This is a genomic window from Blastococcus saxobsidens DD2, assembly GCF_000284015.1.
GTDB lineage: Bacteria > Actinomycetota > Actinomycetes > Mycobacteriales > Geodermatophilaceae > Blastococcus > Blastococcus saxobsidens_A.
In genome coordinates this window covers 2,908,402-3,139,087 of sequence record NC_016943.1, presented here as the reverse complement: position 1 = coordinate 3,139,087, position 230,686 = coordinate 2,908,402, and the positions used below count along the sequence as shown (strand labels likewise).

General features: G+C 72.6%; 211 protein-coding genes and 4 pseudogenes (2 of these 215 running past the window's edge). 137 read left to right on the top strand and 78 right to left on the bottom strand.

The annotated features are described in order from the left end of the window. Both BLASA_RS14860 and BLASA_RS14855 read right to left on the bottom strand, forming a co-directional pair. On the bottom strand, positions 1-617 hold the 5' portion of the coding sequence (locus tag BLASA_RS14860) for an ATP-dependent DNA ligase (protein WP_041775790.1). It extends 457 nt beyond the left edge of the window; 617 of the gene's 1,074 nt are visible here — the first part of the coding sequence; its start codon is at positions 615-617; its stop codon lies off the left edge, out of view. Positions 618-752: 135 nt separating this feature from the next. Continuing rightward, positions 753-1,145, bottom strand: coding sequence for a VOC family protein (locus BLASA_RS14855; RefSeq protein ID WP_014377007.1), 393 nt, complete (start codon positions 1,143-1,145; stop codon positions 753-755). Between the two features lie 76 nt (positions 1,146-1,221). On the opposite strand from BLASA_RS14855, the gene BLASA_RS14850 reads away from it, so the two are divergent. Continuing rightward, entirely contained in the window at positions 1,222-1,863 is a 642-nt protein-coding gene (locus BLASA_RS14850) for a maltokinase N-terminal cap-like domain-containing protein (protein ID WP_014377006.1), read from the top strand. 17 nt (positions 1,864-1,880) lie between these two features. On the opposite strand, the gene BLASA_RS14845 is transcribed toward BLASA_RS14850, so the two are convergent. From BLASA_RS14845 to glgX, 4 genes are all read right to left on the bottom strand, one after another. Further along, positions 1,881-2,636: a dihydrofolate reductase family protein gene (locus BLASA_RS14845; RefSeq protein ID WP_014377005.1), complete on the bottom strand. Its 756-nt coding sequence runs from the start codon at positions 2,634-2,636 to the stop codon at positions 1,881-1,883. Beyond that, on the bottom strand, positions 2,636-4,411 hold the full coding sequence (gene treZ / locus BLASA_RS14840; protein WP_014377004.1) for a malto-oligosyltrehalose trehalohydrolase: 1,776 nt from the start codon (positions 4,409-4,411) through the stop codon (positions 2,636-2,638). The genes BLASA_RS14845 and treZ overlap by 1 nt, the downstream gene beginning before the upstream one ends. Before the next feature lie 155 nt (positions 4,412-4,566). Continuing rightward, positions 4,567-6,900, bottom strand: coding sequence for a malto-oligosyltrehalose synthase (treY, locus tag BLASA_RS14835; protein ID WP_014377003.1), 2,334 nt, complete (start codon positions 6,898-6,900; stop codon positions 4,567-4,569). Then, entirely contained in the window at positions 6,897-9,008 is a 2,112-nt protein-coding gene (gene glgX / locus BLASA_RS14830; protein ID WP_014377002.1) for a glycogen debranching protein GlgX, read from the bottom strand. The genes treY and glgX overlap by 4 nt, the downstream gene beginning before the upstream one ends. A gap of 497 nt (positions 9,009-9,505) precedes the next feature. Between glgX and uvrB the strand changes: the two genes are divergently transcribed. From uvrB to BLASA_RS14800, 7 genes and pseudogenes are all read left to right on the top strand, one after another. Beyond that, positions 9,506-11,620: an excinuclease ABC subunit UvrB gene (gene uvrB / locus BLASA_RS14825; RefSeq protein ID WP_014377001.1), complete on the top strand. Its 2,115-nt coding sequence runs from the start codon at positions 9,506-9,508 to the stop codon at positions 11,618-11,620. A gap of 16 nt (positions 11,621-11,636) precedes the next feature. Further along, complete coding sequence (locus BLASA_RS14820; protein ID WP_014377000.1) at positions 11,637-12,314, top strand: hypothetical protein; 678 nt, start codon at positions 11,637-11,639, stop codon at positions 12,312-12,314. Between the two features lie 158 nt (positions 12,315-12,472). Next, positions 12,473-12,649, top strand: a pseudogene (locus BLASA_RS25135) (alpha/beta hydrolase domain-containing protein); the annotation flags it as partial. A 175-nt stretch (positions 12,650-12,824) separates the two neighbouring features. Next, entirely contained in the window at positions 12,825-14,075 is a 1,251-nt protein-coding gene (locus BLASA_RS14815; protein WP_014376997.1) for a TerC family protein, read from the top strand. Positions 14,076-14,239: 164 nt separating this feature from the next. Then, positions 14,240-15,334 carry a TerC family protein gene (locus tag BLASA_RS14810; protein WP_014376996.1) on the top strand — a complete coding sequence of 365 codons (1,095 nt, stop codon included), beginning with the start codon at positions 14,240-14,242 and terminating at the stop codon, positions 15,332-15,334. 75 nt (positions 15,335-15,409) lie between these two features. Next, complete coding sequence (locus BLASA_RS14805) at positions 15,410-17,422, top strand: S9 family peptidase (protein WP_014376995.1); 2,013 nt, start codon at positions 15,410-15,412, stop codon at positions 17,420-17,422. Positions 17,423-17,518: 96 nt separating this feature from the next. Continuing rightward, positions 17,519-17,800, top strand: coding sequence for a hypothetical protein (locus BLASA_RS14800; protein WP_014376994.1), 282 nt, complete (start codon positions 17,519-17,521; stop codon positions 17,798-17,800). A gap of 8 nt (positions 17,801-17,808) precedes the next feature. Here BLASA_RS14800 and BLASA_RS14795 read toward each other — a convergent pair whose 3' ends face one another. Then, a complete protein-coding gene (locus BLASA_RS14795; RefSeq protein WP_014376993.1) occupies positions 17,809-18,474 on the bottom strand; it encodes an MBL fold metallo-hydrolase in 666 nt (221 codons plus the stop codon). Positions 18,475-18,521: 47 nt separating this feature from the next. On the opposite strand from BLASA_RS14795, the gene BLASA_RS14790 reads away from it, so the two are divergent. The 13 genes from BLASA_RS14790 to BLASA_RS14730 all read left to right on the top strand — a co-directional run bounded on the left by BLASA_RS14790 (position 18,522) and on the right by BLASA_RS14730 (position 34,606). Continuing rightward, positions 18,522-19,970 carry an amidase gene (locus BLASA_RS14790; protein ID WP_083878020.1) on the top strand — a complete coding sequence of 483 codons (1,449 nt, stop codon included), beginning with the start codon at positions 18,522-18,524 and terminating at the stop codon, positions 19,968-19,970. Positions 19,971-20,151: 181 nt separating this feature from the next. Further along, on the top strand, positions 20,152-23,049 hold the full coding sequence (gene uvrA, locus BLASA_RS14785; RefSeq protein WP_014376991.1) for an excinuclease ABC subunit UvrA: 2,898 nt from the start codon (positions 20,152-20,154) through the stop codon (positions 23,047-23,049). A 115-nt stretch (positions 23,050-23,164) separates the two neighbouring features. Then, complete coding sequence (locus tag BLASA_RS14780; protein ID WP_014376990.1) at positions 23,165-23,473, top strand: hypothetical protein; 309 nt, start codon at positions 23,165-23,167, stop codon at positions 23,471-23,473. Positions 23,474-23,633: 160 nt separating this feature from the next. Then, complete coding sequence (gene uvrC / locus BLASA_RS14775) at positions 23,634-25,664, top strand: excinuclease ABC subunit UvrC (protein ID WP_014376989.1); 2,031 nt, start codon at positions 23,634-23,636, stop codon at positions 25,662-25,664. Beyond that, positions 25,661-26,602: an RNase adapter RapZ gene (gene rapZ / locus BLASA_RS14770; protein ID WP_014376988.1), complete on the top strand. Its 942-nt coding sequence runs from the start codon at positions 25,661-25,663 to the stop codon at positions 26,600-26,602. Before uvrC ends, rapZ begins: the two co-directional genes overlap by 4 nt. Positions 26,603-26,610: 8 nt before the next feature. Then, a complete protein-coding gene (locus tag BLASA_RS14765) occupies positions 26,611-27,570 on the top strand; it encodes a gluconeogenesis factor YvcK family protein (protein WP_166486556.1) in 960 nt (319 codons plus the stop codon). 134 nt (positions 27,571-27,704) lie between these two features. Next, positions 27,705-28,685: a DNA-binding protein WhiA gene (whiA, locus tag BLASA_RS14760; RefSeq protein ID WP_041776559.1), complete on the top strand. Its 981-nt coding sequence runs from the start codon at positions 27,705-27,707 to the stop codon at positions 28,683-28,685. 240 nt (positions 28,686-28,925) lie between these two features. Continuing rightward, entirely contained in the window at positions 28,926-29,930 is a 1,005-nt protein-coding gene (gene gap, locus BLASA_RS14755; protein ID WP_014376985.1) for a type I glyceraldehyde-3-phosphate dehydrogenase, read from the top strand. Positions 29,931-29,932: 2 nt separating this feature from the next. Beyond that, entirely contained in the window at positions 29,933-31,138 is a 1,206-nt protein-coding gene (locus tag BLASA_RS14750) for a phosphoglycerate kinase (protein WP_014376984.1), read from the top strand. A 1-nt stretch (position 31,139) separates the two neighbouring features. Then, a complete protein-coding gene (gene tpiA, locus BLASA_RS14745) occupies positions 31,140-31,991 on the top strand; it encodes a triose-phosphate isomerase (protein ID WP_051005017.1) in 852 nt (283 codons plus the stop codon). A gap of 47 nt (positions 31,992-32,038) precedes the next feature. After that, entirely contained in the window at positions 32,039-33,817 is a 1,779-nt protein-coding gene (locus BLASA_RS14740; protein WP_014376982.1) for an ABC transporter substrate-binding protein, read from the top strand. 81 nt (positions 33,818-33,898) lie between these two features. After that, positions 33,899-34,135, top strand: a complete 237-nt coding sequence (gene secG, locus BLASA_RS14735) for a preprotein translocase subunit SecG (protein ID WP_014376981.1) — start codon at positions 33,899-33,901, stop codon at positions 34,133-34,135. A 129-nt stretch (positions 34,136-34,264) separates the two neighbouring features. Then, positions 34,265-34,606: an RNA polymerase-binding protein RbpA gene (locus tag BLASA_RS14730; protein WP_041775789.1), complete on the top strand. Its 342-nt coding sequence runs from the start codon at positions 34,265-34,267 to the stop codon at positions 34,604-34,606. Between the two features lie 3 nt (positions 34,607-34,609). Here the strand turns inward: BLASA_RS14730 and pgl are convergent, their stop codons facing one another. The 6 genes from pgl to tkt form a co-directional block, all read right to left on the bottom strand. Further along, positions 34,610-35,425, bottom strand: coding sequence for a 6-phosphogluconolactonase (gene pgl / locus BLASA_RS14725; RefSeq protein WP_014376979.1), 816 nt, complete (start codon positions 35,423-35,425; stop codon positions 34,610-34,612). Beyond that, entirely contained in the window at positions 35,422-36,459 is a 1,038-nt protein-coding gene (locus tag BLASA_RS25595; protein WP_014376978.1) for a glucose-6-phosphate dehydrogenase assembly protein OpcA, read from the bottom strand. The genes pgl and BLASA_RS25595 overlap by 4 nt, the downstream gene beginning before the upstream one ends. A 73-nt stretch (positions 36,460-36,532) precedes the next feature. Further along, positions 36,533-38,050, bottom strand: a complete 1,518-nt coding sequence (gene zwf / locus BLASA_RS14715) for a glucose-6-phosphate dehydrogenase (protein WP_014376977.1) — start codon at positions 38,048-38,050, stop codon at positions 36,533-36,535. A gap of 136 nt (positions 38,051-38,186) precedes the next feature. After that, complete coding sequence (locus BLASA_RS14710; protein ID WP_041775788.1) at positions 38,187-39,788, bottom strand: glucose-6-phosphate isomerase; 1,602 nt, start codon at positions 39,786-39,788, stop codon at positions 38,187-38,189. 61 nt (positions 39,789-39,849) lie between these two features. Further along, a complete protein-coding gene (tal, locus tag BLASA_RS14705) occupies positions 39,850-40,956 on the bottom strand; it encodes a transaldolase (RefSeq protein WP_014376976.1) in 1,107 nt (368 codons plus the stop codon). 35 nt (positions 40,957-40,991) lie between these two features. Further along, positions 40,992-43,196 (bottom strand): transketolase, encoded by a 2,205-nt coding sequence (gene tkt / locus BLASA_RS14700; protein WP_014376975.1) that lies wholly within the window; start codon positions 43,194-43,196, stop codon positions 40,992-40,994. A 296-nt stretch (positions 43,197-43,492) separates the two neighbouring features. On the opposite strand from tkt, the gene BLASA_RS14695 reads away from it, so the two are divergent. Together BLASA_RS14695 and BLASA_RS14690 are read left to right on the top strand one after the other, a co-directional pair. After that, positions 43,493-44,425 (top strand): heme o synthase, encoded by a 933-nt coding sequence (locus BLASA_RS14695; protein ID WP_014376973.1) that lies wholly within the window; start codon positions 43,493-43,495, stop codon positions 44,423-44,425. A 138-nt stretch (positions 44,426-44,563) separates the two neighbouring features. After that, the gene (locus tag BLASA_RS14690; RefSeq protein WP_014376972.1) at positions 44,564-45,481 is read left to right on the top strand and encodes a DUF559 domain-containing protein; all 918 of its coding nucleotides are present in this window, start codon (positions 44,564-44,566) and stop codon (positions 45,479-45,481) included. A gap of 51 nt (positions 45,482-45,532) precedes the next feature. On the opposite strand, the gene BLASA_RS14685 is transcribed toward BLASA_RS14690, so the two are convergent. Continuing rightward, positions 45,533-46,477, bottom strand: coding sequence for a COX15/CtaA family protein (locus tag BLASA_RS14685; protein WP_014376971.1), 945 nt, complete (start codon positions 46,475-46,477; stop codon positions 45,533-45,535). Positions 46,478-46,630: 153 nt separating this feature from the next. On the opposite strand from BLASA_RS14685, the pseudogene BLASA_RS26005 reads away from it, so the two are divergent. From BLASA_RS26005 to BLASA_RS14645, 9 genes and pseudogenes are all read left to right on the top strand, one after another. Next, positions 46,631-46,771 (top strand): annotated as a pseudogene (locus tag BLASA_RS26005) (transcriptional regulator); the annotation flags it as partial. 397 nt (positions 46,772-47,168) lie between these two features. Next, complete coding sequence (locus BLASA_RS26000) at positions 47,169-47,498, top strand: hypothetical protein (protein WP_014376970.1); 330 nt, start codon at positions 47,169-47,171, stop codon at positions 47,496-47,498. Beyond that, a complete protein-coding gene (gene sufB, locus BLASA_RS14675; protein ID WP_014376969.1) occupies positions 47,495-48,934 on the top strand; it encodes a Fe-S cluster assembly protein SufB in 1,440 nt (479 codons plus the stop codon). Before BLASA_RS26000 ends, sufB begins: the two co-directional genes overlap by 4 nt. Further along, positions 48,934-50,253 carry a Fe-S cluster assembly protein SufD gene (sufD, locus tag BLASA_RS14670; protein WP_014376968.1) on the top strand — a complete coding sequence of 440 codons (1,320 nt, stop codon included), beginning with the start codon at positions 48,934-48,936 and terminating at the stop codon, positions 50,251-50,253. Before sufB ends, sufD begins: the two co-directional genes overlap by 1 nt. 3 nt (positions 50,254-50,256) lie before the next feature. Continuing rightward, a complete protein-coding gene (locus BLASA_RS14665; protein WP_014376967.1) occupies positions 50,257-50,622 on the top strand; it encodes a non-heme iron oxygenase ferredoxin subunit in 366 nt (121 codons plus the stop codon). A 17-nt stretch (positions 50,623-50,639) separates the two neighbouring features. Next, positions 50,640-51,455, top strand: coding sequence for a Fe-S cluster assembly ATPase SufC (gene sufC, locus BLASA_RS14660; protein WP_014376966.1), 816 nt, complete (start codon positions 50,640-50,642; stop codon positions 51,453-51,455). Then, the gene (locus BLASA_RS14655) at positions 51,452-52,765 is read left to right on the top strand and encodes a cysteine desulfurase (RefSeq protein WP_014376965.1); all 1,314 of its coding nucleotides are present in this window, start codon (positions 51,452-51,454) and stop codon (positions 52,763-52,765) included. Before sufC ends, BLASA_RS14655 begins: the two co-directional genes overlap by 4 nt. Before the next feature lie 10 nt (positions 52,766-52,775). After that, positions 52,776-53,279 carry a Fe-S cluster assembly sulfur transfer protein SufU gene (gene sufU / locus BLASA_RS14650; protein WP_014376964.1) on the top strand — a complete coding sequence of 168 codons (504 nt, stop codon included), beginning with the start codon at positions 52,776-52,778 and terminating at the stop codon, positions 53,277-53,279. Next, positions 53,276-53,671, top strand: coding sequence for a metal-sulfur cluster assembly factor (locus tag BLASA_RS14645; RefSeq protein ID WP_014376963.1), 396 nt, complete (start codon positions 53,276-53,278; stop codon positions 53,669-53,671). The genes sufU and BLASA_RS14645 overlap by 4 nt, the downstream gene beginning before the upstream one ends. A gap of 96 nt (positions 53,672-53,767) precedes the next feature. Here BLASA_RS14645 and BLASA_RS14640 read toward each other — a convergent pair whose 3' ends face one another. Beyond that, a complete protein-coding gene (locus BLASA_RS14640) occupies positions 53,768-54,208 on the bottom strand; it encodes a hypothetical protein (RefSeq protein ID WP_014376962.1) in 441 nt (146 codons plus the stop codon). A 181-nt stretch (positions 54,209-54,389) separates the two neighbouring features. On the opposite strand from BLASA_RS14640, the gene BLASA_RS14635 reads away from it, so the two are divergent. After that, positions 54,390-54,599 carry a dodecin gene (locus tag BLASA_RS14635; protein ID WP_014376961.1) on the top strand — a complete coding sequence of 70 codons (210 nt, stop codon included), beginning with the start codon at positions 54,390-54,392 and terminating at the stop codon, positions 54,597-54,599. 86 nt (positions 54,600-54,685) lie between these two features. Here the strand turns inward: BLASA_RS14635 and BLASA_RS14630 are convergent, their stop codons facing one another. Further along, positions 54,686-56,836 carry an SCO7613 C-terminal domain-containing membrane protein gene (locus BLASA_RS14630; RefSeq protein ID WP_014376960.1) on the bottom strand — a complete coding sequence of 717 codons (2,151 nt, stop codon included), beginning with the start codon at positions 56,834-56,836 and terminating at the stop codon, positions 54,686-54,688. 132 nt (positions 56,837-56,968) lie between these two features. Here BLASA_RS14630 and BLASA_RS14625 point away from each other — a divergent pair, with 132 nt between their 5' ends. From BLASA_RS14625 to BLASA_RS14605, 5 genes are all read left to right on the top strand, one after another. Continuing rightward, positions 56,969-58,570, top strand: coding sequence for an ABC-F family ATP-binding cassette domain-containing protein (locus tag BLASA_RS14625; RefSeq protein ID WP_014376959.1), 1,602 nt, complete (start codon positions 56,969-56,971; stop codon positions 58,568-58,570). 381 nt (positions 58,571-58,951) lie between these two features. After that, entirely contained in the window at positions 58,952-59,179 is a 228-nt protein-coding gene (locus BLASA_RS14620; protein ID WP_014376958.1) for a helix-turn-helix domain-containing protein, read from the top strand. Positions 59,180-59,252: 73 nt separating this feature from the next. After that, positions 59,253-60,044 carry an enoyl-CoA hydratase/isomerase family protein gene (locus BLASA_RS14615; RefSeq protein WP_041775787.1) on the top strand — a complete coding sequence of 264 codons (792 nt, stop codon included), beginning with the start codon at positions 59,253-59,255 and terminating at the stop codon, positions 60,042-60,044. A gap of 82 nt (positions 60,045-60,126) precedes the next feature. Then, a complete protein-coding gene (locus BLASA_RS14610) occupies positions 60,127-62,022 on the top strand; it encodes an ABC transporter ATP-binding protein (RefSeq protein WP_014376956.1) in 1,896 nt (631 codons plus the stop codon). 253 nt (positions 62,023-62,275) lie between these two features. After that, a complete protein-coding gene (locus tag BLASA_RS14605) occupies positions 62,276-62,740 on the top strand; it encodes an SgcJ/EcaC family oxidoreductase (RefSeq protein ID WP_014376955.1) in 465 nt (154 codons plus the stop codon). A gap of 4 nt (positions 62,741-62,744) precedes the next feature. Here the strand turns inward: BLASA_RS14605 and BLASA_RS14600 are convergent, their stop codons facing one another. Further along, on the bottom strand, positions 62,745-63,377 hold the full coding sequence (locus BLASA_RS14600) for a DUF881 domain-containing protein (protein WP_166486555.1): 633 nt from the start codon (positions 63,375-63,377) through the stop codon (positions 62,745-62,747). A 264-nt stretch (positions 63,378-63,641) separates the two neighbouring features. Then, complete coding sequence (locus BLASA_RS14595; protein ID WP_014376953.1) at positions 63,642-64,145, bottom strand: Lrp/AsnC family transcriptional regulator; 504 nt, start codon at positions 64,143-64,145, stop codon at positions 63,642-63,644. Between the two features lie 169 nt (positions 64,146-64,314). Here BLASA_RS14595 and hppD point away from each other — a divergent pair, with 169 nt between their 5' ends. From hppD to BLASA_RS14575, 4 genes are read left to right on the top strand one after another with little or no spacing between them, the layout of a single operon-like run. Further along, complete coding sequence (gene hppD / locus BLASA_RS14590) at positions 64,315-65,520, top strand: 4-hydroxyphenylpyruvate dioxygenase (RefSeq protein WP_014376952.1); 1,206 nt, start codon at positions 64,315-64,317, stop codon at positions 65,518-65,520. Between the two features lie 45 nt (positions 65,521-65,565). Continuing rightward, a complete protein-coding gene (locus BLASA_RS14585; RefSeq protein ID WP_014376951.1) occupies positions 65,566-66,789 on the top strand; it encodes a homogentisate 1,2-dioxygenase in 1,224 nt (407 codons plus the stop codon). Continuing rightward, positions 66,786-67,994: a fumarylacetoacetase gene (gene fahA / locus BLASA_RS14580; protein ID WP_014376950.1), complete on the top strand. Its 1,209-nt coding sequence runs from the start codon at positions 66,786-66,788 to the stop codon at positions 67,992-67,994. The genes BLASA_RS14585 and fahA overlap by 4 nt, the downstream gene beginning before the upstream one ends. A 38-nt stretch (positions 67,995-68,032) precedes the next feature. Then, entirely contained in the window at positions 68,033-68,311 is a 279-nt protein-coding gene (locus tag BLASA_RS14575; RefSeq protein ID WP_014376949.1) for a hypothetical protein, read from the top strand. Positions 68,312-68,372: 61 nt separating this feature from the next. Here the strand turns inward: BLASA_RS14575 and BLASA_RS25130 are convergent, their stop codons facing one another. The 4 genes from BLASA_RS25130 to BLASA_RS14560 are packed head-to-tail and all read right to left on the bottom strand — an operon-like array spanning position 68,373 to position 72,903. Then, positions 68,373-68,537, bottom strand: a complete 165-nt coding sequence (locus BLASA_RS25130) for a hypothetical protein (protein WP_014376948.1) — start codon at positions 68,535-68,537, stop codon at positions 68,373-68,375. 51 nt (positions 68,538-68,588) lie between these two features. After that, the gene (locus tag BLASA_RS14570) at positions 68,589-69,290 is read right to left on the bottom strand and encodes a sirohydrochlorin chelatase (RefSeq protein ID WP_014376947.1); all 702 of its coding nucleotides are present in this window, start codon (positions 69,288-69,290) and stop codon (positions 68,589-68,591) included. Next, positions 69,287-70,048: an SDR family oxidoreductase gene (locus BLASA_RS14565; protein ID WP_014376946.1), complete on the bottom strand. Its 762-nt coding sequence runs from the start codon at positions 70,046-70,048 to the stop codon at positions 69,287-69,289. The genes BLASA_RS14570 and BLASA_RS14565 overlap by 4 nt, the downstream gene beginning before the upstream one ends. Then, positions 70,048-72,903 carry an aconitate hydratase gene (locus tag BLASA_RS14560; RefSeq protein ID WP_014376945.1) on the bottom strand — a complete coding sequence of 952 codons (2,856 nt, stop codon included), beginning with the start codon at positions 72,901-72,903 and terminating at the stop codon, positions 70,048-70,050. Before BLASA_RS14560 ends, BLASA_RS14565 begins: the two co-directional genes overlap by 1 nt. 261 nt (positions 72,904-73,164) lie before the next feature. Here BLASA_RS14560 and BLASA_RS14555 point away from each other — a divergent pair, with 261 nt between their 5' ends. The 7 genes and pseudogenes from BLASA_RS14555 (at position 73,165) to BLASA_RS14525 (ending at position 81,722) form a co-directional block, all read left to right on the top strand. Continuing rightward, positions 73,165-74,178 carry a phosphatase PAP2 family protein gene (locus tag BLASA_RS14555; protein ID WP_014376944.1) on the top strand — a complete coding sequence of 338 codons (1,014 nt, stop codon included), beginning with the start codon at positions 73,165-73,167 and terminating at the stop codon, positions 74,176-74,178. Then, positions 74,175-74,936, top strand: a complete 762-nt coding sequence (locus BLASA_RS14550; RefSeq protein WP_014376943.1) for an SIR2 family NAD-dependent protein deacylase — start codon at positions 74,175-74,177, stop codon at positions 74,934-74,936. The genes BLASA_RS14555 and BLASA_RS14550 overlap by 4 nt, the downstream gene beginning before the upstream one ends. A gap of 98 nt (positions 74,937-75,034) precedes the next feature. Beyond that, positions 75,035-76,570: an AMP-binding protein gene (locus BLASA_RS14545; protein WP_014376942.1), complete on the top strand. Its 1,536-nt coding sequence runs from the start codon at positions 75,035-75,037 to the stop codon at positions 76,568-76,570. Between the two features lie 268 nt (positions 76,571-76,838). Beyond that, positions 76,839-78,194, top strand: coding sequence for a C40 family peptidase (locus BLASA_RS14540; RefSeq protein ID WP_014376941.1), 1,356 nt, complete (start codon positions 76,839-76,841; stop codon positions 78,192-78,194). Between the two features lie 350 nt (positions 78,195-78,544). After that, positions 78,545-79,465, top strand: a pseudogene (locus tag BLASA_RS14535) (AAA family ATPase); the annotation flags it as partial. Positions 79,466-79,743: 278 nt separating this feature from the next. Next, on the top strand, positions 79,744-80,769 hold the full coding sequence (locus tag BLASA_RS14530) for a DUF58 domain-containing protein (protein WP_014376939.1): 1,026 nt from the start codon (positions 79,744-79,746) through the stop codon (positions 80,767-80,769). Further along, positions 80,766-81,722 (top strand): VWA domain-containing protein, encoded by a 957-nt coding sequence (locus tag BLASA_RS14525; RefSeq protein ID WP_014376938.1) that lies wholly within the window; start codon positions 80,766-80,768, stop codon positions 81,720-81,722. The genes BLASA_RS14530 and BLASA_RS14525 overlap by 4 nt, the downstream gene beginning before the upstream one ends. A gap of 45 nt (positions 81,723-81,767) precedes the next feature. Here the strand turns inward: BLASA_RS14525 and BLASA_RS14520 are convergent, their stop codons facing one another. Beyond that, on the bottom strand, positions 81,768-82,739 hold the full coding sequence (locus BLASA_RS14520; protein ID WP_014376937.1) for a quinone oxidoreductase family protein: 972 nt from the start codon (positions 82,737-82,739) through the stop codon (positions 81,768-81,770). 192 nt (positions 82,740-82,931) lie between these two features. Between BLASA_RS14520 and BLASA_RS14515 the strand changes: the two genes are divergently transcribed. The 3 genes from BLASA_RS14515 to BLASA_RS14505 are packed head-to-tail and all read left to right on the top strand — an operon-like array spanning position 82,932 to position 84,732. After that, the gene (locus BLASA_RS14515; RefSeq protein ID WP_014376936.1) at positions 82,932-83,291 is read left to right on the top strand and encodes a hypothetical protein; all 360 of its coding nucleotides are present in this window, start codon (positions 82,932-82,934) and stop codon (positions 83,289-83,291) included. A gap of 5 nt (positions 83,292-83,296) precedes the next feature. Continuing rightward, entirely contained in the window at positions 83,297-83,671 is a 375-nt protein-coding gene (locus BLASA_RS14510; protein ID WP_014376935.1) for a hypothetical protein, read from the top strand. A 2-nt stretch (positions 83,672-83,673) separates the two neighbouring features. After that, on the top strand, positions 83,674-84,732 hold the full coding sequence (locus BLASA_RS14505) for a beta family protein (RefSeq protein WP_014376934.1): 1,059 nt from the start codon (positions 83,674-83,676) through the stop codon (positions 84,730-84,732). Here BLASA_RS14505 and BLASA_RS14500 read toward each other — a convergent pair. After that, positions 84,710-85,267 (bottom strand): sce7726 family protein, encoded by a 558-nt coding sequence (locus BLASA_RS14500; RefSeq protein WP_014376933.1) that lies wholly within the window; start codon positions 85,265-85,267, stop codon positions 84,710-84,712. The two genes, BLASA_RS14505 and BLASA_RS14500, sit on opposite strands and share 23 nt — an antisense overlap. Before the next feature lie 76 nt (positions 85,268-85,343). Beyond that, on the bottom strand, positions 85,344-85,508 hold the full coding sequence (locus BLASA_RS24315) for a Zn-dependent oxidoreductase (protein ID WP_083878017.1): 165 nt from the start codon (positions 85,506-85,508) through the stop codon (positions 85,344-85,346). 110 nt (positions 85,509-85,618) lie between these two features. Here BLASA_RS24315 and BLASA_RS14490 point away from each other — a divergent pair, with 110 nt between their 5' ends. The 4 genes from BLASA_RS14490 to BLASA_RS14475 all read left to right on the top strand — a co-directional run bounded on the left by BLASA_RS14490 (position 85,619) and on the right by BLASA_RS14475 (position 87,968). Continuing rightward, positions 85,619-86,755, top strand: coding sequence for a TRAFAC clade GTPase domain-containing protein (locus BLASA_RS14490; RefSeq protein WP_014376931.1), 1,137 nt, complete (start codon positions 85,619-85,621; stop codon positions 86,753-86,755). Next, entirely contained in the window at positions 86,752-87,114 is a 363-nt protein-coding gene (locus BLASA_RS14485; protein WP_014376930.1) for a hypothetical protein, read from the top strand. The genes BLASA_RS14490 and BLASA_RS14485 overlap by 4 nt, the downstream gene beginning before the upstream one ends. A 201-nt stretch (positions 87,115-87,315) precedes the next feature. Then, positions 87,316-87,582, top strand: coding sequence for a type II toxin-antitoxin system Phd/YefM family antitoxin (locus tag BLASA_RS14480; RefSeq protein ID WP_014376929.1), 267 nt, complete (start codon positions 87,316-87,318; stop codon positions 87,580-87,582). After that, positions 87,579-87,968, top strand: a complete 390-nt coding sequence (locus tag BLASA_RS14475; protein ID WP_014376928.1) for a type II toxin-antitoxin system VapC family toxin — start codon at positions 87,579-87,581, stop codon at positions 87,966-87,968. Before BLASA_RS14480 ends, BLASA_RS14475 begins: the two co-directional genes overlap by 4 nt. Before the next feature lie 53 nt (positions 87,969-88,021). On the opposite strand, the gene BLASA_RS24310 is transcribed toward BLASA_RS14475, so the two are convergent. The 3 genes from BLASA_RS24310 to BLASA_RS14465 all read right to left on the bottom strand — a co-directional run bounded on the left by BLASA_RS24310 (position 88,022) and on the right by BLASA_RS14465 (position 88,857). After that, a complete protein-coding gene (locus tag BLASA_RS24310) occupies positions 88,022-88,171 on the bottom strand; it encodes a Zn-dependent oxidoreductase (RefSeq protein WP_014376927.1) in 150 nt (49 codons plus the stop codon). 138 nt (positions 88,172-88,309) lie between these two features. Continuing rightward, positions 88,310-88,585: a type II toxin-antitoxin system RelE family toxin gene (locus BLASA_RS14470; RefSeq protein ID WP_014376926.1), complete on the bottom strand. Its 276-nt coding sequence runs from the start codon at positions 88,583-88,585 to the stop codon at positions 88,310-88,312. After that, entirely contained in the window at positions 88,582-88,857 is a 276-nt protein-coding gene (locus BLASA_RS14465; protein ID WP_014376925.1) for a type II toxin-antitoxin system Phd/YefM family antitoxin, read from the bottom strand. The genes BLASA_RS14470 and BLASA_RS14465 overlap by 4 nt, the downstream gene beginning before the upstream one ends. A gap of 760 nt (positions 88,858-89,617) precedes the next feature. On the opposite strand from BLASA_RS14465, the gene BLASA_RS14460 reads away from it, so the two are divergent. The 21 genes from BLASA_RS14460 to BLASA_RS23555 all read left to right on the top strand — a co-directional run bounded on the left by BLASA_RS14460 (position 89,618) and on the right by BLASA_RS23555 (position 115,402). Further along, entirely contained in the window at positions 89,618-90,301 is a 684-nt protein-coding gene (locus tag BLASA_RS14460; protein WP_014376924.1) for a LuxR C-terminal-related transcriptional regulator, read from the top strand. 114 nt (positions 90,302-90,415) lie between these two features. Next, the gene (locus BLASA_RS14455) at positions 90,416-90,853 is read left to right on the top strand and encodes a hypothetical protein (RefSeq protein WP_014376923.1); all 438 of its coding nucleotides are present in this window, start codon (positions 90,416-90,418) and stop codon (positions 90,851-90,853) included. Beyond that, a complete protein-coding gene (locus BLASA_RS14450; protein ID WP_014376922.1) occupies positions 90,850-91,218 on the top strand; it encodes a hypothetical protein in 369 nt (122 codons plus the stop codon). The genes BLASA_RS14455 and BLASA_RS14450 overlap by 4 nt, the downstream gene beginning before the upstream one ends. A gap of 34 nt (positions 91,219-91,252) precedes the next feature. After that, a complete protein-coding gene (locus tag BLASA_RS14445) occupies positions 91,253-92,800 on the top strand; it encodes a phage tail sheath family protein (RefSeq protein WP_014376921.1) in 1,548 nt (515 codons plus the stop codon). A gap of 20 nt (positions 92,801-92,820) precedes the next feature. Further along, positions 92,821-93,345 carry a phage tail protein gene (locus tag BLASA_RS14440; protein ID WP_014376920.1) on the top strand — a complete coding sequence of 175 codons (525 nt, stop codon included), beginning with the start codon at positions 92,821-92,823 and terminating at the stop codon, positions 93,343-93,345. Next, positions 93,345-94,088 carry a hypothetical protein gene (locus BLASA_RS14435; RefSeq protein ID WP_051005015.1) on the top strand — a complete coding sequence of 248 codons (744 nt, stop codon included), beginning with the start codon at positions 93,345-93,347 and terminating at the stop codon, positions 94,086-94,088. The genes BLASA_RS14440 and BLASA_RS14435 overlap by 1 nt, the downstream gene beginning before the upstream one ends. Positions 94,089-94,572: 484 nt before the next feature. Then, positions 94,573-94,956 carry a hypothetical protein gene (locus BLASA_RS25125; protein ID WP_014376918.1) on the top strand — a complete coding sequence of 128 codons (384 nt, stop codon included), beginning with the start codon at positions 94,573-94,575 and terminating at the stop codon, positions 94,954-94,956. Further along, the gene (locus tag BLASA_RS14425) at positions 94,953-96,209 is read left to right on the top strand and encodes a DUF4255 domain-containing protein (protein ID WP_014376917.1); all 1,257 of its coding nucleotides are present in this window, start codon (positions 94,953-94,955) and stop codon (positions 96,207-96,209) included. The genes BLASA_RS25125 and BLASA_RS14425 overlap by 4 nt, the downstream gene beginning before the upstream one ends. Then, positions 96,206-98,098 (top strand): ATP-binding protein, encoded by a 1,893-nt coding sequence (locus BLASA_RS14420; protein WP_014376916.1) that lies wholly within the window; start codon positions 96,206-96,208, stop codon positions 98,096-98,098. The genes BLASA_RS14425 and BLASA_RS14420 overlap by 4 nt, the downstream gene beginning before the upstream one ends. Beyond that, positions 98,095-101,706 (top strand): DUF4157 domain-containing protein, encoded by a 3,612-nt coding sequence (locus BLASA_RS23560; RefSeq protein ID WP_014376915.1) that lies wholly within the window; start codon positions 98,095-98,097, stop codon positions 101,704-101,706. Before BLASA_RS14420 ends, BLASA_RS23560 begins: the two co-directional genes overlap by 4 nt. Continuing rightward, positions 101,703-101,933, top strand: a complete 231-nt coding sequence (locus BLASA_RS14410; protein WP_014376914.1) for a hypothetical protein — start codon at positions 101,703-101,705, stop codon at positions 101,931-101,933. Before BLASA_RS23560 ends, BLASA_RS14410 begins: the two co-directional genes overlap by 4 nt. Then, positions 101,927-102,550, top strand: coding sequence for a hypothetical protein (locus BLASA_RS14405; protein ID WP_014376913.1), 624 nt, complete (start codon positions 101,927-101,929; stop codon positions 102,548-102,550). The genes BLASA_RS14410 and BLASA_RS14405 overlap by 7 nt, the downstream gene beginning before the upstream one ends. Beyond that, positions 102,547-102,921, top strand: a complete 375-nt coding sequence (locus BLASA_RS14400; RefSeq protein ID WP_014376912.1) for a hypothetical protein — start codon at positions 102,547-102,549, stop codon at positions 102,919-102,921. Before BLASA_RS14405 ends, BLASA_RS14400 begins: the two co-directional genes overlap by 4 nt. After that, positions 102,918-104,045: a hypothetical protein gene (locus tag BLASA_RS14395; protein ID WP_014376911.1), complete on the top strand. Its 1,128-nt coding sequence runs from the start codon at positions 102,918-102,920 to the stop codon at positions 104,043-104,045. Before BLASA_RS14400 ends, BLASA_RS14395 begins: the two co-directional genes overlap by 4 nt. 8 nt (positions 104,046-104,053) lie before the next feature. Continuing rightward, positions 104,054-104,611 (top strand): phage baseplate assembly protein V, encoded by a 558-nt coding sequence (locus BLASA_RS14390; RefSeq protein ID WP_197536224.1) that lies wholly within the window; start codon positions 104,054-104,056, stop codon positions 104,609-104,611. Position 104,612: 1 nt separating this feature from the next. Then, positions 104,613-104,933 carry a hypothetical protein gene (locus tag BLASA_RS14385; RefSeq protein WP_014376909.1) on the top strand — a complete coding sequence of 107 codons (321 nt, stop codon included), beginning with the start codon at positions 104,613-104,615 and terminating at the stop codon, positions 104,931-104,933. A gap of 9 nt (positions 104,934-104,942) precedes the next feature. Continuing rightward, on the top strand, positions 104,943-105,305 hold the full coding sequence (locus BLASA_RS14380; RefSeq protein WP_014376908.1) for a GPW/gp25 family protein: 363 nt from the start codon (positions 104,943-104,945) through the stop codon (positions 105,303-105,305). Then, positions 105,305-107,848: a putative baseplate assembly protein gene (locus tag BLASA_RS14375; RefSeq protein WP_014376907.1), complete on the top strand. Its 2,544-nt coding sequence runs from the start codon at positions 105,305-105,307 to the stop codon at positions 107,846-107,848. The genes BLASA_RS14380 and BLASA_RS14375 overlap by 1 nt, the downstream gene beginning before the upstream one ends. 130 nt (positions 107,849-107,978) lie before the next feature. Further along, positions 107,979-110,378 carry a hypothetical protein gene (locus BLASA_RS14370; protein WP_014376906.1) on the top strand — a complete coding sequence of 800 codons (2,400 nt, stop codon included), beginning with the start codon at positions 107,979-107,981 and terminating at the stop codon, positions 110,376-110,378. Next, the gene (locus BLASA_RS14365; RefSeq protein ID WP_014376905.1) at positions 110,375-112,489 is read left to right on the top strand and encodes a hypothetical protein; all 2,115 of its coding nucleotides are present in this window, start codon (positions 110,375-110,377) and stop codon (positions 112,487-112,489) included. The genes BLASA_RS14370 and BLASA_RS14365 overlap by 4 nt, the downstream gene beginning before the upstream one ends. Positions 112,490-112,534: 45 nt before the next feature. Continuing rightward, positions 112,535-115,402 (top strand): DUF6519 domain-containing protein, encoded by a 2,868-nt coding sequence (locus BLASA_RS23555; protein ID WP_014376904.1) that lies wholly within the window; start codon positions 112,535-112,537, stop codon positions 115,400-115,402. Here BLASA_RS23555 and BLASA_RS14355 read toward each other — a convergent pair. Continuing rightward, entirely contained in the window at positions 115,299-116,501 is a 1,203-nt protein-coding gene (locus BLASA_RS14355) for an IS30 family transposase (RefSeq protein WP_014376903.1), read from the bottom strand. The genes BLASA_RS23555 and BLASA_RS14355 overlap by 104 nt on opposite strands. A gap of 26 nt (positions 116,502-116,527) precedes the next feature. On the opposite strand from BLASA_RS14355, the gene BLASA_RS14350 reads away from it, so the two are divergent. Next, on the top strand, positions 116,528-116,845 hold the full coding sequence (locus BLASA_RS14350; protein ID WP_166486554.1) for a hypothetical protein: 318 nt from the start codon (positions 116,528-116,530) through the stop codon (positions 116,843-116,845). A 187-nt stretch (positions 116,846-117,032) separates the two neighbouring features. Here the strand turns inward: BLASA_RS14350 and BLASA_RS14345 are convergent, their stop codons facing one another. Both BLASA_RS14345 and BLASA_RS14340 read right to left on the bottom strand, forming a co-directional pair. Next, positions 117,033-118,421, bottom strand: coding sequence for an FGGY-family carbohydrate kinase (locus BLASA_RS14345; protein ID WP_014376901.1), 1,389 nt, complete (start codon positions 118,419-118,421; stop codon positions 117,033-117,035). Further along, positions 118,418-119,392 carry a 1-phosphofructokinase family hexose kinase gene (locus tag BLASA_RS14340; protein WP_014376900.1) on the bottom strand — a complete coding sequence of 325 codons (975 nt, stop codon included), beginning with the start codon at positions 119,390-119,392 and terminating at the stop codon, positions 118,418-118,420. The genes BLASA_RS14345 and BLASA_RS14340 overlap by 4 nt, the downstream gene beginning before the upstream one ends. A gap of 186 nt (positions 119,393-119,578) precedes the next feature. On the opposite strand from BLASA_RS14340, the gene BLASA_RS14335 reads away from it, so the two are divergent. Further along, the gene (locus BLASA_RS14335) at positions 119,579-120,412 is read left to right on the top strand and encodes a class II fructose-bisphosphate aldolase (protein ID WP_014376899.1); all 834 of its coding nucleotides are present in this window, start codon (positions 119,579-119,581) and stop codon (positions 120,410-120,412) included. Positions 120,413-120,416: 4 nt separating this feature from the next. Here the strand turns inward: BLASA_RS14335 and BLASA_RS14330 are convergent, their stop codons facing one another. After that, positions 120,417-121,670, bottom strand: a complete 1,254-nt coding sequence (locus tag BLASA_RS14330; RefSeq protein ID WP_014376898.1) for an AGE family epimerase/isomerase — start codon at positions 121,668-121,670, stop codon at positions 120,417-120,419. 246 nt (positions 121,671-121,916) lie between these two features. Between BLASA_RS14330 and BLASA_RS14325 the strand changes: the two genes are divergently transcribed. Genes BLASA_RS14325 through BLASA_RS14310 form a run of 4 tightly spaced genes read left to right on the top strand, consistent with a single transcriptional unit; the run spans position 121,917 to position 125,891 of the window. Further along, a complete protein-coding gene (locus BLASA_RS14325) occupies positions 121,917-123,053 on the top strand; it encodes a LacI family DNA-binding transcriptional regulator (RefSeq protein WP_014376897.1) in 1,137 nt (378 codons plus the stop codon). After that, entirely contained in the window at positions 123,050-123,808 is a 759-nt protein-coding gene (locus tag BLASA_RS14320; protein ID WP_014376896.1) for an ATP-binding cassette domain-containing protein, read from the top strand. Before BLASA_RS14325 ends, BLASA_RS14320 begins: the two co-directional genes overlap by 4 nt. Then, on the top strand, positions 123,805-124,905 hold the full coding sequence (locus tag BLASA_RS14315) for an ABC transporter permease (RefSeq protein ID WP_014376895.1): 1,101 nt from the start codon (positions 123,805-123,807) through the stop codon (positions 124,903-124,905). Before BLASA_RS14320 ends, BLASA_RS14315 begins: the two co-directional genes overlap by 4 nt. Further along, positions 124,902-125,891, top strand: coding sequence for an ABC transporter substrate-binding protein (locus BLASA_RS14310; protein WP_014376894.1), 990 nt, complete (start codon positions 124,902-124,904; stop codon positions 125,889-125,891). Before BLASA_RS14315 ends, BLASA_RS14310 begins: the two co-directional genes overlap by 4 nt. 68 nt (positions 125,892-125,959) lie before the next feature. Here BLASA_RS14310 and BLASA_RS14305 read toward each other — a convergent pair whose 3' ends face one another. Beyond that, complete coding sequence (locus BLASA_RS14305) at positions 125,960-126,655, bottom strand: nucleoside/nucleotide kinase family protein (RefSeq protein WP_014376893.1); 696 nt, start codon at positions 126,653-126,655, stop codon at positions 125,960-125,962. Between the two features lie 228 nt (positions 126,656-126,883). Here BLASA_RS14305 and BLASA_RS14300 point away from each other — a divergent pair, with 228 nt between their 5' ends. The 4 genes from BLASA_RS14300 to BLASA_RS14285 are packed head-to-tail and all read left to right on the top strand — an operon-like array spanning position 126,884 to position 130,827. Then, entirely contained in the window at positions 126,884-127,612 is a 729-nt protein-coding gene (locus tag BLASA_RS14300) for an SDR family oxidoreductase (RefSeq protein ID WP_014376892.1), read from the top strand. Positions 127,613-127,650: 38 nt separating this feature from the next. Then, positions 127,651-128,766, top strand: coding sequence for a LacI family DNA-binding transcriptional regulator (locus BLASA_RS14295; protein ID WP_166486553.1), 1,116 nt, complete (start codon positions 127,651-127,653; stop codon positions 128,764-128,766). After that, positions 128,763-130,247, top strand: coding sequence for a mannitol dehydrogenase family protein (locus tag BLASA_RS14290; RefSeq protein WP_014376890.1), 1,485 nt, complete (start codon positions 128,763-128,765; stop codon positions 130,245-130,247). Before BLASA_RS14295 ends, BLASA_RS14290 begins: the two co-directional genes overlap by 4 nt. A 58-nt stretch (positions 130,248-130,305) precedes the next feature. Beyond that, positions 130,306-130,827, top strand: coding sequence for a membrane protein (locus tag BLASA_RS14285; RefSeq protein WP_014376889.1), 522 nt, complete (start codon positions 130,306-130,308; stop codon positions 130,825-130,827). Between the two features lie 17 nt (positions 130,828-130,844). On the opposite strand, the gene BLASA_RS14280 is transcribed toward BLASA_RS14285, so the two are convergent. The 15 genes from BLASA_RS14280 to BLASA_RS14210 form a co-directional block, all read right to left on the bottom strand. Continuing rightward, positions 130,845-131,429 carry a TetR/AcrR family transcriptional regulator gene (locus BLASA_RS14280; protein WP_014376888.1) on the bottom strand — a complete coding sequence of 195 codons (585 nt, stop codon included), beginning with the start codon at positions 131,427-131,429 and terminating at the stop codon, positions 130,845-130,847. 83 nt (positions 131,430-131,512) lie between these two features. Next, entirely contained in the window at positions 131,513-133,075 is a 1,563-nt protein-coding gene (locus BLASA_RS14275) for a sugar ABC transporter ATP-binding protein (RefSeq protein WP_014376887.1), read from the bottom strand. A 53-nt stretch (positions 133,076-133,128) separates the two neighbouring features. Beyond that, positions 133,129-134,295 carry a sugar ABC transporter substrate-binding protein gene (locus tag BLASA_RS14270; RefSeq protein WP_014376886.1) on the bottom strand — a complete coding sequence of 389 codons (1,167 nt, stop codon included), beginning with the start codon at positions 134,293-134,295 and terminating at the stop codon, positions 133,129-133,131. A gap of 64 nt (positions 134,296-134,359) precedes the next feature. Next, the gene (locus BLASA_RS14265; protein WP_014376885.1) at positions 134,360-135,394 is read right to left on the bottom strand and encodes an ABC transporter permease; all 1,035 of its coding nucleotides are present in this window, start codon (positions 135,392-135,394) and stop codon (positions 134,360-134,362) included. A gap of 218 nt (positions 135,395-135,612) precedes the next feature. Beyond that, positions 135,613-136,803, bottom strand: a complete 1,191-nt coding sequence (locus BLASA_RS14260) for an MBL fold metallo-hydrolase (RefSeq protein ID WP_014376884.1) — start codon at positions 136,801-136,803, stop codon at positions 135,613-135,615. Next, a complete protein-coding gene (locus BLASA_RS14255) occupies positions 136,796-138,544 on the bottom strand; it encodes a CocE/NonD family hydrolase (RefSeq protein ID WP_014376883.1) in 1,749 nt (582 codons plus the stop codon). The genes BLASA_RS14260 and BLASA_RS14255 overlap by 8 nt, the downstream gene beginning before the upstream one ends. Further along, entirely contained in the window at positions 138,537-139,469 is a 933-nt protein-coding gene (locus tag BLASA_RS14250) for an MBL fold metallo-hydrolase (protein ID WP_041776536.1), read from the bottom strand. Before BLASA_RS14250 ends, BLASA_RS14255 begins: the two co-directional genes overlap by 8 nt. A 5-nt stretch (positions 139,470-139,474) precedes the next feature. Then, positions 139,475-140,398: an alpha/beta hydrolase gene (locus BLASA_RS14245; RefSeq protein ID WP_014376881.1), complete on the bottom strand. Its 924-nt coding sequence runs from the start codon at positions 140,396-140,398 to the stop codon at positions 139,475-139,477. Continuing rightward, positions 140,395-141,507 (bottom strand): FAD-dependent oxidoreductase, encoded by a 1,113-nt coding sequence (locus BLASA_RS14240; protein ID WP_014376880.1) that lies wholly within the window; start codon positions 141,505-141,507, stop codon positions 140,395-140,397. Before BLASA_RS14240 ends, BLASA_RS14245 begins: the two co-directional genes overlap by 4 nt. A gap of 12 nt (positions 141,508-141,519) precedes the next feature. Further along, complete coding sequence (locus BLASA_RS14235; RefSeq protein WP_041775780.1) at positions 141,520-142,488, bottom strand: phosphotriesterase; 969 nt, start codon at positions 142,486-142,488, stop codon at positions 141,520-141,522. A 28-nt stretch (positions 142,489-142,516) separates the two neighbouring features. Further along, a complete protein-coding gene (locus BLASA_RS14230; RefSeq protein ID WP_041775779.1) occupies positions 142,517-143,494 on the bottom strand; it encodes an aryldialkylphosphatase in 978 nt (325 codons plus the stop codon). A gap of 29 nt (positions 143,495-143,523) precedes the next feature. Beyond that, positions 143,524-144,693 (bottom strand): NAD(P)/FAD-dependent oxidoreductase, encoded by a 1,170-nt coding sequence (locus BLASA_RS14225; protein WP_197536223.1) that lies wholly within the window; start codon positions 144,691-144,693, stop codon positions 143,524-143,526. 314 nt (positions 144,694-145,007) lie between these two features. Further along, entirely contained in the window at positions 145,008-145,199 is a 192-nt protein-coding gene (locus BLASA_RS14220; RefSeq protein ID WP_041775778.1) for a ferredoxin, read from the bottom strand. Positions 145,200-145,243: 44 nt separating this feature from the next. Then, positions 145,244-146,413, bottom strand: a complete 1,170-nt coding sequence (locus BLASA_RS14215; RefSeq protein WP_014376875.1) for a cytochrome P450 — start codon at positions 146,411-146,413, stop codon at positions 145,244-145,246. 251 nt (positions 146,414-146,664) lie between these two features. Next, positions 146,665-148,590, bottom strand: a complete 1,926-nt coding sequence (locus BLASA_RS14210; RefSeq protein WP_014376874.1) for an FAD-binding monooxygenase — start codon at positions 148,588-148,590, stop codon at positions 146,665-146,667. 88 nt (positions 148,591-148,678) lie between these two features. Here BLASA_RS14210 and BLASA_RS14205 point away from each other — a divergent pair, with 88 nt between their 5' ends. Then, the gene (locus BLASA_RS14205; RefSeq protein WP_014376873.1) at positions 148,679-149,419 is read left to right on the top strand and encodes an IclR family transcriptional regulator; all 741 of its coding nucleotides are present in this window, start codon (positions 148,679-148,681) and stop codon (positions 149,417-149,419) included. A 10-nt stretch (positions 149,420-149,429) separates the two neighbouring features. Here BLASA_RS14205 and BLASA_RS14200 read toward each other — a convergent pair whose 3' ends face one another. Next, positions 149,430-150,065 (bottom strand): trimeric intracellular cation channel family protein, encoded by a 636-nt coding sequence (locus BLASA_RS14200; RefSeq protein ID WP_014376872.1) that lies wholly within the window; start codon positions 150,063-150,065, stop codon positions 149,430-149,432. Positions 150,066-150,239: 174 nt separating this feature from the next. On the opposite strand from BLASA_RS14200, the gene BLASA_RS14195 reads away from it, so the two are divergent. Beyond that, positions 150,240-151,181, top strand: coding sequence for an LLM class flavin-dependent oxidoreductase (locus tag BLASA_RS14195; protein WP_014376871.1), 942 nt, complete (start codon positions 150,240-150,242; stop codon positions 151,179-151,181). Between the two features lie 40 nt (positions 151,182-151,221). Beyond that, positions 151,222-152,031, top strand: coding sequence for an ATPase (locus tag BLASA_RS14190; RefSeq protein ID WP_014376870.1), 810 nt, complete (start codon positions 151,222-151,224; stop codon positions 152,029-152,031). 101 nt (positions 152,032-152,132) lie between these two features. On the opposite strand, the gene BLASA_RS14185 is transcribed toward BLASA_RS14190, so the two are convergent. Continuing rightward, positions 152,133-152,342 carry a zinc-ribbon domain-containing protein gene (locus BLASA_RS14185; RefSeq protein ID WP_014376869.1) on the bottom strand — a complete coding sequence of 70 codons (210 nt, stop codon included), beginning with the start codon at positions 152,340-152,342 and terminating at the stop codon, positions 152,133-152,135. Between the two features lie 98 nt (positions 152,343-152,440). On the opposite strand from BLASA_RS14185, the gene BLASA_RS14180 reads away from it, so the two are divergent. After that, positions 152,441-153,706 carry a 3-deoxy-7-phosphoheptulonate synthase gene (locus BLASA_RS14180; RefSeq protein WP_014376868.1) on the top strand — a complete coding sequence of 422 codons (1,266 nt, stop codon included), beginning with the start codon at positions 152,441-152,443 and terminating at the stop codon, positions 153,704-153,706. 86 nt (positions 153,707-153,792) lie between these two features. Then, the gene (locus tag BLASA_RS14175) at positions 153,793-154,248 is read left to right on the top strand and encodes a PGPGW domain-containing protein (RefSeq protein ID WP_014376867.1); all 456 of its coding nucleotides are present in this window, start codon (positions 153,793-153,795) and stop codon (positions 154,246-154,248) included. Between the two features lie 75 nt (positions 154,249-154,323). Here BLASA_RS14175 and BLASA_RS14170 read toward each other — a convergent pair whose 3' ends face one another. Together BLASA_RS14170 and BLASA_RS14165 are read right to left on the bottom strand one after the other, a co-directional pair. Next, positions 154,324-155,211 (bottom strand): polysaccharide deacetylase family protein, encoded by an 888-nt coding sequence (locus BLASA_RS14170; RefSeq protein WP_014376866.1) that lies wholly within the window; start codon positions 155,209-155,211, stop codon positions 154,324-154,326. Positions 155,212-155,266: 55 nt separating this feature from the next. Then, positions 155,267-156,235: an asparaginase gene (locus tag BLASA_RS14165; protein ID WP_014376865.1), complete on the bottom strand. Its 969-nt coding sequence runs from the start codon at positions 156,233-156,235 to the stop codon at positions 155,267-155,269. 260 nt (positions 156,236-156,495) lie between these two features. Here BLASA_RS14165 and BLASA_RS14160 point away from each other — a divergent pair, with 260 nt between their 5' ends. The 4 genes from BLASA_RS14160 (at position 156,496) to BLASA_RS14145 (ending at position 160,266) form a co-directional block, all read left to right on the top strand. Then, positions 156,496-157,410 (top strand): diacylglycerol/lipid kinase family protein, encoded by a 915-nt coding sequence (locus BLASA_RS14160; protein ID WP_014376864.1) that lies wholly within the window; start codon positions 156,496-156,498, stop codon positions 157,408-157,410. A gap of 137 nt (positions 157,411-157,547) precedes the next feature. Beyond that, positions 157,548-158,252 (top strand): beta-ketoacyl-ACP reductase, encoded by a 705-nt coding sequence (gene fabG, locus BLASA_RS14155; RefSeq protein ID WP_041775777.1) that lies wholly within the window; start codon positions 157,548-157,550, stop codon positions 158,250-158,252. Then, positions 158,252-159,028, top strand: a complete 777-nt coding sequence (fabI, locus tag BLASA_RS14150; protein ID WP_014376862.1) for an enoyl-ACP reductase FabI — start codon at positions 158,252-158,254, stop codon at positions 159,026-159,028. The genes fabG and fabI overlap by 1 nt, the downstream gene beginning before the upstream one ends. A gap of 65 nt (positions 159,029-159,093) precedes the next feature. Then, entirely contained in the window at positions 159,094-160,266 is a 1,173-nt protein-coding gene (locus BLASA_RS14145) for a ferrochelatase (protein ID WP_014376861.1), read from the top strand. 103 nt (positions 160,267-160,369) lie between these two features. On the opposite strand, the gene argG is transcribed toward BLASA_RS14145, so the two are convergent. Both argG and BLASA_RS14135 read right to left on the bottom strand, forming a co-directional pair. After that, complete coding sequence (gene argG, locus BLASA_RS14140; RefSeq protein ID WP_041776530.1) at positions 160,370-161,821, bottom strand: argininosuccinate synthase; 1,452 nt, start codon at positions 161,819-161,821, stop codon at positions 160,370-160,372. Positions 161,822-161,874: 53 nt separating this feature from the next. Continuing rightward, positions 161,875-162,612: a hypothetical protein gene (locus tag BLASA_RS14135; protein WP_014376859.1), complete on the bottom strand. Its 738-nt coding sequence runs from the start codon at positions 162,610-162,612 to the stop codon at positions 161,875-161,877. Positions 162,613-162,674: 62 nt separating this feature from the next. On the opposite strand from BLASA_RS14135, the gene BLASA_RS14130 reads away from it, so the two are divergent. Then, a complete protein-coding gene (locus BLASA_RS14130; protein ID WP_014376858.1) occupies positions 162,675-163,112 on the top strand; it encodes an NfeD family protein in 438 nt (145 codons plus the stop codon). 77 nt (positions 163,113-163,189) lie between these two features. Beyond that, positions 163,190-164,407, top strand: a complete 1,218-nt coding sequence (locus BLASA_RS14125; RefSeq protein WP_014376857.1) for an SPFH domain-containing protein — start codon at positions 163,190-163,192, stop codon at positions 164,405-164,407. An 86-nt stretch (positions 164,408-164,493) separates the two neighbouring features. Here BLASA_RS14125 and BLASA_RS14120 read toward each other — a convergent pair whose 3' ends face one another. Both BLASA_RS14120 and BLASA_RS14115 read right to left on the bottom strand, forming a co-directional pair. Next, a complete protein-coding gene (locus tag BLASA_RS14120) occupies positions 164,494-165,450 on the bottom strand; it encodes an RNA polymerase sigma factor SigF (protein WP_014376856.1) in 957 nt (318 codons plus the stop codon). Then, a complete protein-coding gene (locus tag BLASA_RS14115) occupies positions 165,447-165,944 on the bottom strand; it encodes an ATP-binding protein (protein ID WP_014376855.1) in 498 nt (165 codons plus the stop codon). Before BLASA_RS14115 ends, BLASA_RS14120 begins: the two co-directional genes overlap by 4 nt. Positions 165,945-166,233: 289 nt before the next feature. Between BLASA_RS14115 and BLASA_RS14110 the strand changes: the two genes are divergently transcribed. Both BLASA_RS14110 and BLASA_RS14105 read left to right on the top strand, forming a co-directional pair. After that, positions 166,234-167,988, top strand: coding sequence for a SpoIIE family protein phosphatase (locus BLASA_RS14110; RefSeq protein WP_014376854.1), 1,755 nt, complete (start codon positions 166,234-166,236; stop codon positions 167,986-167,988). 57 nt (positions 167,989-168,045) lie between these two features. Beyond that, complete coding sequence (locus tag BLASA_RS14105) at positions 168,046-169,053, top strand: DNA topoisomerase IB (protein ID WP_041775776.1); 1,008 nt, start codon at positions 168,046-168,048, stop codon at positions 169,051-169,053. Positions 169,054-169,123: 70 nt separating this feature from the next. On the opposite strand, the gene BLASA_RS14100 is transcribed toward BLASA_RS14105, so the two are convergent. After that, positions 169,124-169,522, bottom strand: coding sequence for an STAS domain-containing protein (locus BLASA_RS14100; protein WP_014376852.1), 399 nt, complete (start codon positions 169,520-169,522; stop codon positions 169,124-169,126). Positions 169,523-169,781: 259 nt separating this feature from the next. After that, a complete protein-coding gene (locus tag BLASA_RS23550) occupies positions 169,782-170,195 on the bottom strand; it encodes a hypothetical protein (RefSeq protein WP_014376851.1) in 414 nt (137 codons plus the stop codon). 192 nt (positions 170,196-170,387) lie between these two features. On the opposite strand from BLASA_RS23550, the gene BLASA_RS14090 reads away from it, so the two are divergent. The 6 genes from BLASA_RS14090 to BLASA_RS14065 all read left to right on the top strand — a co-directional run bounded on the left by BLASA_RS14090 (position 170,388) and on the right by BLASA_RS14065 (position 176,512). Beyond that, positions 170,388-170,963: a DUF1360 domain-containing protein gene (locus tag BLASA_RS14090; protein ID WP_014376850.1), complete on the top strand. Its 576-nt coding sequence runs from the start codon at positions 170,388-170,390 to the stop codon at positions 170,961-170,963. Between the two features lie 140 nt (positions 170,964-171,103). Continuing rightward, positions 171,104-172,087 carry a Ku protein gene (locus BLASA_RS14085; RefSeq protein WP_014376849.1) on the top strand — a complete coding sequence of 328 codons (984 nt, stop codon included), beginning with the start codon at positions 171,104-171,106 and terminating at the stop codon, positions 172,085-172,087. A gap of 1 nt (position 172,088) precedes the next feature. After that, a complete protein-coding gene (gene ligD / locus BLASA_RS14080; RefSeq protein WP_014376848.1) occupies positions 172,089-173,060 on the top strand; it encodes a non-homologous end-joining DNA ligase in 972 nt (323 codons plus the stop codon). A gap of 46 nt (positions 173,061-173,106) precedes the next feature. Beyond that, on the top strand, positions 173,107-174,024 hold the full coding sequence (gene ligD, locus BLASA_RS14075; RefSeq protein ID WP_041775775.1) for a non-homologous end-joining DNA ligase: 918 nt from the start codon (positions 173,107-173,109) through the stop codon (positions 174,022-174,024). Positions 174,025-174,383: 359 nt separating this feature from the next. Continuing rightward, entirely contained in the window at positions 174,384-174,857 is a 474-nt protein-coding gene (locus BLASA_RS14070) for a Fur family transcriptional regulator (protein ID WP_014376845.1), read from the top strand. Beyond that, positions 174,854-176,512 (top strand): catalase, encoded by a 1,659-nt coding sequence (locus tag BLASA_RS14065; RefSeq protein ID WP_014376844.1) that lies wholly within the window; start codon positions 174,854-174,856, stop codon positions 176,510-176,512. Before BLASA_RS14070 ends, BLASA_RS14065 begins: the two co-directional genes overlap by 4 nt. A gap of 177 nt (positions 176,513-176,689) precedes the next feature. Here the strand turns inward: BLASA_RS14065 and BLASA_RS14060 are convergent, their stop codons facing one another. Together BLASA_RS14060 and BLASA_RS14055 are read right to left on the bottom strand one after the other, a co-directional pair. Beyond that, on the bottom strand, positions 176,690-177,643 hold the full coding sequence (locus tag BLASA_RS14060; RefSeq protein WP_014376843.1) for a proteasome assembly chaperone family protein: 954 nt from the start codon (positions 177,641-177,643) through the stop codon (positions 176,690-176,692). A gap of 107 nt (positions 177,644-177,750) precedes the next feature. Then, entirely contained in the window at positions 177,751-179,049 is a 1,299-nt protein-coding gene (locus tag BLASA_RS14055) for an AI-2E family transporter (protein ID WP_083878011.1), read from the bottom strand. Between the two features lie 77 nt (positions 179,050-179,126). On the opposite strand from BLASA_RS14055, the gene BLASA_RS14050 reads away from it, so the two are divergent. From BLASA_RS14050 to BLASA_RS14000, 11 genes are all read left to right on the top strand, one after another. Then, complete coding sequence (locus tag BLASA_RS14050; RefSeq protein WP_014376841.1) at positions 179,127-179,594, top strand: PPOX class F420-dependent oxidoreductase; 468 nt, start codon at positions 179,127-179,129, stop codon at positions 179,592-179,594. Positions 179,595-179,632: 38 nt separating this feature from the next. After that, complete coding sequence (locus tag BLASA_RS14045) at positions 179,633-180,220, top strand: hypothetical protein (protein WP_014376840.1); 588 nt, start codon at positions 179,633-179,635, stop codon at positions 180,218-180,220. Next, entirely contained in the window at positions 180,217-180,738 is a 522-nt protein-coding gene (locus BLASA_RS14040) for a hypothetical protein (protein WP_014376839.1), read from the top strand. The genes BLASA_RS14045 and BLASA_RS14040 overlap by 4 nt, the downstream gene beginning before the upstream one ends. Before the next feature lie 70 nt (positions 180,739-180,808). Next, positions 180,809-181,471, top strand: coding sequence for an ABC transporter ATP-binding protein (locus BLASA_RS14035; RefSeq protein ID WP_014376838.1), 663 nt, complete (start codon positions 180,809-180,811; stop codon positions 181,469-181,471). Continuing rightward, positions 181,468-182,127: a heme exporter protein CcmB gene (locus tag BLASA_RS14030; RefSeq protein ID WP_014376837.1), complete on the top strand. Its 660-nt coding sequence runs from the start codon at positions 181,468-181,470 to the stop codon at positions 182,125-182,127. The genes BLASA_RS14035 and BLASA_RS14030 overlap by 4 nt, the downstream gene beginning before the upstream one ends. 4 nt (positions 182,128-182,131) lie before the next feature. Continuing rightward, entirely contained in the window at positions 182,132-182,887 is a 756-nt protein-coding gene (gene ccsA / locus BLASA_RS14025; RefSeq protein ID WP_014376836.1) for a cytochrome c biogenesis protein CcsA, read from the top strand. Between the two features lie 91 nt (positions 182,888-182,978). Next, positions 182,979-183,431: a cytochrome c maturation protein CcmE gene (locus BLASA_RS14020; protein WP_014376835.1), complete on the top strand. Its 453-nt coding sequence runs from the start codon at positions 182,979-182,981 to the stop codon at positions 183,429-183,431. Continuing rightward, positions 183,428-185,443 (top strand): heme lyase CcmF/NrfE family subunit, encoded by a 2,016-nt coding sequence (locus BLASA_RS14015; RefSeq protein ID WP_014376834.1) that lies wholly within the window; start codon positions 183,428-183,430, stop codon positions 185,441-185,443. The genes BLASA_RS14020 and BLASA_RS14015 overlap by 4 nt, the downstream gene beginning before the upstream one ends. Then, positions 185,440-186,015, top strand: a complete 576-nt coding sequence (locus BLASA_RS14010) for a TlpA family protein disulfide reductase (RefSeq protein WP_014376833.1) — start codon at positions 185,440-185,442, stop codon at positions 186,013-186,015. The genes BLASA_RS14015 and BLASA_RS14010 overlap by 4 nt, the downstream gene beginning before the upstream one ends. After that, on the top strand, positions 186,012-187,211 hold the full coding sequence (locus BLASA_RS23545) for a cytochrome c-type biogenesis protein CcmH (RefSeq protein ID WP_014376832.1): 1,200 nt from the start codon (positions 186,012-186,014) through the stop codon (positions 187,209-187,211). Before BLASA_RS14010 ends, BLASA_RS23545 begins: the two co-directional genes overlap by 4 nt. Further along, positions 187,208-187,585: a copper-binding protein gene (locus BLASA_RS14000; protein ID WP_014376831.1), complete on the top strand. Its 378-nt coding sequence runs from the start codon at positions 187,208-187,210 to the stop codon at positions 187,583-187,585. Before BLASA_RS23545 ends, BLASA_RS14000 begins: the two co-directional genes overlap by 4 nt. 18 nt (positions 187,586-187,603) lie before the next feature. Here the strand turns inward: BLASA_RS14000 and BLASA_RS13995 are convergent, their stop codons facing one another. The 8 genes from BLASA_RS13995 to coxB (BLASA_RS13960) are packed head-to-tail and all read right to left on the bottom strand — an operon-like array spanning position 187,604 to position 194,913. After that, positions 187,604-188,887: a cytochrome b N-terminal domain-containing protein gene (locus BLASA_RS13995; RefSeq protein WP_014376830.1), complete on the bottom strand. Its 1,284-nt coding sequence runs from the start codon at positions 188,885-188,887 to the stop codon at positions 187,604-187,606. Then, a complete protein-coding gene (locus tag BLASA_RS23540) occupies positions 188,884-189,693 on the bottom strand; it encodes a ubiquinol-cytochrome c reductase iron-sulfur subunit (RefSeq protein ID WP_051005006.1) in 810 nt (269 codons plus the stop codon). Before BLASA_RS23540 ends, BLASA_RS13995 begins: the two co-directional genes overlap by 4 nt. Further along, entirely contained in the window at positions 189,690-190,583 is an 894-nt protein-coding gene (locus BLASA_RS13985) for a c-type cytochrome (protein ID WP_014376828.1), read from the bottom strand. The genes BLASA_RS23540 and BLASA_RS13985 overlap by 4 nt, the downstream gene beginning before the upstream one ends. A gap of 2 nt (positions 190,584-190,585) precedes the next feature. Then, positions 190,586-190,972, bottom strand: coding sequence for a c-type cytochrome (locus BLASA_RS25110; protein ID WP_014376827.1), 387 nt, complete (start codon positions 190,970-190,972; stop codon positions 190,586-190,588). Continuing rightward, positions 190,969-191,451 (bottom strand): hypothetical protein, encoded by a 483-nt coding sequence (locus BLASA_RS25105; protein ID WP_014376826.1) that lies wholly within the window; start codon positions 191,449-191,451, stop codon positions 190,969-190,971. Before BLASA_RS25105 ends, BLASA_RS25110 begins: the two co-directional genes overlap by 4 nt. After that, complete coding sequence (locus tag BLASA_RS13970) at positions 191,448-192,056, bottom strand: cytochrome c oxidase subunit 3 (protein WP_014376825.1); 609 nt, start codon at positions 192,054-192,056, stop codon at positions 191,448-191,450. The genes BLASA_RS25105 and BLASA_RS13970 overlap by 4 nt, the downstream gene beginning before the upstream one ends. Continuing rightward, on the bottom strand, positions 192,053-193,957 hold the full coding sequence (gene ctaD / locus BLASA_RS13965; protein ID WP_014376824.1) for a cytochrome c oxidase subunit I: 1,905 nt from the start codon (positions 193,955-193,957) through the stop codon (positions 192,053-192,055). Before ctaD ends, BLASA_RS13970 begins: the two co-directional genes overlap by 4 nt. Further along, the gene (gene coxB, locus BLASA_RS13960) at positions 193,954-194,913 is read right to left on the bottom strand and encodes a cytochrome c oxidase subunit II (protein WP_166486551.1); all 960 of its coding nucleotides are present in this window, start codon (positions 194,911-194,913) and stop codon (positions 193,954-193,956) included. Before coxB (BLASA_RS13960) ends, ctaD begins: the two co-directional genes overlap by 4 nt. Positions 194,914-195,134: 221 nt before the next feature. Here coxB (BLASA_RS13960) and BLASA_RS13955 point away from each other — a divergent pair, with 221 nt between their 5' ends. The 14 genes from BLASA_RS13955 to BLASA_RS13890 all read left to right on the top strand — a co-directional run bounded on the left by BLASA_RS13955 (position 195,135) and on the right by BLASA_RS13890 (position 206,341). Further along, positions 195,135-196,061, top strand: coding sequence for a cytochrome c oxidase assembly protein (locus BLASA_RS13955; RefSeq protein WP_014376822.1), 927 nt, complete (start codon positions 195,135-195,137; stop codon positions 196,059-196,061). A gap of 56 nt (positions 196,062-196,117) precedes the next feature. Further along, positions 196,118-196,357 carry a hypothetical protein gene (locus BLASA_RS13950; RefSeq protein WP_014376821.1) on the top strand — a complete coding sequence of 80 codons (240 nt, stop codon included), beginning with the start codon at positions 196,118-196,120 and terminating at the stop codon, positions 196,355-196,357. Positions 196,358-196,599: 242 nt separating this feature from the next. Next, on the top strand, positions 196,600-196,929 hold the full coding sequence (locus BLASA_RS13945) for a hydrogenase maturation nickel metallochaperone HypA (RefSeq protein WP_014376820.1): 330 nt from the start codon (positions 196,600-196,602) through the stop codon (positions 196,927-196,929). Between the two features lies 1 nt (position 196,930). Then, positions 196,931-197,731 (top strand): hydrogenase nickel incorporation protein HypB, encoded by an 801-nt coding sequence (hypB, locus tag BLASA_RS13940; protein ID WP_014376819.1) that lies wholly within the window; start codon positions 196,931-196,933, stop codon positions 197,729-197,731. Between the two features lie 145 nt (positions 197,732-197,876). Then, the gene (locus BLASA_RS13935) at positions 197,877-199,385 is read left to right on the top strand and encodes a hypothetical protein (protein ID WP_197536222.1); all 1,509 of its coding nucleotides are present in this window, start codon (positions 197,877-197,879) and stop codon (positions 199,383-199,385) included. Continuing rightward, positions 199,382-199,912 (top strand): hydrogenase maturation protease, encoded by a 531-nt coding sequence (locus tag BLASA_RS13930; protein WP_014376817.1) that lies wholly within the window; start codon positions 199,382-199,384, stop codon positions 199,910-199,912. The genes BLASA_RS13935 and BLASA_RS13930 overlap by 4 nt, the downstream gene beginning before the upstream one ends. Before the next feature lie 33 nt (positions 199,913-199,945). Continuing rightward, the gene (locus BLASA_RS13925; protein ID WP_014376816.1) at positions 199,946-200,491 is read left to right on the top strand and encodes a hemerythrin domain-containing protein; all 546 of its coding nucleotides are present in this window, start codon (positions 199,946-199,948) and stop codon (positions 200,489-200,491) included. 64 nt (positions 200,492-200,555) lie between these two features. Continuing rightward, a complete protein-coding gene (locus BLASA_RS13920) occupies positions 200,556-201,620 on the top strand; it encodes a hydrogenase expression protein HypE (RefSeq protein WP_041775773.1) in 1,065 nt (354 codons plus the stop codon). Between the two features lie 43 nt (positions 201,621-201,663). Further along, a complete protein-coding gene (locus BLASA_RS13915; protein WP_014376814.1) occupies positions 201,664-203,460 on the top strand; it encodes a nickel-dependent hydrogenase large subunit in 1,797 nt (598 codons plus the stop codon). After that, positions 203,450-204,133, top strand: a complete 684-nt coding sequence (locus BLASA_RS13910; protein WP_014376813.1) for a hypothetical protein — start codon at positions 203,450-203,452, stop codon at positions 204,131-204,133. Before BLASA_RS13915 ends, BLASA_RS13910 begins: the two co-directional genes overlap by 11 nt. 37 nt (positions 204,134-204,170) lie before the next feature. Continuing rightward, positions 204,171-204,773: a DUF5947 family protein gene (locus BLASA_RS13905; RefSeq protein ID WP_041776519.1), complete on the top strand. Its 603-nt coding sequence runs from the start codon at positions 204,171-204,173 to the stop codon at positions 204,771-204,773. Between the two features lie 30 nt (positions 204,774-204,803). Continuing rightward, positions 204,804-205,028: a hypothetical protein gene (locus BLASA_RS13900; protein ID WP_014376811.1), complete on the top strand. Its 225-nt coding sequence runs from the start codon at positions 204,804-204,806 to the stop codon at positions 205,026-205,028. 213 nt (positions 205,029-205,241) lie between these two features. Then, the gene (locus BLASA_RS13895) at positions 205,242-205,559 is read left to right on the top strand and encodes a HypC/HybG/HupF family hydrogenase formation chaperone (protein ID WP_041775772.1); all 318 of its coding nucleotides are present in this window, start codon (positions 205,242-205,244) and stop codon (positions 205,557-205,559) included. Then, a complete protein-coding gene (locus BLASA_RS13890; protein ID WP_014376808.1) occupies positions 205,556-206,341 on the top strand; it encodes a DUF6390 family protein in 786 nt (261 codons plus the stop codon). The genes BLASA_RS13895 and BLASA_RS13890 overlap by 4 nt, the downstream gene beginning before the upstream one ends. A 5-nt stretch (positions 206,342-206,346) precedes the next feature. Here the strand turns inward: BLASA_RS13890 and BLASA_RS13885 are convergent, their stop codons facing one another. From BLASA_RS13885 to BLASA_RS13845, 9 genes are all read right to left on the bottom strand, one after another. Further along, positions 206,347-207,318: an ABC transporter ATP-binding protein gene (locus BLASA_RS13885; RefSeq protein ID WP_014376807.1), complete on the bottom strand. Its 972-nt coding sequence runs from the start codon at positions 207,316-207,318 to the stop codon at positions 206,347-206,349. Then, positions 207,308-208,936: an ABC transporter permease gene (locus tag BLASA_RS13880; protein WP_166486550.1), complete on the bottom strand. Its 1,629-nt coding sequence runs from the start codon at positions 208,934-208,936 to the stop codon at positions 207,308-207,310. The genes BLASA_RS13885 and BLASA_RS13880 overlap by 11 nt, the downstream gene beginning before the upstream one ends. A gap of 84 nt (positions 208,937-209,020) precedes the next feature. After that, positions 209,021-210,055 (bottom strand): extracellular solute-binding protein, encoded by a 1,035-nt coding sequence (locus BLASA_RS13875; RefSeq protein WP_014376805.1) that lies wholly within the window; start codon positions 210,053-210,055, stop codon positions 209,021-209,023. Positions 210,056-210,129: 74 nt separating this feature from the next. Continuing rightward, complete coding sequence (locus BLASA_RS13870; protein WP_014376804.1) at positions 210,130-210,579, bottom strand: PPC domain-containing DNA-binding protein; 450 nt, start codon at positions 210,577-210,579, stop codon at positions 210,130-210,132. A gap of 421 nt (positions 210,580-211,000) precedes the next feature. Continuing rightward, positions 211,001-212,113 carry an enolase C-terminal domain-like protein gene (locus tag BLASA_RS13865; RefSeq protein WP_014376802.1) on the bottom strand — a complete coding sequence of 371 codons (1,113 nt, stop codon included), beginning with the start codon at positions 212,111-212,113 and terminating at the stop codon, positions 211,001-211,003. Then, a complete protein-coding gene (locus BLASA_RS13860; RefSeq protein ID WP_014376801.1) occupies positions 212,110-215,229 on the bottom strand; it encodes an FAD-binding and (Fe-S)-binding domain-containing protein in 3,120 nt (1,039 codons plus the stop codon). The genes BLASA_RS13865 and BLASA_RS13860 overlap by 4 nt, the downstream gene beginning before the upstream one ends. Further along, positions 215,222-217,018, bottom strand: a complete 1,797-nt coding sequence (locus BLASA_RS13855) for a thiamine pyrophosphate-requiring protein (RefSeq protein ID WP_014376800.1) — start codon at positions 217,016-217,018, stop codon at positions 215,222-215,224. Before BLASA_RS13855 ends, BLASA_RS13860 begins: the two co-directional genes overlap by 8 nt. 94 nt (positions 217,019-217,112) lie before the next feature. Then, positions 217,113-218,906, bottom strand: coding sequence for a glycoside hydrolase family 15 protein (locus BLASA_RS13850; protein WP_014376799.1), 1,794 nt, complete (start codon positions 218,904-218,906; stop codon positions 217,113-217,115). A 5-nt stretch (positions 218,907-218,911) separates the two neighbouring features. Further along, entirely contained in the window at positions 218,912-219,943 is a 1,032-nt protein-coding gene (locus BLASA_RS13845) for an SDR family oxidoreductase (protein ID WP_014376798.1), read from the bottom strand. 355 nt (positions 219,944-220,298) lie between these two features. Here BLASA_RS13845 and coxB (BLASA_RS13840) point away from each other — a divergent pair, with 355 nt between their 5' ends. Genes coxB (BLASA_RS13840) through BLASA_RS13825 form a run of 4 tightly spaced genes read left to right on the top strand, consistent with a single transcriptional unit; the run spans position 220,299 to position 224,885 of the window. After that, positions 220,299-220,925: a cytochrome c oxidase subunit II gene (gene coxB / locus BLASA_RS13840; protein WP_014376797.1), complete on the top strand. Its 627-nt coding sequence runs from the start codon at positions 220,299-220,301 to the stop codon at positions 220,923-220,925. Further along, positions 220,922-223,483, top strand: coding sequence for a cbb3-type cytochrome c oxidase subunit I (locus tag BLASA_RS13835; protein WP_014376796.1), 2,562 nt, complete (start codon positions 220,922-220,924; stop codon positions 223,481-223,483). Before coxB (BLASA_RS13840) ends, BLASA_RS13835 begins: the two co-directional genes overlap by 4 nt. After that, on the top strand, positions 223,480-223,950 hold the full coding sequence (locus BLASA_RS13830) for a hypothetical protein (RefSeq protein WP_014376795.1): 471 nt from the start codon (positions 223,480-223,482) through the stop codon (positions 223,948-223,950). Before BLASA_RS13835 ends, BLASA_RS13830 begins: the two co-directional genes overlap by 4 nt. Next, positions 223,947-224,885 carry a cytochrome c oxidase assembly protein gene (locus tag BLASA_RS13825; protein ID WP_014376794.1) on the top strand — a complete coding sequence of 313 codons (939 nt, stop codon included), beginning with the start codon at positions 223,947-223,949 and terminating at the stop codon, positions 224,883-224,885. Before BLASA_RS13830 ends, BLASA_RS13825 begins: the two co-directional genes overlap by 4 nt. A gap of 17 nt (positions 224,886-224,902) precedes the next feature. Here the strand turns inward: BLASA_RS13825 and BLASA_RS13820 are convergent, their stop codons facing one another. Continuing rightward, positions 224,903-226,372: a phytoene desaturase family protein gene (locus tag BLASA_RS13820; protein WP_166486549.1), complete on the bottom strand. Its 1,470-nt coding sequence runs from the start codon at positions 226,370-226,372 to the stop codon at positions 224,903-224,905. Positions 226,373-226,547: 175 nt separating this feature from the next. Between BLASA_RS13820 and fdh the strand changes: the two are divergent. After that, a pseudogene (gene fdh, locus BLASA_RS13810) lies at positions 226,548-229,841 on the top strand (formate dehydrogenase). Beyond that, positions 229,838-230,686, top strand: partial view of a 4Fe-4S dicluster domain-containing protein gene (locus BLASA_RS13805; protein ID WP_014376790.1) — the 5' portion only. Its footprint extends 189 nt past the window's final position; only the first 849 of its 1,038 coding nucleotides appear in the window; its start codon is at positions 229,838-229,840; the stop codon falls past the right edge of the window. The pseudogene fdh and the gene BLASA_RS13805 overlap by 4 nt, the downstream one beginning before the upstream one ends.

Genomic DNA, 230,686 nt, shown 5'->3' with positions numbered 1-230,686 from the left:
CAGTCCGCCGTCCGCACGTGCTTGATCTTGGCCATCAGCCGCTGGTCGGGCCCGTAGGGCAGCTGCCCGTTCTTGGCGACGACGCCGTCGAGCCCGGCGCCCTCGAACGTATCGAACCAGCGCTGGGCGGTGTCGGCGTCACGGCTGATGGCGGTCACGTGCACCGGCGGCTGTGCGCCGGCGAGCACGCTGCGCAGCCGCTCCTGGCGCTGGTCGAACGGCACTTCGAGCAACGACTCGGTGCCCAGCGCGAGCAGGTCGAAGGCGACGAACGAGGCCGGCGTCTGCTCGGCGAGCAGGGTGATCCGCGACTCGGCGGGATGGATGCGCTGGAGCAGCGACTCGAACTGCAGCCGGTCGCCGCGGGCGATGACGATCTCGCCGTCGACGACGCACCGCTCGGGCAGCTGCTCCCGCACCGCGGCGACCACCTCGGGGAAGTAGCGGGTCAGCGGCCGCTCGTTGCGGCTGCCCAGCTCCACCTCGTCGCCGTCACGGAAGACGATGCAGCGGAAGCCGTCCCACTTGGGCTCGTAGAACCACTCGTCGCCGGTGGGGATCGTGGTCACGGCTTTGGCGAGCATCGGCTTCGCCGGCGGCTGCACGGGGAGATCCATGCCGGGCAGTCAACCAGCCACGACCGGCGTCGACCGTGTTCGCGCCCCCCCGCTGGTCGCCGCCCCAGGCCTGCACCTCGCGGTCACCTCGCGTGGCTGGACCTGCCGGCCCGGCGACGAGGACGCGACCGCCGGTCAGGAGCTGGCGATGAATTCCAAGGCGTTGCCGTCGGGGTCCTTGAAGGACAGCACGCTGCCGTAATCGGCGCGCTGGACCGTGCTGTGCTCGACCTCCAGCTCCGCCAGGCGCCGCTCCCAGGCGTGCAGCTGCGCCTCGGCGCCGACCTCGAAGCTCAGGTGGTCCAGCCCCGGGCGGCGTGGGTCGAACGTGTCGGCGGGAGGAGCGCCGTCGTGCTGGACGATGCTGATCGCCTGGCCGCCGGGAACGGCGAACACGCGGCGGACGAACGGCCCGTCGGTCATCGTCCGCCGGGGCTCGCTGCCGAGCAGCGCCGTGTACCAGCGCGTCGATGTGTCGACATCGGTCACGGTGAGTGAGACGTGGGCGATCCCGGGGAAGCTCGGCATCCTGCCGACGCTAAGGCCGGCGTGGTGGATCCGCTCGGCGCCGCTCCGGCCGGGGACGGCGTGCGAGGGTGCGGGCATGGCCACGATCCACCACACGACGATGGTGCCGACCAAGCTCGAGCTGATCAGCGCGTGGCTGCCCCGGCAGCCGTGGTACCGCGCCACGGGGGCGCCGCCGGCCCTGCAGCGGGGCGGTGGCTTCCGGCTCGACGACCCCGCGGGTGAGGTCGGGCTGGAGTTCATCGTCGTCACCGACGGTCCGCAGGGGCAGGAGACGACGTACTTCGTGCCCGTCAGCTATCGCGGTGCTCCGCTGGCCGGGGCGGAGGGCGGGCTGCTCGGCACGTCGGAGCACGGCGTGCTGGGCCGGCGCTGGGTCTACGACGCCGCCCACGACCCGGTCGCCGTCGCCCAGCTGCTGGCGTTCCTGCGCGGCGCGGCCGAGGCGCAGCACCAGGACGACAGCGACACGCCCGATCCCTCGGTGACCCGCCGCTGGACGGGCGGCGCCGCCCCGACCTCCACGGGCCCGCTGCAGGTCGCGCACACCGCACCGGGCCGGACGACCGTCGCACTCGGATCCGGCCACGCCGTGGAGCTGGTCCGCCTGCTCCAGGCCGGCGACGGCGCGACAGGGGAGGGCATCGGCTCGATCGAGGCCGGCTGGACGGGGCCGGAGGGCACCGTCGTCCGCGGGACCGTCGTCGTGGTCCGGTAGCAGTCCGGCGCGGCGACCTACCCGAGGGTCGCGTCGCCCACCGCGTACCGGGTGAACAGCATCCCGTCCTCCTCGAGCACCTGGCGCAGCTGCAGCCGGGCCGGCTCGGGGAGAGCGCCGTCCAGGAGCCGGGCCTGCCCGCCCACCAGCGCGGGCGACACCGACAGGGCGAGCTCGTCGACGACGCCGGCGGTCAGCGCGCCGCGGAGCAGCTGGGGACCGCCCTCGCAGACCACCTGTCCCAGCCCGCGGTCGGCGAGCGCGTCGAGGGCAGCCGGCAGGTCGACGTCGTCGTCGCCGCACACCAGCACCTCCGCGCCGGCGGCGGCCAGCGCGGTCCGGCGGTCGGCGTCCGCGGCCGCGCAGGTGACCAGGAGCGTGCGGGCCGCCGCGCCGGTGACCAGGTCGCCGCGCGGGTCGAGGGAGGCCCGCCGGGAGACGACGGCCACCGGCATCACCGGCGTCCGGCCGAGCGCGCCGCGCAGCCGGCCGACCGGGGAGGCCGCCGTCACCGGCCGGTAGCCCTCCCCAGCCGCGGTGCCGTGACCGACGAGGACGACGTCGGCAAGCGCCCGCAGCAGGCGGAAGACGCGCCGGTCGCCGGGCGAGCCGAGACCCTCGCTGCGGCCGTCGACCGTGACGGCGCCGTCCAGCGAGGCGACGAAGTTGACCCGGACGAACCGGCCGGGCGGGACGCGGTAGGTCTCGGCGAGCGCGTCGTCGTCGAGCGCGACGTCCTCGGACCCACCCGCCCCGGGGAACAGCCGGCGCATCACGCCGTGCTGACGATGGCCGCGCTCTCGGCCGGCAGGGTCACGGTCTCGCCGTCCAGGGTGGGGAGCTCACCGGTGGTGAACAGCACCTCGGTGGCCGGGCGGTCGAGGTCGATGTCGCGCGGTTCGCCCGCGAGGTTGGCCACCACGCGGAGCGTGCCACGGTGCACGACCAGCCAGCGGTCGGCGTCGTCCCAGTCCACCTGGACGGCCGAGAGGTCGGCGTCGACCAGGTCGGGATGCGCCCGCCGCAGGGCGAGCAGCGAGCGGTGCACGGTGAGCAGCCGCTCGTGCGGCTCGCGGGAGAGCTCGGACCAGTCGAGCGTGGACCGGGTGAAGGTCTCCGGGTCCTGCGGGTCGGGGACGACGTCGGCGTCCCAGCCGTGCTCGGCGAACTCGCCGATCCGCCCCTCGGCGGTGGCCCTGCCCAGCTCCGGCTCCGGGTGGCTGGTGAAGAACTGCCACGGCGTGGTCGCGCCCCACTCCTCGCCCATGAACAGCATCGGCGTGAAGGGGCTGGTGAGCACGACCGTCGCGCCGACGGCGAGCAGGCCGGGGGAGAGGGTCGCCGAGATCCGGTCGCCGGTGGCCCGGTTGCCGATCTGGTCGTGGTCCTGCAGGTAGCCCAGGAACTTCCAGCCCGGGAGGTGGGCGGTGTCGACCGGCCGGCCGTGGTGGCGGCGGCGGAAGCTCGACCAGGCCCCGTCGTGGAAGTAGGCGCCGGTCAGCGTCTTCGCCAGTCCGCCCAGTCCGGCGGCGGCGAAGTCGGCGTAGTAGCCCTGCCCCTCGCCGGTCAGCACCGCGTGCAGCGAGTGGTGGAAGTCGTCGCTCCACTGCGCGGTCAGCCCGAGGCCACCCGCGGCCCGCGGGGTCACCATGCGAGGGTCGTTGAGGTCGCTCTCGGCGATCAGGGTCAGCGGCCGGCGCACGGCGACCGACAGCGTGTCCACCTCCTGCGCCATCTCCTCCAGCACATGGGTGGCCCGCTCGTCGACCAGCGCGTGCACGGCGTCCAGGCGCAGCCCGTCGACGTGCATGTCCCGCAGCCACATCAGCGCGTTGTCGATGATGTAGCGGCGCACGCCGTCGGAGTCCGGCCCCGAGAGGTTGACCGACTCTCCCCAGGTGTTCGCGCCGCCCGCTGCGAAGATCGGGAAGAAGGCGGGCAGGTAGTTCCCCGACGGGCCCAGGTGGTTGTAGACGACGTCCTGGATCACGCCGAGGCCCTGCTGGTGGCAGGCGTCGACGAACCGCTGGTAGGCCGCCGGGCCGCCGTACTCCTCCTGCACCGCGTACCAGAGGACGCCGTCGTACCCCCAGTTGTGCGTGCCGTTGAACCCGTTGACCGGCAGCAGTTCGACGAAGTCCACACCGAGCCGCACCAGGTGACCGAGCCGGCCGATCGCCGCATCGAGGGTGCCCTCGGGAGTGAACGTGCCGACGTGCAGCTCGTAGACCACGCCCCCGGCGAGCGGTCGCCCGGTCCACGAGCGGTCGCCCCACTCGTACCCCGACGGGTCGTACCGCCGGGACAGCCCGTGCACCCCGGCGGGCTGCCGACGCGAGCGCGGATCGGGATGGACCTTGCTCCCGCCCCCCTCCCCGTCCTCACCGTTGTCCAGCAGGAATCCGTAGTCGGCCTCGGGACCTGCCTCGACCTCGGCCCGCCACCAGCCGCCGTCGTCCCGGCGCATGTCGTGGACGGTGCCGTCGACCTGCACGCGCACGCGTTCGGGCAGCGGCGCCCAGACGGCGAACTCGACGGGAGCGGACATGCGGGAGCCTCCGGGGAGCCTGGGGGAAGGTGCTGGTCGATCATGCCCGCGCGGCGCCGGGTCAACCCCCGCGCCGGCGGCGACAGTGTGCGCGGATGCGGAGCATCCGCGTCACGAACTGCGCATCCGCGCACACCATCGGCGCGCCGGGCGGATCAGGCGCGGACGAGGAGGGCGACGGGCAGGCGGGTCAGCAGCAAGTCGACGGCGATGCCGGCGGCATCGGAGACCGCCCGCCCGCCGGTGAGCAGGTCGCGCCAGGCCCCGTTGGACAGCTGCAGCGCGGTGTCGCCCCAGCCCTCGGCGGCCAGTCCGGCAGGGCGCCGGGTCGCCACCACCACGACGCCGCCCCGGTCGTAGGCGACGACGTGGTCCGCGGCCGAGCCGGTGACCGCGACGGGCTCGTAGCCGGTGAACCACTCCGGGTGGTCGCGGCGGGCGCGCAGCGTGCGGGAGACCACCAGGAGCTTGGCGGCGCCGGTCTCGTCGATGCCGGGCATCTCGCCGGCGTCGAGGGCGGCGAGCAGCTTCCGGCGCAGTGCGTAGTCGACGGGGCGGCGGTTGTCCGGGTCGACCAGCGAGTGGTCCCAGAGCTCGGTGCCCTGGTAGACGTCGGGGACGCCGGGCATCGTGAGCTGCAGCAGCTTCTGCGCCAGCGAGTTCGACCAGCCCAGCGGCGCGATCCGGGTGACGAACGCGTCGATCTCTGCGTTCGTCATCGGATCGTCGTAGGCGGCGTCCACGAGCGCGTGCAGCTGCTCCTCGAACTCCTGCACCGGATCGGTCCAGGTGGTGGAGGTGCCAGCCTCCCGGGCGGCCTTCTCCACGTAGGCGTGCGCCCGCTCGCGCGACAGCGGCCACGCGCCGACCAGGTTCTGCCACACCAGGTGGGCCAGCGACCGGTCGGCCAGCGGATGCCGGGCCAGCCAGCCGCGCACCAGCTGCGCCCAGTCGCCCGGGATCTCGGCGAGCACCGCCAGCCGGGCGCGCACGTCCTCGCTGCGCTTGGTGTCGTGGGTCGACAGGGTGGTCATCGACTCGGGGTGGCGCTCGGCCCGGCGCTGCTGGGCGGCGTGGAACTCGGCCACCGTGCTGCCGAACCGGGCCGGGTCCCCGCCCACCTCGTTGAGCGCCACGAACCGGGCCCACCGGTAGTAGGCGCTGTCCTCCACGCCCTTGGCCATCACCGGACCGCTGGTCTGCTCGAACCGGGTCGCTGCCTCCGACCCCGCGGCGGACAGCACGGAGTGCACGGCGTCGACCGCGGCCACCAGGTCCGGTCGGCGGTCGCGCACGGCGGTGACGGTGGCGTCCAGGTGCTCGCGGCCGTCGGGCAGGTAGCTGCGGTAGACGGGGAAGGTGGCCAGCAGCTCGGCGAGGGCCTCGGTCTGCTGTGCGACGTCGACGCCCGGCAGCTCACCGATGACCCGGACCAGCCGGGCCACCTCCGAGCCGAGCATCCCGTCGGTGACCTCGCGCTTGCAGTCGTGGACCAGCTGCGCGTAGTCGACGGGGCGCCCGGCGAGTTCGGTGTCGAGCGCGGTGAACGCCGGCTCACCGGCGGGGTCGATCAACACCTCGTCGACCTCGGCGAGCGCGTCGTACCCCGTCGTCCCCGCGGTCGCCCAGCTCTCGGGCAGGTCCTCGCCCGGCTCGAGGATCTTCTCGACGACCGTCCACCGTCCCCCGGAGGCCTCGGCGAGGCAGTCGAGGTAGCCCTTCGGGTCGGCCAGCCCGTCCGGGTGGTCGATCCGCAGCCCGTCGACGGCGCCGTCGTGCACCAGCCGCAGCACGAGTTCGTGGGTGGCGTCGAAGACCGCCGGGTCCTCCACGCGCAACCCGGCCAGGGTGTTGATGGCGAAGAACCGCCGGTAGTTCAGGTCCGTGTCGGCGCGCCGCCAGTCGATCAGCTCGTAGTGCTGGCGGGCGTGCACCTCCTGCGGCGTGCCCCCCTCGGTACCCGGGGCGAGCGGGAACCGGTTGCCGTAGTAGCGCAGCTCGCCGTCGACGACCTCGAGCTCGTCGACGTCGTCGCCCGAGCCGAGGACGGGGATGCGCACCTTGCCGGAGCCGAACTCCCAGTCGATGTCGAACGCCGCGGCGTGCGCCGACGCCTGCCCGTGCTGCAGGACGTCCCACCACCACGGCGCCGCCGAGGGGTCCTCGACACCCATGTGGTTGGGCACCAGGTCGAGGACCAGTCCGAGACCCTGCTCGTGCAGCGCCGCGACGAACCGGGCGAACCCCAACTGTCCGCCGCGTGCCTCGTCGATGTGCGCGTGGTCCACGGTGTCGTAGCCGTGGCTGCTGCCCTCGGCCGAGCGCAGCAGGGGAGAGGAGTAGGCGTGCGTCACCCCGAGGTCGGCGAGGTAACCCGCGACGTCGGCGGCGTCCTGCAGCGGGAAGCCCGCGTGCACCTGCAGCCGGTACGTCGCCGCGGGGACCGCGCGGCGACGATCGCTGCCCGGCACCTGGATCGGCTGCGTCACCGGGCGGGACCCGTCAGGACGACGATCGACCGGCCCTGGACGGTCACCGTCTCGCCGGGCTCCACCTCGACCGGCTCCACCTCGTGCATCTCGGCGGTGTCGAGCACCGTCGTCCAGCTCCGCGAGTAGTCGTCGCTGGGCAGGCTGAACTCGATCGGCTCGTGCGAGGCGTTGAACGCCAGGTAGAAGTGGTCGTCGGAGACGTACTCGCCACGCTCGTCGGTCTCGCGGATCCCGACGCCGTTGAGGTAGACCGCCACGGACCTGGCGTAGGCGGCGTCCCAGTCCTCCTCGGTCATCTGCTCGCCGGCCGGCGTCAGCCAGTCGATGTCCGGCACCGGGTCACCCAGCCCACGGCGGACCGGCCGGCCGTGGAAGAAGCGGCGGCGGCGGAAGGTCGGGTGGTCGCAGCGCAGCTTGGTGACCTTCTTGGTGAACTCGAGCAGGCCCTCGTCGACATTGGTCCAGTCGATCCAGGTCAGCTCGGAGTCCTGGCAGTAGCCGTTGTTGTTGCCGCCCTGGGACCGGCCGAGCTCGTCGCCGTGCAGCAGCATCGGCACGCCCTGGCTGAGCATCAGCGTGGTGATGAAGTTGCGCCGCTGCTGAGCCCGGAGCCGCACGATCTCCGGGTCGTCGGTCATCCCCTCGACGCCGCAGTTCCAGCTGCGGTTGTGGCTCTCGCCGTCGTTGTTGCCCTCGCCGTTGGCCTCGTTGTGCTTCTCGTTGTAGGAGACGAGGTCGTTGAGCGTGAAGCCGTCGTGCGCGGTGACGAAGTTGATGCTGGCGACCGGCCGGCGGCCGGAGTGCTGGTACAGGTCCGAGGAGCCGGAGATCCGGTCGGCGAACTCGCCGATCGTGCCGCCCTCGCCGCGCCAGAAGTCGCGGACGGTGTCGCGGTACTTGCCGTTCCACTCGGTCCACAGCGCGGGGAAGTTGCCGACCTGGTAGCCGCCCTCGCCGACGTCCCACGGCTCGGCGATCAGCTTCACCTGGCTGACCACCGGGTCCTGGTGCACGAGGTCGAAGAAGGTCGCCAGCCGGTCGACGGCGTGCAGCTCGCGGGCCAGCGCGGAGGCGAGGTCGAAGCGGAAGCCGTCGACGTGCATCTCGGTGACCCAGTAGCGCAGCGAGTCCATGATCAGCTGCAGCGACTGCGGCGTCCGGACGTTGAGCGTGTTCCCGGTGCCGGTGTAGTCCATGTAGTACTGCTGGTCGCCCTCGACGAGCTTGTAGTACGCCCGGTTGTCGATGCCCTTGAAGGAGAGGGTGGGACCGAGGTGGTTGCCCTCGGCGGTGTGGTTGTAGACGACGTCGAGGATGACCTCGATGCCCGCCTCGTGCAGGGCCCGGACCATCCCCTTGAACTCCTGCACCTGCTGGCCGGCCGTGGTGTCGCTGGCGTACTCGTCGTGCGGCGCGAAGAAGCCGATCGTGTTGTAGCCCCAGTAGTTGCGCAGGCCCTTCTGCTGCAGGGTGTCGTCCTGCACGAACCGGTGCACCGGCATGAGCTCGATCGCGGTGATGCCCAGGTCGGTCAGGTGCTCGATGGTCGCCGGATGCGCGATACCGGCGTAGGTGCCGCGCAGCTCCTCGGGGATCCGCGGGTTGGTCATCGTGAGCCCCTTGACATGGGCCTCGTAGATGACGGTCTTGTTGTAGGGCGTCTTCGGCGGGCGGTCCACGCCCCAGTCGAAGTAGGGGTTGACGACGACGGACTTCGGCATGTGCGGCGCCGAGTCCTGGTCGTTGCGCTCCTTGGTCTCGAAGTCGTAGCCGAAGACCGAGGGATGCCAGGCGACCTGGCCGTCGATCGCCTTGGCGTAGGGGTCCAGGAGGAGCTTGCTGGGGTTGCAGCGCAGGCCCTGCTCGGGGTCGTAGGGCCCGTGCACGCGGTAGCCGTACTTCTGGCCGGGGTGGATCCCGGGCAGGAAGGCGTGCCACACGTACCCGTCCATCTCCGGCAGGCGGATGCGCTCCTCGTTGCCCTCGTCGTCGAACAGGCACAGCTCGACCTTCTCGGCCACCTCGCTGAAGATCGCGAAGTTGGTCCCGGTGCCGTCGTACGTGGCGCCGAGGGGATAGGCACTGCCGGGCCATACCTGGGTCATCGTGGGGAGTTCCTCCTGCGCGGGGCGCCCCGAGGGCTACGGGGCGGTGACGCGGGCGCGCGTGCTGCTGCGACCGGGTCGGGACGGACGTCAGTCTCCCGTTGCCCGCGTCCGCCCGCTGCCACACCTCCACGGCCTGTGAGACGGCCCGCCCGGCGGCCGGGGACCCCGGAGCCGACGACGCCCCCGCGGCGGGCCGCAGGGGGCGTCGTGCGCAGGTCCGGCCGGGATGTTCCCGGGTGCCCGGACGCCCGGGGGCGACGCGGGAGCCGGCGTCCCGGTGGGAGGACCGGGACGCCGGTGCGCCGGGGGCCGACCTCGCCCGGGATCCCGGGTGGCGCTGGTCCTCGGCGGAACCGCTCCTGCGACCAGGCACGCTAGGGGTGCCCGGCGGAGGAGACAAGTATCCGCCCTGCCGCTCCCGCGCCGACCGCCCCATCGGTCGCGGGGAACGCTCGCGACGCGTTCTGTCACACCGCCGACGTACCGTCGTCGTCGTGCGCACGACCACCGATCTCCGGCCCACCCAGGGGCACTTCCGCGTCGTCAGCGAGTTCCAGCCCGCCGGCGACCAGCCGGCGGCGATCAAGGCCCTCGCCGAGCGGGTCGACGCCGGTGAGCAGGACGTCGTCCTGCTCGGCGCCACCGGCACCGGGAAGTCGGCGACGACGGCCTGGCTGATCGAGCAGGTGCAGCGTCCGACGCTGGTGATGGCGCCGAACAAGACCCTCGCCGCCCAGCTGGCCAACGAGTTCCGCGAGCTGCTGCCCGATGCGGCGGTCGAGTACTTCGTCTCGTACTACGACTACTACCAGCCCGAGGCGTACGTCCCGCAGACCGACACCTACATCGAGAAGGACTCCTCGGTCAACGAGGAGGTCGAGCGGCTGCGGCACTCGGCCACGAACAGCCTGCTCACCCGCCGCGACGTGGTGGTGGTGTCCACCGTCTCCTGCATCTACGGCCTGGGCACGCCGGAGGAGTACGTCGAGCGGGCGCTGCGGATCTCGGTGGGGGAGGACCGCGACCGCGACGAGCTGCTGCGCACCCTGGTCACCGAGCAGTACACGCGCAACGACCTGTCGTTCACCCGGGGCACCTTCCGGGTGCGCGGCGACACCATCGAGGTCTTCCCGGTCTACGAGGAGCTCGCCGTCCGGATCGAGATGTTCGGCGACGAGGTGGAGCGGCTCTACTACCTGCACCCGCTGACGGGGGAGGTCGTCCGGGAGGTCGAGGAGCTGTTCGTGTTCCCGGCCAGCCACTACGTCGCCGGGCCCGACCGCATGGAGCGGGCGATCCGTGGCATCGAGGCCGAGCTGGAGCAGCGGCTGGCCGAGCTGGACAGGCAGGGCAAACTGCTGGAGGCCCAGCGGCTGCGCATGCGCACCACCTATGACATCGAGATGATGCGCCAGGTCGGCTTCTGCTCCGGCATCGAGAACTACTCGCGGCACATCGACGGCCGTGCACCCGGCAGCGCCGGCGCATGTCTCATCGACTACTTCCCCGACGACTTCCTCCTCGTCATCGACGAGTCGCACGTGACCGTGCCGCAGATCGGCGGCATGTACGAGGGCGACATGAGCCGCAAGCGGACGCTGGTCGAGCACGGCTTCCGGCTGCCCTCGGCGATGGACAACCGCCCGCTGCGCTGGGAGGAGTTCACCGACCGGATCAAGCAGACGGTCTACCTGTCCGCCACGCCCGGGGACTACGAGCTGGGCCGTACCGGCGGGGAGGTCGTCGAACAGGTCATCCGGCCCACCGGACTGATCGACCCGGAGGTGGTCGTCAAGCCGACCAAGGGCCAGATCGACGACCTGGTGCACGAGATCCGGCTGCGCACCGAGAAGGACGAGCGGGTCCTGGTCACCACGCTCACCAAGAAGATGGCCGAGGACCTCACCGACTACCTGCTCGAGCTCGGCATCAAGGTGCGCTACCTGCACTCGGAGGTGGACACGCTGCGCCGGGTGGAGCTGCTGCGGGAGCTGCGGCAGGGCGAGTACGACGTGCTCGTCGGCATCAACCTGCTGCGCGAGGGGCTGGACCTCCCGGAGGTCTCCCTGGTGGCCATCCTCGACGCCGACAAGGAGGGCTTCCTCCGGTCGGGCAAATCGCTGATCCAGACCATCGGCCGGGCCGCGCGGAACGTGTCCGGCCAGGTGCACATGTACGCCGACAAGATCACCCCGTCGATGGCGCAGGCGATCGAGGAGACGAATCGGCGGCGCGAGAAGCAGATGGCCTACAACAAGGAGCGCGGCGTCGACCCGCAGCCGCTGCGGAAGAAGATCGTGGACATCCTGGAAGGCATCTACCGCGAGGCGGAGGACTCGGAGTCCACCGAGCTGATCGGCGGCTCCGGCCGGCAGCAGTCCCGCGGCAAGGCGCCGGTGCCGGGCCTGTCGTCGAAGAGCAGGGCCAAGGCCGGGGCGATCGACGTGCAGGGCCTCCCGCGGGCCGAGCTGGCCGACATGATCACGACCATGAACGAGCAGATGCTCGCCGCCGCCCGCGAGCTGCAGTTCGAGGTGGCCGCCCGGCTCCGCGACGAGCTCACCGAACTGAAGAAGGAGCTCCGCCAGTTCGACGCCGCCCACGCCTGAGACGGGGCCCCTGTCCGTGACGGCGCCCCGTCCGCCCAGCCCTCCCACCGACGCCGCGGGCCACGGCGGCCGGTGGCTGGTGTCGGCCATCACCTCGGTCGACTCCACGACCGTCGCGCTCCGGGTCGGCGAGCAGGCATGGGAGCGCACCACCGGGGTGGTGCACGGGGAGGTGGACCCGCGGGAGCGCATCGCCGGCCTCGCCGCGCTGCCCACGGACGCGCAGGGGCGCTACTGCTACGAGGCCCAGTTCGAGCTGATCACGCCCCGGGACGCCCACCGGCGGGACGTCGTCCTCGTCGAGGTCGAGAACCGTGGCCGCCCGGTGGTGCTGCTCAGCCTCGAGCAGTTCTCCCTCGGGTCCGCAGACAGCACCCCGACCGGCGCTCGCTACCCGGACGGCCTCGGCCTGGGGTTCCTCGCCGAGCACGGGCTCTGCTACGCCCGGGTGCAGTGCGAGACAGGTGTCGCCGCCGGCGTACCGGTCACCGCGCAGGGGGTCGGCCAGGTCGTCGTCCGCGACTTCGGGCGGATGCTCGCGCGCTCGGGGCCACCCGCCGACGGAGCGGCGCCCCTGCCCCGCTTCCGTTCCGCCATCCTCGCGGGCGTCAGCCAGAGTGCGTGGTTCGTCGACACGCTGGTGGCCGAAGGGTTCAACGTCGACCCCGCTCCGGGCGCGGGGTCTACGACGTGACCGTCGCGGTGTCCGGCGTCGGCAACTGGCTGGCCCTGAACCAGCTCGCCGGCGACGCGGTGCAGCGGCCGTACGTCGGTGTAGGTCGTACCGGAGGACGTCGCGATCCCCCTCCGCCTGTGCCGTGACGTTCGCCCGCAGCCGGTAGTACGCCGTTCACCGCCGACGAACTCCGGCAGCGCTACGGGAGCGTGGCGCGCTACTTCGCGCGTTACGCCACCGTGCTCGACGAGCAGATCGACGCCGGCTACCTCTGCGCGGCGGAGCGGGCGCGGATGCTCGCCACCGCACGCGCCGCCTTCCTCCGCGCCGGCGGGAACTTCCCCGGCGGATGAGGCGTTCGGCCGGGTGGATGTGCTCACCGAGCGCATCCGATCTGGAGGGGAGTACCCCCACGCGGCAGGTCGTCACTACGGGATCGTCCGATCCCCGGCCCGCCGGCCGTCACCCTCGGGTAGGCGGTGGGAGAGACCTTCGGTACTGACAGCAGCCAGTCACCGGAGGGTTTTCTTGGACGTCCCGTTCTGGGTGTGGGCAGTCACGGTCGCCGCGATCGTGGCCATGCTCGCCTTCGACTTCTTCGGCCACGTGCGCACGCCGCACGCGCCGACCCTGCGCGAATCCGCCACCTGGTCGGCAATCTACGTCGCCCTCGCCGTGGTGTTCGGCATCCTCATCTGGGTCTTCTACGGCGGGACCTTCGGCGGTGAGTACTTCGCCGGGTACATCACCGAGAAGAGCCTGTCGGTCGACAACCTGTTCGTCTTCGTGATCATCATGGCCAGCTTCGGGGTGCCTCGGGAGCTGCAGCAGAAGGTGCTGCTCTTCGGCATCGCCTTCGCGCTGGCGCTGCGTACCGTGTTCATCATCGTCGGCGCGGCCGCGATCGAGAACTTCAGCTGGGTCTTCTACCTGTTCGGCGGCATCCTCATCTACACCGCCTGGATCCAGGCCCGCAGCGGTGGGCACTCCGAGGACGAGGACTACCAGGAGAACGCGGTCCTCCGGTTCGCGCGCAAGCGGCTGCGCACCACCGACGAGTACCACTCCGACCGGATGACGGTGAAGCTCGAGGGCAGGCGCTACCTCACCCCGCTGGCCATCGCGCTGATCGCGATCGGCACCGCCGACATCATCTTCGCGGTCGACTCGATCCCGGCGATATTCGGGCTGACGCAGGAGACCTTCCTCGTCTTCACCGCGAACGCCTTCTCGCTGCTCGGCCTGCGCCAGCTGTTCTTCCTGATCGACGGGCTGCTGGACCGGCTGGTCTACCTGGCGTACGGCCTGGCCGTCATCCTGGGCTTCATCGGGGTCAAGCTGGTCATCCACGCGCTGCACACCAACGAACTGCCGTTCGTCAACGGCGGTGAGCACGTGACGCTGATCCCCGAGATCCCGACCTGGCTGTCGTTGACGGTCATCCTGGTCACCCTGCTCGTGACGACGGTGCTGAGCCTCGCCCGCAGCCGCCGGGACCGGGCCGAGCACGCGGCCCTGCGCGCGGCCACGCCCGAGGCCGGGGTCCCGGAGGCGCCGGCGGGACTGGCGGCCGGGGAGCGTCCCGATGGCGCCGACCCGCACGTCGCGCTGGGCGGGTCCGACGGCGACCCGCTGGGCCGCGGGGTGGACAGACGTCCCGTGGACGGTGTGCCGGCGCGGGGCGAGTCGCCCGTGGGAGCCGTCCGGGAGTCCGGCGGGTCGGGCGGCGACCGAACCGGTACCGTGAGCGCCGCGAACCCGGAGCGACGCGAACACTGACGATCGCGGCCGCCGGGGGATGCCAGGAGGGGAGTATCCCCCCGCGGCAGTGTCGTCATCACGAGGTCCCATGGCCTCCGGTGCTGCTGATCGCAGGCCTCTCGGCCTGCGGTGGGAGAGACCTCCGGTGCTGACACCTGCTTGTCCCCGGAGGACCCCACCGCATGGAGCTACCCGCCTGGTTCGAGATCGCGACGTTCGTGGGGCTCACGGTCCTGCTGCTCGCGGATCTGGCCATCGTCGCTCGTCGCCCGCACGAGCCCTCCCTCAAGGAGGCCAGTCTCTGGGTCGGCTTCTACGTCAGCCTGGCGCTGATCTTCGGCCTGCTGATGCTGGCGCTCACCAATGGCCAGTACGCCACGGAGTTCTACGCGGGCTGGCTCACCGAGTACTCGCTCTCGGTCGACAACCTCTTCGTCTTCGTGATCATCATGGCCCGCTTCCAGGTGCCACGGAAGTACCAGCAGGAAGCGCTGATGATCGGCATCATCATCGCCCTCGTCCTGCGCGGGATCTTCATCCTGATCGGTGCCGTGGTCATCGAGCGGTTCGTGTGGGTCTTCTACATCTTCGGCGTCTTCCTGATCTACACCGCGATCAACCTCGTCAAGCACCGCGGCGAGGACGAGGACTACGAGGAGAACGCCTTCATCCGGCGGATGCGCACGGTCCTGCCGATCACGAAGGACTACCACGGCGCGAAGATCCGGGTGAGCGAGAACGGCAAGAAGATGTGGACGCCGATGATCGTCGTCATCCTCGCCCTGGGGACGACGGACCTGATCTTCGCGCTGGACAGCATCCCGGCCATCTTCGGGCTCACCCGGGAGCCGTTCATCGTCTTCACGGCCAACGTCTTCGCCCTCATGGGGCTGCGCCAGCTGTACTTCCTGCTCGGTGGCCTGCTGAAGCGGCTGGTGTACCTCTCCCTGGGGCTCGCCATCATCCTGGCCTTCATCGGCGTCAAGCTGATCCTGGAGGCGCTGCACGAGAACCAGCTGCCGTTCGCCGGTGAGCGGGAGCCGATCGAGAGCATCCCCGAGATCCCGATCTGGCTGTCGCTGTCGATCATCCTGGGCGTGCTCATCGTCGCCACGGTCGCCAGCCTGCTCAAGACGCGCGGCGACGTCTCCCGCGAGGAGCCGGTCATCGAGCCGGAGGAGGCCGAGCAGTTCCACGCCGGAGGCCCCGAGGCCGCCGCGGAGCTCGAGGCGCGGCTCAAGGCGGAGGCGGAGCAGGGCAAGGATCCCCGTCACTGACCCGCCCGATGCCGGCGCCGGTACGTCATCCCGCCCGGGGTGGCGTACCGGCGCCGTCGGCTAGGTTCGGGCCCCATGCGCCCGTCTGACCTCGCGCTGCTGCGCACGCCGGGCGTCCCGGCGGTCTCCCCGGACGGCCGGATCGTGGTCGTGGCCGTGGAGTGGCCCGACCTCGAGGCCGACGAGTACCGCAGCCAGCTGTGGGCGGTGCCCACCGACGGCTCAGCACCCGCCCGGCCGCTCACGTCGGGGCAGCGGGACGCCGACCCGGCGTTCTCCCCGGACGGTCGGTGGCTGGCCTACCTCGGTACCGAGCCCGGGGGACGTCCGCAGATCCGGGTGCTGCCCACGTCCGGCGGCGCCTCCCGCCGGCTGACCGCGCACCACCTGGGCGCCGGGACGCCGGTGTGGGCACCGGACTCCCGCCGGCTGGCCTACGTCGCCCGGGTCCCCGAACACGGCCGGTACGGCACGGTCGCCGGCGTCGACGCCGCCGCGGAGCCGCCGCGTCTGATCACCACGCTGCGGTACCGGCTCGATGGCGTGGGTTTCGTGCGCGACCGGCCGAGCCAGGTGTTCGTGCTCGACCTGCCGGCCGACTTCGCCGACGACACCGCGCCGATGCCGGAGCCGGTGCAGCTCACCACGGGCACGGCCGACTGCGCCGACGTCACGTGGCGCCCGGACGGCGCCGAGCTGGCCTTCGTGTCGGCGACCCACGAGCGCGCGGACCGCGACCTGGTCCGCGACGTGCACGTCGTGCGGCCCGACGGCTCCGGCCTCCGCCGCGTCACGGACTCGCGGGCCGGGTGCGCCATGCCGGCGTACACGGCTGACGGAGCGTCCCTGGTCGTCACCGCGGTCCCCGACCTGGGACCGGAGGGGCTGGACTGCGTCGCCCGGCAGGCGGTGCCCTGCCGGGTGCCCGGGGACGGCGGGCCGCTCGTGCCCCTGCTCGACCCGGAGCAGCACCACCGGGGCGACCTCGCCCCGGCGACCGTCCTGGCCGACGGTGCCGTGCTGGTGGGGGTCGAACGGCGGGGCTCGGTCGACCTGCTGCGCGTCCCGGTGGACGGCGGCCCGCCGGAGGCCCTGATCGAGGGACCGTTCACGGTGCGGGGGATCGCGGCCGCGGCCGGGGTCGTGGTCGTCACGGTGTCGCACGACCGCTCGACCGGTGAGTTGATGGCGATCAGCGACGGCGGCCGGCGGCTGCTCACGGCCTTCGGCCGGGCGCTCGGCGGCAGCGGGCGGCTGCACGGGATGGGAGAGCGCACCGCGACCGCGCCCGACGGGTACCCGGTGCACGGCTGGGTGACGATGCCGCCGGGGCCCGGGCCGCACCCGGTGCTGCTGAGGGTGCACGGGGGGCCGTTCCACCAGGACGGCTGGACCCTGCTGGACGAGACCCAGGTGCTCGTCTCCGCCGGATATGCCGTCGTGCAGTGCAACCCCCGCGGGTCCTCCGGCTACGGCGCCGCGCACGGTCGCGCCATCCGGCAGGCGTGGGGAGGGCTCGACGCCGACGACGTGCTGGCGTTCCTCGACGCAGCCCTGACCGACCCGGCCCTCGACGGGAGCCGGGTCGGGATCATGGGTGGTTCCTACGGCGGGTACCTCGCCACGCTGCTCCTGGGCCGGACCGGCCGGTTCGCCGCCGGCGTCGTGGAGCGGGCGTTCACCGACCCGGTCAGCTTCGCGGGGTCGGCCGACATCGGCTGGTGCTTCCCGGACCAGCACCTCGGCACCGACCCGGACCGGCTCGCCGCGCAGAGCGCGCTCGCGCACGCCGGCGCGATCACCACGCCCACCCTGGTCGTCCACTCGGAGGAGGACTGCCGCACGCCCCTGGAGCAGGGCCAGCGGCTGTACGTGGACCTCCTGCGCCGCGGCGTGCCGACCGAGCTGCTGCTGTTCCCCGGCGAGGGGCACGACCTGTCGCGCACCGGGCGGCCCCGGCACCGGCTGGCCCGGTTCGAGCACGTCCTGCGCTGGTGGGCGCGCTGGTTGCCGACCACGGGGAACGCCGGGAGCGGCGGGGCCGACCGCGCGGTGCCGTCCTCGGCAGGCGCGTCGCCGGCCGGCTGAACGCGCGTTCTCGCCGGAACCGCCCCGCCGTCCGGGCGTCGACGTCCAGGACGCGCCGAGGTGTCAGCGGCCCCGACTGCGCCTAGCGTGCGCAGGATGGCGCTCATCTACCCGGTCCGAATCGACTCCCCCGAGCCCGACGACGACGCGGCTCCCGACTTCGCCGAACTCGCCGCCGACCTGTCGGACCACTGGCTGGTCGAGATCGATCTCGGCGAGGACGGTGACGACGCCTGCTTCGGCCCGCTGACCCCGCGGGCGGCCTGGGACCTCGCTCTGGGCGTCGACGAGCGGCAGCCGGACTGGACCGTCTCCGTCCTGCCGCTGCACGTGCCCGGCACGCCCGATGAACTGGTCGCCCTCTTCACCGAGGACTGATCAGCCCCTCACCAGCCGCGCTCGCGCCACTCCGCCAGGTGCGGGCGCTCGGTGCCGATCGTCGTGTCGTCGCCGTGTCCCGGGTAGACCCAGGCGTCGTCCGGCAGGACGGCGAACAGCCGCTGCTCGACGTCGTCGATCAGGCTGGCGAAGTCATCCGCCGACCAGGTCTTGCCCACGCCGCCGGGGAAGAGGCTGTCGCCGGTAAAGACGTGCACGCCCGCGTCGCCGGGGCCCCGCCAGACCAGGGCGATGCTCCCGGGCGTGTGCCCGCGCAGGTGCACCACCTCGAGCACCTGCTCGCCGACGGCGACGGTGTCCCCGTGCTCGACCGGGCGCTGCACCGGGACCGGCAGGTCAGGGGCGTCGGCCGGGTGGGCCACGGTCACGCCCCCTGTGTCCCGGACGACGTCGGGCAGGGCTCGGTGGTGGTCCCAGTGGCCGTGCGTGGTGACGACGGTGCGCAGGCCGGCGTCCCCCACGAGCGCCCGGAGGGCGTCCGGCTCCGCCGCCGCGTCGATCAGCAGGGCCTCGTCCGTCGCGGTGCAGCGGAGCAGGTAGGCGTTGTTGGCCATCTCGCTCACCGCGAGCTTGCTGATCGTCAGGCCGGGGAGGTCCCGCACGTCGGCGGGGCCGCCCACGGTGACGTTCCCGGTGTAGGGAGAGGTGCTCATCCGGACTCCGTTCGGAAAGTGTCGTCGGACGCCGTTACGGTCCTGGCATGGACGCTAGCGGAGGTGTCGGCACAGCTCAGGGCGACAGCGGGAACCGGGTGGGGGACGGCGTGGGGATCGTCGGCCTGCCGGCCACCGAGATCGCCGCCCGGGTCAGGGCGGGGGAGCTGACGGCGGTCGAGGTCACCCGCGCCCACCTGGCCCACATCGAGGCCGTCGACGCGCGCATCGGCGCCTTCCGCGTGGTCCGGCGCGAGGCGGCGCTGGCCGAGGCGGCGGCCGTGGACGCGAGCCTGACGCGCTTCGCGCTGCCACTGGCCGGTGTCCCGGTGGCGATCAAGGACAACGTCCCGGTCTCGGGGGAGACCTGCACCGACGGCTCACCGGCCCGCCGGTCCGGGCCCGAGACGCAGGACCACGAGGTCGTCCGGCGGCTCCGCAGGGCCGGCGCGGTCGTCGTGGGCATCACCCGGGCCCCGGAGCTGTGCCTCTACGCCGCCACCGACGGGCCCGGCACCCTCACCCGCAACCCCTGGGACACCGCGCTCTCCCCGGCCGGGAGCTCCGGTGGCAGCGCCGCGGCGGTGGCGTGCGGCTCCGTGCCCATCGCGCACGGCAACGACGGCATGGGCTCCCTCCGCCTGCCCGCCGCCGCCTGCGGCCTCGTGACGCTCAAGCCCGGGATCGGCGTCGTCCCCGGTGGGATCGGGGCGAACGACTGGTCGAACATGGCGGTCAACGGCGCCATGGCCACGACGGTGGCCGACCTCGCGGTCGTGCAGGCGGTGCTCGCGGGGGAGCAGCCGGCATCCCCGGCCGACCCCGGGCGTCCGCTGCGCATCGCCGTCAGCACCCGGTCGCCGATGCCCGGGCTGGGCGGCGATGCACCCGTCCGTGCGGCGGTCGACGCAGTGGTGGCCGAGCTCCGGGCCGCCGGCCACACGGTGGTCCGCCGCACCCCGCCGATCACGCCGGGCGCCGCCGGCGGTGCGCTGGTGCGCTGGATGGCCGGCGCGGAGGACGACGCGGAGTTCCTCGGGATCGACCGCGCCGACCTGCAGCCGCGGAGCCGCACCCACGCACGCATGGGCCGGCTGGTGCGTCGCCTCGGGCTCGTGCGGCCGCGGACCCAGGCCCGCTTCCGCGAGCGGATGATCCGGTTCTTCGACGACGTCGACCTGCTGCTCACGCCGGTCACCACCGGCCCGCCGCTGCCGGCGCGGCCCTGGCACGAGCGGTCGTTCCTGGCCAACATCACGGCCAACGCCCGGTGGGCCCCCTGGACGGCGGCCTGGAACCTGGCCGGCATCCCGGCAGCCGTGCTCCCCGCCGGCACCCGGCCGGGCGGGCTCCCGGTGCCCGTCCAGTTCGTCGGCCCGCCCGGCGCCGAGGGGCTACTACTCTGGATAGCCGGAGAGCTGGAGGACCGGCAGCCGTGGCGCCGGTACGCGCCGGTGTTCGACCCGACGTCGCCACCGGCCGCCGCCTTCGCCTGAGCGCTCCACCGACGGGCGGCGGTGCGCCGGTGACCGGGCGCAGCTCACACCGTCCGACGGACGACCGCGGGTCGCCGGGGTGTTGCACCCGGTGACCGCAACCGATCGTCAGCGGTCGCCGACCACCGCAGCACCCGTCACATCCACCAGGTGACATCCACCAGCGACCGACAGGGATCACATGGACCGGCTCGTCGTCCGCGGCGCCCGTGAGCACAACCTCAAGGACGTCCACATCGACCTTCCCCGGGACGCGCTCATCGTCTTCACGGGCCTGTCGGGGTCGGGCAAGTCCAGTCTCGCCTTCGACACGATCTTCGCCGAGGGGCAGCGCCGCTACGTCGAGTCGCTGTCGGCCTACGCCCGCCAGTTCCTGGGCCAGATGGACAAGCCCGACGTCGACTTCATCGAGGGTCTCTCGCCGGCGGTGTCGATCGACCAGAAGTCGACCAACCGCAACCCCCGGTCGACCGTCGGCACGATCACCGAGGTCTACGACTACCTGCGCCTGCTCTACGCCCGCGCCGGCCAGCCGCACTGCCCCAACTGCGGCAAGCCGATCTCCCGGCAGAGCCCGCAGCAGATCGTCGACCAGGTCCTGGCGATGCCCGAGGGCACCCGGTTCCAGGTCCTGGCCCCGGTGGTCCGGGCGCGCAAGGGCGAGTACGTCGACCTGTTCAGCTCCCTGCAGACCCAGGGCTTCTCCCGCGTCCGGGTCGACGGCACCGTGCACCCGCTGACCGAGCCGCCGACGCTCAAGAAGCAGGAGAAGCACAGCATCGAGGTGATCATCGACCGCCTCACGGTGAAGGAGAGCGCCAAGCGCCGGCTCACCGACTCGGTGGAGACCGCGCTCGGGCTCGCCGGTGGCCTGGTCGTCCTCGACTTCGTCGACCTGCCCGAGGACGACCCGGAGCGGGAGCGCACCTTCTCCGAGCACCTGGCCTGCGTGGACGACGGGTTGTCGTTCGAGGCGCTGGAGCCGCGCTCGTTCTCCTTCAACTCGCCGTTCGGCGCGTGCGGCGAGTGCACCGGCATCGGCACCCGCAAGGAGGTCGACCCCGAGCTCGTCGTCCCGGATGCGGAGAAGAGCCTCAACCAGGGCGCGATCGCGCCGTGGTCCAGCTCGATGAGCAACGAGTACTTCACCCGGCTGCTCACCGGTCTGTCGCAGCAGATCGGCTTCTCCATGGACGACCCGTGGGAGCGGCTGCCGGCCACGGTGCAGAAGGCGATCCTGCACGGCTCGCCCGACCAGGTGCACGTCCGCTACAAGAACCGCTACGGCCGTGAGCGCAGCTACTACGCCGCCTTCGAGGGCGTCCTGCCGTTCCTCGAGCGCCGGCACGACGACACCGACAGCGACTACATGCGGGACAAGTACGAGGGCTACATGCGCGACGTGCCCTGTCCCGTCTGCCACGGCACCCGGCTCAAGCCGGAGATCCTCGCGGTGAAGCTCAACGGCCGGTCCATCGCCGAGGTCACGAACCTGTCGATCGGCGAGGCGTCGCAGTGGCTCGGCGCCCTGGAGCTGGGGGAGCGGGAGAAGGCGATCGCCGACCGCGTCCTCCGCGAGATCCAGGCGCGGCTGTCCTTCCTGGTCGACGTCGGCCTGGACTACCTGTCGCTGGACCGGCCGGCCGCGACCCTGGCCGGTGGGGAGGCGCAGCGGATCCGGCTGGCCACCCAGATCGGCTCCGGACTGGTCGGCGTCCTCTACGTGCTCGACGAGCCCTCGATCGGTCTGCACCAGCGGGACAACAGCCGGCTGATCGAGACCCTCGTCCGGCTGCGGGACATGGGCAACACCCTCATCGTGGTCGAGCACGACGAGGACACCATCAGGACCGCCGACTGGGTCGTCGACATCGGCCCGGGTGCCGGGGAGCACGGCGGTGAGGTCGTCGTCAGCGGCACGGTCCAGGACCTGCTGTCCAGCGAGCGGTCGATCACCGGCGCCTACCTCTCCGGCCGGATGGAGATCTCCGTCCCGCAGAAGCGGCGAGTGCCGGAGCCGGGGCGCGAGCTGGTGGTGAAGGGCGCCCGCGAGAACAACCTGCGCGGCATCGACGTCGCCTTCCCGCTGGGCTGCCTGGTGGCGGTCACCGGTGTCTCGGGGTCGGGCAAGTCGACGCTGGTCAACGACATCCTCTACACCACGCTGGCCAACCAGCTGAACCGGGCGCGGCAGGTGGCGGGGCGGCACCGGACCGTCACCGGCCTGGAGCACCTGGACAAGGTCGTGCACGTCGACCAGTCACCGATCGGCCGCACACCCCGGTCCAACCCGGCCACCTACACCGGGGTCTGGGACCACGTGCGCAAGCTCTTCGCCCAGACGACGGAGGCGAAGGTCCGCGGCTACCTGCCCGGCCGGTTCTCCTTCAACGTGAAGGGCGGCCGCTGCGAGGCGTGTTCGGGCGACGGCACGCTGAAGATCGAGATGAACTTCCTGCCCGACGTCTACGTGCCCTGCGAGGTGTGCAAGGGCGCCCGGTTCAACCGGGAGACCCTCGAGGTGCACTACAAGGGCAAGACGGTGGCCGAGGTCCTCGACATGCCGATCGAGGAGGCCGCCGACTTCTTCGCCGCCATCCCGGCGATCGCCCGCTACCTCCGCACCCTCACCGACGTCGGCCTGGGCTACGTGCGGCTGGGCCAGCCGGCGACGACCCTGTCGGGCGGCGAGGCGCAGCGGGTGAAGCTGGCCAGCGAGCTGCAGAAGCGGTCCAACGGGCGGAGCATCTACGTCCTCGACGAGCCGACCACCGGCCTGCACTTCGAGGACATCCGCAAGCTGCTGCTGGTGCTGCAGGGGTTGGTCGACAAGGGGAACTCCGTGATCGTCATCGAGCACAACCTCGACGTCATCAAGAGCGCCGACTGGCTCATCGACATGGGGCCCGAGGGTGGCTTCCGCGGTGGCGTGGTGGTCGCCCAGGGATCGCCGGAGTTCGTCGCCTCGGTGCCGGAGAGCCACACCGGCCGGTACCTCGCCCCGCTGCTCGACGCCGACGCCGTCGCCGCCGCAGCAGCCGGCCCGGCGCCCAAGCGGGTCCGCAAGAAGGCCAGCTGACCGACCGTCGTCCTGCGGGGGCATGTGCTGGACGCCTTGTGAGAGATGTCACGAAGGCGTACGCTCCGTGTGATCGACATCACCGGGATGCCCTGACGTCCCCGAGGAGGCTGCGATGAGCGCACTCACGCCCGACTGTGACCCGGACATGAGCCACTGCGGGCAGCCATGGCAGGGCAAGAGCAGGCCCGGGTCGGGCATCGTCTCCGCTGTCGTGCTGGTCGGGATTCTCGGGGTCGCCCTGCTCGTCGTGACCAAGGACGTGGTGTCCGGCGCGTTCGACTTCGTCGCCGTCCCGGTGGCTGTGCTCGCGGCCGTGGCGCTCACCCGCCGTGTCGTCCGCCTGGCCGCCCGCGGCGCCTCCGCCGTCGCCGCGCGCGTGCCCACGGCCGTCGCGGTACGGCGCTCCCAGCCCGTGGGCTGACGCCCGACCGGACATCGAGTGACCTCCTGACGGGGCCCAGCAGGGTCCTGTCCGAGGCATGTCCGAGCTTCGGCGTCCTGGTCCGGTCCGGCGGGACGGCCGGATCGCTGGCGAGTGTCACTCCCGCAGCCGTGTCCCTGGGGCGACCTAGGCTGGAGGCATGGCCGATCCGTCCACGTACCGCCCGGCGGTCGGCTCCATCCCCGAGAGCCCGGGCGTCTACAGGTTCCGCGACCCCAACGGCCGGGTCATCTACGTGGGCAAGGCCAAGAGCCTGCGCCAGCGGCTGAACAGCTACTTCGCGGACGTCGCGGGCCTGCACCCCCGCACCCGCCAGATGGTGACGACGGCGTCGAGCGTCGAGTGGACCGTCGTCGGCACCGAGGTCGAGGCGCTGCAGCTCGAGTACAACTGGATCAAGGAGTTCGACCCCCGGTTCAACGTCCGCTACCGCGACGACAAGAGCTACCCGTCGCTGGCCGTGACGCTGAACGAGGAGTACCCGCGGCTGCAGGTGATGCGCGGTCCCAAGAAGAAGGGCGTCCGCTACTTCGGTCCCTACGCCCACGCATGGGCGATCCGGGAGACGCTCGACACCCTCACCCGCGTGTTCCCGGCCCGTACCTGCTCCAACGGTGTCTTCAAGCGGGCAGGGCAGATCGGCCGCCCGTGCCTGCTCGGCTACATCGGCAAGTGCGCCGCACCCTGCGTCGACCGGGTCAGCGCCGCGGAGCATCGCCGGATCGTCGACGACTTCTGCGACTTCATGGCCGGCCGTACCGACACGATGATCCGGCGCCTCGAGCAGGAGATGGCCGCCGCCGCCGAAGCCATGGAGTACGAGAAGGCCGCCCGGCTGCGCGACGACATCGGTGCGCTGAAGCGGGCCATGGAGAAGCAGGCCGTGGTCCTCGGCGACGGCACGGACGCCGACGTCGTCGCCTTCGCGCAGGACGAGCTGGAGGCCGCGGTCCAGGTCTTCCACGTCCGCGGGGGCCGGGTGCGCGGCCAGCGCGGCTGGATCATCGACAAGGTCGAGCAGGTCACCACCGGACAGCTGGTGGAGCAGTTCCTCCTGCAGGTGTACGGCGGTGTCGACGAGCAGACCGGGGTGGGGGAGGCCGGGGAGGCGGTTCCCCGTGAGGTGCTCGTCCCCGAGCTGCCGGACGACGCCGACGTCTACGTCGAGCTCCTGGAGGAGTTGCGCGGCGGGCGGGTCTCGCTGCGCGTGCCCCAGCGCGGTGACAAGCGCAGCCTGATGGAGACCGTGGAGCGCAACGCCAAGGAGGCGTTCGCCCGGCACCGGGTGAAGCGCTCCAGCGACCTCACCGCCCGGTCGCTCGCGCTGAGCGAGCTGCAGGAGGCGCTGGAGCTGCCCGACGCCCCGTTGCGCATCGAGTGCATCGACATCAGCCACGTGCAGGGCACCAACGTCGTCGCCTCGATGGTGGTGTTCGAGGACGGCCTGGCGAAGAAGTCCGACTACCGCCGCTTCTCCGTCACGGAGGGGACCGACGACACCGCCGCCATGGCCGAGGTCGTCCGCCGCCGGTTCGCCCGCCACCTCAAGGACGAGGCCGACCGCAGAGACCAGCAGGGCATCGCGGCCGAGGAGGGGCGGCCGCGCCGGTTCGCCTACCCGCCGAACCTGCTCGTCGTCGACGGCGGCGCCCCGCAGGTCGCCGCGGCCGCCCGGTCGCTCGACGAGCTGGGGATCGTCGACGTCGCCGTCTGCGGCCTGGCCAAGCGCATGGAGGAGGTGTGGCTGCCGGGGGAGAGCGACCCGGTGATCCTGCCGCGCACCTCGGAGGCGCTGTACCTGCTGCAGCGGGTGCGCGACGAGGCCCACCGCTTCGCCATCACCTATCACCGGCAGAAGCGCTCGACCGGCATGCTGGTCTCCTTGCTGGACGACGTCCCGGGCCTCGGGGAGGCCCGGCGGAAGGCGCTGATGAAGCAGTTCGGATCGCTCAAGCGGCTGCGCGCGGCCACGGTGGAGGAGCTCATGGCGGTGCCCGGCATCGGTCGGCGGACGGCGGAGGCGGTGCAGGCGGCGGTCACCGAGCGGTCCGGTACCCCGGAGGGCGGGGAGCCGGCGGAGACGGTTCTCGCGCCACAGGGGATCGCCGAGCAGGGTGCTCCGCGCCCCGGTTCGGGTGCCACCGCCGAGGTCGGGCGGGTGGCCTCGTGACGTCCCCGACCGACCGGACCGCCGCGGCGGGACCGCAGAACGGGCGTGCCCCGGCCATCGATCCGGCGAGCACCGAGACCCCGGCGCTGGACGTCGTCGTCGTCACCGGCCTGTCGGGGGCCGGCAAGAACAGCGCGGGCCGGGTGCTCGAGGACCTCGGGTGGTTCGTCGTCGACAACCTGCCGCCGGCGCTGCTGCTGCCGATGGTCCGGCTCGGGGCGCGCGGTGACCTGCGCCGGTTCGCCGCCGTCGTGGACGTGCGCAGCAGGGCCTTCTCCAGCGACCTGCAGGAGGCGATCCGGGTGCTCTCGGACGCCGGGCACCGGCCGCGGGTGGTCTACGTGCACGCCCGCGATGAGGTGCTGGTCCGCCGGTACGAGTCCAACCGCCGGGAGCACCCCCTCCAGGGCAGCGGGACGCTGGTCGACGGGATCACCGACGAGCGCGCGCTGCTGACCGGCATCGCCGGCGAGGCCGACCTGTGGGTGGACACCAGCGACCTCAACGTGCACCAGCTGCGGGCCACGCTGGAGAACGCCTTCGCGCGGGAGGGCAGCACCCCGCCGCTGACCGCCACGGTGATGAGCTTCGGCTTCAAGTACGGCCTGCCGCTGGACGCCGACCTGGTGGTCGACGCCCGCTTCCTGCCCAACCCGCACTGGATCCCCGAGCTGCGGTCGCACACCGGCCGCGACGCCGAGGTCCGCGACTACGTGCTCGGGCAGGACGCCGCCGCCGACTTCCTCGACCGGTACATCGAGGTCCTCCGGCTGCTCATCCCCGGCTACCGGCGGGAGGGCAAGCGCTATCTGACGCTGGCAGTGGGCTGCACCGGCGGGAAGCACCGCAGCGTGGCGATCGCCGAGGAGTTCGCCCGGCGGCTCGGGGACGAGGGGATCGCCGCCGTCGCCCGTCACCGCGACCTGGGCCGCGAGTAGTGGGCGGGGTGCCGGGCCGGGGAAGCGCGCCGCGGGTGGTGGCGTTCGGCGGCGGGCACGGCCTGGCCGCGGCACTGGCGGCCTGGCGACGGATCACCACGGAACTCACGGCGGTGGTGACCGTCGCCGACGACGGCGGCTCGTCCGGGCGGATCCGCCGGGAGATGCCCGTGCTGCCGCCCGGCGACCTCCGGATGGCGCTGGCCGCCCTGGCCGGTGACCAGGAACGCGAGCAGACCCTCGCCGGCCTCTTCCAGCACCGCTTCGGGGGCAGCGGCGTCCTGGCCGGACACCCCGTGGGGAACCTGCTGCTGATCGGTCTGGCGGAGATGTACGGCGGCGACACGGTGCGGGCGCTGGACGAGCTGGCCGCGCTGATCGGCGCACGTGGGCGGGTGCTGCCCATGGCGGACGAGCCGCTCGACCTCGTCGCCCGGGTGGCGAGCGCCGACCCTGACGACCCCCAACGGGTGCGCACCATCCGCGGCCAGGTCGCCATCGCGGCCACCCCGGGCCGGGTGTGCGAGATCCGCATCTCGCCGGCCGACCCCGCCGTGCACCCGGCGGTGCTGGACGCCATCGCCCGGGCCGACGTCGTCTCGCTCGGGCCCGGCTCCTGGTACACCTCCGTGCTCCCGCACCTGCTGGTGCCACGGCTCCGCGCCGCCCTGGCCGCCACGCAGGCGCGGGTGGTCGTGGTGCTCAACCTCGAGCCGCAACCCGGTGAGACGGACGGTTTCTCCCCGGAGGAACATCTGTCCGTGCTGCAGGCCCATCTGGACGGAGTGGCGTTGCACACCGTGATCGCGGACGTGGAGGCGGTTGTTGACCGCCGTGGTCTCCTGGAGGCTGCCCGCGGGTGCGGTGCCGAGCTGCTGCTGGCGTCGGTCGCCGAGCCGGACGGTGCACCTCGGCACGACCCCGTGCGACTGTCCGCGGCCCTGGCCTCGGTGGTCGGCCCGCGGTGAACGAGTAGGGGTGTCCGAGCGGGTACCGGGTGGGTGGCCGTCGGGCCGGCACGAGGGGGAGAGGGGACGGCGTACATGGCGCTGACCCGAGCTGCGGGCGCAGGACGCCCCGGGGGAACGTGGGGGTGGACAGCATGGCGATGACCGCCATGGTGAAGGACGAGCTCTCCAGGGTGGAGTGCACGAAGACCTCGGAGCGCAAGGCCGAGGTGACCGCTCTGCTGCGGTTCTCCGGCGGCCTGCACATCGTCGGTGGGCGGGTGGTCATCGAGGCGGAGCTGGACACCGGGTCGGTGGCCCGGCGACTGCGCCGGGACATCAGCGAGGTGTACGGCTACACCAGCGGTGTGAGCGTCCTGGCCGGCGGCAACATCCGCCGCGGCGTGCGCTACCTCGTCCGCATCGCGAAGCACGGCGAGGGGCTCGCCCGGCAGACCGGCCTGGTGGACCAGCGCGGGCGCCCGGTGCGTGGGCTGCCCCCCTCGGTGGTGTCGGGCAGCATCAACGACGCCGAGGCGGCCTGGCGTGGCGCCTTCCTGGCGCACGGCTCGCTGACCGAGCCCGGTCGTTCCTCGTCGCTGGAGGTGACCTGCCCGGGGCCGGAAGCGGCCATGGCGCTGGTCGGCGCCGCCCGGCGCCTGGGCATCCCGGCCAAGGCCCGGGAGGTGCGCGGTATCGACCGGGTCGTCATCCGGGACGGCGAGGCGATCAGCCAGCTGCTCACCCGGATGGGCGCCCACGACGCGGTGCTGGCCTGGGAGGAGCGGCGGATGCGCCGTGAGGTCCGGGCGACCGCCAACCGGCTGGCCAACTTCGACGACGCGAACCTGCGCCGTTCCGCGCGGGCCGCCGTGGCCGCCAGTGCCCGGGTCGAGCGCGCGCTGGAGATCCTCGGCGAGGACGCCCCGGAGCACCTGCTGGTCGCCGGCCGGCTCCGGCTGGAGTTCGGGCAGGCGTCGCTGGAGGAGCTCGGGCAGCGCGCCGACCCCCCGATGACCAAGGACGCCGTCGCCGGCCGGATCCGGCGACTGCTGGCCATGGCCGACAAGCGCGCCAAGGACCTCGGCATCCCGGACACGGAATCCGTCGTCACCGACGACATGCTGGCCCAGTAGCACGACGCCTGCCCGCCCTCGGAACGCTCGGGGCGGGACCACCCCGGTTCCCCGAGATCGCCGATCCCGCATGGCCTCCCGTGCGGGATCGGCGATCTCGGCGCGTCCGGCTCCGCTGACCCGGTCGCCCGAACGGGGCGACCGGGAGCCGGGGCGGAGCCCGACCGATAGGGTCTGGCGGAGCGAGGCCGTGCGACGCGTGCGGCCGGTGAGCGTGACGTTTCCCATGGGAGGTCTGCAGTGACGGTCCGGGTAGGCATCAACGGATTCGGCCGGATCGGCCGGAACTTCTGGCGGGCCGCCGCGGCCAGCGGTCAGGACATCGAGATCGTCGCGGTCAACGACCTGACCAGCAACGAGGCGCTGGCCCACCTGCTGAAGTACGACAGCATCCTGGGTGTCCTCAAGGAGGAGGTCGCGGCCGACGGCGACGGCATCACGATCGGCGGGACGACCATGAAGGTCCTCTCCGAGCGCGACCCCGCCAACCTGCCGTGGGCCGACCTGGGCGTGGACGTGGTCGTCGAGTCGACCGGCTTCTTCACCAAGGCCGCCGACGCCCGCAAGCACGTCGACGCCGGCGGCGCCAAGAAGGTCATCATCTCCGCGCCGGCCACCGACGACGACATCACGATCGTCATGGGGGTCAACGACGACCTCTACGACGGGTCGCAGACCGTCATCAGCAACGCCTCCTGCACCACCAACTGCCTGGCCCCGCTGGCCAAGGTCCTCAACGACGCGTTCGGCATCGAGCGCGGCCTGATGACCACGATCCACGCCTACACCGCCGACCAGAACCTGCAGGACGGCCCGCACAAGGACCTGCGTCGCGCGCGCGCCGCCGCCCTGAACATGGTGCCGACCTCCACCGGCGCCGCGAAGGCGATCGGCCTGGTGCTGCCCGAGCTCAAGGGCAAGCTCGACGGCTACGCCATCCGCGTCCCGGTGCCGACCGGCTCGGCCACCGACCTCACGGTCCAGCTGACCCGCGAGGCGGCCGCCGACGAGGTCGACGCCGCCTACCGCGAGGCGGCCGCCGGCCCGCTGGGCAGGTACCTGACCTACACCGACGCGCCGATCGTCTCCTCCGACATCGTCACCGACCCGTCGTCGTGCATCTACGACGCGAAGCTGACGAAGGTCTTCGGCCCGATGGTCAAGGTGCTCGGCTGGTACGACAACGAGTGGGGTTACTCCAACCGCCTGGTCGACCTGACCACGCTGGTGGGCAAGTCCCTCTGACCATGCGCTCTCTCGACGACCTCCTCGCCGAGGGCGTCTCGGGTCGCCGCGTGCTGCTGCGCGCCGACCTGAACGTCCCGCTGGACAAGACGACCGGCACCATCACCGACGACGGCCGGATCCGCGCCAGCCTGCCGACCCTGCAGGCCCTGCGTGACGCCGGTGCGCGGGTGGTCGTGGCCGCACACCTCGGCCGGCCCAAGGGCACGCCGGACCCGCAGTTCTCCTTGGCGCCGGTCGCCGCGCGCCTGGGAGAGCTGCTGGATGCCTCGGTGCCGCTGGCCGCCGACGTGGCCGGGGACGACGCACGGGCCAAGACCGACGCCCTCGGTGACGGTGACGTCCTGCTGCTGGAGAACGTCCGGTTCGAGGCGGCCGAGACGTCGAAGGACGACGCCGAGCGCGGCGAGCTGGCCGATCGGCTGGCCGCCCTGGCCGACGTCTACGTCGACGACGCCTTCGGTGCGGTGCACCGCAAGCACGCATCGGTGTTCGACGTCGCCGAGCGCCTCCCGCACGTGGCCGGCCGGCTGGTGGCCCGCGAGCTCGAGGTCCTCACCCGGTTGACCACCGACCCGGCGCGGCCCTACGTGGTCGTGCTCGGTGGCTCCAAGGTCAGCGACAAGCTGGCGGTCATCGAGGCGCTGCTGCCCAAGGTCGACCGGCTGCTGGTCGGCGGGGGCATGTGCTTCACGTTCCTCGCCGCCCAGGGCCACGGGGTCGGGAAGTCGCTGCTCGAGGCCGACCGGGTCGACACCTGCCGCAGGCTGCTGGCCGAGGCAGGCGACCGCATCGTGCTGCCGGTCGACGTCGTGTGCGCCCCCGAGTTCAGCGCCGAGGCCGAGACCACCATCGTCCCGGTGGCGGAGATCCCGGACGGGCAGCTGGGCCTGGACGTCGGCCCGCGCACCGTCGAGATCTTCGGCTCGACGCTGGGCGACGCCCGCACGGTCTTCTGGAACGGCCCGATGGGCGTCTTCGAGCTGGCACCTTTTCAGGCCGGTACCCGCGGCGTCGCCCAGGCGGTCGCCGCGGTGGCCGGACTCTCGGTCGTCGGCGGTGGTGACTCGGCGGCCGCGGTGCGGGCCCTGGGTCTCGACGAGGACGCCTACGGCCACATCAGCACCGGTGGCGGCGCATCGCTGGAGTACCTGGAGGGCCGGGAACTGCCGGGCCTCGCCGTGTTGGCCGACCGAGCGGGGGAGTGAGATGGCACGCAGCGACCGTTCCCGGGCCCGGGAGGGCCGCCGGCCGTTGATCGCCGGCAACTGGAAGATGCACATGACCCACCTGGAGGCCATCGGCCTGGTCCAGAAGGTGGTGTTCTCGCTCAAGGAGAATGAGCTCGACACCGCCGAGGTCGTCGTCCTCCCGCCGTTCACGGCGCTGCGCAGCGTGCAGACGCTGGTCACCGGCGACAAGCTGGGCATCGGGTACGGCGCGCAGGACCTCGCAGCAGCGGACTCCGGCGCGTACACCGGTGAGGTCAGCGGCGGGATGCTCAGCGCTCTGGGCTGCAGCTACGTCGCGGTCGGGCACTCGGAGCGCCGGGCGCTGCACGGGGAGGACGACGCCGTCGTCGCGGCCAAGGTGAACGCGGCGCTGCGCCACGGCATCGTGCCGATCCTCTGCGTCGGGGAGGGGCTCGACGTCCGCCGGGCGGGCACGCACGTCGCGCACTGCACCGGTCAGCTGGACGCCGCGCTCGAGGGGCTGACCGCCGAGCAGCTGACCGCGCCGGGGGACGGCACCGGGATCGGTGCTGGGCCGGGTGGCGGGCTCGTCATCGCCTACGAGCCGGTGTGGGCGATCGGCACCGGCGAGGTGGCCACCCCCGAGGACGCGCAGGAGGTCTGCGGTGCTCTGCGGGCGCGGCTCGCCGAGCGCTTCGGCACCGAGACGGCTCAGTCCGTCCGTATCCTCTACGGCGGGTCGGTGAAGGCCGCCAACACGGCCGGGATCCTGGCCGGGGCGGACATCGACGGTGCGCTCGTCGGTGGTGCCAGCCTGGACGCCGACGAGTTCGCCCAGATCTGTCGGATCGCCGCCGGCGGTAGCTGAACCCTGCTGCCCGCCGCCGGCCGGACACGCGTGGAGGCGGGCAGCAGGTGGTGCAGCAGACCTTGGAGCGGCTGGCCGATCGGCTGCCCGCGTGGCTGCGGGACCGGCCGAGCCGGCGTCTGCTCGGTTCGGCTGCCGTCGTCGTCTCCGTGCTCGTGGTCGCCGTGAGCTGCCTGGGCGGTGGCGGAGGGCGGGCCGACCTCCCGGTGCTGGGTGACGGTCCCGACGCGGGTGTCGAGGGTGTCCGGTCCCCGTCGGACGAGCCCGGCGGCACCCTCCGCGTGGTCGCCCCGGCCATCGACAGCCTGGATCCGCAGCGGTCCTACCTGCCCGGGGTCTGGAACCTCATGCGGCTCTACACCCGCACGCTGGTCACCTTCGCCAGCGAGCCGGGGGCCACGGCGGAACTGGTCCCGGACCTGGCCACCGACCTCGGCACGGTCTCCGAGGACGGGCTCAGCTGGACCTACACCCTCAAGGAGGGGGTGCGGTTCGAGAACGGCCGGCCGATCACCAGCCAGGACGTCAAGTACGGCATCCAGCGCTCCTTCGCCTCCGACGTGATCGTCGGGGGGCCGACCTACGTCGTCGATCTGCTGGACGACCCGGCGAACCCGTACCCCGGGCCGTACTCGACCGAGGAGGACGACCCGGACCTGAACGCCATCGAGACCCCCGACGACCGCACGATCATCTTCCGGCTGCGCGCACCCCAGCCGAACTTCCCGTACGTCCTGGCGCTCCCGTCGAGCAGTCCGGTACCGGCCGAGGCCGACACCGGCGCCGAGTACGGCCGGGCCCCGGTGTCGTCCGGCCCCTACGCCATCAGCTCGGTGGACCCGGAGACCGGCATCCTGCTGGAGCGCAACCCGCAGTGGGACCCGGCGACCGACGAGGTCCGGACCGCACTGCCCGACAGCGTGGTCGTCCGGACCGGACTGTCCGGCCTGGCGCGTGACCAGGCGCTGCTGGCCGGTTCCGCGGACATCGACATCTCGGGGGCCGGGGTGCAGCCCGCGACGACGGCCCGGTTGACCGCTGAGGACGCTGACGAGGACCTGCTGGTCCGGGTCGACGACGTGACGACCGGGGCGGTCCGGGTGCTGGCCCTGCCGACCGACGTGGCCCCCATGGACAACCCGGACTGCCGGGCGGCCGTCGCCGCGGCGATCGACCGGCGCGGCGTGCAGACGGTGCTGGGCGGGGCGGTCGACGCGGTACGGACCACCCAGTTGTGGCCCCGCGCGATGGAGGGTGGTCCGGAGGACACCGAGGCCGAGCCGGACCCGGACGCGGCCGGCGCTGCGCTGGAGAGGTGCGGCCGGCCCGAGGGGTTCGCCACCGTGCTGGCCGTGCCGGACGTCGCCAGCAGCGTCGACGTCGCCGAGGAGATCGCCGTGCAGCTCGGTGCGGTAGGGATCGACGCCGAGGTGCGCCCGCTCGACCCGGCGACGTTCTACGCCACCGAGGTGGGCAACCCGGCCAACGTCGCGAGCAGCGGTTACGGGCTGGTGCTTGCCACGCGCACCCCCGACCTGCCGACTCCCGCGTCCTTCCTCGTGCCGCTCGTCGACGGTCGCAGCATCGCGAACGTCGGCAACCCCAACTACGCGCGGCTGGACGACCCCGAGATCAACGCGCTCGTCGACCGGGCGAAGGCGGGGGAGGCCCAGTGGGCGGAGGTCGCCGAGGCCGCCCGGGCGCGCGCGGCGTACATCCCCCTGGCCGAGACCCGGATCCAGCTGATCTCCGGTCAGCGACTGCGCAACGGCCTGGTCATGCGGCCCTACGACGGCTACGACGTGGCGACTGCCGGGGTCCGCTGACCGGTTGCCGGCCGCCCGTCGGCTAGGCTCGATGCGAGAGCTGGCGTCCGTCGCCGGTCGTCGAGCCTTCCGGAGAGGTCAATGGAGCTGGTCCTCAATGTGCTGCTGGTCCTGAGCAGCCTGCTCCTCATCGTGCTGATCCTGCTGCACCGCGGCAAGGGTGGCGGGCTGTCGTCGATGTTCGGTGGTGCAGCCTCCTCCTCGCTGTCCGGGTCGTCGGTGGTGGAGAAGAACCTCAACCGGCTGACCGTGTTCACCGCGCTGATCTGGACGGTGTGCATCGTGGGTCTGGGCATCCTGATCAAAATCCAGGCCTGACCTGACCCCCGCCCGTGATCGGCGTCACGATCGGCGCGCAATCGTGACCGGGGAGTGGCCCGTCAGGCCCTAGACTGCCCGCACGGTGGTCAGCGCCGCCGCACCCGGACCGACGATCAGGGGGCAGACGTGGCTGGTGGGAACGCGATCCGGGGTAGCCGGGTCGGCGCGGGGCCGATGGGCGAGGTCGAGCGCGGGGAGTCCGCGCCCCGGCGGCGCATCCCGTTCTGGTGCGCGAACGGGCACGAGACGCGGGTGATCCTCGCCCGCGAGGCCGACGTCCCCGAGTTCTGGGACTGCCCCCGCTGCGGGCTACCGGCCGGGCAGGACCAAACGGCTCCGCCGCCGGTGCCGCGGATCGAGCCGTACAAGACGCACCTCGCCTACGTGCGCGAGCGGCGCAGCGACGCCGACGGCGATGCCCTGCTCCAGGAGGCGCTCGACCGGCTCCGGGTCCGCCGCGGCGGCTGAGGATCAGGCCCCGCTGCGGGGCAGGTGGGCGGCGGCGGCTGCGTCCAGCAGCCACCGGGTGGCCCGCCGGCCGTGCACGCCGGCGGCCGGCAGCTCCTCCCGTGCCGCACCGCCCAGTGCGGCGGCGACGGCGGGAGCCTTGCCCTCGCCGGTCACCACCATCCAGACCTCCTCGGCGCGGTTGATCGCACTGAATCCGAGGCTGACCCGGGTGGGTGGCGGCTTCGGGCAGTCGCGGACGGCGAACACCGGCCGGTCGTCCCGCACGGCGGGGGAGTCGGGGAAGATCGAGGCGGTGTGACCCTCCGGGCCCATGCCGAGGAGGAGCACGTCGAACCGGGGCAGGCTCTCGCCCTCTGTCGCCGCGGCGGCGAGCTGCTCGGCGTACCAGGCAGCCGCCTCGTCCGGGCCGTCGAACTCCCCGTCCGACGGCGGCATGGCGTGCACGCGGGCCGCCGGCACACCGACCACGTCCAGCAGCGCGGTACGGGCCTGCTTCTCGTTGCGCTCGGCGTCGCCCCCGGGCACGAATCGCTCATCGCCCCACCAGACGTCCACGGCCGTCCAGTCGACCGTCTCGCGCACCGGTTCGGCGGCCAGGCCGGCGACCCGCTCCAGGACGGCGATCCCGATCCCACCGCCGGTCACCACGAGCGACGCGGTACCGTGCACCGCCTGCGCAGCCGCGAGCCGGGCGACCAGCGCCTCGGCCACCGCCCGGGCGAGCCGGTCACCGTCGGGCTCGATGACGATGTCGGGGACGGGCCGCTCACCTTGGGCGAGTTCGGCCGACACCTGGTCGCCGGGGGAGTGGCTCACGGGGTGGCTCCTTCGGGTGCGGTGGGATGGTCGGTGTCCTGGCGGGCGGCGGGGTCGAACCAGACGTGTTCCCGGACCCGCGGGCGATCGGCGAGTCCGCGGACCGCTGTCGTGGCCTCCAGGGCCTCGCTGTAGGGCTCGTCGGGATCGAGCCGGCGCAGTTCCTCGCTGAGCAGATCGCCGAGCACGCGCTCGGGCAGCGCGACCGTGGAGTCCGGCCGGTGCGGCTGCGAGATGACGGCTCCGCCGCGGTGGTCGGCGCGGATCTCGACCCGTTCGTCGTGGTCCAGGTCCAGCGCCACCGCCGTGACCCCGCTGGGCCCCGAGCGGCGCGAATCCTCGGTGATGTCGACCGGGCAGCTGCTGCGGGAGGACACCCATCCGGCCAGCAGGCGGGCCGTGGCGTTGCCCGGATCGCCCTGGATGGATCCACCGAGCGCCCGTACGGAGTCCCCGCGGCGTCCCGACACCGAGTCCAGGGTCGAGGCCAGGGCCGTCCGCCACGCGGTGGTGCGGGTCCAGGCGAGGTCGGTGTCGCCGGGGGCGTAGTCCTCGGCCCGCAGCCGGAGCGCGGTCAGCGGGTCCTCGGCCAGCGAGCTGTCGGTGATCCGGCGGTGGGCGAAGACGGACAGCGCATCGGTGGCCATCCTCTCGGGGGGAGCCCCGTGCCACCAGGTGACGACGGGGGCGTCGGCGGCCAGCAGCGGCAGCACCACCGACTCGGCGTGCAGGGCGAGCCGCCCGTACATGCGCATCACCACCGCCTCGCCCGGTCCGAGACGGCCGCCGATGACCACCTCGGCGTCCAGCCGCGGGCCCGGCGCGTCGATCTGCCGCCGGACCACGACGAGCACCCGGCAGGGGTGCATCTCGGCGGCGTGGGTCGCCGCCTCCTCGGCTTCGGCCACCCGGCTCTCGTCGGCGACGACGACGAGGGTGAGCGCCACCCCGGAGAGCACCGCCCCTCCGGTGCGGCGCTGGGCGGCCAGTTCCTTGACGACCGCCGATCCAGTCGTGTCCCACAACGTCGTCACGGTGTCTCCTCCGATCGACGGCAGCGCACGGGTGGGCAGAAACAGCCTCTTCTGCCCCTTGGGGGCACGGGGCTCACGGCCGCCGCCAACGGCGGCCTTCGGCGGCGAGCATCTCCTCGGCGGCTCGCGGGCCCCATTCGCCGGCGCGGTACGGGTGCGGCGCCGTGCCCGACCAGAACTCCTCCAGCGGGTCGATCACGGCCCAGGAGGCCTCGACCTCGGCATTGCGCGGGAAGAGGGTCGCGTCGCCGAGGAGGACGTCGAGCAGCAGCCGTTCGTAGGCCTCCGGGCTGGACTCGGTGAACTGCTCGCCGTAGAGGAAGTCCATGGAGACGTCCCGGACCTCCATGACGCTGCCCGGTACCTTGGACCCGAACTTGAGGGTGACCCCTTCGTCGGGCTGCACGCGCACGACCAGCTGGTTGTTGCCGAGCTCCTCGGTGTCGGTGTCGGCGAACGGCAGGTGCGGGGCGCGCTTGAACACCAGGGCGATCTCGGTGACCCGGCGGGGCAGTCGCTTGCCGGTGCGCAGGTAGAACGGCACCCCGGCCCAGCGGCGGGTCTCCACGCCCAGCCGGACGGCGGCGTAGGTCTCGGTCGTCGACTCCGCGTCGACGCCGTCTTCCTCCCGGTAGCCCTGGACCCGCTCGCCGGCCAGCCAGCCCGGCTCGTACTGGCCGCGCACGGCGAACGTCCCCAGGTCCCCGGGCAGCGACACGGCGCGCAGCACCTTGAGCTTCTCGGTGCGGATCTCCTCGGCGGAGAACTCCACCGGCTCCTCCATGGCGGTCAGCGCCAGCAGCTGCAGCAGGTGGTTCTGCAGCACGTCCCGGGCCGCGCCGGTCTTCTCGTAGAAGCCGGCCCGGCCGCCGATGCCGACGTCCTCGGCCATGGTGATCTGGACCGAGTCGACGTTGTGCCCGTTCCAGATGGGCTCGAACAGGGTGTTGGCGAAGCGCAGCGCCAGCAGGTTCTGGACGGTCTCCTTGCCCAGGTAGTGGTCGATCCGGAAGACGTCCTCCGCGGAGAACACCGAGTCGACCAGCGCATTCAGCTCTCGGCTGGAGGCCAGGTCCTCGCCGAACGGCTTCTCGACGACGACCCGCCGCCAGCGGCCCGGCGTGCTCTCGGCCATCCCGGTGCGCTGCATCTGCTTGAGGACGACGGGGAACATCGCCGGCGGGATGGACAGGTAGAACGCCGCGTTCCCGCCGATGCCGTGGCTGCCCTCCAGCTCCTGCAGCGCTCCGGCGAGCTCGTCGAAGGCGTTGTCGTCGTCGAACGAGCCCGGCACGAAGTGCACGCTGGCGGCGAGCCGGTCCCAGACCTCCTCCCGCCACGGTGTCCGGGCATTCTTCCGAGCGGCCTCACGGGCCAGCTCGGCGAACTCCGTGTCGCCCCAGTCCCGGCGGGCGAGGCCGAGCAGCGCGAAGTTGGTGGGCAGCAGGCCGCGGTTGGCGAGGTCGTAGACGGCCGGCAGGAGCTTCTTGCGCGCAAGGTCCCCGGTGATGCCGAAGACCACCAGGGCGCACGGCTGGGGCACCCGGGGCAGCCGCCGGTCCCGCGGATCGCGCAGCGGGTTGGGAATCATCGCGGGCCGCGTAGCGGGGAAAGAGTCATCGTCCGTCCTCGTCGTCGGGGGGCCCGCCGTCCGTCCCCGGGGGAACGGACGGCGGGTGGAGCAGGCGCGGATCGAGGGGGCGGTCCTCCGGCGTGGCGTCCGGTGGTCAGCCCAGGGTGGAGAGCAGCTGGCCGACGCCGGCCGCCCGGTCGGTCAGGTGCAGGTGCAGCAGCGGACGGGCCCGGTCGGCCAGCGCCTTGCGGTCACCGGCGGCCTGGGCGGCCTGCAGGGTTCCGAAGGTGTACGGCTGATCGGGCACGGGCAGGTCATCGGCCACCGTGCCGGTGATCTGGAGGAAGACGCCGACCTGCGGGCCGCCCTTGTGGTACTGGCCGGTCGAGTGCAGGAAGCGCGGGCCCCAGCCGAACGTGACCGCGTGCTCGGTGCGGCGGGCCAGCGCCGCCCGGACGTCGGCCGCGCGGGCGTCCCCGAGGCGGTCCAGGTACGCCATGACGGCCAGGTACCCGCGCGGAGGGATGATCGCCAGCAGCGAGTCCAGCGCCAGGGAGAGCCCGTCGTGGATGGAGAGGTCCACGCCGGTGAGCAGTTCGGCGCTGCCGCGGATCTCCACGGCACCGATCGTCGCGACCGGCTCGTCGTCGGGCAGACCCACGGCGAGGATCGTCCGGGTGTTCTTCTTGCTCTCGGTCACGTTGGGCTGGTCGAAGGGGTTGATCCCCAGCACCCGGCCGGCCACCGCGGTGGCGTACTCCCAGCCGAGGAACTGCGCGCCCAGCGGGCCGGTGACGCCGATCGACGGCGCTGAGCCGGGGGCCTCGGCGCCGACCAGGGCCAGCAGCACGTCAGCGGCCGACCCGGCCGGTGCCTGCGGCGACTCCAGCACCACCGGGAGGATGCCGCGGCCCTCCTTGCCCGTGGACTCGGCGATCAGCTGCTCGGCCCAGTCGCCGAAGCCCTGGATCGGGGTGTCCCCGGCGTCGGCGAGCGCGAGCTTGTCCCGCCCGGTCCGGAAGGCGGCGCCCAGCGCGATACCCAGCTCCATCGCCGGGCCGGCCGGGTCGGCCAGCCGCTCGGCGAGCTCCTCGGCGTCGTCGACCAGCGCGGCGACGTCGGCGCCGGCCAGCGCCGACGGCACCAACCCGAACGCCGACAGGGCGCTGTAGCGGCCGCCCACCGTCGGGTCGGCGAGGAACACGGCGCGGGCGCCCATGGCCGCGGCCGTCTCGGCCAGCGGCGAACCGGGGTCGGTGACGACGACGAACCGCGCGCCGATCTGCTTCTCGTCCAACCCGGTCTCGGCGAAGGCGGCGATGAACGCCCGGCGCTGGCTCTCGGTCTCCACCGTGCCGCCGGACTTGGAGCTGATCACCACGACCGTCCGCTCCAGGTCGGTCATGGCGGTGGCCACCTGCCCGGGGTCGGTGGTGTCCAGCACGACCAGCGGCACCCCGGCGGTCCGGCAGATGACCTCGGGAGCGAGGGAGGACCCGCCCATGCCGCAGAGGACGATCCGGTCCAGACCTTCGCTCGCCAACGTGCCGCGCAGGTCGGCCAGCTGGGCGAGCAGCGACCGGGAGCTCGCCGGCAGGTCCAGCCAGCCCAGCCGGACGGCGGCCTCGCTCTCGGCGTCCGGACCCCACAGCGTCGCGTCCTTGCGGACCAGCCGGGCGGCGACGTCGTCCTGCAGCAGCTGTGCGCGGACCGGCTCGGGCACCTGCAGCCCGTGCGCGGTGACCCGCAGGCTCACTGTCCCTCCTCGCCGGCCGTGAGCCCTGCCGCTGTGCCCATCGGTGGACTCGCGAGCTCGCTCACTTCTTGTCCTCGAGCTCCGTGCGGACGCTCTCGGTGAGCTCGTCCCAGGAGTCGACGAACTTCTGCACGCCCTCGTCCTCGAGGACGCGGAAGACGTCGTCGAGGTCGATGCCGGCGTCCCGCACCGCCTGGAGGACCGCCGCCGCGTCGTCGTAGGACTTCTGCACCGGGGTGGCCGGCCTCCCGTGGTCGGCGTAGGCCATCAGCGTCTTCTCCGGCATGGTGTTGACCGTGCCGGGTGCGATGAGCTCGCTGATGTAGAGGGTGTCGGAGTAGTCCGGGTTCTTGACGCCGGTCGAGGCCCACAGCGGGCGCTGCGGCCGGGCGCCCTTCGCCTCCAGGGCGCGCCAGCGATCCGAGGAGAACACCTCCTCGTAGGCCTGGTAGGCCAGCTGGGCGTTGGCCACGCCGGCCTTGCCCTTGAGCTGCGCGTCGGCTCCGGCGGCGTCCAGGCGCTTGTCGATCTCGCTGTCCACGCGGGACACGAAGAACGACGCCACCGAGTCCAGGCCGGACAGCTCGGCCTCGGGGTTCTCGGCCAGCCGCTGCTCGAGGCCGCTGAGATAGGCGTCCATGACGGCCCGGTAGCGGTCGAGGCTGAAGATCAGGGTGACGTTGACGCTGATCCCGCGGGAGATCGACGTGGTGATCGCCGGCAGGCCCGCCTCGGTGGCCGGGATCTTGATGTAGAGGTTCGGCCGGTCCACCAGCCACCACAGGTGCGCGGCCTCGGCGGCGGTGGCGTCGGTGTCGTTCGCCAGCCCGGGAGCCACCTCGAGGGAGACGCGCCCGTCGCCGGGCTGGCGCTGCGCCACCGGCGCGAGCAGGTCGCACGCGTCGCGGACGTCGGCGGCGGTGATGGTGCGCAGCGCCTCCTCGACGCTCACCTGCCGCACCGCCAGCGCGTGCAGCTGGTCGTCGTAGGACTCCGACCCGCTGATCGCCGCGGCGAAGATGGTCGGGTTCGTGGTCACGCCCACGACGGAGTGCTCGTCGACCAGCGACTGCAGGTTGCCGCTGCGGATGCGATCGCGGGACAGGTCGTCGAGCCAGACGGCCACCCCGGCCCGTGACAGTTCGGCCAGGTTCTCGTTCTGTGCCATGACAGTCCTTTCGGGGGAGGTTCGAGTGGTCCTGATCAGCCCGAGTGCGGGAGGCCGCCGTGCAGGGGGACCGGCCCCGCGGGGGCGGCGACTCCGGAGCGGGCCGCCTCCAGGCTCTCCCGGGCGGCGGTGACGACCGCCTCGTCGGTGAGCCCGAACTCCTCGTAGAGCACGGTGTAGGCGGCGCTGGCGCCGTAGTGGTCCAGCCCGACGATGCGGCCGGCGTCGCCGACGAACTCGCGCCAGCCCATCGGCACACCGGCCTCGACGCTGACGCGGGCGCGGACCGACGGGGGGAGCACCTCGGTGCGGTAGGCCTCGTCCTGGGCGGCGAACCATTCGACGCAGGGCACCGAGACCACCCGGGTCGGGACGCCGTCAGCCTCCAGCCGCTCGCGGGCGGCGACGGCGATCTGCACCTCGGAGCCGGTGCCGAGCAGGATCACCTCGGGGGTCCCGCCCGACGCCTCGGCCAGGACGTACGCGCCCCGGGCGACGCCGTCGGCCGAGGTGAACCGCTCGCGGTCGAACACCGGCAGGTTCTGCCGGGACAGCAGCAGCCCGGCCGGCCGGTCGTTGTTCTCCAGGATCGTCCGCCAGGCCACGGCGACCTCGTTGGCGTCCGCCGGGCGGACGACGTCCAGGCCGGGGATGGCCCGCAGCGCGGCGAAGTGCTCGATCGGCTGGTGGGTCGGGCCGTCCTCGCCCAGGCCGATGGAGTCGTGGGTCCAGACGTAGGTGACCGGGAGCTGCATGAGCGCGGCCAGCCGCACGGCGCCGCGCATGTAGTCGGAGAAGGTGAGGAACGTGCCGCCGTACACGCGGGTGCCGCCGTGCAGCGCGATGCCGTTCATGACCGCGCCCATGGCGTGCTCGCGGACGCCGAAGTGGATGGTGCGGCCGTAGGGACCGCCGGACCACATCTTGGTCTGCCGGTCGGCGGGCAGGAACGACGGTTCGCCCTCCACCGCGGTGTTGTTGCTCTCGGCGAGGTCGGCGGAGCCGCCCCACAGCTCGGGCACCTCCGGGTAGAGAGCGGCCAGGACCTTGCCCGACGCCTTGCGGGTGGCCACGCCCTTCTCGTCGGCGGGGAAGGACGGCAGGTCCGCGGCCCAGCCCTCGGGCAGCCGGCGCTCCCGCATCCGGGCCAGCAGCGCGGCGCCATCGGGATCGGCCTGCTCCCAGGCGGCGAACGCCTCGTCCCACTGTGCGCGGGCGGCGCGGCCCTTCTGCACGACCGAGCGGGCGTGCGCGAGCACGTCGTCGTCGACCTGGAAGGTGCGCTCGGGGTCGAAGCCGAGGATCTCCTTGGTGGCGCGCACCTCGTCCTCGCCGAGCGCGGAACCGTGCGAGGCTCCGGTGTTCTGCTTCGTGGGCGCGGGCCAGGCGATGACCGTCCGCAGCACGATGAGGGAGGGGCGGGACGTCTCGGCCTTCGCGGCGGCGAACGCGGCGTCCACGGCGGCGAGGTCCTCGCCGTCGTCCACGCGCTGCACGTGCCAGCCGTAGGCCTCGTACCGCTTGCCGACGTCCTCGGTGAAGGCGACGGTCGTGTCGTCCTCGATGGAGATCTGGTTGTCGTCGTAGACCAGCGTCAGGTTGCCGAGCCGCTGGGTGCCGGCCAGGGACGACGCCTCGCCGCTGACGCCTTCCTCCATGTCGCCGTCGGAGGCGAAGCACCAGATGGAGTGGTCGAAGAGGCTCTCGCCCTCGGGGGCGTCGGGGTCGAGCATCCCGCGCTCCCGGCGGGCGGCCATGGCCATGCCGACCGCGTTGCCGACGCCCTGACCGAGCGGCCCGGTCGTGGTCTCGATGCCGGGCGTGTGGTCGACCTCGGGGTGACCGGGGGTCTTCGAGCCCCACGTCCGCAGCGCCTGCAGGTCCTCGACCTCGAGCCCGTAGCCGGAGAGGAAGAGCTGCACGTACAGGGTCAGGCTGGAATGCCCCATGGACAGGACGAACCGGTCACGGCCGACCCAGTTCGGATCGGAGGGATCGTGCCGCAGCCACTTGTGGAACAGCAGGTAGGCAGTCGGCGCCATGCTCATCGCGGTGCCCGGGTGACCGTTGCCGACTTTCTGGACGGCGTCCATCGCGAGCACGCGGGCGGTGTCGATGGCCCGGCGGTCCACGTCGCCGAAGTCCTCGGGGAGGGTCGGCCGCGGCTGCGCCGGGTTCCCGGTCGGCGCGTCGGTCGCGGCCTCGGCGGGGGCCTCCGGCCCGGTGCTTCGCGTGTCCATCTGGTCGGTTCTCCCTCGAGTAGGCCTGACGTCGTGCCCGGGCGGAGCGACCGCCGGGCGGGGTGGGCCGGAGCCCGCCTGCGGCGTCCCCCGGACCGCTGGCGCGGTCGGTGGCGCGACGACGTCGTCACCGTCGCCCCTACCCGCTGCACCGCTGGCAGCAACGTGATCAACCCTAGTCATCACAGGTCATGCCGTCCGGTGGGCCGGGAACCCGCCGGGGCTACAGTGGGCGAGTTCCGCTCTCCGGTCCGAAGGGATCCCGTGGTGCCCTGCTGCCCGCACGAGGGCACCCGGTGACGGCGCTGTCCGAGCGCCCCGCCGCCTCCGCTCCTGGCCTCCTCAGCCGTGTCCGTGCACGGGTCGGCGCCTACGTGGGCCTCACCAAGCCGCGGATCATCGAGCTGCTGCTCATCACCACCGTGCCGGCGATGATGCTGGCCGATCGTGGGTGGCCGTCGTGGACGCTGCTGCTGAGCACCCTGGTCGGCGGCACGCTCGCCGCCGGCGCCGCGAACGTCTTCAACTGCTGGTACGACCGCGACATCGACCGGCTCATGAACCGCACCCGGAAGCGGCCGCTCGTCACCGGCGCGGTGACCCCGCGGGCGGCGCTGGTCTTCGGCGTCGTGCTGACGGTGGCATCCATCGTGCTGCTCGCGCTGACGACCACGACCCTGGCCGCGGTCCTGGCGGCGGGCGCGATCTTCTACTACGCCGTCCTCTACACGATGGTGTTCAAGCGGTACACCCGGCGCAGCACCGAGTTCGGCGGCGTGCCGGGTGCGGCGCCGGTGCTGATCGGCTGGGCCGCGGTGACCGGCTCCCTGGACTGGCCGGCGGTCGTCGTCTTCGGCGTCGTCTTCTGCTGGCAGATGCCGCACTTCTGGGCGCTGGCCCTGCGGTTCAAGGACGACTACGCGCGGGCCGACGTGCCGATGCTGCCGGTGGTCACCAGCGCCCGGTCGGTGGGCCGGCAGACCGTCGCCTGGAGCTGGGTGACCGTCGCCGTCTCCCTGCTGCTCTGGCCGGTCGGGGCGGAGTACGGCGTCGGCCGCGGCTACACGATCGCCGCCGCGGTCCTCGGTGCCTGGTTCCTCATCGAGGCCCACCGGCTGCTCCGCCGCATCCGGGCCGGCGGCGAGACCAGACCGATGCAGCTGTTCCACGTGTCGATCTCGTACCTCGCGCTGCTGATGGTCGCGATCGTCGTCGACGCCATCGTCTGACAGCGGCGCTGCCCAGCGTGTGCGCCGGCGCCCGGTTCCATCGATCAGAACTGGGCATGAGCGCCCCCGTTCCACGACCCTGTCCACATATTTCGGCTGCTGTCCCCGCGCACGCGGCCGACTCGACAGAGTCACGCGGTGGCGTACGACATCCCGGCCCTGCTCGGCGCCGACGGCTGGGCGACATGGGAGGCGCTCACCGCCCGCATCGATCGCAAGACGCTCTCCGCCTGGGTGGCGACCGGTCGGCTGCGCCGCATCCAGCCAGGGGTGTACGCCCTTCCCGCGGTGGCTGACGACTGGCGGATCCGTGTCGAGGCCGCGGTGCAGGCGTGGGACGGGGTGGTCAGCCACCACAGCGCACTCGCCCTGTGGGAGCTCCTGCCACCGGGAGCACCGGTCCACCTCACCGTCGAGCTCCGGCGAAGCGGGCGAGGGGCGGCGGGTGTCGTGCTGCATCGCAGTCGTGACGTCGCCGACACGATCCGGCGGGTGGAGGGCCTGCCGGTGACCTGCGTCGAGCGCGCGCTCGTGGACACCTGGGGTCAACCACGCGGCGTGCACCGATCGGACCTCCGGGCTGCGGCCATCACCGCCGTCCGTCGTCGACTGTGCCTACCGCGGCAGCTGAACGCCGAGATCGAGCGGCGGCCGTGTCTGCCGGGGCGTGCGGCCCTCGTCGAGTTGGTCGGACTCCTCGCCGACGGGTGCCGGAGCGAGTTGGAGATCTGGGGCTGTCTCCAGGTGCTCCGGGCGCCTGGAATGCCCGCGTTCGTCCAGCAGCGGCCGGTCACGGTTGCCGGACGGACCCACTATCTCGATGTCGCCTACGGGGACGTCCTGCTCGCGGTCGAGATGGACGGCGCCGCCTGGCACGGTTCCCGCGATCAGCGGGAGAGGGACATCCGCCGCGATGCACTCCTGGCCACCATCGGCTGGCAGACGCTGCGCTTCGGATACCGCCGGCTGACCGGGGATCCGGAGGGGTGCCGACGAGAGCTCCGCGCCGTCCACGACGCCCGGCGACGCCTCTTCGGGCTGGAGGGTGTGCGCTGAGGCCCGGTTATCGAGTTCGGGGCTCCGCCCCAGCGCACACGCTCGCCGATATCAGTGGGTGACGGCGGCCGGCTCCGTCGACGCGGTCAGGGGCAGGTCCGACGCCGGGCCGCGGACGGCCCAGACCAGGCGCGCCGTGTACGCGGTGACCAGCACCGCGCCCAGCATGTGCACCAGAACCAGGGCGATCGGCAGGTCGGTGAAGTACTGCACGTACCCGACGACGCCCTGTGCCAGCTGGACGATCAGCAGGTCGCGGGTGGCACGGCGGACCCGGCCGGGGGAGTCGGTCGCGTGGAGGGCGACCAGCAGCGCGATGGTCAGGCCGAGGAGCAGGAAGACGACGTCGGCGTGCAGCTGGCTGACCAGCTCCGGATCGAAGCCCATGCGGACCGGTGCGGCGCCCGGGTCGTCCGGCAGGTCGCCGCTGTGCGGCCCGCTCCCGGTGACGACGGTGCCCAGCAACAGGACGGCGGCGGTGGCGGCGGCGATGCCGTTGACCAGCAGGACGAAGGGACGGCGGAGCAGCGGCCGGCCGACGCCGGTCTCCCGCGAGCGCAGCCACAGCGTGGTCGCGAGGGCGACGAGGACCGCCGAGACGAGGAAGTGCGCGGCCACGGTCCACGGGTTGAGGCCGGTGAGCACGGTGACCCCGCCGAGCGCGGCCTGCGCGGGGATGCCGAGGAACGTGAGCAGGGCGAGGGTGCGGAGGTCGCGCCGCGGAGAGCGCCACACGACCACCACGGCGGCGACGGCGGCGGCGGCGAGCACGAAGGTGAGCAGCCGGTTGCCGAACTCGATGACGCCGTGCCCGGCGAGCTCCGGGGTCGCCACGAAGCTCTCGTCGGTGCAGCGGGGCCAGGTCGGGCAGCCGAGCCCGGAGCCCGTCAGACGGACCAGGCCGCCGGTCACGACGATCAGCCCGTTGGCGATCGCGTTGACCAGCGCCACACGGGAGATCGTGGTGGGGGAGTAGGAGTCGCGCAGCAGCCGCACGCTCCGATGCTAAGTGGTCGGGAGGCCAGAACCGGTCGCCGAGGGCTCACCGCGGCCAGGGCCCCGTGAGGCTGATCACGCGGGCGGCCGGAGGGTGTCGGTTCTTAGGCTGACCTTGCTTGCGGGGTCCCCGAAATAGGACACACTCGTGTTGTGGAATCTCTCGCGGCACCCCCCCGGTCGTCGGCGCCTGCCGACGACGGGCGCACCCGCGACCGCGTCTCCGCCCTCCTCCTCCAGCACGGCCCGCAGACCGCCACCGAGCTGGCCGGGCGGCTGGGCGTGTCCCCGGCCGCCGTCCGCCGGCACCTGGACGCCCTGCTGGCGACCGGCCGGGTTGATGAGCGGCAGAGTCGTGACGCGCACCGCGGCCGCGGCCGGCCCGCCCGCCGCTTCCACCTCACGGACGCCGGACGCTCCGCCTTCCCGCACGCCTACGACGACCTGGCGCTGACCGCGCTCCGCTACGTCGCCGCCTCGGCGGCCGGACGCCGTCCGCGCCGTCGCCGAGCAGCAGCTGGCGGGCCTGGAGGCGCGCGCCTCCAGCGCCGTCGCGCAGGCCGTCGACGCCCGGCCCGGGCAGCCGGTCGACCGGGCCCAGGCCCTTGCCGCCGCGCTGACCGCCGAGGGCTACGCTGCCACCGCCTCGGCGATCTCCGGCGGCGGGCAGCTCTGCCAGCACCACTGCCCGGTGGCGCACGTCGCGGCGGAGTTCCCGCAGCTGTGCGAGGCCGAGACAGCGGTGATCGGCCGGCTCGTGGGCACCCACGTGCAGCGGCTGGCCACCATCGCCCACGGCGATGGCATCTGCACCACCCACATCCCGGGGCCGCTGGTGCCCGGGGCCCGTCCCGGTCGCGGCCGGGAGCACACCCGCGCGGGGAACAGAACCGCCTCTGCGCGCCCTGTACTCGGTGAGCGGGGAGCGCCCCGGGCCGCCCGGCAGCGCACCGCACCGTCCACCAGCACAGCACCGACCAGCACCGCCCCCACGAACGACCGGGAGAGGACGCCCGCATGACCACCACGCAGCCGGTGACCACCACGCCGCTGACCCAGGACGAGCAGATCGACCAGCTCGGCCGGTACAAGTACGGCTGGGCGGACGTCGACACCGCCGGTGCCTCGGCCCGTCGTGGCATCGACGAGGACGTCGTCCGCGACATCTCCACCCGCAAGGGCGAGCCGGAGTGGATGCTCGAGCGCCGGCTCAAGGCGCTGAAGCTCTTCGGCCGCAAGCCCATGCCCGACTGGGGCTCGGACCTCTCCGGCATCGACTTCCAGAACATCAAGTACTTCGTGAAGTCGACCGAGGCGCAGGCCACGTCGTGGGAGGAGCTCCCCGAGGAGATCCGCAACACCTACGACCGGCTGGGCATCCCGGAGGCCGAGAAGCAGCGCCTCGTCGCCGGCGTCGCCGCGCAGTACGAGTCAGAGGTCGTCTACCACCAGATCCGCGAGGACCTGGAGGAGCAGGGCGTCCTCTTCCTGGACACCGACACCGCCCTGCGCGAGCACGAGGACCTCTTCCGCGAGTACTTCGGCTCGGTCATTCCCGCCGGGGACAACAAGTTCGCCGCGCTGAACACGGCCGTCTGGTCGGGTGGCTCGTTCATCTACGTGCCGCCGGGCGTGAACGTCGAGATCCCGCTCCAGGCCTACTTCCGGATCAACACCGAGAACATGGGCCAGTTCGAGCGGACGCTCATGATCATCGACGAGGGCGCCTACGTGCACTACGTCGAAGGCTGCACCGCGCCGATCTACAAGAGCGACTCGCTGCACTCCGCGGTCGTCGAGATCATCGTCAAGAAGAACGCGCGCTGCCGGTACACGACCATCCAGAACTGGTCGAACAACGTCTACAACCTGGTGACCAAGCGGGCCGTCGCCCACGAGGGCGCAACCATGGAGTGGGTCGACGGCAACATCGGCTCCAAGGTCACCATGAAGTACCCGGCCGTCTGGATGACCGGCGAGCACGCCAAGGGCGAGGTCCTCTCGATCGCCTTCGCGGGCGAGGGCCAGCACCAGGACGCCGGCGCCAAGATGGTGCACGCCGCGCCGCACACCTCCTCGACGATCGTGTCGAAGTCGGTGGCCCGCGGTGGTGGCCGCACCTCCTACCGCGGCCTGGTCCAGGTCGACGAGGGCGCCTACGGCTCCAGGTCGACGGTGAAGTGCGACGCGCTGCTGGTCGACACGATCAGCCGGTCGGACACCTACCCCTACGTCGACGTCCGCGAGGACGACGTCTCCATGGGGCACGAGGCCACCGTCTCCCGGGTCAGCGAGGACCAGCTCTTCTACCTGATGAGCCGCGGTCTGTCCGAGGACGAGGCCATGGCGATGGTGGTGCGCGGCTTCGTCGAGCCGATCGCCCGCGAGCTGCCCATGGAGTACGCCCTCGAGCTGAACCGGCTCATCGAACTGCAGATGGAAGGTGCCGTCGGCTGATGTCAGCCCCCGACCACACCAGCACGACCGACCTCACCACCCAGCCGAGCACCCTCGCCTCGGAGCTGTTCGCTCCGGGCGTGGGAGCCCAGGCGGGCCCGCCGACGACCCCGGCCGCCGACACCGGCAGCGCGGGTCAGGCGAGCCCGGGTGTGCACTCGCACGGTGGCCCGACCCCGACCGGCTCGCCGGCCGAGCGGTTCACCTCGGTCGACCCGGACGCCTTCGGCGTGCCCACGGGCCGCGAGGAGACCTGGCGGTTCACGCCCATGAAGCGGATCAAGCCGCTCCTGGACGGCGCCGACTCCGACGCCCGGCTGACGTGGTCGACCGACCTGCCCGAGGGCGTCGAGGTCACCCGCGTCGACGCGGGTGACCCGCTGCTCAAGGGCCTGCCCGACCCGGTCGACCGGCTCGCCGCGCTGGCCCGCCAGCGCAGCGCCGGCGCCGACGTCGTCCGCGTGCCGGCCGAGGCGCAGCTGGACCGCCCGGTCAGCCTCGGCCTCGCCGGCACCGGCTCGGACGAGGTCGTCTGGGGCCAGCTGGTCGTCGAGGTCGGTCCGTTCGCCAAGGCGACCGTGGTCCTCGACCACAGCGGCCTGGCCCGGTACGCCGGCGGGGTCACCGTGCTCGTCGGCGACGGCGCGCAGGTCACCCTCGTGTCCGTCCAGGACTGGGCGCCGGGTGCGGTGCACGGCGGTCAGTACGACGCCGTCATCGGCCGGGACGCCACGTTCAAGCAGGTCGTGGTGACCCTCGGCGGTGACCTGGTCCGCCTGGTCAGCAACGTGCAGTACGCCGGCCCCGGCGGCAGCGCCGAGCTGTTCGGCGTCTACTTCTCCGACGAGACCCAGCACCAGGAGCACCGCCTCTGGGTCGACCACGCGGTGCCCAACTGCACCAGCAACGTGCTCTACAAGGGCGCGCTGCAGGGCGAGGGCGCCCGCACGGTGTGGATCGGCGACGTGCGCATCCGCCCGGCGGCCACCGGCACCGAGACCTACGAGCTCAACCGGAACCTGGTGCTCACCGACGGCGCGCGCGCCGACTCGGTGCCGAACCTGGAGATCGAGACCGGCGAGATCGTCGGTGCCGGCCACGCCAGCGCCACCGGCCGGTTCGACGACGAGCAGCTGTTCTACCTGTGCTCCCGCGGTATCGACGCCGAGACCGCGCGTCGCCTGGTGGTGCGCGGCTTCTTCGCCGACGTCGTCCAGCACATCGGCCTGCCCGAGCTGCAGGACCGCCTGATGGCGTCGATCGACGAGCGTCTGGGGGCCCTGCCCGCTCTGGACGACCAGCCCGTCGAGGTGGGCTGAGCGATGGCCTTCGAGCGGGTGTGCGCCCTCTCCGACATCAAGGAGACGGGCTCGCTGCGGGTGGAGCTGGCGGCCGGCGGCCACGTTGAAGCCCTAGCCGTCGTCCGGTTCGAGGGCGAGGTCTACGCGCTCGAGGACCGCTGCTCGCACGCCGACGTGCCGCTGACCGACGGCGACGTCGAGCTGTTCCAGGGCGCCCCGACCATCGAGTGCTTCCTGCACGGGTCGTGCTTCGACCTGCGCACGGGCGAGCCCACCAACCTGCCGGCCACCGAGCCGGTGCCCGTCTACCCGGTCCGCGTGGACGGGGAGGACGTGTACGTCGACACCGAAGCCGACGGCGCCCGCCCCGCCGCGGCCGCCAACTGAGGAGCGAGAAGTTGTCCGTGGACACGCAGACCGGCACCACCGCCGGCACCCCCAGCACCGGTTCGGTGCTGGAGATCCGCGACCTGCACGTCACCGTCGGCGAGGGGAACGACGCCAAGGAGATCCTCCGCGGCGTCGACCTCACCGTCCGTGCGGGCGAGACCCACGCGATCATGGGCCCCAACGGGTCGGGCAAGTCGACCCTGGCCTACTCGATCGCCGGCCACCCGAAGTACACGATCACCGGCGGCACCGTCACGCTCGACGGCGAGGACGTCCTCGAGATGAGCGTCGACGAGCGCGCCCGCGCCGGCCTGTTCCTCGCCATGCAGTACCCGGTCGAGGTCCCCGGCGTCTCGGTGTCGAACTTCCTGCGCACCGCCGCCACCGCCATCAAGGGCGAGGCCCCGAAGCTGCGCACCTGGGTCAAGGACGTCAAGAGCGAGATGGCACAGCTCGAGATGAACCCGGCCTTCGCCGAGCGCAACGTCAACGAGGGCTTCTCCGGCGGTGAGAAGAAGCGCCACGAGATCCTGCAGATGCGACTGCTCAAGCCGCGCATCGCGATCCTCGACGAGACCGACTCCGGCCTCGACGTCGACGCGCTGCGGGTCGTCTCCGAGGGCGTCAACCGCACCCGCGAGGAGGGTCAGGTCGGCGTGCTGCTGATCACCCACTACACGCGGATCCTGCGGTACATCACGCCCGACTTCGTGCACGTCTTCGTCAACGGCAAGATCGTCGAGGAGGGTGGCGCCGAGCTCGCGGAGAAGCTCGAGAGCGAGGGCTACGCCTCCTACCTCAAGGCCGCCGCGGAGGGGAACCAGGCATGACCCAGACCGTCTCGCGTCCCGGAGCCGGGGCGCAGCGAGCGCCCCTGCCGCTGGACGTGGAGGCGATTCGGGCCGACTTCCCGATCCTGACCCGCACCGTCCGGGACGGGAAGCGGCTGGTCTACCTGGACTCCGGGGCCACCTCGCAGAAGCCGCGCCAGGTGCTCGACGCCGAGCGCTGGTTCTACGAGAACATCAACGCCGCACCGCACCGGGGGGCCCACCAGCTCGCCGAGGAGGCCACCGGCGCCTACGAGGAGGCCAGGCGGACGATCGGCGCGTTCATCGGGGCACCGGAGAACGAGATCGTCTTCACGCGGAACACCACCGAGGCGATCAACCTGGTGGCGTACGCGATGAGCAACGCCGGCACGGCCAAGGAGCCGGAGTTCCGGACCTACGCCGTGGGCCAGGGTGACGAGATCGTGGTCACCGAGATGGAGCACCACGCCGACCTCATCCCGTGGCAGCAGCTGTGCGAGCGCACCGGGGCGACCCTGCGCTGGCTCGGCCTGACCGACGGCGGCCGGCTGGACCTCTCCGACCTCGACACCGTGGTGAACGAGCGGACCAAGCTCGTCGCGGTCACCCAGCAGTCGAACATCCTGGGCACGATCAACCCGCTCGAGGAGCTCGTCGCCCGCGCCCACGCCGTGGGCGCCCTGGTGCTGGTCGACGGCGCGCAGTCGGTGCCGCACCAGCCGGTCGACGTCACCGCGCTGGGCGCGGACTTCCTGGTGTTCTCCGGGCACAAGATGCTCGGACCCACCGGCGTCGGCGTGCTGTGGGGCCGGTACGACGTCCTGGACAAGCTGCCGCCGTTCCTGACCGGTGGCTCGATGATCGAGGTCGTGCGCATGGAGGGCAGCACTTTCATGCCGCCGCCCCAGCGCTTCGAGGCCGGCGTCCCGATGACCGCACAGGTGATCGGACTCGGTGCGGCCGTCGACTACCTGCAGGCCCTCGGCATGGACAAGGTCGAGGAGCACGAGAAGGCGCTCACCGGCTACGCGCTGGAGAAGCTCGCCGAGATCCCCGGCGTCACGGTGATCGGCCCGGCCGACACCGTCGCCCGCGGGGGAGCGATCTCCTTCACCGTCGAGGGCGTCCACCCGCACGACGTGGGCCAGGTGCTCGACGACCTCGGCATCGCCGTCCGCGTGGGGCACCACTGCGCCTGGCCGGTGGTCCGCCGCTACGGCGTCCCCGCCACCACGCGAGCCACCTTCTACGTGCACACGGGCTACGACGACGTCGACGCGCTCGCCGATGGAATTCGCGCGGCCCAGAAGTTCTTCGGAACGGTGTGAGGCGCATCTGATGCAGCTGGAGTCGATGTACCAGGAGATCATCCTGGACCACTACAAGAACCCGCACGGGCGAGGTCTGCGCGAGCCGTTCGACGCCGAGGTGCACCACGTCAACCCGACCTGCGGTGACGAGGTGACCCTGCGGGTGAAGCTCGACGGTGACACGGTGGCCGACGTGTCCTACGAGGGCATGGGGTGCTCGATCAGCCAGGCCTCGGTCTCGGCGATGTACGACCTCGTCGTCGGCAAGCCGGTGAGCGAGGCGTTGGAGGCCGGCGAGCACTTCGTGACCCTGATGCAGGCGAAGGGCGACCCGTCGGTCGCCGAGAAGCTCGAGGAGGAGCTGGAGGACGCCGTCGCGTTCGCCGGCGTGTCCAAGTACCCGGCGCGGATCAAGTGCGCGCTGATGAGCTGGATGGCGTTGAAGGACGCCAGCGCCCGAGCCCTGTCGGTCGCCGACACGACCGCGGTGCCGGCCAGCCACCCCACCACCCAGGCTGGAGGCCAGTCATGAGCGAGACCACCGAGAACGCGAGCACCGAGCAGACCCCTGAGGTGCCCGCGTACAAGTCGGCACTGCTCGAGGACCTCGAGGAGGCCATGCGGGACGTCGTCGACCCGGAGCTCGGCGTCAACGTCGTCGACCTGGGGCTGGTGTACGGCCTCGACGTCGACGACAGCAACGGCGACTCCAGCGTCGCGATCATCGACATGACGCTGACCTCGGCGGCCTGCCCGCTGACCGACGTCATCGAGGACCAGGCCCGCCAGGCGCTGACCGGTGGCCCCGGCCCCGGCCTGGTCGACGACATCCGGATCAACTGGGTCTGGATGCCGCCGTGGGGCCCGGACAAGATCACCGACGACGGTCGCGAGCAGCTGCGGGCGCTCGGCTTCCGGGTCTAGCCCTTTCCACACGTTGTCCCTGAGGCGGGCATTCCGTAGGTCGGAATGTCCTCCTCGGGGGCATCGCCGTCTCCGGGGCGGCCTCCTGTGGCCGCATCAGTCGCAGCCGATGACCGGTTCGGCCCGCGGCCACGCCTCGACGACGTCCTCCGTGTCGACGAGGTACGCCGTCCCGGGCGGGACGTCGGCGGCCAGCCACAGCTCGGTTCCTGCGTCGCTGAGGTACCCGGTGGGAACCGCATCCTCGGGCAGCTCGGTGTCGGTGCGCAGTCGGTCGGCGAGCTCGCCGCTCACCGATCCGTCGGGGTCGCGCACGAACTGGTACCACTCGGCGCCGCCAGGTGGCCACGTGACGTGCAGGAACACCGCCGAGGCCCAGCCGCAGTGCTCCACCCCGGCGTAGGACTCGAGTTCCTGCCGGTCGACCGGCGCGCCGTGCAGCTCCCAGTTCGTGGGTACGGGCGCCGGCGCACCCGTGCACGCGCTCAGCGCCAGCGTCGCCAGCAGCGCCGGCACCGAACGGGTACGGCGTTCCATCCCACGATCCTGGTCGCCACCGCGGTCGGGTGCGGCAACCGCGCGGTCATCGTTCTCCGACCGTGACCGAGTACGACTCGCCCATGGCGGGTGGAGCGGCCGAGGCGCTGCGCGGGCGCTCACTCCCACGTCCTCTGGCAACATGCGTGGTGTTCGCCGCAGGAGCGCACCGGAGGTCCGCATGTCCCACCACGTGTACCGGCTCAGCGAGGTCGTCGGGACCAGCCCGACGAGTGTGGACGACGCGATCCGCACCGCGATCCGCAAGGCCGCGGAGACCGTCCACAACATCGAGTGGTTCGAGACGGGGCAGATCCGCGGCCAGGTCGTCGACGGCGAGGTCGCCCACGTGCAGGTCACGCTGAAGATCGGCTTCCGCGTCGACGACTGAACCGCCGGCTTGTGCCCCGCTGCGATCAGCAGCCCGGCCGCGGCCGGGAGTGAGTGCCACTCCACAGCCGCATGTCGGAGGGCCGCTCAGCGCATCTGGACGACCCAGGCCACCGCCTCGCGGGCCTGCTGCCGGCGTCGCTCGTAGGTGGCGCCCACGACGAGGAGCAGCAGCCCGGCGGTTCCGAGGGTGACCCAGCGGGGGAGCAGCGGGGCATAGGGCCCGAGCCGGCCGACGGCGACGAGGAGCAGCACGCCGGCACCGATGACGAACGGTGCCTGCCGGTGCAGGACGGTACCGGCGACCGCGAGTGCCACGGCCGCGGCGATGACCAGGACCAGGCGGAGCGCGGTCGGCGTCGCGACGACGACCAGCGCGGACGGCACCAGGGCCACCCCGGTGGCCGCGCCCTCGGCTGCCCAGGAGGACGCCCCGGCCCGCAGGTGGGGGACGGCGATCAGCAGAAGGCCGACCGCAGCGGGCAGCGTGTACGCCTCCGGGGTCTCGATGCCGGCCCCGCTCACGGCGATCCACGAGGCGGCGACCAGGTCGCCGACGGCGACCACGCCCACGCGGCGGCGGGAGGCGACGACGGCGTAGGCCCCGGCCGCCGCCCCGACGATGCCCAGCTGCAGCCCGACCTGCCCCCAGGCCTCCACCGCGCCGCCCGTGGCCGCAGCGGCCAGTCCGGCGACGGCGCCGGAGGCGGCTGCCGCCCATTCCTCGGGCCGTCCGGCGCGGACTGTCGCCACCGCGAAGCAGGTCGCGGCCAGCAGGGCCAGGAGCAGCCCTGCCACCGGCGCGGGAAGCACGTCCTCGGCACGGGCGAGCAGCACGGCGGCGACGGGTGCCAGGAGTGCGGCGGCCGTGCACGGCCGCCGCAGCAGCGGAAGCCGGACGGCGGCCAGTGCCGCGGGGACGGTCGCCGCCAGCGCGACGACGGCGAGCTCGCCGTAGCGCTGCTCGTCAGCGAGGAGCGCCGCGTGGACGGCGGTGAGAGCTGCGCCGGCAGCGATCAACCCAGCCGTCGGGGCGGTCCGGCCGGCGGTGCGGACGCCGGCCGTCAGCGCGGCCAGGCCGAGCCCGGTGGCGATCCACGACCCGTCGTCCCCGACCGTCCGGAGCGAGCCGGCCAGCGCCAGGCCGACCACGGCCCCGACCACCCCGGGGACCCGCGCCGGGAAGCGGTGACCCGGGCTCGAGCGGGTCCAGCGGTCGAGCGCCACCGCACCGGCTCCCGCGAGAGCGAGCACGGCCGTCGCCGTCCAGGACTCGGCCGCGCCCGGGCCCGCTGCGGTGGCGAGCCCGCCGAGGACGCCTGCCGTCGTGAGGCCGACCGCGAGCACGGTGGCGACCGCTGCGATCCCGGGGCGCAACCGTTGCGCGGCGAGCACGTCGAGCGCCGCCATCGCGAGCGCGACGGCGACGCCCGCCGGCCCGGTCAGGGCCTCGTCGGTCATGAGCAGGAACGGCAACGGCTGGGCGGCGAGGAGGGCGGCGAGCGGCCAGGTGGCGGTACTCGGCGTGCGGCGACCGAGCGCCAGGGTCACGACCAGGACCACGGCGCAGGAGGTGGCCCACCAGGGCCGGAGAGAGACGTCCTCCAACCGGAACAGCCCCAGGGCGCGGGCCGCGCCGAGATCGATCACCAGCAGGGCGGCCCCGGCCGCCGCCAGCGACTCCTCGGTCGCGCGCAGCCCGCGGCGCGCCGCCCACGCGGAGGTGGCGCAGGCCAGCGCCGTCACGGACACCAACACGCCGGCCTGGAAGGCCAGTCCGAACCGGGTCCAGGCCACCGCGACGAACGTGGTCGCGGCGGCCACCACCAGGAGCGCACCCAGGCCGAGCAGCACCTGCTGCGGGCTGAGCCGACGTCGCGGCGGCCACGGGACGGCGGGCGGCGGTGCGGCGGCGGGTGGTGGTGGTGGTGGTGGTGATGGGGGTGGCCCCCCGGTCTGCCGGGGCGGGGACCACGGCGGTGCGGCGGGCGGCAGCTGTGCCGGGGGAGCGGCGGGAGTGGCGGTCGGGGTTCCGGGCGCGGCGGCGCGGAGGGTCGCCAGCAGCTCGTCCCGCTCGCGGGTGAGCTCCCCGATCGTCGCCCCGATCCTGGCAAGGATCAGCGCGGACTGCGCGGCGGCCGGGAGGCCGCAGGACGGGCACGGGCCCGTGCCGATGTCACCGACCGGCCGGCCGCAGACCGGGCAGGCCGGCGCCCAGCGCGCCCCGTGCGGGATCATGACCCGCATCCTGTCGTCCGCACGGCCGGCATGGTGCTGTTGTCGCTGGGAACCGACCCTGCCGGGTGATGCCGTCGATGTCACCCCGAGAGCGTTCGTGGTATCGGCCGGGAAGCGCCTACCCTGGGATCAGTGATCACCACGACCGGCCTCGAGTTGCGCGCCGGTGCCCGCATCCTCATCAGCGAGGCCAACCTCCGCGTGCAGCCCGGCGACCGCATCGGCCTGGTCGGGCGCAACGGTGCCGGCAAGACCACCACCCTCACCACGCTCGCCGCTGAGCGGCTGCCGCACGCGGGCAAGGTGGAGGTCAGCGGCGAGATCGGCTACCTGCCGCAGGATCCGCGCAGCGGCGACCTGGACATCACCGCCAGCGACCGCGTCCTCTCCGGCCGGGGGCTCGACGTCCTGCGCAACCAGATGGTCAAGGCGCAGGTCGCGATGGCCGAGCCGGCCGACGACGCCGAGCGGGACAAGGCGGTCCGTCGCTACGGCCGCCTGGAGGACCAGTTCGCCGCGCTCGGCGGGTACGCCGCGGAGAGCGATGCTGCCCGCATCTGCACCAACCTCGGCCTCCCCGATCGCGTCCTGACGCAGCCGCTGCGCACCCTGTCCGGCGGTCAGCGCCGCCGGGTGGAGCTGGCCCGCATCCTGTTCTCCGACGCCGAGACCCTGCTGCTGGACGAGCCGACCAACCACCTCGACGGCGACTCGATCACCTGGCTGAAGGGCTTCCTGTCCAGCCACAGGGGCGGCCTGATCGTCATCAGTCACGACGTCGAGCTGCTCGACGCCGTCGTCAACAAGGTGTGGCACCTGGACGCCAACCGGGCGACCGTCGACATCTACAACCTGGGCTGGAAGCCGTACCTCGCGCAGCGGGAGACCGACGAGCGCCGTCGCAAGCAGGAGCGGGCGAACACCGAGCGCAAGATCGACACGCTCAGCGCGCAGGCGGACAAGATGCGCGCCAAGGCGACGAAGGCCAAGGCCGCCAAGAGCATGGACAAGCGGGCCGAGCGGCTCGCCGCCGGCCTGGCCGACGTCCGGGTGCAGGACAAGGTCGCCAAGCTCCGCTTCCCGACGCCGGCGGCGTGCGGCCGGACGCCGCTGACCGCCGAGGGCCTGTCCAAGAGCTACGGCTCGCTGGAGATCTTCACCGACGTCGACCTGGCCGTGGACAAGGGCGCGCGGGTCGTCGTGCTCGGGCTGAACGGGGCCGGGAAGACCACGCTGCTGCGGATGCTGGCCGGCACCGAGGCCCCGGACACCGGTGAGGTGAAGGCGGGGCACGGGCTGCGCGTCGGCTACTACGCCCAGGAGCACGAAACCCTGGACATGGACCGCACGCTGCTGGAGAACATGCGCTCGTCGGCGCCGGACAGCACCGACACCGAACTCCGCCGCATCCTCGGGGCCTTCCTCTTCTCCGGTGAGACCGTCGACCAGCGCACCGGCACCCTGTCGGGCGGCGAGCGGACCCGGCTGGCCATGGCCATCCTGGTCGTCTCGGGCGCCAACGTGCTGCTGCTCGACGAGCCGACCAACAACCTCGACCCGGCCAGCCGCGAGCAGGTCCTCGAGGCACTGCGCACCTACGCCGGGGCGATCGTGCTGGTCACCCACGACGAGGGCGCGGTGCGCGCACTGAGCCCGGACAAGGTGATCCTGCTGCCCGACGGCACCGAGGACGCCTGGAGCGAGGACCTCGCCGACCTGGTCGAACTCGCCTGACACACTGTCGGCCCCCGGCCTCCGGCCTCCGGCCTCCGGCCGCGGCCACGTGCCGTCCCCCCGATGCACTGAGCCGCTCCCGGCACTCGATCGCGGGAGCCTCCGGCCCCCACTCCTCGCGCCGCCTCGCGAGGGCGGCTCACCTCGGTGCCGCGACCAGGAGCCGTCCCCGGCGGGGGGCCGCGCGTCCGCGTCGTCCCTCGGGGAGCCTCCGGCCCCCGCTCGGGACGGCACCGCTTCGCGTGGCCGACGTGTCGGGTCTGGGTGATCATGGGTGCGCGGGAGCCGTGGTCGACGGGACGGCGGCACCAGGGCGACAGCCAACAACGGGCCGCCGCACGGGCCGGCACTGCCGGCCGGCGGCCGACACGGAGGGGAGCCATGGCCGACACGAGCACTGCGGACCTCGGCAAGGGCAAGCGGATCACCGGCGGAGACCGGTCGACGCTCGCCGACGAGCTGCGCAAGCGGTACGACGAGGGCGAGAGCATCCGGTCGCTCGCCACCTCGACGAACCGGTCCTACGGGTTCGTGCACCGGCTGCTGTCGGAGTCCGGGGCCTCGCTGCGCAGCCGCGGTGGGGCCAACCGGAACAGCAAGAAGACGTGAGTGAGCTCGCGAACGAACCGGTGGGCACAGCACCGCGCGGTCCGCGCCTGACGAGCGTCAGCGGGGCAGGGGCGTGACCGCAGACCCCACGGGTTCCCGCTCCGCATCCGGCTGGGTGCGCACCAGCCGCGACGGCGCCGTCCTCACCGTCACCCTGGACCGCCCGGACCAGCTCAACGCGCAGACGCCGGCCACCTGGTCGGCGCTGGCCGAGGTCGGTGCCTCGCTCGACGACGACGTCCGCGTCGTCGTGGTCCGGGGCGAGGGGCGGGCGTTCTCGGCCGGCCTCGACCGGAGCGTGTTCGACACGTCGTCGACCACCGCCGGCGGGCTCGGGGAGCTCGTCCGGCTGCCCGTGGAGGAGGCGCAGGAGCGCATCCGGGCCTACCAGGCCGGTTTCCGCTGGCTCCGCTCGCCGGCGATCGTCTCGATCGCCGCGGTGCAGGGGCACGCCATCGGGGCGGGCGCCCAGCTGGCGCTCGCCTGCGACCTGCGGGTGTTCGCCGAGGACGCGCAGCTGCGGCTGCCCGAGGTCAGCCTGGGCCTGGTGCCCGACCTGACCGGTACGAGCACGCTGGTGGAGCTGGTCGGCTACTCGCGGGCCCTGGAGATGTGCATGACCGGCCGTGCGGTCGGGGCCGCGGAGGCCCGGGCGATCGGCCTGGCCACCCTCGTCGTCCCCGGTCCGGAGCTCGAGGACGCCGTCGCGGACCTCTCCGCTGCCCTCCTCTCGCCGCCGGTCGGCGCCAGCCGGGCGACGGCGGCGCTGGTGCGTTCTGCGGTCCGCAGCGACTTCCCGACCCAGGACGCCGCGGAGCGGGCCGCCCAGGTACAGCGACTGCACGATCTCGCCGGCGGGCGCTGACCTCCCGTCCGCGGAACAAGCTGGGTCGCGCCCCGGTTGGACGAGCAGCCGGGGCGCGACCGGCGATACCCAAGGAGGTGCGGTGGACGGCCACTCCATGACCTCCATGGCCGCGATGCGGTCGTTCAAGCGGGACCCGTCCGTGACGGCACGGCGGCTCCCCAAGGGCACGGTCCGGCGGATCCTGGGCATCGCCCGGCCGTACCAGCGCGAGCTGACCCTGTTCCTGATCCTGGTCGTCGGCTCGTCCGTCATCGGCGTAATCACCCCGCTGCTGGCCGGTGACATCGTCAACCGCATCGCCGGACTCGAGGGCACGGCGGCCGACATCGTCCGGATCGCCTTGCTCATCGCCGGACTGGCGGTGATCGACGCCGGCATCTCGCTCGGCACCCGGTGGTTCTCCGCGCGCATCGGCGAGGGCGTGATCTACGACCTCCGCAGTCAGGTCTTCGAGCACGTGCAGCGCATGCCCGTCGCCTTCTTCACCCGCACCCAGACCGGCGCCCTGGTCAGCCGGCTGAACAACGACGTCATCGGCGCCCAGCAGGCGTTCACGTCGACGCTCTCGGGCGTCGTCTCCAACGTCATCGGGCTGGTGCTCACCGCCGCCGTCATGTTCACCCTGTCCTGGCAGATCACGCTGCTCTCGCTGGTGCTCGTGCCGGTGTTCGTCCTCCCGGCCCGCCGCATCGGCAGCCGGCTGCAGGAGATCACCCGGGAGTCCTACTCGCTCAACGCCTCGATGAACGCGACGATGACGGAGCGGTTCAACGTCGCCGGTGCGCTGCTGGTCAAGCTGTTCGGCCGGCCCAGTGCCGAGGCGGAATCCTTTCGGGGCCGAGCCGCCCGCGTCCGGGACATCGGCGTGCTGTCGGCCATGTACGGCCGCACCTTCTTCACCGCCCTCACCCTGGTTGCTGCGCTGGCCACCGCGCTCGTCTACGGCCTGGGTGGCTGGCTGGCCTTCACCGGCACGCTGACCGCGGGCGACGTCGTGGCGCTGGCCCTGCTGCTCTCGCGCCTCTACGGCCCGCTCACCGCGCTGGCGAACGTCCGGGTCGACGTGATGAGCGCGATGGTGAGCTTCGACCGGGTCTTCGAGGTGCTGGACCTGCCGCCGATGATCCAGCAGGCGCCCGACGCGGTCGCGGTACCGGCCGAGGACCGGTCGATCGAGTTCGACGACGTCTCGTTCAGCTACCCGGCCGCCGCGGACGTCTCGTTGCCGTCACTGGAAGAAGTGTCCCTGCCCGAGCACGGCGGGCCGGTCGCCGTGCTGCACGGCGTCTCCTTCCGGGTGGAGCCCGGGCGGTTGGTGGCGCTGGTCGGGCACTCCGGCGCGGGCAAGTCCACGATCGCGAACCTCGTGCCCCGGCTGTACGACGCGACCAGCGGCACGGTCCGGGTCGGAGGAGTGGACGTCCGCCGCGCCACCCTGGCGTCGCTGCGCGATGCGATCGGCGTCGTCAGCCAGGACGCGCACCTGTTCCACGACACCATCCGGGCCAACCTGCGCTACGCCCGCCCGGAGGCCACCGAGGAGCAGTTGTGGGAAGCGCTCGAGGGGGCGCGCATCGCCGATCTGGTGCGCTCGCTGCCCGAGGCCCTGGAGACCGTGGTCGGCGACCGCGGCTACCGGCTCTCCGGCGGGGAGAAGCAGCGCCTGGCGATCGCCCGGGTGCTGCTGAAGGCGCCCGGCATCGTGATCCTGGACGAGGCGACGGCACACCTGGACAGCCAGTCGGAGGCCGCGGTGCAGCGCGCTCTCGACACCGCCCTGGCCGGACGCACGTCGCTGGTCATCGCCCACCGCCTCTCCACCATCCGCAGCGCCGACCAGATCCTGGTGGTCGACGACGGGCGGATCGTCGAGTCCGGCACCCACGAGGAGCTGCTCGCCCGCAGTGGCCGGTACGCCGATCTGTACCGCACCCAGTTCGCGCAGGGCGACCGCGGTGCGCTCGCGATCGGGTGACTGCACCGACCGCCGGCGTGGCTCTGCGCGCACGACCGCACACGCTCGGTCCGGGGCGCTCGGTACGGGGGGAGAACGGGCAGATGAGACGGCGTGTAGCACCGGCGAGCATCGAACGGTGGGGATACCCGGAGCACTACCGTCACTCCTGTCCCAGGCGGCCGCAGCCCGGGGCACGTGACCGGGCTGGCGCGGTCACGCAGAACCACAGCACCCGTCGGGACGCACCGACGAACGCCAGCGAGGAGGAGACGTGACCGCAGCGCACCCGCAGGACACCCAGATCCGTTCGCTCTACGCCGAGTTCATCGACGGGTGGAACCGGCGCAGCGGCGCAGCGGTGGCGGCCGGGTTCGCCGACGACGGCGACATCATCGGGTTCGACGGCAGCCACCACCGTGGCCGGCTGTCGATCGCCGCGGACCTGCGCCAGGTGTTCGGCTCACACCAGACGCCTGCCTACGTCGCGGTGGTCCGCTCCGTCCGCCCGGTCGCACCGGACGTCGCGATGCTGACCGCGCACGCGGGGATGATCCCGGCCGGCGGGAGCGACCTGGACCCGGCCCTCAACGCCGTGCACACCATGATCGCCGCGGACGAGGGGCGTGGCCGGTGGCGCATCTCGCTCTTCCAGGCGACCCCGGCCGCCTGGCACCAGCACCCCGAGGCCCGTGAGGCGCTCACCGACGAGTTGCGGGGCCTGCTCATCCCGCAGTGACCGTTCAATCGACGACGGCGTCCACGACGAGGGAGTCGACCTGCTCGACGCGGGCCTCGCCGCCGACCCGACCGATGTCGGCGACGACCCCGCCGGAGACGTTCAGCGCGACCTCCATCGCCGCGGGCGGCCCGATGGCGCGGAACTCATAGGGCGCGCTAAGGGGCTGCCCGTCGATGCGCAGGTCGCCGGGGGTGCCGGTGACGGCGCTGGAGACGACGATCCGCACGCCGTCCACCTCCAGGGCCTCCGCGCCGGCGCCCCGCAGCTCCTGGATCGCACCCAGGATCACCGACGGGGGCACGGCTCCGTCGGGGTCCTGGACGGTCAGGCGGAGGCCCGGCCCGCCGGCCGGCAGGGTGCCGGCGAGGATGCCGATCGCCTCCGCGCGGGAGCGCGCCTCCTCCAGCGCCGCGCCGGACTCCTGCCGACCGCTGCTGAGGTCCTCGACGGTCTGGCGGGTCTCGCCGAGCTGCTGGCGGAGGGTCTCCTCCCGCTGGTTGATCTCGTCGAGGATGACCACGAGGTCCTCCTCGCGCCCGACGACCTCGTCCTGGGGTTCGGCGGTGCTCCGGATCTGGGTGGTGAGGGCGAACCCGAAGGCCACGGTGACCGCGGCGGTCGCCACGGCGGCCACCGGCCGGCTCCAGCCACGGCGCGAGTCTGACCCTCCAGTGGAGGTCGAGGCATCCTCATCCGGTGGCGCAGCGGGCGGCGGGGCGCCGTCCCCGGCCTCCACCCGGGCATCCGCGGTGGTGGAGCCGTCGGAGGGCGGGACGGTCGGCGAAGCGCCCTCGTCGGTCCGCGGCTCGCCGTCCATCGCCTCCACAGTAGGGCAGCGACGGACCGCTCCGGTGACGTCCGGGACGGGGCGTGCGAGCCGGGCCTGGTGGTGCGCCGATCACCGGTAGCTGGGTGAACGCCCCGAGCCGGGCGCCGCCTCGGACCTCAGCAACGGCAGTGTCCGCCACGGCACGACGCAGGAGAGCGCCACCACGCTCGTCGACCGGACGACGGACGCCGAGTGGTTCAGCTGCACCAGGATCTGCTGCAGGGCCTCGTGCGAGGAGGCTGCGACACGGCACAGGACGTCGCCCCTGCCCGTCGTGGCGTGCGCCTCGAGGATGCCCGGCAGCGCCGCCAGTTCGCGGTGCACCTCCTCCAGCGCCCCCTGGGCGATCTCCAGGGTGACGAAGGCCTGGACGCCGAATCCTGCCGCCGTCACGTCGACGTCCGGGCCGAACCCGGTGACGACGCCGGTCCGTTCCATCCGCTGCAGTCGCGCCGTGGCCGTGGCGCGGGCGACCCCGACGATCCGCGCGATCTCCTGCAGACCCGCCCGCGGATGCTCGCGCAGAGCCTCCAGCAGGGCGACGTCCAACGTGTCGAGGACCTGCTCGGCCATGGGACCTCCCGGTGCGGTCGGCGTGAGCTGTGCAGTCTGCACAGCGGGCCGGCCGTGACGCTAGCCCGGATGTACAGGAGCGCCGGGTGGAGCCCGGTCGCTTGCGCAGCCCGGCCCGGCGGAGGTGTGCTGTGACCGGGCACACGAACGTCCCGACGGAGGAGCTGCGATGAGTCTCGACCAGGCCCTGAACGACGAGGAGCGCATGGCGGGGCTGGACCTCCGGCAGCTGGAGCAGCTGGTCGGGCTGGTCGAGTACGACCCGTCGGCCGACCCGTTCCCGGTGGCCGGGTGGGACGCCCTGGTGTGGGTGGTGGGCAACGCGGTGCAGACGGCGCACTTCTTCCAGTCGGCCTTCGGGATGGAACTCGTGGCCTACTCCGGGCCGGAGACCGGCAACCGCGACCACCACGCCTACGTCCTCCGCTCGGGGGCTGCCCGGTTCGTCGTCCAGGGCGCCTACGACCCGGACAGCCCGCTGGCCGACCACCACCGGGCGCACGGCGACGGCATCGTCGACATCGCCCTCGCCGTCCCCGACGTCGACCGGTGCGTCGCCCAGGCCCACGCCCAGGGGGCCACCGTGCTGGATGAGCCGCACGACCTGACCGACGAGCACGGCACGGTGCGGATGGCCTCCATCGCGGCCTACGGCGACACCCGGCACACGCTGGTCGACCGGTCCCGCTACACCGGCCGCTATCTGCCGGGGTACGTGGCGAAGGCGTCGTCGTACGTGCCGCGTCCCGGGCGGCCGAAGCGGCTGTTCCAGGCGGTCGACCACGTCGTCGGCAACGTCGAGCTCGGTGCCATGGACCGCTGGGTGGAGTTCTACAACCGCGTCATGGGCTTCACGAACATGGCCGAGTTCATCGGCGACGACATCGCGACCGACTACTCGGCGCTGATGAGCAAGGTCGTGGCCAACGGCAACCACCGGGTCAAGTTCCCCTTGAACGAGCCGGCGATCGCCACGAAGAAGTCGCAGATCGACGAGTACCTCGAGTTCTACCGCGGGCCCGGCGCCCAGCACGTCGCGCTGGCCACCAACGACATCCTGGCCACCGTCGACGCGATGACCGCCGAGGGCTTGGAGTTCCTCGCGACGCCGGCGTCCTACTACGAGGACCCGGAACTGCGGGCCCGCATCGGCACCGTCCGCGTGCCGATCGAGGAACTGCAGCGGCGAGGCATCCTGGTCGACCGGGACGAGGACGGCTACCTGCTGCAGATCTTCACCCGGCCCACCGGCGACCGGCCCACGGTGTTCTTCGAGCTGATCGAGCGGCACGGCTCGCTCGGCTTCGGCAAGGGCAACTTCAAGGCGCTCTTCGAGGCCATCGAGCGCGAGCAGGAGCGACGCGGCAACTTCTGAACCCGAGTGCCGCACGTGTGGCCATGAGTACGGAGAGGAGCGGCAATGGCGTTCTACCGGCGGGTGGGCGAGGTCCCGCGCAAGCGGCATACGCAGTTCCGCCGTCCCGACGGGCGGTTGTACGCCGAGGAGCTGATGGGGGAGGAGGGCTTCTCGTCGGGCTCCACGCTGCTCTACCACCGTGGTGTGCCGTCGTCGCTGGTCGATGCCCGGCCGTGGGAGCTGCCCGACCAGACGACGACGCCGAACAGCCCGCTGGTGCCCCGGCACCTGAAGCTGCCCGACCTCTTCCCGGGCGAGGAGACCATGCCGGCTCCGGAGCGCAGGGCCGTCGACCCGGTGACCGGCCGCCGGCTGGTCCTGGGCAACGCCGACGTGCGCATCTCCTACGCCGTGAGCCGCCTGCCCTCCCCGCTGTACCGCAACGCCGTGGGTGACGAGTGCGTCTTCGTGGAGCGCGGGACGGCGACGGTGGAGACGGTGTTCGGCTCGCTCGACGTGGGCCCTGGCGACTACGTCGTCCTCCCGCGGGCGACGACGCACCAGTGGCTGCCGACCGGCGACGAGCCGCTGCGCACCTACGCGATCGAGGCCACCGGCCACATCGCCCCGCCGAAGCGCTACCTGTCGAAGTACGGGCAGTTCCTCGAGCACGCGCCCTACTGCGAGCGGGACCTGCGCGGGCCGGGCGAGCCGCTGCTGGCCGAGGGCACCGACGTCGAGGTGTACGTGAAGCACCGCGGCGCCGGGCCGGGCGGGCTGGCCGGCACGGTCCACGTCGTCCCGGAGCACCCATTCGACGTCGTCGGCTGGGACGGCTGCCTGTACCCGTACGCCTTCAACGTCGCCGACTTCGAGCCGATCACCGGCCGGGTGCACCAGCCGCCGCCGGTGCACCAGGTCTTCCAGGGGCCGAACTTCGTCATCTGCACCTTCGTGCCCCGCAAGGTCGACTACCACCCGCTGGCGGTGCCGGTGCCCTACTACCACTCGAACGTCGACTCCGACGAGATCATGTTCTACGTGGACGGCGACTACGAGGCCCGGAAGGGCTCGGGCATCGGAAAGGGGTCGGTGACCGTGCACCCGGGCGGGCACTCGCACGGGCCGCAGCCGGCCGCGGTGGAGCGCTCGCTGGGCGCGGAGTACTTCGACGAGCTCGCCGTCATGGTGGACACCTTCCGCCCGCTGGGCCTGGGGGAGGGCGGGAGGGCCGTGGACGACGGCCGCTACGCCTGGTCCTGGTCGGGCCGGGGCCCCGCGGCGTGACCGTGCCGGAGACCTGGGTCGCGCTGCCGGAGGGCACCGGGTTCGGCATCGACAACCTGCCGCTCGGGGTGTTCCTCGGCGGGGGAGGACCCGGCTTCCGGCACGGCGTCGCGATCGGCGAGCACGTGCTCGACCTGTTCGGGATGACCGGGCTCCCGGTGCACCGGACGCGGACCCTCGACCCGTTCCTCGTCGCCGGCCCGGGTGCCTGGCGGGACCTGCGGGAGCAGGTCACGGAGTGGCTCACCGACGATCGGCACCGCACACGCGTCGAGCCCCACCTCCTCCGGCAGGACGCCGTGCAGCTGTGCCGCCCGATCGGCGTCGCCGACTACGTCGACTTCTACAGCTCCAGGGCCCACGCCGAGAACGTCGGCCGGCTGTTCCGCCCGGACACCGACCCGCTGCCGCCGAACTGGCGGCACCTGCCGATCGGCTACCACGGGCGCGCGGGGACGGTGCAGGTCTCGGGCACGCCGGTGGTGCGGCCGTGCGGCCAGCTCGGCCCGCCCGCCGACGGGCTGCCACCGTTCGGCCCGACCCGCCGGCTGGACTTCGAGGCCGAGGTCGGGTTCGTGGTGGGCGCACCCTCCGAGCCGGGGAACCGGGTGCCGGTGGCGGCCTTCCCCGCGCACGTGTTCGGCGTCTGCCTGGTCAACGACTGGTCGGCCCGCGACCTGCAGGCCTGGGAGTACGTGCCGTTGGGCCCGTTCCTCGGCAAGTCCTTCCACACGTCGATGTCGCCGTGGATCGTGCCGCTGGCCGCGCTCGAGGCCGCCCGTGTCCCGCCGCCGCCCCGGGAGACCGAGCTGCTGCCCTACCTGCGCGACGGCGACGCCCCGTGGGGGCTGGACCTCACGCTCGAGGTGCGGATCAACGGGCAGCTGGTCAGCCGGCCGCCGTTCCGCGACATGTACTGGACGCCGGCCCAGCAGCTCGCGCACCTGACCGTGAACGGCGCCGCGCTGCTGACGGGAGAGCTGTTCGCCTCCGGCACGGTCAGCGGCGCCGCGCCCGACCAGTGGGGGTCGCTGCTCGAGCTGACGGCGAACGGCGCGCAGCCGCTGACCCTCGCCGACGGCTCCACCCGCACGTTCCTCGAGGACGGCGACACCGTGCGCATCACCGCCTCCGCCCCCGGGCCCGACGGCGGCCGGATCGGCTTCGGGGAGGTCGCCGGACGAGTGGAACCCGCGAGGCAGTGAACTCCCCGACGCGATCACGGGCAGGCGATACTCCGCCCGTGCCGACCACGACCAGCGGGGCCCCCGGCCCGCTGCTGCTCGCCGCACTGGCCGCCGTCGCCCACCTGGTCGTCGGCTACTTCTACGTGGTGAGCGGGCTCGCCGTCCCGCTGTACGCGCTGCTGCCGCTGTGGCTGCTCTGGCTGGTGCTCGCGCTGGTGCTGATCCGGCTGACGGTCCTGCGCTCCTGGTGGACACCGCTGGTCCCCGTCGGTGCCGCCGCCCTCCTCGTCGGAACGGTCGTCGCCGGGGACTCCCTGCTGGGCTGGCAGGCCTGACTCCAGCGCGCACCCGGACGCGCGTCCCTCGGTGGGTCGGCGGGAGCAGGAGCCGTTGCTCTCAGCCGCCGGGTCGGGGCGACCCGCTCGGGGTCGCACCGGTGCGTACCTCGTCGTGGTGCGTGCGGAGCGCATGCAGCACCGCGCGGTTGACCACCCAGTACAGCGCGTAGAGGAAGAGTCCGAGGAAGACCAGGTACAGGGCGAGTCCGGCCAGCGACATCATGGCCGCAGGGTAGCGACAGGTCAAGAAATGTCGCGGCAGGCTGCTGGTCGGTCAGCCGGATCGGAGGACCGCGTCGTAGCGGTCGAGGAGCACGGCGGCGATGCGATCGTCGGGCAGCAGCGGCGCGGTGACGAGATCCGCCCCGGCCCCGGCCAGCTTGTCGTGGAAGTGGCCCGGTGCCAGCAGGTAGGACGCCACCACCACGCGCTCCGCGCCGCCCTTCCGGGCCGCGGCCACCGCGTCGGGGACCGGCGGCTGCGCCGCCGAGCCGTAGCCGGTGGTCACCGGGCCGGCCCAGTTCCGCTGCAGCAGGTCGGCGGTGTTCTCCACGTCGGCCACCGAGCGCGGGTCGCTGGAGCCGGCGGCGGCGAGGACGACGGCGGTCAGCGGGTCGCGCGGGTCCGCGCCGGCCGCGAGCAGCCGGTCGCGCAGCACCGCGACCAGCCGCGGGTCGGGGCCGAGCGGCCGCGCGGCCACGGTGCCCTCGGCGTCCGCGACGGCGCCCGCGATGTCGACGTGCACGTGGTATCCGCCGGACAGGAGGAGGGGGACGACGACGGCGGGCCGGCCGGCTCCGGACAGCTCGGCCACCACGTCGACGACGGTGGGCGGCTGGACGTCGACGAACGCGGCGGAGGTGACCAGGCCGGGCCGCAGCTCCTTGGCAGCCAGCGCCAGCTCGGCGATCAGCCGGCGGCCGGCCGGGCTTCGGGTGCCATGCGCGCAGGCGACGAGGACCGGCTGCGGGTTCACAGCGCCCGGGACATGCCGCCGTCGACGGCGATCATCGTGCCGGTCAGGTAGGAGGCAGCGGGGGAGAGCGCGAAGGCGGCGATCCGGCCGAACTCCTCCGGCCGGCCGACCCGGCGCAGCGGGATGCCGGCCTCGGTGCGGGCGCGCGCCCCCGCGGGGTCACCGGAGGCCGCCTCGATCTCGGCGATCCGGTCGGTGGCGATGGTCCCGGGCAGCAGGCCGAGCACCCGGATGCCGCGCGGGCCAAGCTCGTCGGCCAGCGCCTTCGCCGTCATGGCCAGGCCGGGGCGCAGCCCGTTGGAGATGGCCAGGTGCCCGATGGGCTGGCGCACCGAGATGGAGAGCACGAAGGCGATCACGGCGCCCTCGCCCAGGTGCGGGACCAGCTCCCGCACCAGGCGCAGCGGCCCGAGCAGCACGTTCTCCACGCCGGCCCGCCAGTCGTCCTCGGTCGCCCGCAGGACGCTGCCGGGTGCGGGGCCGCCCACGCTGATCAGCACGCCGTCGATCTGTCCCAGCCGGTCACCCGCCTCGGCGACCAGCCGGCCCGCGGCGTCGGCGTCACCGAGGTCGGCCGGCACGCCGGACGCCGCCGGCGCCCCTCCGAGAGAGGCGACGGCGGCGTCCACGGCATCGGCGCTGCGGGAGCTGACCAGCACCCGGGCGCCGTCGTCGACCAGGGCGCGGGCGGTCGCGAACCCGAGCCCCCGGCTCGCGCCGGTGAGCAGGTATCCGCGACCGCCCAGGCCCAGGTCCATCAGGCGGCCGAGCCCCGCAGCGAGCGCAGCACGTACTGCATGATCCCGCCGTTGCGGTAGTAGTTCGCCTCGCCGGGGGTGTCGATGCGGACCCGGGCGTCGAACTCCACCTCGCCCGCCTGCACCTTCACCGTCCGCGGGACCTCGCCGTCGTTGAGGGCGGTGATCCCGGTGATGGTGAACTCCTCGTCCCCGGTCAGGCCGAGCGAGTCGCGGCTCTGGCCCTCGGGGAACTGCAGCGGCAGCACGCCCATGCCGATGAGGTTGGAGCGGTGGATCCGCTCGTAGCTCTCGGCGATGACCGCCTTGACCCCCAGCAGCGCGGTGCCCTTGGCCGCCCAGTCGCGCGACGACCCCGAGCCGTACTCCTTTCCGGCCAGCACGACCAGCGGGATGCCGGCGTCGATGTAGGCGCGCGAGGCGTCGTAGATCGTCGTCGTCTCACCGGTCAGGTGGTTCTTGGTGACGCCGCCCTCGGTGCCGGGCACCAGCTGGTTGCGCAGCCGGATGTTGGCGAAGGTGCCGCGGATCATCACCTCGTGGTTCCCGCGCCGGGAGCCGTAGGAGTTGAAGTCGCGGCGGTCCACACCGTGCTCGCGCAGGTACTGACCCGCGGGGCTGTCGGCCTTGATCGAACCGGCCGGCGAGATGTGGTCGGTGGTCACCGAGTCGCCGAGCACCGCGAGGGTACGGGCGCCGGTGATGTCCTCGACCGGGGCCGGCTCGGCCGGCATGCCGTCGAAGTACGGCGGGCGCCGCACGTAGGTGCTCTCCGAATCCCACTGGAAGGTGTCGCCCTCAGGGGTGGGCAGCGCCTTCCACTGCTCGGTGCCGGCGAAGACGTCGGCGTAGCCCTTGGTGAACATCTCCGCGGACACGGCCTGGTCGATCACCCGCTGCACCTCCTGGGGGGAGGGCCAGATGTCGTGCAGGAACACGTCGTTGCCGTCAGGGTCCTGGCCGAGCGGGTCGTTGTTCAGGTCGACGTCCATGGACCCGGCGAGGGCGTAGGCGATGACCAGCGGCGGCGACGCCAGGTAGTTCATCTTGACGTCGGGGTTGATCCGGCCCTCGAAGTTCCGGTTGCCCGAGAGCACCGAGACGATGGCGAGGTCGGCCTCGTTCACCGCCTGGCTGACCGGCTCGGGGAGCGGGCCGGAGTTGCCGATGCACGTGGTGCAGCCGTAGCCGACCAGGAAGAAGCCCAGCTTCTCCAGGTAGGGGATGAGCTCGGCCTTCTCGTAGTAGTCCATGACGACCTTCGACCCCGGGGCCAGCGTCGTCTTCACCCACGGCTTGCTCGTGAGCCCGCGCTCCACGGCCTTCTTGGCCAGCAGCGCCGCACCGATCATCACCTGCGGGTTGGAGGTGTTGGTGCAGGAGGTGATCGCCGCGATCCCGACGTGGCCGTGGTCGACGAAGGTCTCCGTGCCGTCCTCCATGACGACCCTCGTCGGCTTCGACGGGCGGTCGGGCACGAGGTGGCCGTCGACGTGGTGCGGCCGGCCCGCCGCACCGTTGCCGTGCGCGAACGGGCTGACCGGGTCCGACGCCGGGAACGACTCGGCCGAGGCCTCGTCGGCCGCCGAGTCGACGCCGTAGGGCTGCTCGTTGCCGGGAACGCCCGGCTTGCGGTCCTCGCCGCCGGTCTCGTCGGCGGAGACGTAGTCGGCGAGCGCGGCACGGAAGGCCGGCTTGGCGTCGGTGATCGAGATGCGGTCCTGCGGGCGCTTCGGGCCGGCGATGCTCGGGACGACGGTGGCGAGGTCGAGCTCGAGGTACTCGGAGAAGTTGGGCTCCCGCGAGGGGTCGTGCCAGAGGCCCTGCTCCTTGGCGTAGGTCTCGACCAGCTTCACCTGGGCCTCGTCGCGGCCCGTGAACTCCAGGTACCGGACGGTCTCCTCGTCGATCGGGAACATCGCCGCGGTGGAGCCGAACTCGGGGCTCATGTTGCCGATCGTGGCCCGGTTGGCCAGGGGCACCGCGGACACGCCGTCCCCGTAGAACTCGACGAACTTCCCGACCACGCCGTGTTCCCGCAGCATCTCGGTGATCGTGAGGACGAGGTCGGTGGCGGTGGCGCCGTCCGGCAGCTCGCCGGTCAGCTTGAAGCCGACGACGCGCGGGATCAGCATCGACACCGGCTGCCCGAGCATGGCCGCCTCGGCCTCGATGCCGCCGACGCCCCAGCCCAGCACGCCCAGGCCGTTGACCATCGTGGTGTGGCTGTCGGTCCCGACCAGGGTGTCGGGGTAGGCGAGGGTGCGGTCGCCCTCCTGCCGCGGGAAGACCACACGGGCCAGGTGCTCGATGTTGACCTGGTGCACGATGCCGGTGCCCGGGGGGACGACCTTGAAGTCGCTGAACGCACCCTGGCCCCAGCGGAGGAACTGGTAGCGCTCGCCGTTGCGCTCGTACTCGATCTCGACGTTGCGCTCGAACGACTCGGGGGTGCCGAAGACGTCGGCGATCACGGAGTGGTCGATGACCAGCTCGGCCGGGGCGAGCGGGTTGATCTTCTGCGGGTCGCCGCCGAGTTCGGCCATGGCCTCGCGCATGGTGGCGAGGTCGACGATGCAGGGGACGCCGGTGAAGTCCTGCATGACCACGCGGGCCGGGGTGAACTGGATCTCCTGGTCGGGCTCGGCCGACGGGTCCCAGTTCGCGATCGCCCGGATGTGGTCGGCGGTGATGTCCGCGCCGTCCTCGGTGCGCAGCAGGTTCTCGAGGAGGACCTTCAGGCTGAAGGGCAGCTTCTCGGAGCCCTCCACCGCGTCGAGCCGGTAGATGTCGTAGTCGGTGCCGTCGACGGAGAGCGTCGACCGTGCACCGAAGGTGTCCTTGCTGGCTGCCACTTCTCTGCGCCTACCCCTCGTGGTTCATCACGCGTCGTTGACCACCCTCGATCATCCCAGCTGGCACGCCGGAGCACCGAGTCAGGCGACCCTTCCCTCACCCGGTGACCCGTGTCACGCCCGAGGAAACCCGGCGGGGCGGTGGACGTCGGCGTCCCTCCTGTCCGCGACGCCGCACGAGCCCCATCCGCGTGCCTCGGAGCGGCGTGCCGCGGAACGGAGCGTCGTCCTGCGGCCCGCGTGCGGTTACGGTCCCGCGCCATGACCGCCGTCGACTTCCCGGCACCCGTCCTGGCGGCGGCTGGTCCCGCACCCGCGCAGCCGGCCGACGCCGGCACGGAGGGCCGGAGCCGCGGGGTGCGGCTGCTGACCGCCGTGCTCTGGACCACCCTGGGCGTCGCCTTCGCGGCCACCTGCGTGGTCCGCGGCCTGCCGACCGACCGGGTGGTCCTGCTCGGCTGGGTGCTGGCGGGGCTGGCCGTCTCGGCGGCCACGCAGGGCCGGCGCCGCGTCGTGCGCCTGCTGGCGGACTGGCTGCCGCTGGCGGCCGTGCTGCTGGCCTACGACGCCAGCCGCGGCCTCGCCGACGGGCTCGGCATGCCGGTGCACGTGCGCGAGCTGGCCGACGCCGACCGGTGGCTCGGCGGTGGCGTGCTGCCGACCGTGTGGCTGCAGGAGCACGTGCAGGCGGACTGGTGGAAGGCCCTGGCGACGCTGGTCTACAGCAGCCACTTCGTGCTCACCCCGGTGGTGCTGGCCGTGCTGTGGCTGCGCGACCGGCGCCGCTGGGCCCGGTGCGCGCGCCTGGTGGTGGCGCTCTCGCTCGCCGGCCTGGTGACCTACGTGCTCTACCCGGCCGCGCCCCCGTGGCTGGCGGCCAAGCAGGGGGTCATCGAGCCGGTCGACCGGATCAGCAGCGCCGGCTGGGCCGTGCTCGGGCTCCCGCGGGCCGGCGTCCTCCTCGACACCAGCCAGGGCCAGGTGAACCTGGTGGCCGCGGTGCCGTCCCTGCACACCGCCTTCGCCGTCCTCATGTGCATCGTGCTGCTGCCGCTGGCGCGCCGGTCCTGGCAGCGGGTGCCGCTGGTGGCCTACGCGGTGCTGATGCCGCTGGTGCTGGTCTGGTCGGGGGAGCACTACGTCGTCGACACGCTGCTCGGCGCGGCCTACGCCTGCGCCGTCGTCCTGCTCGTGCCGCAGGCCGGGCGGGCGGTGCGCGCGGGCACCCGCCGCGCGGTGCGCACCGCCGGGCGGCCCCTACCGTGGCGGGCGTGACCGGCGTCGTCCCCGACCCCCTGCCCGGCTGGCTGACCGCCGCCACGCGGATCACCGCGCTCACCGGTGCGGGCATCTCCACCGACAGCGGCATCCCGGACTACCGGGGCCCCGACGGCGTCTGGACCAAGGATCCGGACGCCGAGAAGCTCGTGACGCTCTCGTACTACGTGGGCGATCCCGACATCCGGCGCCGGGCCTGGCTGATGCGCCGCGACCTGGGGGCGCTCGACGTCGCGCCGAACGCCGGGCACGCCGCGCTGGTGGACCTCGAACGGCAGGGGCGGCTCCGCACGCTGGTCACCCAGAACGTCGACGGGCTGCACCAGGCGGCCGGCTCGGCGCCGGAGCGGGTGCTGGAGATCCACGGCACCGTGCACGAGGTCGAGTGCCTGGAATGCCGTGCGCGGACGACGATGCGGGAGGCGCTGGACCGGGTCGCCGCGGGGGACGCCGACCCCGCGTGCCTGGTCTGCGGCGGCATCCTGAAGTCGGCGACGATCAGCTTCGGGCAGCTGCTGGACCCCGCGGTGATCGATGCGGCCGTGGACGCGGCCGCGGACTGCGACGTATTCCTCGCCGTCGGCACCTCGCTGACCGTGCACCCGGCCGCCGGCCTGGTGGACATCGCCGTGCGGCACGGCGCCCGGCTCGTCGTGGTCAACGCCGAGCCGACGCCGTACGACGACCTCGCCGACCTGGTCGTCCGCGAGCCGATCGGCACGGCGCTGCCGCGGCTGGTGGCGCCGGCCGACTGATCGCCCGACCGGCTCGTGGTCGCCGCCCCCGGCCGATAACGTGACGGGGACCACGTCGACCGGCCGGCCCGTTCCGGCCCTGCATCTCGGGAGCCGGCATGCGCGTGCCCCTCACCAGTCGCGACTTCCTCGACCGGGCCGAGCTGGTCTACGGCGACCGCATCGGCGTCGTCGACGAGCCGGCGCAGCCGGCCCCCTCGCTGGGCGACGTCTCCTACCGCGAGGTGGCCCGGCGCGGCCGGGCGCTGCAGGCCGGCCTGGACGGGCTCGGCATCGGCGAGGGGGAGCGGGTGGCGATCGTCAGCCACAACTCCGCCCGGCTGCTGGAGCTGCTGCTGTCGGTGCCGTCGTCGGGCCGGGTCGCCGTCCCGATCAACTTCCGGCTCTCCCCGGAGGAGGTCGAGTACATCGTCGGGCACTCCGGTGCGCGGGTGCTGCTGGTCGATCCCGAGCTGGAGGCGGCGCTCAAGGGGGTGCAGGCCGAGCACCGGTTCGGCACGGGGGAGGAGTACGAGCAGCTGCTCCGGTTCGACACCGAGCCGCGCCCGTGGTCGGAGCCCGACGAGGACGTGACGGCGACCATCAACTACACCAGCGGCACGACCGCCCGCCCCAAGGGCGTGCAGATGACCCACCGCAACATCTGGGTCAACGCGGTCACGTTCGGCATGCACATGCAGATCAGCGACCGCGACGTCTACATGCACACGCTGCCGATGTTCCACTGCAACGGCTGGGGGCTGCCCTACGCCATGGCGGGGGTCGGCGCCCGCCAGGTGGTGATCCGCAAGATCGACGGGGCGGAGATCCTGCGCCGGGTCGAGCAGCACGGGGTCACGGTCATGGCCGGCGCACCGGCGGTCTGGAACGCCGTCCTGGAGGCGGCGGCCGACTGGGACGGCGAGATCCCCGGCCGCGACCGGGTGCGGATCATCGTCGCCGGCGCACCGCCGCCGTCCCGCACGATCGCCCGCGTGGAGGCCGAGCTCGGCTGGGAGTTCAACCAGATCTACGGCCTGACCGAGACCGCGCCGCTGCTCACCATCAACCGCCCCCGCGCCGAGCACGACGACCTCGACGCCGACGAGCGGGCGAAGCGGCTCTCCCGCGCCGGGGCGCCGTCGCTGGGCACCCGGATGGACGTGAGCGACACCGGGGAGGTGCTGGCCCGCAGCAACACCGTGCTCGCCGGCTACTGGGAGAACCCCGACGCCTCGGCCGAGGCGCTGGACGGCGGCTGGTTCCACACCGGTGACGGCGGCAGCATCGACGACGACGGCTACGTCACGATCTCCGACCGCAAGAAGGACGTGATCATCACCGGCGGGGAGAACGTCTCCTCGATCGAGGTCGAGGACGTGGTGTTCAGCCACCCGGCGGTGGCCGAGGCGGCGGTGATCGGCATCCCCGACGAGAAGTGGGGCGAGATGGTCACCGCGATCGTCGTGCTGGCGGAGGGCGAGCAGGCGACCGAGGCCGACATCATCGCCCACTGCAGGGCCCGGCTGGCCGGGTACAAGTCGCCCAAGCGGGTCGAGTTCCGCGACCAGCTCGCCCGCACCGCCACCGGCAAGATCCAGAAGTTCAAGCTCCGCGAGGACTTCTGGGCCGGCTCAGAGCGCCAGGTGAACTGACCGGGGGTCCCCGCTGCCCCCACCGCTCGCACGTCGGCGGCGGAATCCTGCAGCGGGGCCGCCGTCCTCCTCACCCGTTCGGGTGCCCCACCCGGACGGGTGAGGCCGTGGTCAAGCACGCCTCCGTACCCGCCGTTCCCGCTCCAGGATGGGCGCCTCACCGGCGCCCGAAGCGGAGACAGCGTGCGCCCCCGTTCCCGGTGGCGCACCGGGAGGTCGGGACGTGGGCAACGGAATGCGGACTGCGCGGGGCCGAACCGCGCACGGCGTGCCCCGGTGGGCGCTGCGCGGCGCCGGCACCGGGATCGCCGCACTGATCCTCCTCGGCCTGGCGCCGGGCGTGGCCGTGGCCGCGCCCAGCGCCGCCGACGTCGCCGCCGCGGAGGTCGCGCGGGACGCGGCGGCCGAGGAGGTGGGCCGGCTCGCCGCCGAGCTCGCCGCCGCCGAGGCCGCTGCGGCGCGGGCCGGTCAGGACTCGCAGATCGCGCTGCAGGACTACGAAGAGACCCAGGTGGCTCTCGAGGTGGCCCGGGCCACCGTGCTCGCCGCCCAGGCCGCGGTGGCCGCGGCCCAGGCGGAGCTGCACCACGGACGGGCGGAGGTCGTCAGCTTCGCCCGGACCAGCTACATGCAGGGCACCACCTCGCCGGGGATCACGGCCCCCATGAGCTCCGGCGGACCGGCCGAGCTCATCCAGCGCGCGACGCTGCTGGAGGCCGCCGGCACTCACCGGGTCGACGTGGTCGGCCGGCTCACCGTGCTGGAGCAGCAGGCGACCACGGCCGAGCAGCAGGCGAGCACCGCCGCCGAGGAAGCCGTGCGGCTCGAGGTCCGCGCGGCCGAGCAGCTGGCCGTGGCCCAGGCGCGGGAGATCGCCGCGCGGGAGCAGACGGCGGCCGTCGCCGAGCAGCAAGCCGCGGTGGAGCGGCAGTTCGCCGCCGCAGAGGCCGAGGTCGGCGAGCTCGTCGCCGCCCGCACCGCCGCCACGCCGGCACCCCGACCGACGGTGAGCACCCCGCCCGCCGGGTCGGGGACCCCCGGCACCCCGCCCGCCGGACCGGGAACGCGCACCACCCCGGCGCCCCGTGGTCCGACCACCACCACGCCAGGGAGCGGTAGTTCCGCCGACGGGGGATCGGGGGGTGCTTCCGGCGGTGGCGGTACCCCGGCGCCGGCGCCGGCGCCGACGACGGTGGGCGCGCCCTCGGCCTCGGCAGTCCAGACGGCGATCGATGCGGCGATGAGCCAGCAGGGCCTGCCCTACAGCTGGGGTGGCGGCGGCAGCGCCGGCCCGGGCTACGGCATTCCGCCGGACACCGCGACCTGGGGCTTCGACTGCTCCGGGCTGACCCAGTACGCCTACGCGCGGGCCGGCATCCAGATCGGCGGCACCAGCCGGGAGCAGTACAGCCGCTTCAGCGACCGCACCGTCGCACGCGCCGATCTGCGCCCCGGCGACCTGGTGTTCTGGGGATCGGGGTCCTCCTACCAGTCGATCTACCACGTGGCGCTCTACCTGGGGGACAACACCGTGGTCCACGCGCCGGAGAGCGGGGACGTCGTCAAGGTGGCCTCGATGCGGTTCGGGAGCGACTACTTCGGCGCGGTGCGTCCGAGCGCCTGATCCGGGGCCAGGAACGGGCACGGGAAAGGCGTCGGGCAGCCACGGGGGGAGCTGCCCGACGCAGGCCCGAGGCTAGCAGTCCCCGTCTGCGCCCGGCAGGGGTCCGCGCACCCGGCCGTGGATACGGATCGGGCGAGCCGGGTCACCGGCGGTGACGGCGGCACGACCGGATCATGTAGGACACTGGACGAGGGGCCGGGACGACACCGCCCCGTCGAGACCTGCCCGTGCCGGGCGGTCGCGGCCCGGCACGACCAGGGAGTCACGTGTCCAGCGCTGCCAGCACCCCGACCGAGAGCGTGCCCGCCCCGTCGCAGGCGCCGGTCCCGCCCTCGGTCGACGCCGCCCGGCTGGAACGGGTCCTCTTCGAGATCAAGCGCGTCATCGTCGGCCAGGACCGGCTGGTCGAGCGGATGCTCGTGGCACTGCTGGCCCGGGGGCACGTGCTCCTCGAAGGTGTGCCCGGGGTGGCCAAGACCCTGGCCGTCGAGACGCTGGCGAGGGTCGTGGGTGGCAGCTTCTCCCGCCTACAGTTCACCCCCGACCTCGTGCCCGCGGACATCATCGGCACCCGCATCTACAAGGCCGGGCAGGACGCATTCGACACCGAGCTCGGGCCGGTCTTCGCCAACTTCGTCCTCACCGACGAGATCAACCGCGCCCCGGCGAAGGTGCAGTCGGCACTGCTCGAGGTCATGGCCGAGCGGCAGGTCTCCATCGGCGGCGTCACCCACCCGCTGCCCGACCCGTTCCTCGTGCTGGCCACGCAGAACCCGATCGAGTCCGAGGGCGTCTACCCGCTGCCCGAGGCCCAGCGCGACCGCTTCCTCATGAAGGTGCTCGTCGACTACCCGACCGCCGAGGAGGAGCGGGAGATCATCTACCGAATGGGTTCCGAGCCGCCGGTGGCCGAGACGGTGCTGGGTCCCGACGAGCTGCGCCGGCTGCAGCGCACCACGTCGCGGGTCTTCGTGCACCACGCCCTGGTCGACTACGTCGTCCGCCTGGTGGTGGCCACCCGTTCGCCGCGGGAGCACGGCATGGAGGACGTCGCCAACTGGGTGTCCTACGGCGCCAGCCCGCGAGCCTCGCTCGGGCTGATCGCCGCGAGCCGCGCGCTCGCGCTGGTCCGCGGCCGGGACTACGTGCTGCCGCAGGACGTCCTCGACGTCACCGCCGACGTGCTCCGGCACCGGCTGGTGCTGTCCTACGACGCGCTCGCCGACGGCGTGCCGGCCGACCACATCGTGAAGCGGATCGTGCAGACGGTGCCGCTGCCGCAGGTCGCTCCGCGGCAGGGCGCCTCCGGCGGGCCTGGGCAGCCCGGCGGACCGTCGGTGCCGGCCGGGCCGTTCTACGGCCCCCCGCAGGGGGCGCCCTGGGGGCAGGGCGGTCCGCAGGGCCCGGGCACGCAGTACGGCCCCGGTCCGCAGGGTTCTGGTCCGCAGGGCCACGGGTCGCACGGCAACGGGCCGCAGGGCAATGGCGGCGCGCACGCCTCGGACGGACCGGGCCGGCACAACGGCACCGCGTCCGGACCGCAGCAGGCGTGATCGGTCGCCGTCGCCGGGAGGAAGTCCCGCCGGCTCCCGAGCACCCCGGTCTGCTGCTGCACCCGGCGACGCCGGGCTCGGCGGCCGGCCCGGGCGGGGACGACGGCACGCCGCCGCGGTTCACCGACGGCCCGGCCGACGTCCTGCTCCGCCGGCTGGAGCTCACCGTCCGGCGCCGGCTCGACGGGCTGCTCCAGGGGGACCACCTCGGCCTGGTGCCCGGCTCCGGCAGCGAGGCCGGCGACTCGCGGACCTACCACCCCGGGGACGACGTCCGGCGGATGGACTGGCCGGTCACCGCGCGGACCCAGGTGCCGCACGTCCGGGAGACGATCGCCGACCGCGAGCTGGAGACCTGGGCCGTCGTCGACCTGTCGGCCAGCCTCGACTTCGGCACCGCGAACTGCCAGAAGCGCGATCTCGCGATCGCCGGGCTCGCCGCGGTCGGTCATCTCACCGTGCACGGCGGCAACCGGTTGGGCGCCGTCGTCACCACCGGCGAGCGGGTCGACCGCTTCCCGGCGATGCCCGGACGGCTGGCGGCGGAGCGGTTGCTCCGGTCGGTGGTGGCCACGCCCCGCGCGGCCAGCGGCCGCCGGGGTGACCTGGCGGCGGCCCTGGAGACGCTGCGCCGCCCGCCCCGCCGGCGCGGCCTGGTGGTGGTGATCTCCGACTTTCTCGGTGACCAGGACTGGGAGCGCCCGCTCCGCGCGCTGGGGACGCTGCACGAGCTGCTCGCGATCGAGGTGGTCGACCCGCGCGAGCTCGAACTGCCCGACGTCGGCCTGCTCACCGTCGTCGACCCGGAGAGCGGGCAGACCCTCGAGGTGCCCACCGGCAACGCCGAGTTCCGGGCCCGGTACGCCGAGGGCGCGGCTGCGCAGCGGGCCGCCGTGGCCGCCGCGCTGCGCCGCGCCGGCGCGGGCCACCTGCAACTGCGGACCGACCGTGACTGGCTCATGGACGTCGTCCGCTTCGTCGCCGAGCGCCGGCGTGCCGGCAACGGAGGGGCCTCCCGATGACGTTCCAGTCCCCGTGGTGGCTGCTGGCCCTGCTGGTGGTCGCCGCGCTCGTCGCGGTGTACGTGGTGCTGCAGCTGCGGCGCAAGGCCTACGCCGCCCGCTTCACCAACGTGGCTCTGCTGGGCTCGCTGGTGCCCAAGCGGCCGGGCTGGAAGCGGCACCTCGCCTTCGGCGTCGTCGCCCTGGGGCTGGCGACGCTGGTCGTGTCGCTGGCGGTGCCCAGCACGGAGGTGCGGGTGCCGCGGGAGAAGGCGACCGTGGTGATGGCGGTCGACGTGTCGCTGTCCATGGAGGCCCAGGACGTGGAGCCCAGCCGGTTCCGGGCGATGCAGCGAGCCGCCGTCGACTTCGTGGACGTGCTGCCCGACCGGATCAACCTCGGCCTCGTCTCGTTCGCCGGTACCGCGACCACGGTCGTGCCGCCGACCACCGACCGGGCCCAGGTGGCCGCCGCCATCGAGAACCTCGACCTGGCCGAGGCCACGGCCATCGGCGAGGCGGTGTTCAGCTCGCTGTCGGCGATCGAGAACTTCCAGTCCCAGCTGGAGAGCGACGGCGAGGAGGCGCCCCCGGCGCGCATCGTGCTGCTTTCCGACGGCTTCAACACCGTGGGCCGCGACGAGACGCAGGCGATCGACGCGGCGCGCGCCGCCGGCGTCCCGGTGTCCACCATCGCGTTCGGCACCGACTACGGAACCCTCGACATCGACGGCGAGCAGGTGCCGGTGCCGGTGGACCGGGCGAGCCTCAAGGAGCTGGCCGAGGAGACCGGCGGCAGCTACAGCGAGGCGGCCAGCGCCGAGGAGCTGGAGCAGGTGTACGCCGACCTCGGCAGCCAGATCGGCTACACCACCGAGCCCAAGGACATCAGCTCGTGGTTCGTGCGCGGCGGCGTCGTCGTGGTGCTGATCGGCGCCGTGCTGAGCCTGCTCTGGACCAACCGCCTCGTGTGACCCTCCTCCCGCACCCATGGCCATGAGGGCGGGAGGAGGCGGGGCTCAGCGGGCGGGGTCGAGGACGAGCTTCCCGGTGGTGCGGCGGGCCAGCAGGTCCTCGTGCGCCTGGCGGACGTCGGACAGCGGGTACCGGCCACCGATGACCGGGTGCAGGTGGCCGTCGGCGACCTGCTGCAGCAGGTCGGTCATCGCGGCGTCGAGCATCTCCGGGCGGGCCATGCAGTGCGCCAGCCAGAAGCCGATGACCGCGCGGCTGCGCTGCATCAGCGCACCCGGCGGTACCGCCTTGGTCTCGGTGCGGGAGGCCATGCCGTAGGCGACCAGCCGGCCGAAGGGGGCCAGCGCCGACAGGGAGCCGGCGAAGACGTTGCCGCCGGTCATCTCCAGGACGATGTCGACCGGCTTGCCGCCGTTGGCCTCGCGCAGGGCGGCGGTGAACGCCTTCGGGTCCTCGTCGGCCAGCGCCGGGTCGACGGTGACGTGCGCGCCGAGGTCCTCGGCCAGCTTCCGCTTCTCCGGGCTCGACGCGGTGGCGATCACCCGGCCGGCGCCCCAGCGGCGGGCCAGCTGCACGGCGAGGGAGCCCACGCCACCGGCACCGGCGATGACGACCACCGACTCACCCTCGGCGAGGTGCGCGCTCGTGCGCAGCAGGTGCCAGGCGGTGGTGCCCTGCAGCACGAGGGACAGCGCCTGCTCGCCGCTGACGCCGTCCGGGACCGGCCAGGTCAGCCGGGGGGAGGCGACGGCCTTCTCGGCGTAGCCGCCGCCGTCCAGCAGGCCGACGACCCGCTGACCGCCGCCAGCGGGGGTGCCGACGAACTCCGCGCCCGGCACCAGCGGCAGGCGCTGCTCGGCGAGGTAGGAGTTCTCGATCTGGTGGGTGTCGGCGAAGTTGACTCCTGCGGTGCTCACCTCGTAGAGCTGCTGGCCGGGGCCCGCCTCCGGCTCCGGGATGTCGACGACGTCGAGGACCTCGGGACCGCCGAAGCGGGTGATCTGCACAGCTCGCATGACCTTGAGGCTAGCTAGGGGGTGTGGCGGTGCGGGAGGCCGAGGGCACACGATGGAGACGGCTGGGGATCGGACCCCCGGAGGCACGATCCCTAACAGGTGAGGCAGCCCTCGTTGCATGCGTGAAGCCGCGCCTAGCGCTCAGCGTAATACGCCCTGTACGGGTGAGCGTAAACGTATTACGCTCCAGACGTGCTGGCCGGTGTCGATGACTATGACGGCGTGGCCTACGCCAACATGGTTTTCGGCGAGATCGACTGGGGTGAGGTTGGCGAGCACAACCCGGCGACTCGTGCGGCGCGGAAAGGCACGACGGAGCAGAACGTCCACACCGAGTGGGCCACGGAGGCCTGTCAGGATCCGCGGCGCTGGGTGAGGTCAGCAGAATCGCGCAGCGGCATGACGGTCAAGGTGACGGGTTGGTCGGCCTCCGCTGGCTTCCTCGTGACGGTCGTCCTCGCACCCAAGGCCAGGCCGCCGGGAGAACGGTGGTGGGGAGCCACAGCCTGGAAGGCCAAGGCAGCCGAGAACAAGAGGTACCGGGAGGGGTGAGGACGATGGACGAAAGCATCCGAGACATGCTGGCGCGTGAAGCTGAAGAAGCGGAGGCTGCCGCCGACGCCCGCGAGGCCGACGGCAGCGAAGAGAAAGGCGGGCAGCGTGCCCGTGTGCAGGCTGGCGAGGCAACGCAGGTCTATAGCGTCCGTATCCCCGTCGATCGGCTCGAGGAGCTCCGGCGGTTGGCGGACGAGCGTGGTGTCCGCCCAACCGTTCTGCTGCGCCAGTTCGTTCTTGACCGGCTTGCCCGCGAGATGGAGCCGGTGGAGATTGTTGCGATGCCCGAGCGAGACCCGAATGAGCTGCGGCTAGGGCCGCCGCGGAGCGCGCCAAGGGCCGACGTCATTCCCTTGCGCCGGGAGCGGAGGGCATAGATATGGCGACGCGGTATGTGCCGATACTCAAGAGTCGCCAGGGTGAGCTCAACGCTCTCCGAGACGCCAGTCCACAGACTCGTCAATCAATGGTTCCGTTGGTGGAGGTGGTGCCGCCCTCGGAGGACCCCTCGCCCGGTGAGGCGATCGACAAGGCGTGCATCGACGCTGCCACCAAGCTTGCCGATCGCTACTCCGGGCAACCACTGATGCTTGACGCCGGATTGTTCGACCTGACGGTCAAGCATCGATCGCAGACAGCAGTAGGACTACTGGCTGAGTGGGCGGCTTCCACTGGTCTGGACGCCTGGCCAGTCATCCGCCTGGATGATCCCGAGTCCGCGCAGATTGACGCCGGCCGAGCACATGAGCGGGATGGTCGAGGGGTGACTATCCGGCTGGACGGCGAGGACCTCGATGAAGACGCCGAGGATGTAGACAACGCCCTCGCCGGCGTCCTAAGCAACACCGGCACGACCCGTGCGGACACTGATCTGCTACTCGACGTCGGGGCCATCGACGGAGATATCGCGGTGCGCGGCGGCGCAAGTCTGGTGCGGTCCTTGCTGCGGGGATTGGAGGACGTGGATCAGTGGCGATCGGTGACGGTGGCTGCCGGAGCGTTCCCCATCGACCTGTCGCAATTCAGTCCGAGGGTGATCGGTGAGCGTCCCCGATTCGACGCCCAGTTGTTCGACGCCGTGCGCAGCAAGCGGTTGCCGCGGGACATCGATTTTGGGGACTTCGCCATCGCCCACCCGGCGCTTTCAACCGGGCCGGCGTTTCTCCCGCCCCCGCAGTTGCGCTACACGACGGCCGAACACTGGCTCGTACTGAAGGGCCGGCGCAACGATCCCGAAGGCAACGCCCAGTTTCACTGGATTTGCGAGACGATCGCCAAGCACCCTGACTTCGTCGGTGCACGACTAGGGCGTGCAGACGAAGTCATCGCCAGCGGGTCTCTCGGTAAGCCCGGGAACGGCACGACTTGGCGAACCATCGGCACCACCCACCACTTGGACTATGTCTCGCTCCGGCTCACCACTGTGGGCGAGCCTTAAGTCGCCAGCGCACCTCATGGCGCAGGAGGTCTAGGGAAAGCTCGGTAGCGAGCACGCCCCAAAGACGCCAGCGGGTGGCCGAGGACAGGCCCCGATGCAACCCCCGCTCTCGCAAGATGTCGAACGCCTCGTTGCGCCAGAGCAGTTGCGCGACGGCGAAAGGATCGATGCCAGGATTGGGCGACGGGTCGCGTAGCACGTCCAAGCGGACCAGTTCGTCGGTCTCCTCGACCGCGTGCCATACGCCCCACCACTCGGGAACCTGGTTGGCAACACGATCAGGCCGTGCTCGCTCCACGACGAGGATGGCAGTGTCGACAACCCTGCCGTACAGCTCGATCTGCTGGGGGAGGCGCCCGAGACCATCGCGGGCGCTCTTCACCTCGCAGCCGGTGATCACGCCGTTGACGGCCGCCACATCGATCCGCCCGGCGCCGACGCAGATGCCGAGCTCTCGGCGATACAGGGTGCTGCGTCCCCGATGCTGCTGACGTAGCCGGTCTTCCACGGCGTCGGAGATACGGTCAGCAAGCACGCCGCGAGGCTAGTCGGCGCCTGCGCTCAGCACTGATCGGCGACACATGAGCGCGCTCCTTGCGTGAACAGGGTGATCAGGCGGTCACGTGGGGCCGGCTCAGGTGGTGGGTGTCGGCAAAGTTGACTTCGGCGGCACTCACCTCGTAGAGCTGCTGACCAGGCCCTGGAGTCGGCCCGGGGACGTCGACGACGTCGAGGACTTCTGGGCCGCCGAAGCGGGTGATCTGCACGGCACGCATGCGGGACAGGCTATGGCCTACCCGGTGGCCGCGGCCGTGCCCCGGGAATGCGCCCGGTGGCCCACCCGGACGACCGGGCCGGTCAGCCGCGAAACCCTTATGGTCCTCGGATGCAACTGAGCGCAGCGCTGGAACAGCACATCGCAGTGTTCGGCGAGAGCGGCAGCGGCAAGACCGTGCTGCTCTCCTCGTTCTACGGGGCGACGCAGGAATCCCAGTACCTCAAGGACAGCCTTTTCCACGTCGTGGCCGACGACATCGGGCAGGGCAGCCGGCTGCACCGGAACTACCTCGGGATGAAGAGCTCGGCACGCGTGCCGGCAGCGAACCACTTCGCGGCCACGTCCTACGCCTTCTCGGTCAAGCTGAAGCCGGGACCCGATTCAGAGGCGGGGCCCAACGCACTGCGCCTCGTCTGGCACGACTACCCGGGGGAGTGGTTCGAGGAGGACGTGAGCGGGCCGGAGGAGGAGCAGCGTCGGGTCGACACGTTCAGGTCTCTGGTGCGGTCCGACGTCGCCCTGCTGCTGGTCGACGCTCAGCGGTTGCTGGACAACGCAGGTGAGGAGGAGCGGTACCTCAAGTCGCTGTTCGCCAATCTGAAGAACGGCCTCCTGAGCCTTCGGGACGACCTGCTGGACGACGGGAAGCCCCTCGTCGAATTCCCGCGCATCTGGGTGCTGGCGCTGTCGAAGTCGGACCTGCTGCCGGACATGGACGTCTTCGCCTTCCGGGATCTGCTCATCGAAAAGGCCAGCGACGACATCGGTCTGCTGCGGGAGGTCATCGCAGACATGGTGGAGGGGCGCGCCGCGCTTTCGGTCGGTGAGGACTTTGCCCTTCTCTCGTCGGCACGGTTCGAAGCGGGACGGATCGAACTCACGGATCGGGTCGGCCTGGACCTGATCCTGCCGCTGGCCGCCATGCTTCCCCTCGAGCGGCACATCGACTGGGCCGAGTCGCAGCAGCTGCCGGCCCAGGTGGCGGAGAACCTGCTGGGCGGGATAGGTCCTGTGGTGGACGTGCTGTTCAAGCGGCTGTCCGGTCTGCCGGGCCCGCTCGGCTACTTCTTCGGTACCGCCGGTCCCAGCCTGCAGCTCGTGGCCGGCATGGCCGGGGACGCGCTGAAGGAGATGAACGAGAGGGCGCGCGCGAAGGGGGAGAACCTGAAGGCCACGCTGACCGGCTTCCGGCTGGACCTGGACCGGGGCGAGGAGCAGAAGATCTTCCTCAGGAGCCTGCGATGACCCTGATCTGGGCCACCCGCGGCCGGACCTGGGGCTTCCGGTTCCTCCGAGACGGAGGCTTCGAGGAGCCGCTCCGGGTCTACGACGTCGCCTTCTCGGAGATTGACGACGGTCCGGAAGTCTGGCGTCGCGTTGCCGGGACGAGTGAGCTGCCCGAGATGGTGGCCCTGCGGATGCCGGACCCGCTGGGGCGGCAGGACCGCGCCGGAAGGGTGATTCCTCACCACTTCGTCGCCCTCCCGCCACTGGCCGACGAGGTCGACTCGGTCGAGGACGGTCTGCGGCTGGTCTGGCCGTTGGTCGCCGACCAGTTCGAGCGGATCTGGGAGCTTCCGAAGCCGCCCTCGCCCACTGGTTGACCTCTGCGGATCGGCGCCGCGCGGGAGACGTCGAACCAGCGATGTCGCGGCGTGGACACGTGTCACCGGGTGCCGTGCGGCTATGGATGAGGGGGGTGACCGTGAACGGGGAATCTGCGCGTCGTGCGGCGTTCCTCCGTAGGGAAGGCGCCACCAGGCAACATCACGCCTTGCGGATTTCGGGGTGCTACGGTGCGCTACATGAAGTTGGTGACGCACCGAGAAATGCGCAACAACAGCGGAGAGATCCTTCGGGCCGTCGCGGCCGGCGAATCTGTGCAGGTCACCAACAACGGTCAGCTGGCGGCGGTGATTGTGCCTCCCGTCGGCGCGACGGTCGATGACTTGATCCTGCGTGGACAGGCGCGTCGAGCGCGCCGGCCTCGTGCCGACCTGTCGACGATCCGACGGCGCACGTCCACGCTGTCGAGCCAGGAGCTGGCGGACGACGTCCGAGGCCGCTGGTGACGTCATACCTGGATACGTCAGCGGCGATGAAGCTGCTGGTCGAGGAAGCGGAGTCCGCGGCGCTGACGACGTACCTCCAATCGCAGGTGGTTTCTGACGTGGTCGCGTCGTGGTTGCTCCACACGGAACTGCACTGTGCCGCAAACCGTCACCCGCATGACATCGACCTGGCTTCGGTGGGCGTCGTGCTCGATACCGTGACGCTGGTCGATCTCACGCGAGGTGACTTGCTGACGGCCGGAGCGTTGCCCGGCCGGCTGCGCTCGAACGACGCAGTCCACTTGGCTGTCGCCCTGCGGATCGGAGTGGACGAGATGCTCACCTACGACTCCGAGTTGGCCGCTGCCGCGGGCACGTCGGGCTTGGCCGTCGCCTGTCCAGCCTGATCGCTGTGCGGGCGCGCCAGCGATGTCGCAGAACGTCGCAACTCAGGTAGTTCTCACGACATGCGGTGGTGCGTGTCGGCGTAGTTGATGCCGGCGGTGGAGACGTCGTAGAGCTGCTGACCGGGGCCGGCCTCCGGCTCGGGGATGTCGACGACGTCGAGGACCTCGGGTCCTCCGAAACGGGTGATCTGCACGGCACGCATGCGCAGGAGGCCAAATGCTGCGCAGGCACGTACTGACGTCGGGCGTCACGGTCCGACCTGGGGAGTGCCGAGCGGGTCCAGGAGGACCTGGGCCACGCCTCGTTCCCGCGTTCCGCCGCCTCAGCACGAGACGTCCGGTCAGCCGTAGACGTCGGCGCGGTGCGAGATGCGTACCACTCTGACGAGGATCTCGTCGTCGTGGATGGAATAGATCACGCGGTACTGGCCTCTCCGTGCAGACCAGTAGCCCTCGAGTTCGAAGCGCAGCGGCTTGCCGACCCGGTACGGGTCCGCGGCGAGCGGCCCGAACAGGAAGTCGACGACCGCCACGGCCACCGGCTCGGGCAGGTCTCGCTCGATGGCCCGCTTAGCCGCTGCCGAGAGCACGACGGTGTAGGTGTGCGGCCCTGTCACCGGCGGCGGGCGGCGAGGGCGGCGCGCACGGCGGCCTCGCCGTAGACCTTGCCGGCGGCCATCTCCTCCTCGGCCCGCCTGATCTCCGTGCCGGCTCGGGGATCGGACAGGATCTCCAACGTCTCCATCAGCGACTCGTAGTCCTCGACGGCGAGGATGACGGCCACCGGGCTGCCGTTCTTCGTGACGGTCACGCGCTCATGCGTGCCGGCGACCTCGTCGATCACCTGACTGAAGTGCGCCTTGACCGCCGCCAGGGACTGAATCGACATGACCTCAATTCTGGTCAATCGGCCAGTAGCGGTCAAGCAACTCGGCAGGAGACCCCAGGCGACTCGGCGCGGGTGGAACCTCGCAGCAGGTGGATCGACCGCCGTCGGGATCCAGTCACCTGCCGCGACGTGGAAGCTCCAGGTTCCCAGGCCGTCGGCGCCGACGGCCGTCTGCAGTGCATCGGCCCACGCCGCGTCGTCGGAGCCGATAGAGACGTGCCCGGGCGCGAGAGTGCGATGGCGGTGTGGGCTTGGACGTACAGGAGACCGTCGGTGACGACCGTGTGGCGCAGCTGGTGGATGAGGCCGAGCACGGCAGGCGCGGGTTGCGGAGGGGCATCGGTCAAGGACAGGACCCGCCCCAACCTGTGGCCGGCAGAGTCCAGCCAGAGGAGAGACAGCGTCCGGCCGGACGTGGTGTGCTCCGATAGATCCTTTGCCTCCAACGGGGCAGGCAGGACTCTCCGATCCCCCGCTCGGCCGCGGTCCCAGGGGTCGGCTCCTCCCGCCGACGGGCCAGCGCCACCGCTCTACGGCGGAACTCCGGCGGCTCGACCGCAGGAGATCCAGAACTCCTCTCCCGAGGCGATCACCGCCTCAGATCAGGGGGTCGGGAACCGGGTCAAGTTCCTCCTGTGGCGCTAACGTCATCGACGATCGGCTTAGCAACAACTCCGGCGGTGTTCGCACGGCCGGCTCGGGCGACCTGCTCCGCACCCGCTCCGGGTCGTGTGCCGCCTTGCCCCTGAGGTGAGCGCGGATGAGGGTTCTGGTCGTCACCGAGATACGGCTCTACCGAGATGGTGTCGCCGACTTGCTGCGCGCGCTCCCTGACGTGGCTCACGTCGCCACCGCCGCCACCACCGCCGGTGCGGTCGCGGCCGCACGCCGGCAGGAGTGCGACTTGGCCCTGCTCGACGTGACGATGGAGCGCGCGTTGGTAACCGTTGCGGCTCTGCGTACCGCGCGGCGCGATCTGCGCGTTGTGGCCATGGGAGTGCACGAGGACGGGCTCGAGGTGGTGGCGTGCGCCGAGGCCGGGGTCTCCGGCTACGTCTCCCGGGACGCCGGCTTCGATGAGGTCGCCGGCGCGCTGCGCTCGGCGGCCCGAGGCGAGGTGGCGTGCTCCGGCCGGGTGGCCGCCGAGCTGATCCGGCACATCGGCCTGCAAGCAAGGGCGACGCCCACCGTGTCCAGCGTGGTACCCCTCACCCGACGTGAGCGTGAGGTACTGCGGCTGGTGCAGAGCGACATGTCCAACAAGGAGATCGCCCGGGCCCTGGACCTTCAACTGAGCACCGTGAAGAACCACGTGCACAACGTGCTCGCCAAGTGCGGCGTCACGGGTCGCGGCGAGGTCGCAGGAGCCTTGGCCCGGATCGACGCCGAGACGTTGTCTCGAGGGAGGGCCCAGTACCTCGAGGGGTCCGCCACGCTGACCTGAGCAGCTCTGGGCCCAGGAAGGGCCCAGAGCCGATCCGACTCACACCCCCCGGCCGATTGCGCCGCACCCGCCAGCCGCGCCTTAGTTGCTGACAGGCCGTTCGAGGGGGTGGGCATGTCGGCGGTGAAGGAGCACGACACAGCGGAGCCGGTGCGCGTCTGCCTCATCGGCTGCACCGGCCTGCTCGGCGACATAGTCCTCGACGCCCTACGCCGTGACCCGAGGATCACGGTGGTCGCCCGCGTCGACTCCGCCGCGGAACTCGGGAACCCTGCCGACTCCGCGCCACCGCTCGACGAGCTCGACCTGGTCGTGTGGAACTGCGCCGACGAGTCGCGGGTGCCCGAATGGCTGGACGGGGTCCGCTCGACCCCCCGCGTGCTGGCCGTCGTCGAGGACGGCCGCGCCGCGGCGCTGTGGGAGCTGGCGCCGCGTCGCACCGCGCTGGGGTCGCTGTCACCGCTCCTGCTCGCCGAGGTCATCCGCACGGGAGCGCTGCATACCTCGTCCGGCCGCACCGAGTTTCGGACCGAGACCCAGGAGTTGCCATGACCGAGAAGCTGATCTGGGACGTGACGGTCCGTGCCGAAGGAGGGCCTCAGCTGACCGGATCGGGGGTGCTCGAGGTCGACGCCTACGACAAGCTCTCGGTCGTGGTGCCCGCCGGTGGCGACCTCGAGGTCAACCTCGGCCCCGGCGCCGCCGGCCTGATCGCCTGCCTGGTGATTCTTCCCGACGAGCCGAGCGCCGACCTCAGCTACGACGTCGGCTCGCAGACCATCGGGCTCGACGAGCCCCAGGTCCTCCTCGGCGGTGCCGTCGACCTCACCGGCAACCCGGCCTCCCTGACGTTCGCCAATGCGGGAACGGCAGACGCAAACCTTCAGATCCTCATCGGCCGCGACGCGACCCCGTGAACCACCCACTGCATCAGCACAGGAGTCCGAGTCGATGACCGTGAACCTCACCTATCCCGGCGTCTACGTCCGCGAGGTCAGCAGCGGCGTCCGCACCGTCACCGGTGTCGCGACGTCGATCACCGCCTTCATCGGACGGACCCTGCGCGGCCCCACGGACCGGCCCGTGCTGGTCCAGAGCTTCACCGAGTTCACCCGGATGCACGGCGGCCTGTGGGCCGAGAGCCCGCTCAGCTACTCGGTGTCCCAGTACTTCCTCAACGGTGGACGCGATGCGCTCATCGGCCGGGTCGTCAACGGCGCGGCGAGGGCGACGGTCACGCTGCCTACCGGCTTCGGCCTGGAGGCCGCCGACGAGGGGGCGTGGGGCAGCCGGCTACGAGTGCGCGTCGAGGACGCCGCAGCCGGGCCGGGGGAGCCCTCCGACTCGCGCTTCAATCTGCTGGTCAAGGACACCGCGACCGGGCAGCCGGAGAGCTTCCTCAACCTGTCCACCCAACCCGACCACCCGCGGTTCGTCACCGGCGTGCTGCGTGCCGGGTCGGCGCTGGTGCGGGTGAAGGGCGCCGTGCCGTCGGCCCGGCCGACCGCCAGCGGTGCCGCACCGGCAGGCACCGACCCCCTCGAGAACGCCGCCAGCTCGACGCCGTTCGGCACCGACGGGTCCGACGGCAGCGCCGTCACCGACACCCAGGTCAGCGGTGCCGCGGCCCAGGCCGCCCGGCAGGGCCTGTGGGTGCTGGACCTGGCCGACATCGTCAACCTGATCGTGGTCCCGCCCCTGACCCGCACGGTCGACGTGGGCAAGGCGACCTGGGACGCCGCGCTCGGCTACGCCGTCGACCGGCGGGCCGTCGTCCTGGTCGACCCGGCCAGCAGCTGGGCCAACCCGGATGCGGTGATCAGCGGCATCGCTGCGCTGACCACCCGGACCGCCAACGGGGCCCTCTACTACCCCAGGGTGACGTCGCCCGACCCGCTGCGGGAGAACCGTCCCGACACCTTTGCCGCCAGCGGCGCGGTGGCCGGGGTGATCGCCCGTACCGACGCCTCGCGCGGTGTCTGGAAGGCCCCGGCCGGGCTGGAGGCGACACTGCTGGGCGTCGACGACCTGGACTACACGCTGACCGACGGGCAGAACGGCCGGCTGAATCCGCTCGGGGTCAACTGCCTGCGGCAGTTCCCGGTGGCCGGGCGCGTGGTCTGGGGCGCGCGCACCCTGGTGGGAGCCGACCAGCTCGCCTCGGAGTGGAAGTACCTCTCGGTCCGCAGGACCGCCCTCTACATCGAGGAGAGCCTCTTCCGCGGCACGCAGTGGGTGGTCTTCGAGCCGAACGACGAACCGCTCTGGTCCCAGATCCGGCTGAGCATCGGCTCCTTCATGAACGACCTCTTCCGCCAGGGCGCCTTCCAGGGCAGCAGCCCGCGGGAGGCCTACCTGGTCAAGTGCGACAGGGAGACCACGACCCAGCACGACATCGACCGCGGCGTGGTCAACATCTCGGTCGGCTTCGCCCCGCTGAAGCCGGCGGAGTTCGTGATCATCTCCATCCAGCAGCTGGCCGGCCAGACCGCGGTCTAGGCCCAGGAAGAGGGGCCACCATGGCCGAGTTCAGCGTCAACGCCCAGCGGTTCGATCCGTACCAGAACTTCAAGTTCCGGGTGCGGTGGGACGGCCGGTACGTCGCCGGGGTCTCCAAGGTGAGCGCGCTCAAGCGCACGACCGAGGTGGTCGAGCACCGCGAGGGCGGGGATCCCTCGACGTCGCGGAAGTCGCCGGGTCGGACCAAGTACGAGCCGATCACCCTGGAACGCGGGGTCACCCACGACCCCGAGTTCGAGAAGTGGGCGAACAAGGTGTGGAACTTCGGCTCCGGTCTCGGGTCGGAGGTCTCGCTGAAGGACTTCCGCAAGAACATCATCATCGAGATGTACAACGAGGCCGGACAGGTCGCGATCTCCTACCAGGTGAACCGCTGCTGGGTCTCGGAGTTCCAGGCTCAGCCCGATCTCGACGCCAACGCCAACGCCGTCGCGATCCAGTCGATCAAGCTGGAGAACGAGGGCTGGGAGCGCGACTACGCCGTCACCGAGCCCACCGAGCCGACCTTCAACGAGCCGGCCTGATGACCGTGGCGCCAGTGATGACCATGGCCCCCCGGATGCGCCTGCACCTGCTGGACGCCGTCGCGGGGATGCACCCGACGGACGCGGCCGTGCGGTGCCTGGCCCTGGCCTACCCGGAACTGCCCGATCCGGCCGGTCTTCCGCTGGGCCAGCGCGATGCCGCCCTGCTCGGGCTGCGTGCGCGGCTGCTGGGGGACAGGCTGGTGGCCTGGACCAGCTGCGACTCGTGCGGGGAGCAGTCGACCCTCGAGCTCAGCGTCGCCGAGCTGCTGGAGCAGATGGGCGCCCGCACCGAAAAGCGGTGGGTCCTGCAGCACCAGGGAGATCCGCTGCCGGTGCGCGCCCTGACCAGCCGCGACCTTGCCCGGGCCGCTGGGGCGCCGTCGCCGGAGGAGGCCCGGGACCTGCTGGTGGCCGCAGCACTGGACCAGGTGACCGAGCCGCAGGACGCCCCACCGTTGGACGACGAGCTCGCGGCTGCCGTCGCGGCCAGCCTCGCCGAGCACGACCCTGGCTCCGAGGTGCTGCTGGCCGGCAGCTGCGCGGTGTGCGGTGAGCAGTGGAGCCACATGCTCGACCCGGCCCGGTATGTGGTCGCCGAGCTCGCGCACCTGGGCGCCCGGCTGCTCGCCGAGGTGGCAGAGCTGGCGCGTGCTTTCGGCTGGACCGAGGCCGACGTGCTGGCTCTCTCCGACCAGCGGCGGCGCGCCTACCTCGAGCTGGCGTCGGAGATGACGGGTTGATGCGGTGAACCCCGAGACGAGCCGGCGCGACGACCCCGGTACCGGCCTGCTGGCGCGACTGGTCGCGCGCCAGCGCGGGGCAGCGCCCGTCGTGCGGCCGGTGCTGGCGTCGCGGTTCGAGCCCGTCGGCGAGCCTGGTCTCGGTGCTGTCGACGCCCGAGACGAGGTGGGTTCGACGGACGGACCGGTGGAGGTCGAGGCGCTGCGGCCCGCGCCTCCCGGGTCACCCGGACGGGATCAGGCCCGACGCCGGCGTCCACCGGAGCCGCAGGACGCCGCGTGGCCACGGACGGACGTCGACCCCTCGCCCGACCGCACCGCCGACGGGCGGCCCCCGCCTCACGGGCGGGGATCACCGGGGCCGGAGACTGCGCCCCTCGAGAACCCGCCCAGGGATGCTCCTGGAACCCACGCCCCTGGGGAACGGAGCATCCTGGGCCAGGCTGACCGGCCGCGACCTGCCGCGCCCCGGTTGCCGGGCCCGTTGGTCCCACCCCACGAGGCGGACGCCGACGTCGGGGAGGCGCCCCGGGCTCCGCGGCGGCCCGTCGACGACAGCCATCAGAACCGCGAGGAGCCGGCGTCGCTGCCCGAGCCGATGGTCGCCGTGCACCACGACCACGCCGCGCCGTCGGGTGAGCAGGTGGTCGCGGGTGCACAGGTCGACCAGGCGTTCGGGACGAGGCCACCGGAGCGACCTGTTGAGCCGGCGGAGCAGCAGATCACCGTCTCGGTCCGGATCGCCCGCATCGAGGTCCGGACGCCGACGCCCACCCTCTCCGACGTCGCGCCCGAGCGGCGTACCGCGCACCAGCCGCGGCTCAGTCTGGAGGACTACCTCGCGCGACCGAACCGCGGCCGGTCATGAGCACCGGGACGGCGGTGGCGGGCACCACCGAGGCGATGCGCAAGCTGCTGGAGGAGTGGCTCGCCGAGGCCGACGTGGACAGCTCGCTGAACGGTGTGCACGCCACGGTCACCGCGAAGCCGCCCGACCAGCACGCGCTGAGCGGATCGGGCGCCCTGACCGGTCTGAACCTCTTCGTGCACCGGGTCTCGCTGAACCAGGGATGGCGCAACGTCGACCTGCCCTCGGTCGACGCGCTCGGCCACCGCACCGCCAACCCGCCGCTCGCGATCGACCTGCACGTCGTCCTCTCCGCGTACGGTCCCGGCCAACTGGCACCCGAGCACCTGCTCGGCCACGGGATGCAGGCCCTGCACCAGCACCCGGTACTGACCCGCGGCGAGCTCGACGCGCTGCTGGGTGACTCCCTGGGCGCCGGGCTGTCGGCCCAGGTCGAGCAACTGCGGATCACGCCGGAGGCGCTCAACGCCGAGGAGGCGTCCCGGCTCTGGGCGGCGTTCGGGGCGAAGTATCGGCCCAGCTTCTACTACCGCGTCTCGGTGGTCCTGATCGAGGGCACCACTCCCGCGCGCTCGCCGCTCCCGGTGCTGACCCGCGGGGAGCGGCTGCCCGGCAACCGAGAGGCCGGGGTGGACGTGGCCTCCGGCCTGACGCCGCGATATCCGATCCTGACCGGGCTCCGACCGGCCGGCGGCCACCCGGTCGCGGTGGCTTCCGGCACGGTCACCGCCGACGGCGAGCTGCTCGCCGGTAGCAGCCGCGTCGTTCGCCTGGTCAGCATCCGGCGGCAGAGCGGCGACGAGGTCGACCTCGGTCCTGGCACCGACCGGCAGCACCTCACCTTCACCGTCCCGGGCACCTTGGCTGTCGGCACGTACGACGTCCTCGTGGTGGTGCAGGCCCAGGCCGGTGACCCGGTCCGCACGACCAACCGCCTCTCCCTGATGGTCGCGCCCGCCATCACCTCCGCGTTCCCGCTGGCGGTCACCCGGGACGGCCAGGGCGACGCGACCATCACCGTGACCTGCGCACCGCCGGTCGAGCCCGACCAGACCGCGGCGCTGATCCTCGGCTCTCGCGAGACGCCCGCGGAGGGGCACGCGACCACCACCGGTTCGCTCACCTTCGTGGTCCGCGACGCCCCCGTCGGTACCCACCTGGCCCGGCTGCGGGTGGACGGCGTGGAGTCGATCGTCGTGGACCGCAACGCCATCCCACCTGCCTTCCTGCCCCTGCAGGTGGTGATCTCGTGAGCGCCGGGACGACCTCTCGTCAGGAGCAGGACTGGACGACGGCCAACCAACGGCTGCTCGACAGCGAGCTCGGCCACCTGGCGGCGCTGTTGTCCGGAGACGCCTCGGCCGAGGAGGCGCTGCCCGACGAACCCCCGCTCGCCCAGGGCCGGTCGACGCTGGACGCCCTGGCCGACGCATTCCGCCTCACCGGCTTCGAACGGAGTCTGCTCGCGCTCTGCCTGGGTGCCGAGCTGCACGACGGCGTCTCGGTGGCACTCGGCCGCAACGGCGGCGCCGTCACCTGGTCGCTGGCACACCGGGTGCTGCCCGGAGCCCACTGGTCCGCGCTCGCTCCCGGGTCACCGCTGCGCCGCTGGCAGCTGGTCGAGGTCGGTCCCGGGCGGCTGGTCGGTGCCCCGTTGTCCGTGGCCGAGTCGGTGCTCCACCACCTGCTCGGGGTCGACGACCTCGACCCGTGGCTGGTCCCGCTGGTCCATCCGTTGCGGCCGGCGACGTTGGTCGCCGCTTCGCACGCCGAGCTGGCCGAGTCGGTGGTCCGCCGGTGGAGCGACCCGACGAGCGCCTGGCAGGTGATCGGGGTGCACGGTGACGACGAGCACGGCCGTCTCGACGTCGCCTGGCTGGCATGTGCACGGCTCGGCCTGGCGCCGCACCTCTTGCGCGGGGCGGACATCCCCGCAGATCCGGCCGAACGCGCGCACCTGGCCAGCGTCTGGACCCGGAGCGCGCTGCTGACCGGCGGCGCGCTGGTCGTCGAGCTCGACGACCGGACCCTGCCCGCTTCCGTGCAGTCGCTGCTGGAGCGGCTCGACGGACCGGTGGTCCTGAGCAGCCAGGACCCCGTGCCGGTGCCCGGGGTGGTGCGTCACGAGGTGCGCCGCCCCGAGGCCGCCGAGCAGCGCCAGCTCTGGCGTACCGCGCTGGAGGAGACCGACGAGGCGGACCTGCAGCCCGAGGTCGACCTGTTGGCCTCCACCCACCGGCTCAGTGCCCGCGAGATCGAGGAGTGCGCCCGGCTGGCGGACGGCGGGAGCCTGCGACGACAGCTTCGTCGGTCGGGTACGTCCGCTCTCGATTCCCTGATGCGCAGCATCGAACCCCGCGCCACCTGGTGCGACCTCGTGCTGCCGCCCGACCGGGTCGAGCTGCTCCGCGCCATGGTCGACCAGGTCCGCGCACGCTGCACGGTGCACGAGGACTGGGGCTTCGCCGAGCGCAGCACCCGAGGGCTCGGCTCCACCGCGCTCTTCGCCGGCGAGCCCGGCACCGGAAAGACGATGGCGGCGGAGGTGGTAGCGGCCGACCTCGACCTCGAACTCCTGCACGTCGACCTGTCCGCGGTGGTGAGCAAGTACATCGGGGAGACGGAGAAGAACCTGCGGCGCATCTTCGACCGGGCGGACCAGCAGGGCGCGATCCTGCTCTTCGACGAGGCCGACGCGCTGTTCGGACGCCGTAGCGAGGTGCGCGACAGCCACGACCGGTACGCCAACATCGAGGTCAGCTACCTGCTGCAGCGGATGGAGGTCTACCGAGGGCTCGCGGTGCTGACCACCAACGCCCGGGACTCACTCGACCGTGCGTTCGTGCGCCGGCTCGGGTTCATCGTGCAGTTCCCGTTCCCCGACGCCGCGCACCGACGACTGATCTGGGAGGGCGCTTTCCCGGCGAGGACTCCGACCCGCGACCTCGACCCGACCCGGCTCGCCTCGCTGGCCGTCAGCGGCGGGGTGATCAGCAACATCGCATGCGCCGCCGCGTTCCGGGCGGCCGGCCGCGGCGGCCCGGTCACGATGGCCGACCTCGCCTGGGCGGCCCGCGCCGAGCTCGCCAAGTCCGGGCAGGTCCTCTCGCCGGCCGACCTGGCCGGGTGGGAGGCGTCATGAGGGTCCCGGATCGGCACGAAGCAGCAGCGGACCAGACCGCCGACACCGTGCTCGCCGCGCAGCCCGACCGGTCCCGGGTACGCCGAGGTGCGCCGCCGCAGCGGCGTCCTGGTCGTGCCGTCCCGGGACGGGGGCTCACCGAGGCGGAGGCGGCGTACTTCGAGCCGCGGTTCGGCGTCGACTTCTCCTCGGTGCGCATCCTCGCGGGATCGGACGGAAGAGCAGCGGCAGACGCGCAGAGTGCACAGGCCTTCACGAGAGGCGAGACCATCACCTTCGCCCGCCGACCGGTGCTCTCGAGCACCGCCGATCGGCAGCTCTTCGCCCACGAGCTCGCCCACGTGGTGCAGCAGCGGCGGGAGCCGTCGCTGGCCGGCACGGTGCAGCGCCGGCCTCTCGCCGGGGCTGTGGGCATCAGCAGGGTCGTGATCCTTCGAGCCAAGCGGAGGATCAACGTGACCCTGACAGACGGTCGCACCTTCGTCCTGATCCTGGACAGGGACTCCTCGATCATTCCCGTCGGCACCTATCGGGGCGAGCACAAGCTGCACAGCAGCAAGGACCTCGTGCGGGATCCGAGCGGACGGGTGCCGACGGACACAGAGATCGACTTCACCGCCATCCCTCCGAAGGGGATACCGGCCTGGACCGAGCTCGCGGACTCGACCTACGACCTCGAGGTGCGCGGCGCGAAGAGCGCAGCGCCCGTCCCCACCACCCCGGTCACGAAGGGCAAGGGCGTGGGAGCCGGCGACAAGGCCGGGACCGGCAGCAGCCAGAAGGGCAGCGGCCCCGGTGGCGAGGGTGCGGACAAGAGCGGCGACAAGAGCGGCGACAAGGCCGGTGACAAGGCCGGTGACAAGGCCGGCGACAAAACCGGCGACCCCGACGCCATCCTTCCGGTCGAGACCGACGCCGAGAAGAAGCGGAAGGTCGACGCGGTCCTCGAACGGCTCGAGGACCTACCCGACGTGGGGGGCACCCCGATGACCCCCGAGCAGCTCGCCACGCTCGCGGAGATGACCGCCGCCGAACTAGTCGACGTCGTGACGTTCCTCCAGAACGCTGCAGCGGAGTCGGAGACGCCGATAGACACCGCGGCCGAGATGGACAAGTACCTCGCGCTCAGCCCGAGCGACCGTGAGCTGCTGCGGGTCAACCAGGAATTGATGGGCGACGCGAAGGCCGGTCCGCTGCCCGACCAGGTGCGGATCGCGCTGGAGAGCTCGGCGGAGACCAACGTGCAGGTCGCCGAGCAGGTCAAGGCGCTCAACGACGGCCTGCAGAACCTCGCCGCGATCAAGGACAAAGTGACCCACCCCGAGGTGAAGGCAGCCCTGGACGGCGCCGATCTCGACCCCATCGACCTGGAGAAGCTCCCGGTCTTCCGGGAGATGATGATGCTGGAGGGCCTGCTCGCCGGGGCCAGCACCAAGTCCCCGGAGATCGAGGCCACCGCCAAGGACCTGACCAAGAGCATCGCCGGCATCCGCGACTACGTGCTCGAGGAGATCGCCTGGCTCGCCGCCGAGCTGGGCGCCTCCTACCTGATCGGCATGCTGCTCGGACCGGTCGGCACGGCCGCCGCCGTGGGACGCGGGGTCATGCTGCTCAACCGGCTCAACGATCTGCGGCTCTTCCTGCAGAAGGTCGAGTCGGTCTACGCGACGTACCAGCAGATCAACGTGATCGCGACCCGGGTCACCAGTACCTGGACGACGTACAAGGCCTTCGAGACCGAGTTCACCAGCGGTCTGGCCGAGCTGGAGAAGCTCACGGAGCTCGCCGACGACCCCAACGTGGCCGACGAGGCGCTGGAGGCGGCCACCGACAAGGTCACCGAGCTGGAGGACCAGCTGGTCGAGAAGATGCTCGCCCAACTGGAGTCCGGCACCGGGCTCGGTGCGCTGCTGGAGAACTTCGACATCCCCAAGGACGCCATCGAGGACGAGGACGCCCTGCGCCAGATCCTCTTCGACATTCCGAAGGGCGTACGCGAGCTGGACGCACTGATGGCCCGGTACCGGGCCAGTGGCCGCGACCTGGAAGCGGTGAAGCTGCTCACCTACAAGTCCGTGCTGGTCGGGACGCTGCTCTACCCGTTCGTGGGCTATCTCGCCCGCATGGTCGGCGGGCGGCTGCAGCAGCTCACCCGGGGGCAGACCCTCTCCGAGCGGCTGGTCAACGTCATCGCCGGTGCGGCCGGACGTGCGGGTGGCGGCGGGAAGAAGTACGCACCGCCCGGGGCGAAGGCGACCAGGGAGAAGCTCGCCGGGGCGAGGCGGAAGCCGAAGGCAGCCAAGCCCACGACCCCGAAGAAGTCGAGGAAGACGAAGAAGCCGGACGAACCCGACGAGCCGAACTCAACCAGCAAGAAGAAGCGGAAGGGCGACAAGGACGAGGACGACGACCCGGCCCGGAAGAAGAAGGATGACGACGAGAAGGACGACGACCCGGCCAAGAAGAAGGATGGCGACGAGAAGGACGACGACCCGGCCCGGAAGAAGGACGACGACGACCCCGCGAAGCAGAAGGACGACGACACCAAGAAGACCGACCCGACCTCGCTGGAGTGGATGGAGGTCGAGCGCAAGGTCGGTCAGCTGCCCGGCCGCAACCCCGATGGCATCACCAGGATCGCCCTCCGGACCGCGGGCAGGGCGATCGCCAAGCGGCACTCCACGGTGGTCGGACGCACGAGGGTCACCGCCGTGCCGGATCGTGGCGCGTGGCGGGTGGAGCTCCGACGCAGGCCCGCCGGTACGTCCGCGACCGCAATCGTGCTGATGGGCTACCGGGAGCGCTGGGACTCCGGGCAGAAGGCGATCGAGGCGTGGGTGCCGAGCCTGTCTGACGACAGCCGTGGCCTCGGCGGGGTGCGCACCGCGGTCCAGAGGTTCAAGGAGCCCTACCGCTACACCTCGCTCGACACCGAGTACTTCGCGGAGGAGGGCCGCCGGGGTGGCCACCGCGGCGTACAGATCACCGGGACGATGGGCAGGATGGGCAAGCGCGCCATCACGGTCGTCGACGACCCGGTCGGCCTCCACACCGGTCAGCGGAAGGATCCGATTCCGCTCTGGTGGTACAAGGACGAGGGCTGGTACCGCGGCAGCGCCGGCGGGTTGAGGCTGCCCAATCCCGGCGTCAAGGTGCCCTTCCCGGCAGCCGCGTCGGCCCGCCACCCGGTCACGCTCCCGACCGGGACCGTGGTCACCGTCGGCATCGAGGACGAGCACCTGATCCGCAAGGGCAGTCTGGTGCAGCGGACGAAGTCGAGACGGGAGGCCAACCCGCCCAAGCAGATGCGGGCTGCCCTGGACCAGGTGGGCGTCACCAGGCTCCAGGACAGCGACATCGACCACGTCCAGGACCTGGGCTTCGGCGGGACCAACAAGTTCGACAACCTCTGGCCGTTGGACCGCGAGAAGAACCGGTACGCCTTCCTGGGCCGGTGGTACCGCGACTACACGGTGATGTACCTGGCCTCCGACCGCCGCACGGTGAAGCGCGGTGCACTCTGGAACCTCGTCGGCAAGTGGTTCACGGTGCAGGGCACCGCGACGAAGGTCGCCAACTGGGGCGGCCGTGACGGGGAGCGGCCATGACGACCCACGTGGAAGTGTACGTCGAGTCCCTGGCCCTGGACCTCGGAGCAGACGCGCACCCGGACGAGGCCGCCGTACGCCGCGCGCTGGAAAGCGCCCTGTGGCAGTCGGACGAGCTGGCCGACCACGGAGCAGGTGAGGTCATCCCGACCGTCGCGCAGGTGGTCGCCCGCCAGGTCGTCCGAGACGTCTCGCACGAGATCCGAGGGGCGGTGCCGCCGTGCTGAGCCCGCGACTGGTCAAGGGCGGCCTGGTGGAGGTCGACGCCGGCAGCGGCGCCGTGCGCCGGGTGGTGATGCTGCAGTACAACCCCGACTCCATGGCGCGCACGCTCAAGCTCTCCGGGACAGACGGTGGCCCTGAGGCATTGCGGATCGGCAAGCCTCCGACCGAGACGCTGAGGATCGAGGTCGAGCTCGACGCCACCGACGCGATGGAGAAGGGCGCAGGCGCCGAGCTCGGGGTGCACCCGATGCTGGCCGCGCTCGAGCAGCTGGTCCACCCGAGCCTGGGTGAGCTGCGTCGCCGCGACGCGCTGGCGTCGGCCGGTGCGATCGAGATCATCTCGGCGCAGGGCCCGCTGACCCTCTTCGTCTGGAGTGCCAAGCGGATCCTGCCGGTCCAGCTGAGCGAGCTCGCGGTCACCGAGGAGGCGTTCGACGCCCGGCTCAACCCGGTGCGGGCCAAGGTCACCGTCGGGATGCGCGTGCTGACCGCGGGCGACCTCGGCTACGACCAGCGCGGCGGCGGCATCTACCTCACCTACCTCGGGACGAAGGCGTCGCTGTCGCGCAAGGTATCGGACGCCGCGCTCGCCTCACTCGGGATCGGAGCCATCCCGTGAACGACGACCAGGCACGTCAGCAGCTCGCCGCGATGCTCTCCCAGGCAGGGGCGACCGTCTCACCGTTCGGTCCCAACAGTCGCTACCACGCCACCCCGCTGGCGACCACGCTCGACGACGACGGCAACCCGGTGCGCTACCTGCGCCGACGTTTCCTGCCCGACCCGGACGCGCTGGTCCAGGTGGGGGAGCACGAGGTCGAGCCCACCGACCGACTCGACCTCGTCGCCGCGGCGGTGTTCTCCGACCCCGAGCTCTCCTGGCGGATCTGCGACGCCAACCTGTGCCTGGACCCCGACGAGCTGACCGCCCGGCCCGGCCGGCGGCTGCGGATCACCCTGCCGCCCGGACTGCCCGGAGGTGGGTCGTGATCGAGTCCGCGGACCTCACCCTGCTGATCGGCCCCGGTGTCCCGCTGCCGGCCCTTCGCAGCGTGATGGAGTCCGTCGTCTCGGTACGCGTGAGCACCGGTGCCGCCCTGACCGGCTTCCAGATCGTGATGGAGGCAGGGCGCACCTCCGACCTCACCCGAATCCTGCTGCCGGCCGGCTACCTGGACCCGATCGTCACCCGGGTCGTCATCGTGGTCACGATCCGGGGACTCCCGCACGTGCTGGTGGACGGGGTGGTCACCCACCACGAGGTCACTCCCTCCAACACCCCGGGCGGATCGACGCTGAGCATCATCGGCGAGGACCTCTCGGTGCTGATGGACCTGGTCGAGATGCCGTTCATGCGCTACCCGGCGATGCCCGAGGTCGCCCAGCTCTACGCGATCCTCGCCAAGTACGCCGTCCTCGGCATCGCACCCGTGGTGATCCCGCCGATCGTGAGCGCGCTGCGCAACCCGCTCGACGGCTTCGACACCCACACCGGCACCGACCTGGACTACATCCGCCAGCACGCCGAGCGCTGCGGCTACGTCTTCTACCTCGAACCCGGACCGATGCCCGGCACGAGCATCGCCTACTTCGGCCCCGACGTCCGGGTCCCGATCCCACAACCCGCGCTCAGCGTCGACCTGGACGAGGCCACCAACGTCGACTCGCTCTCGATCTCGCTGGACGGCAGGGCCAAAAAGGTCACCGTCTACACGATCTTCGACCCGATCACCCACAAGGTGCCGGTGCCGATCCCGGTGCCCGACATCAGCGTGGTCCGCCCGCCGCTGGGGCTGCGCCCGACGCCGCCGGCCCGGGTGGAGTTCGCTCAGGGTGGCCACCTCGAGCCCGCCGAGGCCGCCAAGCGGATCCTCGGCGACCTGATGCGCTCCTCGGACGCGATCACCGCCAACGGCACCCTCGACGTCGCCACCTACGGCCGGCCCCTGCGCGCCCGCCAGCTGGTCGGCGTACGCGGTGCCGGCCTGGCCTACGACGGCCTCTACTACGTCAACACCGTCACCCACGAGCTCACCCCGAGTTCCTACAAGCAGTCCTTCACGCTCTCGCGGGACGGGCTGATCTCGCCGACCCCCGTGGTGCCGGTCGGTTGAGGAGCGACATGACAGCCCAGATGACGCCCAGCACGTCGAATCCGGCCGGGACCAGGACCTGGTACGGCAAGTACCGCGGAACGGTGGTCAACAACATCGACCCCAAGGGCCTGGGGCGGCTCCTGGTCGCCGTGCCCGACGTGCTCGGCCTGGTGCCGTCGAGCTGGGCCGAGGCGTGCGTGCCGCTCGCCGGCCCCACCGGTACGCCGATGGGCGCCTGGTTCGTGCCGCCGACGGGGGCGGGGGTGTGGGTCGAGTTCGAGGCCGGTGACCCGTCGCGCCCGATCTGGACCGGCTGCCGGTGGGGCACCCCGGCGGACCCGCCGACCCTGGCCAAGGCCGGGCTCCCGGTATCCCCCAGCATCGTGCTGCAGACCGCCGGCCAGCAGACCCTCGCCATCTCCGACCTGCCGGGCCCCACCGGCGGGATCATGCTCAAGAGCGCCACCGGCGCCACCCTGATCGTCAACGACACCGGCATCTACATCCAGAACGGCAAGGGCGCCTCCATCGTGATGACCGGGCCGACCGTGACGGTCAACAACGGCGCGCTGACGGTGGTGTGAGATGCCCGGGCCGATCCTGCACAGCGGAGCCGTGGTGACCTGCACCCACGGCGGCCAAGCCACGCCGTCCGCGCCGATGGCCCGGGTCACCGTCTCGGGGATGCCCGTGGCGACGCTCCCGGCACCCTGGACGGTCGCCGGCTGTCCGTTCGTGCCCACCGGCGGCAACGGCCCGTGCGCCACCGGGCAGTGGACGGTCGGGGCGACCCGGGTGATGGTCCTGGGCCAACCCGTCGTCCTGCAGACGAGCAGCTCGACCTGTGTCCCCACCGGTACGCCCCTGCTGCCGGTCTCCGCCCAGACCCGCGTGATCGCGACCTAGGAGACCACCGTGCACCTGGAGCATCCCTACCGGTTCGACGGCCGGCGCCGCACCGCGAGCGCCTCCCACGCGGTGTGGCTGCGCGGTCTGGTCGAGCAGGTCCTGATGACCCGGCCGGGCGAGCGGCTCAACCGGCCCACGTTCGGTTCGGGCCTGGGTCAGCTGCCCTTCGACGGTCTGGGCGACGAGCTGTCGGCCACCACCGAGTTCCTGGTCCGCTCCGCACTCCAGCAGTGGCTCGGGGACCTGATCCAGGTGGAGCAGGTCGAGGTGACCTCCCACGACTCCACGTCGAGGATCCAGGTCACGTTCCAGGAGAACCGCACCGGCGAGACCCACACCGAGATCTTCGAGCGCCGAGGGACAGGCTGATGGACCCGCTGCTCTTCAGGTGCGCCGACGCCGAGGCCAGGCGTGCTGCGGTGACCGGCCATCCGCAGCTCAACGCGATGGACTGGCTGGAGGTGGCCGACCTGGTCCCCGGCGAGCTCCCTGCCGACGAGCAGGCGACCTACGCCGCTCTGCCCGCCGGGCCGCACCGCGACCAGCTGCTGTGGCAGCGCAAGCTCGTCCTCCACTTCGTCAACCCGCTCACCGCCACACACCAGGCGGCACTGACGGCCTCCGGGATCAGCATCAGCGGCGGACAGCGGATCCCGGCCCCGATGGTTGCGGTGCTGTCCATCGGGACCGACCGCGTGACCGTGCGCGCCACCTCCTCGGGCGACACCTCCCGTTACCGCCTCGACCTCGTCCGTTCGGCCGTCGACCGACGCCCACCGGTGGGCTTCGACCCGCTGCTGCACGGGATCGATTTCTCCTTCACGGTCGACTGCCCCACCGACCTGGACTGTCGTCTCGGCCACGTCTGCGTCGGTACCCACCAACCGGAGCCCGGACTGGACCGGCTGGCCAAGGACTACTCCACCTTCCGGCGCCTGATGCTGGACAGGGTCTCCCTGCTGAGCCCGGAGTGGGGGGACCGCAGCCCGGCCGACCTCGCGGTGACGTTGGTCGAGCTCTTCGCCTGGACCGGCGACCGGCTCAGCTACCAGCAGGACGCGGTCGCGACCGAGGCCTATCTGGCGACCGCCCGGTTGCGGCGCTCGGTGCGCCGGCACGCCCGGCTGGTCGACTACGCCATGCACGACGGGTGCAACGCCCGCACCTGGGTGCAGGTGCGCGTCACGGCCGACCTGTCGCCTGCTCCCTCCGAACTCACCTTCCTCACCCGGGTGCCGGGTCTTCCGGACCGGATCACCCCGGGCTCCCGGGAGGAGACGGTGGCGTTCTCGTCCGGGGCCCAGTGGTTCGAGCCGATGGTCGCCAGCCTCGACCGGGCAGTGCCCGCACCGCCGTTGCGGCTCTTCGCCGCCCACGACGCGATGGGCCTGTACGACTGGGGACTGCCGGAGTTCGCCCTGGCCACCGGGACCCGCGAGGCGGCCCTGGCGGGCCATTTCCCGGACCTGGAACCGGGCGACGTGCTGGTGCTGGCCCAGACCCGCAGCGCCGTCACCGGCCTGGAGGCGGACGCCGACCCGACGCTGCGGCACCCGGTCAGGGTGGTCGAGGCCGAGGCGTTCGACGGCGGGGCGCCGATCACGGATCCGCTCACCGGCACGAGGGTCACCCGGGTGGCCTGGGCGGCGGAGGACGCGTTGCCGTTCAGTCTGTGCGTCACCTCCTCCGGCGACATCGCCGCGGGTCGGCCGGCGGTCTCGAGCGGCAGCGAGGCCTGGGGCAACATGGTGCTGGCCGACCACGGTCGCACGGTCACCGAGCGGCTGGGGCAGGTGACGACCGGCAGGTACCGGCCGGAGCTGGCCGAGGGGCCGCTCACCCAGGCCGCCACCACGTCGGTCCGCCGCGACGACGGCGAGCGGCAGCGGCTGCGGTTCGACCCGGATGCGCCGGCCGCCGCGGCGGTTCGCAGCGACCCGGCCACCACGCGACCCGAGCTGACGCCCACCAGCACGCTGGAGGCCGACAGCACCGAGTGGACGGCCGTCCCGGACCTGCTCGACTCCGGGGCGGAGGACCCCCACCTGGTGGCCGAGGTCGAGGCCGACGGGTCGTGCCACCTGCGGTTCGGCGCCCACGGCCACGGACGTCCGCCCCGGGTGGCGGAGGCGTTCTCCGGGACGTACCGGGTCGGCAACGGCGTGGAGGGGAACGTGGGGACCGACGCCGTCGGCCACGTGGTCACCCTCGATGCCCGCGTGGCGGGGGTGCGCAACCCGCTCCCGGCGTACGGCGGCACCGCTCCCGAGACGATCGCACAGGTACGCCGCCGGGCTCCGGAGGCCTTCCGCACCCAGCAGCGCGCGGTCACCCCGGCCGACTACGAACGGGTGGCGGTCGCGATGCCCGGCGTGCAGCGGGCCGCGGCCGAGATGCGCTGGACCGGCAGCTGGCACACGGTCTTCCTGACCGTCGACCCCGCCGGGGAGACGGTCCTGGACGCTGCGCTGGAGAAGCGGCTGCGGGAGCACGTCGAGCCGTTCCGTGCCGCCGGTCACGACCTGGAGGTGGACGGCCCGAGGTTCGTCGCCCTGGAGCTGGAGCTCGAGGTGTGCGTGGCGCCGGAGTACTTCCGCGCCGACGTCCGCCGCCGCCTCGGCGCCCGGTTCTCCGCGGTCGAGGCCGGTGACGGCAGCCGCGGTCTGTTCCACCCCGACTCCTTCACGTTCGGCCAACCGGTGCACCTCTCCCCGGTGCTGGCGGCCGCGAGCGCCGTTCCCGGCGTGGAGTCGGTGCGGGCCAGGGTCTTCGGGCGACTCGGCTCGCCATCGCCCCTGGGCCTGCAGGACGGACGCCTGCTGATGGGGCGGCTCGAGGTGGCCCGGCTGGAGAACGATCCGGACTTCCCCGAGCACGGGGTGCTCCGGCTGGTCCTGCACGGCGGCACGTGATGAGCGAGCGAGAGGAGGACGTGCGGTGGGCGGGTGTGGATGCGGTGGTGCGTGTGGATGCGGGACGAGCCGGTCGGCGACGCCGGAGCCGGTCGAGAGCGCCCCGGGCCTGACCAGCCTGGAGTACCGGGTGGCCCGGCACGGTTCCACCAAGCAGGCGATCCTCCGAGGGCTGGCCGACCACGGGCTGCCTGCCCTGTCGGGCCTCGGGGCCCGCGACGACGCGGACCTGACCATCGCGCTGGCCGACGGCTTCGCGGTGATGGCGGACGTCCTCACCTTCTACACCGGGAGGATCGCTCAGGAGCACTACCTGCGGACCGCGACCGAGCGGCTCTCGGTGGTCGAGCTGTCGCGCCTCATCGGCTACCGTCCGGCACCCGGTGTGGCGGCCGACGCCTGGCTGGCCTTCACCGTCGAGGCGCCGGTCACCGTGCCGTACGTGCCACCCCGGCCGGTGCGGGTGCCGGTGGGCACCGCCGTGCAGAGCGTGCCGGGGCAGGACGAGGCCCCGGTGACCTTCGAGACCGTCACGGAGATCGAGGCCCGTGCCGAGAACAACGCGGTCGCGCCGGTGAACAGCAGCTGGCCGGCCTCCCTGGCGGCTCGCACCTCGTTGCACCTGGCGGGCACCGGTCACCGGCTTCAGCGTGGCGACGTGCTGCTGTTCCTCGGTGCCCAGCGGCAGACCACCAGCTCCAGCACGGAGTGGGCTGCACGCACGCTCGAGTCCGCAGTCGAGGAGGCGACCGGGGAGCGCACCCGGGTCACGTGGGAGCCGGCCCTGCCGGCCCTGCCGGTGGCCGGAATGGAGGTGCACGTGCTGCGCCTGCGCGCGGCGGTCTTCGGGCACAACGCGCCCGATCCCCGACTGCTCGCCATCCCCACCGCGACCCTGCACGACCTCGTCGACACCACGGTGACCCCCTGGCAGTGGACGACCTTCGGGCTCAGCAAGGGTCAGCTCGACCTCGACCAGGTCCACCCCCAGGTCGTCGCGGACGGCTGGGCTCTGGTCCGCCAGGGGAGTGCCCAGCATCTGGCCCGGATCAAGGAGGTCACCAACCCTTCGCTGAGCGCCTTCGGGGTGAGCAGCAAGGCGACCAGGATCTCGCTGGACTCCGACCTGGACCCGTCGACGTTCGACCGGCGCTCGCTGCTGGTGCTGGCCCAGAGCGAGGAGCTGCCGCTGGCCGCGGACCCGCTGACAACAGGTCTGGCGGACGAGGAGATCGAGCTCCTCGGAGCGCTCGAGCTGGCCCCCGGCCAGGCCCTGGCAGTACTCGGCCCGCTGCACGGTGCGCGGCCGGGAGCGCCCGAGGAGTCCGAGGTGGTCCTGGTCGACGACGCGCCCGACGCGGTGGTGGTGAACCTCCCGGTGGACGGCCCACCCACCACGACCGTCCGGCTCGGCAGGCCCTTGCAGCGCTCGTACGACCGGGTCCTGGCGCGGATCAACGCCAACGTCGCAGCCGCGACAGAGGGCGCGGGCGTCGGGCAGATCCTGGGCAGCGGCGACGCAAGGGTGCCCGGTCAGTGGTTCGTCCTCAACCACCGGCCGCTGACCTGGCTGGCCACCGACGCGGGACTCGATGCCGCTCTCGAGGTACGGGTCGAGGACGTGGTCTGGCACCGCCGGGAGACCTTGTTCGGTGCGGGTCCCGGCGAACGGGTCCACGTGCTGGAGACCTCCGACGAGGGCACGACCGTGGTCCGGTTCGGAGACGGGGTCGAGGGGGCCCGGCTCCCGACCGGTCAGGCGAACGTCCGGGTGCAGCACCGCACCGGGCTGGGTGCCGCGGGCAACGTGCGTACCGCTCAGCTCACCACCCTGCTGTCCCGACCGCTCGGCGTCGCCTCGGTGCTCAACCCGTCGCCGGGCACCGGGGGTGAGGACCCGGAGCCGCTGGAGAGCGCACGGCGCAACGCCCCCGTGACGGTGCGGACCCTGGACCGGGTGGTGTCGCTGCTGGACGCCGAGGACTTCGCCCGGGCCCAGCCGGGGGTGGCGAAGGCGTCAGCCGGCTGGGTGCCGCACGGCCCGGCGCGTGGCCTGGTCCTGACCCTCACCGGTCCTGACGGCGCCACGATCGACGAGTCGGTCCCGACCCACGGCCGGGTGCTCGCCGCGCTGCGCGAGCACGGGGACGCACGGCTCGTCGTGCACCTGCTCGGCCACCGCCCCGTCGGCCTGGAGGCCTGGTTGCGGGTCCTGCCGCATCCCGACCACCTGGTCGGCCTGGTGCTGGCCGACGTACGACGGGAGCTGCTGGCCGCCTTCTCCGTGGACGCGCGCGAGCTCGGTCAGCCGACCAGCCTGGGCCAGGTCGTCGAGGTGGTGCACCGGGCGCCGGGCGTGGTGGCGGTGGACGTCGACGTGCTGCGCCGGACCGATGCGCCTGCCTCTGTCCAGGTCCAGCACCGAGTGCCCGCTCACCCCGGTGGCCTGGACCCGGCCGGGACCGGCGTGCTGGGCGCAGAGCTGCTGGTCCTCGCCGACCCTGACCTGCACGTGGAGGTGATGGCATGACCACGGACGGCAGGACCACGGGCGAGACGCTGCTCGCGCTGCTGCCGGCGATCCACCGCATCCGCGACGAAGAGCTCGCCGGTCGGCTTCCCGACCAGCTGACCGCGGGCGAGCGGACCGAGCTGCTCGCCCTGGAGGCGCTGGGTGGCGCGGCCGACGAGAAGGACACGCTGCGCCGGGAGGAGCTGCGGGCCAAGCTGCGCCGCGGTCCGCTGGGCGCCTTCCTGGCGTTGGTCGGGGACCAGGTCGCGGTCCTCGAGGAGAGTCTCGACCAGCTCTACGACGACCTCTTCCTGGAGACTGCGGCACCGTGGGTGCTGCCCTACCTGGGCGACCTGATCGGCTACCGGCTCCTGCACCCGGCCGAGTCCGGTGAGACGGCCGTCTGGGACCGGCGGGCCGAGATCGGCCACACCATCGCCTTCCGTCGTCGCAAGGGCACCGCCTCGATGCTCGAGCAGCTGGCCCGGGACGTCACCGGCCACCCCGGTGCCGCGGTCGCGGAGATGTTCACCCGGCTGGCGACCACCCAGTCGCTCGATCACCTGCGCCCCACCGCGGCGGTCACGCCCTCGTTGCGCGACGGTGCGGCCATCGACCGGATCGGCACGGCGTTCGGCACGGGCGCGCGGACCCTGGACGTTCGCGCGGTGGAGGCCGGGGCCGCCCGCCCTGCGATCAGCAACATCGCCGCGTTCGTGTGGCGCCTGCACGCGCTGCGCACCGAGCGGACTCCCGCGGTCGCCGACGTCAGCGTCACCGCAGGCGTCCCCGGTTTCCGGTTCCACCCCCTCGGCATCGACTGCCAGCTGGTCCAGCGACCGGAGCGCGAGGAGGAGATCAGTCACCTGGCCGAGCCGCGCAACGTGCCGGGTGCGATCACCCGCCGCAGACTGCTGGACGATCTGCCACGGCTGTACGGGCCCGAGCGCAGTCTGGCGATCTGGCTCGACGGTGTCCCGGTGCCCGCCACGGACGTCGTGGCGCTCAACCTGGCCGACTCCGGCTCCGGGTGGATGCGCACCCCGCCGGCCGGGAAGGTCGGCATCGACCCGGAGCTCGGCCGCCTGGCGGTGGCCGGCACCGTGACGGTGACCGTGATGTTCCACCGGGCGGGGGTGAGCGGCGCCTTCGGGGGCGAGTACGCCCGGGCGCACACGTTCGGCAGCACCGGCCCGACGATGCTGCGGGTGCCGCAGGACCACCCCACCGTCCAGGCCGCGCTCAACGCCCTGGCGGGCTCTGGCACCGTCGAGATCACGGACTCGGGACGGTACGCGGAGAACCTGACGCTCACCGCCTCGGCGGGTGCCCGCATCTCGCTGCGGGCCGCCGACGGCCGACGCCCCACCCTGGCCCTGACCGGATCGCTCACCGTGCAGGGAGGTGCGGACGCCGAGGTCGAGCTCAACGGGCTCTTGATCCTCGGGCATCCCGTCGTGGTGCCCGCCTCGACCTCGCTGGCCAGGCTCTCGGTGCGGCACTGCACGGTCGTCCCCGGGGCCACGCTGGCGGCGGACGGCACCCCGCAGACCCCCGGGGCGGTCGGGGTGGAGGTGGGCCGCGACGCCTGCGAGCTGGTCGTGGAACGGAGCATCACCGGCTCCCTGGTGGGGCGGCCCCGGACCAGGATCAGCCTGCTCGACTCCGTGGTGGACGCCTGCGACCCCGGGCTGCCGGCCATCGGGTCTGCCGGTGGTGCGAGCGGCGCGCTGTCGGTCGGGTCCAGCACGGTGGTCGGCACCATCGCCGCCCACCAGCTGCAGGTCTCCGACTCCCTGCTCCTGGGCGACGTCCAGGTGACCGACCGACAGTCCGGCTGCGCCCGGTTCAGCTACCTGCCCCCGGGATCGCGGGCTCCCGAGCGCTACCGCTGCGCGCCCGCCGACCCGGCCGACGTCCCGCGGTTCACCTCGCTCTCCTTCGCGGCACCGGGCTACACGCGGCTCGCGGACAGCACCCCCGAACCGGTCCGCCGCGGCTCGGAGGACGAGTCCGAGATGGGGGTGCACCGGCGGCTCCAGGAACCTCAGCGGGAGGCCGACCTGCTCACCCGGTTCGACGAGTACCTCCGCCTGGGGCTCAGGGCCGGAGTGATCCATGAGTCCTAGGACGTTCCGGGCGCACGACGCGGCCGGCACAGCAAGGAGCAGACGATGACCGGTGACTACTCCCGCTGGAGCCACGACCCGTACAAGGACGACGCGGCGGTGCTGCTGCAACAGGGGCGGCTGCTCACCGACGACGACTGGAACACCGCCGTCCGCACCGCCGGTCGCCGGACCCAGGCCGGAACTCTGGACGTGGTGGGCCGGTCCGGGGTGCCCTCGGAGACGCCGGACGGGTTCCGGATCGCCCTCGCGGGGGGCAGCCTCGCGATCGGCCACGGGCGTGCCTACGTCGACGGGATCCTGGCCGAGAACCACGGGGCACCGCCGGAGGTCTGGCGTCATGGGTTGGCCGAGCCCGCCGGCACCGCGCCGGTCGCCTACACCGCGCAACCGCACCTGCCGCAGGCGCCCGCGCTGCCGGCGTCGGGACGCTACCTGGTCTACCTGAAGGTGTGGCGCCGTGAAGTGACCGCAGTCGACGACCCGAGCCTGGTCGAGCCGGCGCTGGGCATCGACACCACCACCCGCCACCGCACCGTCTGGCAGGTCAAGGCGGTACCGGTCCCGGGCGGCTACGTGCCCGGCTCGCCGTTCCTCACGCAGACCTGGTTCGAGGCCGCGGAGCCGCCGGCCACCGCCCGACTGAGCGTCGGCACGGCGACCGTGGAGACCGACCCGGACCCGTGCCTGATCGCGCCCACCGGCGGTTACACCGGCGTGGAGAACCGGCTCCACCGGATCCAGGTGCACACCCCCGGCCCGGCCGGGACCGCCACCTTCGTGTGGTCCCGGGACAACGCGACCGTCGCGGCCCGCGTCGTCTCGGTGCCCGCCTCCCTGGACCGCGTGGTCGTCGACCGGCTCGGGCACGACCAGGTGCTCGCCTTCCACGAGGGGGAGTGGGTCGAGCTGCTCGACGAGACCCGCGAGCTCGCCGGGAGGCCAGGGGTGCTGCGACGGATCAGGACCCCGGGCGGCATCGACTCCGACACCGCGACGATCGTGTTCAGCACGTCGCTCGGTGCGGGCGACTTCGCGCTCGACGCCCAGGGACGGCCGGTGGCCGGGAGCAACCTGCGGATCCGCCGCTGGGACCAGGGCGGCACCCTGCTGGACGAGGCCGGCAACACCGTGCCCGACGCCGCACTGGCCAGTGGGTCGGTCACCGTCCCCGCCCCCGGCACCAGGCTGGTCCTCGAGCACGGCATCACCGTCGGCTTCAGCCTCGACCCGGCCGGCGGGACCTTCCGGACCGGCGACCACTGGCTGGTCCCCGCCCGGACCGCCGACCCCACCGGGCACGAGACGACCGCCGAACCGGCACTCGGGATCCACGCCCACTACGCCGGCCTGGCCGTCGTCGACGGCGGCGCGGTCGTGGACGTACGCCCGGTCTTCCCTCCGCTCAGCGGGCTGGACAGCCTCTGCTACGTGGCCGGTGACGGTCAGGAGGTCACCCCGGACACGCTGGCGCCGGCGCCGGTCCTGCTGCCGGTGGCGCCGCGGGTCGGCGTCGCCCGCGGACCGATCCCGGTGCCGGGTCGGCCGGTCCGGTTCACCCTCACCGGAGCGGGGTCGGGCGGGCTCGACGGCGGCACTGGTCCGGTCACCGTCCCCACCGGCGCGGACGGCACGGCCGCGGTGGCCTGGGCGGTCGACCCGTTCGTCCCCCAGACACTGGAGGCGCGGCTGCTCGACTGGTCCGGCGCCCCGATCGGCCTGCCGGTCCGGTTCAGCGCACGCACCAGGCTCGCTTCCGGCGTGGCCTACCAACCGGGCGCTTGCAGCGACCTGGCCGGGGTGGCCACCGTGCAGGAGGCGCTGGACACGCTGTGCCTGCGCGGTGGCGGCGACGGCAACGACTGCTGCGTGAGCGTGGGGGAGGGGGGCGACTACGCCACGCTCGAGGAGGCGCTCCGCGACCTGGCCGACCGGCGCCGCGGCATGGCGTGCGTCCGCCTGCTTCCGGGCCTGCACGAGTGGGCGGGCGCGGACGTCGACTACCTGCGCCATCTCGACCTGCACGGCTGTGGCGCGGTGTTGGTGCTGCACGCACCCTTCCGGGTGGTCAAGGCCGAGGAGGTCGAGCTGAGCGACCTCGACCTCCTCGGCACCGAGGAGCTACGGGGGGAGATGGTGCGGTTCCTGGCCTGCCGCCAAGTGGTCTGCCACGACCTGCGGGTCCGCACCCAGAGCCCGGAGATCCCGGTGCTGGTCCGCCTCACCGGGTGCGGCGCCTCCCGGGTTCGAGACTGCGAGATGACGGCCTCGGCGTCGCGCAGGGACGGCGTCGGGCCCCGCTTCACCGGCCCGGTCCGCACCCTGCTCGAGGCTGCCCGGGACGACGACCGGGACGCGCTCGAACGCATGGTGGCCACCAACCGGCGCGCTGCGGTCCTGCGTCGAGAGGCTGCTGCGGCCCAGCTGGAGCAGTTCGTGCGGTCGCGCCAGGTCGAGCTCGACGGGCGGCTGGCCGAGGCGCTCCTGCGGAGCGCGGAGCTGATCCGGGCGGGTGGGTCGCTGGAGGAGTTCGTCGAGCTGCTGCCCGAGCTGCGCGAGACGGCCCTGCACCTGGACGCGGTGGCGGGCCTGGCGCGGGCGGCGCTCGCGGTCGAGGAGCCCCACGGGCCGGTGTGGATCGCCGGCAACGACCTGGTCGGCGGCATCAGCCTGTACGGCGTGGCCTCCCCCGACCGGATCGAGGAGCTGGAGGCCAGCCTGGAGAACCTCGTCGAGGAGTCCCGGAACCCGCCCGAGGTCAGGACCGGCCCGGCGCGGTTCGACCTGCACGAGAACCGGCTGGGCGGATTCAACTGGTCGACGCAACACCGGCTAGTTGATCATCAGACAATAGTCGAGCGAGTTCCTCGGCCGGAGTGTGGAAGCCGAGGGTCTTGCGAGGGCGGCCGTTGAGCTTGTCGGCGATGGCGTCCAGGTCGGCGGCGCTGTGCCCGGACAGGTCGGTGCCCTTGGGCAGGTACTGGCGCAGCAGGCCGTTGGTGTTCTCGTTGCTGCCGCGCTGCCAGGGGCTGTGCGGATCGCAGAAGTAGACCGGCAGGTCCGCGGCGATGGTGATCTCGGCGTGCCGGGCCAACTCGATGCCCTGGTCCCAGGTCAGCGTGCGGCGCAGCGCGACCGGCATGGTGGTGATCTTGGCGGTGATTGCGGCGGCGACGGCTTCGGCGCCGTGATCGGCTGGCAGATGCAGCAGCATGGTGAACCGGGTGGTGCGCTCGACCAGCGTGCCGACCGCCGAGCCGCTGTCCTTGCCGACCATCAGGTCGCCCTCCCAGTGTCCGGGCACCGCGCGGTCGGCGACCTCGGCGGGCCGCTCGGAGATCATCACCTTGTCCTTGATCCGCTCACGGCGGCCATCGGCTCGCCGCCGCGGCTTGCGCAGCGCCCGGCCGGTGCGCAGGCAGACGGCCAGCTCACGGCGCAGCGCACCCCGGCCTTGCACGTAGAGGGACTGGTAGATCGCCTCGTGGCTGATGCGCATGGACTCATCGTCGGGGAACGCCAGCCGCAGCCGATGACTGATCTGCTCCGGGCTCCACTGCAGGTGCTCGAGCTTGTCGGCCACCCAGTCGCGCAGCACCGGATGCTGGGTCAGCTTGGCCGGCTTGGGCCGGCGCGCCCGGGCCTCGGCGCGGGCCTGGGCGACCGATGCCTTGTAGCGGCCGGCCGGACGGCGCGTCAGACAGCCGCGAGCGAGTTCCCGGCTGATCGTCGAGGGGCTGCGCTCCAACCGCCGGGCGATCTCGCGGACGCCCAGACCGGCCGCCCGATCCAGCGCGATCTCCTCACGCTCACTGACGGACAGATAGCGGCCGTTGGGCTCGGCCAGCTGCACAGGGGGTATGCCGCCGGCCTCGACGAACCATCGCCGCCCGGTGCTGCCGGTGACCCCGACGGCTGCCGAGGCGTCCTCGGTCGAGGATCCCGCGGCGATCAGCTGCCAGAACCGCCGACGCACCTCCTGCGGCAGCGGTACATGTCCCGTTGCTCCCATCGACACCACCCCGTCTCATCGAGGTGTTGCGTCGACTCCTTGAACCCAAGCTGGCCTGGTTGCTCATCGGGCTCGAGGAGGGGCGGGAGCGCCCGGAGATCGTCGCCGTCGAGAGTGCCCGGGTCGGGAACAACGCGGTCGACGGCGGCCCGCTCGAGCTGCTCGCCGGCCGGGTCAGCCTGTCTGGCAACGACGTGAGCGGGGTGGGCAAGCTGGCAGGGGTCGTGCACGCGAACAAGGTCTCCGCAGTCGGGAACGTGGCATCTCGTGCGGGCGCCACCCTGGTTCTGTCATCAGCCTCGCGGGCGGAGGTGGCCAACGTCGACCTCAGCCTGGCGCCGTGATCCCTCATCGCTCAGCATGGGCCGGCGGGGCTGCGGCGCACCACCGTCGAGTGCCCGGCCGTCGATGCGCGCCATGGAGACTGCCGGGGCTGCTGGTGGCAGTGCGACGCGGGTAGACCCGGTCCGCCGGCGACGGCTCGACGCTGATGTCGGTTGAACGACTCCCGGTGGCGGGTGCCGGCGCAGATCAGCCGAATGCGAGCCGGTACTGCTCCCGGCGCGCCGGAAGCACGTCCGGGTCGGGACGGCGTCGAGGGACCGGTGGGGGAAGGGTGCCGGTCACCGCCCGCACGGCCAGGTGCGCGGCCCCCAGCGCCGTGGCCTCCTGTGCGTCCACGAAAGCGGCAACGCCCTCCCCGATCGCCCCGCGGATCTCCCGCCAGGCGGGTGACTCCGTCGGGCGGCCTGCCAGCAGGCGCTGGACGACGGCCCGGCCGGCGGTCCGGCTGAGGTGGCGGGTGAGGTCCCGGGACGCCACCGCGGTGGTCTCCATGAGGGCACGCAGCAGCGTCGCGGCGCGCACGTCGAGCGGCACGTCGGTCAGGGACAGCCGGCGGTCGGCAGAAATCTCCCCGCGGACCCCGCCACTGCCGACCGGCTCGTCGCCGAGGAGGTCGTCCAGCGGCGTGGCCGGGTCCAGACCCAGCAGCCGGGTCCAGGACAGGTACAAGGCTCCCGAGGGCAGCGCGGCGTGCAGGTAGAACAGCCCGTCGGTGACGAAGCAGCCGACCTCGCTGCCCGTCGTCGCCGCGGGGTCGAGGGAGTCGGTCACCAACAGGTGGGCCTCGGAGGTCCCGGCCGAGATGAAGAGGTCGCCGGGGGAGCGCGCGCCCGCGGCCAGGGCCCCGCAGAAGTGGTCGTGCCCGCCACTGACCAGGGGAACGCCGGGCGCGACGCCGAACTGTTCTGCCACCTGGGCACCGAGCTCGCCGACCACGGTGCCGGAGGGCACCAACCGGGGCAGGGACAGCCCGCCCATCCCCACCACGTCCAGCCCCTCGGGCCGCCAGGACCGGGTGGGTGCGTCGAACAGCCCGGTGCGGGACGCGTGCGAGTGATCCATCACCAGGTCACCGGGGCCCAGGGAGGACAGCAGCCAGCTGCCGAGGTCGGTCAGTGTCGCGGCGTCCCGCGCCTGGACGGGGCGGGCTCGCGACCACCAGGCGAGCGTGTGGACGGTGTACTCCGGATGGCGGAGCCCGGTGACGGGGGCGCGTCGGTCCAGCTCGGCGGCGAGTTCACGCGCGGCGTCCTGCCCGACGCCGGAGAACCAGGTCGGAACGTCCCCGACCGGCCGAGCCGCGGCGTCGAGCAGCACCGCCTCCTCGCCGACCGATGTGACGGCGATGCCGCCCAGCGCGGCGCGCGCCTCCGGACCGGCCTCGCCGAGAGCGCGCCGGGCGGTGTCGACGACCACGTCCCTGATCGCCTGCGGGGAGTGGACGGCGACGCCCCCGACCTCCCCCTGGGGCGTCGGTGCGGCGGCCGAGGCCAGGAGGGCGACGCCGTCCGGTGCGAGCAGCACCGCCTTGGTGCGGGTCGTGCCGACATCGATGCCGAGGAAGGTGGCGCTCACCTGCCGACTCCCGGAACGGCGCTGGCGACCGCGTGTGCGCGCAGCTCGTCGACCTCGCTGGGTCCGCTGAGGTCCGGTTCGAGCCGGGCCGCGTTGGCGGCCCCGGCGGCTGCACCCGTGCGCAGTGCCGACGCCCGATCGTCCCCTCGTGCCAGGGACGTGACGAAGCCCGCCAGCATCATGTCGCCGGAGCCCGTGGCGTTGACCAGGGACACGGAGGGACTCTGCACGTCCCATCCCTCGGTGGCCGAACGGTAGGACAGGCCTGCGGAGCCACGGGTGACGACGACCGCCCCCACCCCCGCATCGAGGGCCAGCCCCATCAGGACCGGGAGGTCCACCGGGTCGGCACCGGGCGCGGTCAGGCCGGCGTCGGCGCGTAGTTCGTCCTCGTTGACCTTCAGCACGTCGGGGGCCGATCGGACGGCCAGGGCCAGTCCCGGCCCCGAGGTGTCGACGACGGACAGGACACCGCGACCGCGCAGCGCGGTGACGCACCGCGCGTACAGGTCCGCCGGGGCACCACGCGGCAGGCTGCCCGTGCAGACCACCAGGTCTCCCGGCCGGACCGCCTCCACCAGTCCGTCCACCAGCGCGGCCACCTCCGTGGGGCCCACCTCGGGCCCCGGCTCGTTGATCACGGTGGAGGCGCCCGAGGCGCTGTCCACGATCACCGTGCTGACCCGGGTCTCCCCGTCGATCAGGACGTGCCGGTCCTCGATGCCGAGCTCCCGGCAACCCGCCGAGATCTGCGCGCCCACCGGGCCGCCGACGAAGCCGTGGAGCGCGGCCCGGCCACCCAGCCGCACCACGCCGCGGGCCACGATCATGCCCTTGCCGCCGGGCCGGCTGACGACCTGCGTGGCGCGGTGGACCTCCCCGACCAGGAGCCGGGGGACCACCTGCAGCCGGTCCTGCGCCGGGTTCGGGCTCACGACGTGGACCGTCGGGCCGGTGGGACGTTCGTGCACGAGTCCTCCTGGGACAGGTCGGTGATCAGCGCCTGCGCAGCCGAGCAGGCTGTGGACCGGCTGCTACGTTCGCCGCCGGGCCGAGGGTGCCGGGGAGGCGACTCCCCGGCACCGCGCAGGGCCCGCCTGCCAGCCCCGGGCACGGCCCGGACGCTGCCGGGCGACGACCGACCCGAGGAGCACTCCGTGCCACGCGCAGCACTGACCGACGTCCTGGCCGCGGCCGCGCACGACCGCAGCGGCCTCGGCGCCTTCAACGTCATCCAGGTGGAGCACGCCGAGGCCATCGTGGCCGGCGCGGAGGCGGCCGGCCGGCCCGCGGTGCTGCAGGTCAGCGAGAACGCGGTGCGCTACCACGGCGCCCTCGCGCCGGTCGGCAGCGCCATGCTCGCCATCGCCGACGCGGCCGCCGTCCCGGTCGTGGTGCACCTGGACCACGCGACCGACCTCGAACTGGTGGTGCAGGCCCTCGCGCTCGGGTTCACGTCGGTGATGTTCGACGGCTCGACCCTGCCGGTCGAGGAGAACCTCGCCACCACTCGAGGTGTCGTCGACCGGGCGCACGACCGCGGCGTCTCGGTCGAGGCGGAGATCGGCGAGATCGGGGGCAAGGACGGCGTCCACGCGCTTGGCGTGCGCACCCGGCCGGAGGACGCCGCCCGGTTCGTCGAGGCGACCGGGATCGACGCGGTCGCGGTCGCCGTGGGCAGCTCGCACGCGATGATGACGCGCACGGCGCGGCTCGACCTGGACCTGATCGCCGCCATCCGGACCGCCGTACCGGTGCCGCTGGTGCTGCACGGATCGTCGGGCGTCCCGGACGACCACTTGCGTGAGGCGGTCGCGGCCGGGATGACGAAGATCAACATCTCGACACACCTGAACGGCATCTTCACCCGGGCGGTCCGCGAGGCCCTCGCTGTCGACCCCTCGCTCGTCGATCCCCGGAAGTACCTCGGGGCGGCCCGGACGGCGACTGCGCGGGAGGTCGAGCGGCTGGTCCGCCTGCTCGCCGGCTGACTGCTCAGTCGTCACCGAGCTCCTGCCGGAGGGTCGCCGCCAGCACCGGCGCCAACGGTAGTTGCGGCAGCAGGGTCGCCTGGTAGGCGTGGTAGACGTCCGGCTTGCCCGACCACACGGGCGCCGCGTCCCCGACGGGGAGTTCGTGCACCCAGCTGCCGCGCTCCCGGTCGATGAAGCGGGTCGCGGCCTCGTCCCAGAACGTGCGGTACCAGCGCTCGTAGTCCGCGTCGCCGGTGCGCGCGACCAGCGCGGCTGCCGCGCCGATGGCCTCGGTGAGCACCCAGTGCAGCCGGGAGGCGACGACCGGCCGGTCCTGCCAGTCCAGGGTGTACACGAAGCCGGATTCGCCGTCGGGCGCCCAGCCGACCTCGACGGCGGCGTCGAACAGGCTGCGGGCGTCGGGCAGCAGCCAGTCGGGGGCGTCGGCACCGAGGGCGGCCTCCAGGTGGAGCAGCAGTCGTGACCACTCCAGCCAGTGGCCGGGGGTGGAGCCGTAGGGGCGGAACTTGTCGTTCCTGCGGTCGTCGTTGTAGTCGGGGAGCGGTTGCCACTGCGGATCGAAGTGCTCGGGCAGGCGCCAGCCGTTCGTGCGGGCCGCCTGGTGCACGAGCCGCTCGGCGATGCTGAGCGCCCGCGTGAGCCACCGGTCGTCGCCGGTGACGGCCGCTGCGGTGAGGAAGGCCTCGACCGTGTGCATGTTGCTGTTCGCGCCGCGGTACGGCTCCGCCTCCGACCAGGTCCGGTCCCAGCTCTCCATGCACCGGCCCTCGCCGCCCGACCAGAAGTGCCGTTCGACCACGGAGAGCGCCTCCTGCAGCAGCTCCGCGGCCCCCGGCCGACCGGCGGCGGTGGCGCTGGCGGCGGCCAGGACGACGAAGGCGTGGTCGTAGGCCGACTTGTCCGTGGCGGCCGGCGCGCCGTCGGCGGTCAGCGACGAGAACCACCCGCCGTGCTCGGCATCCCGGAAAGGGCCGGTCAGCGCGGCCAGCCCGGAGTCGACCAGCGGACCGGCACCGGGGCGCCCGCGCAGGCAGGCGAGGGCGAAGACGTGCGTCATCCGGGCGGTGATCCACAACTGGGGCGGCTGCCCGGGATCGGGGCGGCCCCCGTCGTCGAGCCAGGCGAATCCCGTCGTGGTGCCGGCGGCGGCCTCGGCGAAGGCGAGCAGCCGCTCTCCCTCCCCGTCCAGCCAGGCGCGGTGGGCGGGCAGCGAGGCCCAGGAGCCTGACTGCGGGGAGTCACCGGTCGTCGTCATGGTCCTCCTCGGGGGGTGGCCGCACCGGCCGGCCGGAGCGGTCAGTGGATCGACACTAGCTGGCTGCAGCAGTCAGGTCTCGGGCAGATATCGATGGCTTGACATCGATGACAACGCGGTTGTTGCATGACCCAGGTCACTCGTCGACCGATCCCCGACCCGCAAAGGTGCATGCCGTGCCCGTTCCCGCTCCGACCGGACGCCCGCTGGGCGACGTGCCGGCGGGAGTGCCGCGGGGCGGCAGTCATGCGTGAGCGCGTCACGCTGCGTGACGTCGCCCGCATCGCGGCGGTCAGCGCCAAGACGGTGTCCCGGGTGGTCAACGGGGACGCGCACGTCACTCCCGGTACGCGGGCACGGGTGCAACAGGCGATCGCCGATCTGGGCTTCCAGCCGAACCTGGTTGCCCGGTCGCTGCGCGTGGGCCGCACGGACGTGGTGGGACTGGTCGTCGAGAGCCTCGCCGACCCGTTCTTCGCCCGGCTCACCAGCGCCGTCGAGCAGGCGGCTCACGAGCGGGGCCTGGCGGTGATGGTGTCCAGCGTCGGCAACCAGGAGCCGGAGCGGGAATCGGTGATCGTGGAGAGCCTGCTCGTCCGGCAGGTCGCCGGCCTCATCGTCGCCCCGATGGCGCAGAGCCACACCTATCTCGCCGGAGCGGGCCGGCGGACGCCGATCGTGTTCGTGGACCGGCTGCCGGAGGGGATCGTCAGCGACGCCGTCCTGGTCGACGACCTCGCCGCCGGGGAGATGGCGACCCGCCACCTGCTCGACCACGGCCACCGCCGGGTCGCCTTCCTGGGCTCCGAGCTGCGCAACCCGACGACCCGGCTGCGTCTGGCCGGCTACCGCCGGGCGCTGGCCGCACGCGGCCTGGCCGACGGCGGGTCGCTCGTGGCCGTGGATGCCGGATCGGCCCGTGAGGCCCGCGCGGCGGCCGAGCAGCTGCTCGCCGGCCCCCGGCCGCCCACAGCGATCTTCTCCTCCAACATGCGTTGCTCGCTGGGGCTCGTGCCGTTGCTGCACGGCCTCGGGCGCACCGACGTGGCGGTGGTCAGCTTCGACGACTTCCCGATGGCCGACTCGCTCGTCCCGGCGGTCACGGTCATCGATCACGATCCCGAGGTCATCGGCCGCGCCGCCGCCGAGCGACTGTTCCGCCGGCTCGACGACCTGGACGCCCCCGCGGAGACGGTCACGGTGCCCGTCCGCCTGGTGCCTCGGGGTTCCGGCGAGCTGCCTCCGGCGGGATCGGGACGGCGTCGGCCGCACGACCAGGACGTCGTCCTGGCGCAGGACGGATTGCAGGACATGGTGCGCCACGGAGCAGAAGGGAGAGCGTCGACCATGACGTCGCTGCACGCACAGGAGGGGCCGCCATGACCCCCGCCCTCGAGGCACGGGGCCTCCGGCGCGAGTTCGGGCACGTCCGTGCCCTCGACGGCGCCGACTTCGACGTCGACCCCGGCGAGGTGGTCGCCCTCATCGGCGACAACGGCGCTGGGAAGAGCACCCTGGTCAAGGCGCTGTCCGGATCGCTCGCCATCGACTCGGGCGAGCTGTGCAGCGACGGGAAGCGGGTCACGATCGACACCCCGGCCGCTGCCCGCTCGCTGGGCATCGAGACCGTCTACCAGGACCTCGCGCTCGCCCCGCACCTCGACCCGGTGCAGAACATGTACCTGGGTCGGGAGGTCATGCGGTCCGGCCTGCTGGGTCGGCTGGGGTTCATGGACCACACCGAGATGAAGGAGAAGACCGAGCGGGCGTTCGCCGACCTCGGGGCGACGGTGCGCGACTTCAGCGCACCCGTCGGCGCGATGTCCGGGGGGCAGCGGCAGCAGATCGCCGTCGCGCGAGCCGCCGCGTGGGCCAGCCGGGTGATCTTCCTCGACGAGCCCACCGCGGCCCTCGGCGTCGTGCAGACCCGCAACGTGCTCGATCTGATCCGGCGGGTGCGCGACCGCGGCATCGCCGTCGTCCTCATCAGCCACTCGATGCCGCACGTGATCGAGGTGGCCGACCGCATCCAGGTGCTGCGGCTGGGCCGGCGGGTGGCGACCTACGACGCCAAGAAGACCTCGATGGAGGAACTGGTGGGGGCCATGACCGGCGCAATCAGCCAGGAGGCGGCATGACCACCGCGACCGAGCCGGAGCAGGACGCCGCATCCGCCGAGGAGGAGCGGCCGAAGACCCCGCTGCAGCGCCTCGTGGGCGCCCAGGCGTTCCAGATCCTCGGCGTGCTGCTCATCCTGATCGTGCTGTTCAGCATCGCCGAGCCCGACGCGTTCCTGTCGGTGAACAACTTCCGCAACGTCGTCGTCAACGTCTCGATCCTGGCGATCATCGGCGTCGGGATGACGTTCATCATCATCACCGGGGGCATCGACCTGTCCGTCGGCAGCGTGCTGGTCTTCAGCGGCGTGGTCGCGGCCAAGGTCATGGCAGCCCTGGGTGGGCAGGGCGTCGGCGTGTCGATCGCCGGTGCCCTGGCCGCCTGTGCCTCGGGCACGCTGTGGGGCCTGTTCAACGGCGTGGTCGTCGCCCGCCTGAAGGTGCCTCCGCTGATCGTCACCCTCGGGACGCTCGGGATGGCCCTGGGCGCCGCACAGATCCTCACCGGCGGCATCGACCTGCGTGGCGCCCCCACGGTGCTGACCGACACGATCGGGTTCGGGCGGCTGTTCGGCCAAATCCCCTACCTGTCGCTCATCGCGCTGCTGGTCGTCGTGGTCGGCGCGGTGATCCTGCACCGCACCCGGTTCGGCCGCTACACCTACGCCGTCGGCTCCAACGACGAGGCCGCGCGACGGGTCGGCGTCAAGGCTGACCGGCATCTGATCCTCGTCTACACGCTGGCCGGCTTCTGCGCCGGACTGGCCGGGATCCTGAACCTCGCCTTCTTCTCGTCGACCACGATCGCCGGTCAGTCGAACACCGCGCTCAACGTCATCGCCGGTGTCGTCATCGGCGGCACGAGCCTCTTCGGCGGGATCGGCACGATCGCCGGCACGGTGATCGGCCTCTTCATCCCCGCCGTCCTCCAGAACGGCTTCGTGATCATGGGCGTCCAGCCCTTCTGGCAGCAGGTCGTCGTCGGTGCGTTCCTCATCGCCGCGGTCTACGTCGACCAGGTCCGCCGCGCTGCGGCAACCCGCGGAGCGCGCAGCCGCACGTCCTTGTTCTCCCGGTTCTCCCGCCCCTCAGGGGCACGTCGAAAGGAAGCACAGTGAACAGAAGCATCACTGCCAGGATCGCCACCGTCTCCGCACTGGCCCTCGGCCTCGCCGCGTGCGGCGGTGACGACGCCGGTGACGGTGGCGCGGGCGGGGGCGGGGGCGGCTCCGAGGCCTACGAGGTCGCCTTCGTGCAGGGCGTCGCCGGCGACGAGTTCTACATCACCATGCAGTGCGGGATCGAGGCGGCGGCCGAGGAACTCGGCGTCGAGGTCACCACCCAGGGCCCCCAGCAGTTCGACCCGGCGCTGCAGACCCCGATCGTCGACAGCGTCGTGGCCAGTGCGCCGGACGGGCTGCTCATCGCCCCGACCGACGTGACCGCGATGGAGCGCCCGATCCAGGCGGCTGCCGACGCCGGGATCACCGTCGGCCTGGTCGACACCACCCTGGAGGACCCGTCCATGGCGGTCACCGAGGTCGCCTCGGACAACCTGGGTGGTGGGGCCGCGGCGTTCCAGGCCATCCAGGAGGCCAACCCCGAGGGCGGCAAGGTCCTCGTCGTCGGGCACGAGCCAGGGATCAGCACCAATGAGTTGCGGATCCAGGGCTTTCTGGAGGCGCTGGCCGAGGACCCGAAGTTCACCGCCCTGCCCACGCAGTACGCGGAGAACCAGGTCGCCGAGGGCGCCCGCATCGTCACCTCGACGCTGCAGGCCCACCCGGACCTGGTCGGGATCTTCGGCACGAACCTGTTCGCGGCGGAGGGTGCCGCAACGGGGCTGCGCCAGGCCGGCGCCGAGGAGCAGGTGACCGTCGTCGGCTTCGACGCCGGCCCGGCCCAGGTGGAGGCGCTGGAGAACGGCACCGTGCAGGCGCTCGTGGCCCAGCAGCCGGCCGAGATCGGCCGGCAGGGCCTGGAGCAGGTCGTCGCCGCGCTGAACGGTGAGGAGCCCGAGGCCGAGATCCAGACCGGCTTCACGATCCTCACGCAGGAGAACCTGGCCGAGAACCAGGACGCGGTGTACCAGTCCGACTGCTGATCCGCGGCGCCGCACGACGCCCCGTCCCTCCTCGAGAGGGGCGGGGCGTCGCGCGTCCGTGCCCGGGTTCAGCCGGCGACGTCGGCCCCGGGCGTCTCCGGGACGTCCAGGTGGACGACGAGGTCGGCGCGCGACCGCGACGTCTCGACGGTGCGGCCGTTGCGCCCGTCGACGGAGCGCACCCAGTCCTCGGCCGCCTGCGGCTCGTGGCCGTAGGACCGCCGCCGCCGGACCAGCCGCCGCTCCCGCACGTCCGGCGGGACGTCGATGTACCAGACCTCGTCCAGGCAGGTGCGCACCGCCGACCAGCCGTGCTCCGCCAGGAGCAGGTAGTTCCCCTCGGTGAGGACGAGGGGGGTGTCCGGAGCGACCGGGACGGCGCTGCCGATCGGCTCCTCGAGGGCGCGGTCGAACACCGGCGCGTAGACCGGCACGGCGGGCGGCGTCCGCAACCGGCGGAGCAGGGCGACATAGCCGTCGACGTCGAACGTGTCCGGCGCGCCTTTGCGGTCGCCGCGTCCGAGGCGCCTGAGCTCCACGTCGGCGTAGTGGAACCCGTCCATCCCGACGAGGGCTGCGCGGGCACCGAGCGCACCGAGCAGCGCCGCGCACAGGGTCGACTTCCCCGCGCCGGGCGCCCCGGTGATCCCCAGGATGCGCCGGGTGCCCGGACGCGCCAGGACGGCTGCCCGGTCGACCAGTTGCTGCAGCGTCGCCCGGACGACCGGCGGAGAGCCCCCGCTGGGCGGAGCCTGCTCGTGCACCGTCCACGTCCTCTCGATCCGGCTGCCGGCTGCCGGCTGCGGCGCGGGGTGGCCGCAGCGGGGCCACGGGGGACGGTAGAGACGGTTCGGCGGCGCCGTCAACGCGGGCGGGGGACCGCCCATGTCACCGGTGACATGGCGGTCAGGATGTGGTTGCATCGGTCGGCGGACCGGCGCTCGTGCGGCGGTGCACGACCGCGATGGCACCTGCCGAGGAGATGCGCTTCCATGACCGACTTCGACGGCCGCACCGTGCTGGTCACCGGGGCCACCGGCGGCATCGGGGGGGCCACGGTCCGCCGGCTCCTGGCCGCCGGCGCCGACGTCATCGCCAGCGGCCGTTCGGTCGAGTCGCTCGAGACGCTCGCCGCCGGGACGGGTGCCCGCCCGCTCGCGTTCGACCTCACCTCCGAGGACAGCGTCCGCTCGGCGCTCGAGGGGCTGGACCTGTGGGGCGTGGTCAACTGCGGCGGTTTCGGCGGGGAGATCGCCACTCCGATGGAGACCGACATCGACGTCTTCGACAAGGTCATCAGCGTCAACGCCCGCGGTGCGCTGCTGGTCACCAAGTACGCCTCCGCGTCGATGATCCGGCTGGGTCGGGGCGGTGCCATCGTCAACGTCTCCAGCCAGGCGAGCCTGGTGGCGCTGTCCGGCCACATCTCCTACGGCTCCTCGAAGGCGGCGCTGGACAACATCACCCGCGTCTCGGCCCTAGAGCTCGGCAAGCACGGGATCCGGGTGAACAGCGTGAACCCGACCGTGGTGATGACCGAGATGTCGGCGTGGTACTGGGGGCGGCCCGACATCGAGGGGCCGTTCCTCGACCAGATGCCGCTCGGGCGCTGGGCGACCGAGGAGGAGATCGCCGCTCCGATCGTCTTCCTGCTCGGTGACGGCGCCTCGATGATCTCCGGGGTGTCGCTGCCCATCGACGGCGGCTACACCGCCCGCTGACCCGTGGGTTCCGTCCGGCCGGGTGACGGCGCAGCGCGATGACGACGATGCGGGACGTCGCCGCCCTCGCCAAGGTCAGCGCCAAGACGGTCTCCCGGGTCTTCAACGACGATCCGCACGTGCTGCCGGAGACCCGGGCGCGCGTGACCGACGCGCTGCGCGAGCTCGGCTACGTCCCCAATTCCCTGGCCCAGGCCTTCCGCACCGGCCGCCCGCCGGTGCTGGGGGTGGCGGTCCCCGACCTCGCCGACCCCTTCTTCGCCGTCATGGGCAAGGCGGTGGAGGAGGTCGCCGCGCGTGCCGACATGGCTGTCCTGGTGAGCAGCATCGGGTATGACCCGCGGCGCGAGGCCGGGGCGCTCGACTCGCTGCTGCGCCGATCACTCAGCGGTCTGGTCGTGGCGCCGACGTCCCAGGACCACGGCCACCTCGGCACCTGGGCCGCCCGGCTCCCGGTCGTCTTCGTCGACCGTCCGCCCCGGGGGCTGACCGCCGACGCCTTCACGGGGGAGGACCACCAGGGCGGCCGGCTCGCCACCGAGCACCTGATCGCCCACGGCCACCGGGAGATCGCCTTCATCGGGGACGACCCGGCGATGACCACCACCGTCGACCGCCTCGCCGGCCACCGGTCGGCCCTGGCCGACGCCGGGCTGCGGCCGAGGGACGAGCTCGTGGCGTTCGGTGCCGTCGACCGGGGGAGCGCGGAGCAGGTGATCACCCGGCTCCGGTCGGCCGGGCCGCCACCGACGGCGTTGATCACCGGCGACGCCCGGACGACGATGACGCTCGTCCCCGCGCTGGCCGGCAGCAGCTGGGCCGTCGTCGGCTTCGGTGACTTCCCGATGGCGCACATGCTCTCGCCGGCGCTGACCGTCGTCGACCAGGACCCGGCCGCTCTCGGACGGCTGGCCGCCGAGCGGGTGGTCGAGCGGCTCAGGGCGCCCGACCGCCGGTTCCGCCGGCACACGATCCTCCCCGTCCGCCTCGTGGAGCGCCGGTCGTGCTGGTCGCCGGCGGAGGCGTCGACCCTGTTCCCGTCCTCGTGCCCGGGGTCGGGGGCCGGTGACTCGCGGGCAGGGGCCGCAGCGGAGGACACCGGCACCCGTTCCCCCGGCACCCCACCGTCGCTCGCAGAGGAGCCCCCGCCGTGACTGCCGTTCCGTTGAGCGAATCGAGCCTGGCCGTACTTCCCGAAGCGGTGCGGCGCCCGGCCTACGACCGCGCTTCGGCCGGCTGTGGCGTCGTCCACCTGGGCGTCGGCGCCTTTCACCGGTCGCACCAGGCGGTCTACTTCGACCGGTTGCTGGCCCTCGGTCACGCCGGCTGGGGGATCACCGGCGTCGGGGTGCTCGGCGCCGACCGGCCGCTGCATGCGGCGCTGCGGGCCCAGGACGGGCTCTACACCCTGGTGCTGAAGGCGCCGGACGGGTCGATCGAGCCGGCGGTGGTCGGTTCGCTGCTGGAGCTGCTGCTGCTGGACGACGACCCCGAGGCGGTGCTGGCGGCGATGGCCGCGCCGAGGACCCGGCTGGTCAGCATGACCATCACCGAGGGCGGCTACAGCACCGACAAGTCCACCGGTCTGTTCCGGCTGGACGACGCGCTGGCCGCCGACCTCACCAGCCCGCGGCCCCGCACCGCGTTCGGGCTGCTCACCGAGGCGCTGCGACGGCGGCGTGCAGCCGGGACGCCGCCGTTCACCGTCGTCTCCTGTGACAACGTGGAGAGCAACGGCGACCTGACGCGCCAGACGCTGCTCGAGTTCGCCCGGTTGCAGGAGGTGCGCACCGGCGACGGGCTGGCCGACTGGATCGCCGCGTCCGTCGCCTTCCCCAACTCGATGGTCGACCGGATCACCCCGGCCACCACGGACGAGGACCGCGGGCGGTTGACGGCGGAGACCGGCCTGGTGGACCGTTGGCCGGTGGTGGCCGAGCCGTACCTGCAGTGGGTCCTGGAAGACCGGTTCAGCGACGCGCGCCCGCCGCTGGAGGAGGTGGGGGTCCAGCTGGTGGAGGACGTGCACCCGTACGAGCTGATGAAGCTGCGGCTGCTCAACGCCAGCCATCAGGTGATGTCCTACCTGGGGTACCTGGCCGGGCACCGCCGGGTCGACGAGGTGATGGCCGACCCGCTCTTCGCCGAGCTGGTCGAGCGGTACATGCGGGTCGAGGCCACGCCCACGCTGCCGCCGGTGCCGGACACCGACCTGGGGGAGTACCGGCGCAGCCTCCTCGAGCGTTTCGCGAATCCCGCCGTCAGCGACACCCTGGCCCGCAACTGCGCGGAGGGGTCGGAACGGATCGCCACGTTCGTGCTGCCGGTGATCCGCGAGCAGCTCGCCGCCGGCGGCCCGTGCGACCTCGCGGTGCTCGCCGTGGCCGGATGGGCCCGGTACGCGGGAGGGATCGACGAGGACGGCAACCCCATTCCCGTGGTGGACGCCCGCTCCGATCGGCTGGCCCCGCTGCTGCGTCTCCAGGACGAGGACCCGCTCGCCGTCCTGACGTCGGGCGAGGTCTTCGGCGATCTCGCCGATGACGAGCGGTTCCGCCGCGCCTACTCGCGAGCGGCGGAGCTGCTGGACCGGTACGGGGCGCGAGGGGCAGCGATGCGGATCCTCAGCGCATGACGGCTACGCCCTGGCCCATGTGACGTCCTGATTACCGAAGGACTGGCGTCCGTCTTCCATGGCCCACAACCCCCAGGTGTGGCAGCTGCGCCTCCCGGTGGTGGGTGTCGGCGAAGTCGACGCCGGCGACGACGGACGGGCCACCGGTGCGACGGGACCGGCCGTCTACGGTGCCGGCATGCCTTCGGCCGCCCGTACCGCTGCCCGCGTGCTCCTCGGCGCAGCCATGGTGGGGGCGGGCACGCTGCACCTCACCATCCAGCGGAAGGAGTTCCAGGCCCAGGTGCCCGGCTGGTTCCCGATCGACGCGGACCTGACGGTGCTGGGCTCGGGCGTCGCCGAGATCGCCTTGGGCGCGTCCTTCATCGCGCTGCCGGAGAAACGGCGACTGGTCGGTGCGCTACTGGCGGCGTTCTTCGTGCTGATCTTCCCCGGTAACGTCGCCCAGTACCTCGAGGGCACCGATGCCTTCGGCCTCGACACCGACCGCAAGCGCCTGGTCCGGCTGTTCTTCCAGCCCGTGCTCGTGCTATGGGCGCTGCTCGGTGGCGGCTGGCTGCGCCGCACCCGGCACGACTGACGCTCGCCGCCCCGCCGTCAGCCGACGAGCAGGTTCATCCACGACTCTGTGAGCACCGCGTGGGTCTCGTCCCGGTCGACGTCCCAGCCGTGCCGCATCCACCGGACCGAGGCGAACTCCAGCTGACCGAAGGCCAGCGTGCCCCGCACCCGCCGCGAGGACGGGGTGAACCGCTCCGCCTTCTCCAGGCCCTGGTGGATGTCGCTGATCGCGCTCTCGAACCAGACGTCGATCGCTTCCTGGATCTCGGCGTCGTGCGCAGCCGCCTCGTGCGCGGCCGTCACGTAGGGCTTGATCGCCGGCCACTGGTCGATCTTCTTGCCCAGCCAGGCGTGGATCTTCTCGCGGTCCCCGGACTCCACGACCGCCGAGAGCCGGGGGTCGTCGACGGCGATCAGCAGGCCGTCGACGGCGGTGATGAGCTCCTTCATGAGCGCGGCCTTCGACGGGAAGTGCTGGTAGAAGGTCTGGCGGGTCGTCCCGGCTGCGGCGGCGATGTCGTCGACCGTCGTGGCCACGTAGCCCTTTCCCTCGAAGAGGCCCAGACCCTCTTTGAGCAGCAGCTCACGGGTCAGGCGCTTCTGGGCTTGGCGGAGGCTCACCGGGCAACCATAAGCAGTGCGGAACGCCGCTGAGCCGGCCGTCGGAAGGCGTGCCGGCTCGACGGGTCCGACATCGGCATCTCTCAGCCGTTCGCGGCCGGCGGGGTCGCCGACCGGAGCCGCTTGCGGATGTGGCCGGAGAAGATCGACTCGACCACCTCGTCCGGGGTGAAGTCCCCGGTCAGCTCGCGAACCGGCCGGCCGTCGCGGAACACCAGGACCCGATCGCAGAGCATGGTCAGCTCGGTCTCGTCCGTACCGGCGACGAGCACCGCGCAGCCCTCGGTGGCCGCCCGGCGGACGGCCTCGCTGATGGTCTGGCGGGCACCGACGTCCACCGCCTGGGTGGGCTCGTGCAGGACGAGCAACCGCGGGCCGGTGGCCAGCCACTTGGCCAGCAGCACCTTCTGCTGGTTGCCGCCGCTGAGCTTCCCGACCAGCTGGGACGGGTCCGGGGGGCGGACGTCGAGCCGCTCCACCCACTCGCCGACGACGGCGGTCTCCGCGGCCCGCTCGACCGGGAGGACTGCGGAGCGGGTGCGGCGCCGCGGCAGCAGGACGTTGTCGGCCACGGTGAGCTCCAGCGCCAGGCCCGCGTGCTCGCGCCCCTCCGGCACCAGCGCCACGCCGGCCGCGATCGCCGTCCCGACGTCGAAGCGCGCCAGGTTGTGGCGGTCCTCGCCCACCTGCAGGGTGCCCTGCCGGGCTGGCCGGGCGCCGGTCAGCAGGTAGGGCAGCTCGTCGTGCCCGGAGCCGCTCAGGCCGGTCACCCCGACCACCTCGCCGGGGTGCAGCTCCAGGTCGACGCCGGCCACCAGCTCGCCGCGCAGCCCGCGGACGATGACTCCGCCGTCGGATCCCGTGGGAGCCGGCCCGGAGGGAGCCCGGCGGATGACCTGCTCCAGCGTGCGGCCCATGATCGCGCGGACCAGGTCGTTCTCCGTCAGGTCGGCCGTGGGCAGCCCGGCCTCGACCACCACGCCGTCGCGCAGCACGGTCACCCGGTCGGTCGCCTCCAGCACCTCCTCCATGTGGTGGCTGATCAGCAGGGCGGCCGTCCCGGTGGCGACGACATCCTCGAGCATGTCGTAGAAGTGCTCGAGGCCGGCGCGGCTGAGCGAGCGGGTGGACTCGTCGAACACGATGAGCCCGCGCCCGGGGGTCGCGTCCTGCAGCGCCCGCGCGATGGCGACCGTGGCCCGCTCCTCCTCGGAGAGCTCGCCCACCCGGGCGTCCAGCGGAACCGGCCGGCCGAGGCGCTCGAGCACCGCGGAGGCGTCGCGGCGCTCCTCGTCCCAGCGGATGGCGCGGGTGAGCCGGTTCGCGCGGAACCGGCCCACCCGGAGGTTCTCCACCACGGTGAGGTCGTCGACCAGGCCGAGGCTCTGGTGGACCACCGCCAGCCCGCGCGCCGCGGCCTTGCGGGGGTGGACGGGGAGCCGCAGCGGCTCCCCGTCCACCAGCACCCGGCCGCCGGCGTCCGGTGCGTGGTACCCGGTCAGGACCTTGGCGAGCGTGGACTTGCCGGACCCGTTCTGCCCGATCAACCCGTGGATCTCCCCGGGCGCCACGTCCAGGTGCACGTCGCGCAACGCCTGGAACCGACCGAAGGTCTTGGCGACCTTCTCGACGCTGAGGCGCACCATGCCCGTGCCCTCCTCGCTCGTGGCGGGTGCCGGGGCCTCCGCGACGGCCGGGCTCAGTTCTGGCCCCAGAGCGCGGCGAACTCCTGCTCGTAGTCGGTCGGGCCGAACCACTCGCCCGAAGCCTGGGCTTCCTCGGTGAGCTCGATGTCGCCGATGTTCGCAGGAGTGAACAGGCGGTAGGAGACGTCGTACTCGGGCACCTCCTGGCCCGCCACGAGCCGGAAGATGGCATCGGCGGTGGCCCAGCCCTGGTAGCGGAAGTTCTGCGCGACGTCGGCCTGCAGCTGCTGGTCGTCGGCGAGCTGCTGCAGCCCGTCCAGGGAGGCGGCGGCCGTGCCGATCTGGATCTGGTCCGCGTTCGGGGTCTGCTGGATGCCGGCGATGGTGGGCTGCACGAAGACCTCGAACTCGCTTAGCACGTAGCCGGTGTCGGGGTTGCTCAGGATCGCCGCGCTGGTCGAGGAGGGGATGAGCGGGAAGTTCGAGGCGGAGACCTCGTTGACGACGACGGTGCAGTCGGGGCAGTTCTCGGCGAACGCCTCCTCGCCGGCCTCGGCGAAGGCGATGGTCGAGGGGTTGTCGGTGACCTTCTGGAGGACGACGGTCGCGTCGCCGCCGGAGTCGACGGTCATCCAGTCGGCGACGGTGGCCACCATCTCCGACGTCGGGGCGTTGACGTAGGCGAGCGTCTCGTCGGCCGGCTGCTCGTCGCTGGGAAGCTGGTTGCCGATGATCACCGGGATACCGGCCGCGCGGGCGGCCTCGATGCCGTTGGCCGCCATCCCGTAGGGGATGGAGTCTGTGACGATCGCCGCGGCGCCGGCCCCGATGGCCTGCTCGAGGCAGCCGCCGACCTGCGAGGGGTTGGCGCCGCCGTCGCAGACCTGCAGATCGACCCCCACGGTCGCCAGCGCCTCGCCGATCTTCTCGCCGTACAGCTGGAAGACGCGGTTCTGCGCGGTCAGCGGGATGTAGTAGACGGTCTGTCCGGCCAGCGCCGACGGGTCGACCGGCTCAGTGGGCACCTCGAAGCTGTCCCGCGGCTCCATCGCCGCCTCGACGTCGGCCTGCACGTCCGCGAGGGCGCCGTCGGCAGCTCCGCTCGCACCGGACGCGCTCTCGGAGTCGAAGGCGGTGGTGCCGGGGGAGCAGGCGGCGAGCAGCGCGACGGCGAGGACGGCGGCGCCGGTCGAGCCGATCGTGGAGCGGCAGATGCGCATGGGTGGACCTTTCGACGTGGGCGTCGGTGCCCGGGGTGGAGGAGAACGGGTGCCGGACGGCGGATCAGCCGGTGCGGCGGTGGAGCAGCGTGGAGACGGAGACGGCGAACACCAGCACGCCGCCGTAGAAGACGCTGGTGACCCAGCCGGTGTAGCCGAGGAGGTTGAGGCCGAGGATGCCGGTGGCGAGGAAGTAGACGGCGATCCAGGTGCCGAGCGGGTTGAAGCGACCCGGCAGGAGGATCGCGGTGCCCAGGAAGGTCGCCGCGAACGTCGGCAGCAGGTAGGTCTGCGACGAGCCGGGGTCGAAACCCCCCACCGCCGCGGCCGACAGCACGCCCCCGAGGCCACCGATCACACCGGCCGACACGAAGGCGCCGAAGCGGATCCGGTCGACCCGGATGCCGGCGAGCCGGCTCACCTCGCGATTGGCCGCGACGAAGCGCATGTTGCGACCCAGCGGGGTCGCCATGAGCACGTAGGCGAAGCCGAGCATCACCAGCAGGCCCCAGTAGAAGGAGACCGGCAGCCCGGCGACGCGGTACAGCGAGATCTCGCCGAACTCGCGGGGGAGGCCGCTCACCGTGGTCAGGTCGGTCAGCCACAGGGCCACGCCGAGCAGCAGGGTGCCCATGCCCAGGGTCACGACGATGGTGTTCACGCCCAGCCGGACGACGAGGAAGCCGTTCACCGCCCCGACCAGGGCGGCCGTGACGATCGCGGCGAGCGAGGCCGCCCACACGTTCCAGCCGTGGTCGACCACCAGGACCGGCAGCAGCGTGGCCGACAGACCGAGGACCCAGGCCACGGAAAGATCGACGAACTCGCCCACGCAGATGGTGCACAGCAGTGCCGCGCACAGGAAGACCAGCGTCTGCTGGCTGCTGAAGATGGTCTGGAAGGTGCCGGTGGTGAGGAAGCGGTCGGGTTCGAGGATCCCGTAGAGGGCGATGAGCGCCAGCCACACGCCGATGACGGCGAAGCGGGAGACGAACGTGCCGACCACCGACGGGCCGCTGACGCGGGCGGCCGGGGCCTCGGGGGCTGCCGGTGGCGCCGCGGGAGCGGGCGACGGGGCGGGTGCGGGTACGGCGGGCACGGCGGCCTCCTGCGGCACGTCGTTGTGGCGGAGCTAACAGTTATGACAGGTTGGCAGGTCACTGGACACCATGTCAACAGACATGTCAGCAAGTCGTCTAACCGTCCGGCGGGACGTCGACGGCGCGGGGGAGGGCGGTCGGCGGGCATGCCTCCGGCCGGAACGTCCAGGTCCTCCTGGACGTCCCGGCCGGAGTGGAGCGGGCCCGCGGCGCGCGGTCAGCCCACGCCGAGCTCCATCAGGTCCTCGCCGACGATGAGCCGGCCGGAGTAGCCGCGCCGCGCCTGCTGCCAGCGGCCCTTGGGGTTGCCTTCCGGTAGCAGGTGGGTGAGCACGAGGTTTTTCGCTCCAGCGGGCTCGGCCACCTCTGCACCGACCTGCTCGATCGTCGTGTGGCTGTCGATCAGGTGCCCACCGAGCGGCCCCCCGATGTGCGGCGGAAGGGTCTGCACCAGGCGCTCGACCCAGAGCGGATCGATTACCTCGTGCACCAGGTAGTCGGTGTCCTTCGCGAGGTCGATGAGGTTCGGGCTCACGGTCGTGTCACCAGAGACGGTGACGGAGCCGTCCGGGGTGTCGAACCGGAAACCGAAGGACGGCGCCGTGGGCCGGTGGTCGACCAGCGTGGCGGTGATCCGGACCTCGTCGTCGGTCCACACCTCGAACGGCGCGATGCGGGGCGGCACGCCTTCCTCGTCGATCGCCCACGTCCCGGTCAGATCGATGTCCTGGACGTCGAAGAGGTTCTGCGGCGGCGCGAAGGCGGTGTCGCGGGCGCGGTCGTTGAAGTCGGCGGCCCAGGCCTTCATCAGGTATCCGGTCATGGCCTCGATCCCGGGGGTGGGGTCCTCCGGGTGGAACAGCGGCGGCGCCACGTCGCCGGCCAGGCCCCGGTAGGCGGGCAGGGTGCCCCGGTCGCCGGGGCCGAATACGCGGATGGGCGGAGCCGCTCGATCACGGCCGGCGGTGTTGATGGGCCCGGTGGCGTAGGTGGCCGGCCAGTCCATCAGGTGGTCGCTGTGCATGTGGGTGAAGAAGATGCCCCGCACGTTCGTGAGCGCCGTGGCCATGCCGGTGGGGCCGGACAGCCCGCTCTGCCGGAGGCGCAGGAGTGAGCCGAGTCCCAGGTCGACCACGTACACGCGGTCGTCGAACGCGACGGCCGTCGAGATGCCGAACCGCTCGCCCTCCAGGAACCCCGGTCCCCCCGCGGTGCCGAGCAGGACCAGGCGGGTCCTCCCCAGGCGTCCGCGGCCGTGCTGCCGCGGGCCCCCGGCTGACGCCGGCCTCACCCCGGCCGCCATGAGGCCACCCGCGGCGGCGGTGGTACCGAGCACCTTGAGAAACGCACGCCGGTTGGACTCGGGCAGGGAGGGATCCCCTGCCACCTGGGCGATGACGTCACACATGCCTTGCCTCCTGTGTCGTGGCTTCTTGTGTCGTGAACGGCAGCACGAGCCGGGACGGGTGGAGCGCGTCGCGGTAGATCTTGTGCGTGACCGGCCGGCCCACCGGGAGGTGGAAGGCGTCCGGCGGCAAGAGGGAGTTGTGGTCGTCGGCCAGCGGCTCGTCGCAGGACAGCTCCGCCACCAGCCGGTGCCCCGGCCGGAACGTGGCCGCGAACGGGTAGAGCCGCAGCACGTACTCCTCGATGGCGCCCGGCTCCACCGGAACCGCGCGGGTGTGCGGGTGGTACGGGTTCCCCTCGGTGGTCCGCTCCTCGTCCAGCTCGCGGTGCGAGGCCTTGAGGTAGCCGGTGGTGATCAGCTGACGGCTGCCCTTCGGGGCGACGTCCCACATGCGCAGGATGAAGTTGGTGTCCGGCTGGTCGATCTCGGCGAACAGGTGCGCCGCACCGGACCCGATCATCTCCGTGGGCTCCTCGAACGGAGCGGTGCTCCAGCTGAGGATCTCGACCTTGTCGGTGACGGTCAGCGGGGCCTGGTAGAAGCCGTCGGGTGCGGCGTGCTCGGGGCCCATCGGCTCCGGCGCAGAGGAGAGCTTCCGGCGCGGACGCAGGTGCAGCGAGCGGTACTCGACGTCCTTCGGCGGCCACTGCCCGGCGGTGACCACCTCGCGGGAGCCCTCCACGAACACGCTCACCGCGGGCTCGTCCATGACCCCGTTGTCGACGCCCTTGAGCCAGTACTCGTACCAGCGGAACATCTCGTCGTGCTCCTCGACCCAGGGGCGCGACTGCATGGGCGGGTAGGAGCCGATGACGAGCTTCTTGGGACCGGTCAGGGTCTCGAACAGCTCGATGTGGCCGTCGACGGTCCAGCCGCGGCCCTGGTCGATCTGCAGGTAGACCGGGATGTCGATGTTCCGGGCGAGGTTGACCGGGTTGCGCTCCTCGTACCACTCGCCGTCGAGCTCGTTGAGCACGATGTCGAACCACGCCTCGTGGTGCTTCGGGTAGTTCAGGACGTGCACCAGGTTCGGCCAGGCGGCGACGTCCGGGTCCCGCAACCGCTTGGCGACCCGCTGCGCGACGTCCACGGGGGAGTAGGTCTCGAGCACGCGAGAGGTGATCCGGTCGGTGAACGCCCAGCCGGAGTCGCCCCCGCGGCCCTCGCGGGCCGCGCGCGGCATGAACCACATGATCCCGCCGTGGTAGGTGGTCTCGTAGAAGTCGAAGTGACCGCCGGAGACGAAGATCGCCTTCAACGACGGGGGGCGCTCGGCGGCGGCCAGCACCTGCATCGAGCCGTAGTAGGAGATGCCGATCATGCCGACGTTGCCGTCGCACCACGGCTGCTCGGCAACCCACTCGATGACGTCGTAGGCGTCCTGGCCCAAGGGCACACCGCCGGCGTTGTAGTTGCCGATGTGCGCGCCGTCGGAGGCCCCCGACCCGCGCAGATCGCCGATCACGTGGGCGTAGCCCTCACCGACGACGCGGGCGATGTCGCCGGCCTCGATGCAGCCGTCCCACATCGGGCTGGGCCGGCGCTGCGGCGGCATGGTGAGCGCGAGCGCCTGCAGCTCCTTGCCGTACGGGCTGAGCGCGACGAGCGCCGGGCGCGGGGTGTCCTCGACGCCGGAGTAGACGTCGGCGGCGAGCGTGACGCCGTCGCGCATCGGGACCCGGAGGTCCTTGCGGACGGCGATCGTCTGCGTGCCGGCCTGGACCTGGCGGATGTCAGCCATGTGAGTGCAGCTCCTTGTAGCCGTGCAGGGTGGTGAAGAACGGGGACGGTTCGAGGGTGGGGTCGCCGGCGTAACCGACCTCCTCGGCGACGCGGGCGAACGGCGAGTACGGCGAATCGGTCTGCTCCAGACCGTCGGCCAGCGCTCGGGCGGCCGCCGCAGCGACGCGAGCCTCGACGTCGAAACTGCCCTGCAGCGCCTCCTGCGCCTGCGCGCGGTCGAGCTCGACGCCGTACGGCACGCCCTCGGCCGTGCGGTACGGATGGCCCAGGTACAGGTGCCGAGGACGGACGACGTCGCGCAGATGCTCCAGGCTCGCGCGGTAGGAGCGTGGGTCCTCGTATCCCGGGAACCCGTTGGCGGCCCCGTGCACCTGCACGGCGTCGCCGACGAAGACGTCGTCCTGGCCGTCGACCACGTAGGCGACCGACCCGGCCGTGTGGCCAGGGATGGCATGCACCGAGACGGTGACGTCGCCGCCCAGGGACAGCGTCTCGCCGCCGCGGACCAGCACGTGCGGCTCCATCTCGCCGGAGATCGCGCCGGCGGCCATGGCGGTCTGCTTCGCCTCGGCCTCGGGATCGCCCAGGTACTGCGCGCGCACGTCCAGGTAGTTCTGCACGTGTGCCCGCCGGGAGCGCAGCAGCGGTGCGTCGGCCTCGGAGATCACGACCTGCGCGCGCCGGCCGGTGAGCTCCCAGAGGGCGTGCGCCCCGCCGACGTGGTCGATGTGCCCGTGAGTGAGCAGGATCCAGCGCACGTCCTCGATCCGGCGGCCCAGGGCCGCCAGCGCGGGCGCCATGCCCTCGGCCGGGGACGAGGCGATCCCGGTGTCGACGATCGCCGGTCCCGGGGCGTCGATGTAGAAGCTGTAGAGCCCGAACCGGCCCCACGGCGAGACCAGCGGGTGGATCGGCACGCCCACCGCCGTCACCGCCCGTGCACGAAGTCGGCGATCTCCCGGTACACCCGGGCGTACTCCGGGATCCACGAGAAGTGCTGCACGAAGCCGTGTCCGGCGCCGGCGTATCGCGAGACGGTCACCGGCACCCCGACGTCGGCCAGCCGCCGGCCGTAGAGCTCGCCCTCGTCGCGCATCGGGTCGTGCTCGGCCGTGACGACCAGCGCCGGGGGCAGCCCGGTGAGGTCGGCCCGCTTGGTCGGGGAGACCAAGGGGTCGTCCGGGTCGGCGCCGCTGTCGAGGTAGAAGGCGTTGAACGGCTTCAGCCCCGCCGTCTCCAGGCCGTAGCCCTCCGCGTTCTCCCGCAGAGACGCGTAGCGGTCGACGTCGAAGTCCAGGTCCAGCGACGGGTAGAGGAGCACCTGGTGGGTGATCGTGTCGTTGCCGTCGTCGTGGGCCATGGCGGCGACCGCCGCGGCGAAGGTGCCGCCGGAGCTGTCACCGGCGACGGCGAGCGTGTCGCCGTCCCACCCCAGGTCGGCGCCGTGCTCGGCGGCCCAGCGCACGACGCCGTAGCAGTCCTGCAGTCCCGCGGGGAACGCCGCCTCCGGCGCCCGGCGGTACCCGACGGAGACGACGCGGAGGCCCGTCTCGGCCGCCAGGTTCCGCGCGACGTGGTCGTGGGTCTCCAGGCTGCCGAGGAAGAACGCGCCGCCGTGGAAGTACACGAGCAGGCCGTACGAGTCGGCCTCGGCAGGCGTGTAGATCCGCACCGGCACGTCGCCGGCCGGCGTCGGCACCGTGCGGTCCTGGACGGCGTGCAGGGGAAGACGCTCGGCGACGGGCAGGACATGCGCCTCCTCGCCGGCGCGCATCGCCACCGGGTCCAGCGGCCCGGGCGGGGGCGCCGGCATGGAGGCCAGCGCTGCGGCAATCTGCGGGTGCAGGCTCATCGGGCGGCCTGCGCCGCGGGCTTCTGGCCGGGGAAGGCATCGTCGAGCTCGTCGTCGGTCCAGCCGGAGCGGGAGATCGCCTGCAGCTCGTCGGTGACCGGCTTCCGCTCGGCCTGGAACGCGGCCAGCGCGGCGGGGACGGAGTCAGCGTCCAGCAGGGCGTCGACCAGCGCGCCGGCGTCCATGATCGCCGAGTTCGCACCCTGCCCCTGGTGGTGCAGCATCGCGTGCGCCGAGTCGCCCAGCAGGGTGGCCGAGCCGGTGTGCCAGGTGTCGACCGGATCGATGTCGTAGACCGCGCGCACGTTCACGGTGGCGAGGTCCAGGTCGCGGGCGATGGCGACGATCCGCTCGTCGAACCCTTCCACCTTGGCCAGCAGGTCCTCCTTGGTCACCTGCGGCGCCCAGGTGCCGTCGGCGTCCAGGGCGGTGACGTCGAAGGACAGCCCGTCGCGGTGCCGCAGCGGCAGCAGGTAGACCTTCGTGCCGCGGCCGATGTACATGCGGAGGTTGTCGTCGACGACCATGCCGTGGCACGCGCTGGTGGGGATGACCACGCGATAGGCGTGCTCCCCGGCGAACACCGGTTCGTGGTCGCCGAACAGCTGCTGGCGCACCGTGGACTTGATGCCGTCGGCGCCGATGACCAGGTCGGCCTCGACGGTCTCGCCGTTGGAGAAGCGGAGCACGGTGGTCGCCCCGCGGTCCTCGACGCTCTCCAGCTTGGAGCCGAGCCGGATCATGCCCTCGGGCAGCACGCCGGTGAGCGCGTCGATGAAGTCGCCGCGGTGGATGAGGTGGGTGTGCGTCCTCACCGCGTAGTCGTCCATGCCCGGCCAGGAGTCCTTGGCGATCGGGTCGCCGGTGGCGGTGAGGATCTCGAAGTAGTCGCTGGGCGAGCTGACGCGGGCGATGGCGTCGAAGATGCCCCAGCGGCGGAAGAGGTCCATGGTCGACGGGCGCAGGCCGATGCCGGCCCCCACCTCGGCGATCCCGCCGGCCTGCTCGTACACCGTGACGTCGACGCCGTGCAGGCTCAGGCCCTTGGCCACGGCAGCGCCGCCGTACCCCGCACCCACGACGGCGATCTTCAGGTCTTTGATGTTCATGGCTGTGCTCTCTCAGTTCGTCGTGAGGGTCAGGAAGTCGGCGGGGTTGGTGACGAAGATCCGGTAAATCGTGGCCTCGTCGACGCCTTCCTCCTGCAGGTCGGGGATGAGCTGTTCGAAGATGTAGTTGACGGTGTGGCCCTTGACGCCGGGCCAGCCGAGCGGGCTGCAATTGGCGTCCGCGGAGGCAAGCACCTGGTCGACGTGGCCCTCGCCGACCAGCCGGAGGAAGTGCTCGAGGCGCTCGCGGCGGTGCCGGCCCCAGAACGGCGGGTCGGGCAGCTCGAGGTCGTAGCCGAAGGTGTCGAAGCCGATCCGGCCGCCGCCGCCGAGGATCGCGGCCTCGTTGACCTTGCCCTGGCTGACGCCGTCATCGGCGTGCCCGAAGAGCACCCGGTCCAGCGGCAGGCCCTCCTCGGCGAAGACGGCGAGCGCCGGCTCCACGTCGACGGCGAGGTGGGTGAAGATCGGCACCCCGGTGAGCAGCGCGGCGCGGGCCGCGGCACGGTAGATGCGCAGGTCCAGTTCCTTCATCCGGAAGCCCCGGCTCACCCCGACCTTGATGATCCCCGCCAGGCTGCCGGTGTCGCCGATGCCGACGGTGATCTCGTGGACGAACTGGCGCATCAGGTAGTCGACGGGGGCGTCGGCGAAGAAGCGCAGCGCGGTGTCACCCCCGACGAAGCCGGTGGCCGCGACGATGTGCACGCCGGTCTTGGCCGAGAGCGACTTGTAGTAGTCGACGTCGCGGCCGTTGCAGATGCCGGTGGCGTCCACGAAGGTCGGGCCGCCGTAGGGCTGGCTGTGCTCGGCGAACTGCCGCAGCTTCGGGACGGTCTCCTCGTACCGCTGCTCGGGGGTCTTCCACCACCGGGTGTCGAGCTCCGAGCCGGGCATGCCGTAGCCGATGTGCTCGTGCACGGCGACGAAGCCGAGCTCCTCGGCCGCGATCGGGCCCAGGACGGTGTTCACACGGGACATGTCTTTCGCCTCTCTCCTGGGATCCGGCTCAGCGCACCGCGAGCAGGTCGCGCGGGTTGGCGACCAGGACGCGCTGGATGTCCTCGTCCGCGACCCCGTGCGACGCGAGGAGCGGGACGAAGGCGGTGAGCACGTGCGCGTAGGGCAGCTCGTACGCGGGGTGCCCCTTCGCGACCCCGATCGCGTTGCCCGAGAGCAGCACGCGTTCCGCGTGCCCGGCCGCGACGAGCTCGGCGACCAGGGCGGCCCGCTCGGCGTCGCGGACGTGGTCGTCCGAGTCGTTCAGGCCGACGTGGTCGACGGCGACGTAGGCGCCGCGTTCGGCCACGGCGGCGGGCCAGCCGGCCGCGACGGCCTCGGTCCGGTCGAGGTCGCCGACGACGACGCGGTCGGCCGGCAGCCCCTCGTCCAGGACCAGCTGCAGCTCGGCGACGGCGTCGGCGCCGTAACGGATCGAGACCGGGACGCCGGTGGCCAGTGCCGCCCGGGCCGCGCCGCGGAACAGGCTCTCGTCGGTGGGCGTCACCCCGTCGCGGGTCGCCGCGGTGGCGACCAGGCCGGCGGAGCACCGACGCTCCACGCGCGGGACCACCATGCCCTCGGTGACCTCCCGGCCGAAGAGGTCGGCGAACTTCTCCGCTGGCCACGGCGTCGGCGGGTCGGTCTGCGGGGTGAGGAAGTAGCCGCCGAGGTTCTCCTCGGGGCCCATGCCCGTCGAGGCGACGACGTGCACGCCGGTGGCGCGGGACAGGGCCTCGTAGAGCTTCGTGTCGCGGCCGTGGAACATGCCGGTGCTGTCGACGACGGTCCCGCCCCCGGCCGCCTTGAAGGCGGTGAGCTTTGCGGCGAGGACCTCGAAGATCTCCGCGCGGTCCATCGAGATGTCGTAGCCGTGCTCCGCTCCGGGGACGACCGAGAGCAGCGCTTCGTGGACCGCGACGACGCCGAGGTCGTCGGCGGGTACGGGGCCGAGGACCGTGTTGACGTGTCGGCTCGTGCCGTTCATCTGTGCAGAGGTCCTCTCGGGTCCGGTCGTCATGCGGCTGCCACGGCAGCCGGTCTGAGGAGCCGCTTGAGCTTCGCGGGCGGGGTGTGGTGGTTGACCGCGACGACGGTCCGGGGCGCACCGGCGTCGGGCCAGGCCAGGAGTGCCGAGCCGGCGTCGAGCGAGCCGTCGAGCACGGCCGGCTCGCCCTGCGGGTCCGCCGGGCCGACCATCTTCACGTCGAGCCCGAACTGCTCGGTCCAGGCGTACCGGGACGGCCGGTACGCGAGGGCGTCGTCCCCGTGCAGCAGCGCCTTGGCCGCGCAGCGCGCCTGCTCCACGGCGTTGGTCCAGCTGGGGATCCGGGTGAGGCCGCCGTCGCCGGTGGTGAAGACCGCGACGTCGCCGGCGGCGACCACGTGCGGGCTCACCCGGCAGCGCTCGTCGACGAGCACCCCGCCGGCGACCGGCAGGCCGGAGCCCGCCAGCCACTCGACGTTGGGCACGTCCCCGACCGCGGAGACGATGAGGTCGGCCTCCAGCCGTCGCCCGTCGGCGGTCTCGACCGCCGTCGGAAAGGGCGCGCCCAGGAGCCGGACACCGCCGTGCGTGAGGACGAAGCGGACCCCTGCCTGCTCGGCCACGGAACGGACGTGCCCGCCCACCGTCGTCCCGAGTAGGCGGTCGAGCGGGGGAGCCAGGTCGACGACGGTCACGTCCCTGCCCAGGGCGCGCGCGGTGGAGGCGATCTCCATCCCCAGGAAGCCTCCGCCGACGATCAGGACCGAGGAGGCGCGACCGAGGTGGTCGCGCAGCCGCAGGCCGTCGTCGTAGCTGCGCAGCACCCGCTCGGCCTGGTTCGGCGTACCGATGCGCCGGGCGCGCGCGCCGGTGGCGATGACCAGGCCGTCATAGGGGACGGGCCCGGCCGGGGTGAGGACGACGCGGTTGTCCGTGTCCAACCCGGTGGCCGGCGTGCGCAGGTGCAGGTCGACCTCCGCGGACAGGGGCGCCAGGACCACGTCATCGGCGGTCTCGCGCCCGGCGAGGACGCCCTTCGACAGTGGCACCCGGGTGTAGGGCGGGAGGTCCTCGTCGCTGAGCACGGTGATTCGGCCGTCGAAGTCCTCCATCCGCAGCGTCTCCACCGCGGTCAGCGCCGCGATGGAGCCGCCGACGACGACGACGTCCCGCACGGTCCCGGCAGGACCCGGCCGCATGCTCCCGGCAGGACCCGGCCGCATGCTCCCGGCAGGACCCGGCCGCATGCTCCCGGCAGGACCCGGCCGCATGCTCCCGGCAGGACCCGGCCGCATGCTCCCGGCAGGACCCGGCCGCATGCTCCCGGCAGGACCCGGCCGCATGCTCCCGGCAGGACCCGGCCGCATGCTCCCGGCAGGACCCGGCCGCATGCTCCCGGCAGGACCCGGCCGCATGCTCCCGGCAGGACCCGGCCGCATGCTCCCGGCAGGACCCGGCCGCATGCTCCCGGCAGGACCCGGCCGCATGCTCCCGGCAGGACCCGGCCGCATGCTCATGCCTCGACGCGCAGCGCGGCGACCGGGCACACCCGGGCCCCGGCCTCCGCCTTGCGCTCCAGCTCCGGCGGCACCTCCTCGTGGAGGAGCACCACGATCGCCTCGTCGTCGAGGTCGTAGACCTCCGGCGCCGTGTCGGCGCAGAGGCCGTGGCCCTCGCACCGGTCGCGATCAGCGGCGATCCTCATCGGGTTCCTTCCCTTCGTCGGGGCCTGCGCTGCTGCGGTCGAGGTCATGCCGGCACCACGTCGAGGACCGGCAGCTGCTCGATGCTGCGCGTGATGTTGCTGGGGACGCGGATCTCCTCGCCCACGACCAGGCGCTGGACCCGGGTGGCCAGGGCCTCGATCACGGCGTGCGCCTCGAGCCGCGCCAGGCCCTGCCCGGCGCAGCCGTGCGGGCCGTAGCCGAAGGAGAGGTGGTCGACGGGGTTGCGCTCGACCAGGAAGGCGTCCGGGTCCTGGTAGTGGCGCGGGTCGCGGTTGCCGGCACCGAGGAGAAGGGCGACCTGGGAGCCGGCGGGCACGGTGACGCCGTCGATCACGACGTCCTTCGTCACGTGCCGGCCCCAGGCGTGGATGGGCACCCAGTACCGGAGCACCTCGGCGAAGGCGGCCGGCACGAGGGAGGGGTCCTTGCGCACCAGGTCGAACTGGTCGGGGTGTGCCCCGAAGAGGGCGACGATGTTGCCGATGGCGGCGACCGTCGTGTCGACCCCGGCCCCGAGGTACGGGTGGATGATGTGCCCCGCGGTGTTCGGCGGGATGTCGCCGCGGGCCTCGGCGTCGAAGATGCCGCGGCCCACCGAGCCGGGCGCGAGGTCCTCGGCGGTGACGCTCGAGCACCAGGCGTACAGCTCGCCGGCGATGGGGAAGTTCTCGGCGGTCCGCTGGTTCATCGGGCCGATGACCTGCATCGCGGCCTGGCCCCAGCGGAGCATGTTGTCGCGGACCTGGCCGGTGAAGCCGATCAGGTCGGCGACGACCTCGAGCGGGAAGACGCGGGCGAGCGCGTCGATGGCGTCGAAGGAGCCGCGGGCGACCAGCTCGTCGACCAGGGTTGCGGCCTTGGCGTCGATCTGCGTCTTCAGACCCCGCAGGGCCCGGGGGGACAGGTTCTCGGTCAGCGTCGCGCGGAGCTGGGTGTGGACCGGCGGGTCCGAGGCGAGCGAGGTGCCCTGCAGGGCCTCGTTGACCATCGGGTTGAACCCGATCGTCCGCGACGAGAACGTCTCCGGGTCGCCGAGCGCGGTGCGGATGACGTCGTAGCGGGTGAGCGCGTAGACGCCGTTCGCGGGCAGGTGCACGACCCCGCCGAGGTCGCGGAGCTCGGCGTAGGTCGGATACGGGTCGACCAGCACCTCGTCGGCGAAGAGGTCGATCGCAGAAGTCGGGACGGACATGGGCCACCTCGGGGTTCGGACGTCGCTGTCGGCACTGCGGTGGTCGGCTCCTGGCAGCTGCCCGGCCGGACGAACTGCTTCTCGGACCCGATGAGGGTGACGACGCGATGTGCCCGCGGTCACGAACTCACTGTGCACCATGTCATGTCGATTTACAAGGCGTAAATGAAAAGCGCGGGTCCAGAACGGACACCGGCCCGTCGCCCGGGGGACGGCGGGCCGGCTGGCTCCTGCTGGGCTCCGGGACGTCCCTACTGGGCGTCGAGCAGGACGCCGGACAGGAACTCGGCCAGCTCCTCGTGCCCGTCCAGCGGGAGGACGTGGGCGACGTACTGGTCCGGCCGGACGAGAACGATGCAGCCGGCGTTCCGGTCGATCCCGCGCAGGTCGACGACGTCGCAGGTCGTGAGGTCGGGGCAGAAGGCCTTCTCGTAGTCGATCAGGCCGAACCGGCCCTTCCGCGGCAGCAGCACGGGCGGCAGCGTGTCCACCGCCAGGTCGCGGTGACCCTGCTGGAAGACGGCGCGGACGTCGATGACCGAGTCCGGGTCGGCCCCGGCCGGCGTGTACCGCGCGATCGGGGACTTCTCGGACACCAGGAAGTCGCACAGCGCCCGGGCCCGCGAGTCCGGGCTCGCCGGGTCGGCGCGGTCGGCGAAGACGTAGAGCCGCCAGGCGCCGTCGGCCCGGGCCACGTGCCCGAGCTGGACCGGCTTCGCGTCGGCCAGCCGGACGACCGGGGCGGAGTGGAAGCGCATCCCCACGGGGAAACCCTCCGCCAGGTGCTGGAACTCGGCAGAGGCGGTGATCATCGACGGCGCGTAGGTCGTGGCCACGCCCGCGGTGAACCGCCCCTGGGCGGCGAAGTAGCGCTGGAACTCGGCCGGGTCGACGCCGCCGCCCTCTGCCGGCCCGGACTCCTTCGGGGCCGCGCTGAACATCCGGGAGAACTCGCGGTCGAAGTCGATGAGCTCCTGGGCGATTCCCTGGCGTTCGGCGGAGTAGGTGTCGAGCAGCTCGGGGCGGGCGGTTCCGCGCAGGACGGCGCCCAGCTTCCACCCGAGGTTCCAGGCATCGGCCATCGACACGTTCATGCCCTGGCCGGCCTTGGCGCTGTGCGTGTGACAGGCGTCGCCGGCGATGAAGACCCGGGGGACGCGCGTGCCGGTCTCTTCGGCGGGCACGTCGTCGAACTTGTCGCACAGCCGCTGGCCGATCTCGTACACCGACCACCAGCCGACGTCCTTCACCTCGAGGGTGTACGGATGCAGGATCCGGTTCGCGACCGCGGTGAGCTTCTCCGGCGTGACGCTGCGGTTCTCCAGCATGTCCCGGTCCCTGACCGCGTCGAGCTCGAGGTAGACACGCACCAGGTAGCCACCCTCGCGGGGGATGATCAGGATGCTGCCCTGATCCGCCGAGATGGCGGCCTTCAGGCGGATGTCGGGGAAGTCGGTGACGGCCAGGACGTCCATGACGCCCCAGGTCTGGTTGGTCAGGTCGCCGACCAGCTCGCGACCGATCGCCGTCCGGACGCCGCTGCGTGCACCGTCGCAGCCGACGACGTACCTGGCGCGGACCGTGGAGGTCCGTCCCGTCTCCTGGAGGTCCGCCAGGTGCTGCAGCGTGACGGTGACCGGGTACTCGGACCCGCCGCCGGCCTCGACGGCGAGCCCGCTGGCGTGCACGCCGTAGTGCGGCCGCAGCCGGCTGGCCGACCGCTCCATGAAGCCGCGCAGGTAGGCGAGCATCCGCGCCTGGTTGACGATGACGTGCGGCATCTCCGACAGGCCGTCCTCGACGTCCTGGATCCGCCCGGTGCGCGCGATCTTCGACCGGTCCTCCGGGTCGGGCCGCCAGAAGGAGACCTCGTTGACCCAGTAGCCCTCGGCGACGAGCTGGTCGGCCAGCCCGAACGCCTCGAACATCTCCACCGTGCGGCAGGCGACCCCGTCGGCCTGCCCCACCTCGAGCGGCCCGTCCCGGCGGTCGACGACCGCGGTCCTGATGTCGGGGAAGCTGGCCAGCTGGGCGGCCAGGACGAGGCCGGCGGGACCGCACCCGACGATCAGGACGTCGACCTCCTCGGGCAGGTCGTCCGGCCGGTCCGCGACCGAGGGGTGCGGCTGCGCCACGAACGGGTCGCCGGGCCGGTAGCCGTCGAGATAGAACTGCACGTCGTCCGTCCCCTGCCATCCGTGACTGCGGTGCCTCGTGATCCCGACGGTCCCGCATTTCTGCAGGCAGGGGATATGGTTTTCTGCAGTGAAGAACCGACCGGCGTACGCGATCGCCTCCGTCGACTCCGCCCTGCTCCTGGCCAGCCTGCTGCAGCAGGAGGGAGCCATGCGGGTGACCGACGTCGCCGCACGCCTGGAGGTGTCCGTCTCGACGGCCCACCGGCTGCTGGGGATGCTCGTCTACCGCGACTTCGCCGAGCAGCTGCCCGACCGCCGGTACGCCGCCGGGCCGGTGCTGCGGCGCGGGCCGGTGCAGCAGGCGTCGGTCACCCGGCTGCGCGAGGTCGCCCTGCCGCACCTGCACCGGCTGGTCGAGGCGGTGGGGGAGACGGCCAACGTCATGCTCCTGGCCGGCACGGAGGTCCGGTTCGTCGCGACGGTCGAGAGCGATCAGGTGCTGCGGGTGGGCGACCGCACCGGCCGGGCGCTGCCGGCCCATCTCAGCTCGGGCGGCAAGGCGGTGCTCGCCACCCTGGACGATGCGGAGCTCGCCGCCGTCCTGGAGCCCTTGGACGAGGCCGCGGCGGCGCAGCTCGGGCGGGACCTGCGCGCGGTCCGGCGTCGGGGGTTCGCCGTCAACGACCAGGAGACCGAGGCCGGGCTGACCGCCGTCGGGGTCGCCGTGCCGCCCGCCGGTGGATGTCCCGGTGCCGCGCTGTCCCTCGCCGCGCCCACGGCGCGGTACTCCCGCGAGCGACTGCCGGAGTGGACCCGGGCGCTGGCCGCGGCCGCCGGTGCCGTGGCGCGCGACCTGGCGGCCGGCTGATCGGGATCCGTCACGCCTCCTCGGGCGGAGGGCTCCCCGGCGGCGCGGGGGCGTGCACGTCGAAGTGCACCCCCACCATGCGGATGAGGAAGCACAGCGTGGCGGCCCCGATGGTGGCGATCGGTCCCCGCGCATCCAGGAGCTCGACGACGACGACGGCCGTGGCGCCGACGAGCGCCGGGATGGCGTAGAGCCCGCTGGTGAGCACCGACGGGACGCGCCGGATCAGCACGTCGCGGAGGGTGCCGCCGCCCACCGCGGTGAGGACGCCGACGATCACCGCCTGCGCGGGACCGAAGCCGAGGTCGACCGCCTTGAGCGCGCCGGTGACCGCGAACAGGCTCAGCCCGGCGGCATCCAGGACGTTGATCGTCCGGTTGATCCGTTCCAGGTGGGAACCGGCGACGAAGGCGATCAGCCCGCCGGCGGCGGCCACGGCCAGGTAGCGCCCGTCGAGGAAGGTGGCCGGGGGCAGGCTGTCGAGGAAGACGTCCCGGATCGTGCCGCCACCCAGGGCGGTGATCATGCCGAGGGTCACCACCCCGACGATGTCCAGCCGGGTGGCGCGCAGCGCGGTGAGGGCGCCGTTGAGGGCGAACGCGAAGGTGCCGCAGAGGTCGAGGACCAGCAGCGCCGTGGTCTCCATGGGTGTTCCGTCGCTCCGTTCCCCGACCTGCCGGTGTGCCGGCGCCACCCTTTCAGAGCGGGCCACCGCACATCGCGCGGCCGGGACGACACTGGTGGGCGAGACTGTCCGCGTGCGTTCCCCCGAGAGATGCGGCAGCCGATCCGGTCAGCTCCTCACCCACGCGGGACGGCGATGACGCCGACCCTGGCCGCTCTGGTGCTGCCCGACCGGCATCCGGTGTCGAGCTTCCTCGCCGACGTCCAGGAGGCAGAGCGGGCCGGCGTCCGGGCGGTCTGGACCTACGACCACCTCACCTGGCCACTGCTCGCCGACGGCCCCTGGTACGGCGCCGTCCCGCTGCTGGCAGCCGCGGCGATGTGCACGGAGACGGTGCGGCTGGGCACGCAGGTCGCCTCCCCGAACTTCCGGCACCCCGTGCCGTTCGCCAAGGAGCTGGTGACCCTCGACCAGCTCACCGGCGGGCGACTGGAGGTCGGCGTCGGCGCCGGTACGGAGGGCCCGGACGCGCTCGTCCTGGGCGAGGAGCCGTTGTCCCGTGCGGAGCGGGCCGAGCGCTTCGCCGAGTGGCTCGGGCTCCTCGACCAGCTGCTGCGCGAACCGGTGACGACGGTGCAGGGACCGCGGTACACCGCGGTCGACGCCCACCAGCTCCCCGGCTGCGTGCAGCAGCCACGGCTGCCGTTCACCGTCGCCGCCACCGGGCCGCGCGCGCTCCGGCTGGCCGCCCGGTACGGGCAGGGCTGGGTGACCTACGGGCCCTACGGCCCGTCGGTGGCGCCGAAGGAGTGGTTCGCCGCCGTCGCCGACCAGTCGCGGCGGCTGACCGACGCGCTGTCAGCCGAGGGGCGTGCCGCCGACGCAGTCCGGCGCAGCGCGCAGTTCGGCCTGGAGATGCACTGGCCGTTCGAGAGCCGGGAGCGGTACGCGGACACGCTGGGCCGGCTGACCGAGGCCGGGATCGACGAGGTCAGCGTGCACTGGCCGCGGCCCGACGGCCGCGGCGTCCCGGCCGCGGCGCTGTCGACGGTGGTGGACGCGCACGGCTCGGCAGGCCGACGACCGGAGCGCGGGGGCGGAGACCAGCGGCAACCGCTCGGCCGGGTGCTGCGATGAGGACGGCGGACCCGTTCGGCCGCTGGAGGGAGGTTCCCGCATGACGCCGCAGCTGCTGCGCTGGCTGGCCGCACTGCCGCATCGGGCGATCGCCTGCAGCGGCGGGATCGACAGCCTGACCCTCGCCACGGCTGCGCACCGCGCCGGACCGGGCACGACGCTGGTCGTGCACAGCGTCACGCCGGCGGTGCCCGCCGCGGCCACCGCGCGGGTGCTGGAGGCGGCCGCAGCGGAGGAGTGGGACCTGTGCATCGTGCGGTCCCGGGAGTTCGAGGACGGGCGGTACCTCAGCAATCCGCTCGACCGGTGCTTCGTCTGCAAGTCCCACCTCTACGACGCCATGTCCGACCTCGTCGAGGCGGTGGGCGGAACGCACACGCTGCTCAGCGGGGCGAACGTCGACGACCTCGGCGAGTACCGGCCCGGACTGCGCGCCGCGGCCGAGCACGGGGTGCGGCACCCCTACGTCGAGATCGGGGCGGGCAAGGCCGACGTCCGGGCGATGGCCCGCGACCTGGGGCTGGAGCACGCCGACCTCCCGGCGTCCCCCTGCCTGGCCAGCCGGCTCTACACCGGCACGGCGGTGACCGCGGTCCGGCTGCACGCCGTCGAGGTGGGGGAGGCCGTGCTGACCGCGCGGACCGGTGCGGCGGTCGTGCGCTGCCGCCTCCGGGAGGACGACGTGCGGATCGAGGTCGGGGACGGCGACCGCGCCCGGATCACCCCGGACGTCGTCTCCGCGGTGCTGGCCGCCATGCGCGCCGTCGACCCGGGCATCCGCTCCGCGGCGCTCGACCGGGAGCCCTACCGGCCCGGCCGCGCGTTCACCCTGACGCCGGTCCGGCCCTGACCGGCCGGGCGGATCCGACTCTGCCGTCGGAGGCCCCGGAGAGACGGTCAGGTCAGCTGCGCCGGACGCCGGCTCGGGCGCGAACGACGGCTCGGCGCGGGTCAGCCGCCGACCGGGACCGCGGTGCCGCAGATCCCGCAGACCTCCAGCTGCCGTCGCTTCCACCGCAGCACCGGCACGAAGAACACCGAGAACTGCCGGAACTGCCGGATCCGCGTCCACCGCGAGGTGTTGCCGCAGCGCGGGCAGGTGCGGACCTCGCCGGGGCCGAGATCCTTCTGTCTGGTCCCGAAGCCGAAGAGGAAGAACACGCTGCCAGCCTGGCACAGGGCGCCCGCGGCGGCCCCCGCGTGCGGCAGGCTGCTCGTCGGCGTCCCCCTCCCACGGGAGCTGTGGTTGGCTCGGGAAGGTGCAACGACGGAGGAGGCCCCCCATTCCGGCTGACGAGATCCTGGATGTCGCGACGCGGATCGCCGATCAGCTGCTGGCCGTCCAGACGCAGGTCAACGGGCAGATCGATGCCACGCTGGCCCGGCTGCTGCCCGAGGTCCAGCAGCGACTGGGCGTCGAGCCGGCGAACGACGTCGACCTGTCCGACCTGGTCAACGCCCGGATCACCGGCCTGAGCGTCGTCGTCACGCCGGCCGCGGTCGCGACCGTCGTCCGGCTGCCGGCCGCCTCCGCCGCCACCACCCGGGCCGGGCGCCGCGCGGTGACCGCCATCGTCGAGGGCTCCGACGACCGGCTGGTCGTCATCGCCGGGCCCTGCTCCATCCACGACCCGGTCGCCGCGCTCGAGTACGCCCAATTCATCGCCCGCATGCGGGAGCGGCACGGCGATGACCTGGAGATCCTGATGCGGACCTACACCGAGAAGCCGCGGACGGAGGTCGACTGGAAGGGCTTTGCCTACGACCCGTTCCTGGACGGTTCCAGCCGCATCAGCGTCGGGCTGGTGGCGACGCGGATGCTCATGTGCCGCATCACCGCCCTGGGCGTACCCGTGGCGGCCGAGCCGCTGAACGCGCTGACGCCGCAGTACGTCAACGGGCTGGTCACCTACAACGGCGTCGGCGCGCGCAACGTCACCGACCAGACCGCCCGGGAACGGGTGTCCGGCTTCTCCTCGGTCATCGGCTTCAAGAACTCGCCCGAGGGCAGCATCGAGACGGCGATCCAGGCGGTCCGGACGGCCCGGGCGCCGCACGAGTTCCTGGGCGTCGACCACCACGGGGTCAGCGCCCAGCTGTCGACGACCGGCAACGACACGGCCCACGTGATCCTGCGTGGCACCAAGGACGGCCCCAACTACGCCGCGGCCCACATCGCCGACACCAAGCGGCAGCTGTCGGAGCGGGGTCTGCCGGAGGTGATCGTGGTCGACGCCTCCCACGGCAACAGCCAGAAGAACCACCTGCGCCAGATCGACGTCGTGCAGGACCTGGCCGGGCAGGTGGCGGCCGGCGAGCGGGCGATCCGTGGCGTGATGGTGGAGAGCAACCTGGTGGCGGGACGGCAGGACCTGGACCGCCGGGACCCCGGGTCGCTGCACTACGGCAGGAGCGTCACCGACGCCTGTGTCGATCTCCCGACGACCGAGCGGATGCTGGCCGAGCTGGCCGAGGCCAGCCGGATCCGGCGCCGCGCCGGAACGAGGTCTCCGGCGTCCCGGTGACCGCTGCGGTCGGTGCCGCGACGCGCACATGCTCGACGCTCGGACTCCGCTGCATGAAACCCAGTTGTGCGGGGCACAACCGAACGGTGAAGACCGCTGTCGTCGCCGTCCTGGGCGGCCTGCTGACCCTCGCCGGAATCGCCCTACTCGTCCTGCCCGGACCTGGCTTCGTGCTCGTGGCGGCGGGTCTCGCCGTGCTGGCCACCCGCTTCTCCTGGGCCAGGAAGCCGCTGGACTACGCCAAGGACAAGGCCGAGCAGGGCATCGAGGAGGTCGGCAGGAGCCCCTGGCGGGCAGCCGGCGCCGTTCTCGCCGCCCTCGTGCTCGTCGCGCTGGGCATTCTCGCCCTGATCGGCGTGGAGCTGCCGTTCGTCAACGCGTTCAGCGCCGTCGTGCTGATCATCTCCGGCCTGTTCCTCGTCGGCACGGTGGTCTTCGCGCGCCGGCTGGAGCACCAGGAAGAGGAGCGGGCGCACCGCCCCGCCGGGGCACCCCTCGACGGTGGCGGCGCCTACCGCGCCGCCCGGCCCGCCACCGACTGACCGTTCCGACGGCACCCGACGGTCGACGGGTGCCGTCGGCAGGGCCGGACCGGTCCGGCTGGCCCGCGCGGCTGATCACCGCCTCGCGGGGCGGGGGAAGCGGCTGAGGAAGTCGTCGGCGATCTCGTCGAACGTGGCCCAGCGGACGCCGTCGTGCCCGTTGATGTGCTCGATCAGCCGCTCGAGCATCAGCAGCACCTGCGGGCGTCCGGAGACGTCGGGATGGATGGTCATCGTGAAGGCCGCGTAGTCCAGCTCGCGGTGCACCCAGTCGAACTGGTCGCGCCACATCTGCTCGATGTCCCGCGGGTTGACGAAGCCGTGGCTGTTCGGGCTGGACTTGATGAACATCATCGGCGGCAGGTCGTCGAGGTACCAGTTGGCCGGGATCTCGACCAGGTCGGTCTCGTCCCCGCGGACCAGCGGCTTCATCCAGCTGTCCGCAGGCTGCGCGTAGTCTATCTTCGTCCACGAGTCGCCCACCCGGACGTAGTACGGCTCGAAGTCCCGGTGCATGAGCGAGTGGTCGTACGTGATGCCGCGCTCGAGCAGCAGTTCGTTCGTGACGCCGCTGAACTCCCACCAGGGGGCGACGTAGCCGGTGGGGCGCCGCCCGGTCCTCGTCCCGATGATCTCGATGCAGCGGTCGAGCACGGCCTGCTCCTGCTCCCGGCTCATCGCGATCGGGTTCTCGTGGCTGTAGCCGTGCACGCCGATCTCGTGGCCCGCCGCGACGCAGGCGTCGAACTGCACCGGGAACGTCTCGATCGAGTGCCCCGGCCAGAAGAACGTCTGGGTCAGGCCGTTGCGCTGGAACAGCTCGAGGAGTCGGGGAACGCCGACCTCGCCGGCGAACACGCCTCGGGAGATGTCGTCCGGGGAATCCTCCCCGCCGTACGAACCGAGCCAGCCGCCGACCGCGTCGATGTCGACGCCGAAGGCCACGAGGATCTCCTTGCTCATCGTTCCGGTCCCTTCCGGTGATGGGCCGCGTGCCCGGGCCGGGTGCGGCGAGGCATCAGAGAGCGAGTTGCTGGGTCAGCGCGCGCCGCGGATCCTCCGGCGCGACGGCGAGGGCCGCAGCCAGGAGCAGCCGGCCCTGCCACGGGCTGAGGTCGGCGGCGAAGACGGCTCCGCCCCGCGCCAGACGGGCACCCCCTGCGGCGTAGAGGGGGACGACCGGACCCGACGGCACCCGCGAGCAGACGAGCACCGGGACGCCGTCGGAGACGAGCTGCTCCACCGTCTCGGAGATCGCCGGGGGGACGTTGCCGGCGCCGAACGCCTCGAGCACCAGACCGGCGGCGCCGCAGGCCACCGCGGCGCGCAGGAGGCCGGCGTCCGCCCCCAGGTAACAGGCGATGACGTCGACGCGGGGCAGGTCGGCGGCCAGGTCGAGGGGCAGGGCGGCCGGGCGCACCGGCCGGGTCAGCGGCAGCACCGAGTCGCCGGCCAGCCGGAGCACCGGCCCTCGCCCGGGCGCTCCGAAGGCTCCGCTGCGGAGGGTGTCGATCTTGCGCACCCCGCGGGCGGCGAAGGCGACGCCGTCGAAGCAGAGCAGGGCGCCGAGACCACGGGCGGACGGGGAGGCGGCGACGCGCAGCGCATCGGCGAGGTTGGCCGGACCGTCCGGGGCCGGGGCGTCGAACGGGCGCTGCGCCCCGGTGAAGACGATCGGGCGCGGATCGTCGTGCACGAGGTCGGTGAAGAACGCGGTCTCCTCCATGGTGTCCGTGCCCTGCGTGACGACGACGCCGTCCACCCCCTCGGCCAGACACCGGCGGGCCTCGGCCACCAGTTCCCGCAGGTCCGTCGTCGTGAACGCGAAGCTGCCGACGGTGCCCAGGTCGCTCGTCGTCACGGTGAGTCCGGGAAGCGGTCCGGCTGCGGCGAACAGCTCTGCGGCGGGCGTGGCAGCCGCGAGGCCGCCCGGCCCCTGCCGGCTGGCGATGGTTCCTCCCGTGGCCAGCAGGTGGACCCGTCCCACGCCTGCTCCTTCCCGGCCGCGCACGGCCATGAGCTGATGTGCGGCCCACCTTCCTCTGCCCGCCTCCGGTCGGCGACCGCACGGTGCCGGCGCGCTCGGCAGGTTGGTCCGGCGGACGCCGTGCCGCAGGTGGCCGATGCCCCGATGCAGGGGGCGGTGGCCCCGGTCGGGTGACAGAGGTGTTCGCTGCGGGGCGTTTCGGGCAGTGAGGGGCCGGCTCGTGGCGTTCCGACGGTTCCCGACGACAGGCAGGAGGCGCTGTGCGCGACACCCCCGCTCTGCTGCTGGTCGTGAACCGCGCGGCGGGCACGGCGCAGGACGACGCGGTCGAGGCGGCGCTGACCGAGCTGCGCACGGGCGCCGACGTGGTCGTGGCCGCGACCGGGAGCGCCACCGAGCTCGACGACGTCCTGAAGAGCAACGACGGCCGCCGGATCGTCGCCCTGGGCGGCGACGGGTCGGTGCACGCCGTGGTGGCGGCCCTGGACCGCCTGGGCCTGCTGGCCCCGCACGAGCCGATCGGGATCATCGCCTGCGGCACCGGCAACGACCTGGCCCGCTCCCTCGGGTTGCCGCTGGATCCGGTGGAGGGCGCCGCGGCGGTCCTCGCGGGAACCGCGCGCCGGATCGACCTGCTCCGCGACGACGCCGGCGGCATCGTCGTCAACGCCGTCCACGCCGGCGTCGGGGCCGAGGCCGCCGCCGAGGCGGTCCGCCTGAAGGGGCGGTTGGGTGCGGCGGCGTATCCCCTCGGTGCCGCGATCGCCGGGCTGTCGGGTTCGGGCTGGAACCTCCGCGTGGAGATCGACGGTCGCATCGCGACCTCGGGGGAGTGGGCGGCCGACGGCAGCTGCGCCGTCCTCATGCTCGGCGTCTGCAACGGCCGCACCATCGGCGGTGGGTCGGCGCTGGCTCCGGACGCCGAGCCCGACGACGGACTGCTCGACGTCGTCGTCAGCACCGCGACCGGGCCGGCGGCCCGGGTCGCGTTCGGGGCGGCGCTGGCGACCGGCCGGCACGCCGACCGGCCCGACGTCCTGGTGGCGCGGGGCCGGGAGGTCCGGATCTCGGGCGCCGCGGTCGCCGTCGACGCGGACGGAGAGCTGGGCGAGATGGGGGGCGCGCGCACGTGGCGGGTCGAGCCCGCCGCCTGGTCGGTGCTCGTTCCCGGGTAGCAGGCGCGCGTGCGGGCCGTCTTGGTCCGCCGGGACGCCCGGTCGCGAACTGCGGCCGTACCGGCCGGTAGGGGGTGTGACCTGCGGCCACGGGTTAGGTTCGACGGGAACAGTGGTCGTCGGCAGGGGAGTGGCGCGTGGGTAGGTCGGTGCTGGTGACCGGCGGTAACCGGGGGATCGGCCTGGCCATCGCCCGGGCCTTCCAGGAACAGGGCGACTCCGTGGCGGTGACGCACCGCGGCAGCGGCGCACCCGACGGGCTGTTCGGCGTGCAGTGCGACGTCACCAGCACCGACGACGTCGACCGCGCGTTCGGCGAGATCGAGGAGCACCACGGCCCGGTCGAGGTGCTGGTCAGCAACGCCGGGATCACCCGCGACGGGCTCTTGATGCGGATGAGGGACGAGGACTTCACCGACGTCGTCGACGCCAACCTCACCGCCGCGTACCGGGTGGCGAAGCGTGCGACCGCGAAGATGGTGCGGGCCCGCTCCGGCCGGATGATCTTCGTGTCCTCGGTCGTCGGTCTGCTGGGCTCGGCCGGCCAGACGAACTACGCGGCGAGCAAGGCCGGGCTCGTCGGCCTGGCGCGGTCGATCGCGCGCGAGCTGGGCAGCCGGAACATCACCGCGAACGTGGTGGCGCCCGGGTTCGTGACCACGGACATGACCGCGGAGCTGCCGGAGGCCCGGCAGAAGGAGATCCTGGGGCAGGTGCCGCTGGGGCGGTACGCCTCGGCGGAGGAGATCGCCGGCGTCGCTCGCTTCCTGGCCAGCGACGCGGCCGGCTACATCACCGGGGCGGTCGTCCCGGTCGACGGCGGACTGGGGATGGGGCACTGATGAGCGGCGGCATTCTGGAGGGCAAGAAGGTCCTCGTGACGGGCGTGCTGACCGAGGCGTCGATCGCCTTCGCGACGGCACGGCTGGCCCAGGAGCAGGGCGCCACCCTCGTGCTCTCCAACTTCGGCCGCGCCCTCTCGCTGTGCCAGCGGATCGCCAAGCGGCTGCCGCAGGAGACCGCCGTCGTCGAGCTCGACGTCACGAACACCGAGCACCTGGCGACGCTGGCCGACCGGCTGCGCGAGCAGGGCTTCGACCGCCTCGACGGCGTCGTCCACTCCATCGGCTTCGCACCGCAGGAGGCCATGGGCGAGGGCTTCCCGGAGGTCGCCTGGGAGCACGCCGCGACGGCCTTCCAGGTGTCGGCGTGGTCGTACGCCTCGCTCACGCAGGCCTGCCGTCCGCTGCTGGCGAACCCGTCCTCGGTGGTCGGGCTGACCTTCGACGCCTCCGTGGCCTGGCCGGTCTACGGCTGGATGGGTGCGGCGAAGGCGGCGCTGGAGTCCACGTCCCGCTACGTGGCCCGCGAGCTCGGGCCGGACGGCGTGCGGTCCAACATCGTCGCCGCCGGCCCGCTGCGCAGCATGGCCATGAAGTCCATCCCCGGCAGCAAGCAGTTCGAGGAGGCCTGGGAGGGCCGCGCCCCGCTCGGCTGGTCGGTCACCGACACCGAGCCCGCCGGCAAGGCCGTCGTCGCCCTGCTCTCGGACTGGTTCCCGGCGACCACCGGAGAGATCGTGCACGTCGACGGGGGCTTCCACGCCGTAGGCGTGTGAGGTCGCAGAGCCACGCCGTGGGCTGTGAGTGCATCCTTCGTACGTCCGGAGAGAGAAGAACAGCTGTGCCACGCGCAACCGTCGACATCACGCCCGAGGGACAGCGACCCGACGAGGACCCCTCGCTCGCCGTCCGCAACAACGGCGGTGCGCCGCCGTCCACCGAGCCGGCCCCGGCCGGGCGCCGTGAGGCGCTGCTGCTGCTGTCCTTCGGCGGTCCCGAGGGCCACGACGACGTCATGCCGTTCCTGGAGAACGTCACCCGCGGCCGTGGCATCCCCCGGGAGCGGCTGGAGGAGGTGGCCGAGCACTACCACCACTTCGGCGGGGTCAGCCCGATCAACGACCAGAACAAGGCGCTGATCGCGGCGCTCGAGAAGGAGCTCTCCGCCGCCGGCAGCGACCTGCCGGTGTACTGGGGGAACCGGAACTGGGCGCCCTACGTCGAGGACACCTGGGCGCGGATGGCCGAGGACGGCATCGAGCACGTGTACGTCCTGGCGACCTCGGCCTACGCCTCCTTCTCCGGCTGCCGGCAGTACCACGAGGACATCGCCCGGGCCCGGGTCGCGACGGCCTCCCCAGCCCGCCCAGGTGGCCCGACGGCGGAGAAGCTGCCGCACTACTACGACACGCCGGGCTTCGTGCAGGCCAACGCCGACGCGCTGGCCGCCGCCCTGGCCACGCTGCCCGCCGAGCTCCGCGACGGCGCCCGGCTGGTCGCGACGGCGCACAGCATCCCGGACACCATGGCCGCGGTCGCCGGACCGGACGGGCACGCCTACGAGGCGGAGCTGATGGCCGCCGCCGAACGGGTGGTGGCCCAGGTCGCTCCCGACCGGCCGTTCGACCTGGTGTGGCAGAGCCGCAGCGGGCCGCCGTCGGTGCCGTGGCTCGAGCCCGACGTCAACGACCACCTGCGCGTGCTCGCCCAGGCCGGCGAGACCGCGGTCGTCCTCTTTCCGGTGGGCTTCGTCAGCGATCATCTGGAGGTGATCTGGGACCTCGACAACGAGGCGAAGCAGACCGCCGAGGAGGTCGGCCTGGCCTTCGCCCGCGCCGCCACCGCGGGCACGCATCCGGCGTTCGTCGAGTCCATGCGGGGCCTGTTGGAGGAGCGCCGGGCCGGTGGCCTGCCCCGCCTGGGGACGGACTGCCCGGCGTCCTGCTGCTTCGTGCAATCACATCGTCGGTCTCCGGCCGACACCGCGGCCAACGGCCGTCCCCAGCTGAGCTGAGCCGCTGCGTCGCGCCTGCGCGGAACCCTCCGGGCCCCACTCGGCGCGACCGGTACAGCGGGGCTCCTCAGCGCCGCTGCGGTCGCGCCGGCACTTTTTGGGCTCAGTCCGTGCCGGACTCCATCGCCGCGCGGTCGAGCAGCTCGTCGTGCCTGGAGACCGTGCCACGGGAGGCGATGGCCTCGGCGCCGCCCTGCTCGGAGGCGTCGATGAGGCCGGTGGACGCCGCCTGCGCGGCGCCGATCGCCGCGTGGCCGGCGGAGCCCCCGACCATGCCGATCCGCGCGTACAGCTCGAGCCGGGCGCGGGAGTCGGCGATGTCGAGGTTGCGCATGGTGAGCTGGCCGATCCGGTCCACCGGGCCGAACGCGGAGTCCTGCGTGCGCTCCATCGACAGCTTGTCCGGGTGGTAGCTGAACGAGGGGCCGGAGGTGTCGAGAACCGAGTAGTCCTCCCCGCGCCGCAGCCGTATCGTCACCTCGCCGGTGACGGCCATGCCGACCCAGCGCTGCAGCGACTCCCGCAGCATGAGCGCCTGGGGGTCCAGCCAGCGGCCTTCGTACATCAGCCGGCCGAGACGCCGTCCCTCGCTGTGGTAGGTGGCCAGCGTGTCCTCGTTGTGGATGGCGTTGACCAGCCGCTCGTAGGCCACGTGCAGCAGGGCCATGCCCGGCGCCTCGTAGATGCCGCGGCTCTTGGCCTCGATGATCCGGTTCTCGATCTGGTCGGACATGCCCAGGCCGTGCCGGCCGCCGATGGCGTTGGCCTCGTTCACCAGGTCGACGGCGGAGTCGAACTCGCGGCCGTCGATGGTCACGGGGCGGCCCTGCGCGAAGCCGATCGTCACGGTCTCCGGCGCGATCGATACCTCCGGGTCCCAGAAGCGCACGCCCATGATGGGCTCCACGGTCTCGATGCCGGTGTCGAGGTGCTCGAGCGTCTTGGCCTCGTGGGTGGCGCCCCAGATGTTGGCGTCGGTGGAGTACGCTTTCTCGGCGCTGTCGCGGTAGGGCAGGCCGTGCGCGACCAGCCACTCGGACATCTCCTTGCGGCCGCCCAGCTCGGTGACGAAGTCGGCGTCCAGCCACGGCTTGTAGATTCGCAGTCCCGGGTTGGCCAGCAGGCCGTACCGGTAGAACCGCTCGATGTCGTTGCCCTTGTAGGTGGAGCCGTCGCCCCAGATCTGGACGTCGTCCTCGAGCATGGCCCGCACCAGCAGGGTGCCGGTGACGGCTCGGCCGAGCGGCGTGGTGTTGAAGTAGCTGCGGCCACCCGACCGGATGTGGAACGCGCCGCAGGTCAGCGCCGCGAGCCCCTCCTCGATGAGTGCGGCCCGGCAGTCCACGAGGCGGGCGAGCTCGGCGCCGTAGGCGGTGGCCCGGCCGGGGACCGAGGCGATGTCGGGTTCGTCGTACTGCCCGATGTCCGCGGTGTACGTGCAGGGAACCGCCCCCTTGTCGCGCATCCACGCAACCGCCACCGACGTGTCGAGACCGCCGGAGAACGCGATGCCGACGCGTTCGCCGACCGGGAGGGAGGTGAGCACCTTGGACACGAGCACAAGTATTCACGACGATGCATGACCATGCATAACGGGGGTCGGGTCGCTCAGCGCGGCACCGCGTTGTACGCGGCGGTCACCGCCTCGCGGACGGCGGCGGTGAGCGGCCGCAGCGCGGCGTCCCGGCGTGCGGCCTGGGCGTGGTTGACCGCCGCTCCCGGGGCATCGGCCATCGCCAGGTCCAGGACGGCGGCCACCCGCAGCGCCCGGCCGAGGATCGACAGCGCGAGCGGCTCGTGGTCGTCCGGCAGGCCCGGGGCCGGCTTCGGGCGGGCGAGGCCGGCCAGCAGCTCCGGTACCTCCGGGTGCCAGCGGGCCAGGTCGAGCTCGGCCAGGGTGCGGGCGGAGTCGGTGATCGCCAGGTCCAGCGCGCCGGACGAGGCGCGCAGCGTCCCCTCGGCCGGGGGAGGGGGCGGGGCGACGCCGTCGATCGGGAACGCCGTCCACTGCAGGACCCCCTGCCCGAGCGGCTCGGGCACCAGGACCACCCGGTCTCCGACGGCGGCCTGACCGGCCTCCACGGCCAGCGGCGCCAGGCCCGGAACCGCCGGGAGGCCGCGGACGTCGCCGGGGGCGGGGAGCACCAGGCGCAACCGGGTCTCGCCCAGCCCGCGCAGGGCGCTGAGCGCCTCGCCGAGGGGAACCGCGCCGTCGGTGCCCGGCAGCCCGCTCACCCGGTGGGCGGCGTTCCCGGTGACGGCGTGGAGGGCCTCGTCGTAGGAGGTGCGTCCGGTGAGCCAGGCGGTGGCCCACACGGCGAGCCGGCCGGCGGGGAAGTCGTGCACCGATCGAGGCTACGTCGGGCCGCGGCAGCCCTCCGAGGCGCTCCCTCTGCCAGACTCCGGACATGGCTGCCTGGTTGCTGTGGCTGATCGGCGCGGGACTGCTCGCCGTCGGTGAGGTGATGACCCTCGATCTGATGCTGCTCATGCTGGCCGGCGGTGCGCTCGGTGGCATGACCGTCGCCCTGCTGGGCGGGGCGGCCATCCTGCAGATCGTCACGTTCATCGTCGTCTCCGGCGTGCTGCTCGCCCTCGTCCGGCCCATCGCCACCAAGCACCTGACCAACCGGACGCCCCTCCAGCTCGACGGCGTCGACACGCTCATCGGGAAGACGGCGAAGGTGTCCACGGACGTCGACTCGTCGGGTGGCCGCATCCGGTTGGGCGCCGACGAGTGGAGCGCCCGCAGCCAGCACGGCGGGGAGTTCTTCGCGGTCGGCGAGACGGTGCGCATCCTCCAGGTGGACGGCGCCACCGCCGTCGTCGGCGACGCGCTGGAGTGATCGATCCACAGGGGTGATGACCCCGGCGGACCCGGCGGGGCAGGATCACCGGTGACCCCCGAGGAAGGGAGCCCGCCGTGGACGCGGCACTCATCGCACTGATCGTCGTCGCCCTGCTGGTGATCGTCGTGATCGCCAAGAGCGTGACCATCGTTCCGCAGGCCCAGGCGAAGGTCGTCGAGCGGCTGGGCCGGTACAGCCGGACGCTCTCGCCGGGCCTCTCGATCCTGGTCCCGTTCATCGACCGGGTGCGCGCGACGATCGACCTGCGCGAGCAGGTCATCTCCTTCCCGCCACAGCCGGTCATCACCGCCGACAACCTGCAGGTCGGCATCGACACCGTCGTCTACTTCCAGGTGACCGACCCGCGGCTGGCGGTGTACGGCATCGCCAACTACATCACCGGCATGGAGCAGCTGACGACGACGACGTTGCGCAACGTCGTCGGCGGGCTGAACCTCGAGGGCGCCCTGACCGGCCGGGACGGCATCAACAGCCAGCTCCGTTCCGTGCTCGACGGCACGACCGGCCCCTGGGGCCTGCGCGTGGCCCGCGTGGAGATCAAGGCGATCGACCCGCCGCTGTCCATCCAGGACTCCATGGAGAAGCAGATGCGCGCCGACCGCGACAAGCGCGCCATCATCCTCACCGCCGAGGGTCAGCGGCAGGCGGCGATCACGTCGGCCGAGGGCGAGAAGGCTGCGGCGATCCTGTCCGCGGAGGGCAAGAAGCAGTCCGTGATCCTCGAGGCGGAGGCCGAGCGGCAGAGCCGGATCCTGCGTGCCGAGGGTGAGCGCGCGGCGCTGTACCTGCAGGCCCAGGGCCAGGCGAAGTCGATCGAGACGGTCTTCCAGGCCATCCACGACGGCAAGCCCGACCAGGGGCTGCTGGCCTACCAGTACCTGCAGACGCTGCCGCAGATCGCGCAGGGCGACGCCAACAAGATGTGGATCGTCCCGAGCGAGTTCAGCAAGGCGCTGGAGGGGCTGGCCAGCCTCGGGGGCGCGGAAGGCGGCAAGTCCTGGATGGACGTCGACCCGTCCCAAGGCGCCTCCGGTGCCGGCTCACCGGACGGCGGCGGCCTGGACACCAGCAGCTGGTTCGAGTCGCAGCTTCCCCGGGCGGCCGACCAACCCGAAGCGAAGATCGCGCTGTCCAGCATCACCGACACCGCGCCGGCCATCCCCACCCCGCCGCCGCTGTCCCAGGTGACCGAGGACGTGCGGGACAGCGGGCCCGCGGCCGACCCCGTCGTTCGGGAGCAGTTCAACGCGAACGGCGACGCACAGCGGTAGCCCGGGGACGCGTGGCGCAGCAGGCATAGGAGGCTATGCATACGGATCGGCGGCCGAAACCGTATGCATAGCCTCCTATGCCGGGGTCAGTCCTTGAGCAGGCCCTCGCGCAGCTTGGCCAGCGTCTGGCTCAGCAGCCGGGAGACGTGCATCTGCGAGATGCCGATGTCGGCCGCGATCTGGGACTGGGTCATGTTGCCGAAGAACCGCAGGATCAGGATGCGGCGCTCCCGGGCCGGGATCGTGGCCAGCAGCGGCTGCAGCGACTCGCGGTACTCCACGCCCTCCAGCGCGGCGTCCTCCTCGCCCAGCGTGGCCGCCAGGGTGGGGGAGTCGTCGTCGCCCGAGAGCCGCTCGTCCAGCGAGCTGCTGCGGTAGGCGTTGGCCACGGCGAGCCCCTCGAGCACCTCCGCGCGGGGGATGCCGAGGTGCTCGGCCAGCTCGCTCGGGGTCGGGGCCCGACCGTTCTTCTGCGCCAGCTCGCCGACGGCGGCGTTCAGCGAGAGATGCAGCTCCTGCAGGCGGCGGGGCACGCGGACCGACCAGCCCTGGTCGCGGAAGTGCCGCTTGATCTCACCGGTGATCGTCGGCACCGCGAAGGAGAGGAACTCCACCCCGCGGGTCGGGTCGAAACGGTCGATCGCGGCGATCAGGCCGAGGGTGCCGACCTGCAGCAGGTCGTCGAACGGTTCCCCGCGGTTGCTGAACCGGCGGGCGAAGTGCCGGACGAGGGGCAGGTGCTCCTCTACGAGGATCTCCCGCAGCCGCTCGCGGCGCGGGTCGTCCTTCTCCAGCGACGCGAGCTCCGCGAACAGCGGTGCGGTGCGCTCGGCCCGCTTCCGGTTCTCCGACAGCGGGGGCGCGTCGGGCTCCACCACCGGTGCGCCCGCTACGACCGTCGGCTCCTCCGCCTCGGCGGCGGGCGCCGCCGGCGACGTGTCGGGCGGGTCGACGGCCGGTTCGTCCGAGGGGCCGGTCGGCGCCTCGTGGGTGGCGTCCAGTGGCTCCTCCTCGACGGAGTCGGTGGCAGCCGACCGGGTCACCGGGCCACCGAGAGACTCTGCCCCGAGTCGCTGCCCACCTCGGGCGGGTGTTGACCAGGGAGGTACTTGTCGAGGGAGATGATGGCGACCGGCGCGTCGGAGTCGTGCCCGCCGGGAACCTCCCGCTGACTGGAGCGGCGGCCGTCGACCGCATCCACGAGCGCGGCGAGGATCGCCCAGCCGAAGCCGTCGGTCGGCACCTCCGTGCCGGTCGCGGTCGGCACCCAGGCGTCGATGTGCAGCCCGGCCCGGGTGATCTCGAAGACCACGGTGAGGGGGGCGTCTCCCAGGACGATCGACGTCAGCGTCGCGCAGGCCTCGTCGACGGCCAGGCGGAGATCCTCCACCGCGTCCAGGTCGTAGTCCATGCGCATCGCCAGGTCACCGGCCATCGCCCGCACCGCGGGCAGCTGGGTCGGCGTGGTCGGGACCCGCAGCTCCAGCCGCTCCGCGCGTCGTCCGTCCTGCGCGAGGGTGCCCCTCGAGTCGACCATCCGTCGTCCGCTCCTTCGTTGCCGGCGCGCTCGGCCCTCGAGTCGCGGCGGTTCGTCGCGCCGGGCGGCCCGGCCACAGGTGGGGCGGACCGGCATCCCGGCTGCTGCACAAGAATGCTGCGTACCCCTGCGGGACAGTCACGGAAACGTGGCTGTTCACACGGGGTGCGCACTGCCCGGGCGCGGTTGCCCCCGCCGGGCCCCTGCTGTTTCCTGGCCGGAGATGAGCGCCAGTTCCGACAGTCTGCCACCCGGCCCCGATCTCCCTCGGGACGAGGGTTCCGCAGTCGTGCTCGCGGCCCTCGAGAGCGCTCCGGACGCGATCTTCTGCCTGGTTGCCGACGTCGCGGAACCGCTGTGGGCGAACGCCCGCGCACGGCTGCTGGAGGTGGGCCGCAACGGGCTGCCGGAGGTCTCCGGGCGTCCGGTGGCCGACCTGGTCGACACCGCCCTCCGCAGCGGCCAGGCGGAGGCCGCGCACGGGAACCTCGGGCAGGGCGGCCCGCTGGCGACGGTGACGGCCCGCCCCATGACGGTGGACGGACGAGCCGGCGCACTGGTGATCGTCGAGGCGCTGGCCACCGACGACGTGCACCGGGCGCAGCTGTCCCTGCTGCCGCCGTCGCTGCCCATGCTGCCGGACGTCTGCCTCTCCGGCAGCTACCACCAGGCCAGCGACCTCTCCGTCGCCGGCGGTGACTGGTACGACGCCGTCTCCCTGGGCAAGGGGCGCCTCGCGCTCGTGGTGGGCGACGCGGTCGGGCACGGGGTGCCTGCGGCCGGCGCGATGAGCCGGCTGCGCGGGGCGATGCGCTCCACGTTGCTGCGCGACTCCGAGCCGGCGGGCGTGGTCGCGGCGCTCGATGCCTTCGCCGCGCAGATGGACGACGTCGAGGGCACGTCGGTGTTCTACGGCGTCCTGGACGCCGCCTCCGGGCGGCTGGCATACAGCGCGGCCGGGCATCCCGCGCCCCTGGTGGTGCTGCCCGACGGGAGCACGTCCTTCCTCACGGTGACCCCGCGGCCACCGCTGGGCAGCCTCCCCGGTGCCCAGGCCACGGTGCACGAGGCGGCGCTGCCGCAGGGCGCCACCCTCGTCCTGTTCTCCAACGGCGCCCTCGCCGGCACCGGCATCGCACCCGCGGATGCGCTGGACCGGCTCGGCCAGGTCGCTCGGGAGGTGCTGGAGGCGCCCGGGGCCCTCGACGTGGAGACCGCCGTCGGGCTCGCCGCAGCGATCGCCGAAGGGGTGCAGCGGCCGCACGGGTGGCTCGATGACGTCGCCGTCCTGGTGGCCCACCGCCGGGCCACCGCGCAGGAGTCGCTCCGGATGGACCAGCTCGCGGTCCCCTCGGCGCTGCCGGGGGTGCGCCGCCGGCTCAACGCCTGGCTCACCGGGCTCGGCATGGGGGAGCAGGACCGGGTCGGCGTCATGGTGGCGGTCGGGGAGGCCTGCGCGAACGCCGTCGAGCACGCCTACCGCGGCAGCGAGCCGGGGCCGATGTCGGTGGTCGCGCAGGTCGACGTCGACGGCGTCCTGACCGTGACCGTCCGCGACGACGGGACCTGGCGACCGCCGGACCGCGACCCGGGTGACCGAGGTCGCGGCCTGCTGATCATGCGTCAGCTCGTCGACGGCGTCACGCTGGAGGAGGACGGCGGCACCACCGTCACGTTGAGCTTCCGGCTCCGCCGCACGCCGGAGGAGGACCTCGACCAGCGCCGCCTGCCCGACAACGCCGACGTCGTGGTCGACCGGAACGGTGAGCGGCCGGTCGTGCGCGCCCGGGGACCGGTCGACGCCACGGCCGCCGAGCAGCTGCGGATCCGCATGCTGGAGGCGAGCCACGGCGGCGCCAGCCCGATGGAGCTCGATCTCGCCGGGGTGAGCCTGTTCAGCAGTGCCGCCGTGCGGGTGGTCCTGGCGATGGCCCGCATCGCGCGGGACGAGACCTGGCGGCTGGTGGTGCGCGCACCCGAGGGCGGCGTCACCCGCCACGTCCTGGAGATCAGCGGGCTCGACGGTCTGGTCGACCTCCGCTGAGGTGTGACGCTGTGCCGGGTGCGTTTGCGGAACGGTTCCGGTGCACACCCACCGCCCGTGAGACTGCGGCGTAGCGACGTGCACGGCCCCGGGTACCGACGCCGGCGGGCCGGGCGCGGTTTCGCCTACTACGACACCGACGGCGCGCTCCTCAAGGACGACCGTCTCGACCGGATCCGGGAGCTGGCCATCCCGCCGGCCTGGAAGGATGTCTGGATCTGCCCCTGGCCCAACGGCCACATCCAGGCCACGGGGGTCGACGCCGCCGGACGGCGGCAGTACCGGTACCACGACGCCTGGCGCGCCCGGCGCGACGCGGAGAAGCACGAGCGGGTCCTGGAGATCGCCCAGCAGCTGCCCGACGTCCGCGACGCGGTGGTCGCTGCCCTGCGGACGCGTGGGCTCAACCGGGAGCGGGTGCTGGCCGCGGCGGTCCGGCTGCTCGACCTCGGCGCCTTCCGGGTGGGCAGCGAGCAGTACGTGGAGGAGAACGGGACCTACGGGCTGGCGACCCTTGAACGGGCGCACGTCTCGGTCCGTGGCGAGCGGACCTTCTACTCCTACACCGCGAAGGGCGGCATCGAGCGCGAGGTCGAGATCACCGACCGGCCCACGGCCACCGTGGTCCGCCAACTGCTGGAGCGCCCGGCCGGAGTCGGGGAGGAGCTGCTCGCGTACCAGACCGACGACGGCGAGTGGCACGATGTGACCAGCGCCGAGATCAACTCCTACCTCAAGGAGATCAGCGGCGCAGAGATCACGGCCAAGGACTTCCGCACCTGGAACGCCACGGTGATGATGGCCGCCACCTTGGCCGAGGTGCCGCCGCCGGCGACGAAGACGGCGCGCAAGAAGGTCATCAGCGCGGCGTACAAGGCCGTGTCGGAGCAGCTGGGCAACACGCCGGCGGTCTGCAGGGCCAGCTACGTCGACCCGCGCGTGGTCGACCGGTTCGAGCACGGTGAGACCGTGGCGCAGGCGCTGCAGGCGGCCGACGACGCGGAAGCCGACCGGGACACCCAGAAGGTGCTCGAGCAGGTGGTCTGCCAGCTGCTGTCGGCCTGAACGCGACGAAGGCCCCGGCCGGTGATCCGGCGGGGGCCTTCGTCGATTGCCGGGACGGACCCGGCGTCGCTCAGCGCGCCGGGCTGTCGGCGATCGTGAACAGGTCGATGAGGCCGGTGACCTCGAGCGGCCGGGTGACGGCACGGGTGGTGGCGATCAGCCGCAGCGCGACCTCGCGGCTGCGGGCCGACTTCTGGGTCTCGACGAGCACGGCGAGCCCGGCGGAGCCCAGGAACTGGACGCCGGAGAGGTCGATCACGAGCTCACGCGGCTGCGCCTCGAGCTGGCTGTCCAGCGTGGAACGGAGCACCGGGGCAGTGAACGTGTCCACCTCGCCGACGACCGTGACCGTGACCGTGCCGTCCTCGTCGGTGGAGGTCGAGAGCGTGATCACGTCGTCGAAGGGGGCCTCGGTGCCCTCGGTCGACACGTCGGGCTGCCCCTCGGCGGGCAGGTCGGAAGTGGTCACGGACAGTGGCTCCTCTCGGCGGCACCCGGACGGCGGGCCGCCCGGACAATCTACCGCTGGTGCGGTCGGGGACTCGACGTCCCGTCCCGCCGGTGTCGAACGGGGTGCGTGTCGGACCACCGGTCCGGCACGGGCGGCTTGCTGCTCAACCGCTGACCCAACGTAGACAACCGACCGCGCGCGCGCCAACCCACCCCCCGGGACACACCCGTGCGGGTGTCGGCGGGGGGTGGGCCGGCGGGGCGGAAGCGGTGCGCGGTCAGCCGTCGGTGATGTGCACGGCCCCCTCTTCGGGACCTTCGCCACCGACCGGGACGTCGGCGGTGGCCTCGACGTCGTCGGCCGTGCGGTTGGTGCCCGAGTCGCTGTCGGGCGTGGTGGAGGTGTCCTGCTCGAGCTGGGCGCCGGCCCGGTTCGGGTCCTCGGCGGGGCGGACATCCGGTGTGTCGTCGGGGACCTCGCGGTCGAGCCGGCCGGAGAGGGGTTCGCCCTCGGACTGCTCGAACGCCGTGGTGCCGAAGTCGGTGGTGGCGCCGGCCCGCTCGCCAGGGAGCGGCTCGAACTGGGGGTCCTCCGCCCGCTCCATGGTGGGCGAGTCGTCCTGCGACACCTCGGGGATGCCCTCGTCCTCGGGAAAGATGTCGCGCGCGGTCTGGCCCTCGGGCTGCGTCATGCGGTGCCTCCGTCTCTGCGCGGCGTGCGCGCGTCGTTCTCGTGGCGTCCGTCGCCGGGCGCCGGAGCCGGTTCCGCGACCGGCGTCGGACCATCGCCCTACCCGGGTCGTGCGCCGCCATGCGCCGGTGTGCAGTGGCACACTCCCCGGTGCGCACCGCATGGCCGGCCCGCGGCGGGGTAGCCGGGGACGATGGCGATCGCAGACGAGGTCCAGCGGGTCGGGGCACCGCTCTTCCGGTGGGCGCGGATCCAGAAGCGCGAGTACACCCAGGGAGAGGCGCGCCCGCTGGGCGGCTCCCTCGGTGCGATGGGCGTGTACTCGGGCCTGGTGGTGGCCGGTGTGGTGGCGGTGCGCGCGTCGGGTCGCCAGCTGCCCGACCGCATCCCCTTCGGCGACGCCGCCCTGCTCACCATCGCGACCTTCCGGCTCGCCCGCCGGCTGGCCAAGGACCCGGTGACCGCCCCGATCCGGGCGCCGTTCACCGCTTTCCAGGGCGCCTCGGGCCCCGCGGAGCTCGAGGAGGAGGTGCGGGAGCACGGCGGGGTGAAGCACACCGTCGGCGAGCTGCTCACCTGCCCGTTCTGCCTGGCGCAGTGGGTGGGCACGGCGTTCGTCTTCGGTTACGTCTCCGCTCCGCGGGCGACCCGCCTCGCCGCCCTCACCATGACCACGGTCGCCGGCTCAGACGTCCTGCAGTTCGTCTACGACTCGATCCAGAACGGGGCGCTGGCTCCCGCGCAGAGCCAGGAGGACGAGCAGTCCTGACTCCGGGGCCGGCGGGCGCCTGTCCTCCGGAAGAGGGAGCGGTGGCGCGCCGTTCGGAGTGCCGCACGCGCCGGTCCGGACCTATTCTGCGATCTTGACCCGGGAGTCCCCGGGTCCACCGGGTGCGAGGGAGGAGCGGCATGCGTTCGATCTGGCGCGGCGCCGTGTCGTTCGGCCTGGTCAGCATCGGGGTGAAGCTCTACTCGGCCACCGAGGACCACGACATCCGCTTCCACCAGGTGCACGCCACCGACGGTGGGCGGGTGAAGTACAAGCGGGTCTGCTCGATCGACGGTGACGAGGTCGAGTACGGCGACATCGCCAAGGGCTACGAGCTGCCCGACGGCCAGCTGGTCATCCTCACGGACACCGACTTCGAGGAACTGCCGCTCTCCTCCCGGCGCGAGATCGAGGTCCTGGAGTTCGTCGACCAGGAGCAGATCGACCCGATCCACTTCGAGAAGACCTACTACCTGGAGCCCGACGGCCCGGCGACGCGCCCCTACGTGCTGCTGCGCGACGCCCTGGAGAACGCCGGCCAGGTGGCCATCACCAAGATCGCCATCCGGCAGCGGGAGTCGCTGGCCGCCCTGCGCGTCCGTGAGGGCGTGCTGGTGCTGCACACGATGCGCTGGCCCGACGAGATCCGGCGCCCCGACTTCGCCTTCCTGGACGAGGACGTCGCCGTCCGGCCGCAGGAGCTGCAGATGGCCGAGGCGCTGATCTCCTCCATGTCGGGGAACTTCGACCCGACCGAGTTCACCGACGACTACCGCGAGGCGATGGCTGCCCTGCTGGAGGCGAAGGCGACCGGCGGCGAGGTGCAGCCGGTGCCCGAGGTCGCCGACAGCGGTGCCGCGGTGGTGGACCTGATGAGCGCGCTGCGCCGCAGCGTCGAGCGCGCCCGCGGCGGCGAGGAGGCCCCCGCCGCGCCGGCCAGGAAGGCGACCCCGGCGAAGAAGGCCGCCGCGAAGAAGCCACCGGCCGCCGCCGCCGACGACGCCCCTGTGGCGAAGAAGGCCGCGGCGAGGAAGGCCCCGGCGGCGAAGAAGACCGCGGCTCCGGCGAAGAAGGCCGCCGCGGGCGACAAGCCGCCGGCCAAGCGGACCCGCCGCAGCGCCTGACGTGGTCGCCCCCGGCCCGGGCGAGGTCCCGCTGCCCATGCTGGCGGTCGCGGGGCAGCTCCCGTCGGCCGGGGACGCCGCCTGGGGTTACGAGTTCAAGTGGGACGGCGTCCGGGCGGTCGCCGCTGTGCGGGACGGCCGGCTGGAGCTGCGGTCCCGCAAGGGCGGTGACATCTCCGTGCGCTATCCCGAGCTCGCCGCGCTGCCCCCGGGGGTGGACGATCCGGGCACGGTCGTCGACGGCGAGATCGTGGTGATGGACGAGGCGGGGCGGCCCGACTTCGGCGCGCTGCAGAACCGCATGCACCGGACGGGGCCGGAGGTCGTCCGGCTCGCCGCGGCCCGCCCGGTCACCTACCTCGTCTTCGACCTGCTCGCGCACGGCGGCCGGGACCTCACCGGCCTGCCCTATGCGGAGCGGCGGTCCCTGCTGGACGGGTTGACGCCCGGCGGGCACCGCTGGGTGACCACTCCGTGGTTCCGCGGCGGGGGCGAGCGGGTGCAGGCCGCCAGTCGGGAGAACGAGCTCGAGGGCGTCGTCGCCAAGCGGCTCGACTCGCCCTACCAGCCCGGGGCGCGCAGCCCCGACTGGCGCAAGATCAAGAACGTCCGCGCGCAGTCGGTCGTCGTGGGCGGGTGGCGCCCCGGCGCCGGGCGGCGGACGGGCACGATCGGCTCGCTGCTGTTCGGGGTGCACGACGACGCCGGCCGCCTGGTCTACGCCGGGCACGTGGGCACCGGCTTCACCGACCAGGCGCTGCGCGACCTGCAGGCGGTGCTCAGTCCCCGGCGCACCAGTCCGTTCGCCGGCGCGCTGCCGCGGGAGATCACCCGGGACGCGCACTGGGTGGAGCCGGAGCTGGTCGGCGAGGTGGCCTTCACCGGCTGGACGGCGGAGGGGCGGCTGCGGCACCCGTCGTGGCGTGGCCTGCGGGCCGACGTCGACGTCGCCGACGTGGTGGTGGAACCGTGAGCGGACCGGGGCGTGCAGTGGGCCTTCCGCGGGCACAGGTGCCACGGTGAGACAGCGGGTGCGGGTCGACGGGCGGCAGCTGGAGGTGTCCAACCTCGACAAGGTGCTCTTCCCGGAGGTGTCGTTCACCAAGGCCCAGGTGATCGACTACTACGTGCGGATCGCACCGGTCCTCCTGCCGCACCTCTCGGGCCGGCCGGTGACCTTCACCCGGTGGCCCGACGGCGTGGAGGGGCAGGCGTTCTTCGAGAAGAACAGCGCCCGACACGCGCCCGAGTGGGTCCGCAAGGTCACCGTGCCGAGCCCTGGCAGCTCCAAGGGCCGGGAGACGCTGGAGATGGTGATCCTCGAGACGGTCGCGGACCTCGCGTGGGCGGCGAACCTCGCGGCGCTGGAGCTGCACGTGCCGCAGTGGCAGGTGGGCAGCACGCGGCAGCCGGCGCTGCCCGACCTGCTGGTGCTGGACCTCGACCCGGGCCCGCACACCGGCATCACCGAGTGCTGCCACCTGGCCGAACGGCTGCGCGTGCGGCTGGTCGACGACGGGCTGGACCCGGTGGTCAAGACCTCGGGGTCGAAGGGGATGCAGGTGTACGCCCCCATCCGCGTCGGCGACCGCGACCATCCCAGCCGGTACGCCAAGAAGCTGGCCCAGGCGCTCACCGCGGAGACGCCGGACCAGGTGGTCTGGCGGATGGAGAAGGCACTGCGCCCCGGCAAGGTCCTCGTCGACTGGAGCCAGAACAACACCGCCAAGACCACGGTGGCGCCGTACTCGCTGCGCGCCCGGCCGGACGCCACGGTCTCCACCCCCATCGGCTGGGACGAGGTCGACGCCGTCCGCGACGGCGCGGACCCGGGTTCGCTGCGCTTCCGCACCGAGGAGGTCCTGGAGCGGGTGGAGGAGTGGGGCGATCTGTTCGACATCGCCGACCGGCGCCGGGCCCGGCTGCCCCAGGGCTGAGGACGGCCCCGGCGCCGGTGAGATCACCACCACCGCGCCACCGTCGGGGACATGCGGGGGGCCGGCCGGTACGTGGAGCGCCAGGTGCTGGTCCAGGCGGTGACCAGGCAGGTGGAGGACCGGGTGATCGTCGAGGGCGACCGCACGGTCGTCTTCGCCTGAGGTCCCGGACCCTGCCCGGGCGCAGGCATAGGAACCTTTGCCCGTGGGTGCGGCCCTCGATCCGTATGCATAGCTTCCAATGCCGGGAGAAGGAGTGGCGACGCAGCGTCGACGGACGGGTGCGGAGAGGTGGCGCAGGCCACAGGGGCGTGTCGTTGATTTGACTAGCTCAAAACAACGGAGTTGAGTGGTCGCCGATGGAGATGACCTGGCCGCAGCAGCTGCGGGACGCCGGGCTGCGTGTGACGCGGCCCCGCTTGTCCGTGCTCAGCGTGCTGGCCGACCACCCCCACGCGGACGCCGAGACGATAGTGACGGGGGCCCGGCAGCTGCACCCGTCGGTGTCGCCCCAGGCCGTCTACGGGGTGCTCAAGGCGTTCGTCGCCGCGGGGCTCGCCCGCCGCATCGAGCCGGCCGGTGCGCCGGCGCTGTTCGAGCTGCGGGTGGGCGACAACCACCACCACCTGGTCTGCCGCTCCTGTGGCGCGGTCGCCGACGTGGACTGCACCCTGGGTGCAGCCCCCTGTCTGACCCCGTCCGAGGCGGCCGGCTTCGTCGTCGACGAGGCCGAGGTCGTCTTCTGGGGTCTCTGCCGGGACTGCCGGGCAGATGCCTCAACCCAGTCAGCGCAGATCCACGAGCACGACATCCGAGGAGGAGCAGGAGCATGACCGACGTCGCATCGCAGGGCACCGCGCCGAGCCAGGCCGGCAAGCCGGTCCTGACCAACCGTCAGGGCCACCCCGTCTACGACAACCAGAACCAGCGGACCGTGGGCGCCCGCGGCCCCGCCACCCTGGAGAACTACCAGTTCCTCGAGAAGATCAGCCACTTCGACCGGGAGCGCATCCCGGAGCGCGTGGTGCACGCCCGCGGCGTCACCGCCTACGGCTACTTCGAGGCCGACGGCACCGTCGGTGACGAGCCGATCAGCACGTACACCCGCGCCGCGCTGTTCCAGGAGAAGGGCAAGCGCACCGACATCGCGCTGCGGTTCTCCACGGTGGCCGGTGGCCGCGACTCCTCGGAGGTGGCCCGCGACCCGCGTGGCTTCGCGGTGAAGTTCTACACCGAGGAGGGCAACTGGGACCTCGTCGGCAACAACCTGGGTGTCTTCTTCATCCGGGACGCCATCAAGTTCCCCGACTTCATCCACTCGCAGAAGCCGGACCCGGTCACCTTCGAGGCCAACGTCGCCGAGCGCGCGTTCGACTTCTTCAGCCAGTCCCCCGAGGCTCTGCACATGGTCTCGCTGGTGTTCAGCCCGCGCGGTCTGCCGGCGAGCTACCGGCACATGCAGGGCTTCGGCGTGAACACCTACAAGTGGGTCAGCGCCCAGGGTGAGACCGTCCTGGTCAAGTACCACTGGCTGCCCAAGCAGGGCGTGAAGTCCTACACCGCCGCCGACGGTGCGGCCGTCCAGGCGCAGAGCACCGGGTCCCACACCAAGGACCTCTACGACTCGATCGCGGCCGGCGACTTCCCGTCGTGGGAGCTGCACGTCCAGCTGATGAGCGACGACGAGCACCCCGAGCTGGACTTCGACCCGCTGGACGACACCAAGGTGTGGCCGGAGGAGGTCTTCCCGCTCCGCAAGGTCGGCACCATGACGCTGAACCGGATGCCGGACGACTTCTTCGCCGAGAACGAGCAGATCGCCTTCGGTACCGGTGTGCTGGTCGACGGGCTGGACTTCTCCGACGACAAGATGCTGGTCGGCCGGACCTTCTCCTACTCCGACACCCAGCGCTACCGGGTGGGCCCGAACTACCTGCAGCTGCCGGTGAACCGCCCCAAGGTGGACGTCCGGACCAACCAGCAGGGCGGCCCGATGTCCTACGGCCGCGACAACGTGGGTGAGAACCCGCACGTGAACTACGAGCCGTCGATCACCGGCGGCCTGCGTGAGGCCACCTACCCGACGCACGACGAGCAGGGCCCGGTCGTCACCGGCCGGCTCACCCGCAAGCGGATCCCGCGGACCAACGACTACCAGCAGGCCGGTGAGCGGTACCTGCTCAGCGAGCAGTGGGAGAAGGACGACCTGGTGGCCAACCTGGTCGGGGCGCTGCAGCAGTGCCGCCGCGAGATCCAGGAGCGGATGGTCTGGCACTTCTTCATGTGCGAGGACGAGCTGGGTCAGCGCGTCGGTGAGGGCGTCGGCATCACCGCGGACGACGTCCGTGGCCTGCCGCCGCTGCAGTCGCAGACCCTGTCCGAGGAGGAGGTGCAGCGCGCCGCCAACCTCGGCAAGAACGGCCCGCGCGACGTCACCGGCAAGGTGATGACGCACTGCGTGCCGAACGAGCACGTCACCGTCGCCTGATCGACCGCACCACCAGCACGGCAACGGGCCGCGACCGGGACTTCCCGGTCGCGGCCCGCTGCCTCGCCTGGACCAAGGGCACTGGCCGTGACGTCGGCGAGATGCGCCTGAGGCCGGTCACCACGGGGGGTGATGACCGGCCGCAGGCGCATCTCGGTGCGGAAGAGCCTCCCCGATTCAGTCGCGGGGGCCCTTGCGGTCCTGGTCGGCCAGGAAGCGCTCGAACTCCGCGCCGATCTCCTCGGCACTGGGCACCTCGCCGGCGCTCCCCAGCAGGTCGGTGCCCTCCCGCGCGGCGGTGAACGTGTCGTACTGCTGCTCCAGCGCCGCCACGACGGCGGTGTTCTCGGCCGACCGCCCGATCTGCTCGTCGATCTCGGTCCGGTTGGCCTCCGCGGCCTCCCGCAGCGCCTCCGTGGGCAGGCGCAGGCCGGTCAGCCGCTCGAGATGCTCGATCAGGGTGATCGACGCGGCCGGATAGGTGGCCTGGGCCAGGTAGTGCGGTACGTGCGCGGCGACCCCGAGGGCATCCACCCCTGCCTCGCCCATGCGCAGCTCGAGCAGTGCCGAGACGCTGCCGGGGATGCGCATCTCGCCCCAGTAGACCGGATACGGCTCGATCAGCTGGCGGCGCGTGGCGTGCGCGGTCACGGTGACCGGCCGGGTGTGCGGCACCGGCATCGGGATGGCCTGCAGGGCGACGACGGAGGTCACCCCGAGCCGCTCGACGAGCCCGCGCACCGCCGCGACGAACCGCTCCCAGGCGTAGTCCGGCTCGGCGCCGTGCAGCAGCAGGAACGGCTCGCCGGCGTCGTCCTCCACGGCGTACAGCGAGATCTCCGGTGCGCTGAACGACTCGTACCGGTCGCTGGTGAAGGTCATGCGGGGCCGGCGGGCCCGGTAGTCGACGAGGCTGTCGGCATCGAAGCGGGCGATCACCTCGTGCTGCAGCGCGGCGAGCAGGTGCGCGCCGGCCAGGGTGCCGGCGGACGCGGCGTCGAAGTCGCCGGCGAGGTCGTGCACCAGCACCAGCCCGCGGCGCTGCGACGGGTCGGCAACGGCCGACTCGCGGGTGAGGAAGCGGTCGGCCGCGGGGAGCAGCTCGACGAGTTCCTCCGGTCGCTGCGGCACGGTGGGACCTCCTGGTTCGTGGGGCGCTGACGATCACGCCTCCGGTACAGCCGCGGCTCGAGCCGCGGCATTCCCGCCGGGGCCGCCGTCGCCCCGGACGGCCCGGCTCAGCGCGCCGCTCCCTCCTGCGCCCCGTCGCCCTCCGGCGTCGTGACCGGCTCCCGGGTCAAGTGGGCGCCGGTGGCGTCGCTGGCGATCTGCGCGCGCGTGCCGTCGGGAAGGACCTCCGGCGACTTCCCGTCGAGCTGGTCCCGTGCGTATCGATAGGAGACGGCGATGAGCGCGGTCACCGGGACGGCGAGGAAGGCGCCGATGATGCCTGCGAGGCTCGCCCCCGCGGTGACGGCCAGGATCACCACGGCGGCATGCAGGTTCAGGCCACGGCCCTGGAGGATCGGCTGCAGGACGTTGCCCTCGAGCTGCTGCACGAGCAGGACGATGCCCAGCACGATGAGCGCGGTGGTGAGGCCCTGGTCGACCAGGGCGATCAGCACCGCGAAACCGCCGGCGACGAAGGCACCGATGATCGGGATGAACGCCCCGAAGAAGGTGAGCACGGCCAGCGGCAGGACGAGGGGCACGCCGAGGATCCACAGGCCCAGGCCGATGAAGAAGGCGTCGGCGAACCCGACGATGGCCTGCTGGCGGATGAACTCGGAGAGCGTCGCCCACGTCTTGTAGGACAGCGCGGCCACGTGCGGTGCAGCGGGCGGGCCCGTCTGCGCGGCCAGCCACGGCACCCAGCGCGGCCCGTCCTTGAGGAAGAAGAAGGTCAGGAGGAGGGCGAGAACGAGGTTGATCAGTCCGGAGCCGATGGCCGCGGCGCCGGTGACGGCGTAGCTGGCGATGTTCTGCGCGTTGCCCTGGATCGAGTTGATCGCGTCGTCGACGGCGTCGCCGATCTGCTCCTCGCCCAGGTTGAACGGTGGGCCCGTCAGCCATGCCTGCAGCTGCTGCAGACCCGCGCTGACGCCTGCCCCGAGCTCCTCCACCTGCCCCACGACCGGCGGTGCGATCAGCGCGATGATGCCGCCGAATGTCGCGAGGAAGGCGATCAGCACGGTCGCCGCCGCCAGGGCAGCCGGCCAGCCGTGCTTCCTGAGGAACCGGGTGGGCGGCCAGAGCACGGTGGTGATGAGCAGCCCGAGGACGACGGGCAGCAGGACGACCCAGAGCTTGCCCAGGACGTAGCCCAGGACGATGACCCCGCCGACGACGAGCAGCAGCTCCGCCGAGGCGACGGCCAGCGACCGGCTCGCCCGCCGGAGGCGTTCTCCGCGCTGGTTGGTCGGGGCGGGTGCGTGCGTGGCGGGCCGGACACCGACCTCGCGGGTGGGCTGGTCGGGCTCGACGTCGTGGGTCTCGTCCGGCGGCGGGTCGGTGCGACCGGGCAAGCGGATCCTCATGCACAGATCTCAGCACAGAAGCCGGGGCGGGACCGGGCGGAGAACGATCATCACACCCACGTCGTAGCGTTCGTGGCATGCCGAAGATCGCCAGCGCTGACCGGGTCGACCGCGATGCGCTCCTGGACTTCCTCCGCCCGCGGCACCGGGCCGTGCTGGTCACCCGCCGCCAGGGCGGTGGGGTGCAGCTGTCCCCGGTGACGTGCGGAATCGACGCCGAGGGGCGGGTCGTGGTGTCCACGTATCCGCAGCGGGCCAAGGTGGCCAACGCCCGGCGGGATGCCGCGGTGTCCCTGTGCGTGCTCTCCGACGAGTGGGACGGGCCCTGGGTCCAGCTGGACGGCGCAGCGGAGGTGCTCGACCTGCCCGAGGCCGTGGAGCCGCTCGTGGAGTACTACCGCGCCATCAGCGGGGAGCACCCCGACTGGGAGGAGTACCGCGCGGCGATGACGCGCCAGGGCAAGTCCCTGCTGCGGATCACGGTGACCGGGTGGGGTCCGATCGCCACCGGCGGTTTCCCCGCCGATGTGGCTGGCAAGCTTTGAGCCTTGCTCTGATCGAAGAAAGCTGAGAGGCTTGCGTCATGCCGTTCGTGCTGACCGTCGACCAGCGCGGGAGCCGGCGCGGCCCCGACCGGGTGGCCGACGTGCTGGCGCCGCTGAACGCCGAGGTGGGGGCGCTGCTCGCGTTCGAGCGTACCGCGGGTGACGAGTTCCAGGGTGTGCTCGACGGGCCCGAGGCCGTCGTCGACGTCGCGATGCGGCTGGTGCGACTGGGTGGCTGGAGCATCGGGATCGGCGCCGGCCCGGTGCAGACGCCGCTGCCGGCGAGCACCCGCGCCGCCGCCGGGCCGGCGTTCCTCTGCGCCCGCCGGGCCGTCGACGCCGCGAAGCAGCGGCCGATGAGGCTCGCCGTCCGTGGCGCGGTGCCGCCCGACGCAGGGGACGCCCAGGCGGTGCTCAGCGCGCTGGCCGTGCTGGTGGGACGCCGCAGCGCCCAGGCGTGGGAGGCGATCGACCTGCTGGAGGGCGGACGCACCCAGGCGGAGGCCGCGGCCGAGCTCGGCGTCTCGCGCCAGGCCGTGGGCCAGCGGCTGGCCGCGGCCTCCTGGGAGCTGGAGCGGGAACTGCGGCCCACGGCGGCCCGGCTGCTCGGGCGGGCCGCCGGATGACCGTCGCCGTTCTCGTCGTCCTCGGCCTGGTGGCCGTCACCGGGCTGGCCCTCGCCGTCCGCGGCGACCGCCCCGGGCCATCCGGCGCGAGCGCCATCGCGCTGGTGGGCGCACTCGCGGTGGCGGCGGGCCTCGCGTGGCCGGCCGAAGGCACACCCGGGCCGGTGCAGGTCGGCGCGCTGCTCGCGGTGCTCGCCGCCGTGACCGGTGGCGGTCCGGTGGCGACGGCGGTGCTGCACGCCGCCGACCCGGCGGCCGCGGGGGTCTCCGGTGGACCGCAGGACCCTGACATCCTCCGCGGCGGAGCCTGGATCGGGGTCCTGGAGCGGGCCGCGATCGCCGGCACGCTGCTCGTCGGCTGGCCCGAGGGGCTGGCGGTCATCCTGGCCGTCAAGGGGCTGGGCCGGTTCTCCGAGCTCCGTGCCCCCGCCGCGGCCGAGCGCTTCATCGTCGGCACGCTGGCCAGCGCGCTGTGGGCGGCGGCCTGCGTCGGGGTGGCGGCGCTGCTGCGCGGTTGACGAACCGTCGTCCGAAGGCGCTTCTCCGGGGGAGGTGTCGGCCGGCCTCGGTCGCCCTACGCTGGTGGCCATGCTCGGGCGGCCTGGGGTCGAGGACGGGTGGCGCTCCCCGGCCGGGCCGTCGCCCGCCACCGCGGCACCTGTGCTGCGGCTGACGCGGGCCAGCCGGGTCCACGGTGGCTCCCCGGTGTGGGCCCCGCTCGACCTCGCCCTGGCCGCCGGGACGCTCACCGTGGTGACCGGCCCGAACGGGGCGGGCAAGAGCACCCTGCTGCGGCTGGCCGCCGGGTTGACCCGTCCGAGCACCGGTGGCCGGGAGTGCGCCGGCAGGGCGCTGTACGTCCGCGGCGGTGGAGGTCTGCGCAGCGCGCAGACCGTCCTGGGCGCGGTGTCGGTCACCGCCGGGTTGGCCGGTCGGCGGGAAGCAGCGACTGCCGCGGTGCAGCTGCTCGGTCTCCAGGCTCTGGCGCACCGCCGGGTCGGCACCCTGTCGGCCGGCGAGCGGGTACGTGCCGCCCTGGCGGCGGCGGTCGCCTGCCGGCCGGCCCTGCTCTGCCTGGACGAGCCCACGGCCGCCTTGGACAGCCACGGCATGCAGGCTCTCGTGACCGTCCTCGACACGATCCGTGCCGACGGCGGGACGGTCCTGGTCGCCACCCACCAGCCGGACGCCCTCCTGGCGGCCGCGGACGGCCACCTGGTGGTCGGCGACGGACGGGTGGTGCTGCGGTGACGCAGCCGGTCACCGTGCTGGCGCAGACGGCGGCCGTGTTCCGCCGGGAGGTGGCCGTGGAGCGGGCCGGCCGCGAGGCGCTGGTCACCACGGCGCCCTTCGTCGCCGCCTTCGTGGTGCTGGCCGGCCTGGGCTTCGGACCCGGGCCGCAGCAGCTGGCGGCCACGGCCGGAGGGACGGTGTGGCTGGCGGTCCTCGTCGCCACGGTCCCGTTGGCCCGGACCGTGGCCGGCGCCGAGATGGCGGAGGAGAGCTGGGACGTGCTGCGCGGGCTGGTCGCCCCGAATGCGCTCTTCGCCGGCAAGCTGCTGGCGACCTGGGGCGCGCTCGCCCTGACCTGGGTGCTGGCCGGCGCCCTCGTCGCCGTCCTCTTCGAGGTCCCGGTGCCTCCGGCGGCGATCTACGGCGGTGCCCTGGGCACGCTGGCGCTCGCGGCGCTGACGACGACGTTCGGGGTGCTCGTCGACTCCGGTGCCCGCCGGGGCGGGCTGCTGGCGGCCCTGATGCTGCCCACCGGCCTGCCCGTGCTGCTCGCCGGGACCCAGTTGACCGTTTCCGCGAGTGCTGTGCTCCCCTGGGGCATCCTCATGACCCTGTACGCGGGCGCTGTGCTGACGGCCGCCTGGGCGGTGTTCCCCGTCCTACTCGAGGAGTGATCGGATGGCATCTCCCTCGGCCGGCACGGCCGACCGCATCCACGGCGCAGCGGCCGTGGTGGTTGCAGCGGTCGCGGTGATCCTCGCCCTGGTGGTGGCACCGACCGACACCGTGCAGGGTGAACCGCAGCGGCTGATGTACGTCCACGTGCCTGCGGCGTGGCTGGCCTACCTCTCGTTCGCGGCGGTGCTCGGCGCGAGCGTGGCCTATCTGCTGACCCGGGACCTGCGGTGGGACCGTCGGGCTCAGGCCGCCGCGGAACTCGGCGTCGGCATGACCGCGTTGGCGATCGCGCTGGGCAGCATCTGGGGCCGGCCGGTGTGGGGCGTGTGGTGGGTCTGGGACCCTCGCCTGGTCACCACCGCCGTGCTGCTCCTCGTCTACCTGGGCTACCTCGGGGTCCGCGGCCTGGGGGACGACCGCGCCGCCGGGGCCCGTCGTGCGGCGGCCGTGGGGATCGTCGGGTTCGTCAACGTGCCGGTCGTGCACTTCTCGGTGGTGTGGTGGCGCACCCTGCACCAGCCGGCGACCGTGCTGTCCCCGGACCCGGCGCCGATGGACCCGTGGATGGCGGCCGCTCTGGGGGCGGCCGTGGCGGCCTTCACGCTGGCCGGGGTGCTGGTGGTGCGGCGCCGGCTGCGGGTGCTCGCCTCGGCCGACGCCCCCGCCGCCCCCGGGCCGGCGGGTGCTCCGCCGCAGGGCGCAGCCGCCCTCGGACCGACCGAGGCGCTCGTCGTCGTCCCGAGGACGCGCCGGTGAACGGCTGGGAGTGGGTGGTGGGGGGCTACCTGCTCACGGCGACGACCTGGACCGCGTACTGGTACTGGACACGGCCGGGGCGGGGACCCCGGTGATCCGCAGCGACGGCGAGACCGCCGAGCGTCCACGCCGGCAGATGCCCGTGCGGCTGCTGCTCGTCGCGGGCGTGGTCCTCGTCGCCGTCGGGGTGCTGGCGGTCGGGGGGCTGCAGGGCAGCCTCGTCTACTACCGGACGACCAGCGAACTGGTCGCCGATCCGGAACTGGTGGGTGAGCGGGTACGGCTCGGCGGCCTCGTGGTGGCCGGGTCCGTCGCCACGACGGCGGACGGAGTCCGGTTCGAACTCACCGACGGGGTGCACGACCTGCCGGTCGTCAACAGCGGGCAGCCGCGCGGCGTCTTCCAGGAGGGGCAGGGCGCCGTCGTCGAGGGCACCCTCGGTGCCGACGGCGTCTTCCGTTCCGACGTGCTCCTGGTCAAGCACGACAACGAGTACCGGGCTCCGGTGGGCGGGGCCGCCCGCCCGGCGGAGGACGGCGGATGAGGCACCTGCTCGGCCCGTTCGGTCTGATGCTGGGCCTGGTGTGCTCCGCGGTCGCCTGCGCGGCCTGGGCGGCGACCGCCCGGCGAGGTGACGGCGGCGGTGCGGGCCGATGGGGGAGGATCGGCACCGGAGGATCGCTGCTGGGCGCCGCCGTCGCCGTCGCCGTCATGGTCGACGCCCTCGTCCAGCACGACTTCTCCGTGCGCTACGTCGCCGAGAACGGCGGTCGGGCGGTGCCGCCGTACTACACCGTCATCAGCCTGTGGGCGGCGCTCGAGGGCTCGCTGCTGCTGTGGCTGCTGGTGCTCACCGCCCTGACCGCGCTGGCGGTGGTGCGCGTCCACCCCCGGGCGGGGGACCTGCACCCGTGGGCGATGTCGGTGCTGTCGGCGCTGGGTGCCTTCTTCTTCGCGCTGGCCCTGTTCGCCGGTAGTGCCTTCGACCGGGTGAGCCCGGTACCGGCCGACGGGCCCGGACCGAACCCGCTGCTGCAGGACCATCCCCTGATGGGCCTCCACCCGCCCCTGCTCTACCTGGGCTACGTGGGCATGGCCGTTCCGTTCGCCTACGCGGTCGCCGCCCTCGTCACCGGGCGCACCGGGCCGGCGTGGGTGGCGGTGGTCCGCGCCTGGACGCTGACCGCCTGGGCCTGTCTCACCGCCGGTGTGGTCATGGGCGGCTGGTGGGCCTACGAGGTGCTCGGCTGGGGCGGCTACTGGGGCTGGGACCCGGTGGAGAACGTCTCGGTGCTGCCGTGGTTCACCGCCACCGCGCTGCTGCACTCGATCATGGTGCAGCGGCGGCGGGCGACGTTGCGGCTGTGGAACCTCACCCTGGCGATCGCCACGTTCGTCCTCGTCCTCTTCGGCACCTTCCTCACCCGCAGCGGGGTGGTCGAGAGCGTCCACGCATTCACCCGGTCGACGATCGGCCCGGTGCTGCTCGGTTTCCTCCTGGCCGTGGTCCTGGGTGCCGGGGCGCTGTTCCTGTGGCGCTCGGACCGGTTGGGCGACGACGACCCGCTGCTGGCGACGGTCTCCCGGGAGACCTCCTTCCTCGCCAACAACCTGCTCCTGGCCGGTCTGGCCTTCACCATCCTGCTGGGCACCACCTTCCCGATCGCGGTGGAGGCCCTCACCGGGGACCGGCTGAGCGTGGGCGCCCCCTACTTCACCCGGATGACGGTGCCGCTCGCGCTGCTCGTCGTCCTGCTCATGGGACTGGGACCCCTGCTGCCGTGGGGCAGTGCCCAGGGTCGGCGCCTGGCCGGCCAACTGCTGCCCTCGGCGCTCGCCGGCCTGGCCACGATCGGCCTGCTGGGCCTGTCCGGGCTGGACGGGGTCGGCGCGCTGCTCACCTTCGGCCTGGCGGTGTTCGTCGCCGGGGCGACCCTGACCCGGGTGGTCCTGGACGTGCAGCGGACGAGAACCCTTCGGCCGGGCCGTCTCGCCGGCACGGTCGGGCGGACCCTGGCCCAGCACCGGCGGGCCTACGGCGGGCTGCTCGTGCACCTGGGCTTCGTGCTCGCGGCGGTCGCGGTGGCCGCGTCCTCGACCTACAGCAGCTCGGCCACCCGGCAGCTGGCCGTCGGAGACACCGTTCGGGTCGGGGAGTGGACGGCGACCCTGCAGGAGGTGCGCCGGTCGGCCGACGAGCGGCGCATGTCGGTCGCCGCCGACCTGCTGCTCCGCGAGGACGGGCGCGACGTCGGGGTCCACGCCCCGCGGCTGAGCATGTATCCCTCGCTCAGCCAGGCGGTCGGATCCCCGTCGGTGCGGACGACGCTCACCGAGGACGCCTACCTGGTCCTCACCGAGGTGGACCCGGACGCCGGCACCGCCACGGTGCGCCTGGTGGTCAACCCGATGGTGGTGTGGCTGTGGATCTCGGTGCCGGTCATGGTCGCCGGTGCGGGAGTGGCCGCCTGGCCCGTCCGGCGGACCGTCCCACGGGATGCGGAACGGCTCGAGAACCGCGTGGGAGCGACCGACGTCGAGGAGATACGGGTATGACCGAACCGGCCGACAGCCCGCCCGCCCCCACCCGCCGGTGGCGCCGGTGGGTCGCCGCGCTGGCGTTCGTGGTCGTCGTCGCCCTGGCCGGCGCACTGCTCGCCGCGCGACTGGGCGACTCCGCCGTGACGACCTCCGCGCTGATCGGTCAGCCCGCTCCGCCGCTCGTGGGCGACACCCTCGACGGCGGCCGCTTCGACCTCGCGGGCTGGGAGGGGCAGGTCGTGCTGGTCAACCTGTGGGCCTCGTGGTGCCAGCCGTGCCGCCGGGAACACCCCCTGCTGATCGCCACCGCGGCCTCTCTCGGGCCCCAGGGCCTGCGGGTCGTGGGCATCGACGTGCACGACGACCCGGACGACGCCCGGGCGTTCCTGGCGGAGTTCGGCGGCGCCGCCTGGCCCAGCATCGTCGACCCGGAGGGGACCTACGCGGTCGAGTGGGGGACCTTCGCGCTGCCCGAGACCTACCTCGTCGGCCGCGACGGGACGATCGTGGCCAAGGTGAGCGGCGAGCTCGACGCAGCCTGGATCACGGAGCAGGTGATCCCGCTCCTGGACGGCGAGGGGCCATGAGCGGCGTCCGACGTGCCGCGGGCGCGGTCGTCGCCCTGTGCGTGGTCGTCGTGGCGGTGCTGGGACTGCTCCGCGCCGCTGCCCCGGACGGCAACGCGTCCCTCCGGGAGCAGGTCGACGCCGTGGCGGCCGGCCTCCGGTGCCCCACCTGCCAAGGTCTGTCGATCGCGGACAGCGCGTCGGTCCTCGCTGCCGGCTCCCGCCAGGTGATCGAGGATCAGCTCCGGGCGGGGCGGAGTCCCGACCAGATCCGGCAGTACTTCGTGGACCGATACGGGGAGCAGGTCCTGCTCCGCCCCGAGGCGTCCGGCACGGGAATCCTGGTCTGGCTGCTCCCGGCCCTGGCGGTCGCGGCCGGCGGCGGATTCGTCTGGCGCTGGCTGCATCGAGCCCGCGGCGCGCCGGCGGAGGCGGTCGGGGAGGCCACGGATCCCGAGGCGCACCGCGTTCTCGAGGAGCACCGCGCCGGGCAGCTGGTGCTGGACGACTCACCGGCCGCCGAGTCGCTGCGGGAGGCGCTGGACGCCCGGCTGGCTGCGGAGGAGGACTGGCCGGCCGACGCCGAGGCGCTGGCCCGGGCCGACCGGCGGCTGGGCGCGGCCTTCCGCCGGTACCGCGCCCGAGGCCTGTCCGCGCGATCGCGGACGCCGGGGGCGGCGCTGCCGCGGCGGGCGGTCACGGTCGGGGCGGCCGTCGTCCTGCTCGCGGTCGCCGGAGTGGGCGTGGGAGCGGCCCTGCAGCACCGCGGCGCCGGGGAGCCGGTCACCGGCGGCATCCCGGGTGGCGTGTCGGCGGAGGCCGGGTCGGGCATCGCGGAGCTGCAGGCCCGGGCGGAGACCCGTCCGCAGGATCCGGCGGCGTGGGTGGCGCTCGGCCGTGCTCTCGACCGGGCGCGGCAGTTCGACCAGGCGGTGGAGGCGTACGACCGGGCGCTGGCGCTGGAACCGGCCGCGGACGTCGTCGTCCTCCTCCGCGGCAACGTGCTGGTCCGGGCAGGGCGGGCCGCGGAGGCGCTGCCGCCGATGCAGGAGCTCGCCGAGCGGTACCCGGACGACCCGGACGTGCTGCTCGTCCTCGGTCTGGCTCAGGAGGCGACCGGCGCGCCGGAGACGGCGGAGACGCTGCGCCGGTTCCTCGAGCTCGCCCCCGACTCGCCGGCGGCCCCCGGCGTCCGTGCCCTGCTGGAGGACCAGTGAGAGGTCTGGTCGCGGCGGCGGCCCTCCTGCTCATCGCCGCCTGCGGGGCGGCGGACCCGGAGCCGGCGCCCGCGGGGCCCCCGGTCAGCGAGCTGCGCGTCGGCATGCAGGAGTACGCCTTCGTGCTGTCGGCCGGCACGTTGGCGGTCGGCCCGGTCAGCGTGGTCGTGACCAACGCCGGCAGCGCCGCCCACGACGTGGTGCTGAGGCAGGACGGCCGCGAGCTGGCTCGCAGCGAGGTCCTGTCTCCGGGCGGCCGCCAGGTCCTCGACGTGCGGGTGGAGCCCGGCACGCCGGTGCACCTCGAGTGCACGCTGACGGGCCACTCCCCGGCCGGTATGCACGCCACTCTCCGGGTGGCCGGGGGAGGCTGACGGCGGCTCCGCGCGCGGTCAGCCGCGCTGCCGCCGTGCGTACCAGTAGGCCACGGCGGCCGACAGCAGGGGGGCGACCACCACGGCCACCCGGAAGACCTGCACCACGGTCCGCGCGGAGACCACGAAGATCTCCGCGATGACGGCGCTCGCCGCGCCGAGTGACAGCAGCACGAGCAGGACCACGATCGCCGTGACGAACGCGACCCGACCGGGGGCCTCGACCGCGCGCTCGCTCACGTCGAGGTCCGCCGCGGGCCTGCGCCGGAAGAGGCGCTCGACCAGCGGGAGCAGCAGCAGGACGGCGCCGACGAGACCCGGCAGCAGCACGCCCCCGAGGAAGGGGTTGGTGATCGTCGTGCCCAGGACGGTGAGCTCGACCGCGGGAATCAGCGCGATCCCACCTTCGGCGAACAGCAGGTACCAGTCCGGGTACATGTCGTTGCTCGCGAAGCCCGGGAGGAACGGGCCGATGTGGAGGATGTCGCCGAACGGCACCAGGACGGCGGCGAGCACCAGCACCGCGGTCGTCAGCAGGCCGAGCAGCAGGAGACGCGAGCGCAGCCCCGCGCCGCTGGACGTGGCCACGACCGGCCGCCCGTCGCTCGACCGCCGGCGCGGCAGCACGGTGTGCCGTTGGCGGACCACCAGCCACAGGTGTCCGCCGAGCAGCACCACGAACACCACCGGCAGCACCAGGACGTGCAGCCAGAACAGCCGCGGTACGACGTCGTCGACGTCCGGCCCGGCGAACACCAGGTTGGCCAGCTCGGGACCCAGCCACGGGATGCTCGCCGCGATCGTGTAGCCGATCCGGACGCTGCTCCCGGTGACGACGTCGTAGATCAGGTTCTGGCCGCTCCAGCCGAGCGCGATGGCGACCAGCAGCAGCACCAGGCCGAGCAGGTAGTTCGACGCCCGGCGGCCGCGGAAGGCGCCGCCGAGGAGCACCCGCAGCAGGTGGCCCAGGATCGCGGCGAGGAACAGGTAGCTGGCTGCGCGGTGCACCCGCCGGAGCAACAGCCCGCCGGGCACGTCCTCGCTGATCGTCACGACGGAGGAGAAGGCGGCGGGCAGCTCGCGCCCGGCGTACAGCGACGACGACCCCTCGTAGACCACGGGCTGCGCGGACGGCTCGTAGAAGAACGTCAGGACGGCGCCGGTCAGGAGGAGCACGAGGAAGCACACCACCGCGACCGGCCCCAGCAGCATCGACCAGTGCGTGGGCACGACCAGTTCGCGCAGCCACCGTGGCGCGCCCTTCCGGGTGGCGGAGACCTGTTCCCGCTCCTCGACGGTCATCCGTGCACCGGCCCCACCGGCGTCGGGAACTCCCCGGTCGCGACCAGGAAGCCCTCGTCGTCGACGCCCAGCGGCAGCTGCGGGAGCGGGCGGGACGCCGGGCCGAACGTCGGCACCGCGCCCCGGGCCGCGTCGAACGTCGCCTGGTGGCACGGGCAGAACAACGAATCGGCGTCGTCCTGGTACAGGCCGACCGGGCACCCGGCATGCGTGCAGATCTTCGAGTAGGCGACGATCCGCCGGCCCACGACCCACTCCAGCACGGTCGGGGGTTCGGGATCGGCGGTCAGCCGGACGAGGACGGCGGCCGCGGAGTCGGCGCGCTGGGCGTCCTCGGGCCACACCGTGGCGAAGCCGCCGACCGGGACCTCGGCGGCCCGGATGCGGGTGCCGTCGGCGGTCACGACGTGCGTGCCACGCCGCCACGCCGTCCCCCGTGGGTCGTCGCGCCCCAGCCAGGCGAGCAGCCCGATGCCGGCCACCGCACCGAGGCCGAGCCCGCCGAGGACCCGGCGGCGGCGGACCGGGTGGCGGGCGACGGCGGTCGCCACGGGCGCGTCCCCGGGTTCCCGCTCGTCGGGCCAGACGAGTTCGCGCATGGTGCGCGCCTGGAGCTGACCGACCAGGAAGGCCGCACCGATCAGGCCGAGGCCCAGGGCCAGCCCGATCAGCTCGGTGGCCCACCCGGCGACCAGGCCGGCCGCGAACGCGCCGACCAGCAGCACCACGGCTCCGGCGACCGCGATCGGGACGCCGCCGCGCACCAGCCGGCCACGCTGTGCCGGGTCCGTCCCGGATCCCGTCACGACCGGGTCCCTCCGTCCTCCCCGGGCGCCGGACCCTCCGGCTTCCGTGCCTCCTCCGCCCGACGTGCCACCACCGCCTCCTCCGGCGGCGCACCCTGCGGCGGCGTCGCCGGTCTGCGACCGGTGCGGACCACGAGGACGAGCGCGCCGACCATGACCAGGGCGAGCACGCCGGTGACCGCACCGGCGTAGACCCGGCCGATGTGGGTGAGCCCCAGGGGGGTGGTGTCCGCGGCGGCCAGCTCCTGCACGTAGGCGGCGATGTCCGCGGCGTCCTCGTCGGTGAGCGTCCGATTCCCGAACTCCGGCATCTCGAACGGCCCCACCCGGATGGCCTCGACGACGCCGGTCGGGTCCACCCCGGTGACGTCCGGGGCGAGGGAGCCGTCGGCGGAGATGCCGCCGGACCCCGAAGCGCTGTGGCAGGGCGCGCAGTTGGTCAGCCAGAGGGGCTGGCCCTGCCCGGCGTTCCCGGGGAGCACCTCCGGGATCTCCCCCTCGAGGCCGAACTCCCGGGTCATCCAGGCCACGACCGCCTGCCGCTGCTCGTCGGTGAGCCGCTTCTCGATCGCGCCGACCTCGTCATGCACGATCGGCATCCGCCCGGTCCGGATGGTCAGGTCCACGTAGGCCACCGGGAGGCCGCGCAGCCCGGGCCCGGACTCGACGCCGGTGCCGGCGATGCCGTCGCCGTCGTTCGCGTGGCACAGCCCGCAGTACCGTTGGTACAGCGCCCCGCCTGCGGCGACGTCGACGGTCACGGGCTCCGGGGCGGGGGCTGCGTCGACCGGCTGCACGAGGACGGTCAGCCCGAGGCAGCTCGCGACCAGTGCGAGCAGCGGGAGCAGCGTCCTGCCGCGCCGCTGTCGCCTTCCGTTTCGCGGGGTCACGGTCACTCCAGCGTGTAGAGGTAGGCCACGATGTCGTCGACGTCCTCGTCGGTCACGCCGACGTCGGGCATGAGGGTGCCGGGCTCGACCTCCTGCGGGTCCTGGATCCACCGGGCGAGGTCGTCGAACGTGTTGGGCAGGGATCCGGCGATCGCGCGGCGGTCGGCGAGGCCGCCGAGCGGCGGGCCGACGCTGCCCTGCGGGCCGGGAACTCCGGGAACCTGGTGGCAGGCGATGCAGCCGTACTCGCGCAGCAGCACCCGCCCCACCTCGGGCCGGCCGGGAAGGTCCCCGCTGTCCTCGGTGAGGCTGCTGCAGCCGCTGAGGACGACGACCCCGGCGAGCAGGCTCGCCGCCGGCCACGCACGGTGACCCCGTCGCCCGGTCACCAGCACGGGCCCATCGCCAGCACGGGGAAGATGCCCAACGTGACCATGACCAGCGACAGCAGGTTCATGTACAGCCCGCCGGTGACGAGGAAACGGTTGCGCGCCGTTCCCGGTACCGCGTCCCAGGCTCCGGCCGGGTGCGTCTGCGCCTGCTCCTGCACCCGGCGCCGTTCGCTCCGCGGCCGCCGGGGGGGCCGCGGAGGCGGAGGGACGCCCGCCTCGCCCTCCGCTGGATCGGGCAGCCGCCGCAGGGTCCACCACGCCGCGTAGCAGGCGGCCGCGGCGACAGCCGTGAGCAGCACGGTGAGGCTGGACAGGACGATCGGCAGCGCGCCCGCGTCGGTCGGGCAGCTGAGCTCGATGGTCCAGTAGCCGGCCAGGAGGTGCAGCAGCCAGGCGGCGGTGCCGCCCGCCACCGCGAACCAGAAGACGACCGGCCGGACGCCTGGCCGCTTGGTCTCCGGGGTCGCCGCCGTCACCAGAACCTCGGGGTCAGGTAGAGGGTGAACGCGATGACCAGCCACGAGCCGACGACGAAGTACCAGTAGTGGGCCACGGTGATCGCCATCTGCTGCTCCCGCGGTCGCATCCGCGCGCCGCGGACCCGCAGCAGGACCACGCCGAACCCGATGAGGACGATGACGGCGTTGATGTGGTGGAAGCCGGCGAGGGCGAGGACGAGCGAGCCGTAGACGTCCCGCTGGGGGTCGATGTCGTTGGCGGGGTAGTCGGCCAGCTGGATGGCGAGGAACACCGCACCGAGCAGCAGCGCGACGGCGAGCGCAGCCGGCAGCCGCCCGCCGGCCCGCCCCGAGCGCGCCGAGAGGTGCACGACGGCGGCCGGGACCGCGCTGAGGACCAGCAGCGCCGAGGCGATCCCGGTCCGCCACAGGACCGGGTCCTCGGCCGGCGGTGGCGGCCAGGTCGAGGCGCCGGTCCGCAGGTAGTAGTAGGAGAACAGCAGCGCGGCCAGCATCGAGATCAGCACCCAGAGGGTCAGCTGCATGCCCCACCAGCTGTTGTCCCGCGCGATGGCCGGGGCGGGCCGGGGTGCCGGGTCGCCGGCGTACCCGCTGGTCCTCACGGTTCGTCCTCCCTGCTCCAGCTCCACGCGATCCCGACGCCGGTCGCACCGAGCAGGCCCGCGAGTGCGAGCGGGTAGACGCTGACGAGCACGCCGAGCAGGGCCAGCACGAGGAGAGACGCCATCAGCAGCGGCCACCAGGACCGCTGGGGCAGCGTGACGACCTCCTCGGGCGCGGCGTCGAGCAGGCTGGTGAGCACCACCTGCCGTACGTGTGCCGGTGGCTCGCGCAGCTCGTCCTGCCACGTCGACGGGTCGTACTTCGGCTGGAACGGCCGGGTGTCCCACAACGGGGAGCGGCCGGCGACCTCCGGGATGGCGCGGAAGTTGTAGGCGGGAGGTGGCGAGCTCACCCACCAGTCCAGGGTCTCGCCGCCCCACGGATCGTCGCCCGCCCGCTCGCCGTACCGGGCGCTGGAGATGATGGTGCCGAGCGTCACGAGCAGCCCGGTGGTGAGCACGATGCTGCCGATCGTCGCCAGTGCCTGCGTCGGCTCCCAGCCGGTGTTCTCGGCGTAGGTGTAGACCCGTCGAGGCATGCCCTGCAACCCGGTGATGTGCATCGGGAAGAAGGTCAGGTTGAACCCGATGAAGGTCAGCCAGAAGCTCGTCCTGCCGCTGCGTTCGGACAGCAGCCGGCCGGTCATCTTGGGGATCCAGAAGTACAGCGCGCCCAGGACCGGGAACAGCATCCCGCCGATGAGGACGTAGTGGAAGTGCGCGACCACGAAGTAGCTGTCGTGCGCCTGGGAGTCGAACGGTACGGAGGCGACCATCACGCCGGTGACGCCGCCGGCCACGAAGATGACGATGAACCCCACGACGTAGTACAGCGGTGTCTTCCACACCACGTGGCCCTGCCAGAGGGTCGCGATCCACGCCGAGATCTGGATCGCGCTCGGGATCGGGATGAACAGGCTGGCCAGGGAGAAGAATGCGAGGCCGAGCTGGGGCAGGCCGGTGGTGAACATATGGTGCACCCAGACCCCGAACCCGAGGATGCCGATCGCGACCGTCGACACGGCGATCAGGCTGTAGCCCACGATCCGGCTGCGGGCGAACACCGGCACGATCGTGGAGACGATGCCCAGGCCGGGCAGCAGGACGATGTAGACCTCGGGATGGCCGAAGAACCAGAACAGGTGCTGCCACAGCAGCGCGTCGCCACCGGTGGCGGGGTCGTAGAAGTGGGTGCCGACGGTCCGGTCGAGCTCGAGCAGGACGCTGGCCACGACCAGCGGCGGGAAGGCGAAGATGATCGCCACCCCGGTGACCAGGACGTTCCAGGCCAGCAGCGGCATCCGGCTGATCTTCATGCCGGGCGCCCGGTTGCGGAGGATGAGCACCACCAGCTCGATGGCCCCGCCGATGGTCGCGATCTCGACGAACGTCACGCCGAGCAACCAGAAGTCGATCGACGAGCCGGGGGAGTACTCCTCGCCGGTGAGCGGGACGTAGGAGAACCAGCCGCCGTCCGGCACCTCGCCGAAGAGGAAGCTGGCGTACAGGAAGATCCCGCCGAGGACGTAGATGTAGTAGCCGAACGCGGTCAGCCGGGGAAAGGGCAGGTCCCGGGTGCCCAGCATCAGCGGCAGGATGTACATGGCGAGCGCCTCGCCGACGGGCACGGCGAAGAGGAACATCATCGTCGTGCCGTGCATGGTGAACAGCTCGTTGTAGGTCTGCGCGTCGAGGAACGTGCTCTCCGCGCTGCCGAGCTGCCAGCGCATGAACAGCGACTGGATGCCGCCGAGGGCGAAGAAGACGAACGCGGTGACGAGGAAGCGCTGCCCGACCTGCTTGTGGTTGAGCGCGGTCAGGGACCCGGCCAGCCCCCGCGGGGTCGCCCAGGCCGCGGCCAGCCGGTCCTCGGTGCCGGGCTCGGCCTGCACCAGCGTCATTCCAGGCTCTCCAGGTAGGCCAGGAGCGCCTGCAGTTCGTCGCCGTCGAGGTTGTTGGGCGGCATCCGGACGCCGGGCTTGAGGCCCTGGGGGTCGAGGATCCAGCCGGCCAGGTTGCCGCGAGTGTTCTCCAGCATGCCGGCGGCGATGGTGTCGCGGGAGGCGAGGTGGGTGAGGTCCGGGGCCGGGGCGACGCCTCCTCCGCTGACGTCCTCGATGCGGTGGCACTCACCGCAGGAAGCGGCGAGGAAGACCTCGCGGCCGGCCGCCTCGAGCGAGGTGTCCGGCCGGCTGGAGGCCAGCTGCAGGGTGCGCAGGTGCTCCTCGAACTCCTCCTCCGGCTGGGCCACCAGCACGAACTGCATGCGCGCGTGCTGGATGCCGCAGAACTCGGCGCACTCACCGAGGTAGGTGCCGGGTTCGTCGACCTGGAACGTCATGGTGTTCTCCCGGCCGGGCACGAGGTCGACCTTGCCGGAGACGGGAGGCACCCAGAGGCTGTGGATCACGTCCGCGGAGGTCAGCCTGAGCCGGACCGGGCGCCCGACGGGTACGTGGACCTCGTTCGCGGTCACCACGCCGCTGTCGGGATAGCGGACCTCCCACCAGAACTGGTAGCCGACGACCTCGATGTCCACGGCCTGGGGTGGTGCGGGTCGGGAGATGTGCACGCCGACCACCAGGCTGTAGGCGAACACCGCCGGCAGGACGATCATCGGGACGACCACCCCCCACCCCGCGATGAAGGCCTTGGCACCCCGGGTGTTGCGCCGGGGTGCCCGGCGCGCGCGGTGGCGCAGCGCGAGCACCAGGAACAGCACCGTGGCGGCCCACAGCAGGGTGCCGATCACGATCATGAACCAGGTGAGACCGGCGATCTGCTCGGCGACCGGGCCGACAGGGTCGAGCACCGAGCCCGGTACCGGCGCCGCCAGCGGCACGGCTGCGCTCGGCACGTCCACTGATCTCCCCGGGGCACGGAGGGGGCGACCGGTCGAGGCCCCCCGCGATCTTCCTGACCTTAACGGCGTCGCTGGAACGCACAACCGCACGAGGCGGCGACCGGTCGATGGGTGGCGTCGGACAGGCTGCGGATCGCCCTGCGGTGCAGGACGGCCAGGCAGCACACTGGCGGCATGAGCAACGGATCCGATCGACCGGCTGCAGCGGGGAGCCGGTGACCGGGATCGGAACGACGGTCGACGTCCTCGCCCATCCGGCGGGGACCACGGACTGGCCGGCGGTCCCGCTGGCGTCCCTGGCGCTGGCCGGGCTGGCCTACCTGTGCCTGCTGGTCCGGACGGCGCCGCGCCGGCGTACGCCGTGGGCCACCGCCGGACCGGCGGCGGCCTGGGTCCTGGGCCTGGTCGCGCTGGCCGCCGCTCTGGCGTCGCCGCTCGAGCGGCTCGGCGAGGACTCCCTCACCGCACACATGGTCCAGCACCTGCTGCTCACCATCGTGGCGGCACCCCTGCTGGTGCTGGCCGACCCGATGCCCCGGGTCATCGCGGCGCTGCCCGAGCCGGCCCGGTCGGTCGTGGCCCGGCCGTGGGCGCGCCTGGTCCGGGTGGCCCGGCGCCCGGCCGCCGTCCTGGCCGTGGCGGTCCTCTACCTGGCCGTCGTCCTGCTCTGGCACCTCCCGGCCGCCTACGAGGCCGCGGTCCTCTCGACGCCGGTGCACATCGCGGAGCACCTGACGTTCCTCGCGGTCGGCCTGGTCTTCTGGTGGCACGTCCTCCGCGTTCCGCGCCGGCGCCTGGGGCAACTGGTGGCCGGGCTGGTCGCCGTGCTGATCCCGGCGTTGGGCGAGGCGGTGCTCGGCGGGATGATGCTGTTCTCGACGACGCCCTGGTACGACGTGTACGTCGGAACCGCCGCCCAGCACGGTTTCGATCCGGTGGTCGACCAGCAGGTGGCCGGTGCCGTCATGTGGATGGCCGGCATGCCGGTCTACCTGCTGGCCGCCGTCGTCCTGCTGTGGCGGCTGGTGCGGTCGGACGGCGATGCGGAAGGACAGCTCCCGGTCCCGTCAGGACCGGGGGCCGGGCAGCCGGTCGTGACCGGCCGTCGAGCGCCGCCGGTCACCTTGCGGAGCGGTCGGTAGCGGACGACCCTCGGCGTGGCGACGGGCGGACCAGGGCCACGAGAGGAGGAGGAACGATGAGCACTCCCGGCGATCCCGGGGACCGGCGCCGGCAGCGGGGGCCGGCCGACCCGGAGCAGCGGCAGCCGCGGTCCTTGCGGCTCATCGCCTCGCTCGTGGGAGGCGTCATCCTGGTCGTGCTGGTGGTCTGGCTGGTCGTCTACTTCGCGGCCAGCGAGACCGCCGAGGACGGCAGCGAGTCCCTCGGCCCGCCCGCCGGCACCGCGACGGGGTGGTCGGTGGACGCCCGGTCGTGACCGTGCGGTCGGTCGGTCGGTCGTCCGGCGCTGTACGGCCGACCCGTGGTGCCGCCGAGCCCTTGGCGAGCGAGAGTTCCCGGCCGGGCGACAGCGGCGCGTGCGGCCGGCTGGCCGGGGCTCGGTCCGCTTGCGGCGTCCTCGCCGGAGGGCTAGGACAGGGGACATGGCCGGCCGACGGGCAGATCCACGGCCGGGGGCGGGTGTTCCGGCCTCGGCAGGGACGACCGGGGGTGCGCAGGGTGCACGAGCTCGCGATCAGCCAGGCCGTGGTGGAGGCCGTGCTGGAACGGACCGGGGACCGGTCGGTGCGCTGTCTCCGGCTGGCCGTAGGACGGCTCTCCGGCGTCGTCCCGGACGCGCTGCGGTTCTCCTTCGAGCTGGTCACCGAGGGAACCCCGCTGCAGGGTGCCGAGATGGTGATCGAGGAACCCGCCGGTCGCGCCCGCTGCCGTGGCTGCGGGGCGGACTTCGGCATCGACGACCTCGTCCTGCTCTGCCCCTGCGGTAGCGCCGACGTCGCCGTCACCGCCGGGCACGAACTGCTGATCCGATCCGTGGAGGTGGCGTGAGATGTGCCGGACCTGCGGCTGCGACGACGACGCCGGAGTCCGGCTGACCGCATTGACGGCCGCGCACGAGCACGGACACGAGCACGGGCACGGGCACGACCGGACGGAAGCGCACGTGCACGCGCCGGAACCGGGGCCCGCCGCCCGGACCGTCGTCCTCGAGCAGCGCGTGCTGGCGAAGAACGACGAGCTGGCCGCGCAGAACCGCCGCTCCCTGGCCGCGCGGCAGATCGTCTCGGTGAACCTGATGAGTTCACCGGGCTCCGGGAAGACCACCCTGCTGGAACGGACGATCCGAGAGCTGGACGATCGCTGGCCGATCTTCGTGATCGAGGGGGATCAGGAGACGCTGGTGGATGCGGACCGCATCCGGGCGACCGGCCGCCCCGTGGTGCAGATCAACACCGGCGCGGGCTGCCATCTGGACGCGGAGATGGTCCGCCGCGGTCTCGAGGAGCTCGGCCCACCCGACGGTTCGATGGTCGTCGTCGAGAACGTCGGCAACCTGGTCTGCCCGGCTCTGTTCGATCTCGGCGAGACCGTTCGTGTGGTGGTCATGTCGGTGCCCGAGGGCGACGACAAACCGGTGAAGTACCCGCACATGTTCCGCACCGCGGATCTGGTGCTGATCAACAAGGTGGACCTGCTGCCGTATGTCGATTTCGATCCGGAGCGCTGCGCCGAGCAGGTCCGCCGGCTCAACGCCGCCGCCGAGATCGTGCTGGTCTCCGCCACCCGCGGGGACGGGCTGACGGATTGGTACGGCTGGTTGCGCGCTCGGCGGCCACAGCGTTCCTGTTGACATCGGCAACCGCCGGGTGTGTGCTCCACATCACACCCGGAGTGGCCGACGAGGGGGTGAGCCGGATGCGCGGAGCAGCGGCGCACGACCGGCGGTCCCAGCGGTCCAGGCCCCCTGATCCGCCCACAGCGGACGGCGTCGCGCGATGAGTGCGGCGACCCACGAGCACGGCCGGCCGCCCGAGGGCAGCCAGGGGGCCGTGTCCTCGCTGAGGTCGCCTCCCGTCTCTTCCCCGGCGGCCGGGTTCGAGTACGCCCGTGCGGTCGCCGATGCCATCCTCTACGAGGGATATCTGCTCTACCCCTACCGGCGGTCCTCGCCGAAGAACCGGGTGCGCTGGCAGTTCGGTGTGCTGGCTCCCCGTGAGGTCGTGGCGGCCGCCGGGCCCGCCGACACCAGCGTCGCCGGCTCGGCCGACGCGTGGCACCAGCAGACCGAGTGCCTGCTGGAGGCGCCGGACGAGGCCGAGGTGCACGTGCGGCTGCGCTTCCTGCAACTGCAGCACCGCGCCGTCGAGCGCCGTACCGCTGCAGGCGCCTTCGTCGGGGTCGACGCGCTCGACGTCGACGGGCAGCGACACCTGACCTTCGACGAGGCACTGCCTCGCGAGTTCGACGTCCATGCCTCCGTCGGCGAGCTGCGCGGCGGTGCCCGGACCACGGAAGTCACCGCGCCCGGCGGGGAGGAGGTCGAGCAGTTGCGCGACGGCGCGGGCACTGACGTGGGCCGGATCGTGCGCCGGAGCTGGCCGGTGTCGGCCACGCTCACGCTCGAGACCGCGGCGGCGGAGGCCCCGTACCGGCTGCACCGGCTGCGGGTGGTCACTGCGAACTCCGTGACCACGGTGGCCGCCGACGTTGCCCGGCCCGAGGCCCTGCGGCACTCGCTCGTGGCGGCGCACACGCTGATCGGGGTGCGCGGCGGACGGTTCGTGTCGCTCCTCGAGCCGCCGATCTGGGCGTCCCGCGCAGCGGAGGGGTGCCGCAACGTGCACACGTTCCCGGTGCTCGCGGGAGAGTCCGGCGGCCGCGACGTGGTGCTCTCCTCGCCGATCATCCTCTACGACCACCCGCAGATCGCGCCGGAGAGCCCGGGGCCGCTGTTCGACTCCGGCGAGATCGACGAGATCCTGTCGCTGCGCACGATGACGCTCACCGACGAGGAGAAGCGCGAGGTCCGGGCCACCGACCCGCAGGCGGCGGCCATCCTCGACCGGGTCGACCACCTCCCGGAGGAGGTGCTGGCGCGGCTGCACGGCGCCGTCCGTTCGCTGCGCCCGATCCGGCACGGGGAGAACGCGGGGGAGTCGGCCGCCGCCGACGAGGAGTCCGCGCTGCCCTGGTGGGAGCCGGGTGCCGATGCGCATCTCTCGCCGGACACCGATGCCGTCGTCGTGGCCGGTGTCGCCGTGACCAGAGGTTCGCGGGTGGAGCTGCAGCCGCGCACGCACGGCACCGACGCGCACGACGTCTTCCTCGCCGGCCGCACCGCCCGCGTGGAGGGCGTCTTCCTCGACGTGGACGACGAGCGGCAGGTCGCGGTCACGCTGGAGGACGACCCCGCCGCCGAGCTGCACCAGTGGCGCCGTCGCTACCACTACTTCCTGCCTGACGAGCTGCGACCGCTGCCCGAGGAGGGGGCGGTGAGCGGATGAACCGCGCGCGTGTGCTGGTCGCCGGCATCGGCAACGTCTTCCTCGGCGACGACGGGTTCGGCGTCGAGGTGGTCACCGGGCTCGACCCGGCCGATCTCCCGGACGCCGTCGACGTCGTCGACTACGGCATCCGCGGCGTGCACCTGGCCTACGAGCTGCTGGACGGCCGCTACTCGACGGTGGTCATGGTCGACGCCGTCCCGCTCGACGAGCCCCCGGGCACCCTCGCCGTCCTGGAGGTGCCGCTCGACGACGAGCGCGAACCGGTCGACGCGTTGGCGGTGCCGGCCGTCGACGGGCACGGGATGAGCCCGATCGCGGTGATCGACCTGATGCGCAGCCTCGGCGGAGCGGTCGAGCGGGTGCTGGTCGTCGGCTGCCGGCCCGCCGTGATCGAGGAGCGCATGGAGCTGTCCGCGGTGGTGCAGGCCGCCGTCGAGCCGGCCCGCCGGCTGGTCGCCGACGTCGTCCGCGACCTGTTGCCGGGACCGCAGCATCCGGAGGAGGCCCGCGTCGAGGTCGCCTGACCAGCATCCGCAGCGCGCCAGAGAGGGGACGCGATGGACGCCATCGAACTGCTCAGCCACGACCACCGGATGGTGGAGCAGCTCTTCCGCGACTACCCGGCGGCGGCTTCCGACAGCCAGCGCCGCGGCGTGGTGGAGATGCTCGTCCGGGAGCTGTCCAAGCACGCGGCGCTGGAGGAGCTGATGTTCTACCCGCTGGCCAGGCGAGTGCTGCCGGACGGGGAGACCGCGGTCTGCCGGCGCCTGGACCGGCACGCCGCGGTGAAACGGCAGCTGATCGAGCTCGACCGGCTGTCCGAGGGCGACGAGCGGACCGGTGCCCTCATGGCGCAGCTGCAGGATGTCGTCGCCGGCCACGTCCAGGAGGACGAGCAGGAGCTCATGCCGCAGCTGCGCGAGCACCTCGACGAGCAGGCGCTCACCGAACTGGGGGCCGAGCTCGATGCGGCCAAGCAGCGCGCGCCCACGCGGCCGCATCCGCTCGCTCCCGACGAGCCGCCGCTGCTGGCCCTCGCGGCCCCGGTCGCGGCGATCTACGACCGGCTGCGGGACCGGGTGCAGGGCCGGCCCCGCACATGACCACGCACATGGAGCTGCACGCGCACGCAGCGATGACCGGCAACCGGCGACGGAAGGACGCGTGATGACCCAGCTGAGAGAGGCGACGACGCCGACGGCGGGGGGCTTCGACGAGGTGCACATCCTCTGGATCTCGGAGGGGATGAGCTGCGACGGCGACACCGTGTCGATCACCGCGTCCAGCCAGCCGTCGATCGAGGACGTCGTCACCGGCATGATCCCCGGCCTGCCGACGGTCCACCTGCACAACAAGGTGCTGTCCCCGACGGTGGGCGGCGAGGAGTTCCTGGCCCCCTTCCGGGCGGCGGCCCGGGGGGAGCTGGACGCACCGTTCATCCTGGTGATCGAGGGCTCGATCCCGAACGAGAAGATCAACGGCGAAGGGTACTGGACCTCCTTCGGCAACGACCTGGAGACCGGTCAGCCGCTGACCCTGAACTGGTGGATCGACCAGCTGGCGCCCAAGGCCTGGGCGGTCGTCGCGATCGGCACCTGCGCCACCTACGGCGGCATCCACGCCATGGCCGGCAACCCGACCGGCTCCATGGGGCTGGCCGACTACCTGGGCTGGGACTTCACGTCCGCCGGGGCGCTGCCGATCGTCAACATCCCCGGCTGCCCGGTGCAGCCGGAGAACTTCATGGAGACGCTGACCTGGGTGCTGTACCACGCGGCGGGTTCGGCGCCCCCGCCGCCGCTGGACGAGCTGCTGCGACCGCAGTGGCTGTTCGGCAAGACCGTGCACGAGGGGTGCGACCGCGGCTCGTACTACGAGCAGGCCGATTTCGCCAAGGACTACAACTCGCCCAAGTGCCAGGTCAAGATCGGCTGCTGGGGCCCGGTCGTCAACTGCAACGTGCCCAAGCGGGGCTGGATGAACGGTGTCGGCGGGTGCCCCAACGTGGGCGGGATCTGCATCGCCTGCACCATGCCGGGCTTCCCCGACAAGTTCATGCCGTTCATGGACATGCCCCCCGGCGGAAGCCTCTCCTCGATGCTCGGCAAGCCCTACGGCGCCTTCGTCCGGCGCATGCGCGGCATCACGAACGCCACGGCCAACAAGGAACCGAAGTGGCGGCACAACCGCGACGCGCTCACCACCGGCTACGACCCGCGGTACCGCCCGTGAGAACCGACCTCGACCGGACAGCCCACGACCTGAGGAGCAGGACATGACGGCGACGCAGCACCGGCCCCCGGACGCGCAGCAAGGGCAGCTCGTCGAGATGTCCTGGGATCCGATCACCCGGATCATCGGCAACCTCGGCATCTACACGAAGATCGACTTCGCCAACCGCCGGGTCGCCGAGTGCCACAGCACCTCGTCGCTGTTCCGCGGCTACTCGGTGTTCATGAAGGGCAAGGACCCCCGCGACGCCGGCTTCATCACCAGCCGGATCTGCGGTATCTGCGGGGACAACCACACCACGTGCTCGGTGTACGCCCAGAACATGGCCTACGGGATCAAGACGCCGAAGATGGCCGAGTGGATCATGAACCTCGGCGAGGCGGCCGAGTACCTGTTCGACCACACGATCTTCCAGGACAACCTCGTCTTCGTGGACTTCTGCGAGGCGATGGTCAAGGACACGAATCCCAGCGTGCTGGCGCGGGCGGAGAACACCGAGGCGCCGCACGCCGGCATCCACGGCTACCGGACGATCGCCGACATCATGCGGGCGTTCAACCCGTTCGAAGGAGACGTCTACAAGGAGGCGCTCAAGGTCAGCCGGACCACCCGGGAGATGTTCTGCCTGATGGAGGGCCGGCACGTCCACCCCTCGACCGTCTATCCGGGCGGTGTCGGCACGATGCCCACGCCGACGCTGTTCACCGACTACCTGAGCAAGCTCATCTCCATCCTGGACTTCTGCAAGAAGGCGGTCGCGCTCAACGACGACATCTTCGACTTCTGGTACGAGGCGCTGCCCGGCTACGAGGAGGTCGGCCGCCGGCGCGTGCTGCTCGGCTGCTGGGGCGCCTTCCAGGACCCGGAGGTCGTCGACTACTCGTACGAGAACATGAACGAGTGGGGCAAGGCGATGTACGTGACGCCGGGCATCGTCATCGACGGAAAGCTGCTGACCAACAATCTGGTCGACATCAACCTGGGCATGCGGATCCTGCTGGGCAGCTCCTACTACCAGGACTGGGTCAACGAGGAGCCGTTCGTCACCCACGACCCGCTCGGCAACCCGGTCGACATGCGGCACCCGTGGAACCAGACGACCCTGCCCGCGCCGGGGAAACGCGACTTCGCCGACAAGTACAGCTGGGTGATGAGCCCCCGCTGGCTGCACCCGGACACCGGCGAGCACCTGGCGCTGGACACCGGCGGCGGACCGTTCGCCCGGCTCTACACGACGGCGCTGTCCGGTCTCGTGGACACCCCGTACGTGAAGTCCACCGGGCACAGCGTGCAGATAAGCCTGCCCAAGAGCCACGAGCTGCCCGAGCAGACCATCGAGTGGCAGATTCCGAAGTGGTCCAACGCCCTCGAACGGGACCGTGCCCGCGTCTACTTCATCGCCTACGCCGCGGCGATGGCCATCTACTTCCTCGAGCAGGGCATGGCGCGGATGCGGGCCGGGGACACCAAGGTCTTCCAGGACTTCGAGGTGCCCGACGAGGCGATCGGCGTCGGCTTCCACGAGGCCGTCCGGGGCGTGCTGTCCCACCACCTGGTGATCAAGGACGGCAAGATCGCCAACTACCACCCGTACCCGCCCACGCCGTGGAACGGCAGCCCCCGGGACATGTACGGCACGCCGGGCCCGTACGAGGACGCGGTGCAGGACATGCCGATCTTCGAGGAGAACGGGCCGGACGACTTCCGCGGCATCGACATCATGCGGGCGGTGCGCAGCTTCGACCCCTGCCTGCCGTGCGGCGTGCACATGTACCTGGGCAACGGGCGCACGCTGCAGAAGCTGCACTCCCCGATGTTCGGGGCCGGCAATGGCGGCTGAGCCGGCGGTGGCCGGCGCGGCGGATGCGGCGGTGGCCGGACTGTTCGCCGCTGCCGGCGCACCGCCACCGGACGGGCCATCACCGCTCGGCCCGCTCGGCGATCCGGAGGTCGAGCAGCGGCTCACGGAGCTCGACGAGCTGCTCGGTCGGGTGGAGCAGCTTCCGGGGCCGGCCGGCGAGCTGGCCCTCGAAGCCGTCGCCGCGCTGGCGGAGGTCTACGGTGCGGCGCTCACCCGGGCGGTGGCCTACGCATCCGGCGCGACACGTTCCACCGGGACGCCGCTCGTCGAGGCCTTCACCGGGGACGACCTGCTCGGACACCTGCTGGCGCTGCACGGCATCCACCCCGACCCGGTGGAGGTGCGCATCGCCCGCGCCCTCGACGACGTCCGGGCGCAGCTGGAAGCACAGGGGGAGGTGACCTTCCTCGGCATCGAGGACGGCGTGGCCGAGGTACGGGTCACCGGCGGCGGCGGCGGCGGCTGCGGTAGCGGCTGCGGCTGCTCGTCGGCGTCCACCGAGCCGCCGGACGCACTCGTGCGAAACGCTGTACTGGCGACGGCGCCCGAGCTGTCCGACGTCCGGGTCGTCGTCGTGCAGGCGGCCCGTCCGGCGACGTTCATCCCGCTGGACTCGCTGCTGCGCTCACCGGCCCAGCCGAGTCCACGGTGAACGCGCCCAGGGCGTCCGGTTCCACTGCGGAGCAGTGTTGAGCACCGGGGCGCTGGAACGTGTCGTCCGCCGGTCGTCGAGCTCACCGGCGCAGAACACCGAGCGCTGCGACATGTGCGGGCTCGCCCTGCCGGGGCAGCACCGGCACGTGCTCGACGAGCAGGCCGGAGAGCTGATGTGCACCTGTCAGGCGTGCACGCTGCTGTTCCAGCGGGACGCCGCCGGACGGGGGCACTACCAGCTCGTCCCGGAGACGCGGATGCGGCTGACCGACCTGTCACCGACGGAGTTCGGCGTCCCCGTGGGCCTGGTCTACTTCGTCGTGCAGGGCGACGGCTCGGTGCTCGCGAACTATCCCAGTCCCATGGGCCCGACCCGGTCGGAGGTCGACGCCGGCACGTGGCGGGCTCTGCAGCAGCGCTGTCCCGAACTGTCCGCCATGACCCCCGGGGTGCAGGCGTTGCTGCTGAACACCGCCCGGGGCGCCGACGAGCACTGGCTGGTCCCGATCGACGACTGCTACCGGCTGGTGGCCGTGATCAAGCGGGAGTGGACGGGGCTCTCCGGTGGCAGCACGGTGTGGCCGGCGATCCGGGCGTTCTTCGACGGGCTGGCCGAACCGCGGCGCAGCACCTACTGAGGCTCAGCACGCAGTGAGAGGAGAGGCGCGATGGCGACCGAGAACAGGCCGGCCGGAATCCGGGTGGGCAGACCCGACGCCCGACCGGACACCGGATCCCACACGAAGGGCGTGAAGCAGGGCAACCACGGCCCGTACGAGAAGCAGGTCGGGCACCACCCGGACGGGACGGCGGACGCGCGTCGCTCCACCGGGGTGCGGCCGAAGAAGCACGATCCGATCCTGCCGATCATGCCCAACCTGCCGCCGGGGTGAGCCCCCAGCGCATCGGAGCCGACACATCACCGGGACCGGAGAGGACTGGAGGACGCCGTGTACGTGCCGAAGTGGGTGCTGCTGCTCCCTGTCGTGGCCGCGGTCGCGCTGATGTGGAAGGAGTTCCCGGCGCTGACCCGTTACATCAAGATCACGCGGATGTGACGGCTCAGCACAGCCGTCGGTCGTGTCCCACCGAGAAGAGGTGACGCCGTGTGCATCGCAGTACCGGGCCGGATCGTGTCGGTCCACGAGCGGGGGGACACCCCCATGGCCGACGTGGACGTCCGCGGCGTCCGGAGGGAGGCCTGCCTGGTCTACGTGGCAGACGCCTCCGTCGGGGACTGGGTGGTCGTGCACCTCGGCATGGCCCTTCGGCAGCTGGACGAGACGTCGGCGCTGGAGACCCTCGCCGTGCTCGAAGAGCTCGGGGCCCTCGACGAGTTCGGCGCCGTCGATGCGGCGCTCGCCGACGGCGTGCCGAGCCCGCCGACCGGGGTGCCGGCCGACGAGAGGAGGACGCCGTGGTGACGGCGAACTCAGCGGTCGTCCCCGGACCGGTCCTGTTCGCGCGCTACGCCTTCCCGCCGAACTCCCACGGCTTCTGCGGGCCGCCGGACCACGGCGGGTTCTTCGAGTACGGCGTCGCCGGGCGGGACGACGGAGGCCTGCGCGCGATGGCCCAGCAGTTCGCCGGCGCGTGGCCGTACCTGCAGCTGATCGCGGGCGCCACCGGTCTGGACGATCCGCTGGACCGCCGGGTGGTGGAGGCCTACTGGGTCGGCAGCCCCCGGTTGGACCAGGTCGGCACGCGCGCGGTGGGCGACTCGATGGAGGACCGGTTCCGCGCCGTCACGGCCGGCACGTTCTCGACCCTCACCGAAGGTGTGCTGGCCGGGGGAGTGCCGCACCACAGCTTCGCGGTGTTCTGCATCTATCCCTACACCGGCCTGCTGACCGAGGGGCGCAAGGCGCCGCACGCGCTCACCGTGCTGGACCGGTGCCGGATCCGCTGGGGACGGGTGCTGGCAGTGCAGGGCGACCAGGTCGTGGTGCAGAGCCGGCCGCTGACCTGGGACGGTGGCAGTCTCGGGCTGGGGCCGCCGGAGACCGAGACGGTCGTGCAGTCGGTCGACGGCGTCGGGATGGTGGGCACGGTGCACCCCGGCGACTGGGTGTCCCTGCACTGGGAGTGGGTGTGCGACACGCTGACCGAGCAGCAGGTCGGCCGGCTGCGCCGGTACACCGAGAAGCACCTGGCCATCGTCAACGACCGGCACAACCGTTCCAGGGTGCCCGCGCTCCTGGACTGATGCGCTCAGCGCTCCGCCAGGGCCCAGCGTCGATCCAGGGCCCACCCGACCGGGGTGCCCGCCGCGTGACGGGGCGGACCGGGCTCACGGATCAGCACGTTCCCCAGGGAGCTCTCGAGCAGGTAGTCGGAGTGCGGGCCGCGGAACCACACTCCGCGCAGCTCCGCCTGGAGCGGGCCGCCGAGCCGGGCCCAGCCGGGGCGCACCAGCACCGTCCCGGCGCCGTCCGGATCGTCGATCACCGACGCCGGCCCCGTGAGGCGGGCGGCGAACAGGTCCACCGGCTCCTCGTAGACCTGCTGCGGCGTGCCGACCTGCAGCAGCCGCCCTTCGCGCAGCAGCGCGATCCGGTCGGCGAGGCCGAGCGCCTCCTCCGCGTCGTGCGTGGCGTAGAGCGCGGCGGCACCGCTGTCCCGCTGGCGCGCGACGAGTTCCTCGAGGAAGACACCGCGGACGTGCGTGTCCAGGTGCGCGGTCGGCTCGTCGAAGAGATACACCGACGGCCGGCGGGCGAGCGCCCGCGCCAGTCCCACGCGCTGCTGTTCCCCGCCGGAGAGCTCCGCGGGCCTGCGGTCGGCCAGGTGGGCGATGCGCAGCCGGTCCAGGATCGCCAGCGCCTCGGCGCGGGCCCGTACCCGGCCGGTCCCGCGGCGCCGCGCGGGATAGGCGACGGTGTCGAGAGCGGACAGGTGCGGCCACAACGCGTAGTTCTGGAACACCACGGCGAGGTCCCGGCGCTCGGGGGGCACCGGCCGGCCGTCGCCGGCGACCGTCGTGCCGGCGAGGCGGACGGTGCCGGACGTGGGCAGGAGAAAGCCGGCCACGGTGTGCAGCAGGGTGGACTTGCCCGAGCCGGACGGGCCCAGCAGGGCCAGCACCTCCCCGGGTCGGACGCTCAGGGTCATCCCGCGCAGCGCCGTCGTCCCGTCGTACTGCACGACGAGATCGGCGATCTCGAGGACGGGCTCAGCCGGCACGGGTCATGTCCGTGCGGAAGCCGGCCGGCGGTGCGCCGCCTCCGGCGCGGAGCGTGCGGAACACCGGCCACAGCGCGAGCGCCGGGACGGCGAGCAGCAGGGACAGCACCATCGACAGGGCGGCGGTCGGGCCGATCCGGCCCAGCTCCTGACTGTTCAGCACGACGACCGCCAACGTCTCCGTCCCCGGTCCGTAGAGCAGGCTGGACATGGTGACCTCGTACAGCGCGGTGAGGAAGCAGATCAGCCACGCCGCCAGCAGGGCGGGGGCGAGCGGGCGCAGCGCGACGGTGCGGACGGCGGTGAGCGCGCCGGCGCCGCTGACCCGTGCGGCGCGCAGTTCGTCGGGGGGCAGGCGGTCGAGCGCCCCGGCGATCGGCCGGTGCGCGAACGCCCAGAGCTTGGCGAGGTAGGCCAGCAGGATGAGCGTGAGGGTGCCGGACAGCCAGCGCCCGTAGGCGATCAGCAGGCCGACCGCGAGGGTCGAGCCGGGGAGCACGAGGGTGAGGGTGATCAGGGTGCCGGTCGCCCGACCGGCCCGGCGGCGTTCGAGCACCGCGACGAGGGCGCCCAGCAGGACGAGCAGCGAGGCGGCCGCGAGCGCCAGGGCGAGGCTCCGGCCGAGGGCCTCGACGGTGCGCGGGGTGAGGACCTCGCGGAAGTGGTCCAGGGTCCAGTTGCCGGGGGTCGGCGGGATCCCGAGCGCGCGGGTGACCGCGGCCAGGGCGAGGGCGGCCAGTGGCAGCGCCACGGTGAGGACCAGGTAGCCGGCCAGGACGAGCGCCTGGGCCCGCCGTACCGGCCGGCTCCCGGCCACGGCGCTCGTGCCCTGCGCTCCGGCGGATCGCTCGGTCCGCAGCCGCGGGCCGAGCAGCGCGTCGGCTGGGGCCACGCAGACGGCGGCGAGGACGACAAGCAGCAGTGCGAGGGCGACCGCCTCGAGGAAGGAGGCGGGATCACCGCCGACCGACAGGTCGGCGTAGATGCGCGTGGTCACCGTGCTGAACCCGGCGGGCGCGCCGAGGACCTGCGGGATCGCGAACGAGCCGAGCGTGAGGACGAACACCAGCACTGCTGCCGCCGCCACCGCCGGCAGCAGCAGCTGGAGCGTGACGGTGAGCAAAGCCGTCCCGCTCCCCGCCCCGGACACGCGGGCCGCGCGCTCGAGGTCGGGCTCGGCGCGCGCGGCCAGCCCGGCGGCGGTGATGAGGTAGACCAACGGGGCGGCGTTCACGACCAGGACCACCCACACACCGACGGGGCCGAGCAGCCCCGCCCAGTGCAGCCCGGCGACGGTGTCGGTGAAGCCGGCCCGCGCGTAGGCCTGGGTCCAGCTGTAGCCGAGGACGAAGTCGGGCACCACCACCGGCAGCAGCACCGCCACCCGCCAGAAGGTCCGGCCGGGCAGGTCGGGCCGACGCAGGACCAGCGCGATCGCGACCCCGAGGGGCACCGCGGCGGCGGTCACGGCTGCGGCGAGCAGGAGGGTGTTCCGCACCGCCGTGCCCAGCCGGGCCGTGCCGAGGATGCGGGCGAGGTCGCCGTCGCTCTCCTGCCAGAGCACCGCACCCAGCCGCAGTAGCGGGAAGGCGACGAGGGCGACCACGAGCGCGAGCACCGCGACGGTGGCGCTGCGCCTGATCAGGGACGGCCTGATGAGAAGCTCCCGGATCAGGATCGGCGCACCGCCGCGGTGCATCGATCAGCCGCCGAAGACCTGCTGGTACTCGCTGAGGATGGCGTCCTTGTCGTCGCCGATCGCGGCCCAGTCGGGGAAGACGATCGGCGCGTTGGCGGGGATGGTCGGCGTGGGTGCTCCTGGCCGGGTCGGGTAGGACCCGGACTCGCCGACCACGGCCTGGCCCTCTTCCCCGACGACGAAGGAGATGAAGTCCTTCGCGGCCTCGGAGTCGGCGCTGTCGGTGGCCAGCGCGATCGGCCCGTGGATCGCCACAGCGCCGGGATCGGGCCAGACGACCTCGATCGGGGAGCCGTCCTCCAGCGCCGCGTACGCCGAGTTCGCGTGCGTGATGCCGGCGTCGTAGATGCCCTGGGCCACCCCGGTGGTGACGTCGTTGGGCGTGCTCACCTGCACCGCACCGTTGCGCTCGAGGTCGGCGTAGAAGTCCACGCCGTACCCCGGCTCCTCGGCGAACCAACCCAGCGCGCCCAGCGCCGAAGCAGCCACCGACGGATCGGGCACGGCCACCGCATGGCCGCCCGTGGCGAGGTCCGACCACGCCTCCGGCGCCGGGGCGTCCGTGCGGTGCACGGCGAGCATGTACAGCACGTGGACGCCGACGTAGTCCTCGGTACGGAAGTCTCCGGGGACGGCCGCTGCCTCGGGCGGTGTCCACCCGCCGACGAGGCCCTGGTCGACGAAGCCCTGCATGGTCAGCGGGTCGCAGCCCCAGATCACGTCGGCGCGGAGCCCACCCGACCGGGCGTCGGCCGCCACCCGTGCGTTCAGCTCCCCGGTCGGGGCGCGGAACAACTCGACCTGCGCGCCGTCGGCGCGGCTCTCGAAGGCGTCGATCACCGGCTGGATCGTCGTGTCGCTGACGCAGGTGTACAGGGTGATCGGCCCTGCCGTTCCGGTCTCCGCCTCGCTGCCCTCGCCGCCCTCCCCGCCGCAGGCGGCCAGGGCCAGGAGCGCCGCCGAGAGCAGTGCGCAGGTTCGCCGTCCGCGGCGCCGTGCGGCGTGTCCGGCAGGTCGATCGAGCGGTCCCGTTCTCATCGGATGATCACCCCGAGCGCAGGCTACGGGGGAGGATCAGCACGTGCAGCAGGAAACGTCGCGAGCCGGAGTGCTCAGCCGGCTTTCGCCGCCGGGTCGATGAGGGCGAGTCCGGATGCGGGATCGTGGCGGCGCCGGAGGTGAGCGGCCCCGGCCGTCACCACCACTTCCAGGGTCGGCCGGACGACGGCGCGCAGCAGATGCCCGCCGACCGTGGAGCCGTCTCGCCGTCCGCAGACGACGTGGCCGTGCACCTTCCACCCGCCCTCCCCGTCGAGGGTGATGTCACCGGCGAGGGTCAGCACCTCGACCTGGCCGTCGACCGGGATCTCGGCGTACTCCTGCTCGTCCAGGTCGTAGTACCCCAGCGTCGCCTCGGAGAAGGCGCCGATGGCGGTGAACGAACTGCCCGGCAGGTCGTTCCCGGCCGCCCAGTCCGTGAGACCGGTGACGACCTCGTCCCCGGTCTCGAAGACCAGGACGTGCTGCTCCGGAGGGCCGTCGGTGAGCGTCGTGGCTTTCATGGTGGCCTTCTTCCTCGGGGCGTCGGCGTGCTTTCTCGGGGCGTCGGCGTGCAGCTACCGGTTCAGGACCTGAAGGCGCCCCGGGCGCGGTCCGGCGTCGCGGCGAACGGGCCGTCGATGTAGCTCCGGGTGCAGGCGTTCGATCCGGTGCTGGTCGGGCAGGCCCTCGGTCACGTCGCCGGCGTCGCCGTGGGTCTCGCGTGCCCGTCTCATGACGTGCGCGGTACCCCGGCCGTCCTCGGTATGCACCTGGCGCGCGGCACCGCGAGGTGGCGTCATCCCGGTGCGGGTGGTCGCATGCCCGTGAACGTGCCGGGCAGGGCCGCTGGCACGGTCGCTGGTGCCCGCCGGCGACGGGCCACCGAGGGAGGGGAACCCCACTCGGCCCGTCGTGCGCCGAGCGCACAGCAGCGCCGCTCGGTCAGCCGGACCGGAAGCGCTCGGCGTCGGGCCGCAGCCGCAGTCCGTTGCCCGGCCGGTCCACCTGTGGGGTCATGCGTCCGTCGCGAACTTCCGGCACCCCGTCGAACAGCAGGGGCTCGAGGCGGCCGTGGTCGGTGAAGTACTCGACGTGCCGCAGGTTCGGGACGCTCGCCGCGACCGCGGCGTGCAGGGCCGGCGCGCAGTGTGCGCTGACCTGCAGGCCGAACGCGGCGGCGACGGCCGCGGCGCGGCGCCACTCGGTTATCCCACCGATGCGGGTGACGTCCAGCTGCAGGCAGTCGACGGCGCGCGCCGCGCACATGCGCCGCACGTACGCGAGGTCGTAGGCGTACTCGCCCGCGGCGACGTCGGTGGCCAGGGCACCGCGCAGCTCCGCCAGCCCGGAGAGGTCGTCGGATGACACCGGCTCCTCGAACCAGGTCACGCCCAGATCGTCGAGTTCCCGGCCGACTCGCCGCGCCTGGCCTGGTGTGTAGCCACCGTTGGCGTCGACGAAGACCTCGACCCCGTCCCCGACGACCTCACGGGTGCGCCGCACGCGGTCGAGATCGCGCCCGGTCCGCTGACCCCACGACTCGCCGATCTTGATCTTCACCGCCGCGACCCCGAGCTCGCCGACCCAGTACTCCAGCTGGGTGGTCAGCCGGTCGTCGTCGTAGGTGGGGAAGCCACCGCTGCCGTAGGTCGGGACGTCGTCGCGCGCCTGACCGAGCAGCACCACGAGGGGGACGTCGAGCAGCTGGGCGGCGAGGTCCCACAGCGCGGTGTCCACCGCCGCGACCGCCATCGACACGATGCCCGGGCGACCTGCGTTGCGGCACCGCCGCACCATCGCCTCCCACGCGGCCGGCACGGCCAGCGCCGACCGGCCGCGGACCACGTCGGCGAGCACGGCGGTGACCAGCTCCGCACAGGCCGCGGGCCCGTAGGTCCAGCCCAGTCCGGTCCGGCCGCCGCCGGAGGCACGGACCACGACGCAGGTCGTCGAGTCCCACGCCAGGGTGCCATCGGCCTCCGGCCCCTCGGTGCGGACGACGAACACCGAGACCTCGACCGCATCGATCGTCGGGGCGGATGGCGAGCCGGTCATCGCCGCAGTGCCCGGGTCGCTGCCCCGGCCGCACCGAGCCCGGCCACGGCCGCCGCGCCGAGGGCTGCCCAGGACGCCGCCCGCGGGGTCGACGGCCGGTCGGCCCAGGCCCGCTCGGGCGGCTCGCCGGGCATCGCAGGATCGCCGCGCAGGGCAGCCGCCAGCACCTCGGCCAGGTGCAGGCCTTCCCGGCCTCCGGGGTCGCCCTGCTCGATCTGGGTGCGGCAGCTGAACCCGTCGGCGAGGACGACGTCGTCGGGTCCGGCCTTGCGGACCTCCGGCAGCAGCACCCGCTCGGCGCAGGCCATCGAGACGTCGTAGTGGTCGCGCTCGAACCCGAAGTTGCCGGCCAGTCCGCAACAGCCGGAGTCGAGGACGTCGACGTCCATGCCCATCTGCTGCATGAGCTCGACATCGCGATCGAAGCCCATGACCGCGTGCTGGTGGCAGTGCGTCTGCACGACGGCCCGCCGGCTCAGCCGGGGCGGTTCCCAGCCTGGGGTGTGCTCGGTGAGCAGCTCGGCGAGCGTCACCGTCTGATCGCGCAGCAGCTGCACGTCGGGATCGTCCGGGTAGAGCTCGGCGGCATCGGAGCGGAACACCGCCGTGCACGACGGCTCGAGCCCGAGCACCAAGGTCCCGGCCTGCACGTGCGGGCGCAGCACATCGATCGTGCGGCGCAGCACCCGCTTGGCGACGTCCAGTTGCCCGGTCGAGATCCAGGTGAGCCCGCAGCAGACCGCATCCTGCGGGACGACGACCCGCCAGCCGGCGTCCTCGAGTACCTCGACGGCGGCCTTCGCCAGCCCCGGCTGGAAGGAGTTGCTGAACGTGTCCGGCCAGAGGAGCACCTCGCCGCGCTCGCCGCTCCCGCGCGGGCCGCGAGCGCCGTACCATGCCTGGAAGGTCTGGTCGGCGAACTGCGGGATCTCCCGCTCCGGGGCGACGCCACCCACCGCCGTGGCGATCCGCCGGATGCCCGGCGCCTGGGTGAGGGCGTTGACCACCCGAGGCGCCATGGAGGCCGCTCTGGCCAGCAGCGGTAGCCAGCCCAGCGTGTAGTGCGTGATCGGACGCAGCCGGCCGGCGTAGTGGTGGGACAGGAATTCGGCCTTGTAGGTGGCCATGTCCACGTTGACCGGGCAGTCGCTCTTGCAGCCCTTGCAGGCCAGGCACAGGTCGAGCGAGTCCCGGACGGCCTCCGAGCGCCAGCCGTCGCCGATGGGTGAGTCGTCGTGGCCCTGCATCATCTCGAACAGCAGACGGGCCCGGCCGCGGGTGGAGTGCTCCTCCTCCCGGGTGACCATGTAGGAGGGGCACATCACCGTCCCCTCGCTCTCCTGCCGGCGGCACTTGCCGACGCCGACGCAGCGCAGCACGGCGCGGTCGAAGCTGCCGTCGTCGTGCGGATAGCGGAAGTGGGTCTCCACCTGCCGGGGCTGGTAGTCGCGGCCCAGCCGCAGGTTCTCGTCGAGCCGGTACGGGGCGGCGACCTTGCCCGGGTTCATCCGGTTCCCGGGATCGAAGATCGCCTTGAACCGGGCGAAGGCCTCCACCAGCTCCTCGCCGTACATCTTCGGCAGCAGCTCGCCGCGGGCCTGGCCGTCGCCGTGCTCGCCGGAGAAGGAGCCGCCGTAGGAGACGACCAGGTCCGCGGCCCGCTCGGTGAACGCCCGGAAGTGCTGCACCCCGTCGGCGGTCTGCAGGTCGAACGGGATGCGGGTGTGCACGCAGCCCTGCCCGAAGTGCCCGTACAGCGACACCTGGTCGAAGCCGAATTCGTCGTAGAGCCGCTGCAGGTCGGCGAGGTAGTCGGCCAGGTCGGCCGGGGCGACGGCGGAGTCCTCCCAGCCCGGCCAGGTGTCGGGCCGCCCGGGCACGCGGGCGGTGGCGCCGAGCCCCGCCTCGCGGACCTGCCAGATGTCGGCCTGGTGCACGCCCTCGTCGAAGACGGTGGCCGTGGGTGCACTCGACCAGCCGCCGGCCAGGTCCGCGAAGTCGTGCGCCCGGCCGCCGGCCTCCTCGTGCGTCTCGCCGCCGAACTGGACCAGCAACCACGCGCGGGGTCCCTCGGGCAGCAGCTCGAGCGTGTCGGGGTTGAGGTCCTTCTCCTGCTGGAAGGTGATCAGATGGCGGTCCAGGCCCTCGAGGGCGATCGGCTCCTGCTCGACGATGGCCGGCACGTCGCGCGCCGAGGTCACCACGTCGGGATAGCCGAGCAGCACCAGGGCGCGGTGGAGCACCACGGGGACGAGCCGCAGCTCGGCCCCCAGCACCGTGACGCAGCTGCCCTCGGAGCCGATCAGCGCGCCGGCGAGGTCGAAGCCCCGCTCGGGCAGCAGCGAGTCGAGGTTGTAGCCCGACACCCGGCGCGGGATGTCGGGGTAACGCGCACGGACTTCCTCGCCGTACCGGTCGCGCAGCTCGCGCAGCTGCCGGTACACCTCGCCGCGCCGTCCACCGGCCTGCACGATCGCGGCGTACTCCTCGTCGGAGGTGGCGCCCACGGTCATCCGCGTGCCGTCGTAGAGCAGCACGTCCAGCGACACGACGTTGTCGACGACCTTGCCGGTGCGCTGCGCGGTCGCCCCGCAGGCGTTGTTGCCGATCATCCCGCCGAGCGCGCAGTGGTTGTGGGTTGCCGGCTCGGGCCCGAACTCCAGCCCGGAGGGCGCCAGCTGCCGGTTCAGCTCGTCCAGCACGATGCCCGGCTCCACCACGCAGGTGCCCGCCTCGGGGTCGACCGTCAGCAGCCGGTTGCAGTACTTGGTGAAGTCCAGGACGACGGCGGTGTTGGTGCACTCTCCGGCCAGGCTGGTCCCGCCTCCCCGTGGCAGCACGGGGGCGCCGTGCTCCCGGCACACCGCGACCGCATCCGCGGCCGCGTCCACCGAGCGCGGCACCACCACCCCGATCGGCACCTGCCGGTAGTTGGAGGCGTCGGTGCTGTAGGCCCCGCGGGAACCGGCATCGAACCGCACCTCGCCGTCCACCCGGGCGCGCAGGTCGCGCTCCAGGGCGGCGACGTCGAGGCCGGCCGCGGGACCGGCGTCCTCCGGTGGCCGGACGACGGGGGCGGGCAGATCGACCGAGGTCACCGGCTGGGCCTCAGCCATCGCCCTTGGAGCCGGGCAGGAACTCCTGCACCTTCTGCTTGACCCCCTGCTTGATGAAGCCGGCGGCGTCCTCGTCACCCTTGAGCGCCGACTTCGCGGTGGACAGCGCCTGCTCGAACGTCGCGTGCGGGGGGATGGGAGGCACGTCGGGATCGCAGCGGATGTCGAGCACGACCGGCCTGTTCGCGGCCAGGGCGGCGTCCCAGGCCGGCCCGACGTCCTCGGGCTTGTCGACGTTGATCCCCTCGAGGCCCAGGCCCCGGGCGAAGGCGGCGTAGTCGATGTCGGGGATGGTTTGCGACTCGGTGAACTTCGGCGCCCCCTCCATCGCCCGCATCTCCCAGGTGACCTGATTGAGGTCGTTGTTGTGGAAGACCACGGTGATCAGCCGCGGATCGGCCCACTCCTGCCAGTACCGGGCGATGGTGATCTGCTCGGCCAGGCCGTTCATCTGCATCGCGCCGTCACCGACCAGCGCGATCGCCGGGCGCTCGGGGTGCGCCCACTTCGCGCCGATGGCGTAGGGCACGCCGGGGCCCATGGTGGCCAGCGTGCCGGACAGCGAGCACTTGACCTCGCCGCGCACCTTCAGGTGCCGGGCGTACCAGTTCGCGGCGCTGCCGGAGTCGCTGGTGACGATGGCGTTCGCCGGCAGCCGCTCCGACAGCTCGTGCACGATCCGCATCGGGTTGACCGGGTCGGCGTCGGTCAGCGCGCGCCGCTCGACGGTCTGCCACCAGTCGGCCACGTCGGCAGTGATCTTCTCCTGCCACGACCGGTCCTCCTTGCGGCGCAGCAGCGGGATGAGCGCTTGCAGCGTCGCCTTGGCGTCGCCGACGACGTTGAGCTCGTACGGGTACCGCATCCCGATCCAGCTGCCGGACCGGTCGATCTGGACCGCCCGGGCCTGGTCCAGCTTCGGCATGAACTGGGTGTACGGGAAGTTGGAGCCGACCGTCAGGAGCGTGTCGCAGCCCATCATCATCTCGTAGCTGGGCCGCGTGCCCAGCAGTCCGATGGAGCCGGTCACCCACGGCAGGGTGTCGGGCAGCACGTCCTTGCCCAGCAGCGCCTTGGCCGCGCCGGCGCCGAGCAGGTCGGCCACCTCGGTGAGCTCGGCCTGGCAGTCCCGGGCGCCCTGGCCGACCAGCAGCGCCACCTTCTCGCCGGCGTTGAGCAGATCGGCGGTCTGCTGGACGGCAGCCGGATCAGGCTGGGGCGACGACTGGGCGATGCCGAGGCTGGAGGGGACGTTCTTGAACTCGTGGGCGGGCGGCTCGTACTCGAGTTCGAGGACGTCGGAGGGGAAGATCAGCGCCGTCGGAGCGCGCTCGCTCACCGCGATCCGGATGGCGCGGTCGATCAGGTTGGGCAGCTGTTCGGGCACGGTGCACATCTGCACGTAGTCGCTGCAGACGTCCTTGTACAGACTCAGCAGGTCCACTTCCTGCTGGTAGGAACCGCCCATCGCCGAGCGCTCGGTCTGCCCGACGATCGCGACCACCGGGACGTGGTCGAGCTTGGCGTCGTAGAGGCCGTTGAGCAGGTGGATGGCCCCGGGTCCGCTGGTCGCGGCGCAGACGCCGAAGCCGCCGCTGAACTTGGCGAAGCCGACGGCCTCGAACGCCGACATCTCCTCGTGGCGGGACTGGATGAACTCGGGGTCGTTGTCCGCGCGCCCCCAGGCCGCGAGCAGGCCGTTGATCCCGTCGCCGGGATAGCCGAACACCTGCCGCACACCCCATTCGCGCAGTCGGGCGAGCAGGTAGTCGGCGACGGTCTGGGCCATGAGGACCTCCGGTTGTCGGTGCTGGGCTCTTCGGTCTCCGCTAGCCGGACCCCCCCGTCGGCTAAACCCCGATCCCCGACCTGTCCCGGGTTCGTCACCTGGGGGCGTCGCCCTCCTCCTCCGCCGGAGAGCTGCCGCTGAGGTGGCGAGCGGTGTTGACCAGGCCGACGTGGCTGAACGCCTGTGGCATGTTGCCGACCTGCCGCCGGGCCCGGGTGTCGTACTGCTCGCTGAGCAACCCCAGGTCGTTGCGCAGGCCGAGCAGCCGCTCGAACAGCTGCTCGGCCTCGCCCACCCGCTCGAGGCTGGCGAGGGCGTCGGCGAGCCAGAAGGTGCCGATGACGAAGGTGCCCTCGCGACCGGGTAACCCGTCCACGGCATTCGTCTCGGCGCGGTAGCGCAGGACCAGGCCGTCCTCGGTCAGCTCGCGCTGCACGGCGTCGACCGTGCCGACGACCCGTTCGTCGGCCCAGCCCAGGAAGCCGGTCTGGGGGATGAGCAGCAACGCGGCGTCGAGCTCGCGAGAGCCGTAGTACTGCGTGAACGTGTTGCGCTCGGAGTCGTAACCCCGCGTGCAGACCTCGTCGTGGATGTCCTGGCGCAGGGTCCGCCAGCGGTCCAGCGGACCGTCGAGGCCGTGCCGCTCGACGGCCTGGACCGCGCGGTCCACGCCGGCCCAGGCCATGACCTTCGAGTGGACGAAGTGCCGGGGCGGGCCGCGCATCTCCCACAGGCTGTTGTCCGGCTCGGTCCACGCGCCCTCCAGGAAGTCCAGGAGAGCCCGTTGCAGCGACCACGCGTCCGGGCTGCTGGACAGGCCGGCCTCCCGGGCCACGTGCAGGCCGCCGAGCACCTCGCCCCAGACGTCGAGCTGGAACTGCTCGACCGCGGCGTTGCCCACCCGGACCGGAGCCGCCCCCTCGTACCCGGCGAGCCAGGGCAATACCTGCTCGGGGAGGCGCCGGCTGCCGTCGATGCCGTACATGATCCGCAGGTCGGCCGGGTCCCCGGCCACCGCGCGCAGCAGCCAGTCGCGCCAGGCCCGGGCCTCGGCCACGTAACCGGTGCCGAGCAGAGCACGCAGCGTGAACGTCGCGTCACGCAACCACGTGTAGCGGTAGTCCCAGTTGCGCGATCCCCCGAGCTCCTCCGGCAACGATGTGGTGGCGGCGGCGACGACGCCCCCGGTCGGGGCGTAGGTCAGGGCCTTGAGGGTGAGCAGCGAACGGTGGACGGCGTCGCGCCAACGCCCCTCGTAGCGGCAGCGGGACAGCCAGTCGGTCCAGAAGTTCTCGGTGTCGAGCAGGGCGCGCTCGGCGGCCGCCATGCGTGGACGGGGCCGGTGCGAGGGGGCGTAGGTCAGCACGAAGGACACCTGGTCGCCCGCGCCGACCTCGAACTCCGATCGGACGTCTCCCTCCTCCTGGTGCAGCGGGGCATCGGTGTGCACCCACACCGCATCGGGGCCGCCGATCGCGACCAGGTCGCCGTCGTCCTCCCGTACCCACGGCACGACGTGGCCGTAGTCGAAGCGGAGTGCGAGCTCCATCCGCATCGGCACCCTCCCGGAGATGCCCTCGACGATGCGGACGACGTCGGCGGCCTCGCCCCGGGGTGGCATGAAGTCGACGACGCGGACCGAGCCCTCCGGCGTCTCCCATTCCGTCTCGAGGATCAGCGTGCCGTCGCGGTACCGCCGGTTGCTCCTGCCGCCGGCGGCGGGCGCCAGCAGCCAGCGGCCCGCGCGCTCGTCGTGCAGGAGCGCGGCGAAGCACGCTCCGGAGTCGAACCGCGGCAGGCACAGCCAGTCGATGGAGCCGTCCCGGCCCACGAGCGCCGCCGTCTGCAGATCTCCGATCAACCCGTAGTCCTCGATCCGGCCGACCACGCCGGTCAGCGTGTCCTGCGGCGCAGGGCCACCGCACCGGCGAGCACGCCGGCGCCTGCGGCGGCGAGCGGGCCGCGGTGGCGGGCGGCCCAGATCTGCGGGTCGCGGGTCCAGGCGCCGTCGTCGAAGCGGCCGTGGGCGCCGAAGTCGCGGCCGTCCTCGCCGTCGGCCGGCTGCCACAGGTTGACCGGGTCGTCCGGTGCAGCCGGTTGCCCCGACTTCTGCCCCTGGTAGGCGGTGCGGGCCAGGTAGCGGTCGAGGAACCAGGGTGCGAACCGCTCGCCGAGGATCGTGTACACCGTCGGGATGCCGATCCACCACACCCGTCGGCCGGCGTGCTCGCTGGCGTGCACGATCGCCTCGGCCGCGACCTCGGGCTGGTAGACCGGCGCCACCGGCTGCGGCCGCTGGGGCAGCTTGTTGAGCACCCAGTCGAACTGGGGGGTGTTGACCCCCGGCAGGTTGACCACCGTGAGGCGCACGGCGCTGCCCTCGTGCTGCAGTTCGGTCCGGACCGACTCGGAGAAGCCCTTGATCGCGTGCTTGGCGCCGCAGTAGACGCTCTGCAGGGGAATGCCGCGGTAGGCCAGCGCCGAGCCGGCCTGGACGACGACGCCGTCGTTGCGGAGGCGCATCCTCTTCAGCGCGGCCATCGTGCCGTGCACGAAGCCGAGGTAGGTCACCTCGGTGACCCGCCTCCACTCGTCCGCGGTGATGTCGGAGAAGCGGGCGAAGACCGTGCTGAAGGCGACGTTGCACCAGACGTCGATCGGGCCGAGCTCTGCCTCCACGCGGTCGGCGGCCGCCTCGACGGCGTCGGCATCGGACACGTCCACGGAGATCGTCAGGGGCGTGCCGCCGGCGGTACGGACGTCGTCGGCGGCGGCGGCCAGCCCCGTCTCGCCCCGGGCCAGCAGTGCCACCGCGTCGCCGCGGCGGGCGAAGGCCACCGCGGTGGCCCGGCCGATTCCTCCGCTGGCCCCGGTCACCACGATCACCTTCCGGTGGGCGGCGGCTTCTCCAGCGGGCTGCACCATGCATCTGCTCCTCGTGGACGGACGACCTGCCAGGCGCGGCGGAGGCCGGGCACGGCCACGGCCGCAGTTCGGACGACGTCAGGACGACGTCAGCATCTCCACCATCCCGGACGTCGTACGGGCACGCGACCGCAGAGCTCGGTGCTGCCGGCGGCCCGCCGAGGACCTGCAGGATCGGCACGAGTTGAGGTCGCTCCCACGGCCTGCGCCCGATACGGTCGAGCGGCTCCGATCCTGGTGGAGGCGGCATGACCTGTGTTCCGTCGGCCGACGTGCTGCGTGGCTCGCAGCCGTCCTCGGTCCGCGCATCGCCCTCCGGACGCGTCGGCCGGTCCGCTGACGGGGCGGGCCGCCGATGAACGGGGGCAGCAGCGGCAGCCTCGACCCGAAGGGCCCGAGAGCGGAGTCGATCGCGGACACGTGGTGGCTGATGCTCGGCCTCGGTACAGCCGTCTTCGTCCTCTTCGCCGTCCTGCTCGCCGTCGGTCTGTTCCGGCGACGACGCGAAGGGGAGGCGCAGCCCTCGGAGCGGCGCTGGATCGTGGGCGGTGGCGTGGTACTGCCGGTGATCGTCCTGGTCGTCGTGTTCGGCGCGACGATCGGCGCGATGCGGACGCTGGCGGAGGACGCCCCGCCGGGGGCGCTGGTGGTCGAGGTCACCGGTCATCAGTGGTACTTCGAGGTCGGCTACCCGGAGGCCGGGGTCACCACGGTCGGCGAGCTGCACCTCCCGGTCGGCCAGCCGGTCGAGTTCCACCTGACGTCGGCGGACGTGATCCACAGCTTCTGGGTGCCGGAACTGGGCGGCAAGATGGACATGCTGCCGGACGGCGTGAACGTCCTGGTGCTCCAGGCGGACGAGCCGGGGGAGTGGGGCACGCAGTGCGCGGAGTTCTGCGGGCTCGAGCACGCGACCATGCGGCTGACCGTCGTGGCCGAGAGCCCCGAGGACTTTGCCGCCTGGATCGAGCGTCAGCAGTGAGCGAGACGAGCGCCGACACGGGTGGGGATCCCGGCAGGTACACACCGGAGGTCAGCGACCCGGGGACGGCCGAGGAGCTGAACCGCCTCTGGGACGACCCGCCCGGCCTGCGCGGCCAGCTGACCGGCGTCCAGAACGACCTGGTCGGCAAGCGGTTGGTGCTGACCGGCTTCTTCTTCCTCCTGCTCGGGGGCAGCTTCGACTCGCTGGTGATGCGCCTGCAGCTCGCCTTCCCCGAGCAGGAGCTGGTCAGCCCGCAGTTCTACAACGAGCTGTTCACCAACCACGGCTCGGTGACGATGTTCCTCGTCATCCTGCCGATCTTCGAGGGCTTCGCGATCCTCATCCTGCCCTCCATGCTCGGCAGCCGGGAGATGCCGTTCCCGCGCCTCGGCGCCTTCTCGTACTGGACCTTCCTGTTCGGCGGGCTGCTCTACTACAGCAGCGCGCTGTTCCAGCTGGTGCCGGACGTCGGCTGGTTCGCCTACGTGCCGCTGAGCGGACCGGAGTACTCGCCGGACCTGGCGGTCGACTTCTGGATCCTCGGACTGGGTGTCGCGGAGGTCGGTGCCATCGCCGCCGGGGTCGAGATCATCATCGGCATCCTGAAGATGCGCGCCCCCGGGATGACGCTCACCCGGATGCCGCTGTTCGCCTGGGCGTTCCTGGTGATGGCGTTCATGATCCTCTTCGCCTTCACGCCGCTGATCATCGGCAGCCTGCTGCTGGAGCTGGATCGCGGCTTCGGCACCCAGTTCTTCGATCCCGAACTCGGCGGCAGCTCGCTGCTCTGGCAGCACCTGTTCTGGATCTTCGGGCACCCCGAGGTCTACATCCAGTTCATCCCCGCGGTCGGGGTCGTCGCGATGATCCTGCCGGTCTTCGTCCGCCACCGCCCGGTCGGCTACATCTGGTTCGTCGCCTCGCTGGTCGGCATCGGGTTCCTGTCGTTCGCGCTGTGGGCGCACCACATGTTCGCCGTCGGGCTGCCGCCGCTGGTGCTCAGCTTCTTCGCCGCGGCGAGCATGGCGATCTCCATCCCCGCGGGCGTCCAGATCTTCTCCTGGCTGGCGACCATCTGGGCCGGCCGGCCGGTGTGGAAGACACCGTTCCTGTTCGTCATCGGCTTCCTGATCATCTTCGTGATCGGTGGCATCACCGGCGTGATGGTGGCCTCCGTGCCCTTCGACCTGCAGGCCCACGACACCTACTTCGTGGTGGGGCACCTGCACTACGTGCTGATCGGCGGCGTGGCCTTCCCGATCTTCGCCGGCGTCTACTACTGGTTCCCCAAGTTCAGCGGCAAGCTGCTGGACGAGCGGCTGGGCAAGTGGAACTTCTGGCTGCTGTTCATCGGTGTGAACGTCGCCTTCCTCCCGATGCACCAGGTCGGTCTGATGGGGATGCCGCGTCGCGTCTGGACCTACGCGGCCGGTCAGGGCTGGGACATCTACAACCTGATCTCGACGATCGGGGTGCTCATCATCGTGCCCGGCATCGGGATCTTCGTGTGGAACGTCGTCCGCACGATCCGGCGCGGGGAGCCGGCCGATGCCAACCCGTGGGGCGCCGACACCCTGGAGTGGGCGCTGCCGTCACCGCCCAAGCAGCACAGCTGGACCCAGCCGCCCATCGTGCGCAGCCGGCACCCGCTGTGGGACCAGGAGCGGCTCGACCGGGGCGACCCGCAGCTGATGCACTTCGTGCGCGGGCTCGGGCAGTGGCCGCTGAAGTGGCGGGCGGCAGTGGTCGTCGGCACCGCGGACGGACGCCCCGTGGAGGTCTTCCGCGTCTCGAACCCGTCGATATGGCCGCTGACCACCGCGGGCGGCGTGGTGCTGATCTTCCTGGCCGAGCTGGTCAAGATCCGGTGGGGCGCCGCCGTCGGCGCCGCGATCATCATCGCCAGCGTCATCGCCTGGAACTGGCCGCAGCCGCCGCCGATGACCCCGGACGAGGAGGACGAGTTCGAGCGGGAGTACGGGGTCCCGGTCAACGCCCACGGCAGCGTGATCGTCGCCCGGACGGGGACCCTGCTCGCCATCCTCTTCGTCGCCGTCGCCTTCTCCGCCCTGCTGCTCAGCTACTTCTACCTGCGGCTGGAGAACCCGCAGTGGCCGCCGGCGGGTGTCAGTGATCCGCCGCTGGGCCTGGCGGCCGTCGCGGCGGTACTCGTCGTCCTGGGTGCAGCGGGCGTGCCGTTCGCACACCGGCAGATCGCCCAGGGCGACATGCGCAACTTCCGGGGCGGGCTGTACGCCGCCCTGCTCCTGGCCGGGAGCGGGGTGGTGGTCCAGGTCGTCGACCTGGTGCGGCTCGACGTGGGGTGGACGGCGCACGCCTACGGCTCGATCTTCTACACCCTGGCCGGCTTCGTGGTCGTGGTCGCGATGGCTGCGCTGATCATGCTGGCGATGGTCGTCTTCTGGGCGTCCCGGGGGACGTACACGTATCGCCGGTACGCCCCGATCGCCAACGTGGCCCGCTTGTGGATGGCGATGGCCGTCGTCTGGGTCCTGGGCTTCGCCACCCTCTACCTCGGACCGGCACTGACATGAGCGCCCCGGACCCTCCGCAGGACCGTCCCTCCCGACCGGACGAGACGGCCACGGCGAGCGAAGGCACGCCCGCCCCGGTCGACGTGTCGGTCGACACCCGGGCGGTGACGGCGGTCGCCGTCCTCCTCGCCGGCCCGGTGATCAGCTCCGTCCACTTCCTGCTGGTCTACCTGGTGGTGGAGGCCGGCTGCACCGGGGACGGCCCGGGGCTGGGTCTGTTCGACCCGCCGGTACCGACCGTCGTCACGCTGGTCGCCACCGCGGTCGCCGCCCTCGCCTGTGCAGCGACGGCGTGGTGGGGCTTCGCCCGGTGGCGGGCGATCGGCCGGGCGCGGCCGGACGCCGGCACCGAGGAACTCGTCGACCGGCGGCCGCTGGCCTTCGGGGGCTTCCTGCTGTCGCTGCTGGGGCTGGCCACCGTGCTCTTCGTCGGCCTGCCGGCGCTGTTCCTGCAGGCCTGCGCATGAGCCCCGGGAAGGAGGCGGTGCTCGCCCACGACGGCTCGCACCTGGCACCGCAGGAGCTGTGGTCGGCCTGGACCGCGGATCCGGTGATCATCGCCGGTCTGCTGCTGGCGACCTGGGCCTACCTGCGGGGCCGCAGCCGCGGTCGGGCCCGGGCCGCCGAGAAGTGGCGCGCACGGTGCTTCGCCGGCGCGCTCGCCGCACTCGCCATCGCACTGCTCTCGCCGCTGGACGCGCTGTCCGGCGCCCTGGCGTCCGCCCACATGGTGCAGCACCTGCTGCTCACCCTGGTCGCCGCTCCGCTGCTCGTGCTGAGCGCTCCCGCGGGCAGGGTGCTGCGCGGCAGCCCCGCCGCCGTCCGCCGCGCGATAACCCCGTGGCGACGGCGCCTGCGGCTGGCCCCCGTCGCCCACGCGTTGCGCCATCCGGGGATGGCGTGGCTGCTGCACGTGGGGACGTTCTGGGCGTGGCATGCCGCCGTGCTGTACGACGCCGCCATCGAGCACCCCGCCGTCCACGCCCTCGAGCACGCGACCTTCCTGGTCACCGGCGTGCTGTTCTGGCGCACCGTCATCGGCGTCCGCGCGGCGCGGGTTCCCGCAGGCCTCGGCGTCCTCCTGGTGTTCGGCATGGCGATGTCGAGTGCGCTGCTCTCCGTCCTGCTCACGTTCGGCCGCAGCCCGTGGTACACCGCCTATGCGGAGACGGCGCATTCCTGGGGACTCGATCCGCTCACCGACCAGCAGCTGGCCGGCGCCATCATGTGGGTCCCCGCCGGCTTCGTGCACGTCGCGGTCGCACTCGGCCTGCTCATCACGTGGATCCGCGGAACCGAGGACGGCGAGGGCGCCGCCACGCCCGTAGCCACCGGGCTGGTCACCGCGACGGCCGGCCGACCACGGGACCGGGATGCCGACGATGTCCCGGAAGACCCGTGAACGGGGGGTGACGGCGGTCAGGTGCGGGCCGGGCGCAGCGTCGGCGCGTCGCGGACGCCGAAGACCTCGCGCAGCGCCACCCGGGCGGCGTTGTCCCCGCACATCCCGTGCACGGCGGGGCCGGGCGGAGTGGCGGCCGAGGCCAGGTAGGTGCCCGGCACGGGCGTCTTGTAGGTGTTCCACCGCGGCACCGGGCGGGCGAGCATCTGCCGGAGCGAGGCCTCGCCGTTGGAGATCTCCCCGCCGATGTAGTTCGGGTTGTACGCCTCGAGCTGGGGCGCGTTCATCGTGTGCCGGTCGAGGACCGTGTCCCGGAAGCCGGGGGCGAACCGTTCGATCTGCGCCTCGATCGCCCCGCGCATGTCGACGTCGGACCCACGCGACACGTGCGCATACGCCCACAACACGTGTCCCCCTGACGGTGCCCTGGTGGGGTCGACCAGGGTCGGCTGGACGGCGATCACGAAGGGCCGGTCGGCGTTGCGCCCTGATGACGGGGCGGACTCGGCGGCGACGGTCTCCTCGAGCGTGCCCGACAGGTGCACCGTGCCGGCGCGGCGGACGTCGGGATGGGTCCAGGGCACCGGTTCCGACAGCGCCCAGTCCATCTTGAAGACGCCGGGCCCGTGCTGGTACCGCTCGACCCAGCGCCGGTAGCCCTCGTGCACCCGGTCGCCGGCCATCCGCACGAAGGCCTGCGGGGTGGTGTCGAACAGGACGGCGGGAACGCCGTCGAACTCGCGCAGGTCGGTGACCTCGTGCCCCGTGACCACCTCGCCGCCCTGCTCCTCGAGCGCGGTCACCATCGCGTCGGCCATCCGCTGGGAGCCGCCCTCGACCACCGGCCAGCCGCTGTGGTGGGCGAGCATGCCCAGCAGCAGCCCCAGCCCGCCGGTGATCGGCCGGGTCAGCTCCAGCATCCCGTGGGCGGCGGCGCCGGCGAGCAGAGCCCGGGGTTCGTCGGTCGAGAACCAGCGGCGCGTCAGCCAGCCGATCGTCGGGAGTCCGTTCACGGCGAAGGAGGTCAGCGCCGGGACGGCCCGCGTGGGCAGCCGGCGGAAGGCGCTGCCCAGGATGAAGTCGACGACGGCCTCCCCGGACTCGGCCAGCGGTCCCATCAGCCGGCGATATGCGCCGGCGTCCCGACCGAGGCCCTCGGCGGTCTCGGCCAGCGACCGGTGGGCGACGGCGGCCCGCCCGCCGTCGAACGGATGGGCGTAGGGGACGTCCGGGTGGAGAAGGCGCACGCCCCGGCTGAGGAGGTCGAACTCACGGAAGAACGGGGCCGCGGCGGCCATCGGGTGCACCGACGCGCAGATGTCGTGAGCGAAGCCCGGCCGGGTCAGCTCGGCCGTCCGGATGCCCCCGCCCGCTCGCGAGTTCCGCTCGACGACCCGGACCTGCAGCCCGGCAGCAGCGAGACGCAAGGCTGCGGCCAGGCCGTTGGGGCCGGACCCGACGACGACAGCATCCGGCTTCCCGCTCATCGTCACCATGGTGCCCACTGCCCGGGACCTCGGCCATCCGGGGCGATCGCGGGTGCGGGCCCCGGAGCTCCTCGTTACGGTGGCGGCACGGTGATCGGCGAGCCGGGACGCTGGCCGGAACCGGCAGCACTCCGCTACCGATGCGCCTGTCCTGGCGCCTGGCGAGGAGAACCGCATGAAGACGTGGCTGGACGCGTGGCCGGTGGTGCGGCAGCTGACCGGTTCGGACCCGTCGGGGCGGGGGGAGGCGGTACGCAGCAAGCGGACCGACACCCTGACGCCACGGACCGCCACGGCGGATCGGGTCGTGCAGAGCATCTGCCCCTACTGCGCCGTCGGCTGCTCCCAGCGGGTGTTCGTCGAGGACGAGCAGGTCACCCAGATCGAGGGCGACCCCGACTCGCCGATCAGCCGCGGCCGGCTGTGCCCGAAGGGGGCGGCGAGCAAGAGCCTGGTGACCAGCGCGACCCGCCAGGCGAAGGTCAGGTACCGCCGTCCGCACGGCACGGAGTGGGAAGACCTCGATCTGGACACGGCGATGGACATGATCGCCGAGCGGGTGCTGAAGACCCGCCGGGAGACCTGGCAGGACGAGGTCGACGGCAAGCGGGTCAACCGGACCATGGGGATAGCGAGCCTCGGAGGGGCGACCCTCGACAACGAGGAGAACTACCTCATGAAGAAGCTCTACACGGCCCTGGGTGCCGTGCAGGTCGAGAACCAGGCGCGCATATAGCACTCCTCCACGGTCCCCGGTCTGGGGACCTCGTTCGGTCGTGGCGGCGCCACGACGTTCCAGCAGGACCTGGCCAACTCGGACTGCATCGTCATCGAGGGCTCCAACATGGCCGAGGCCCACCCGGTGGGCTTCCAGTGGGTGATGGAGGCCAAGGCGCGCGGTGCCACGGTCATCCACGTCGACCCCCGGTTCACCCGCACGAGCGCACTGGCCGACCTGCACGTGCCGCTGCGCGCGGGAAGCGACATCGCCTTCCTCGGTGGCCTGATCAACTACGTCCTGCAGCACGAACTGGAGTTCCGCGAGTACGTCGTGGCCTACACCAACGCGGCCGCGATCCTGCGGGAGGACTTCCAGGACACCGAGGACCTCGGCGGGCTGTTCTCCGGCTACGACCCGGAGAAGGGGCAGTACGACGAGACCACCTGGCAGTACGAGGGGGTCGAGGTCACCGCCGCGGCCGGCCAGCGCCAGTCGCCCAAGCCAGGGGCCTCGGGGGCCGCCGGGAACGAGCCCGGTCAGGAGGAGTCGGACGCCGAGGAGCACGATCAGGGCACCTCGGAGCAGGCCGGCAGCGGCGGCCTCCCCGTCGGCGGGAAACCCCGGCGCGACGAGACGCTGCAGCACCCGCGCTGCGTCTTCCAGGTGCTCAAGGGGCACTACGCCCGCTACACCCCGGAGATGGTGCACGAGGTGTGCGGCATCGAACCGCGGCTGTTCTTGAAGGTGGCCAAGGCCCTGACGCGCAACTCCGGCCGCGAGCGGACCAGCGCCTTCGTCTACTCCGTGGGCTGGACCCACCACACCGTGGGGGTCCAGTACATCCGGGCGGCCAGCGTCCTGCAGGCGCTGCTGGGGAACATGGGCCGGCCCGGCGGCGGCATCCTGGCGCTCCGCGGGCACGCCAGCATCCAGGGGTCCACCGACATCCCGACGCTGTACAACATCCTCCCCGGCTACATCCCGATGCCGCACGCGCAAGAGGACCGTGACCTCGACGACTTCGTCGCCGAGGCGGCCGGCACCGTCGGCTACTGGGGCAACATGAAGAAGTACGCGGTCAGCCTGCTCAAGGCATGGTGGGGGGACGCCGCGCAGCCGGACAACGACTTCTGCTTCGACTACCTGCCGCGGCTGACCGGCGACCACAGCTCGTACCAGACGATCGCCCAGCAGATCCAGGGCACCGTCCCCGGCTACTTCCTGGTCGGGGAGAACCCGGCGGTCGGGCACGCCAACGCCAAGATGGCGCGGCTCGGGCTGGCCAACCTCGAGTGGCTCGTGGTCCGCGACCTGCAGCTGATCGAGTCGGCCACCTTCTGGGAGAACGGCCCGGAGATCGAGACCGGCGAGCTGAACACCGAGGAGATCGGCACCGAGATCTTCTTCCTCCCCGCGGCGGCGCACGTGGAGAAGGACGGCTCGTTCACCAACACCCAGCGGCTGCTGCAGTGGCACTCCCAGGCGCTCCAGCCTCCCGGGGACTGCCGCAGCGACCTGTGGTTCTACTTCCACCTCGGCCGCATCATCCAGGAGAAGCTGGCCGGCTCTCCCGACCCCAGGGACCGCCCGATCCTGGACCTCACATGGGACTACCCGACGCACGGACCGGTGGACGAACCCAGCGCCCATGCCGTGCTCCGGGAGATCAGCGGCACCGGGCCGGACGGCACGGCGGTGGACGGCTACACCGCATTGAAGGACGACGGCTCGACCAGCTGCGGCTGCTGGATCTACTCCGGGGTGTTCGCCGACGAGGTGAACCAGGCCAACCGCAAGAAGCCGCACACCGAGCAGGACCTCGTCGCGGCGGAGTGGGGCTGGGCGTGGCCCATGAACCGGCGGATCCTGTACAACCGGGCCTCCGCCGACCCGGACGGCAAGCCGTGGAGCGAGCGGAAGAAGTACGTCTACTGGGACGAGGACGCCGGCAGGTGGAGCGGCCCCGACGTCCCCGACTTCCAGGCGACCAAGCGGCCGGACCACGTCCCGCCGGAGGGCGCCCAGGCGGAGGACGCGCTCGGCGGCGCCGACCCGTTCATCATGCAGGGCGACGGCAAGGCCTGGCTGTTCGTGCCGGCCGGGCTCGCCGACGGGCCGATGCCGACGCACTACGAGCCGGCCGAGTCGCCGGTGCCCAACCCGCTGTACGAGCGGCAGGCGAACCCCGCGCGCAAGGAGCTCCGCGGCGCCTGGAACCGGGCCAACCCCGCGATGAACGACGTGTTCCCGTTCGTCTTCACCACCTACCGGCTGACCGAGCACCACACCGCCGGGGGCATGAGCCGGAGCCTGGAGTACCTGGCGGAGCTGCAACCCGAGTTCTTCTGCGAGGTGAGCCCGGAGCTCGCCGAGGAGCGCGGCCTGGAGCACATGGGCTGGGCGACCCTGGTGAGCACGCGCAGCGCGATCGAGGCGCGCGTGCTGGTCACCGAGCGGATGCGACCGCTGCGGATCGCCGGCCGCGAGGTGCACCAGGTGGGCATCCCGTACCACTGGGGCCAGAACGGCATCACCACCGGGGACTCGGCCAACGAGCTGCTCGGCGTGGTGATGGACCCGAACGTGCACATCCAGGAGTCCAAGGTCGCCACCTGCGACATCCGGCCCGGTCGGCGGCCGCGCGGCCCGGCGCTGGTGGAGTTCGTGGAGGGGTACCGCCGGCGCGCGGGGGTCGAGAGCGGGCTGCTGGGACCCAACGGGCGCGCGCCCATCGAGGAGCGATCATGACCCCGATCAGTTCGGCGAGCGCCGCCCTCACGGGCCAGGATCCGGAGAACCGGCTGTTCGGCCCGGTACCCGACGTCACCGGAGACCGTGGCTACGGGGACGACCACCCGGCCCGGGTGGGCTTCTTCACCGACACCTCGGTGTGCATCGGCTGCAAGGCGTGCGAGGTGGCGTGCAAGGAGTGGAACCTGCTGCCGATGGACGACGCCCGCGGAAACGTCGACGTGCTGGGCCTGACCGGTGAGTCCTACGACAACACCGGGACACTCGGGGCGAGCAGCTGGCGGCACGTCGCGTTCATCGAGCAGAGCCGGACCGTCGACCTGCCCATGCCGACGGTGGGCAGCCCCGAGGACCTCGGCAGCGCCCGTCCGCTGGTGGACCTTCCGGTGGTGCACGACCGGGTGCCGGCGTCGGCCACGACGGCGGAGCAGAGCGCCCCGCAGCAGACGCCGTCGCAGGGCCGGGAGGTCCGGTGGCTGATGAGCTCCGACGTCTGCAAGCATTGCACCCACGCCGCGTGCCTGGACGTCTGCCCGACGGGCTCCCTGTTCCGCACCGAGTTCGGCACGGTGGTGGTCCAGGAGGACATCTGCAACGGCTGCGGCTACTGCGTGCCGGCCTGCCCGTACGGCGTCATCGACCAGCGGGAGAGCGACGGACGGGTGTTCAAGTGCACCCTGTGCTACGACCGGCTCACCGACGGGCTGCAGCCGGCGTGCGCGTCCGCGTGCCCGACCGAGTCCATCCAGTTCGGCGACCTGGACGTGTTGCAGGCCCGCGCCGACCAGCGGCTGGCCGCGCTGCAGGAGCAGGGCGTCGAGGGCGCCCGGCTCTACGGGCGC

Coding starts and splice junctions, on each gene's coding strand:
- BLASA_RS14855 (WP_014377007.1), bottom strand. CDS start 1,145: ATGCCGAGCTTCCCCGGGATCGCCCACGTCTCACTCACCGTGACCGAT.
- BLASA_RS14850 (WP_014377006.1), top strand. CDS start 1,222: ATGGCCACGATCCACCACACGACGATGGTGCCGACCAAGCTCGAGCTG.
- BLASA_RS14845 (WP_014377005.1), bottom strand. CDS start 2,636: ATGCGCCGGCTGTTCCCCGGGGCGGGTGGGTCCGAGGACGTCGCGCTC.
- treZ (WP_014377004.1), bottom strand. CDS start 4,411: ATGTCCGCTCCCGTCGAGTTCGCCGTCTGGGCGCCGCTGCCCGAACGC.
- glgX (WP_014377002.1), bottom strand. CDS start 9,008: ATGACCCAGGTATGGCCCGGCAGTGCCTATCCCCTCGGCGCCACGTAC.
- BLASA_RS14810 (WP_014376996.1), top strand. CDS start 14,240: ATGGAGCTACCCGCCTGGTTCGAGATCGCGACGTTCGTGGGGCTCACG.
- BLASA_RS14805 (WP_014376995.1), top strand. CDS start 15,410: ATGCGCCCGTCTGACCTCGCGCTGCTGCGCACGCCGGGCGTCCCGGCG.
- BLASA_RS14800 (WP_014376994.1), top strand. CDS start 17,519: ATGGCGCTCATCTACCCGGTCCGAATCGACTCCCCCGAGCCCGACGAC.
- BLASA_RS14795 (WP_014376993.1), bottom strand. CDS start 18,474: ATGAGCACCTCTCCCTACACCGGGAACGTCACCGTGGGCGGCCCCGCC.
- BLASA_RS14790 (WP_083878020.1), top strand. CDS start 18,522: ATGGACGCTAGCGGAGGTGTCGGCACAGCTCAGGGCGACAGCGGGAAC.
- uvrA (WP_014376991.1), top strand. CDS start 20,152: ATGGACCGGCTCGTCGTCCGCGGCGCCCGTGAGCACAACCTCAAGGAC.
- BLASA_RS14780 (WP_014376990.1), top strand. CDS start 23,165: ATGAGCGCACTCACGCCCGACTGTGACCCGGACATGAGCCACTGCGGG.
- uvrC (WP_014376989.1), top strand. CDS start 23,634: ATGGCCGATCCGTCCACGTACCGCCCGGCGGTCGGCTCCATCCCCGAG.
- whiA (WP_041776559.1), top strand. CDS start 27,705: ATGGCGATGACCGCCATGGTGAAGGACGAGCTCTCCAGGGTGGAGTGC.
- BLASA_RS14750 (WP_014376984.1), top strand. CDS start 29,933: ATGCGCTCTCTCGACGACCTCCTCGCCGAGGGCGTCTCGGGTCGCCGC.
- tpiA (WP_051005017.1), top strand. CDS start 31,140: ATGGCACGCAGCGACCGTTCCCGGGCCCGGGAGGGCCGCCGGCCGTTG.
- secG (WP_014376981.1), top strand. CDS start 33,899: ATGGAGCTGGTCCTCAATGTGCTGCTGGTCCTGAGCAGCCTGCTCCTC.
- zwf (WP_014376977.1), bottom strand. CDS start 38,050: ATGATTCCCAACCCGCTGCGCGATCCGCGGGACCGGCGGCTGCCCCGG.
- tal (WP_014376976.1), bottom strand. CDS start 40,956: ATGGCACAGAACGAGAACCTGGCCGAACTGTCACGGGCCGGGGTGGCC.
- tkt (WP_014376975.1), bottom strand. CDS start 43,196: ATGGACACGCGAAGCACCGGGCCGGAGGCCCCCGCCGAGGCCGCGACC.
- sufB (WP_014376969.1), top strand. CDS start 47,495: ATGACCACCACGCAGCCGGTGACCACCACGCCGCTGACCCAGGACGAG.
- sufD (WP_014376968.1), top strand. CDS start 48,934: ATGTCAGCCCCCGACCACACCAGCACGACCGACCTCACCACCCAGCCG.
- BLASA_RS14665 (WP_014376967.1), top strand. CDS start 50,257: ATGGCCTTCGAGCGGGTGTGCGCCCTCTCCGACATCAAGGAGACGGGC.
- BLASA_RS14655 (WP_014376965.1), top strand. CDS start 51,452: ATGACCCAGACCGTCTCGCGTCCCGGAGCCGGGGCGCAGCGAGCGCCC.
- sufU (WP_014376964.1), top strand. CDS start 52,776: ATGCAGCTGGAGTCGATGTACCAGGAGATCATCCTGGACCACTACAAG.
- BLASA_RS14645 (WP_014376963.1), top strand. CDS start 53,276: ATGAGCGAGACCACCGAGAACGCGAGCACCGAGCAGACCCCTGAGGTG.
- BLASA_RS14640 (WP_014376962.1), bottom strand. CDS start 54,208: ATGGAACGCCGTACCCGTTCGGTGCCGGCGCTGCTGGCGACGCTGGCG.
- BLASA_RS14635 (WP_014376961.1), top strand. CDS start 54,390: ATGTCCCACCACGTGTACCGGCTCAGCGAGGTCGTCGGGACCAGCCCG.
- BLASA_RS14630 (WP_014376960.1), bottom strand. CDS start 56,836: ATGATCCCGCACGGGGCGCGCTGGGCGCCGGCCTGCCCGGTCTGCGGC.
- BLASA_RS14620 (WP_014376958.1), top strand. CDS start 58,952: ATGGCCGACACGAGCACTGCGGACCTCGGCAAGGGCAAGCGGATCACC.
- BLASA_RS14595 (WP_014376953.1), bottom strand. CDS start 64,145: ATGGCCGAGCAGGTCCTCGACACGTTGGACGTCGCCCTGCTGGAGGCT.
- hppD (WP_014376952.1), top strand. CDS start 64,315: ATGAGTCTCGACCAGGCCCTGAACGACGAGGAGCGCATGGCGGGGCTG.
- BLASA_RS14585 (WP_014376951.1), top strand. CDS start 65,566: ATGGCGTTCTACCGGCGGGTGGGCGAGGTCCCGCGCAAGCGGCATACG.
- BLASA_RS25130 (WP_014376948.1), bottom strand. CDS start 68,537: ATGATGTCGCTGGCCGGACTCGCCCTGTACCTGGTCTTCCTCGGACTC.
- BLASA_RS14565 (WP_014376946.1), bottom strand. CDS start 70,048: ATGGACCTGGGCCTGGGCGGTCGCGGATACCTGCTCACCGGCGCGAGC.
- BLASA_RS14555 (WP_014376944.1), top strand. CDS start 73,165: ATGACCGCCGTCGACTTCCCGGCACCCGTCCTGGCGGCGGCTGGTCCC.
- BLASA_RS14545 (WP_014376942.1), top strand. CDS start 75,035: ATGCGCGTGCCCCTCACCAGTCGCGACTTCCTCGACCGGGCCGAGCTG.
- BLASA_RS14525 (WP_014376938.1), top strand. CDS start 80,766: ATGACGTTCCAGTCCCCGTGGTGGCTGCTGGCCCTGCTGGTGGTCGCC.
- BLASA_RS14520 (WP_014376937.1), bottom strand. CDS start 82,739: ATGCGAGCTGTGCAGATCACCCGCTTCGGCGGTCCCGAGGTCCTCGAC.
- BLASA_RS14510 (WP_014376935.1), top strand. CDS start 83,297: ATGGACGAAAGCATCCGAGACATGCTGGCGCGTGAAGCTGAAGAAGCG.
- BLASA_RS14505 (WP_014376934.1), top strand. CDS start 83,674: ATGGCGACGCGGTATGTGCCGATACTCAAGAGTCGCCAGGGTGAGCTC.
- BLASA_RS24315 (WP_083878017.1), bottom strand. CDS start 85,508: ATGCGTGCCGTGCAGATCACCCGCTTCGGCGGCCCAGAAGTCCTCGAC.
- BLASA_RS14490 (WP_014376931.1), top strand. CDS start 85,619: ATGCAACTGAGCGCAGCGCTGGAACAGCACATCGCAGTGTTCGGCGAG.
- BLASA_RS14485 (WP_014376930.1), top strand. CDS start 86,752: ATGACCCTGATCTGGGCCACCCGCGGCCGGACCTGGGGCTTCCGGTTC.
- BLASA_RS14480 (WP_014376929.1), top strand. CDS start 87,316: ATGAAGTTGGTGACGCACCGAGAAATGCGCAACAACAGCGGAGAGATC.
- BLASA_RS24310 (WP_014376927.1), bottom strand. CDS start 88,171: ATGCGTGCCGTGCAGATCACCCGTTTCGGAGGACCCGAGGTCCTCGAC.
- BLASA_RS14465 (WP_014376925.1), bottom strand. CDS start 88,857: ATGTCGATTCAGTCCCTGGCGGCGGTCAAGGCGCACTTCAGTCAGGTG.
- BLASA_RS14460 (WP_014376924.1), top strand. CDS start 89,618: ATGAGGGTTCTGGTCGTCACCGAGATACGGCTCTACCGAGATGGTGTC.
- BLASA_RS14455 (WP_014376923.1), top strand. CDS start 90,416: ATGTCGGCGGTGAAGGAGCACGACACAGCGGAGCCGGTGCGCGTCTGC.
- BLASA_RS14450 (WP_014376922.1), top strand. CDS start 90,850: ATGACCGAGAAGCTGATCTGGGACGTGACGGTCCGTGCCGAAGGAGGG.
- BLASA_RS14445 (WP_014376921.1), top strand. CDS start 91,253: ATGACCGTGAACCTCACCTATCCCGGCGTCTACGTCCGCGAGGTCAGC.
- BLASA_RS14440 (WP_014376920.1), top strand. CDS start 92,821: ATGGCCGAGTTCAGCGTCAACGCCCAGCGGTTCGATCCGTACCAGAAC.
- BLASA_RS14435 (WP_051005015.1), top strand. CDS start 93,345: ATGACCGTGGCGCCAGTGATGACCATGGCCCCCCGGATGCGCCTGCAC.
- BLASA_RS14425 (WP_014376917.1), top strand. CDS start 94,953: ATGAGCACCGGGACGGCGGTGGCGGGCACCACCGAGGCGATGCGCAAG.
- BLASA_RS23560 (WP_014376915.1), top strand. CDS start 98,095: ATGAGGGTCCCGGATCGGCACGAAGCAGCAGCGGACCAGACCGCCGAC.
- BLASA_RS14410 (WP_014376914.1), top strand. CDS start 101,703: ATGACGACCCACGTGGAAGTGTACGTCGAGTCCCTGGCCCTGGACCTC.
- BLASA_RS14390 (WP_197536224.1), top strand. CDS start 104,054: ATGACAGCCCAGATGACGCCCAGCACGTCGAATCCGGCCGGGACCAGG.
- BLASA_RS14385 (WP_014376909.1), top strand. CDS start 104,613: ATGCCCGGGCCGATCCTGCACAGCGGAGCCGTGGTGACCTGCACCCAC.
- BLASA_RS14375 (WP_014376907.1), top strand. CDS start 105,305: ATGGACCCGCTGCTCTTCAGGTGCGCCGACGCCGAGGCCAGGCGTGCT.
- BLASA_RS14365 (WP_014376905.1), top strand. CDS start 110,375: ATGACCACGGACGGCAGGACCACGGGCGAGACGCTGCTCGCGCTGCTG.
- BLASA_RS23555 (WP_014376904.1), top strand. CDS start 112,535: ATGACCGGTGACTACTCCCGCTGGAGCCACGACCCGTACAAGGACGAC.
- BLASA_RS14355 (WP_014376903.1), bottom strand. CDS start 116,501: ATGGGAGCAACGGGACATGTACCGCTGCCGCAGGAGGTGCGTCGGCGG.
- BLASA_RS14330 (WP_014376898.1), bottom strand. CDS start 121,670: ATGACGACGACCGGTGACTCCCCGCAGTCAGGCTCCTGGGCCTCGCTG.
- BLASA_RS14325 (WP_014376897.1), top strand. CDS start 121,917: ATGCGTGAGCGCGTCACGCTGCGTGACGTCGCCCGCATCGCGGCGGTC.
- BLASA_RS14320 (WP_014376896.1), top strand. CDS start 123,050: ATGACCCCCGCCCTCGAGGCACGGGGCCTCCGGCGCGAGTTCGGGCAC.
- BLASA_RS14315 (WP_014376895.1), top strand. CDS start 123,805: ATGACCACCGCGACCGAGCCGGAGCAGGACGCCGCATCCGCCGAGGAG.
- BLASA_RS14300 (WP_014376892.1), top strand. CDS start 126,884: ATGACCGACTTCGACGGCCGCACCGTGCTGGTCACCGGGGCCACCGGC.
- BLASA_RS14295 (WP_166486553.1), top strand. CDS start 127,651: ATGACGACGATGCGGGACGTCGCCGCCCTCGCCAAGGTCAGCGCCAAG.
- BLASA_RS14285 (WP_014376889.1), top strand. CDS start 130,306: ATGGCCCACAACCCCCAGGTGTGGCAGCTGCGCCTCCCGGTGGTGGGT.
- BLASA_RS14275 (WP_014376887.1), bottom strand. CDS start 133,075: ATGGTGCGCCTCAGCGTCGAGAAGGTCGCCAAGACCTTCGGTCGGTTC.
- BLASA_RS14270 (WP_014376886.1), bottom strand. CDS start 134,295: ATGCGCATCTGCCGCTCCACGATCGGCTCGACCGGCGCCGCCGTCCTC.
- BLASA_RS14260 (WP_014376884.1), bottom strand. CDS start 136,803: ATGTGTGACGTCATCGCCCAGGTGGCAGGGGATCCCTCCCTGCCCGAG.
- BLASA_RS14255 (WP_014376883.1), bottom strand. CDS start 138,544: ATGGCTGACATCCGCCAGGTCCAGGCCGGCACGCAGACGATCGCCGTC.
- BLASA_RS14245 (WP_014376881.1), bottom strand. CDS start 140,398: ATGAGCCTGCACCCGCAGATTGCCGCAGCGCTGGCCTCCATGCCGGCG.
- BLASA_RS14240 (WP_014376880.1), bottom strand. CDS start 141,507: ATGAACATCAAAGACCTGAAGATCGCCGTCGTGGGTGCGGGGTACGGC.
- BLASA_RS14235 (WP_041775780.1), bottom strand. CDS start 142,488: ATGTCCCGTGTGAACACCGTCCTGGGCCCGATCGCGGCCGAGGAGCTC.
- BLASA_RS14230 (WP_041775779.1), bottom strand. CDS start 143,494: ATGAACGGCACGAGCCGACACGTCAACACGGTCCTCGGCCCCGTACCC.
- BLASA_RS14225 (WP_197536223.1), bottom strand. CDS start 144,693: ATGCGGCCGGGTCCTGCCGGGACCGTGCGGGACGTCGTCGTCGTCGGC.
- BLASA_RS14220 (WP_041775778.1), bottom strand. CDS start 145,199: ATGAGGATCGCCGCTGATCGCGACCGGTGCGAGGGCCACGGCCTCTGC.
- BLASA_RS14215 (WP_014376875.1), bottom strand. CDS start 146,413: ATGTCCGTCCCGACTTCTGCGATCGACCTCTTCGCCGACGAGGTGCTG.
- BLASA_RS14200 (WP_014376872.1), bottom strand. CDS start 150,065: ATGGAGACCACGGCGCTGCTGGTCCTCGACCTCTGCGGCACCTTCGCG.
- BLASA_RS14195 (WP_014376871.1), top strand. CDS start 150,240: ATGACGCCGACCCTGGCCGCTCTGGTGCTGCCCGACCGGCATCCGGTG.
- BLASA_RS14190 (WP_014376870.1), top strand. CDS start 151,222: ATGACGCCGCAGCTGCTGCGCTGGCTGGCCGCACTGCCGCATCGGGCG.
- BLASA_RS14170 (WP_014376866.1), bottom strand. CDS start 155,211: ATGAGCAAGGAGATCCTCGTGGCCTTCGGCGTCGACATCGACGCGGTC.
- fabI (WP_014376862.1), top strand. CDS start 158,252: ATGAGCGGCGGCATTCTGGAGGGCAAGAAGGTCCTCGTGACGGGCGTG.
- BLASA_RS14130 (WP_014376858.1), top strand. CDS start 162,675: ATGGCTGCCTGGTTGCTGTGGCTGATCGGCGCGGGACTGCTCGCCGTC.
- BLASA_RS14115 (WP_014376855.1), bottom strand. CDS start 165,944: ATGGTCGACTCGAGGGGCACCCTCGCGCAGGACGGACGACGCGCGGAG.
- BLASA_RS23550 (WP_014376851.1), bottom strand. CDS start 170,195: ATGACGCAGCCCGAGGGCCAGACCGCGCGCGACATCTTTCCCGAGGAC.
- BLASA_RS14090 (WP_014376850.1), top strand. CDS start 170,388: ATGGCGATCGCAGACGAGGTCCAGCGGGTCGGGGCACCGCTCTTCCGG.
- BLASA_RS14085 (WP_014376849.1), top strand. CDS start 171,104: ATGCGTTCGATCTGGCGCGGCGCCGTGTCGTTCGGCCTGGTCAGCATC.
- BLASA_RS14070 (WP_014376845.1), top strand. CDS start 174,384: ATGGAGATGACCTGGCCGCAGCAGCTGCGGGACGCCGGGCTGCGTGTG.
- BLASA_RS14065 (WP_014376844.1), top strand. CDS start 174,854: ATGACCGACGTCGCATCGCAGGGCACCGCGCCGAGCCAGGCCGGCAAG.
- BLASA_RS14055 (WP_083878011.1), bottom strand. CDS start 179,049: ATGAGGATCCGCTTGCCCGGTCGCACCGACCCGCCGCCGGACGAGACC.
- BLASA_RS14050 (WP_014376841.1), top strand. CDS start 179,127: ATGCCGAAGATCGCCAGCGCTGACCGGGTCGACCGCGATGCGCTCCTG.
- BLASA_RS14045 (WP_014376840.1), top strand. CDS start 179,633: ATGCCGTTCGTGCTGACCGTCGACCAGCGCGGGAGCCGGCGCGGCCCC.
- BLASA_RS14040 (WP_014376839.1), top strand. CDS start 180,217: ATGACCGTCGCCGTTCTCGTCGTCCTCGGCCTGGTGGCCGTCACCGGG.
- BLASA_RS14035 (WP_014376838.1), top strand. CDS start 180,809: ATGCTCGGGCGGCCTGGGGTCGAGGACGGGTGGCGCTCCCCGGCCGGG.
- ccsA (WP_014376836.1), top strand. CDS start 182,132: ATGGCATCTCCCTCGGCCGGCACGGCCGACCGCATCCACGGCGCAGCG.
- BLASA_RS14015 (WP_014376834.1), top strand. CDS start 183,428: ATGAGGCACCTGCTCGGCCCGTTCGGTCTGATGCTGGGCCTGGTGTGC.
- BLASA_RS14010 (WP_014376833.1), top strand. CDS start 185,440: ATGACCGAACCGGCCGACAGCCCGCCCGCCCCCACCCGCCGGTGGCGC.
- BLASA_RS23545 (WP_014376832.1), top strand. CDS start 186,012: ATGAGCGGCGTCCGACGTGCCGCGGGCGCGGTCGTCGCCCTGTGCGTG.
- BLASA_RS13995 (WP_014376830.1), bottom strand. CDS start 188,887: ATGACCGTCGAGGAGCGGGAACAGGTCTCCGCCACCCGGAAGGGCGCG.
- ctaD (WP_014376824.1), bottom strand. CDS start 193,957: ATGACGCTGGTGCAGGCCGAGCCCGGCACCGAGGACCGGCTGGCCGCG.
- BLASA_RS13950 (WP_014376821.1), top strand. CDS start 196,118: ATGAGCACTCCCGGCGATCCCGGGGACCGGCGCCGGCAGCGGGGGCCG.
- hypB (WP_014376819.1), top strand. CDS start 196,931: ATGTGCCGGACCTGCGGCTGCGACGACGACGCCGGAGTCCGGCTGACC.
- BLASA_RS13935 (WP_197536222.1), top strand. CDS start 197,877: ATGAGTGCGGCGACCCACGAGCACGGCCGGCCGCCCGAGGGCAGCCAG.
- BLASA_RS13930 (WP_014376817.1), top strand. CDS start 199,382: ATGAACCGCGCGCGTGTGCTGGTCGCCGGCATCGGCAACGTCTTCCTC.
- BLASA_RS13925 (WP_014376816.1), top strand. CDS start 199,946: ATGGACGCCATCGAACTGCTCAGCCACGACCACCGGATGGTGGAGCAG.
- BLASA_RS13920 (WP_041775773.1), top strand. CDS start 200,556: ATGACCCAGCTGAGAGAGGCGACGACGCCGACGGCGGGGGGCTTCGAC.
- BLASA_RS13915 (WP_014376814.1), top strand. CDS start 201,664: ATGACGGCGACGCAGCACCGGCCCCCGGACGCGCAGCAAGGGCAGCTC.
- BLASA_RS13910 (WP_014376813.1), top strand. CDS start 203,450: ATGGCGGCTGAGCCGGCGGTGGCCGGCGCGGCGGATGCGGCGGTGGCC.
- BLASA_RS13900 (WP_014376811.1), top strand. CDS start 204,804: ATGGCGACCGAGAACAGGCCGGCCGGAATCCGGGTGGGCAGACCCGAC.
- BLASA_RS13875 (WP_014376805.1), bottom strand. CDS start 210,055: ATGAGAACGGGACCGCTCGATCGACCTGCCGGACACGCCGCACGGCGC.
- BLASA_RS13870 (WP_014376804.1), bottom strand. CDS start 210,579: ATGAAAGCCACGACGCTCACCGACGGCCCTCCGGAGCAGCACGTCCTG.
- BLASA_RS13865 (WP_014376802.1), bottom strand. CDS start 212,113: ATGACCGGCTCGCCATCCGCCCCGACGATCGATGCGGTCGAGGTCTCG.
- BLASA_RS13860 (WP_014376801.1), bottom strand. CDS start 215,229: ATGGCTGAGGCCCAGCCGGTGACCTCGGTCGATCTGCCCGCCCCCGTC.
- BLASA_RS13855 (WP_014376800.1), bottom strand. CDS start 217,018: ATGGCCCAGACCGTCGCCGACTACCTGCTCGCCCGACTGCGCGAATGG.
- BLASA_RS13845 (WP_014376798.1), bottom strand. CDS start 219,943: ATGGTGCAGCCCGCTGGAGAAGCCGCCGCCCACCGGAAGGTGATCGTG.
- coxB (WP_014376797.1), top strand. CDS start 220,299: ATGAACGGGGGCAGCAGCGGCAGCCTCGACCCGAAGGGCCCGAGAGCG.
- BLASA_RS13830 (WP_014376795.1), top strand. CDS start 223,480: ATGAGCGCCCCGGACCCTCCGCAGGACCGTCCCTCCCGACCGGACGAG.
- BLASA_RS13825 (WP_014376794.1), top strand. CDS start 223,947: ATGAGCCCCGGGAAGGAGGCGGTGCTCGCCCACGACGGCTCGCACCTG.
- BLASA_RS13820 (WP_166486549.1), bottom strand. CDS start 226,372: ATGAGCGGGAAGCCGGATGCTGTCGTCGTCGGGTCCGGCCCCAACGGC.